The organism is Streptomonospora arabica (genome assembly GCF_039531585.1).
Taxonomy (GTDB): Bacteria; Actinomycetota; Actinomycetes; order Streptosporangiales; family Streptosporangiaceae; genus Streptomonospora; species Streptomonospora halophila.
Map to the genome: position 1 here is coordinate 1 of NZ_BAAAQI010000008.1, position 230,686 is coordinate 230,686.

The 230,686-nt window shown below is 74.6% G+C and carries 171 protein-coding genes and 2 pseudogenes (1 of these 173 cut by a window edge); 103 read left to right on the top strand and 70 right to left on the bottom strand.

Features of this window, described 5'->3' with window-relative positions; translation table 11 throughout:
* Positions 1-165, bottom strand: a pseudogene (locus ABD284_RS25800) (IS982 family transposase); the annotation flags it as partial.
* A 123-nt stretch (positions 166-288) separates the two neighbouring features.
* The gene (locus tag ABD284_RS14750; RefSeq protein WP_344143572.1) at positions 289-1,350 is read right to left on the bottom strand and encodes a DUF4349 domain-containing protein; all 1,062 of its coding nucleotides are present in this window, start codon (positions 1,348-1,350) and stop codon (positions 289-291) included.
* A 250-nt stretch (positions 1,351-1,600) separates the two neighbouring features.
* On the opposite strand from ABD284_RS14750, the gene hemG reads away from it, so the two are divergent.
* Complete coding sequence (hemG, locus tag ABD284_RS14755) at positions 1,601-3,097, top strand: protoporphyrinogen oxidase (protein WP_344143573.1); 1,497 nt, start codon at positions 1,601-1,603, stop codon at positions 3,095-3,097.
* The gene (gene hemQ, locus ABD284_RS14760) at positions 3,094-3,804 is read left to right on the top strand and encodes a hydrogen peroxide-dependent heme synthase (protein WP_344143575.1); all 711 of its coding nucleotides are present in this window, start codon (positions 3,094-3,096) and stop codon (positions 3,802-3,804) included. The genes hemG and hemQ overlap by 4 nt, the downstream gene beginning before the upstream one ends.
* Before the next feature lie 88 nt (positions 3,805-3,892).
* On the opposite strand, the gene ABD284_RS14765 is transcribed toward hemQ, so the two are convergent.
* The 3 genes from ABD284_RS14765 to msrB all read right to left on the bottom strand — a co-directional run bounded on the left by ABD284_RS14765 (position 3,893) and on the right by msrB (position 5,966).
* Positions 3,893-4,666, bottom strand: a complete 774-nt coding sequence (locus tag ABD284_RS14765) for a CDP-alcohol phosphatidyltransferase family protein (protein WP_344143953.1) — start codon at positions 4,664-4,666, stop codon at positions 3,893-3,895.
* Between the two features lie 79 nt (positions 4,667-4,745).
* Positions 4,746-5,414 carry a phosphatidylserine decarboxylase gene (locus ABD284_RS14770; RefSeq protein ID WP_344143577.1) on the bottom strand — a complete coding sequence of 223 codons (669 nt, stop codon included), beginning with the start codon at positions 5,412-5,414 and terminating at the stop codon, positions 4,746-4,748.
* 129 nt (positions 5,415-5,543) lie between these two features.
* Complete coding sequence (gene msrB / locus ABD284_RS14775; protein ID WP_344143578.1) at positions 5,544-5,966, bottom strand: peptide-methionine (R)-S-oxide reductase MsrB; 423 nt, start codon at positions 5,964-5,966, stop codon at positions 5,544-5,546.
* A gap of 202 nt (positions 5,967-6,168) precedes the next feature.
* Here msrB and ABD284_RS14780 point away from each other — a divergent pair, with 202 nt between their 5' ends.
* Positions 6,169-6,603, top strand: coding sequence for a hypothetical protein (locus ABD284_RS14780; RefSeq protein WP_344143580.1), 435 nt, complete (start codon positions 6,169-6,171; stop codon positions 6,601-6,603).
* Between the two features lie 199 nt (positions 6,604-6,802).
* Here ABD284_RS14780 and ABD284_RS14785 read toward each other — a convergent pair whose 3' ends face one another.
* From ABD284_RS14785 to ABD284_RS14820, 8 genes are all read right to left on the bottom strand, one after another.
* Positions 6,803-7,561, bottom strand: coding sequence for a GntR family transcriptional regulator (locus ABD284_RS14785; protein WP_344143581.1), 759 nt, complete (start codon positions 7,559-7,561; stop codon positions 6,803-6,805).
* A gap of 292 nt (positions 7,562-7,853) precedes the next feature.
* Positions 7,854-8,624, bottom strand: a complete 771-nt coding sequence (locus tag ABD284_RS14790) for a pyrimidine reductase family protein (protein ID WP_344143582.1) — start codon at positions 8,622-8,624, stop codon at positions 7,854-7,856.
* A gap of 92 nt (positions 8,625-8,716) precedes the next feature.
* On the bottom strand, positions 8,717-10,828 hold the full coding sequence (gene glgX / locus ABD284_RS14795; protein ID WP_344143583.1) for a glycogen debranching protein GlgX: 2,112 nt from the start codon (positions 10,826-10,828) through the stop codon (positions 8,717-8,719).
* Positions 10,829-11,094: 266 nt separating this feature from the next.
* The gene (locus tag ABD284_RS14800) at positions 11,095-12,729 is read right to left on the bottom strand and encodes an acyl-CoA dehydrogenase family protein (protein WP_344143585.1); all 1,635 of its coding nucleotides are present in this window, start codon (positions 12,727-12,729) and stop codon (positions 11,095-11,097) included.
* Positions 12,730-13,065: 336 nt separating this feature from the next.
* Positions 13,066-13,842, bottom strand: a complete 777-nt coding sequence (locus ABD284_RS14805; protein WP_344143955.1) for a sirohydrochlorin chelatase — start codon at positions 13,840-13,842, stop codon at positions 13,066-13,068.
* An 11-nt stretch (positions 13,843-13,853) separates the two neighbouring features.
* On the bottom strand, positions 13,854-14,546 hold the full coding sequence (locus tag ABD284_RS14810) for a phosphoadenylyl-sulfate reductase (RefSeq protein ID WP_344143586.1): 693 nt from the start codon (positions 14,544-14,546) through the stop codon (positions 13,854-13,856).
* On the bottom strand, positions 14,543-14,749 hold the full coding sequence (locus ABD284_RS14815; protein ID WP_344143588.1) for a hypothetical protein: 207 nt from the start codon (positions 14,747-14,749) through the stop codon (positions 14,543-14,545). Before ABD284_RS14815 ends, ABD284_RS14810 begins: the two co-directional genes overlap by 4 nt.
* A gap of 96 nt (positions 14,750-14,845) precedes the next feature.
* Positions 14,846-16,522 carry a nitrite/sulfite reductase gene (locus tag ABD284_RS14820; RefSeq protein WP_344143589.1) on the bottom strand — a complete coding sequence of 559 codons (1,677 nt, stop codon included), beginning with the start codon at positions 16,520-16,522 and terminating at the stop codon, positions 14,846-14,848.
* 459 nt (positions 16,523-16,981) lie between these two features.
* Here ABD284_RS14820 and ABD284_RS14825 point away from each other — a divergent pair.
* The 4 genes and pseudogenes from ABD284_RS14825 to ABD284_RS14840 all read left to right on the top strand — a co-directional run.
* Positions 16,982-17,989: pseudogene (locus tag ABD284_RS14825) on the top strand (YihY/virulence factor BrkB family protein); the annotation flags it as partial.
* A gap of 531 nt (positions 17,990-18,520) precedes the next feature.
* Positions 18,521-19,243, top strand: a complete 723-nt coding sequence (locus ABD284_RS14830; RefSeq protein WP_344143590.1) for an HNH endonuclease family protein — start codon at positions 18,521-18,523, stop codon at positions 19,241-19,243.
* A 491-nt stretch (positions 19,244-19,734) separates the two neighbouring features.
* Positions 19,735-21,150 carry a hypothetical protein gene (locus tag ABD284_RS14835; protein ID WP_344143592.1) on the top strand — a complete coding sequence of 472 codons (1,416 nt, stop codon included), beginning with the start codon at positions 19,735-19,737 and terminating at the stop codon, positions 21,148-21,150.
* 27 nt (positions 21,151-21,177) lie between these two features.
* Positions 21,178-22,032: a hypothetical protein gene (locus tag ABD284_RS14840; protein ID WP_344143593.1), complete on the top strand. Its 855-nt coding sequence runs from the start codon at positions 21,178-21,180 to the stop codon at positions 22,030-22,032.
* Between the two features lie 76 nt (positions 22,033-22,108).
* Here the strand turns inward: ABD284_RS14840 and ABD284_RS14845 are convergent, their stop codons facing one another.
* On the bottom strand, positions 22,109-23,344 hold the full coding sequence (locus ABD284_RS14845) for an MFS transporter (protein ID WP_344143594.1): 1,236 nt from the start codon (positions 23,342-23,344) through the stop codon (positions 22,109-22,111).
* A gap of 214 nt (positions 23,345-23,558) precedes the next feature.
* On the opposite strand from ABD284_RS14845, the gene ABD284_RS14850 reads away from it, so the two are divergent.
* Positions 23,559-24,125 carry a GNAT family N-acetyltransferase gene (locus ABD284_RS14850; RefSeq protein ID WP_344143595.1) on the top strand — a complete coding sequence of 189 codons (567 nt, stop codon included), beginning with the start codon at positions 23,559-23,561 and terminating at the stop codon, positions 24,123-24,125.
* A gap of 178 nt (positions 24,126-24,303) precedes the next feature.
* The gene (locus tag ABD284_RS14855) at positions 24,304-25,608 is read left to right on the top strand and encodes a phosphoribosyltransferase family protein (protein ID WP_344143596.1); all 1,305 of its coding nucleotides are present in this window, start codon (positions 24,304-24,306) and stop codon (positions 25,606-25,608) included.
* 203 nt (positions 25,609-25,811) lie between these two features.
* On the opposite strand, the gene ABD284_RS14860 is transcribed toward ABD284_RS14855, so the two are convergent.
* Both ABD284_RS14860 and ABD284_RS14865 read right to left on the bottom strand, forming a co-directional pair.
* Entirely contained in the window at positions 25,812-26,111 is a 300-nt protein-coding gene (locus ABD284_RS14860) for a WhiB family transcriptional regulator (RefSeq protein WP_255430170.1), read from the bottom strand.
* A 543-nt stretch (positions 26,112-26,654) separates the two neighbouring features.
* Positions 26,655-27,305, bottom strand: a complete 651-nt coding sequence (locus tag ABD284_RS14865) for an MBL fold metallo-hydrolase (protein ID WP_344143597.1) — start codon at positions 27,303-27,305, stop codon at positions 26,655-26,657.
* A 298-nt stretch (positions 27,306-27,603) separates the two neighbouring features.
* Between ABD284_RS14865 and ABD284_RS14870 the strand changes: the two genes are divergently transcribed.
* The 6 genes from ABD284_RS14870 (at position 27,604) to ABD284_RS14895 (ending at position 34,603) form a co-directional block, all read left to right on the top strand.
* Complete coding sequence (locus tag ABD284_RS14870; protein WP_344143598.1) at positions 27,604-28,011, top strand: YccF domain-containing protein; 408 nt, start codon at positions 27,604-27,606, stop codon at positions 28,009-28,011.
* Positions 28,012-28,156: 145 nt separating this feature from the next.
* Positions 28,157-29,512, top strand: a complete 1,356-nt coding sequence (locus ABD284_RS14875; protein ID WP_344143600.1) for an AI-2E family transporter — start codon at positions 28,157-28,159, stop codon at positions 29,510-29,512.
* A 224-nt stretch (positions 29,513-29,736) separates the two neighbouring features.
* Positions 29,737-31,335, top strand: a complete 1,599-nt coding sequence (locus ABD284_RS14880; protein ID WP_344143601.1) for an ABC-F family ATP-binding cassette domain-containing protein — start codon at positions 29,737-29,739, stop codon at positions 31,333-31,335.
* A 212-nt stretch (positions 31,336-31,547) separates the two neighbouring features.
* Complete coding sequence (locus ABD284_RS14885; RefSeq protein WP_186356587.1) at positions 31,548-31,754, top strand: helix-turn-helix domain-containing protein; 207 nt, start codon at positions 31,548-31,550, stop codon at positions 31,752-31,754.
* A gap of 336 nt (positions 31,755-32,090) precedes the next feature.
* On the top strand, positions 32,091-32,909 hold the full coding sequence (locus tag ABD284_RS14890) for an enoyl-CoA hydratase/isomerase family protein (protein ID WP_344143603.1): 819 nt from the start codon (positions 32,091-32,093) through the stop codon (positions 32,907-32,909).
* Positions 32,910-33,181: 272 nt separating this feature from the next.
* Positions 33,182-34,603 carry a DEAD/DEAH box helicase gene (locus tag ABD284_RS14895; protein WP_344143604.1) on the top strand — a complete coding sequence of 474 codons (1,422 nt, stop codon included), beginning with the start codon at positions 33,182-33,184 and terminating at the stop codon, positions 34,601-34,603.
* Positions 34,604-34,749: 146 nt separating this feature from the next.
* On the opposite strand, the gene ABD284_RS14900 is transcribed toward ABD284_RS14895, so the two are convergent.
* A complete protein-coding gene (locus ABD284_RS14900) occupies positions 34,750-35,085 on the bottom strand; it encodes a YnfA family protein (RefSeq protein WP_344143606.1) in 336 nt (111 codons plus the stop codon).
* A 205-nt stretch (positions 35,086-35,290) separates the two neighbouring features.
* Here ABD284_RS14900 and ABD284_RS14905 point away from each other — a divergent pair, with 205 nt between their 5' ends.
* Both ABD284_RS14905 and ABD284_RS14910 read left to right on the top strand, forming a co-directional pair.
* Complete coding sequence (locus ABD284_RS14905; RefSeq protein WP_344143607.1) at positions 35,291-36,364, top strand: permease; 1,074 nt, start codon at positions 35,291-35,293, stop codon at positions 36,362-36,364.
* Positions 36,361-37,125, top strand: a complete 765-nt coding sequence (locus tag ABD284_RS14910) for a TIGR03943 family putative permease subunit (protein WP_344143609.1) — start codon at positions 36,361-36,363, stop codon at positions 37,123-37,125. Before ABD284_RS14905 ends, ABD284_RS14910 begins: the two co-directional genes overlap by 4 nt.
* Positions 37,126-37,348: 223 nt before the next feature.
* Here ABD284_RS14910 and ABD284_RS14915 read toward each other — a convergent pair whose 3' ends face one another.
* Both ABD284_RS14915 and ABD284_RS14920 read right to left on the bottom strand, forming a co-directional pair.
* On the bottom strand, positions 37,349-37,795 hold the full coding sequence (locus ABD284_RS14915) for an SSI family serine proteinase inhibitor (RefSeq protein ID WP_344143610.1): 447 nt from the start codon (positions 37,793-37,795) through the stop codon (positions 37,349-37,351).
* Positions 37,796-38,236: 441 nt separating this feature from the next.
* Complete coding sequence (locus ABD284_RS14920; protein ID WP_344143611.1) at positions 38,237-38,431, bottom strand: hypothetical protein; 195 nt, start codon at positions 38,429-38,431, stop codon at positions 38,237-38,239.
* Between the two features lie 152 nt (positions 38,432-38,583).
* Here ABD284_RS14920 and ABD284_RS14925 point away from each other — a divergent pair, with 152 nt between their 5' ends.
* The 19 genes from ABD284_RS14925 to panD all read left to right on the top strand — a co-directional run bounded on the left by ABD284_RS14925 (position 38,584) and on the right by panD (position 79,467).
* A complete protein-coding gene (locus ABD284_RS14925) occupies positions 38,584-40,014 on the top strand; it encodes a sensor histidine kinase (RefSeq protein ID WP_344143612.1) in 1,431 nt (476 codons plus the stop codon).
* Positions 40,015-40,231: 217 nt separating this feature from the next.
* Positions 40,232-40,540, top strand: coding sequence for an STAS domain-containing protein (locus ABD284_RS14930; protein ID WP_344143613.1), 309 nt, complete (start codon positions 40,232-40,234; stop codon positions 40,538-40,540).
* A 243-nt stretch (positions 40,541-40,783) separates the two neighbouring features.
* Positions 40,784-42,031 carry an enterobactin transporter EntS gene (entS, locus tag ABD284_RS14935; protein WP_344143614.1) on the top strand — a complete coding sequence of 416 codons (1,248 nt, stop codon included), beginning with the start codon at positions 40,784-40,786 and terminating at the stop codon, positions 42,029-42,031.
* A gap of 341 nt (positions 42,032-42,372) precedes the next feature.
* Positions 42,373-43,158 (top strand): 2,3-dihydro-2,3-dihydroxybenzoate dehydrogenase, encoded by a 786-nt coding sequence (locus ABD284_RS14940; protein ID WP_344143615.1) that lies wholly within the window; start codon positions 42,373-42,375, stop codon positions 43,156-43,158.
* Positions 43,159-43,268: 110 nt separating this feature from the next.
* Positions 43,269-44,456 carry an isochorismate synthase gene (locus ABD284_RS14945; RefSeq protein WP_344143616.1) on the top strand — a complete coding sequence of 396 codons (1,188 nt, stop codon included), beginning with the start codon at positions 43,269-43,271 and terminating at the stop codon, positions 44,454-44,456.
* Between the two features lie 55 nt (positions 44,457-44,511).
* Positions 44,512-46,194, top strand: a complete 1,683-nt coding sequence (locus ABD284_RS14950) for a (2,3-dihydroxybenzoyl)adenylate synthase (protein ID WP_344143618.1) — start codon at positions 44,512-44,514, stop codon at positions 46,192-46,194.
* A 62-nt stretch (positions 46,195-46,256) separates the two neighbouring features.
* Positions 46,257-46,919 (top strand): isochorismatase family protein, encoded by a 663-nt coding sequence (locus ABD284_RS14955; protein WP_344143620.1) that lies wholly within the window; start codon positions 46,257-46,259, stop codon positions 46,917-46,919.
* Between the two features lie 73 nt (positions 46,920-46,992).
* Positions 46,993-48,342, top strand: coding sequence for a lysine N(6)-hydroxylase/L-ornithine N(5)-oxygenase family protein (locus ABD284_RS14960; RefSeq protein WP_344143621.1), 1,350 nt, complete (start codon positions 46,993-46,995; stop codon positions 48,340-48,342).
* Positions 48,343-48,429: 87 nt separating this feature from the next.
* The gene (locus ABD284_RS14965; protein ID WP_344143622.1) at positions 48,430-48,705 is read left to right on the top strand and encodes a phosphopantetheine-binding protein; all 276 of its coding nucleotides are present in this window, start codon (positions 48,430-48,432) and stop codon (positions 48,703-48,705) included.
* Between the two features lie 44 nt (positions 48,706-48,749).
* Positions 48,750-50,252 carry a tryptophan 7-halogenase gene (locus ABD284_RS14970; RefSeq protein WP_344143623.1) on the top strand — a complete coding sequence of 501 codons (1,503 nt, stop codon included), beginning with the start codon at positions 48,750-48,752 and terminating at the stop codon, positions 50,250-50,252.
* A gap of 117 nt (positions 50,253-50,369) precedes the next feature.
* Positions 50,370-64,757: an amino acid adenylation domain-containing protein gene (locus ABD284_RS14975; protein WP_344143624.1), complete on the top strand. Its 14,388-nt coding sequence runs from the start codon at positions 50,370-50,372 to the stop codon at positions 64,755-64,757.
* Positions 64,754-72,430, top strand: coding sequence for an amino acid adenylation domain-containing protein (locus ABD284_RS14980; RefSeq protein WP_344143626.1), 7,677 nt, complete (start codon positions 64,754-64,756; stop codon positions 72,428-72,430). Before ABD284_RS14975 ends, ABD284_RS14980 begins: the two co-directional genes overlap by 4 nt.
* A gap of 96 nt (positions 72,431-72,526) precedes the next feature.
* Entirely contained in the window at positions 72,527-73,504 is a 978-nt protein-coding gene (locus tag ABD284_RS14985; protein WP_344143628.1) for an ABC transporter substrate-binding protein, read from the top strand.
* Positions 73,505-73,668: 164 nt separating this feature from the next.
* On the top strand, positions 73,669-74,301 hold the full coding sequence (locus ABD284_RS14990; RefSeq protein WP_344143629.1) for a GNAT family N-acetyltransferase: 633 nt from the start codon (positions 73,669-73,671) through the stop codon (positions 74,299-74,301).
* Between the two features lie 199 nt (positions 74,302-74,500).
* Positions 74,501-75,775, top strand: a complete 1,275-nt coding sequence (gene entS, locus ABD284_RS14995; RefSeq protein ID WP_344143631.1) for an enterobactin transporter EntS — start codon at positions 74,501-74,503, stop codon at positions 75,773-75,775.
* A 37-nt stretch (positions 75,776-75,812) separates the two neighbouring features.
* Complete coding sequence (locus ABD284_RS15000) at positions 75,813-76,025, top strand: MbtH family protein (RefSeq protein ID WP_344143632.1); 213 nt, start codon at positions 75,813-75,815, stop codon at positions 76,023-76,025.
* Between the two features lie 358 nt (positions 76,026-76,383).
* Positions 76,384-77,754 (top strand): enterobactin transporter EntS, encoded by a 1,371-nt coding sequence (gene entS, locus ABD284_RS15005; RefSeq protein ID WP_344143634.1) that lies wholly within the window; start codon positions 76,384-76,386, stop codon positions 77,752-77,754.
* A gap of 100 nt (positions 77,755-77,854) precedes the next feature.
* Entirely contained in the window at positions 77,855-78,670 is an 816-nt protein-coding gene (locus ABD284_RS15010) for a siderophore-interacting protein (protein ID WP_344143635.1), read from the top strand.
* A 383-nt stretch (positions 78,671-79,053) separates the two neighbouring features.
* The gene (gene panD, locus ABD284_RS15015) at positions 79,054-79,467 is read left to right on the top strand and encodes an aspartate 1-decarboxylase (protein WP_344143636.1); all 414 of its coding nucleotides are present in this window, start codon (positions 79,054-79,056) and stop codon (positions 79,465-79,467) included.
* A 107-nt stretch (positions 79,468-79,574) separates the two neighbouring features.
* Here the strand turns inward: panD and ABD284_RS15020 are convergent, their stop codons facing one another.
* Positions 79,575-79,847, bottom strand: a complete 273-nt coding sequence (locus tag ABD284_RS15020) for a hypothetical protein (RefSeq protein ID WP_344143637.1) — start codon at positions 79,845-79,847, stop codon at positions 79,575-79,577.
* A 110-nt stretch (positions 79,848-79,957) separates the two neighbouring features.
* Between ABD284_RS15020 and ABD284_RS15025 the strand changes: the two genes are divergently transcribed.
* Positions 79,958-80,752 carry a helix-turn-helix domain-containing protein gene (locus tag ABD284_RS15025; protein WP_344143638.1) on the top strand — a complete coding sequence of 265 codons (795 nt, stop codon included), beginning with the start codon at positions 79,958-79,960 and terminating at the stop codon, positions 80,750-80,752.
* Positions 80,721-80,894 carry a DUF397 domain-containing protein gene (locus tag ABD284_RS15030; RefSeq protein WP_344143639.1) on the top strand — a complete coding sequence of 58 codons (174 nt, stop codon included), beginning with the start codon at positions 80,721-80,723 and terminating at the stop codon, positions 80,892-80,894. Before ABD284_RS15025 ends, ABD284_RS15030 begins: the two co-directional genes overlap by 32 nt.
* 80 nt (positions 80,895-80,974) lie before the next feature.
* Here ABD284_RS15030 and ABD284_RS15035 read toward each other — a convergent pair whose 3' ends face one another.
* Positions 80,975-82,042 (bottom strand): aldo/keto reductase, encoded by a 1,068-nt coding sequence (locus ABD284_RS15035; RefSeq protein WP_344143640.1) that lies wholly within the window; start codon positions 82,040-82,042, stop codon positions 80,975-80,977.
* Positions 82,043-82,163: 121 nt separating this feature from the next.
* Between ABD284_RS15035 and ABD284_RS15040 the strand changes: the two genes are divergently transcribed.
* Entirely contained in the window at positions 82,164-82,994 is an 831-nt protein-coding gene (locus ABD284_RS15040) for a helix-turn-helix transcriptional regulator (RefSeq protein WP_344143641.1), read from the top strand.
* A gap of 234 nt (positions 82,995-83,228) precedes the next feature.
* Here ABD284_RS15040 and ABD284_RS15045 read toward each other — a convergent pair whose 3' ends face one another.
* On the bottom strand, positions 83,229-85,250 hold the full coding sequence (locus tag ABD284_RS15045; protein ID WP_344143642.1) for a sigma-70 family RNA polymerase sigma factor: 2,022 nt from the start codon (positions 85,248-85,250) through the stop codon (positions 83,229-83,231).
* A 525-nt stretch (positions 85,251-85,775) separates the two neighbouring features.
* On the opposite strand from ABD284_RS15045, the gene ABD284_RS15050 reads away from it, so the two are divergent.
* The 5 genes from ABD284_RS15050 to ABD284_RS15070 all read left to right on the top strand — a co-directional run bounded on the left by ABD284_RS15050 (position 85,776) and on the right by ABD284_RS15070 (position 90,833).
* On the top strand, positions 85,776-86,015 hold the full coding sequence (locus ABD284_RS15050) for a hypothetical protein (protein ID WP_344143644.1): 240 nt from the start codon (positions 85,776-85,778) through the stop codon (positions 86,013-86,015).
* A 483-nt stretch (positions 86,016-86,498) separates the two neighbouring features.
* On the top strand, positions 86,499-87,815 hold the full coding sequence (locus ABD284_RS15055) for an MFS transporter (protein ID WP_344143646.1): 1,317 nt from the start codon (positions 86,499-86,501) through the stop codon (positions 87,813-87,815).
* Between the two features lie 185 nt (positions 87,816-88,000).
* Complete coding sequence (locus ABD284_RS15060) at positions 88,001-88,819, top strand: DUF4352 domain-containing protein (RefSeq protein ID WP_344143648.1); 819 nt, start codon at positions 88,001-88,003, stop codon at positions 88,817-88,819.
* Between the two features lie 94 nt (positions 88,820-88,913).
* A complete protein-coding gene (locus ABD284_RS15065; protein WP_344143650.1) occupies positions 88,914-89,870 on the top strand; it encodes a cyclase family protein in 957 nt (318 codons plus the stop codon).
* A gap of 273 nt (positions 89,871-90,143) precedes the next feature.
* Positions 90,144-90,833 carry a DNA alkylation repair protein gene (locus ABD284_RS15070; protein ID WP_344143652.1) on the top strand — a complete coding sequence of 230 codons (690 nt, stop codon included), beginning with the start codon at positions 90,144-90,146 and terminating at the stop codon, positions 90,831-90,833.
* Between the two features lie 67 nt (positions 90,834-90,900).
* On the opposite strand, the gene ABD284_RS15075 is transcribed toward ABD284_RS15070, so the two are convergent.
* The 4 genes from ABD284_RS15075 to ABD284_RS15090 form a co-directional block, all read right to left on the bottom strand.
* Positions 90,901-91,683: a DUF899 family protein gene (locus ABD284_RS15075; protein ID WP_344143654.1), complete on the bottom strand. Its 783-nt coding sequence runs from the start codon at positions 91,681-91,683 to the stop codon at positions 90,901-90,903.
* A 151-nt stretch (positions 91,684-91,834) separates the two neighbouring features.
* Complete coding sequence (locus tag ABD284_RS15080; RefSeq protein WP_344143656.1) at positions 91,835-92,461, bottom strand: dihydrofolate reductase family protein; 627 nt, start codon at positions 92,459-92,461, stop codon at positions 91,835-91,837.
* On the bottom strand, positions 92,458-92,928 hold the full coding sequence (locus ABD284_RS15085; RefSeq protein ID WP_344143658.1) for an SRPBCC domain-containing protein: 471 nt from the start codon (positions 92,926-92,928) through the stop codon (positions 92,458-92,460). Before ABD284_RS15085 ends, ABD284_RS15080 begins: the two co-directional genes overlap by 4 nt.
* Positions 92,925-93,263, bottom strand: a complete 339-nt coding sequence (locus tag ABD284_RS15090) for an ArsR/SmtB family transcription factor (RefSeq protein ID WP_344143661.1) — start codon at positions 93,261-93,263, stop codon at positions 92,925-92,927. The genes ABD284_RS15085 and ABD284_RS15090 overlap by 4 nt, the downstream gene beginning before the upstream one ends.
* Before the next feature lie 136 nt (positions 93,264-93,399).
* On the opposite strand from ABD284_RS15090, the gene ABD284_RS15095 reads away from it, so the two are divergent.
* On the top strand, positions 93,400-93,942 hold the full coding sequence (locus tag ABD284_RS15095) for an MOSC domain-containing protein (protein WP_344143663.1): 543 nt from the start codon (positions 93,400-93,402) through the stop codon (positions 93,940-93,942).
* Between the two features lie 42 nt (positions 93,943-93,984).
* Here ABD284_RS15095 and ABD284_RS15100 read toward each other — a convergent pair whose 3' ends face one another.
* The 4 genes from ABD284_RS15100 to ABD284_RS15115 all read right to left on the bottom strand — a co-directional run bounded on the left by ABD284_RS15100 (position 93,985) and on the right by ABD284_RS15115 (position 98,423).
* Positions 93,985-94,884, bottom strand: coding sequence for a pentapeptide repeat-containing protein (locus ABD284_RS15100; protein WP_344143665.1), 900 nt, complete (start codon positions 94,882-94,884; stop codon positions 93,985-93,987).
* A 231-nt stretch (positions 94,885-95,115) separates the two neighbouring features.
* The gene (locus ABD284_RS15105) at positions 95,116-95,982 is read right to left on the bottom strand and encodes a (2Fe-2S)-binding protein (protein WP_344143667.1); all 867 of its coding nucleotides are present in this window, start codon (positions 95,980-95,982) and stop codon (positions 95,116-95,118) included.
* A 570-nt stretch (positions 95,983-96,552) separates the two neighbouring features.
* Positions 96,553-97,413 carry an ABC transporter permease gene (locus ABD284_RS15110; protein WP_344143670.1) on the bottom strand — a complete coding sequence of 287 codons (861 nt, stop codon included), beginning with the start codon at positions 97,411-97,413 and terminating at the stop codon, positions 96,553-96,555.
* On the bottom strand, positions 97,410-98,423 hold the full coding sequence (locus ABD284_RS15115; RefSeq protein ID WP_344143672.1) for an ATP-binding cassette domain-containing protein: 1,014 nt from the start codon (positions 98,421-98,423) through the stop codon (positions 97,410-97,412). The genes ABD284_RS15110 and ABD284_RS15115 overlap by 4 nt, the downstream gene beginning before the upstream one ends.
* 374 nt (positions 98,424-98,797) lie before the next feature.
* Between ABD284_RS15115 and ABD284_RS15120 the strand changes: the two genes are divergently transcribed.
* Positions 98,798-99,628 (top strand): TetR/AcrR family transcriptional regulator, encoded by an 831-nt coding sequence (locus ABD284_RS15120; RefSeq protein ID WP_344143674.1) that lies wholly within the window; start codon positions 98,798-98,800, stop codon positions 99,626-99,628.
* Positions 99,629-99,872: 244 nt separating this feature from the next.
* Here ABD284_RS15120 and ABD284_RS15125 read toward each other — a convergent pair whose 3' ends face one another.
* The 3 genes from ABD284_RS15125 to ABD284_RS15135 all read right to left on the bottom strand — a co-directional run bounded on the left by ABD284_RS15125 (position 99,873) and on the right by ABD284_RS15135 (position 104,736).
* The gene (locus tag ABD284_RS15125) at positions 99,873-101,051 is read right to left on the bottom strand and encodes a JmjC domain-containing protein (RefSeq protein WP_344143676.1); all 1,179 of its coding nucleotides are present in this window, start codon (positions 101,049-101,051) and stop codon (positions 99,873-99,875) included.
* A 397-nt stretch (positions 101,052-101,448) separates the two neighbouring features.
* On the bottom strand, positions 101,449-103,662 hold the full coding sequence (locus ABD284_RS15130) for a prolyl oligopeptidase family serine peptidase (RefSeq protein ID WP_344143678.1): 2,214 nt from the start codon (positions 103,660-103,662) through the stop codon (positions 101,449-101,451).
* Positions 103,663-103,992: 330 nt separating this feature from the next.
* The gene (locus tag ABD284_RS15135; RefSeq protein WP_344143680.1) at positions 103,993-104,736 is read right to left on the bottom strand and encodes a 4'-phosphopantetheinyl transferase family protein; all 744 of its coding nucleotides are present in this window, start codon (positions 104,734-104,736) and stop codon (positions 103,993-103,995) included.
* A gap of 211 nt (positions 104,737-104,947) precedes the next feature.
* Here ABD284_RS15135 and ABD284_RS15140 point away from each other — a divergent pair, with 211 nt between their 5' ends.
* The 3 genes from ABD284_RS15140 to ABD284_RS15150 all read left to right on the top strand — a co-directional run bounded on the left by ABD284_RS15140 (position 104,948) and on the right by ABD284_RS15150 (position 106,858).
* Positions 104,948-105,118 (top strand): hypothetical protein, encoded by a 171-nt coding sequence (locus ABD284_RS15140; protein ID WP_344143682.1) that lies wholly within the window; start codon positions 104,948-104,950, stop codon positions 105,116-105,118.
* Positions 105,119-105,181: 63 nt separating this feature from the next.
* The gene (locus ABD284_RS15145; protein ID WP_344143685.1) at positions 105,182-105,988 is read left to right on the top strand and encodes a DeoR/GlpR family DNA-binding transcription regulator; all 807 of its coding nucleotides are present in this window, start codon (positions 105,182-105,184) and stop codon (positions 105,986-105,988) included.
* An 87-nt stretch (positions 105,989-106,075) separates the two neighbouring features.
* A complete protein-coding gene (locus ABD284_RS15150) occupies positions 106,076-106,858 on the top strand; it encodes a polyprenol monophosphomannose synthase (protein WP_344143687.1) in 783 nt (260 codons plus the stop codon).
* 120 nt (positions 106,859-106,978) lie between these two features.
* Here the strand turns inward: ABD284_RS15150 and ABD284_RS15155 are convergent, their stop codons facing one another.
* The 4 genes from ABD284_RS15155 to ABD284_RS15170 all read right to left on the bottom strand — a co-directional run bounded on the left by ABD284_RS15155 (position 106,979) and on the right by ABD284_RS15170 (position 112,707).
* The gene (locus ABD284_RS15155) at positions 106,979-107,755 is read right to left on the bottom strand and encodes an FAD/NAD(P)-binding protein (RefSeq protein WP_344143690.1); all 777 of its coding nucleotides are present in this window, start codon (positions 107,753-107,755) and stop codon (positions 106,979-106,981) included.
* Between the two features lie 10 nt (positions 107,756-107,765).
* Entirely contained in the window at positions 107,766-109,277 is a 1,512-nt protein-coding gene (locus tag ABD284_RS15160) for a DHA2 family efflux MFS transporter permease subunit (protein ID WP_344143692.1), read from the bottom strand.
* Between the two features lie 145 nt (positions 109,278-109,422).
* Positions 109,423-111,927, bottom strand: coding sequence for an ABC transporter permease (locus tag ABD284_RS15165; RefSeq protein WP_344143695.1), 2,505 nt, complete (start codon positions 111,925-111,927; stop codon positions 109,423-109,425).
* A 6-nt stretch (positions 111,928-111,933) separates the two neighbouring features.
* Positions 111,934-112,707, bottom strand: coding sequence for an ABC transporter ATP-binding protein (locus tag ABD284_RS15170; protein WP_344143697.1), 774 nt, complete (start codon positions 112,705-112,707; stop codon positions 111,934-111,936).
* Between the two features lie 398 nt (positions 112,708-113,105).
* On the opposite strand from ABD284_RS15170, the gene ABD284_RS15175 reads away from it, so the two are divergent.
* From ABD284_RS15175 to ABD284_RS15195, 5 genes are all read left to right on the top strand, one after another.
* Entirely contained in the window at positions 113,106-114,395 is a 1,290-nt protein-coding gene (locus ABD284_RS15175; RefSeq protein WP_344143700.1) for a sensor histidine kinase, read from the top strand.
* Positions 114,392-115,039: a response regulator gene (locus tag ABD284_RS15180; protein ID WP_344143703.1), complete on the top strand. Its 648-nt coding sequence runs from the start codon at positions 114,392-114,394 to the stop codon at positions 115,037-115,039. The genes ABD284_RS15175 and ABD284_RS15180 overlap by 4 nt, the downstream gene beginning before the upstream one ends.
* 167 nt (positions 115,040-115,206) lie before the next feature.
* The gene (locus tag ABD284_RS15185) at positions 115,207-115,851 is read left to right on the top strand and encodes a TetR/AcrR family transcriptional regulator (RefSeq protein WP_386699665.1); all 645 of its coding nucleotides are present in this window, start codon (positions 115,207-115,209) and stop codon (positions 115,849-115,851) included.
* Positions 115,852-116,061: 210 nt separating this feature from the next.
* Positions 116,062-119,616, top strand: a complete 3,555-nt coding sequence (gene dnaE, locus ABD284_RS15190) for a DNA polymerase III subunit alpha (RefSeq protein ID WP_344143705.1) — start codon at positions 116,062-116,064, stop codon at positions 119,614-119,616.
* A 267-nt stretch (positions 119,617-119,883) separates the two neighbouring features.
* Positions 119,884-120,915 (top strand): phosphotransferase family protein, encoded by a 1,032-nt coding sequence (locus tag ABD284_RS15195; RefSeq protein ID WP_344143707.1) that lies wholly within the window; start codon positions 119,884-119,886, stop codon positions 120,913-120,915.
* Here the strand turns inward: ABD284_RS15195 and ABD284_RS15200 are convergent.
* A complete protein-coding gene (locus ABD284_RS15200) occupies positions 120,893-121,912 on the bottom strand; it encodes a glutathione S-transferase family protein (RefSeq protein WP_344143709.1) in 1,020 nt (339 codons plus the stop codon). The genes ABD284_RS15195 and ABD284_RS15200 overlap by 23 nt on opposite strands.
* A gap of 295 nt (positions 121,913-122,207) precedes the next feature.
* Here ABD284_RS15200 and fabG point away from each other — a divergent pair, with 295 nt between their 5' ends.
* The 3 genes from fabG (at position 122,208) to ABD284_RS15215 (ending at position 124,668) form a co-directional block, all read left to right on the top strand.
* On the top strand, positions 122,208-122,912 hold the full coding sequence (fabG, locus tag ABD284_RS15205) for a 3-oxoacyl-[acyl-carrier-protein] reductase (protein ID WP_344143711.1): 705 nt from the start codon (positions 122,208-122,210) through the stop codon (positions 122,910-122,912).
* A 114-nt stretch (positions 122,913-123,026) separates the two neighbouring features.
* Positions 123,027-123,791, top strand: coding sequence for an enoyl-ACP reductase FabI (fabI, locus tag ABD284_RS15210; RefSeq protein ID WP_344143713.1), 765 nt, complete (start codon positions 123,027-123,029; stop codon positions 123,789-123,791).
* Positions 123,792-123,906: 115 nt separating this feature from the next.
* Positions 123,907-124,668 (top strand): SDR family NAD(P)-dependent oxidoreductase, encoded by a 762-nt coding sequence (locus ABD284_RS15215; protein WP_344143715.1) that lies wholly within the window; start codon positions 123,907-123,909, stop codon positions 124,666-124,668.
* 127 nt (positions 124,669-124,795) lie between these two features.
* On the opposite strand, the gene ABD284_RS15220 is transcribed toward ABD284_RS15215, so the two are convergent.
* Together ABD284_RS15220 and ABD284_RS15225 are read right to left on the bottom strand one after the other, a co-directional pair.
* Entirely contained in the window at positions 124,796-126,670 is a 1,875-nt protein-coding gene (locus ABD284_RS15220) for a helix-hairpin-helix domain-containing protein (RefSeq protein ID WP_344143717.1), read from the bottom strand.
* A gap of 246 nt (positions 126,671-126,916) precedes the next feature.
* Positions 126,917-127,891 carry an aldo/keto reductase gene (locus ABD284_RS15225; RefSeq protein ID WP_344143719.1) on the bottom strand — a complete coding sequence of 325 codons (975 nt, stop codon included), beginning with the start codon at positions 127,889-127,891 and terminating at the stop codon, positions 126,917-126,919.
* Positions 127,892-128,275: 384 nt separating this feature from the next.
* Between ABD284_RS15225 and ABD284_RS15230 the strand changes: the two genes are divergently transcribed.
* The 4 genes from ABD284_RS15230 to ABD284_RS15245 are packed head-to-tail and all read left to right on the top strand — an operon-like array spanning position 128,276 to position 131,610.
* The gene (locus ABD284_RS15230) at positions 128,276-129,424 is read left to right on the top strand and encodes an undecaprenyl-diphosphate phosphatase (RefSeq protein ID WP_344143721.1); all 1,149 of its coding nucleotides are present in this window, start codon (positions 128,276-128,278) and stop codon (positions 129,422-129,424) included.
* 25 nt (positions 129,425-129,449) lie between these two features.
* Positions 129,450-130,226: a histidine phosphatase family protein gene (locus ABD284_RS15235; RefSeq protein ID WP_344143723.1), complete on the top strand. Its 777-nt coding sequence runs from the start codon at positions 129,450-129,452 to the stop codon at positions 130,224-130,226.
* Between the two features lie 24 nt (positions 130,227-130,250).
* Entirely contained in the window at positions 130,251-130,817 is a 567-nt protein-coding gene (locus tag ABD284_RS15240) for a DUF3090 family protein (RefSeq protein ID WP_344143725.1), read from the top strand.
* A 46-nt stretch (positions 130,818-130,863) separates the two neighbouring features.
* Positions 130,864-131,610, top strand: a complete 747-nt coding sequence (locus ABD284_RS15245) for an SCO1664 family protein (protein WP_344143728.1) — start codon at positions 130,864-130,866, stop codon at positions 131,608-131,610.
* 1,292 nt (positions 131,611-132,902) lie between these two features.
* On the opposite strand, the gene ABD284_RS15250 is transcribed toward ABD284_RS15245, so the two are convergent.
* Complete coding sequence (locus tag ABD284_RS15250; protein WP_344143729.1) at positions 132,903-133,391, bottom strand: VOC family protein; 489 nt, start codon at positions 133,389-133,391, stop codon at positions 132,903-132,905.
* Positions 133,392-133,589: 198 nt separating this feature from the next.
* Between ABD284_RS15250 and ABD284_RS15255 the strand changes: the two genes are divergently transcribed.
* From ABD284_RS15255 to ABD284_RS15270, 4 genes are all read left to right on the top strand, one after another.
* Positions 133,590-134,405 carry an NRDE family protein gene (locus ABD284_RS15255; protein WP_344143730.1) on the top strand — a complete coding sequence of 272 codons (816 nt, stop codon included), beginning with the start codon at positions 133,590-133,592 and terminating at the stop codon, positions 134,403-134,405.
* A 446-nt stretch (positions 134,406-134,851) separates the two neighbouring features.
* Entirely contained in the window at positions 134,852-135,007 is a 156-nt protein-coding gene (locus ABD284_RS15260; protein ID WP_344143732.1) for a hypothetical protein, read from the top strand.
* 77 nt (positions 135,008-135,084) lie between these two features.
* The gene (mshC, locus tag ABD284_RS15265) at positions 135,085-136,311 is read left to right on the top strand and encodes a cysteine--1-D-myo-inosityl 2-amino-2-deoxy-alpha-D-glucopyranoside ligase (protein WP_344143734.1); all 1,227 of its coding nucleotides are present in this window, start codon (positions 135,085-135,087) and stop codon (positions 136,309-136,311) included.
* Positions 136,312-136,635: 324 nt separating this feature from the next.
* Complete coding sequence (locus tag ABD284_RS15270; RefSeq protein ID WP_344143737.1) at positions 136,636-137,052, top strand: ABATE domain-containing protein; 417 nt, start codon at positions 136,636-136,638, stop codon at positions 137,050-137,052.
* Positions 137,053-137,534: 482 nt separating this feature from the next.
* Here ABD284_RS15270 and ABD284_RS15275 read toward each other — a convergent pair whose 3' ends face one another.
* On the bottom strand, positions 137,535-138,380 hold the full coding sequence (locus ABD284_RS15275) for a PAC2 family protein (protein ID WP_344143740.1): 846 nt from the start codon (positions 138,378-138,380) through the stop codon (positions 137,535-137,537).
* Positions 138,381-138,728: 348 nt separating this feature from the next.
* Here ABD284_RS15275 and metH point away from each other — a divergent pair, with 348 nt between their 5' ends.
* The 7 genes from metH (at position 138,729) to ABD284_RS15310 (ending at position 150,217) form a co-directional block, all read left to right on the top strand.
* Entirely contained in the window at positions 138,729-142,199 is a 3,471-nt protein-coding gene (gene metH, locus ABD284_RS15280; RefSeq protein ID WP_344143742.1) for a methionine synthase, read from the top strand.
* The gene (locus tag ABD284_RS15285) at positions 142,196-142,861 is read left to right on the top strand and encodes an HAD family hydrolase (protein WP_344143745.1); all 666 of its coding nucleotides are present in this window, start codon (positions 142,196-142,198) and stop codon (positions 142,859-142,861) included. Before metH ends, ABD284_RS15285 begins: the two co-directional genes overlap by 4 nt.
* A 157-nt stretch (positions 142,862-143,018) precedes the next feature.
* Positions 143,019-143,537 (top strand): cellulose synthase, encoded by a 519-nt coding sequence (locus ABD284_RS15290; protein ID WP_344143748.1) that lies wholly within the window; start codon positions 143,019-143,021, stop codon positions 143,535-143,537.
* A gap of 797 nt (positions 143,538-144,334) precedes the next feature.
* Positions 144,335-145,333, top strand: coding sequence for an ABC transporter permease (locus ABD284_RS15295; RefSeq protein ID WP_344143751.1), 999 nt, complete (start codon positions 144,335-144,337; stop codon positions 145,331-145,333).
* 80 nt (positions 145,334-145,413) lie between these two features.
* Positions 145,414-147,168 (top strand): ABC transporter substrate-binding protein, encoded by a 1,755-nt coding sequence (locus tag ABD284_RS15300; RefSeq protein WP_344143753.1) that lies wholly within the window; start codon positions 145,414-145,416, stop codon positions 147,166-147,168.
* A 135-nt stretch (positions 147,169-147,303) separates the two neighbouring features.
* The gene (locus ABD284_RS15305) at positions 147,304-148,320 is read left to right on the top strand and encodes an ABC transporter permease (protein WP_344143755.1); all 1,017 of its coding nucleotides are present in this window, start codon (positions 147,304-147,306) and stop codon (positions 148,318-148,320) included.
* A 73-nt stretch (positions 148,321-148,393) separates the two neighbouring features.
* Positions 148,394-150,217 carry an ABC transporter ATP-binding protein gene (locus ABD284_RS15310; RefSeq protein ID WP_344143758.1) on the top strand — a complete coding sequence of 608 codons (1,824 nt, stop codon included), beginning with the start codon at positions 148,394-148,396 and terminating at the stop codon, positions 150,215-150,217.
* Positions 150,218-150,295: 78 nt separating this feature from the next.
* Here the strand turns inward: ABD284_RS15310 and ABD284_RS15315 are convergent, their stop codons facing one another.
* Positions 150,296-150,886 carry a hypothetical protein gene (locus tag ABD284_RS15315; RefSeq protein WP_344143760.1) on the bottom strand — a complete coding sequence of 197 codons (591 nt, stop codon included), beginning with the start codon at positions 150,884-150,886 and terminating at the stop codon, positions 150,296-150,298.
* 159 nt (positions 150,887-151,045) lie between these two features.
* Between ABD284_RS15315 and ABD284_RS15320 the strand changes: the two genes are divergently transcribed.
* Entirely contained in the window at positions 151,046-152,488 is a 1,443-nt protein-coding gene (locus tag ABD284_RS15320) for a sensor histidine kinase (RefSeq protein ID WP_386699664.1), read from the top strand.
* Positions 152,485-153,183 carry a response regulator gene (locus ABD284_RS15325; protein WP_344143764.1) on the top strand — a complete coding sequence of 233 codons (699 nt, stop codon included), beginning with the start codon at positions 152,485-152,487 and terminating at the stop codon, positions 153,181-153,183. The genes ABD284_RS15320 and ABD284_RS15325 overlap by 4 nt, the downstream gene beginning before the upstream one ends.
* 185 nt (positions 153,184-153,368) lie before the next feature.
* Here the strand turns inward: ABD284_RS15325 and ABD284_RS15330 are convergent, their stop codons facing one another.
* Complete coding sequence (locus tag ABD284_RS15330; RefSeq protein ID WP_344143767.1) at positions 153,369-154,052, bottom strand: TetR/AcrR family transcriptional regulator C-terminal domain-containing protein; 684 nt, start codon at positions 154,050-154,052, stop codon at positions 153,369-153,371.
* A gap of 141 nt (positions 154,053-154,193) precedes the next feature.
* On the opposite strand from ABD284_RS15330, the gene ABD284_RS15335 reads away from it, so the two are divergent.
* Together ABD284_RS15335 and ABD284_RS15340 are read left to right on the top strand one after the other, a co-directional pair.
* Positions 154,194-154,589 (top strand): hypothetical protein, encoded by a 396-nt coding sequence (locus ABD284_RS15335; RefSeq protein WP_344143769.1) that lies wholly within the window; start codon positions 154,194-154,196, stop codon positions 154,587-154,589.
* 92 nt (positions 154,590-154,681) lie between these two features.
* Positions 154,682-155,044, top strand: coding sequence for a GntR family transcriptional regulator (locus ABD284_RS15340; protein WP_344143771.1), 363 nt, complete (start codon positions 154,682-154,684; stop codon positions 155,042-155,044).
* Between the two features lie 19 nt (positions 155,045-155,063).
* Here the strand turns inward: ABD284_RS15340 and ABD284_RS15345 are convergent, their stop codons facing one another.
* From ABD284_RS15345 to ABD284_RS15355, 3 genes are all read right to left on the bottom strand, one after another.
* Positions 155,064-155,507: a hypothetical protein gene (locus ABD284_RS15345; RefSeq protein WP_344143774.1), complete on the bottom strand. Its 444-nt coding sequence runs from the start codon at positions 155,505-155,507 to the stop codon at positions 155,064-155,066.
* Positions 155,508-155,720: 213 nt separating this feature from the next.
* Complete coding sequence (locus ABD284_RS15350) at positions 155,721-157,049, bottom strand: RNA polymerase sigma factor (protein ID WP_344143776.1); 1,329 nt, start codon at positions 157,047-157,049, stop codon at positions 155,721-155,723.
* Between the two features lie 388 nt (positions 157,050-157,437).
* Positions 157,438-158,634 carry an AMP-binding protein gene (locus ABD284_RS15355; RefSeq protein ID WP_344143779.1) on the bottom strand — a complete coding sequence of 399 codons (1,197 nt, stop codon included), beginning with the start codon at positions 158,632-158,634 and terminating at the stop codon, positions 157,438-157,440.
* A 213-nt stretch (positions 158,635-158,847) separates the two neighbouring features.
* Between ABD284_RS15355 and menB the strand changes: the two genes are divergently transcribed.
* The 4 genes from menB (at position 158,848) to ABD284_RS15375 (ending at position 163,767) form a co-directional block, all read left to right on the top strand.
* Positions 158,848-159,702 carry a 1,4-dihydroxy-2-naphthoyl-CoA synthase gene (gene menB, locus ABD284_RS15360; protein WP_344143781.1) on the top strand — a complete coding sequence of 285 codons (855 nt, stop codon included), beginning with the start codon at positions 158,848-158,850 and terminating at the stop codon, positions 159,700-159,702.
* Between the two features lie 132 nt (positions 159,703-159,834).
* On the top strand, positions 159,835-160,788 hold the full coding sequence (locus tag ABD284_RS15365) for an o-succinylbenzoate synthase (protein ID WP_344143784.1): 954 nt from the start codon (positions 159,835-159,837) through the stop codon (positions 160,786-160,788).
* A gap of 417 nt (positions 160,789-161,205) precedes the next feature.
* Complete coding sequence (menD, locus tag ABD284_RS15370) at positions 161,206-162,927, top strand: 2-succinyl-5-enolpyruvyl-6-hydroxy-3-cyclohexene-1-carboxylic-acid synthase (RefSeq protein ID WP_344143786.1); 1,722 nt, start codon at positions 161,206-161,208, stop codon at positions 162,925-162,927.
* A 57-nt stretch (positions 162,928-162,984) separates the two neighbouring features.
* Positions 162,985-163,767 (top strand): cupin domain-containing protein, encoded by a 783-nt coding sequence (locus tag ABD284_RS15375; protein ID WP_344143788.1) that lies wholly within the window; start codon positions 162,985-162,987, stop codon positions 163,765-163,767.
* A 214-nt stretch (positions 163,768-163,981) separates the two neighbouring features.
* Here the strand turns inward: ABD284_RS15375 and ABD284_RS15380 are convergent, their stop codons facing one another.
* The gene (locus ABD284_RS15380) at positions 163,982-165,256 is read right to left on the bottom strand and encodes an isochorismate synthase (RefSeq protein WP_344143790.1); all 1,275 of its coding nucleotides are present in this window, start codon (positions 165,254-165,256) and stop codon (positions 163,982-163,984) included.
* A 206-nt stretch (positions 165,257-165,462) separates the two neighbouring features.
* Here ABD284_RS15380 and ABD284_RS15385 point away from each other — a divergent pair, with 206 nt between their 5' ends.
* The 3 genes from ABD284_RS15385 (at position 165,463) to ABD284_RS15395 (ending at position 171,483) form a co-directional block, all read left to right on the top strand.
* Positions 165,463-167,052, top strand: a complete 1,590-nt coding sequence (locus ABD284_RS15385) for a glycoside hydrolase family 10-like protein (RefSeq protein WP_386699663.1) — start codon at positions 165,463-165,465, stop codon at positions 167,050-167,052.
* Between the two features lie 228 nt (positions 167,053-167,280).
* Positions 167,281-171,027: an AAA family ATPase gene (locus tag ABD284_RS15390; RefSeq protein ID WP_344143794.1), complete on the top strand. Its 3,747-nt coding sequence runs from the start codon at positions 167,281-167,283 to the stop codon at positions 171,025-171,027.
* Between the two features lie 162 nt (positions 171,028-171,189).
* On the top strand, positions 171,190-171,483 hold the full coding sequence (locus ABD284_RS15395) for a DUF3040 domain-containing protein (protein WP_344143796.1): 294 nt from the start codon (positions 171,190-171,192) through the stop codon (positions 171,481-171,483).
* Positions 171,484-171,573: 90 nt separating this feature from the next.
* On the opposite strand, the gene ABD284_RS15400 is transcribed toward ABD284_RS15395, so the two are convergent.
* From ABD284_RS15400 to ABD284_RS15410, 3 genes are all read right to left on the bottom strand, one after another.
* A complete protein-coding gene (locus ABD284_RS15400; RefSeq protein WP_344143798.1) occupies positions 171,574-173,973 on the bottom strand; it encodes a penicillin-binding transpeptidase domain-containing protein in 2,400 nt (799 codons plus the stop codon).
* Between the two features lie 339 nt (positions 173,974-174,312).
* Positions 174,313-175,674, bottom strand: a complete 1,362-nt coding sequence (locus ABD284_RS15405) for an FAD-dependent oxidoreductase (protein ID WP_344143960.1) — start codon at positions 175,672-175,674, stop codon at positions 174,313-174,315.
* Between the two features lie 397 nt (positions 175,675-176,071).
* Positions 176,072-176,755 (bottom strand): lysophospholipid acyltransferase family protein, encoded by a 684-nt coding sequence (locus tag ABD284_RS15410; protein WP_344143800.1) that lies wholly within the window; start codon positions 176,753-176,755, stop codon positions 176,072-176,074.
* A gap of 286 nt (positions 176,756-177,041) precedes the next feature.
* On the opposite strand from ABD284_RS15410, the gene ABD284_RS15415 reads away from it, so the two are divergent.
* Positions 177,042-179,165 carry an FUSC family protein gene (locus ABD284_RS15415; protein WP_344143802.1) on the top strand — a complete coding sequence of 708 codons (2,124 nt, stop codon included), beginning with the start codon at positions 177,042-177,044 and terminating at the stop codon, positions 179,163-179,165.
* A gap of 343 nt (positions 179,166-179,508) precedes the next feature.
* Here ABD284_RS15415 and ABD284_RS15420 read toward each other — a convergent pair whose 3' ends face one another.
* The 3 genes from ABD284_RS15420 to ABD284_RS15430 form a co-directional block, all read right to left on the bottom strand.
* Positions 179,509-180,180 (bottom strand): cyclase family protein, encoded by a 672-nt coding sequence (locus ABD284_RS15420; protein WP_344143805.1) that lies wholly within the window; start codon positions 180,178-180,180, stop codon positions 179,509-179,511.
* Between the two features lie 176 nt (positions 180,181-180,356).
* Positions 180,357-181,598 (bottom strand): hypothetical protein, encoded by a 1,242-nt coding sequence (locus ABD284_RS15425; RefSeq protein ID WP_344143808.1) that lies wholly within the window; start codon positions 181,596-181,598, stop codon positions 180,357-180,359.
* A gap of 289 nt (positions 181,599-181,887) precedes the next feature.
* Complete coding sequence (locus tag ABD284_RS15430; RefSeq protein WP_344143810.1) at positions 181,888-182,442, bottom strand: GNAT family N-acetyltransferase; 555 nt, start codon at positions 182,440-182,442, stop codon at positions 181,888-181,890.
* Between the two features lie 368 nt (positions 182,443-182,810).
* On the opposite strand from ABD284_RS15430, the gene ABD284_RS15435 reads away from it, so the two are divergent.
* Positions 182,811-183,746, top strand: a complete 936-nt coding sequence (locus ABD284_RS15435) for a ketopantoate reductase family protein (RefSeq protein ID WP_344143813.1) — start codon at positions 182,811-182,813, stop codon at positions 183,744-183,746.
* Between the two features lie 116 nt (positions 183,747-183,862).
* Complete coding sequence (locus tag ABD284_RS15440) at positions 183,863-184,804, top strand: LysR family transcriptional regulator (RefSeq protein ID WP_344143815.1); 942 nt, start codon at positions 183,863-183,865, stop codon at positions 184,802-184,804.
* Between the two features lie 214 nt (positions 184,805-185,018).
* Here the strand turns inward: ABD284_RS15440 and ABD284_RS15445 are convergent, their stop codons facing one another.
* A complete protein-coding gene (locus ABD284_RS15445) occupies positions 185,019-185,969 on the bottom strand; it encodes a LysR substrate-binding domain-containing protein (RefSeq protein WP_344143817.1) in 951 nt (316 codons plus the stop codon).
* Between the two features lie 71 nt (positions 185,970-186,040).
* Between ABD284_RS15445 and ABD284_RS15450 the strand changes: the two genes are divergently transcribed.
* Positions 186,041-187,051, top strand: a complete 1,011-nt coding sequence (locus tag ABD284_RS15450; protein ID WP_344143819.1) for an EamA family transporter — start codon at positions 186,041-186,043, stop codon at positions 187,049-187,051.
* Between the two features lie 13 nt (positions 187,052-187,064).
* Here ABD284_RS15450 and ABD284_RS15455 read toward each other — a convergent pair whose 3' ends face one another.
* Positions 187,065-187,292 (bottom strand): ECF-type sigma factor, encoded by a 228-nt coding sequence (locus ABD284_RS15455; RefSeq protein WP_344143821.1) that lies wholly within the window; start codon positions 187,290-187,292, stop codon positions 187,065-187,067.
* 155 nt (positions 187,293-187,447) lie between these two features.
* On the opposite strand from ABD284_RS15455, the gene ABD284_RS15460 reads away from it, so the two are divergent.
* Complete coding sequence (locus ABD284_RS15460; RefSeq protein WP_344143823.1) at positions 187,448-189,256, top strand: hypothetical protein; 1,809 nt, start codon at positions 187,448-187,450, stop codon at positions 189,254-189,256.
* Between the two features lie 32 nt (positions 189,257-189,288).
* Here the strand turns inward: ABD284_RS15460 and ABD284_RS15465 are convergent, their stop codons facing one another.
* Positions 189,289-189,948, bottom strand: a complete 660-nt coding sequence (locus tag ABD284_RS15465; protein ID WP_344143826.1) for an alpha-ketoglutarate-dependent dioxygenase AlkB family protein — start codon at positions 189,946-189,948, stop codon at positions 189,289-189,291.
* Positions 189,949-190,234: 286 nt separating this feature from the next.
* On the opposite strand from ABD284_RS15465, the gene ABD284_RS15470 reads away from it, so the two are divergent.
* Complete coding sequence (locus tag ABD284_RS15470) at positions 190,235-191,404, top strand: magnesium and cobalt transport protein CorA (protein WP_344143828.1); 1,170 nt, start codon at positions 190,235-190,237, stop codon at positions 191,402-191,404.
* A 71-nt stretch (positions 191,405-191,475) separates the two neighbouring features.
* Here ABD284_RS15470 and ABD284_RS15475 read toward each other — a convergent pair whose 3' ends face one another.
* The 5 genes from ABD284_RS15475 to ABD284_RS15495 form a co-directional block, all read right to left on the bottom strand.
* Positions 191,476-192,717: a VWA domain-containing protein gene (locus ABD284_RS15475; protein WP_344143830.1), complete on the bottom strand. Its 1,242-nt coding sequence runs from the start codon at positions 192,715-192,717 to the stop codon at positions 191,476-191,478.
* A 181-nt stretch (positions 192,718-192,898) separates the two neighbouring features.
* Positions 192,899-195,313, bottom strand: a complete 2,415-nt coding sequence (locus ABD284_RS15480; protein WP_344143832.1) for a DUF5682 family protein — start codon at positions 195,311-195,313, stop codon at positions 192,899-192,901.
* On the bottom strand, positions 195,313-196,410 hold the full coding sequence (locus ABD284_RS15485; protein ID WP_344143835.1) for an ATP-binding protein: 1,098 nt from the start codon (positions 196,408-196,410) through the stop codon (positions 195,313-195,315). Before ABD284_RS15485 ends, ABD284_RS15480 begins: the two co-directional genes overlap by 1 nt.
* Positions 196,407-197,861, bottom strand: a complete 1,455-nt coding sequence (locus ABD284_RS15490) for a DUF5691 domain-containing protein (protein WP_344143838.1) — start codon at positions 197,859-197,861, stop codon at positions 196,407-196,409. The genes ABD284_RS15485 and ABD284_RS15490 overlap by 4 nt, the downstream gene beginning before the upstream one ends.
* Positions 197,862-198,039: 178 nt before the next feature.
* Positions 198,040-199,362: an SWIM zinc finger family protein gene (locus ABD284_RS15495; protein WP_344143840.1), complete on the bottom strand. Its 1,323-nt coding sequence runs from the start codon at positions 199,360-199,362 to the stop codon at positions 198,040-198,042.
* A 271-nt stretch (positions 199,363-199,633) separates the two neighbouring features.
* Between ABD284_RS15495 and ABD284_RS15500 the strand changes: the two genes are divergently transcribed.
* Positions 199,634-200,641, top strand: a complete 1,008-nt coding sequence (locus tag ABD284_RS15500; protein WP_344143843.1) for a methyltransferase — start codon at positions 199,634-199,636, stop codon at positions 200,639-200,641.
* Positions 200,642-201,023: 382 nt separating this feature from the next.
* Here ABD284_RS15500 and ABD284_RS15505 read toward each other — a convergent pair whose 3' ends face one another.
* The 3 genes from ABD284_RS15505 to aroQ form a co-directional block, all read right to left on the bottom strand.
* Entirely contained in the window at positions 201,024-201,596 is a 573-nt protein-coding gene (locus ABD284_RS15505) for an LURP-one-related family protein (protein WP_344143846.1), read from the bottom strand.
* 326 nt (positions 201,597-201,922) lie between these two features.
* Positions 201,923-203,041 (bottom strand): phosphate ABC transporter substrate-binding protein PstS, encoded by a 1,119-nt coding sequence (gene pstS / locus ABD284_RS15510; RefSeq protein WP_344143849.1) that lies wholly within the window; start codon positions 203,039-203,041, stop codon positions 201,923-201,925.
* Positions 203,042-203,499: 458 nt separating this feature from the next.
* Complete coding sequence (aroQ, locus tag ABD284_RS15515; protein ID WP_344143852.1) at positions 203,500-203,970, bottom strand: type II 3-dehydroquinate dehydratase; 471 nt, start codon at positions 203,968-203,970, stop codon at positions 203,500-203,502.
* A 552-nt stretch (positions 203,971-204,522) separates the two neighbouring features.
* On the opposite strand from aroQ, the gene treY reads away from it, so the two are divergent.
* The 6 genes from treY to ABD284_RS15545 all read left to right on the top strand — a co-directional run bounded on the left by treY (position 204,523) and on the right by ABD284_RS15545 (position 213,556).
* Positions 204,523-206,862, top strand: a complete 2,340-nt coding sequence (gene treY / locus ABD284_RS15520; RefSeq protein ID WP_344143855.1) for a malto-oligosyltrehalose synthase — start codon at positions 204,523-204,525, stop codon at positions 206,860-206,862.
* 64 nt (positions 206,863-206,926) lie between these two features.
* Positions 206,927-207,814 (top strand): putative RNA methyltransferase, encoded by an 888-nt coding sequence (locus ABD284_RS15525; RefSeq protein ID WP_344143857.1) that lies wholly within the window; start codon positions 206,927-206,929, stop codon positions 207,812-207,814.
* A 417-nt stretch (positions 207,815-208,231) separates the two neighbouring features.
* On the top strand, positions 208,232-210,001 hold the full coding sequence (treZ, locus tag ABD284_RS15530; RefSeq protein ID WP_344143859.1) for a malto-oligosyltrehalose trehalohydrolase: 1,770 nt from the start codon (positions 208,232-208,234) through the stop codon (positions 209,999-210,001).
* Between the two features lie 278 nt (positions 210,002-210,279).
* Positions 210,280-212,427: a fibronectin type III domain-containing protein gene (locus tag ABD284_RS15535; protein ID WP_344143862.1), complete on the top strand. Its 2,148-nt coding sequence runs from the start codon at positions 210,280-210,282 to the stop codon at positions 212,425-212,427.
* 56 nt (positions 212,428-212,483) lie between these two features.
* A complete protein-coding gene (locus ABD284_RS15540) occupies positions 212,484-212,963 on the top strand; it encodes a spore-associated protein (protein ID WP_344143864.1) in 480 nt (159 codons plus the stop codon).
* 131 nt (positions 212,964-213,094) lie between these two features.
* Positions 213,095-213,556, top strand: a complete 462-nt coding sequence (locus ABD284_RS15545; protein WP_344143867.1) for a PPOX class F420-dependent oxidoreductase — start codon at positions 213,095-213,097, stop codon at positions 213,554-213,556.
* A 43-nt stretch (positions 213,557-213,599) separates the two neighbouring features.
* On the opposite strand, the gene eccCa is transcribed toward ABD284_RS15545, so the two are convergent.
* On the bottom strand, positions 213,600-217,511 hold the full coding sequence (gene eccCa, locus ABD284_RS15550; protein ID WP_344143963.1) for a type VII secretion protein EccCa: 3,912 nt from the start codon (positions 217,509-217,511) through the stop codon (positions 213,600-213,602).
* A 337-nt stretch (positions 217,512-217,848) separates the two neighbouring features.
* Here eccCa and eccD point away from each other — a divergent pair, with 337 nt between their 5' ends.
* Positions 217,849-219,198, top strand: coding sequence for a type VII secretion integral membrane protein EccD (gene eccD, locus ABD284_RS15555; RefSeq protein ID WP_344143870.1), 1,350 nt, complete (start codon positions 217,849-217,851; stop codon positions 219,196-219,198).
* A 36-nt stretch (positions 219,199-219,234) separates the two neighbouring features.
* Here eccD and ABD284_RS15560 read toward each other — a convergent pair whose 3' ends face one another.
* The 4 genes from ABD284_RS15560 to ABD284_RS15575 form a co-directional block, all read right to left on the bottom strand.
* Positions 219,235-221,757, bottom strand: coding sequence for a TPR repeat domain-containing protein (locus ABD284_RS15560; RefSeq protein ID WP_344143873.1), 2,523 nt, complete (start codon positions 221,755-221,757; stop codon positions 219,235-219,237).
* Between the two features lie 97 nt (positions 221,758-221,854).
* Complete coding sequence (locus ABD284_RS15565; protein ID WP_344143875.1) at positions 221,855-222,214, bottom strand: hypothetical protein; 360 nt, start codon at positions 222,212-222,214, stop codon at positions 221,855-221,857.
* Positions 222,215-222,410: 196 nt separating this feature from the next.
* Positions 222,411-225,038, bottom strand: a complete 2,628-nt coding sequence (locus tag ABD284_RS15570; protein WP_344143877.1) for a TPR repeat domain-containing protein — start codon at positions 225,036-225,038, stop codon at positions 222,411-222,413.
* A 47-nt stretch (positions 225,039-225,085) separates the two neighbouring features.
* A complete protein-coding gene (locus ABD284_RS15575; protein ID WP_344143880.1) occupies positions 225,086-225,499 on the bottom strand; it encodes a hypothetical protein in 414 nt (137 codons plus the stop codon).
* 566 nt (positions 225,500-226,065) lie between these two features.
* Here ABD284_RS15575 and ABD284_RS15580 point away from each other — a divergent pair.
* From ABD284_RS15580 to ABD284_RS15605, 6 genes are all read left to right on the top strand, one after another.
* Positions 226,066-226,410 (top strand): hypothetical protein, encoded by a 345-nt coding sequence (locus ABD284_RS15580; RefSeq protein WP_344143882.1) that lies wholly within the window; start codon positions 226,066-226,068, stop codon positions 226,408-226,410.
* Positions 226,411-226,424: 14 nt separating this feature from the next.
* On the top strand, positions 226,425-226,721 hold the full coding sequence (locus ABD284_RS15585) for a WXG100 family type VII secretion target (protein WP_344143884.1): 297 nt from the start codon (positions 226,425-226,427) through the stop codon (positions 226,719-226,721).
* Between the two features lie 25 nt (positions 226,722-226,746).
* Positions 226,747-227,184 (top strand): ABC transporter permease, encoded by a 438-nt coding sequence (locus ABD284_RS15590; protein WP_344143886.1) that lies wholly within the window; start codon positions 226,747-226,749, stop codon positions 227,182-227,184.
* A 222-nt stretch (positions 227,185-227,406) separates the two neighbouring features.
* Positions 227,407-228,381, top strand: a complete 975-nt coding sequence (locus ABD284_RS15595) for an AAA family ATPase (protein ID WP_386699670.1) — start codon at positions 227,407-227,409, stop codon at positions 228,379-228,381.
* Positions 228,381-229,508: a DUF58 domain-containing protein gene (locus tag ABD284_RS15600; RefSeq protein WP_344143891.1), complete on the top strand. Its 1,128-nt coding sequence runs from the start codon at positions 228,381-228,383 to the stop codon at positions 229,506-229,508. The genes ABD284_RS15595 and ABD284_RS15600 overlap by 1 nt, the downstream gene beginning before the upstream one ends.
* On the top strand, positions 229,496-230,686 hold the 5' portion of the coding sequence (locus tag ABD284_RS15605; protein WP_344143894.1) for a transglutaminase-like domain-containing protein. Its footprint extends 1,119 nt past the window's final position; only the first 1,191 of its 2,310 coding nucleotides appear in the window; its start codon is at positions 229,496-229,498; its stop codon lies off the right edge, out of view. The genes ABD284_RS15600 and ABD284_RS15605 overlap by 13 nt, the downstream gene beginning before the upstream one ends.

Consider the following 230,686-nt stretch of genomic DNA (forward strand, 5'->3'; position numbering starts at 1 on the left):
GGAGTCGCAGCGCAGCAGGACTTGGGCGATGGCGACGCAGACGAGTTCGGCGTCGGTGAGCAGCCGGGCGGGGCCGCGTTTTCCCGGTTTCCTGCCCGAGGGCAGGACGTGGTCGTCCAGGTGGACATAGAGTGCGGTGAGAAGGGCGTCGAGGTTTGTCTTCACACACTGATCTTCGGCGCCCTTCGCCATGCCCGCAGCCGGTTCGGGAAACTCCCATCAACGATCTAGCGGCGGGACCCCGGTGCGCCGTCCGGGCGGCCGGGGCCCCGAGTCGGGGACGCGCCTTCAGTCGGAGCCGGTGCCACGACCGCCGTCGGCCGGGGGCCCGCTGCCGGGTCGGCCGCGGCCGCCGTCCTCGCGCGCGCCGCTGTCGGCGTCGTCCGCCCGGGAGCCGGCGCCCGCGTCCGGGTCCGGGCCGCCGGCAGGTCCCGCGCCTTCGGCCTCTCCGCTGTCCGGCCCCGACCGGTGCGCAGCGCCGACCGCGGTCGGCACCGGCTCCGCGCCCGCTCCGCGGGCGGAGCGCCGGCGGCGCCACAGCAGCCACGCCGGCGTGCCGACCGCCGCGCCGAGCGCGACGAACGGCAGCAGCCAGCCGACCGCGACAGAGGCCGCCTGCGCGACGTCCACCAGTGCCCGCCAGCCGCGCAGCAGGCCGCCGAGGAATCCGATCGAGTCGTCCGCCGGCTCCTCCACATACGTCTCCGGCGGCGCCAGATCCAGACGCACGGTCCCGTAGGAGGTCTGCTGGGCGAGGGACTCCTGGCGGGCCTGCAGCGCCTCCAGGTCCTGCTGGCGCGTGCTGATCTGCTCCTCGACCGCCAGTACGTCCTCCACGGACTCGGCCTCGTCGAGCAGTTCGCGCAGCCGCTCCAGGGACGCCTCGGCCGACTCCACCCGGCTGTCGACGTCGGCGACCTGCTCGGTGACGTCCTCGACCCTGCGGTCCAGGCTGGACCGGGTGCCCAGGCCGGCCAGCTCCTCCAGCGCCTCCTCGTAGCGCTTCTGCGGCACGTGCAGCGTCAGCGAGGCGTGCGGAGGGCTGCCCTCGGTGGTCTGCACGTTCTCCGCGGCGACGTAGCCTCCGGTCGACTCCGTCCAGTCGACGGCCTCCTCGGCCGCGCCGCGCACGTTCTCGACCTCGACCGAGAGGTCGGCGGTGTGGACCAGGTCGCGTTCGGCGACGGGCACGTCCGCCGCGAGCTGCGAACCGGAGCCGTCCCCGGCCGCGTCCCCCTGCGCCTGGGCGCCGGGCTCGGCGGGGGCGGCCCTTTCGCCGCTCCCGCCGTCGGCGGAGCCGGCCGACGACGCGTCGCCGGCGGATCCCCCCGAGGTCGTGCAGCCGGCCAAAGCAGCGACTACGGCCAGAAGAGCAGCGGCGGCGGCGCGCGCCGTCCGGCTCCGATGAAGCGGTGGAGCGTGTGCGTGTGCGTGTGTGGGAAGCATGGCCGTTGGACGCCCGCCCCCGAAGGCCGCGTTTCGGCAGCCGGGTTGCGGCTTGGTCACGTCCGCTCCCCGGCGCACCGCGCGCCGCCGCGGTCGCAGGAGCCACACACCGACCCCGCGCACACCGCCGCCGGGTATCTGGAAAGCTGGGAGCATGCAGCGCAGACAGCACGTCGTCGTCGTGGGTGCCGGGGTCTCGGGGCTCACCGCCGCCTACCGGCTGGGGCGCGCAGGAGCCGAGGTCACCGTGCTGGAGGCGGCGCCGCGCGCGGGCGGCAAGCTGTACGCCTCGCCGGTGGCCGGCGTCCCGGTCGACGCCGGCGCGGAGTCGGTGCTGGCGCGCCGCCCCGAAGCGCTGGACCTGATCGACGAACTGGGGCTGGCCGACCGCGTCGAGCACCCGGCGCCGCTGCCCGCCGCCATCTACAGCCGCGGCCGCCTGCGCGCCTTTCCCCGGGGCCAGGTGATGGGCGTGCCCGGCGATTTGGCCGCGCTCGCCCGCAGCGGCGTGCTGTCCGTTTCCGGCGTGCTGCGCGCCGGCCTCGACCGCGTACTGCCCCGAACCCGATTGGAGGGCGACCCCACGGTGGCCGGCTACATCGGCGCCCGGATGGGCGGCGAGGTCGTCGAGCGCCTGGTCGAGCCGATGCTGGGCGGCGTCTACGCCGGGCGCGCCGAGCGGCTCTCGCTGGACTCCACGCTGCCCCAGCTCGCCCCGCTGGCCCGTGAGGAGCGCTCGCTGGCCCGCGCCGTGCGCCGCGCGGCCCGGCAGCAGCGCGCGCAGGCCCGCCCCGGCGCCCCCGCCTTCGCCACCCTGCGCGGCGGGATCGCGACACTGGTCGACGCCCTGGCCGCCGGAAGCGGAGCACGCGTCGAGACCTCGGCGACCGTGCGCAAGCTGCAGCGCGCCCCCTCCGGCGGATGGACGCTCACCGTCGGGGCCGCGGCGCCCGACGCCCCCGCCTCGGCGCCCCGCGAGGTCGCCGCCGACGCCGTCGTGCTGGCGTGTCCCGCGCCGGCCGCCGCCAGGCTGCTGCGGCCCCTCGCCCCGGCCGCCGCGGACGGGCTCGCGGGAATCGAGTACGCGAGCATGGCCGTCGTGACCCTGGCCTACCCCCGGGCAGCGTTCTCCCGCCCGCCCTCCGGCAGCGGCTTTTTGGTGTCGGCCCGCGAAGGACTGAGCATCAAGGCCGCCACCTTCAGCAGCCTGAAGTGGCCGTGGCTGGCCGAGGAGCTGGAGGGGGCCGGCCGCGACGCGCGCACGGTGCTCGTGCGGTGCTCGATCGGGCGCGCGGGGGAGGAGGCGCGGTTGCAGCGCAGCGACGACGAGCTCGCCGCGGCGGCCGCCGCCGACCTCGCCGCTGTCTGCGGGATCACCGGGGCCCCCGCTGAGCAGCGGGTCACCCGCTGGGGCGGCGGGATCCCCCAGTACGACACCGGCCACGCGGCCCGGGTAGAGCGCATCCGGGCCGGGGCGGCCGGCCTCGGCGGCGTCGCCGTATGCGGCGCCGCCTACGACGGGGTGGGAATCCCCGCCTGCATCGCCGGCGCGTCCCGCGCCGCCGAGGACGTCCTGGCGCCCGCGCCCGGCCCCGCCGGCGGAGGAGCGCAGGCGCCCACGAGAACCGACCCGACAAGGAGCCATCCGTGACCACGGGGCAGCACAGCCAAGGCGCGGACGACGCGCAGGACCTCAACCAGCTCATCCGCTACACCATGTGGTCGGTGTTCAAGGCCGGCGACCTCTCCGGCGCGGACCGCGGCGCCGCGGGGGAGGAGCTGGCCGCGCTGTTCGACGGTGCGGAGCAGAAGGGGGTGACCACGCGCGGCTGCTATGACGTGCAGGGCTTCCGCGCCGACGCCGACATGATGTTCTGGTGGGTGGGCGAGACCAGCGAAGCGGTCCAGGAGATGTACGCGTCCTTCCGCCGCACCCGGCTGGGCCGGCGGAGCACGCCGGTGTGGTCGGTGGTGGGCCTGCACCGCCCGGCCGAGTTCAACCGCAGCCACGTCCCGGCCTTCCTCGCCGGCGAGGAGCCCCGCGAGCACCTGTGCATCTACCCGTTCGTGCGCTCCTACGAGTGGTACCTGCTGCCCGACGAGGAGCGCCGCGCGATGCTGGCCGAGCACGGCAGGATGGCCGGCCCCTACCCCGACGTGCGGGCCAACACGGTCTCGACCTTCGCGCTGAGCGACTACGAGTGGATGCTGGCCTTCGAGGCCGACGAGCTGCACCGCATCGTCGACCTGATGCGCCACCTGCGCGGCGCCGAGGCGCGCCGCCACACGCGGCTGGAGGTGCCGTTCTACACCGGCCGCCGCAAGAGCCCGGCCGAGCTGGTCGAGGCGCTGGCCTGAGACCGGCCCCGGGCGGGCGGTGCCGAGCGCCACCGCCCGGGCGGCGGGCGGCCGGGGAGCCCCGGCCGCCCGCCGCGGCTTTCGTCCCTCAGTCCGCGGGGCCGCCCGGCGGCGGCAGAGGGCTCTGGGGCACGCTCAGACGCGCGTGGCGGCGCGTGGTGAGCAGGTAGACCGGTACGGCCGCCAGGAGCACCAGCACGAGGCTGGAGCCGGAGTACAGCAGCGCCGTGCCGGCGGGCGCGTCCATCGCCCAGGCGGTCAGGCACGCGACGCTGCCCGCGATCCACACCAGCACCGCGTAGGCCATCCGCCCGCGGGGCTTGGGGTACTCGATGCGGCTGACCATCAGCCAGGCCACCGCCACGACCGCCGCCGATCCCAGGAGCACGGGCGGGTCCAGCAGCACGACGGTGATCACGGCCATGGCGCCGAAGGGGCTGGGCAGCCCGGTGAAGTTGCCGCAGCCCGGGCTCTGGCAGGAGAAGCGCGCCAGGCGCACCACGACCGCCAGCAGCACCGCGGCGGCCGCCGCGACGGGCAGCGCCCCTCCGCCGCCGCCGAGCGTCCCCCAGGCCACCACGAAGAACGCGGGCGCGAACCCGAAGCTGATCACGTCGGCGAGGTTGTCCAGCTCGGCGCCCATACCGCTGCCGCCGAGCCGGCGCGCCACCCGCCCGTCGAACAGGTCGAAGCCCGCGGCGACCAGCAGCAGCACCACCGCCGCGGCGACGGCGCCGCGGTCCAGCGGTCCGGTGCCTCCGCCGGCCAGGTGCGCGGACTGGGCCGCCGCAAGCTGCCAGACCGCCATGAAGCCGCACAGGGCGTTGCCCAGGGTCAGGTAGTCGGCGACGGCCAGGCGCAGCCGGGGCGCGGGCGCACCGGCCGCGGCGGCGCCGGCGACGGCCGCCGCATGGAGCCCGTCCGGGCCTGCAGCGGCGGGATCAGTCGCGGTCGAGGCGGGTTTCTCCGGCTCGGACCTTCTGCCCGACCTCCACCGCCGGGGCGACCCCGGCCGGAAGGTAGACGTCGACGCGTGAGCCGAAGCGGATGAGGCCGATCCTCTGCCCCTTCTCCACCTTCTTCCCTTCAGTGAGATACGGGACGATACGCCGGACCATCGCGCCGGCGATTTGAACGACCGTGACCTCACCGATCTCGGTTTGGAAGGTCCAGATGACGCGCTCATTACGCTCGCTGTCCTTGTCGAATGCGGGTCGGAAGCCGCCGGGCCGGTGCTCGATCCGGGTGACCGCCCCCTCCAACGGAGCACGGTTCACGTGCACGTTCAAGGGGTTCATGAACACGGCGACGCGGGTGCGGCCGTCGCTTCGGGTGTCGATGAACTGCACGACGCCGTCGGCGGCGCATGCGAACCCGGCGCCGGCGGCGACGCGGTCGGGGTCGCGGAAGAACCACACCATGGCCAGCGCCAGTGCGCCCGCCGGAACGGCCGCGAACAGCAGCGCGGGGACAGCCGCTGATGCGGCGGCCAGGATGAGGACCAGGGCGAACGCGGGCAGCAGCCACGGCGCCGAGCCGCGGGCCATGCGGACTCGCAGGAGTCCCGGAGCGCGGACGGGGGCCGGGGTCTGCCGGTCGTGTTCGGTCATCGCCAACTTCCATCGAGGGCGGGGGCCGGGCCCGCGCCGTGCGCTGCCGCGCGCGCATGTGCGGGCGCAGCGATCGTAACGGCTGGAGGAACGGGGATCACCAGCCGAGTGAATCCATGAAGGAGGATGTTATTGCACTGAGTCGTCTGCCTCCAGCGTGAGGGCCACGGAGTTGATGCAGTATCTGGCGTCGGTGGGGGTGTCGTACCCCTCGCCGTAGAAGACGTGTCCGAGGTGGGACTCGCAGGCGGCGCAGCGCACCTCGGTGCGCACCATGCCCAGGGTGCGGTCCTCGTGCAGCGTGACGGCCTCGCTCTGGGCGGGGTCGAAGAAGCTCGGCCAGCCGCAGTGGGACTCGAACTTCTCGCCGGAGCGGAACAGCTCGGCGCCGCAGGCGCGGCAGCGGTAGACGCCGGTGGCCGAGGTCGAGACGTACTCCCCGCTCCAGGGGCGCTCGGTGGCGCCCTGGCGCAGCACGGCGAAGGCCTGCGGGTCGAGGACCGCCCGCCACTCCTCCTCGGACTTGTGCACGGAGCCGGTCTTTTCATCCATACCGGTGACGGTACCGCTCCTCCCACTTCTTCGCCCGGTTGAGGGGGTTATGGCCGGTCACTCCCGGGCCAACACCCCATGGGCCGATGAAAGGTCATTTCTTCACCGCTGGGAAGTTCGCCGGAAAGGTCGCCGGGTACGGAACGTAGTGAGGCTACTGGCAGCCGGGAGTGTGACAATGCTGGTTTCGTATCGACAGCCATTGATCCACCGACAGCCGCTCCATGTGGGGTGGCCCCGCTACTACCGCCTCTGGATCGATCACCAGCTCGTCCGGGTCCGCCGAGGAATCCGGCCGGGATGGACGGCATTCGCCGCAGCCGCCTCCGAGGTCGTCTGGGCCACCCGGCTCACCGCCGGGGCGATGGCCCTGCGCGCGGCCCGGATGCGTCCGGGCCCGTGGACCGACGGGAAGCTGCTGGCGCTGCTCACGGTGGTCGCATTGGGATCGTTGGCCGTCGCCGGCGTGCTGGGCTATGCCCTCAGCCGGTGGGTGGCGAGCGGTCCGGGCGACGTCTTCCCCGCCGCGGGCGGGGCGGTCGCCGTCGGAGGAGCCCTCTTGGTCCTGGTCTTCGTGGTCTTCGCGTCGGTCGACGGAGACCGCTCCAGGGCCGGCCCGACAGAGGGCGGGCGGTAGGTTCAGGCCCCGGCTCGCCCAGCGGGCCGGGGCCGTCCTCTCCCGGCCCGCCGAGCGGCACGGCACCGCGCCGGCCGGCGGGCGCCGCAGGTTCTCTAGCGAACCCGTTGCCTCCATACGCGCACGAAAGCGCTGCCGCGTCAACAGCCGAAAGCCCGGCCGCGCGGTGATTCCCGCGATCCGGGAGGGCTGTGGCGGGTCAGGCGTCGAAGTCGTACTGCAGGACGTAGGCCGAGCCGTCCAGGGTCATCTCGTTGAACTCCACCGCCGTGTGCTCCTCGGTCAGGGCGGTGCGCAGCACGTCCAGCACCGGGGTTCCCGCGTTCAGGTGCAGCGCGGCGGCCTCCTCGGGTGTGGGCATGCGCACCCGGATCTCCTCGGTGAAGTGCGCGGGAGCGCGCCCCTGTTCGGCCAGGCGGGCGTAGATGCCGCCGGGGCCGGTCTCGGGTTCGGCGATGGCGGTGCCCGCCGCGAACTCGGCGGGGAGGTAGGAGGTGGCCAGCTGCATCGGCCGGTCCTCCAGCCGGTAGCGCCGGTGCCGCCGCACCACCGCGGCCTCGTCGGCCAGCCCGAGGGCGCGGGCCACGTAGGCGGGCGCCGGGACCTCGGCCACCTCGACGCTGTCGGTCTCGAACGAGCCGTCCGGGGAGTCGGCCTGCCAGATCGCGCGCCCGGCTCCCCACAGCTCGCGTGACAGGCGCCGCGGGCCGTGCCTGCGTAGCGGGCGGAACGCGCGGACGTAGACCCCCGATCCGCGGATCGCCACCACGATCCCCTCGTTGATCAGCACCGACAGGGCCTGGCGGGCGGTGGCCCGGGCGACGCCGTACTGCTTCATCAGGTCGTTCTCGCCCGGAACGCGGTCGCCGTCGGAGAGCCGACCCGAGGCGATGGCGGTTCGCACATCCTCGGCGATCTCGCGGTAGACCGGCGGTGAGTCGTTTTCGGACGTCGGCACTGCGTTCATCCTCTCGCCCGGAATGCACTGGGACGGCGGATCGGGGGCAGCGGCGCCACCGGAGGGCCGCGCCGTGTTCGCTAGGAAAGCCGGCTCGGGTCGGAGCAAATATTCGATTGTCTCACTTTTTACCCGCGATCGGCCGAGTGTGACTGCGGACCACACTCCGGGTATGTCCGGTTGAGGGTTGGTTTATGCGTGATTGGGGTCGGGCCGGAACCGGCCGCGCGCTCCCTCCGGGCCCGCGGCCGCGGCCGTTGCGCGCCGCGGGCCCCGGCGGGCACCCTCCGCGTCAGGGGCGCCGGTACCGGGCGAACAGCGAGCCCTCCGACTCCAGCAGGCCCGCCAGGCGCAGGTCCTGGGTGTGGGAGGGGGCGTCCCCGGCGACGATGCGCGCGGCCTCGGGACCCAGCAGGCGGGGGCTCAGCGTCAGGCACAGCTCGTCGAGCAGCCCCGCCGCGGTGAACTCGGCCAGCAGGTGCGGTCCGCCTTCGGTCAGCACCCGGTACAGGCCGCGTTCGGCCAGCGCCGCCAGCACCGCCTCAGGCCGCACCGAGCCGGTTCCGGCCACGACCACGTCGGCGGTCTCCTCCGCCTCGCGGCGCCGCTCGGCGGGCGCCGACTCCGTGGTGATCACGATGGTGCGCGCCCGGGGCGGAGCGGCCTTGAGCACGTCGGGGTGCACGTCCAGGGTGCGCGTGACCACCGCAAGGGGAGGGGTGGAGGGGCGCCCTTCGCGCAGGCCGGCCCACACCTCGCGCGGCCGCACCGGCCGGTAGCCCTCGATGCGCGCGGTCGCCGCGCCCGCCAGCACCACGTCGGCCTGCGCGCGCAGTACCCCCATCACGGCCCGGTCGGGCGGAGAGGACAGGTCGGCGGTGCGGCCCGAGGGCCCCCAGGCCCCGCCGTCGGCGCTGGAGACCATGTTGGCGCGCAGCCACGGCCGGGACAGCCCTTCGGGGTAGGCGTAGACGGCGGCGAGATCGGCGTCGTCTTGGGCCGACGGCAGCAGCGCGCGGAAGCGGGGCACCCGGCCTGCGGCGCCCGTGGAAGCGGAAGTCATGACTCCCGAGACTAGACAACGGAGGCGGCCGCGGACCGCCGGGGCCGCGCGCCGCGCCGGGTGCGCCGCGGCCGCCGCGGAGGTCCGCGCCGCTACTGCCGGTGGGAGACGCGCTTGAGCAGCAGCAGCGCCCGGTCGATCACCCGCACCGTGCCAGCCGCCGGCACCAGCGGCCGGTCGGCGGTGTCGGGCTCGGCCGTGTCCAGGGCGGTCTCCCAGGCGATGCCGTACTCCTGGCCGGGCAGGGTGAAGTCGACGGCCTCGCTGCCGCTGTTGAGCAGCAGCAGGAAGGAGTCGTCGCGCACCGGGCGGCCCCGCGGGTCGGGCTCGCCGATGGCGTCGCCGTTGAGGAACACGCCCAGCTCGCGCCCGCCCGCGTTCCAGTCGTCGTCGGCCATCGGCCGGCCGTCGGTGCGCAGCCAGGCGATGTCGGGCAGGCCGCCCTGGCCGGCTTCGCGGCCCTGGAAGAAGCGGCGCCGCCGGAACACCGGGTGCTCGCGGCGCAGCCGCGCCAGCCCGCGCACGTACTCCAGGAGGTCGGACTCCTCGTCGGCGTGCTTCCAGTCGACCCAGGAGATGTCGTTGTCCTGGCAGTAGGCGTTGTTGTTGCCGCCCTGGGTGCGGCCGATCTCGTCGCCGTGCGAGAGCATCGCCACGCCCTGGGAGCAGAACAGGGTGGCCAGGAAGTTGCGCACCTGGCGGCGGCGCAGGGTGACCACGTCGGGGCGCTCGCTGGGCCCCTCGACACCGTGGTTGCTGGAGCGGTTGTCGTCGGTGCCGTCGCGGTTGTCCTCGGCGTTGGCCTCGTTGTGCTTGTGCTCGTAGGAGACCAGGTCGGCCATGGTGAAGCCGTCATGGCAGGTCACGAAGTTGATGGAGGCGACGGGGCGGCGGCCGTCGTCCTGGTAGAGGTCGCTGGAGCCCGACAGCCGCGAGGCGAGCTCGGGCACCACCGGCTCGCCGCGCCAGAAGTCGCGCACGGTGTCGCGGTACTTGCCGTTCCACTCGGTCCACAGCGGCGGGAAGTTGCCCACCTGGTAGCCGCCCGGCCCCACGTCCCACGGCTCGGCGATCAGCTTGACCTGCGAGATGACCGGGTCCTGCTGGACGATGTCGAAGAACGTGCTCAGCCGGTCGACGTCGTGGAACTCCCGCGCCAGCGCCGAGGCGAGGTCGAAGCGGAACCCGTCGACGTGCATCTCGGTGACCCAGTAGCGCAGGGAGTCCATGATCAGCTGCAGCGCGTGGGGGTGGCGCACGTTGAGGCTGTTGCCGCAGCCGGTGTAGTCGAGGTAGTAGCGCAGGTCGTCGTCGGCCACCCGGTAGTAGCTGAGGTTGTCGATGCCGCGCAGCGACAGCGTGGGGCCCATGTGGTCGCCCTCGACGGTGTGGTTGTAGACGACGTCGAGCAGCACCTCGATCCCGGCCTCGTGCAGCGACTTGACCATCGCCTTGAACTCCTGCACCTGCTCTCCGCGGGCGCCGTTGGCCGAGTACCTGCTGTGCGGCGCGAGGTAGGCCAGGGTGTTGTAGCCCCAGTAGTTGGTGAGGTCGCGCGCCACCAGGGCGTGCTCGGGCACGAAGTGGTGCACCGGCATCAGCTCCACGGCCGTGGCGCCCAGCGAGGACAGGTAGTCGATCATCGCCGGGTGGGCCAGGCCGGCGTAGGTGCCGCGCTGGTGCTCGGGTATCTCGGGGTGGCGCATCGTCAGGCCGCGCACGTGGGCCTCGTAGATCACCGTCTGGTGGTAGGGGATGCGCGGCCGCGCGGAGTTGCCCCAGTCGAAGTAGGGGCTGACGACCACGCATTTGGGCACATACGGCGCGCTGTCGCGGTTGTTGCGCCGGCTGGGGTCCTTGAAGTGGTAGCCGAAGAGCGACTCGTGCCAGTGCACGTCGCCTTCGATGGCCTTGGTGTAGGGGTCGACCAGCAGCTTGTTCGGGTTGCAGCGGTGGCCCCGGTCGGGCGCGTAGGGGCCGTGCACGCGGTAGCCGTAGCGCTGCCCGGGGCCGACACCGGGCAGGTAGCCGTGCCAGACGAAGCCGTCGTTCTCGGTGAGCGCCACCCGGGTCTCGCCGCCCCGCTCGCCGAAGAGGCACAGTTCCACCCCCTCCGCGACCTCGGAGAACAGCGAGAAGTTCGTTCCCGACCCGTCGTAGGTGGCACCGAGGGGGTAGGGGGAACCAGGCCAGACTTCCACCATGGCAAGCAATCTCGTTTCTCATTCGTCCGTTGACGAGATGGTTGTTCCGTCCTGGCCGCCCGAGTATTCCTCGACTTGCCGAATCTTGCAGGTCACCCCGGGTGCAATGTCTGTTTTTCGGATCAATTGCGGCTTAGTGCTTGCGGTTTCGGTCGGCGGCGCCCCGCCCCCATCCGGGTTGCGGTCACCCGCGCCGCGGCGCGGGTGACCGCGTTGCCGTCCCCTTCCCCCGTGCTCGTAAGCCGGAAGGGCGTCCCGGACCGCGCCTAGGCGGGGCGCGGGCGGGCCCGCTCGATGATCGCGCCGGTGTCGGCCCCGCGCGGCAGGCCGCCGAAGACGCGGCCCCAGTCGCCGCCCAGGCGCGAGGCCGTGAACGCGTCGGCGACCGGCGCCGGGGCGTGCCGGATCAGCAGCGACGCCTGCAGCAGCAGGGCCATCGACTCCACCAGGCGGCGCGCCCGGAACTCGGCGTCCTCGGTGTCGTGCAGCTGCGCCAGCAGATCCTTCAGCGCGCCGTCGTAGGCGGCGTCGGCGCCCTCGGCCCGCCGCAGCTCCGCGACGAACGCCTCGGCTCCCTCCGGGTGGCGCGCCAGCGCCCGCAGCACGTCCAGCGCCGCGACGTTGCCCGAACCCTCCCAGATCGAGTTCAGCGGGGACTCCCGGAACAGCCGCGGCATGCCCGACTCCTCGACGTAGCCGTTGCCGCCCAGGCACTCCAGGGCCTCGGCGGAGTGCGCGGCCAGCCGCTTGGTCACCCAGAACTTGCCCACCGCGACCGCGATCCGGCGGAACGCGGCCTCGGCCTCGTCGCCGCGGACCGCCCGGTCGGCGGCCCCGGCCAGGCGCATCATCAGCGCCGTCGCGGCCTCGGACTCCAGCGCGAGGTCGGCCAGCACGTTGCGCATCAGCGGCTGGTCGATCAGCGCGCGGCCGAACGCCCGGCGCTGGGAGGCGTGGTGCACCGCCTGCACCAGCCCGGCGCGCATCCCGGCGGCCGAGCCGATCACGCAGTCCAACCGCGTGCCGTTGACCATCTCGATGATGGTCCGCACGCCGCGTCCCGGCTCGCCCACCGGCTGCGCGAAGGCGCCGTCGTACTCCAGCTCCGCCGAGGCGTTGGACCGGTTGCCCAGCTTGTCCTTGAGCCGCTGGATCAGCAGCGCGTTGCGGGTGCCGTCCTCCAGCACCCGCGGCACCAGAAAGCACGTCAGCCCGTCCGGCGCCTGGGCGAGGGTGAGGAAGACGTCGCCCATCGGCGCCGAGGTGAACCACTTGTGCCCAGTGAGGCGGTAGCCGCCGCTGTCGGCCGGAACCGCGCGGGTGGTGTTGGCCCGCACGTCCGAGCCGCCCTGCTTCTCGGTCATCGACATCCCGGCGAGGATGCCGCTCTTGGACTCCGGGGGGCGCAGCCCGAAGTCGTAGCTGCGCGCGGTCAGCAGCGGCTCCAGGCGCGCCGCCAGCTCGGGCGCGTGGCGCAGCGCGGGCACCGCCGCATAGGTCATCGAGACCGGGCAGCCGTGCCCGTTCTCGACCTGCGACCAGACGTAGAACTTGGCGGCGCGCGCGACGTGGGCGCCGGCGCGGTCGTCGGCCCACGGTGCGGCGTGCAGGCCGCGGGAGACGGCGGTGTCCATCAGCACGTGCCAGGCGGGGTGGAAGTCGACCTCGTCCACGCGGCGGCCGTAGCGGTCGTGGGTGCGCAGTACCGGCTCGGCGGCGTTGGCCTGGTCGCTCCAGGCCCGGGCACGGGCGGTGCCGGCCAGAACGCCCAGCTCGCGCACCTCCGCGTCGGCCCAGTCGGCCTCTTCGCGTTCCAGCGCCGACAGCAGCGCGGAATCGGCCCCGGCGTCGTAGTCCTCCAGCGGCTCGGGCTGGTTGAGCACCTCGTGCGTGGGGGGCATGGGCGGCCTTCCCTTCGACGACTCCCGAACGGGATTCGGTCACGACGGGACAAGCGTAGCGCCGCCGGTCGGTGGGGAGCGCGAGCGCGCGACCGCCAGACCGCGGGCGGCGGGTGGCCGACGACGGTCTCACGGCAGCGGAAGCCGGTGGGAGGTCAGGCGTAGAGGGGGAGGTCGTCGGTCTCGATACGGATGTTAGGGAACGACCCCTCTCCGTGCCCGAGGAACCCCAGGATCCACTCCGAATCCTAGTGACCGGGCCCTTCCGCGGCCAGTGCCCGTGCGCCCGGCCGCGTCGGCTCGGTCCGCGGGTCCCGGCGCGCGGGCCCCCGCCGGCTAGCGCGCGGCGGCGTCGGGCAGCGGCACCCGGCCCAGGGCCTCGTCGTAGCGGCGCAGCACCACCTCGGCCACTTCGGGCGCGTCGCCCAGGGCGGGGGAGACGGCCACCGCACCGGCGGCGAAGGCCTGCTCGGCCACCCGGTCGGCGAAGTAGCCCGGTGCCAGCAGGTAGTCGGCCACCGCCACCCGGGAGGCGCCCCCGGCGTAGAGGTCCGCCACCGCCTCGCCGGGCGTGGGGGAGGCCGCCGAGGCGAACGCCGGCACGACGCGCTCCCACGGGCCGCGGCCCTCCAGATCGGCGGCGGCGCGGGCGATCACCGCGTTGGCGCCGGCGTGGCTGGAGCCCGCCGACGCCAGCACCAGCGACGTGCCCGCGCGGCGCGCCCGCGGGGTCTGGGCCAGGCGCCGCTCCACCGCGTCCAGCAGCAGCGGGTGCGGGCCCAGCGTCGCGCCGTAGTGGACCCGCAGCCAGGGGCAGGACTCCCGCACCCGGTCCAGCACCGCGGGCAGGTCGACCCTGCTGTGGTAGGCGGCCGTCAGCAGCGCGGGCAGCACCACGGCCTCGCCCGCGCCCTCGGCGGCCAGCCCTGTCAGCGCGTCCTCGGCGCCCGGCGCCACGTGGTCCAGGTAGGCAACGCGGACGTCCAGGCCGGGCCGCATCGCGCGCACGCGCTCGAACAGCGCCTCGACGGCCCGCGCCGACCGCGCGTCGGCGCTGCCGTGGGCCACCGCCACCAGCGGCGCGCCCGGGGTGTCCGGGGCCTCGTCGCTCATCTCGTATCCGCTCACAGGTGGATGCCGCACTCGGTCTTGTTCAGTCCCGCCCAGCGCCCGCTGCGCAGGTCGTCGCCGTCGGCCACGCGCCGGGTGCAGGGGGCGCAGCCGATCGAGGGGTAGCCGTCGTACTGCAGGGGGTTGACCAGGACCCCGTTCGCCTCGATGTAGGCGTCGGCCTCCTCCCGGGTCCACCGGGCGATCGGGTTGACCTTGACCATCCGCTTGCGGCGGTCCCACTGGACCACCTTGGTGGAGCGGCGGGTGGTGGCCTCGTCGCGGCGCAGGCCGGTCAGCCACGCGTCATAGGGCTCCAGCGCGCGCTGCAGCGGCTCGACCTTGCGGAGGTGGCAGCAGATGTTGGGGTTGCGCCCGTGCAGCCGCGGACCCAGGTCGCGGTCCTGCTCGGCCACGCTGCGCTGGGGTTCCACGTTGATCAGGTTGATGGGGTAGACCGCCGCCGCGGCGTCGCGCGTACCGATCGTCTCGGCGAAGTGGTAGCCGGTGTCCAGGAAGATGACGTCGATTCCGGGCACGACCCGGGAGGCCAGGTCGACCATGAGGGCGTCGGCCATCGAGGAGGTCATGCACAGCCGGTCGCCGAAGGTCTCCGAAGCCCACTGGATGATCTCCTGGGCGCTTGCGTCTTCCAGCTCGGCCGCGGCCCTGTCCGCCAGGTCCTGGCCGTCCAATGTGACGTTCATGCGTTCCCATCCCTCGGTGTCCGGCCGTCGTCCGCGCCGCCGAAGGCGGCCGACCGCAGGCCGATGAACTTCACCCGGAACACCCGCGCGCAGGACAGGCAGCCCCAGGCGTAGCCGGACCCCGACTCGCCGTCGCCCTCGTGCGGCACCAAGTCCTCGTCCCCGCAATAGGGGCAGTAGTGGGGGGCGGCGCGTTCGCTCATCGTCTCCTCACCCCTTCCGCCGGGCTGATCGCCGGTTGTGGCCGCGCCCCGCCGCGCGGCCGGGGCCGGCGCCCGCCGGGCGCCGGCTCGCTCCGCTCACTTCAGATCGCCGTCCTCTGCGCGGGCGGCCCAGGCCGCGAACGACTCGCCGTCCTCGCGCTTGTCCAGGAAGCGCCGCAGCACCCGCTCGATGTAGTCGGGCAGCTCCGCCGACGTCGTCTTGAGGCCGCGCACCTTGCGCCCGAACGCGGCGGTGAGCCCCATGCCGCCGCCCAGGTGCACCTGGAAGCCCTCGACCTGGCGCCCCTCGGAGTCGGTGACCAGCTGGCCCTTGAGCCCGATGTCGGCCACCTGGATGCGGGCGCAGGAGTTGGGGCAGCCGTTGAGGTTGATGGTGACCGGCTCGGGGAAGTCCGGCAGCCGCCGCTCCAGCTCGTCGATCAGCGACGCGCCGCGGTCCTTGGTCTCGACGATGGCCAGCTTGCAGAACTCGATGCCGGTGCAGGCCATGGTCTGGCGGCGGAAGACGCTGGGACGCACTTGCAGGTCCTCGGCCTCCAGCGCGGCCGTGGCCGATTCGACCCTGTCGTCGTCGATGTCGAGGACGACCAGCTTCTGGTCGGCGGTGGTGCGGATGCGGTCCGACCCGTGCTCCTCGGCGATGCCGGCGATGCGCGAGAGCAGGGTGCCCGAGACGCGCCCCACGCGCGGCGCGAAGCCGATGTAGTTGCGGCCGTCGCGCTGGCGGTGCACGCCGATGTGGTCGCGCTGCAGTCCTTCGCGCATGTCCACCTCGGGGCCGTCGGGCAGCGCGTAGCCCAGGTACTCCTTCTCCAGCACCTCGCGGAACCGGGCGGCGCCCCAGTCCTTGATCAGGAACTTGATGCGCGCGCGGTGGCGCAGCCGCCGGTAGCCGTAGTCGCGGAATACGGAGGTGACCCCCGCCCACACCTCGGTGACCTGGTCGGGGCGCACGAAGGCGCCCAGCCGCTGGGCGAACATCGGGTTGGTCGACAGGCCGCCGCCCACGAACAGGTCGAAGCCCGGCGTGCCGTCGGGGCCGATGACGCCCTGGAAGGACACGTCGTTGATCTCGTGGTTGGTGCAGAACGCCGAGCAGCCCGAGACCGAGGTCTTGAACTTGCGCGGCAGGTTGGAGAACAGCTGGCTGCCGATGTACTCGTCGTAGATCCGGTCGATCTGCGGGGAGGCGTCGACGATCTCGTCGGCGTCGATGCCCGCCAGCGGGCAGCCCAGGATCACGCGGGGGGTGTCGCCGCAGGCCTCCATCGTCGACAGGCCCACGGACTCCAGCTTCTCCCAGATGGCGGGGACGTCCTCGACCCGGATCCAGTGCAGCTGGACGTTCTGCCGGTCGGTGACGTCGGCGGTGTCGCGCGCGTAGGAGGTGGAGATCTCGCCGATGGCGCGCAGCTGCGCTACGCTCAGCCGGCCGCCGTCGATGCGCACGCGCAGCATGAAGTAGCGGTCGTCGAGCTCCTCGGGCTCCAGCACCGCGGTCTTGCCGCCGTCGATGCCCGGGGCGCGCTGGGTGTAGAGCCCCAGCCAGCGGAACCGGCCGCGCAGGTCGGCGGGGTCGATGGAGTCGAAGCCGGCCTTGGAGTAGATGTCGATGATGCGCTGCTGGACGTTCAGCCCGTCATCGTTCTTCTTGTTCTCCTCGTTCTTGTTCAGCGGTTCGCGGTAGCCGAGGGCCCATTGGCCCTCGCCGCGGCGCGGCCGGGCGCCGGTCGATGCGGACGTGGGAGGCATTGCGGGGTCCTCCGAGAGGTAGCGCGGGGCACACTGGGCGCCGGCGCGCACCACGGCGGAACCTCGCTACCCGGCACGGCATCGTGGACCCGGGTTCGAGCGGCGGTTCGGCGTGGACCAACGTCGGCGCCGCTTGCGCCCCGGAGAACGGGCGTAAGAACACAAAAAGCGGCGGGGTCAGCCGACGTTGCGACAGATGGCACTGCGGACCCGCAGGAAGTCCACGTGCCGGCGCACGCAGAGCATCGGGTCCAGAGCAGCGATCATGTCCACGACCATGCCATGCCGCGACCCCCGCTGTCCAGGTCCGGGCGGCTCCGGGGGCGGTGAAGCTTGTCACGCGGATTCCGGGTTGCCCTTCGGCGCCCGATGGGCTCCGCCGCGCCGCGGTCACGGAAGGCTATCGAATCGGCCGGTGCACGCGCCGCCGCCGGGACGTCCGCCGCCCGGGGGCCTAGCTTGGTAGGCGTGTGGGGTCTGTGGAGTCGGACGCTGGGCGGCGTGGGGGACCGCGTCGCCTCCTGGCGTGAGCGCCGCCCGGTGCTGGGCGCGCTGCTCCTGCTCGTCGGCCGGACGGTGCGCGCACTCTCGCGCGCACGCGTGGTCGGCCTGGCCGCGGAGTCGGCGTTCTTCTCCCTGCTGTCATTGCCCGCTCTGCTGCTGGGGCTGGTGGGCACGCTGGGGCACCTGCGGCCGGTCCTGGGCCACGCCACCGTGCTGGAGATCCGCGCCTGGATGCTCGACCTGGCCGCCACGGCGCTGACCTCCGGCACCGTCGACTCCCTGGTCGCCCCGCTCGTCGACGAGTTCCTGCGCGGCGCCCAGGGCGGACTGCTGTCGGTGACCTTCCTGGTGTCGCTGTGGTCGGGCTCGCGTGCGATGAACGTCTTCATCGACGCCATCACGATCGCCTACGGCCTGGACGAGCTTCGCGGCTATCTGCGCCAGCGGGTGCTGGCCCTGCTCGCCTACCTGGGCGGGCTGCTGTTCGCACTGGTGGTGCTGCCGGTCCTGGTCGCCGGGCCCGACCTGGTGCACCTGCTGCTTCCGGCGACCGTCGGCTACCTGCACCTGCTCTACTGGCCGCTGGTGTGCGCCCTGTCGACGCTCGCGGTCGCGATGCTCTACGTGCTGAGCACCCCGGTGCGCACGCCGCTGTGGCGCTACCTGCCCGGCGCGCTGGTGGCGATGGCGGTGCTGCTGGCGGGTTCGGCGCTGCTGCGCATCTACCTGGACGCCTCCTTCGGGCAGGTCACCATCTACGGCTCGCTGGCCGCCCCCATCGCCATCCTGGTGTGGCTGTGGCTGATGGCCCTGGCCGTGCTCATCGGCTCGGCGCTGAACGCCGAGATCGACGCCATGTGGCCGACCCCGCGAACGGCCGCCGCGCGCGCCGAGATCGCCGGCCGCCGCCACGAGCGGGCCCGCCGCATGGTGGAGCGGCGCGAGGAGGCGCTGGAGGCCACCGGCCGGCCCGAGGACTCGGGCGAGACACCGGCGGAGATCGCCGCGCGGATGCGGCGGCTGCTGGGCTGGGGCACCGACCGCATCAGCGAGGACACCGACCCGGCCGCCGGGACCGCGTCCTCCCGCCGCCGGCGGCGTGGAGGGGAGCGCCGGCCCGCCCCCGGGAAGGCCGCCGAGCAGGAGGCGGCGCTGGCCGGGCCCGGCCAAGCACCTCCCGGCGTCGGGGCCGCGGGGGAGGGCCCGGCGCCCGCTGGAGCGCCTCCCGGCGAGGCGGCGCCGGGGGAGGCCGCGGAGAGGCCCGCGGACGCCGACGGGGCCGGGCGCGCCGGCTCCGGGGCGACCGAGGAGGACGGGCGGCCTCCGGTCGCCTCCAGCGGTCCGGGCTCCTCGGCCGGCGCCTGCGGCGACCAAGGCACCGCCGCTCCCCAACCCCGCCCCCGCGCCGAGGACCGGGAGACGCCTGGGGCATCCTCGTAGGAACCGGCGCGTTCCTCCCCGAATCCCCGCATCCCGCGCCGGCCGGGTGGTCACATGGCCCGCGCACCGCGCACCGGTCCCCGCCGGACGCCCCGCATCGCCGCCGCGCTGCTCGCGGCGGCCGGGGCCGCGGCCGGCTGCGACGCGTTGCCCGGCACCGACTCCGCCGATCCGACCGCCGCGCCCGCGCCGTCCGCGCAGCAGCCGGCGCCCGGAGCCGATCCGCCCGCCTCCGCCGACGTCGAGCAGGCGATCGCGGACCTGTCGGAGGCCGAGGTGGGCCCCGAAGGGTCCGGTGCGGGCTACGAACGCGAGGAGTTCGGCTCCTCCTGGACCGACACCGACGACAACGGCTGCCCCACCCGCCACGACATCCTCGCCCGCGACCTGCGCCGCCTCCGCGTCGCCGACGACTGCACCGTCACCCGCGGCGTCCTGGAGGACCCCTACACCGGCAGGAGGATCGAGTTCAGCGCCGAGGACCCGATGGAGGTGCAGATCGACCACCTCGTCCCGCTCGCGCTGGCCTGGCGGACCGGCGCCGTCGAGTGGGACCGCGACATGCGGGTCGAGTTCGCCAACGACCCGGACAACCTGATCGCCGCCGACGGCCCGGCCAACCAGAGCAAAGGCGACTCGGGACCGGGGGAGTGGCGGCCCTATCCGCCATTCCGCTGCACCTACGCGGTCGCCTACGTGGACGTGGTCGACGAGTACGGCCTGCGCCTGCCCTCCGCCGACCGCGCCGCGCTGGAGGAGATGCTCGGAGACTGCTGAGCCGGATGCGTGCGCTCTCTCGGCGCAGTCGTACCCTGCCCCGCTGTGACGGGATACGGCCGGCTCGACGGGGCGGCCGGATGTGGCCAGAACACCTGGTCGGCCGGTGCGGGCGGGAATGCGCGTCCCGGCCGGCCGATAGTGTGCACGGCGGTGCTGCGGTGGACGGTCCCGGCCCAGGTCGCGGCGCGGGCGCGGGCGGTCCTGCGCGGGATGCGCGGGCGGCGGCCGCCGTCACGCGGGGCGAACCGCGTCCGGAGGCGCCGGCGGGTCATCAGTATCATCACCGTGACCCGTGATGACTCCTCGCAGCGGAGCGGACCCGCAAGCGGTCCGGAACCCGGCGGAGTCGCGCTCCCGCCCCCCGAGCGTCCGGCACGACAGCATCCCTCGCCAACGGAACAGGTTCAGCACGACATGACCGCAGCGCCTCCACCGCGACGTGCGCCGTACACGGTCCCCGCTCGCGCGGCCGCGAGCCGGGGGCGGCCGTGAGCGAGCCGGCGGCCCCCCACTCCAGCCCGGTCGTCCTGGTGGTCGCCGCCGACGAGCGCAGCGCCGAGGTCACCATCGAGCGCCACACGCGCACCGTCTTCGGCGCCACCCCGAAGGAGACGCGCAACGCCGCCCTGGACCTGTCCGCCGAGTACGCCGCCCACATGGGCAGGCCGGTCCTGGTCAACGCGCGCGACGGCAACGGCGCCTGGCAGCTGATCGTCAGCCCCACCGGCGTGGTCCGGGCCGCGGGCGGCACCGAGGCCGCCCTGCTCAGCGGGAGCCCGCGCACGAAGCCCAAGCGCGGCAGGCGCATCGCCCTCGCCGTGGTCGGGGCGGCGGCCGCGCTCGCCGTCCTCGCCGGGGGCGCGTTCGCCGCGGTCCGCTACGTGCCCGCGCTGGTGCCCGAGGCGGCGCCCGCCGACGACCGGCCCGCGGCGACGATGGAGTCGCGCCAGGCGCCTCCGGGGTTCACCCGCGACGCCGCCTGGCGGCGGCCGATGCACGCCGGCACGGAGCCCGACGTCGCCGAGGGCGGCAAGCGCGCCGCCTACATCGACCCCGGCGGCCGCCTGCGCGTCGTCGGCCGCGACGGCGGGCCCCGGTGGACCGCCGACCTCCCGCTGTCCGCGGACGAGGTCGTCAGCGGGCCGCGCTTCGTGCGCGCCGGGTCCGCGGACGCCGTCGCCGTCGTGGGCGGCGGTGCGCTGTGGCTGTGGGAGTCCGGCGGGGGCACCCCGCGGGAGGTGGCGCTGCCCGAGGGCGCCGACGTCAGCTACGCCGGAGGCGCCCCCCTGGTCATCGCCGACGCGAAGGCCTCGATCCCGGTCGACGGCGAGCTCGCCCCGGTCGAGAAGCCGGAGGGCACGGGCGCGCTGCTCTCCGACGGCGAGCGGGTGCTGACCGCCGTCGTGCGGGGCCCCTGGACCTGGGTCGCCCCCGATGGGGCCACGGAGCGTGTGCGGCCGCAGACTCCTGAGGGCGCCGAATCGCTCCACGAGGTCTACAGCGCCGGCGGCGGCTACGTCGTCGCCGCCTGGAACCCGGCCGGCGGCGGCGACGGGAAGGTGCTCGCCTTCCACGACTGGTCGGACGGCTCGGTCGCGGCCGCCGCGGAGGCTTCCGAGGAGGGGCTGGCCGACTCCGTCCTCGTGCACACCCCGAAGGCCGCCGCCTTCGGGCCCGTCATCGCCGATCCGCGGGAGGGCAGCGCCACCGCCCTGGAAGGCTTCGAAGCCGTCAGCGCCGCCGGCGGCACCGTCTTCGGTGAGGTGGGCGGTGTCGACGTCGCGACCACCGCCGGCGCCGAACCGATCGAACTCGAGGGCGACGTCGCCCGGCCCTGGGGGCTGCTCGGCGGCCGCGCGGTCGTGGTCGCCGACGGCGACGTCTACGCCCTCGTGCCCGAATAACCCCCTCTCGAAGCAGAAAGGAGCGATATGTCCTGGAAACCACGCGCGATCGGCGTGACCGCCGCCGGCCTGCTGGCCGTCGGCTTCACCGGCGCGCCGGCGTTCGCCGACACCGCGGACCCCGCGGATGCGGCGGCCGAGCCCCAGGAGTCTGCCCAGCAGGCTCCCGGGGCGGAGGCGCAGACGGAGTCCGCGCCCGAGACGGAAGAGCAGGCGGATCAGGTCGTCGAGCCGCAGCTCGGTCTCGGCGGAGTGGTCGGATCGGCCGGCGATGCCGTCGGCAGCGCTGCCGACGGCCTCCTCCCCGACCCGCCGGGCGGCGAGGACCCCGACCCCGGCGGGCCCGGTGAGACTCCGGGCGGTCCCGAGGACCCCGGTCCGGAGGACCCGGGCCCCGAGGACCCCGGTCCCGAGGACCCGGGCCCCGAGGACCCCGGTCCCGAGGACCCGGGCCCCGAGGACCCCGGTCCGGAAGACCCCGGCCCCGAGGACCCCGGTCCCGAAGACCCGGGCCCCGAGGACCCGAGTCCCGAGGACCCGGGCGACGAGACGCCTGACCCGGGCGGCCCCGGTGACGGCGACGAGACGCCCGATCCGGGCAACGGCGGCGAGACGCCGGGCCCCGGTGACGGTGACGGTGACGGCGACGACTCGGCCAACCCGCCCGCCGACGACTCCGGCAGCGGCGGCGACTCCGACTCCGCCGACACCGGTTCGGCGGCGAGCGCAGCAGCCGGCTCCGGCGGAGGCGACTCCGACGGCGGCGGTTACCTGCCCACCACGGGTGTCGACCTGACCGGGTTCGTGCTCGGGGGTGTCATCGCGACCGGCATCGGCGCCGTGACCCTCTACGCCACGCGCCGGCCGCAAGAGGCCAGGTAGCCTCGCGCGGCGCGGCCGCTCCCGGCCCGGCCACCCGGCCGGACCGGGAGCGGTCCACCGCCGGGGCGGTCCCCCTTCACGCGCCGGCGCCGCGCGAGGGGCGCAGGCCGGATGCCAGTACCGCGGCGAGCACACCCGCCGCCGGGATCACCCACAGCCCCGCCGTCAGCGACACGGTGTCGGCGATCACCCCGATCAGCGGCGGCACGCCGAGGAAGCCCATCCGCGCCAGCCAGGCCGCCAGCGCCACCCCGTGGCCGCCGCCGAGCCCCGGGATCTCCCCGGCCGCCGCCAGCGCCAGCGGGAACAGCGTGGCGACCCCCAGGCCCATCAGCCCGAACCCGACGATGGCGCCCACCGGTTCGGAGGTCAGCAGCGCCAGCGCCATCCCCGCGGCCGACAGCAGCCCGCCGGTGCGCGCGACGGCCACCGCGCCGAACCGGTCGGTGATGCGGTCCCCGGTCAGCCGGCCCAGCGTCATCATCCCCTGGCAGGCGACGAACGGCAGCCCGACCAGGAACAGCGGGGCCGCGAGCTCGTCGCGCATGAAGACCGCACCCCACGACGCCGCGGAGTCCTCGACGGCTCCCGCCATCATCAGCAGTACGCTCACCACGAGCAGCAGCCCGATCGAGCGCCCGGGCACGCGCAGCCGTCCGCGCACGCGGGCGGCGGTGCCGCCGGCGGCCTCGGCGGAGCCGGCGGGCTCGGCCGGCTCGTCGATCTCGGCACCGGGCAGGAGCAGCCGCGAGATCGCGAGCACCCCCGCGAGCAGCACCGCGGTGACCACGGCGATGTGGGCCGCGATGGGCACGCCCCAGCCCGCCATCGAGGTCCCGACCGTGCCGCCCGCGACGGCCGCCACGCTCCACAGACCGTGGAAGGAGTTGATGATCGTGCGGCCGTACCGCCGCTGCACCCGCAGGCCGTGCGCGTTCATGGCCGAGTCCATCCACGCGTCCATCCAGCCCAGGCAGAACATCCCCAGGGCGAACACCCACCACGCCGGGGCCGTGGCCACCAGCGGCAGCACGCAGGCCAGCACCAGGCCCGAGCCCACGGCCACGCGGCCGCTGCCGAAGCGGGCGATCAGCGGACCGGCGAGCATGCCGGTGACCAGGGCGCCCAGGGGCATGGCGCCGATGCCGAGGCCCAGCTGGGTGTTGGACAGCTCCAGCTGGGACTTGATGACCGGCAGCCACGGCACGATGTTGGCGTACGCGAAGCCGTTGGCCAGAAAGAGGACCACCACCGCGAGCCGCCCCCGGCGCGCCTCAGTGTCCGCCCTGCGTACCGCGTTGCCAACGGCCACGGAACCTCCCCTATGATCGGACGAATCGGCGTACAAGCGCCCCCGGAAGGGTAGACGACCGCCCCTGCTCCGCGCGAAAGGGTTGTGCCCGGGCCGTATCGGCCTTTACATATGATCTCCTGGCCGAATCCGCACGACGACCCGCGGCGACACCCCCCGCCTCCGCTGCGCCCGCTTCCCCTCACTCGAACGACGACCCCGGGAGGCCGCCTCGATGATCGACCTGAGCGCGCTGCGCGAGAAGCCCACTCTGGCAGGCGAGCGCGTCAGCCTGGTCCCGCTCGCGGTCGAGCACGCCGACGACTTCTTCGAGTCCACCCGCGACGACGAGGTGCGCCGACTGACCGGCACCCATCGGCGCCCGGACTACGACGAGATCCGCGACTGGTGCGCCACCCGCGCCGACCAGTTCGACCGGTTGGACATGGCGATCATCGAGGAGCCCGGCGGCCGCTTCGTGGGCGAGCTGGCCCTGGCGGACCTCGACGCCGACAACGAGAGCGCGGGCTACCGCATCGCGCTCTCGGCGATCGAGTTCACCGGTCAGGGACTGGGCAAGGAGGCGACCCGCCTGGTGCTGGACTACGCCTTCAACCGGGTGCACCTGCACCGGGTCTGGCTGAGCGTCTACGCGTTCAACATGCGCGCCATCGCCGTCTACCGCTCGTGCGGGTTCAGCGTCGAGGGCCGGCTCCGCGACGCGCTGCTGTGGGACCAGCGCCGGCACGACGCGCTGATCATGGGCGTACTGGAAAGCGACTTCCGCCGCGCGCAGGACTGAGGCCGCGGCCGCCGGTCCGCCGGGCCCCGCTGCGCGGCGAGAATTGCGCGCCCGCGAGGTTGGCGCGCGCACGGGGGCGGGTATGCCCGTAGCACTTTCCGCCGTGCCCGGTGCGAACCGGGCGAGAACCGGCATTTCCGCCACGCGGCGGCGATGGGAGCGAAGCGCCGGAGTGCCTATGAACCCGCTGCCCGTTTCACTGCCGTTCACCGACCGGTCCGAGGCCGGGCGGCGCCTCGCCGAGCGGGTGCGCCCCCACGTGTCCGAGGACCCGGTGGTGCTGGCGCTGCCGCGAGGCGGCGTCCCGGTCGGTGCCGAGCTCGCCCGGATGCTGCGCATCCCGCTGGACGTCGTCGTCGTGCGCAAGATCGGCGTTCCGGGCCACCCCGAGCTGGGGGTGGGCGCCATCGCCGAGGACGGGCACGCCTGCTACGACGACACGGCGCTGGCCCGGCTGCGGCTGACCCGCGAGGACCTCGCCGCCACCGTGGCCGCGGAGCGGGCGGAGCTGGAGCGGCGACTGGAGCTCTACCGGCGCGGGCACCCCGCGCCGCAGCTGCGCGGGCGCGACGTGGTCGTGGTCGACGACGGCGTGGCCACCGGCGGCACGGCGCGCGCCGCCCTGCGCACGGTCCGGCGCAGGAACCCCGCGCGGCTGCTGCTGGCCGTCCCGGTGGCCGCGCAGGCCGCCCTCGACGCGCTGGCCGACGAGACCGACCGCGTCGTCGCCCTGACCGTCCCCGACAACTTCCGCGCGGTGGGGGAGTGGTACCGCGACTTCGGCCAGCTCACCGACGAGGAGGTCACCGCGCTGATCAGCGATCCGCGAGACGCCGGGGCGGCGCCCTCCCGCGCCGTGCGCATCCGCGCGGGCGAGGTCCACCTCGACGCCGAACTGGCCACCGTCGCCGGCATGCGCGCCACCGTGGTGGTCGCCGTGGAGCACGGCCGCGAGGACCCGGTGCAGCGCGCGGTCGCCGCAGGACTGGGCCGTGCGGGCTTTGCGACCCTGCTGCTGGATCTGCTCACACCCGACGAGGCGCGCCGCCAGGAGGCGGCCGAAGGGGCGCTGTCGGAGGTGTCGGCCGTCGAGGCCGCCGACAGGCTCGCCGCCGCAGTGGGCTGGCTCCGCCGTTCCACCGAGGCCGCTGAAGGGCGCGTCGGGGTGCTGGGGTCGGGCCGGGGCGCGCCCGCGGCGCTGCGGGTGGCCGCCGACCACCCCGCCGACATCGCGGCGGTGGTGCTCAACGGCGGCCGGCCGGACGCGGCGGGCGAGGCGCTGGGGCGGGTGCGCGCACCGGTGCTGGCCCTGGTGCAGGGTTCCGACTCGTTCGTCCGCGAGCTGGCCGAATGGGCGCTGAGCCGCACGAGCGGGCCGGGCGAGGCCCGTACGGTCGCGGGAGCCGAAGGGCTGATCTCCGGCGCGGGCGCCTGGCGCGACGTCGGCGCGGCGGCCGCCGACTGGTTCGAGCACCACCTGTGAAGGGCGCAAGCGCGTCCGCGCCGCGCGGCGTTGTGCGCGCCGGGCATGCCGGGCGCGCCGGGTACAGGGACGTGAAAACCCGCGGCGCCCTCGACGGAAACCGTCGGGGCGCCGCGGGTAAGCGTGGCCGGGGGCCGCTTCAGAGAACTGTTGTCTCGGGTCGTCCGCCGCCGGTCCAGCCCGGAAAGGGCGGAGGGATCGGATCAGGCGGCGTTGGCACGACGCATTCGGCGCCGGCGCTCGGACGCGCGCTCGTCTTCGTTCAGGCCGCCCCACGTACCGTACTTCTCGGGTCGCGAGATCGCGTAGTCGAGGCACTCGGTACGGACAGGGCACTGAGCACAGATCTCCTTGGCCTTGCGCTCGCGGATCTCCCGCTCCGGCTGGCGCTCGCCGTCGGGGCCGAAGAAGAGCACAAGGTCCTCGCCCCGGCACGCGGCGGCATCCTGCCACCCCCAGTGCGGGCGGGGGCGCAGCGTGGCCTGCCGGCGTACCTGAGACATGGTTGAACCACCTCTACTGAAATCACTAGTAAGCTGTTGGGAAGACAGGGTTAGAAACAAGCAGTCATACGTCATACAGCGTGAGCAACCCCGCACGGCGTGAACGCCATGCGTTGCCTCGGTGTTCCCGGGTGTGGTGCAGACCACGGCGCCAGACCGCCGAAACCGGCAGGGCGCTCACACGAAACGGCCGGGGAGGCGATGACGCCCTCCCTGCGAGCCGGTACGTAATCATGCCATCCCCACTCCCGCTCGCGCACGGGGGGTGGGGAAATTACTCGCTCAACCGTTACCGAATCCGATCTCGACTGACCAATGTTTGGTCTTATGTCCGATTTCGGCGACGATTCGCGAGCGTCCGGACGTCCGACTCCGATCAATCCGGATACTGATCATCGTATTGATCGGGGGCGCGCGTGCCTAGGGTCGCGGAGTGATGGGCCGATCACATTGCGGTCGGAACAGCGCGCACGCGTCCGCCGCCCCCTGCGGGCCGCCGACACGGGCGCGGCCGGGGAGGGGGAGCGCCCCCCGCGGGCCGGGTCAGATCGCGTCGACGGTCCCCGGCTGTACGCGCCGGTAGTCGACCTGCGGGACCAGGCGCTCCAGGTTGGCGGCGTAGACCCCGGCGCCGTTCTCGTTGAGCAGGCCGTCGTGCACGGCCAGCGCCGCGGCGGGGCGCACCTCGCGCAGGTAGTCGATCACCTCCGACACCTTCGACCAGGGAGCCTGCACCGGCAGCAGCAGCGTGTCGACGGGGTCCTCGGGGACCGTCAGCGCGTCGCCGGGGTGGAACAGCGCGCGCTCGGAGTCGGACACCCGGAATCCGATGTTGGTGACCACGGGGATGTCGGGGTGGATGACCGCGTGGCGCTCACCGTAGACGTGGACGTCGAAGCCCGCCGCGGTCACCGTCGCGCCGTGGTCGACCGTGTGCACCCGCGCGCCCGCTTCGCGCAGCTCGCCGAGCCGCTCCGCGATCCCCGCGTGGGTGTAGACATCCAGACCGGGCTTCGCCGCCGCGGCGGCCCGCAGCCGGTCGAGATCGAGGTGATCGGGATGTTCGTGAGTGATCGCGACGGCGTCGGCGCCGACCGCCGCGTCGGCCTCGCTGAAGCCGCCCGGGTCGATGACCAGAGCGGCGCCGGCGCGCTCCAGGCGCACGCAGCTGTGTCCCAGCTTGGTGATACGCACGGGGCCGATCCTAACGCGCCCGAGCGCCCCCTCCCCAAATCCGCAGCGCCGCCGCTGCGGCGGAGGACCTGCGTACGGCGCCGCCGGGAGGAAGGGACGCGCCGGTCGGCGCCGTCGTGCCCCGGCGCCCGCGCGCCCGGCGACGGGCGCGGCCCGTCCCCTAGGGGACTCTTCGGGGCACTCCGGCGGAACAGGCCGCGCACAACGGCCGTCGTATGCGGGTAGAAGGCCACCCGGCCTCGCGAACCGCGGCCGCCGCCCGACGGCCGGGCGCTGATCCGGAAGGGATGCGAACTCAGTGGCACTGCTCCGCTTGGTCCTCAACATCATCTGGCTCTTCGTGGCCGGCCTGTGGCTGGCGCTGGGCTACGTCCTGGCGGGCGTCATCTGCTGCCTGCTCGTCATCACGTTCCCGTTCGGCGTCGCGTCCTTCCGGATGGCCAACTACGCGCTGTGGCCCTTCGGCCGGGAGCTCTCCCGCAAGCCGGGCGCCGGAGGGGCCAGCACCCTCCTCAATGTCGTCTGGCTGATCGTCGCCGGATGGTGGCTGGCCCTGGGACACATCGCCGCCGCGGTCGGGCTGGCCGTGACCGTCATCGGCATCCCGATGGCCTGGGCGTCGCTCAAGATGATCCCCGTGGCGCTGGCGCCGTTCGGCAATGAAATCGTCGACAGCGACCGGCCGCGGGAGCCGTGGCAGCTGTGATCTGCGGGAACGGCCGGTGCCGGGTGGGCGGTGCCGCGAGGGCGGGACCCGAGCCCGGCGATGCGGTAGCTTCAGCTGATCGGGCGCGAGGCGGGACCGGCGAGACGCCACCCGCGCGGTCTGGAATCGGAAGTAGGGGGAAGACGTGCGTTTGACACGGCCGTGGGAGTGGTCGCTGCTGAAGCGGAGGCGCGCGCCGCGCGCCGATCCCCCCGAGCCTCCGGCCCCCGCGGCGCCCGAGCCTGCCGACTCCCATCCGCCGGAGCCGGACAGCATGCTGGTGCGGATGGGCAACATCGCCTGGCGGGTGCTGGTCGTCGGCATCGTCGCGGCCATCATCGTCTACGGGCTGGTCTACATCAGGATCGTCACCATCCCGGTGATCCTGGCGGTGTTCGTCACCGCACTGCTCATGCCGCCGACCAACTGGATGCGGCGCAAGGGCATGGGCCGCGGCTCCTCCACGGCCGTCGCGTGCATCGGCGCCCTGATCCTGCTCGCGGGCGTGATCACGATGATCGTGCAGCCCGCGATCTCCGGCTTCTCCGGCCTCGTCGACAGCGTCGACCAGGCCGTCAGCGACCTTCCGAGCTATCTGCAGACGTTCGGGCTCAACCCCGACCTCGCCGCCAACATCATCGAGGCCGCCGAGCGCGAGCTCCGCTCGCGGCTGGAGGAGAACTGGTCGCAGTGGGTCAGCCAGGCCTGGGTGGCCGGCACCACCGTTCTGGAGATCCTGCTCGGCGTCATCCTCATCGTCGTGCTGACCGTCTACTTCGTGCACTCCGGCGACCTGCTCATGGAGTGGGTGCGCTCGCTGTTCCCGCGCCAGTCGCGCGCCTCCATCAAGGCCGCCTCCGAGATCGCCTACGGGGTCATGGGGCGCTACGTGCGCGGCGTGGCGCTGGTCGGCCTCATCGACGCGGTGGGCATCGGGCTCTTCCTGGTCTTTCTGATCGACCCGGCGCTGGCCATCCCGCTCATCGTGCTGACCTTCATCGGCGCGTTCCTTCCCGTCATCGGCGCTTTTCTGACCGGGCTGCTGGCGGCGCTGGTCGCCCTGGTGACCGAGGGCTGGATCATCGCGATCCTGGTCGTCGCGGTTGTGGTGGTCGTCCAGCAGCTGGAGAGCCACGTCTTCGCCCCGCGCGTCTACGGCAAGGCGCTGGAGCTGCCCTCCGCCGTGGTCCTGCTGGTCATCACCATCGGCGGAATCATCGGCGCGATCGCCGGCATGTTCCTGGCCACCCCGGTGGTGGCCGTGCTGGCGGCACTGCTGCGCAACCGCCCGCTGGTGGAAGCGGCGCGCAGCGGCCACTACGCCGGCGCGGGCGGCAGGCCCAGCGAGGTCTCCGCCTCGAAGGAGGAGGGCGCCGGGCGCGCCCCGGCCGAGCGCACGCAGTCCGCGTCCGGCGAACAGGCGGACACGGGCAAGGCCGACACCGACCGGTCCGCCGGCCCCGCCTCGGAGCCGGGCGAGGGCGACTCGGCGCAACCGTAGGCCGGCGGCCCACGCGCCCGCCCCGGCCGGACGCGTGGGCCGCCCCGGCGGGCGGCGCCGGGAATGGGGCCGCTCAAGCGCGCGTTGCCGTCCGCGGGCACTAGTGTGGTCGCGTGCGTGCGGTCCCGTGGCCGCCCCCGTGATCCGCGGGCGGCCGATCCCGCGCCGCGCCGATCGCCCGCACCGCCACCCGCACCTCCTGCCGCCAGAAGGTTTGTCCTGCCATGCTGATCGCCTCTGACCTCGAACTGCGCGTGGGTTCCCGGCTGCTGCTGGAGCCCACCTCGCTGCGCGTCGCCGCCGGCGACCGCTGCGGGTTGGTGGGGCGCAACGGCGCGGGCAAGACCACGCTGACCAAGGTGCTCGCCGGCGAGGACGCCCCCTCGGCCGGCGGCGTCACCACCAGCGGATCGGTGGGCTACCTGCCGCAGGACCCGCGGGCCACCGACCCCGACGAGCTCGCGCGCGACCGCATCCTCTCCGCCCGCGGCATCGACGCCGCGCTGCGCCGGATGCGCCGGGCCGAGGAGCGGATGGGCAGCGACGACCCCAAGGACCGCGAGCGCGCGGGACGCGCCTACGCCCGGGCCGAGGAGCACCTGCACGTGATGGGCGGCTACGCGGCGGAGTCCGAGGCCGCCTCGATCGCCAGCAGCCTCAAGCTGGACGACCGCGTGCTCGGCCAGCCGCTGGGCACGCTCTCCGGCGGCCAGCGGCGCCGCATCGAGCTGGCCCGGATCCTGTTCAGCGGCGCCGACACGCTCCTGCTGGACGAGCCCACCAACCACCTCGACGGCGACTCCATCGTCTGGCTGCGCGACTTCCTCAAGGGCCACCAGGGCGGCCTGGTGGTCATCAGCCACGACGTCGAACTGGTCGAGGACGTGGTGAACAAGGTCTTCTACCTCGACGCCAACCGGTGCGTCATCGACGTCTACAACATGGGCTGGCGCGCCTACCAGGTCCAGCGCGAGGCCGACGAGCGCCGCCGCAAGCGCGAGATCGCCAACGCCGAGAAGCAGGCCGGCGCGCTGCAGAAGCAGGCCGACCGCTTCCGGGCGAAGGCCACCAAGGCGCGGGCCGCCCACCAGATGGAGAACCGCGCCGAGCGCATCCGCAACTCCGTCCAGGGCGAGCGCAAGGCCGACCGGGTGGCCAAGCTGCGCTTCCCCGACCCGGCCCCCAGCGGGCGCACCCCGCTGGCCGCCAAGGGGTTGTCCAAGTCCTACGGGTCGCTGGAGATCTTCTCCGGTGTGGACATGGCCGTGGACCGCGGCAGCCGGGTGGTGGTGCTCGGCCTCAACGGCGCGGGCAAGACCACGCTGCTGCGGCTGCTGGCGGGGGTCGAGAAGCCCGACACCGGCGAGGTGGTGCCCGGGCACGGGCTGCGCCTGGGCTACTACGCCCAGGAGCACGAGACCCTCGACACCTCCCTTTCGGTGCTGGAGAACATGGTGGCGGCGGCCCCCGACCTGCCCGAGGTCGAGGCGCGCCGCACGCTGGGCTCGTTCCTGTTCACCGGCGACGACGTCGACAAGCCCGCCGGCGTGCTCTCCGGCGGCGAGAAGACCCGGCTCGCTCTGGCGACCCTGGTGGTCTCCAGCGCCAACGTGCTGCTGCTGGACGAGCCCACCAACAACCTCGACCCCGCCAGCCGCGAGGAGATCCTCAGCGCGCTGCGCAACTACAAGGGCGCGATCGTGCTGGTCACCCACGACGAGGGTGCGGTCGAGGCCCTCGCCCCCGAGCGGGTCATTCTGCTGCCCGACGGCGCCGAGGACATGTGGAACGCGGAGTTCGCCGACCTGATCACCCTGGCCTGAGGACGGCGCCGGCCTCGGCGAGCCGCGGGGACGCGGAATCCGGGCCGGGGTTGTCGCGGCGGACGATGTGGTCTCGTTTTGGTTCTGACCGAAACTCGCCCGCCGGCTCCGGGCCGTTCCGCCGCGGCGGCTACGGGTAGCCACGTGCTCCCGCATGGCTGATCATGGGCATTCATTGTCGCGTTGATCACCCATGAGCACGGGAGGACGCTGTGGCCGAGACCCTGAAGAAGGGCACCCGCGTGACCGGCACGGAACGCTCGGAACTGGCGAGCGAACTGAAGAGACGCTACGACGAAGGCGAGAGCATCCGCTCGCTGGCGGCCGCCACCGGCCGTTCCTACGGGTTCGTCCACCGGCTGCTGACCGAGGCCGGAGTCACCCTCCGCGGTCGCGGAGGCGCCACCCGCCGGGGCTGACCCCGGCGGAGGTTCCGTCCCCGCGCCCCTTCGGCGGATGGGACCCTGCACCTCTGGACTGCCGGAACCTCCGGCGCGGCCCTGTGTACCTCCGCGCGGCGCCCCGGCACCGCACGACGCGCTCCCGCCGATCATGAAGCGGGCCTGCCCCGGCCCTGCGGGAGCGCACGGGAATGCCCCCGGCATCGGCCGGGCGCCCGCGGAGGACACGCGACCCGCCGCGCGGTCCGCCCCGCCCCCGCCGGCCGCCCCGCCGGCGCTCTAGGGTGGTCCGACGGCAGAAGGAGGCGCCCGCGGCCGCCGCGCGGCACGGGCACAGGAGGTGCGGAGGTGCGCATGGCAGAGCCGGGCGGGATCGCCGAGGGCGACCTGGAGGCGGCGGGGCTGCGACTGTCGGTGACCGGCGAGGTCGCCACCGTCTCGCTTGTGCGCCCCGAGCGTCGCAACGCGATGACGGGGCGTACCTGGGAGGCGCTGGCCCATGTCGGCCAGACACTGTCCGAGTCCGTCCGTATTGTTGTCGTTAAGGGCGAAGGCTCCTCCTTTTCCTCCGGCATCGACCTGAACATGTTCCGCCCCGGCGGGGTCGAGGGCGAGACCTCGCTGATGGACCGCATCGCCCGCGGCAGCGCCGACGACGCCGAGCTCGACGCGGCCATCGCGGGCTACCAGGAGGGCTTCCGCTGGCTGCGCCGGCCCGACATCGTCACGGTGGCCGCCGTTCGCGGCCACGCCATCGGAGCCGGCTTCCAGCTCGCCCTCTCCTGCGACCTGCGCGTCCTCGCCGACGACGCGCAGCTGTGCATGAAGGAGCCGGCGCTGGGCCTGGTGCCCGACCTCACCGGCACCAAGCCCCTGGTCGACCTGGTCGGCCCCAACCGCGCCATGGAGCTGTGCCTGACCGCGCGCACCGTCTCCGCCGCCGAGGCGCGGGAGCTGCGCCTGGCCGAGCTCGTCGTCGAGGGCGCCGAGCTGGACGCCGCCGTCGACGACCTCGTCGCCGCCCTGCTGGCCGTCCCGCGTGAGGCTGCGTCCGCCACGAAGGAGCTGCTGCGCGGCGCGCCCGGACGCACGCTGGAGGAGCAGGCCGCCGCCGAGCGGCGCGCGCAGGCCGGGCGCCTCACCGCGATGGCGGCCCAGGCCGCCCGCGGCTGACCTTCGGCCGCGTCCCGCGCCGGGCGGCGCGTCCGACTGAGGGGCGGATCACCGCGGCGTGCGCCCGTATCGTGCACGGGCCGCGACCGGTCTCTAGTACGCTTCACAAGGCGGTCGATCCGTGCTGCGCGCATCCGGCGCGCCGGGCCGTCTGGCACCGGGGCCCTCGACGATCCCCGGTCGCGTTATCCGGCGCGTTTGGGCGATCTCTCCGCAGTGGCCGCGGAGCCTTCCTCGAAACGCCGCCGATCTATGAGGAAGGTTTACGTCACTTGACGGACAATGCCGCATGCCCTGGCTTCGACGAACTCGGACTCCCCGACTCGATCGTGGACAGGCTCGCGCAGGAAGGCGTCACGACGCCGTTCCCGATCCAGGCCGCCGCCATCCCGGATGCGCTGGCAGGCCGCGACGTGCTCGGCTGCGGCCGCACCGGATCGGGCAAGACACTCGCCTACGGGCTCCCGCTGCTGGTGCGCGCCGCTGAGCGCCGCGCAGCCTCCCGCCGCCCCCGCGCCCTGGTGCTCGTGCCCACTCGCGAACTCGCCCACCAGGTGCGCGACGCGCTGACCGACTACGGCCGGCTGCTCGGCGTGCGCATCGGCGACGTCGTCGGCGGCAGCTCCTACACCCGCCAGATCAACGAGCTGCGCCGCGGCATCGAGGTACTGGTCGCCACGCCCGGGCGGCTGACCGACCTGATCGAGCAGGGCGCCTGCGACCTCGGCGACGTCGAGCTGTGCGTGCTCGACGAGGCCGACCAGATGTGCGACATGGGCTTCATGCCGCAGGTCACCGAGCTGCTCGACCAGGTGCCCTCGGGCGGGCAGGCGCTGCTGTTCTCCGCCACGCTCGACGGCGACGTCGACAAGCTCGTCCGCCGCTACATGAACGAGCCCTCCACCCACTCGGTGGACCCGCCGGTCTCCCACGTCACCACGATGGAGCACCACCTGCTCAAGGTGCTGCCGCGCGACAAGAACCGCATCGTCACCGAGATCGCGGCCCGCGACGGGCGCACGATCCTGTTCGTGCGCAGCAAGCACCGCGCCGACTCCATCAGCGAGCAGCTCGTGGCCGCCGGCGTGCCCGCGGCGTCGCTGCACGGCGGCAAGACCCAGAGCGTGCGCACCAAGACGCTGGCCAAGTTCCGCGAGGGCCGCGTGCAGGCGCTGGTGGCCACCGACGTCGCCGCGCGCGGCATCCACGTCGACGGCATCGACCTGGTCGTCAACATCGACCTGCCAACCGGGCACAAGGACTACCTGCACCGCGGCGGCCGCACCGCCCGCGCCGGGGAGTCGGGCCGCGTGGTCTCGCTGGTCGCGCCGAACCAGCGGCGCCTGGCGCGCCGCCTGCTCGGCGACGCCGGCGTGCGGGCCGAGCAGCACCTGGTCAACCCGGGAGACGCGCTGCTCGGCGAGGTGACCGGCGCACGCGAGCCCTCGTGGGAGCCCTGGATCGAGCCGCCCGAGCCCGAGCGCCCCCGCCGCGGCCGCGGCGGAGGCAATCCCCGCCGGCGCGGCGGCAACAACCCGCGCCCCCGCGGTGAGCGGGGCGAGCGCCGCGACGGCCCTCGCGACGACTCCGCCCGCCGCCGCAACGGCGAGCACACCCGCCGCGACAACCGCCCCCGCAAGCCCTACCGCGGGGAGCGCCCCAGCAGCGGTTCCGCTGCGCAGGGCCGGCTCTAGCGGCCTATAGCGACACATGCGGCGGTCCGGCCGAGGTCTTATCCCGGCCGGGCCGCCGCATGTGCGCACGGCGGGTACGTGCGCCCCGCGGTCCGAGCACCGGAGGCGGCGGCCCCGCGCACGGCGCTCCCGCGCCGCCCGGCGGCTCAGCCGCCGCGCGGCGCGTACATGATGACGGCGACCCCCGCCAGGCAGATGAGGGCGCCGATGAGGTCGAACCGGTCGGGGCGGAAGCCGTCGACGGCCACGCCCCAGGCCAGCGATCCGGCGACGAACACCCCGCCGTAGGCCGCCAGTACGCGGCCGAAGTGGGCGTCGGGCTGGAACGTGGCCACGAAGCCGTAGAGGCCCAGCGCGAGCACGCCGGCCCCCGCCCACAGCAGGCCGCGGTGCTCGCGGACCCCCTGCCACACCAGCCAGGCGCCGCCGATCTCGCACAGTGCGGCGAGGACGAACAGCAGGATCGATTTCACAGTCAGCACGCGCGGGTCTCCGTCGGTTCGTCGTCGGCTCGGGCAGCGGGACGGCCGGGCAGGGCGGCGGCGCGCAACCGGGTGCGGTCGCGCCGCCGGTGAGGCGCGCGAGATGAAAACCGTTGCCGGTACGATGCCTTGGACCGGCGACAGTCCGTCGCCGCCGTCGCCACCGAGCGACGCGCCCCGCTCTCGACTCCCACGGAGTACCAGCGTGCCCGAACGCCCGGGTGGATCCCCACCCGCCGTCCGCACCTCCCTGGGCGACTCCCTGGCCGCCGGCTGGGACGAGCCCGACGGCGGCCTGCCGCCACCCGGCTGGGGGAGGCCCCGCGGTCCGCGGCGCCTTGCCACGGTGTGGGTGTTCGCACTGTTCACCGTGCTCCTGGCGGCCGGAAACGCCTGGCTCTCGGACCGGCTGACCAGTGAGGCGTTCCTCGCCTGGGCCACCGTGTTCACCGCGATCAGCCTGCAGGCGCTGCCGTTCCTGGTGTTCGGCGTCGCGCTGTCGGCGGCGCTGACCGCCTTCGTGCCCGCGTCGTTCTACCGCCGCGTCATGCCCGCCAACCCCTTCGCCGCGGTGCCCGCCGCCGGCGCGGCCGGGATGGTGCTGCCCGGGTGCGAGTGCGCGTCCGTCCCGGTGGCCGGCGGGCTGATGAAGCGGGGCGTGGCACCGGCGGCGGCACTGACGTTCCTGCTGGCCGCGCCCGCGATCAACCCGGTGGTGCTGGTGGCCACGGCCGTCGCCTTCGCCGGCCGGCCCGAGATGGTGCTGGCGCGGCTGGCGGCCTCCTTCGGCGCCGCCGTGACCGTGGGGTGGGTGTGGGCCCGGTTGGGCCGAACCGACTGGCTGCGCCCGCCGCGCGCCGACCACGATCCGAACGCCCCGCGGCTGCAGGTGTTCCGCGAGTCGATGCTGCACGACCTGATGCACGCCGGCGGGTTCCTGGTGCTGGGCGGCCTGGCCGCGGCGACCGTCAACGTGGTCGTGCCCCGCGAGTGGGTGGCGGCGGTCGCCGACAGGCCCGTCCTCTCGGTCCTGGCGCTGGCCCTGTTCGCCGTCGTGCTGTCGGTCTGCTCCGAGGCCGACGCCTTCGTGGCCGTCAGCCTCACCGAGTTCTCGCCGACCGCCAAGCTCGCGTTCCTCGTCGTGGGGCCGATGGTCGACCTCAAGCTCATCGCGCTGCAGGGCGGCACGTTCGGATGGTCCTTCGTGCGCCGCTTCGTGCCGCTGACCCTGGCGGCCGCGCTCGTCTTCACCTTCGTGATCGGAGGGCTGCTGCTGTGAACAGGATCGCCCAGGGCATCGTCCTGCTGCTGCTCGGCGCCGGCGCGCTGAGCAGCACGCTCTTCAGCGACCTCTACCTGAACTACGTGCAGCCCGGGTTCCGGCCGTTCTTGATCGCGGCCGGCGCGGCGCTGGGCGTGCTGGGCGTGTCGGTGATCGCCGGCGAGGCGCGCGCGGCGCTGAGGGGCCTGCCCGGCCCCGACACGGCACCCGCGTTCTGCCACGCCGACTCCGACGACCACGGTGCCGGGCACGGGCACGCGACGCCGCGGGTCGCCTGGCTGCTGCTCCTGCCGGTGATCGCGGTCTTCGTCGTCGCGCCGCCCGCCCTGGGCTCCTACACCGCCGAGAACGCCGCATCGGCGCCGCCGCCGAGCAGCGGCGACGGCGGGGGCGACGACCTCGCCGACCCCGCCGCGGAAGGCCCGGTCGAGATGAAGATCCAGGAGTTCATCTCCCGTGCCTGGACCGATGAGAAGCGCACCCTGGAGGGGCGGACCGTCCGCCTGACCGGGTTCGCCGTACCCAATCCGGAAGGGGAGGGCTGGTACCTGGCGCGGCTGCAGATGGCCTGCTGCGCGGCGGATGCCATCGTCAACCGGGTGCTGGTCACCAACCGCCCCGAACCCGAGGAGGACAGCTGGTGGCGGGTCGAGGGGACCTGGCAGCCGCCGGAGGGGGACCTGCGCAGCGTCCGCAACCACAGGTTCACGGTGGAGACCATGGAGAGCGTCGAGAACCCGCCCGACCCCTACGAGTAGCCGAGCGGCCCCGGCCGGCGCACGCGGACCGGCGCCCGCCGGGCGGCGGTCGGGGGCGTGTTCGACGGGTCCGTCCGCAGCGGACGGCGCACGCGGGCGCGGCCCGCTCCCGGGGCGCGCAGCGCCGTTCTTCCGGCGCGTCGCTGCGACGGGGACTTGGTGCCGGGGCGCCGTGCAGGAGGACGGCGACCCGGCACACACGCCCGGGCCCGGTGGCGGGGGTTCAGCGCGGTTCGAAGTCGAAGACCCCGTCGGTCTCGGCCGCCGCGACGCAGGCGTTGCTGAAGGTCTCGCCGTAGTCCACGGTCCGGCCCTGCCACACGCCGTCGGCCCGGACCCGCACCGGCGCGTACTGCATGGTGCACACGGTGGTCTGCGGTGCGGTCTCGCCGAGCGCGTCGAAGTCGCCGCCGGCGCGGTCCAGCGCCGCGCAGGCCGCCGCGGGGTCGGGGTGCGAGCCTCCGGCGGGGCGGCAGTGCAGCGTGGTGGTATCGGTGGCGTTCTCCTGGGGGCGGACGACCGACAGGCGCATCGCGGCGCCGGGCATGTGCGCCGCGCCGGACGGTGAGCCGGCGGAACCGGCCGCCCCCTCCTCGGCGTACGCGCTCGGCGCGAGTGCCGTCAGCCCCGCGATCAGCGCGAGAAGCACCGGTGTGCATCGGTTCCGCATGTTGCCTCCTGACCGGGGCAGTCCAGCCCCGCGACCGGTTCGTTGCATACGGCTATTGAACCGCGACACAGTGTGTCCGTGCCGGGTTTTCCGGCAATCCGGTACCGGGTGTCGCCGGGCGGCGGGGGAGGGGGCGAAACGGTGCGCCGTGCCCGGGCGCGGCGGCGGGCGGCGGCCGCCCGCCGCCGAAAGCGGAGCCTCGGGGGGTGTGTGCCGGGTCGCCCTCCTGCAGCGCGGCGCCCCCGGCACCACTCCCGCTGCGTTCTCGCCGGTCGGCGGGTGAGTCGGCAGGGGACCCGCCCCGACTCCCTCCCCGGCCGTGCGCAGGCGGCACCGGTCCCTGCCGCAGCGCCGCGCGCCGGAAGAAACGCGCCTCGCACCCCGGGCGCGGGCCGCACCCGCGTGCACCGCCCGCCACGGACGGACGCGTCGAACACGCCTTCAGGTGCGGGCCGGAGCCTGCTCCTGCGTGTTCTCCCGGCTCTGCGCCGGCTGCGGCGCGCCGCTCCGTTCCTGGAGGCGGCCGCAGAGCCGGCAGCGCACCGTCTCGGGCGGCAGCGGACAGGGGCAGTAGTGGCATGTGGTGGTGCACGCCGCGTCGTACTTGGCGAGCAGGGCGTCGCGCATGTCGTCCATGCACTCACCCTGCCAGAGGCCGCGGCCCCGAACGGACGAGGCGGCCGCGCCCGGCTTTGCCGTCCTTTGCACCGCCTGCGCGTTCGACCCGGACGCGGGGGGGAAGGACCCCGGCACGACCGCAGGCGAGACGACGGAGGGCTCGAAGGCCCATGGCGACCTTCCCGCGCAAGCGGCCGCGGTCGATCCGCGCACGCACGACCGCCGGCTCCGTCGTGGCCGCAGCCGTCATCCTCGCATTCGCCATCGCCGCGACCAGCCTTCTCACCCGCGCCGTCATCGAACGCGAGCAGACATTCGAAGCCGGCGAGGCCGCCCGCGAGGTCGCCGTGGACATCCAGAAGCAGCGCTTCGAGGGGGAGATCAGAGCGCGCGCGGGAGTCATCCGGATCCAGGTCGTCTCCCCCGATGGCGAGGTCCTCGCCTCCAGCCGCGCGGCGCCGACCACCGAGGCGCTCACCGGATCGGTCCCCAGGCGCGCCAACGGGCCCGTCGGCGACGTCGTGTGCGACGCCGACCCGGTCGGGTGCCTGACCGTCGTCGGCTACGAGTCCGCCGACTCCGCCTACGGCGACGTGCTCGTCTACGCCGCTGTGCCGCGCTCGGAGCTGCTGGCGGGACCGCTGCTGGAGTTCGCCCTGATCGGGCTGGGCGTCGCCGTGCTCGCCTCGGTCGGAGGGATCGCCTGGTGGCAGGTGGGCCGCACCCTGCGGCCCGTCGAGGAAGTGCGCAGCGGGCTGGAGCGGATCACCGCCTCCAACCCGGACAAGCGGCTGCAGGTCCCCGGCACCGGCGACGAGATCGCCGCCCTCGCCCGCACAGCGAACGAGACGCTGCGCCGCCTGGATACCGCGCTGGACCGCCAGCGCGGGTTCGCCTCCGACGCCTCGCACGAACTGCGCAACCCGATCACCGGACTGCGCACCAGGCTGGAGGTCGAGCTGGCCGATCCCGAGGGCGGCGACCCGGTCGACACGCTGCGCGGCGCCCTCGACGACACGCTGCGCCTGGAGCGCATCGTCGCCGACCTGCTGGCGCTGGCCCGGCTGGACGCCGACGCGGCGGCCGCCGCCGAGCCCGTGGACCTGGGCGACCTCGCGGCCGCGGAGGCCGGTCGCAGGGACGGGTCGCTGCGCGTCGACAGCAGCGTGGAGCGCGGGACCTACGTCTACGGCAACCGCTCGCAGCTCACCCGGCTGCTCGTCAACCTGCTGGCCAACGCCGAGCGGCACGCCGCGGGCCGCGTACTGGTCGGCGTCGCCCGCGAGGGCGGCGAAGACGGCGACGGCGGGCACGACGACCCGCGGGAGGGCCAAGCGGTCCTGCGCGTGCACGACGACGGCAACGGCATACCCGGGCACGACCGCGAGCGGATCTTCGACCGGTTCGCCCGACTGGAGGAGTCGCGCCGCCGCGATCCCGGCGGCACCGGGCTCGGTCTGGCCATCTCGCGGGAGACCGCCCGGGCCATGGGCGGGACGCTGGAGGCGGGCGACAGCGACGTGCTGGGCGGTGCGGTGCTCACCCTGCGCCTGCCGCTGTACCGTGGCGGGGGCCGCGGGGGCGACCGCGACCGCCGGTGACCGCGGCCCGGTCCGGCGACGTCTCGCGGACCGCGGGGCCGCCGCCAGGGCGTTCGCGCCGCGGCGACCGGTTCGTCACGGCGATCCGGTTCCTCCGGGACCCGCGTGCCTGGAGAATGGTGCGGGATCGACGACAGGCAGCGCTCGACGGGCCGACCGCGCCCGCGGGCACCAGCGCAGTGCGGGGACGGGACAGGCCCTCATGTGCCATTTGGACTTGGGTATCAGCGACCGCGACGGGCACACCGTCATGTGTCTGAAAGGGGAGCTCGACCTCGCCAGCGTCGACCGCTTCGAGCAGACCGCCGCCACGGCCGAGATCGTCTACGGGCCCCGCATGCTCGTCGATCTCACGGAGCTGTCCTTCATCGACTCGGTGGGCCTGGGGGCGCTGGCCCGCCTGCACCGCCGGCTCGTCCGCGGCGGCGGCACCCTCACCGTCGTCGTCCCGTCGGGCAAGATCGACCGCATCTTCCACTACAGCGGCCTGAAGCAGGCGATGGACATCCGCACCCCGCCGGAGTGAACCGCGCGGTCCGCGGGCGCGTCCCGGCGCCCGCGCAGGCGGCCGCGGGCGCCCGCCCGGCGTGATCCCGCCTGCGGCAGCGGCGCCCGGCCGCCGCCGCCGTCGACGCGGCCGCTAACGTGGCCGGCGAACGAGCCCGGAGTGCGGCCCCGTGCGCGCGCCCTCCGGCGCCGGCGGTCCGGGGCGGCGGGGGCCGCCCGCAGGGCGCGCCGCCCGACCGCCCGGATCCGAAGGAGTGCCCACGTGCCCGGACTCGTGCTGGACCTCGGGCCGCTGCGCTCCAGCCGCGCCTTCCGGTTGCTGTTCGCCTCGCGCGTGGTCGCCCTCATGGGGGTGAGCCTGACTCTGGTCGCGCTCTCGGTCCAGGTCTACCGACTGACGGGGTCGTCGCTGGCCGTGGGCACGGTCAACGCCGTCGCGGGCACGACGCTGGTCGCCGGGACGCTGGTGGGCGGCGTGCTGGCGGACCGGCTGGAGCGGCGGGTCCTGCTGCTGGCCGCCCGCGGTGCCGCCGCGGCCGTCTTCGGCGCGCTGGCGCTCAACGCCCTGGCCGACCGGCCCAGCGTGCTGGCCGTCTACGCCTGCGCCGCGGTCCTGGGCCTCGTGGACGGCGCCGGTGAGACGGCGCTGGTGGCGGTGACGCCCGCGCTCGTGCGCACCGACCAGCTGGCCGCGGCGGGCGCGCTGACGGCCATCACGACGCAGCTGTCCACCATGCTCGGGCCGTCGGCGGCCGGTCTGATCGTCGCCGGTCCCGGCGTCGCCGTCTGCTACGCCGCGACCTGGGCCGCGACCGTCGTGCAGGTGGCGCTGATGCTGGCGCTGCCGCGCCTGCCGGTCGCGGCCGGTGAGGAGGCGGGCCGCCCGCTGCGCGCGCTGCGGGAGGCGTGGCGGTTCGCGCGCCGTCACCGGGTCGTCGCCGGGCTGCTGCTCGTGGAGCTGTGCGGCGGGCTGCTCGCCCTGCCCTACGCGGTCTTTCCGGCGATGGGGGAGCAGGTCCTGCTGGGCGACGCGCGCACGGTGGGCCTGCTGTACTCGGCGCCGGCGGTGGGCGCCTTCCTGGGGGCGCTGTTCAGCGGCTGGGCGGGGCGCATCCGGCGCCCGGGCCTCGCGCTGGTCGCGGCGGGGCTCGTGTGGGGCGCGGCGATGGCGGGATTCGGGGCGAGCCGGGACGCGGCGGCAGCGCTGGTGCTGCTCGGAGTCGCGGGTGCGGGGATGATCACCGCCGAGATCCTGCAGCGCGCGCTGATACAGCGGTACACGCCCGGCGCGCTGCTGGGCCGGGTGAGCTCCTTCTGGCTGGTGCTGGCGACGGCCGGTCCGGCCGCCGGCGGAGCGCTGGCCGGCGGGCTCGCCCAGGCCGTCGGCCCGTCGGCGGCGGTGATCGCCGGAGGCTCGGCCTGCGCGGTCGCCGTCGCGGGGATCGGCCTGCTGCTGCCGGGCCTGCGCCGCGCCGACCTCTCCGGCGCCGCGCCCGGCGAGGCGCCGTGAGCCCGCGTTTACGCCGCGGTTGCGCCGGGCGCCCTGGAGCTTGGTGCGCCTGATTCGGACTCGGCTCCTGCCGGGTGCCGGCCGAAACGGCTGTCGCGGGAGCCACAGTGGCCTTACCCGGCTGCCGGATCGCGCAGCGGGCACTGGTCAGGGGCGCACCGGCGGCCGGTGAGATGTTGCGGACACTGCCACGCGCCGAAGTTTGCTCCGTTTGTACCTTTTGCCGGAATTCACAGGGTTGACATGATGCGCTCCGCCGATCAAGACTTGCGGACAGTCGCTTAGGTAAGCATTGCCTTAGTGAGGTGTGCTTACCCTTTTTCTTGTCGTGGAGGAGGGACGTGTCCCACAACGGGATCGCGGGCACCGTCGCCCTGGTGACCGGAGCCGCTCAGGGCATCGGGCGGGCGGTGGCGGCCCGGCTGGCCGCCGAGGGCGCGGTCGTCGCCGCCGCCGACCTCGACGCCGACGCACTGGCCTCGCTGGTCGGCGACCTGCACGCGGACGGGCACAAGGCCGGGTTCTACACCGCCGACGTGCGCGACTCCGCGGCCGTGGAGCAGATGGCCGACGCCGTCGAGCGCGACCTCGGCCCCATCGGCCACGCCGTCAACGTGGCCGGTGTGCTGGCCACCGGCGCGGTCGCCGAGACCCCCGACGCCCAATGGGAGCGGGTCCTGGCCGTCAACGCCACGGGGGTCTTCAACGTCTCCCGCGCCGCCGCCCGGCGGATGGCGCCGCGGGGCTCGGGCACCATCACCACCGTGGGCTCCAACGCCGCCGGCGTGCCCCGCGCCGGCATGGCCGCCTACGGCGCCTCGAAGGCCGCCGCGACCCTGTTCACCAAGTCCCTCGGCCTCGAACTCGCCCCCCGCGGCATCCGGTGCAACGTGGTCTCGCCCGGCTCGACCGACACCGCCATGCAGCGCGGCATGTGGGACGGCGACGACGGCGCCCGCCGGGTGATCGCCGGCTCGCCGGAGGAGTTCAAGGTGGGCATCCCCCTCGGCCGCATCGCCGACCCCGCCGACGTCGCCGACGCCGTCTGCTTCCTCGCCTCCTCGGCCGCCCGGCACATCACCATGCACGACCTCTACGTCGACGGCGGCGCGACGCTGCGCGCCTGAGCCCCGCGGTGCCGTCCGCGCCCCGGTCCCGCCCGATTACGCACTTCACCGACCTGGTCAGTGGGCTGTCCGCCGAGCAGGCCGGTGCCGGACAGAAATGAGAGCCGCCGGTGTTCCACCAGCGCACCGAACCCGCCGCGAAGGCGGCCGGAGACCTCCTCGACGCCTACCGCCCCGAGGCCGCGTTCCTCGCCACCCCCAGCGGCGTCGTCCTGGGCGAGGGCGCCGCGGCCGTCACCGAACGGCTGGAGGACGTGGCCGACCTGCTGGCCCGGGGGACCGCCGACTCCCCCGCCGGGCCGATCGCGATCGGCGCGATCCCCTTCGATACCGGCGCTCCCGGACGACTCGTGGTTCCGGACTCGGTGCGGACCTCGCCGCCGCTGGCCGAAAGCGGGCAGGGCGACCGCAGGCAGCGCCCGCTGCCCGGCCCGTGGACCATGCGTCCCGTGCCCGCGCCGGACGAGCACGCCGAAGGAGTCGAGCGCGTCCTCAAGCGCCTGGCCGCCGGCGACGGCCCCGCCAAGGTCGTGCTCGCCCGGTCGCTGCGGCTGAGCGGCCCCGGCACCGTCGACGTCGGCCAACTGCTGAGCAACCTCGCCTGGCGCGACCCCGCCGGCCACACGTTCGCGGCGGACCTGCCCGCAGCGGCCGGCTCCACCCGCACCCTCGTCGGCGCCAGCCCCGAACTGCTCGTCGCCAAGCGCGGCGGCCGGGTGGTGTCCAATCCGCTGGCCGGCTCCGCGCCGCGCAGCGCCGACCCCAGCAAGGACCAGCGCAGCGCGGTGGACCTGCTCGGCTCGGCCAAGGACCGCCACGAGCACGCCGTCGTCGTCGAGGCCGTCACCGAAGGGCTGCGCCCCTACTGCCGCACCCTCGACGTGCCCGAGCCCGAGCTCGCCGGGACCGCCACCCTGTGGCACCTGTCGACCCGCATCACCGGCGAGCTGCGCGACCCCGACACCCCCTCGGCGCTGCTCGCCGCGGCGCTGCACCCCACCCCGGCCGTCTGCGGCAGCCCCACCGCCGCCGCCCGCGCCGCCATCGGCGGGATCGAACCGTTCGACCGCGGCTTCTACACCGGCGCCGTGGGCTGCACCGACGCACGCGGCGACGGCGAGTGGATCGTCTCCATCCGATGCGCCGACGTCGCCGGCGACACCCTCGACCTGTTCGCGGGCGGCGGCATCGTGCCCGACTCCGACCCCGACGCCGAGCTCGCCGAGACCTCCGTGAAGCTGCGCACCCTGCTGCTCGCCCTGGGGGTCAACCAGCCCATCGACGCGCCGCAGGGCTGACGCGCCCGCCCGCGCGAGAGACCACCGACCCGAACCGAAGGGACCGCCCACAGCCATGCTCGCCGGATGCACCCCCTGGCCCGCGGAGTTCGCCGACAGCTACCGACGCCGGGGCTACTGGACGGGCGAGACCCTCGGCGCGTTCCTGCGCGACCGCGCGCACCGCTTCGCCGAGCGCACCGCCGTCGTCGGCGCGGGCAGGCGCTGGAGCTACGCCGAGCTCGACACCCGGGCCGACCGCATGGCGGCCGGCCTGGCGCGCCTGGGCATCGGCGCCGGAGACCGCGTCGTCGTCCAGCTGCCCAACCGCCCCGAGGTCTTCGAGGTCGCCTTCGCCCTGATGCGCCTCGGCGCCCTGCCCGTCTACGCGCTGCCGGCCCACCGCCGGGCCGAGATCTCCTACCTGTGCTCGTTCACCGAGGCCGCCGCACTGGTCGTCGCCGACACCGACGCCGGGTTCGACTACCGCGAGCTGGCCGAGCAGGTGCGCGCCGAGACCGGCGGCCCCGAGCACATCCTGGTGGCCGGCGACACGGGCGGCCGGGCGCACATGAGGACGCTGGAGGAGGTCCGCGAGGGCGGCGGCGCCGGTCCCGGCGCCACCGCCGGGCCCGACCCGGGCGAGGTCGCGTTCCTCCAGCTGTCCGGCGGCACCACCGGGCTGCCCAAGCTCATCCCGCGCACCCACGACGACTACCTCTACTCGGTGCGCGCCAGCGCCGAGATCTGCGCGCTGGACACCGGCACCGTCTACCTCGCCGCGCTGCCCGTGGTGCACAACTTCCCGATGAGCTCGCCCGGCTTCCTCGGCGTGTTCAGCGCCGGCGGCACCGTGGTCCTGGCCCCCGACCCCAGCCCGGCCACCTGCCTGGCCGCGGTCGAGGCCGAAGGCGTCACGCACACCGCCGTCGTGCCGCCCGTGGCGATGCTGTGGCTGGACGCCGCCGACGGTGGCTCCCAGGCCCACCGGGACCTGACCAGCCTGCGCGTGCTGCAGGTCGGCGGGGCCAAGTTCAACGCCGAGGCCGCGCGCCGCGTGCGCCCGACGCTGGGCTGCACGCTGCAGCAGGTCTTCGGCATGGCCGAGGGGCTCGTCAACTACACGCGCTACGACGACCCCGAGGAGGTCGTCGTCACCACGCAGGGACGGCCCATCTCGCCCGACGACGAGATCCGCGTCGTCGACAGCGACGGCACCGAGGTCGCCCCCGGCGGGCTCGGCGAGCTGCAGACCCGCGGCCCCTACACCATCCGCGGCTACTACCGCGCCCCCGAGCACAACGCCGAGGCCTTCACCGCCGACGGCTTCTACCGCACCGGCGACCTGGTGCGCACCACGCCCACCGGCCACATCGTCGTCGAAGGCCGCGCCAAGGACCAGATCAACCGCGGCGGCGAGAAGATCGCGCCCGACGAGGTCGAGAACCACCTGCTGGCCCACCCCGGCGTGCACGACGCCGCCGTGGTCGCCGTGCCCGACCGGTTCCTCGGCGAGCGCACCTGCGCCTACGTGGTGCCGCGCGGCGCCGGGCCCGCCCGCTCCGAGCTGCGGGCGTTCCTGCGCGAACGCGGCCTGGCCGCCTACAAGATCCCCGACCGGCTGGAGCTCGTCGACGCGTTCCCCGCCACCGGGGTCGGCAAGATCAGCCGGCGCGAGCTGCGCGAGGCGGTCCGGGCCGCCCACGCGCCGGCCGAGCCCGGCGCCCCGCCGCCCACCCGGGCCGCCGCCCGGCACTGACCAGCCCCGGGAGCGCGCGCCCGCGCCCCGGCCCGCCCCACGACCCGTCGAATGGACGACCGATGCCGCTGCCGCACATCGAGCCCTACGACCTGCCCTCCGCGGCGGAGCTGCCCGACAACCGCGCGGACTGGCGCCCCGACCCCGCGCGGGCCGCCCTGCTCATCCACGACATGCAGCACTACTTCCTGCGGCCCTACTCCGCGGGCACCCAGCCGCTCGAAGGCGCCCTCGCCAACATCGCCGCCCTGCGCGAGCGCGCCCGCGCCGCCGGAATCCCCGTCGTCTACACCTGCAAGCCCGGCGACGTGCCGCCCGAGCGCCGCGGCCTCGAACTCGACTTCTGGGGCCGCGGCATGCGCGCCGACCCCGACCACTCCGACATCGCCGCCCGGCTGCGGCCCGAAGAGGGCGACGAGGTGGTCACCAAGCACCGCTACAGCGCCTTCGTCGGCACCGGCCTGGCCGAGCGGCTGCGCGGCCAGGGCCGCGACCAGCTGCTGATCACCGGCGTCTACGCGCACATCGGCTGCCTGCTCACCGCCGCCGACGCCTTCATGCGCGACATCCAGCCGTTCCTGGTCGCCGACGCCACGGCCGACTTCAGCGCCGAGGACCACCGTTTCGCGCTGCGCTACGTGTCCCAGCGCTGCGGCATGGCGCTGACCACCGGCGAGGCGGCGGCCGCTCTCGCTCCGGCGCCCGCGCTCGACTCGCGCGTGTGAGCGCCGCCCGGCACAGCACCGCCACGCCCGTCAGCGAGCACCGACCCGGTGAGTGAGAACCGAAAGGACCCCCGTGACCAACACGCCGCAGCCCCCGCCCTCCCACGACCTGGTGGGGATCGGCTTCGGGCCCTCCAACGTCGCGCTGGCCATCGGCCTGCGCGAGCAGCGCGAGCGCGCCGCCGCCGACCCCGCCACACCCCCGCTCAGCGGAGTCTTCCTTGAGCGCCAGGCCGAGTTCGGGTGGCACCGCGGCATGCTGCTCGACGACGCCACGATGCAGGTCTCCTTCCTCAAGGACCTGGTGACCACCCGCAACCCCGCCAGCGACTTCGGGTTCCTGTCCTACCTGCACGACGCGGGCAGGCTGCACGACTTCATCAACCACAAGACGCTGTTCCCGCTGCGCACGGAGTTCCACGACTACCTGGCCTGGTGCGCCGACCGCGTCGGCGACCAGGTGCGCTACGGCGCCGAGGTGGTGGGCGCCGAACCGGTCCGCGACGAGGGCGGGCGCATCGCCCAGATCGACGTCGTGGCGCGCACCGCCGACGGCGCCTGCCACCGCAGCCGCGGCCGCAACGTCGTCTTCGCGCCCGGCCTGACCCCGCGCCTGCCCGCCGGCGCGCGGCTCAGCGAGCGCGTCTGGCACAACGAGTACCTGTTGCAGAGCCTGGAGGGCCTGGACGCCGCGGCCGCCCCCCGCTCCTTCGTGGTGGTGGGCGCCGGGCAGAGCGCCGCCGAGTGCGTCGAGCACCTCTACCGCCGGTTCCCCGGGGCCCAGGTGCACGCCGTGTTCTCGCGCTACGGCTACAGCCCCTCCGACGACAGCCCCTTCGCCAACCGCATCTTCGACCCCGAGGCCGTGGACGACTTCTACGGTGCCTCCGCCGAGGCCAAGGCCGAGATCATGGGCTACCACCGCAACACCAACTACTCGGTGGTCGACCCGGACCTGATCGACACCCTCTACCAGGCCGCCTACCAGGACAAGGTCAAGGGCACCGAGCGGCTGCGGATGCACAACACCTCGCGCGTGGCCGACGTGCACGAGGGCTCCGGCGGGGTGACCGTGACCGTGGAGGACCTGGCCGGCGGCAAGCACACCGCCGTCGAGGCCGACTACCTCGTCTACGCCACCGGCTACTCCGCGGCCGACCCCCGCGACCTGCTGGGCGAGCTGGCCGAGCACGTCGTCGGCGACTCCGCGGGGCGCCCCGCCGTGGAGCGCGACTACCGGCTGGCGACCTCCGACGAGGTGACGTGCGGCATCTACCTGCAGGGCGGCACCGAGCACACCCACGGGATCTCGTCCTCGCTGCTGTCCAACGTCGCGGTCCGCGTCGGCGAGATCCTCGACGCCATCAGCGCCCGCACCGGCGCCGCCGCACGCCCCGAGGAGGCGGCCGTCTTCGGGCGTTAGCCGCCGCACCCGCCCGGCCGGCCCCGAACCGGCCCGACCGACCGGGACCCGTCCGACCGAGACCCTGCGACCCGAGGAGAACACGCCGTGTCCGAAAACCCCGCCGCCGACCGGGCGGACCAGGCCGCCGAGAGCAGCGGCGAGCTGACCGCCGAGCGCGTCCGCGCCGACGTCGAGCAGGTGCTGGGCGAGCCCGCCGGCTCGCTGGGCGAGCAGGACGACCTGCTCGACCGCGGCATGGACTCGATCCGCCTGATGAGCCTGGTCGAGAGCTGGCGCAAGGCCGGTGTCGAGACCGACTTCATCACCCTGGCCGAGGAGCCCACGGTCGCCGCCTGGACCCGGCTGCTGCTCGACCGGTAACCCCGCCCCCCTCCCGAGACCGTCCCAGACCAGGAGCCGCGAGCATGAGCGCCCCAGAGGAATTCGATGTCATCGTCGTCGGAGGCGGCCCCGCCGGCTCCACCGCCGCCACACTGATCGCCGACCAGGGCCACCGGGTCGTGCTGCTGGAGAAGGAGCGGTTCCCCCGCTACCAGATCGGGGAGTCGCTGCTGCCCGCCACCGTGCACGGCGTCTGCCGCCTGCTCGGCGCCGACGAGGAGATGCGCGCCGCCGGGTTCACCACCAAGCGCGGCGGCAGCTTCCGGTGGGGCACCGCCCCCGATCCGTGGAACTTCCTGTTCGCCCTGTCGCCCGCGCTTTCCGGACCGACCTCCTACGCCTACCAGGTCGACCGCATGACCTTCGACGACATCCTGCTGCGCAACGCCGCCCGGCACGGGGTCGACGTGCGCGAGGAGTCGTCGGTGCTGGAGGCGGTCACCGGCGGCGGCCGCGTCACCGGCGTCGTCTACAGCGACCCCTCGGGCGCCCGCCGCGAACTGGCCGCCGCCCACGTGGTCGACGCCTCCGGCAGCACCGGCCGCCTGCACGCGGCCGCCGGCGGCACCCGCCACTACTCCGACTTCTTCCAGAACCTCGCCGTCTTCGGCTACTTCGCCGGCGGCGGCCGGATGCCCGAGCCCGACGCCGGCAACATCCTCTGCGCCGCCTTCGACGAGGGCTGGCTGTGGTATATCCCGCTGCGCGACGACCTCACCAGCGTCGGCGCCGTCCTCAACCGCGACCAGGCCCCCCGCATCCAGGCCGACCGCGAGGGCACGCTGCGCGCGTCCATCCAGCGCTGCGAAATCGTCCGCGACCTGCTCGGCGACACCGAGCGCATCACCCAAGGCACCTACGGCAGCGTCCGGGTGCGCCGCGACTACTCCTACGCCAACACCCGCTTCTGGGCGCCCGGCATCACCCTCATCGGCGACGCCGCCTGCTTCATCGACCCGGTGTTCTCCACCGGCGTGCACCTGGCCACCTACAGCGGGCTGCTCGCCGCGCGCTCCCTCAACAGCGTGCTCGCCGGAGACCTGAGCGAGGAGCGGGCCTTCGACGAGTTCGAGGGCCGCTACCGGCGGGAGTACGCCGTCTTCTACGAGTTCCTCGCCGCCTTCTACGACATGCGGCAGCGCGAGGAGACCTACTTCTGGAAGGCCCGCAAGGTCACCAACATGCAGACCGACGACATGCAGGCGTTCGCCACCCTGGTCGCCGGCGCCTCCTCGGCCGAGACGGCGCTGGTGGGCGCCGACTCCCTGGCGCACCGGTTCAGCTCCTCCTCGGCCGAGCTGACCGGGGCCGTGGAGCGCACGGGCGCCGCACGCACCGACAGCGGCGAGCGCATGACCGAGCTGTTCCGCGCGCCCGTGGTGGCCGACGTGATGTCGGAGATGAACCGCATCCAGCAGCGCGGCGTCACCGGCCCGGCCACCGCCGAGACCCCGCTGCTCGACGGCGGCCTGGTGCCCTCCGCCGACGGCCGGCGCTGGGCCGAGCCCGACGCCGCACCCGCCTGACCCGCGCCGGTCCGCGCCCGCCCGGCGCGGACCGGCCCAGCCGTCCCGCGTTCCGCCGAATCCGGCAGAGGGCCTTCGGCGCCCGTGCCGGCCGCGTTCTCCCGAAAGCAGCGCACCATGACCCAGACCCGCCCCTCCCCGACCCCCGTGTCGCTGGCACTCACCGGCGCCCAGCGCGGCGTCTACTACGCCCATCACGTCGCATCGGCCGGCGCGGACCCCGCCGCCGGGCGCTACAACGTGGGCCAGTACATCGACCTGCCCGGCCGGCTGGACCCCGCGCTGCTGCGGGCGGCCCTGGAGCGCACCGTCGCCGAGACGGACACCCTGCGCACCGTCGTCGCAGACGGCGGGGTGCGGCCGGGGCGCGGGGGCGCCGCGGGGCCGGAGGACGGCCGGGACGAGCCGCACCAGCTCCTCCACCCCGACCTGCCCTGGGACGGGCCGCTGCTGGAGGAGGCCGACTTGAGCGGGCGCGAGGACCCGCGCGGCGCGGCGCTCGCGCTGATGCGCGCCGACATGGCCGCGCCCGTCGACCTCGCCGTCGGCCCGCTGCACCGGTTCGTGCTCTACCGCATCGGCCCCGAGCGCCACCTGTGGTTCCAGCGCTTCCACCACGTCGTCGCCGACGCCTACGCCATCACGACCTTCACCCGCCGCGTCGCCGAGGTCTACACCGCCCTCGCCTCCGGGCAGAGCCCCGAGCGCAGGTTCGGCGACCTCTCCGCGGTCGTCGCCGAGGAGGAGGACTACGCCGCCTCGGAGCGGCGCGCCGCCGATCGCGAGTACTGGAGCGCGCTGCTGGCCGACCGGCCCGAACCGCCGCTGCTCAGCGACGCGCCGCCGGCGCCCGCACCGGCCGTCGTCACGGCCGCCGGCGGGCTGGACGCGCAGACCGCCGAGCGGCTGGCCGAGCTGGGCGGGCGCTCCGGCGCCAGCTGGGCCGAGACGGTCGTCGCCGCCTTCGGCTGCTACGTCCACCGCCGCACCGGCGCCCGCGACGTCGTGCTCGGCATGCCCGCCATGGGCCGCCTGGGCTCGGCCGCCCTGCGCACGCCCGCCATGGTGGTCAACGTGCTGCCGCTGCGCCTGGGCCTGCACCCCGCCGACACCGTCGCCGACCTGCTCGCGCACACCACCGCCCGGCTGCGCGAGCTGCGCGCCCACCAGCGCTACCGGGCCGAGGACGTGCGCCGCGACCTCAGCCTGGTGGGGCGCGGAACCGCGCTGCACGGGCCGATGATCAACATCAAGGCCTTCGACTACGACCTCGACTTCGGCGGGGTCCGCGGCACCGCGCGCACCCTGTCCGAGGGCCCCGTCGACGACGTGTCGCTGTCGGTCTACCGCGACACCGGCAGCGGCGGGCTGCGCTTCGAGCTCAACGGAAACGCCGCCCGCTACACCGCCGAGGGACTGGACGCGCTGCTGGCCGAGTTCGGCCGGCTGCTGCGCGGTATCGCGGCAGAGCAGGGCGCGCCCGAGCAGGCCGACCGCAGGCCGCTGGGCACCCTGGACATCGCCGACGCCGCGGCGGCCTCCGGCCCTGCCGCCGAGGTGCCCGGCGCCCCGGTGGCCGACCTGGTCGCCGAGGCCGCCCGCCGCACGCCCGACGCCCCCGCTGTGGTTGCGGGTGGTGTCGCGGTGTCGTTCGCGGAGTTGGCGGGGCGTGCGGATGCGTTGGCGGTGCGGTTGCGTGCGGCGGGTGCGGGTCCGGAGTGTGTGGTGGCGGTGGCGTTGCCGCGGTCGGTGGATCTGGTGGTGGCGCTGTTGGCGGTGGGGCGTGCGGGTGGGGTGTATCTGCCGGTGGATCCGGGGTTTCCGGTGGAGCGGGTGGGGTTCATGCTGGCGGATTCGGGTGCGCGGTTGGTGGTGACCGATGCGGCGACGGGCGCGGGCCTGCCCGACACGCCCGGGGGAACCCGGCGCATCGTGCTGTCGCGGCCCGCGGAGGACCCCGAGCCCGTGCCCGAGAGCGAGGCCGGCGGCTCCCGGCCGTCCCTCGCCGCCGGCACGGTCGCCGGCAGTGCCGCCTACATCCTCTACACCTCGGGGTCGACGGGGCGGCCCAAGGGTGTGGTGGTCTCGCACGGTGCGCTGGCGAATTTTCTGGCGGACATGGGTGAGCGGTTCCCGCTGGCGGCGGGGGAGCGGCTGCTGGCAGTGACCACGGTGGGCTTCGACATCTCGGCGCTGGAGCTGTATCTGCCGCTGCTGGCCGGTGCCGCGGTGGTGCTGGCCGATCGGGACACCGTCCGCGACCCCGCCGCACTCGCCGACCTGCTGGAGTCCTCCGGTGCGTCGGTGATGCAGGCCACTCCCACGCTGTGGCGGGCGCTCGCCGAGGAGCGGCCCGAGTCCCTCGCGGGCCTGCGGGTGCTGACGGGCGGCGAGGCGCTGCCGGAGGCGCTGGCCGAGGAGCTGGCAAGCCGCGCCGAGCGGGTCGTGAACCTCTACGGGCCCACCGAGACCACGATCTGGTCCACCGCAGCGGGCATCGGGGCGGGCCGCCGCCGCCCGGCCGCCGCCCCCGCGTCCATCGGCGCGCCCATCGCCAACACCTGCCTCTACGTGCTCGACGCCGCGCTGCGCCCGGTGCCCGCCGGTGCGGCCGGGGAGCTCTACATCGCGGGCGCGGGCCTGGCCCGGGGCTACCACGGCCGGGCCGGGCTGAGCGCGGAGCGGTTCGTCGCCGACCCGTTCGGCCCGGCCAGCACCCGCATGTACCGCACCGGCGACGTCGTCCGCTGGGATTCCGACGGCGCGCTGGCCTACGTCGGCCGCGCCGACTTCCAGGTCAAAATCCGCGGGTTCCGCATCGAACTCGGCGAGATCGAGACCGCTCTGGCCGACCAGGACGGCGTCGCCCACGCCGTGGCCGCAGCCCGCGAGGACGAGCCGGGCCGGCCGCGCCTCGTCGGCTACGTCCGCCCGGCCGCCGGCGCCGCACCCGACCCCGCCGCGCTGCGCGCCGCCCTCGCCGCGCGCCTGCCCGAGTACATGGTGCCCTCCGCCGTGGTGGTGCTGGAGGAGTTCCCGCAGACCGCCAACGGCAAGACCGACCGCGCGGCCCTGCCCGCCCCCGCCCTCGCCGCGGCGGACGAGCCCGAGGCCCCCGCCGGGCCGTTCGAGGCCCGGCTGCGCGCCATCCTGGCCGACGTGCTGGACACCGGCGCCCTCGGCGGCGCCGACGACTTCTTCGCCCTCGGCGGCCACTCCCTGCTCGCCACCCGCGCCGCCAACCGCATCCGCGCCGAGCTGGGCGTGGAGGCGCGCGTGCGCGACCTCTTCGACGCCCCCACCCCCGCCGGGCTCGCCGCCCTGCTGGCGGCGCGCCCCGCGGCACGGCCGCCGCTCACCCGGCGCGCCGACCCCGACGCACCCGCGCCGCTGTCCTACGCCCAGGAGCGCTTGTGGTTCCTGGACCGGCTGCACGGGCCCGGCGCCGCTTACAACGTCCCGCTCGCCTTCCGGCTGCGCGGCGCCGTGGACGCCGGCGCGCTGGCCGCCGCCCTGCGCGACGTCGTCCTGCGCCACGCGATCCTGCGCACCGTCTACACTCCCGGCAGCGGCGGCGCCGCCGCGCACCAGCGCGTCCTCGCGCCCGAGGAGGTCGGCGAGGTGCTGGAGGTCCGCGACGTCGCGGAACCCGAGCTGGACGCCGACGTGCACGAGGTGCTGCACCGGCCCTTCGACCTGGCCCGCGACACCGCCGTGCGCGCCGCGCTGCTGCGCACCGCACCGGGCGAGGCCGTGCTCGCGTTCGCGTTCCCGCACATCGCCACCGACGAGTGGTCCGAGGCGCCGTTCGTCCGCGACCTCGACGCCGCCTACGCCGCCCGCCGCGCCGGCCGCGCACCGCACTGGGAGCCGCTCGCCGTCGACTACGGCGACTTCGCCGCCTGGCAGCGCGCGTGGCTGGGCGAGGCCGGCGACCCGGCGAGCCCCCTGGGGCGCCAGCTCGCGTTCTGGCGCGGCGCCCTCGCGGGCGCGCCCGCCGAGCTCGACCTGCCCGCCGACCGGCCGCGCCCCGCTGCCCCGGACGGCGCCGGCGCGGCCGTCGACTTCGCCCTCGGCGCCGCCGAGCACCGCGCGCTGCTGGAACTGGCCGAGGGGCACGGCGCCACCGCGTTCATGGTCCTGCAGTCGGCGGTGGCCGTGCTGCTGCACCGCATGGGCGCGGGCGAGGACATCCCCATCGGCACACCCGCCGCCAACCGCGACGACGCCGCGGTGCACGACACCGTCGGCATGTTCCTGAACATGCTGACGCTGCGCACCGACCTCTCCGGCGGCCCCGACACCGCCGAGCTGCTCGCGCGGGTGCGCGCGGCCGACGTCGCCGCCTTCGCCAACGCCGACGCGCCCTTCGACCGCGTCGTGCAGGAGTGCGGCGCCTGCGGCTCGCTGGCGCGCCACCCGCTCTTCCAGGTCATGCTCACCTACCAGCGCGACCCCGACCGGCCGGCGCTGCTGGGCACCGAGTCCGGCATCCACCCGGTGGACATGCGCGCGGCAAAGGTCGACCTGGAGTTCACGTTCGCCGAGCGCCCCGGGACCCGCGGGCTGGCGGGCACGCTGCGCTACGCCACCGCCCGCTTCGACGCCGAGACCGCCGCGCGGATGGCCGAGCGGCTGCGGCTGGTGCTGGGGGCCATGGCCGCCGACCCCGGTCGGCGCGTCGGCACCATCGACGTCCGCACCGAGGACGAGCGGCGCCTGCTCGCCGCGGCCAACGCCACCGAGCGTCCCACCGGACCGCTGCTGCCCGAACGCCTGGCCCGCGCCGCCGCCGCGAACCCGCAGCGCACCGCTGTGGTTGCGGGTGGTGTCGCGGTGTCGTTCGCGGAGTTGGCGGGGCGTGCGGATGCGTTGGCGGTGCGGTTGCGTGCGGCGGGTGCGGGTCCGGAGTGTGTGGTGGCGGTGGCGTTGCCGCGGTCGGTGGATCTGGTGGTGGCGCTGTTGGCGGTGGGGCGTGCGGGTGGGGTGTATCTGCCGGTGGATCCGGGGTTTCCGGTGGAGCGGGTGGGGTTCATGCTGGCGGATTCGGGTGCGCGGTTGGTGGTGACCGATGCGGCGACGGGCGCGGGCCTGCCCGACACGCCCGGGGGGCCGCGGCGGCTGCTGGTCGACGACCCGGCCACCTGGCCCGAGCCCGCGCACGATGACACCGGGCCGGATTGCTTCCCGGTCGCCGGCAGTGCCGCCTACATCCTCTACACCTCGGGGTCGACGGGGCGGCCCAAGGGTGTGGTGGTCTCGCACGGTGCGCTGGCGAACTTTTTGGCGGACATGGGTGAGCGGTTCCCGCTGGCGGCGGGGGAGCGGCTGCTGGCGGTGACCACGGTGGGCTTCGACATCTCGGCGCTGGAGCTGTATCTGCCGCTGCTGGCCGGTGCCGCGGTGGTGCTGGCCGATCGCGATACCGTCCGCGACCCCGCCGCACTCGCGGACGCCCTCGCCGCATCGGGGGCCTCCGTCGTGCAGGCCACCCCGAGCCTCTGGCGCGCGATCGTCGACGAGGCTCCCGCGGCGGCGGACGGGCTGCGGGTGCTGGTGGGCGGCGAGGCGCTGCCGGAGGCGCTGGCCGAGGAGCTGGCACGTCGCGCCGAGGGGGTCGTGAACCTCTACGGGCCCACCGAGACCACGATCTGGTCGACCGCGGCGCCGGTGGAGTGCGGCCGCCCCGTCACCGTCGGCGCGCCCATCGCCAACACCCGTGTCCACGTGCTCGACGCCGGGCTGCGCCCGGTGCCTCCGGGCGTGGCGGGCGAGCTCTACATCGCGGGCGCGGGTCTGGCCCGGGGCTACCACGGCCGGGCCGGGTTGAGCGCGGAGCGGTTCGTCGCCGACCCGTTCGGTCCGGCCGGCGCCCGTATGTACCGCACCGGCGACGTGGTGCGCTGGACCCGCGCCGGGGAGCTGGAGTACCTGGGCCGCTCCGACTTCCAGGTCAAGGTTCGCGGGTTCCGCATCGAACTCGGCGAGATCGAGGCCGCCCTCGCCGGACACCCCGGCATAGCCCAGGCCGTGGCGGCGGTGCGCACCGGCGACGGCGCCGACGCGTCGGTCGCCGCCTACGTCGTCGCCGCGCCCGGCGCCGCCCCGCTCGACCCGGCGGCGGTGCGCGCGCACGCGGCCGCGCTCCTGCCCGACTACATGGTCCCCTCCGCCGTGGTGGTGCTGGAGGAGCTCCCGCTGACCGCCAACGGCAAGACCGACCGGGCCGCCCTTCCCGCGCCCCAGCGGGCCGACGCCGCCGCGGGTCCCGGACGCGCGCCGCGCACCCCCGAGGAGGAGGCCGTCTGCGCCGCGATCGGCGAGGTGCTGGACACCGGCGCGGTCGGCGCCGACGACGACTTCTTCGCGCTGGGTGGGCACTCCCTCGCCGCCGCCCGCGCGGCCAACCTGCTGCGCACCCGCCTGGGCGCCGACATCGGGGTGCGCGACCTGTTCGAGGCGGCGACCCCGGCCCGGGTCGCCGCGCGCATCGCCGAGCGGGCGCGGGCCGCCGCCGGCGCCCGGCCCGCCCTGGCCGCCCGCCCGCTGCCCGACAGCGTCCCGCTCTCCGCCGAACAGCGGCGGCTGTGGCTGCTGGAGACCGGAGGGGCGGCCCCCGGCGGCGCCTACAACGTGCCCTGGACGCTGCGGATCAGCGGCGCCCTCGACACTGCCGCCCTGGAGCAGGCGGTGGCCGACGTGCTCGCCCGCCACGCCGTGCTGCGCACCCGCTTCTCCCGCCGCGCCGACGGCGAGCCCGAGCAGCGCGTGGTCCCCCTCGACCGGCTGCCCCGGCCGCTGGTCGCGGTGGAGAGCGCGGCCGAGGAGACCCCCGACCGGTTGGACCGGGCCGCGCGCGAGCCCTTCGACCTGGTCGGCGGTACACCCGCCCGGTTCACCCTCTTCACCGACGGCGGCGGCGAACGGCACGTGCTGCTGGCGGTGTTCCACCACATTGCGGTGGACGAGTGGTCGCAGGCGCCGTTTCTGCGGGATCTGGATGCGGCCTATCGGGCGCGGTGTGCAGGCGGGGCTCCGGGGTGGGCTCCGCTGCCGGTGCAGTATGCGGACTATGCGGTGTGCCAGGCCGAGCTGCTGGGGTCGGTGGAGGATCCGGCGAGCAGGGCGTCGCGCCAGCGGGGGTTCTGGCGGGAGGCTCTGGCGGGGCTGCCCGAGGAGGTCCCGCTGCCCGCCGACCGGCCCCGCGCGGGCGCGGGCGGCGGTGAAGGCGGCCTGGTGCGCTTCGGGCTGCCCGCCGGGCTGACCGGCGCCGTTTCCCGCCTCGCCGAGCAGACCCGCACCAGCCGCTTCATGGTGCTGAGAGCGGCGGTGGCGGTGCTGCTGCACCGCATGGGGTCGGGCGAGGACATCCCGCTGGGCACGCCCGCCGCCAACCGCACGGACGAGGCGCTGCACGACGCCGTGGGCATGTTCCTCAACACCCTGGTGCTGCGCACCGACCTGTCGGGCGACCCCGCCTTCCGCACGCTGCTGGAGCGGGTGCGCGAGGCGGACCTCGCCGCGTTCGCCAACGCAGACCTGCCGTTCGACGACGTCGTCGACGCCCTCAACCCCGTACGCGCCGCCGGACGCAACCCGCTGTTCCAGGTCATGGTGAGCAATCAGACGCGGCCTGCGGAGACCGACGGGCTGCTGGGACTGCGCACCCGGCTGGAGGACCAGGTCGTCGACACCGCCAAGTTCGACCTGGAGATCGTGTTCATCGAGCGGCCCGGCACCGACGCGCTGGACGCGGCGGTGCGCTACGCGGCGGACCGCTTCGACCGCGGCACGGTCGAAGACCTGACCCGCCGGTTCACTCTGCTGCTGGGCGCGGCGCTGGACGACCCGGACCGGCCGGTGGGCGACCTGCCGCTGCTGGCGGAGGGCGAGCGTGAGCGGCTGGTGGTGGGGGCGGAGGCGGCGTCCCACCCGGTGGCCGAGGAGACGCTGCCGGAGCTGCTCGCTGGGGGCGCGGGTTCGGATGCCGTGGTGGTCGGTGCCGACGGGGGCGTCCTTTCGCGTGCGGAGTTCGACGCGCGGGTGTACCGGTTGGCGCGGGAGCTGATCGCCCGCGGTGCGGGTCCGGAGTGTGTGGTGGCGGTGGCGCTGCCGCGGTCGGTGGATCTGCTGGTGGCCCTGCATGCCGTGGTGTGGGCGGGTGCGGCGTATCTGCCGGTCGAGCTGGATCAGCCGGGCGAGCGGGTGGCGTTCGTTCTGGCCGACGCGCATCCGGCGCTGGTGGTCTGCCGCGCCGAGGACACCGCCGAACTGCCGGACGTCGAGGGGGTCGAGGTCCTCGCCCTCGACGAACCGGCGACCGCCGCACTCGTCGCGGACCGCCCGGACGGCCCCCTCACCGACGCGGAGCGGGCGGTGGGGCTGCGGGGCGGGCATCCGGCCTATGTCATCTACACGTCGGGTTCCACGGGCCGGCCCAAGGGTGTAGTGGTCTCGCACCGGGCGATCGTGAACCGGCTGGCGTGGATGCAGGGCGCCTACGGGCTGGGTGCCGGCGACCGCGTGCTGCTGAAGACGCCGGTGTCCTTCGACGTGTCGGTGTGGGAGCTGTTCTGGCCCTTCGCCGCCGGCGCGGGCCTGGTCGTCGCCGAGCCCGGCGGGCACCGCGACCCCGCCTACATCGCCGCGACCGTCGCCGCCCGCGGCGTCACCGTGTGCCACTTCGTGCCCTCGATGCTGCGCGTCTTCGCCGACGCGCCCGAGGCGGGACGCTGCACGTCGCTGCGGCGCGTCTTCGCCTCCGGCGAGGCGCTCGGCGCGGACCTGGCGCGCCGGTTCCACGACGTGCTGCCGCATGCGGCGCTGGCGAACCTGTACGGGCCCACCGAGGCGGCGGTGGACGTGACGGCCTTCGACACCGGCGCCGAAGCCTTCTCCGGGCCGGGGGTGCCGATCGGGCGGCCGGTGTGGAACACCGGGGTCTACGTCCTCGACGCGCGCCTGCGGCCCGTCCCGGCCGGAGTGGCGGGCGAGCTGTACCTGGCGGGAGTCCAACTGGCGCGGGGGTACCACGGCCGGGCCGGGCTGAGTGCGGAGCGGTTCGTCGCCGACCCGTTCGGTCCGGCCGGCTCCCGCATGTACCGCACCGGCGACGTGGTGCGCTGGACCCGCGCCGGGGAGCTGGAGTACCTGGGCCGCTCCGACTTCCAGGTCAAGGTGCGCGGCATGCGCATCGAACTCGGCGAGATCGAGCACGCGCTCACCGGCTTCCCCGAGGTCGGCGGCGCCGCCGTCCGCGCGCTGGCCGGTGCGGCCGGCGACACCCGCCTGGTCGGCTACGTCGTGCCCGCGCCCTCCCGCGCGGCCGACCCCGGACGGCTGCGCGCCGCGCTGGCCGCGCGGCTGCCCGAGCACATGGTGCCCGAGGCGCTGGTGGTGCTGGACGCCTTCCCGCTGACGGCCAACGGCAAGCTCGACCGCGCCGCCCTGCCCGAACCGGCCCCCGCGGTACCCGGGGGCGGTGCCGGACGCGCCGCCGCCGGAGGGCGCGAACAGCTGGTCTGTGACCTCTACGCGGAACTGCTGGGGCTGGAGCGGGTCGGCGCCGACGACGGGTTCTTCGACCTGGGCGGCAACTCGCTGGCCGGCGCCCGCCTGGTCAACGCGCTGCGCGCCCGGCTGGGTGCGGAGCTGGGCGTGGCCGACCTGTTCGAGGCGCCCACCCCCGCCGCCCTCGCCGCACGGATCGCCGCCGGTACCGACACCCGCCCGCCCGTCCGGGGCGGCGCCGCGGCCGAGTCCGGCGAGGAGGCCCCGCTGTCGGCGGCCCAGCGCGGGCTGTGGGCGAGTGCTCAGGTGCCCGGCACCGAGGCGTCCTACAACGTCGCCTGGGTGCTGCGGCTGCGCGGCGGCATCGACGTCGACGCGCTGTGCGCCGCCGTCGCCGACGTCGCCGCACGCCACGAGATCCTGCGCACCGCCTACCCCCGCGTCGGCGGCGAACCCCGCCAGCGCGTTCTGGACACCCCCAAGGCCCTCGACCCGCTGCGCGTGGTGCGCGTCGGGGCGGCCGATCCGGACCGGCTCGTCGAGGAGGCCGCCCGGCGCCCCTTCGACCTGGAGACCGAGCCCGCCTACCGGCCCGTCCTCTTCGCCGCGGACTCCGGCGAGTACGTGCTGCTCAACCTCTTCCACCACATTGCGGTGGACGAGTGGTCGCAGGCGCCGTTTCTGCGGGATCTGGATGCGGCCTATCGGGCGCGGTGTGCAGGCGGGGCTCCGGGGTGGGCTCCGCTGCCGGTGCAGTATGCGGACTATGCGGTGTGGCAGGCCGAGCTGCTGGGGTCGGTGGAGGATCCGGCGAGCAGGGCGTCGCGCCAGCGGGGGTTCTGGCGGGAGGCTCTGGCGGGGCTGCCCGAGGAGGTGCCGCTGCCCGCCGACCGGCCCCGCCCGGCCGCGCCCACGGACGAGGGCGGCACCGCGGCGTTCGCGATCCCCCCCGACCTCGTGCGCGCGCTCACCCGCCTGGGCCGCGAGCACGCCGCCACCCCGTTCATGGTCCTGCAGTCGGCGGTGGCGGTGCTGCTGCACCGCATGGGGTCGGGCGAGGACATCCCGCTGGGCACGCCCGCCACGAGCCGCACCGACGAGGCGCTGCACGACGCCGTGGGCATGTTCCTCACCACGCTGGTGCTGCGCACCGACCTCTCGGGCGCACCCGGATTCGGCGAGGTCGTGGAGCGCGCCCGCGCGTTCGCGGTGTCGGCGTTCGCCAACGCCGACCTGCCCTTCGACCGGGTCGTCGACGCCCTCAACCCCGTGCGCGCCGCCGGACGCAACCCGCTCTTCCAGGTCATGGTCAGCCACCAGACCCGCCCCGCGTTGGACGGCGGGCTGTTCGGCGCCGATGCGGCCGTCGACGACGCCGTGAGCCGCACGGCCGCCCGCTTCGACCTGGAGTTCGAGTTCGTGGAGCGCCCGGGCGAGGACGGCATGGAGGCCGCCGTCCGCTACGCGGCCGACAGGTTCGACGCCGAGACCGTGCGCGACCTCGGCGACCGGCTGCTGCGCCTGCTCGGCGCGGCGCTGGACGACCCGGACCGGCCGGTGGGCGACCTGCCGCTGCTGGCGGAGGGCGAGCGTGAGCGGCTGGTGGTGGGGGCGGAGGCGGCGTCGCACCCGGTGGCCGAGGAGACGCTGCCGGAGCTGCTGGCCCGGGGGGCCGAGCCGCCGACCGCCGGTTCGGACGCGGCGGTGGTCGGCGTGGACAGTGGTGTCCTTTCGCGTGCGGAGTTCGACGCGCGGGTGTACCGGTTGGCGCGGGAGCTGATCGCCCGCGGTGCGGGTCCGGAGTGTGTGGTGGCGGTGGCGCTGCCGCGGTCGGTGGACCTGGTGGTGGCGCTGCACGCGGTGGTGTGGGCGGGTGCGGCGTATCTGCCGGTCGAGCTGGATCAGCCGGGCGAGCGGGTGGCGTTCGTGCTGGCCGACGCGCATCCGGCGCTGGTGGTCTGCCGCGCCGAGGACGCCGCCGACCTGCCCGCGGAGCCCGCCGTGCCGCGGCTCGTGCTGGACGACCCCGCCACCGCGGAGCGGGTGGAGAGCCGCGGCGCGGACCCGGTGGCCGACGCGGAGCGGGCGGCGGGGCTGCGGGGCGGGCATCCGGCCTATGTCATCTACACGTCGGGTTCCACGGGCCGGCCCAAGGGCGTGGTGGTCTCGCACCGGGCCATCGTTAACCGGCTGGCGTGGATGCAGGGCGCCTACGGGCTGGGTGCCGGCGACCGCGTGCTGCTGAAGACGCCGGTGTCCTTCGACGTGTCGGTGTGGGAGCTGTTCTGGCCCTTCGCCGCCGGCGCGGGCCTGGTCGTCGCGGCGCCGGGAGGCCACCGCGACCCCGGCTACCTGGCCGGGCTTATCCGGGACGCGGGCGTGTCGGTGTGCCACTTCGTGCCGTCGATGCTGCGCGTATTCGCCGAGGAACCGGACGCGGCGCGCTGCACGTCGCTGCGCCGCGTGTTCGCCTCCGGCGAGGAACTGGGCGCCGAGGCGGCCCGGCGTTTCCGCACGCTGCTTCCGCGCGCCGCGCTGGCGAACCTGTACGGGCCCACCGAGGCGGCGGTGGACGTGACCGCCTTCGACACCGGCGCCGAAGCCTTCTCCGGGCCGGGGGTGCCGATCGGGCGGCCGGTGTGGAACACCGGGGTCTACGTGCTCGACGGCCGCCTCGCACCGGTTCCGGCCGGAGTGGAGGGCGAGCTGTACCTGGCGGGAGTCCAACTGGCGCGGGGGTATGCCAACCGGGCGGGGCTGTCGGCGGAGCGGTTTGTGGCCGACCCGTTCGGCGCCCCCGGGTCGCGGATGTACCGCACCGGCGACGTGGTCCGGTGGGACCGCGCGGGCCGGCTCGTCTTCACCGGCCGCTCGGACTTCCAGGTGAAGGTGCGCGGCATGCGCATCGAACTCGGCGAGATCGAGCACGCGCTCACCGGCTTCCCCGAGGTCGGCGGCGCCGTCGTCACCGCGCGGCGCGGCGCGGCGGGCGCCGACCGGCTCGCCGCCTACGTGACGCCCGCCGCCGGAGCGGGAGGCCGATCCGGCGGCCCCGACCCCGCGGCGCTGCTGCGCCGGCTGGCCGCGCGGCTGCCCGAGCACATGATCCCCGCCGCGGTGACCGTCCTCGACGCCTTCCCGCTCACCGCCAACGGCAAGCTCGACCGCGCCGCCCTGCCCGCGCCCGACCTCGCCGAGCACGCCGGCGCGGGCCGCGGCGCCCGCGACCCGCGCGAGGAGCTGCTGTGCGGCGTCTTCGCCGAGCTGCTGGGGCTGGAGCGCGTCGGCGCCGAGGACGGGTTCTTCGCCCTCGGCGGCGACAGCATCCTCGCCATCCGGCTCGTCGGCCGCGCCCGCGCCCGCGGGCTGGAGCTGACCCCGGCCGACGTGTTCACCGAGCAGACCCCCGAGCGCCTCGCCCTGGCCGCCGCGAGCGCACCCGCCGGGGACGCCGCCGAACAGGAGAGCGGCCGCGACGACGGCACCGGCGACGTCGAGCCGACCCCCGTCATGCACTGGCTGCGCGAGCGCGGGGGACCGGTGGACGGGTTCAGCCAGGCCGCCGCGGTCACCACCCCCGCGGGCGCCGGCACCGGCGGCCTGGCCACTGTGCTGCAAGCGGTGCTGGACGCCCACGCCATGCTGCGCGCCCGGCTGACCGCCGGCGGCGACGGATGGCTGCTGCGCGCCGCCGAGCCCGGCGCCGTCGCGGCCGCCGACGTGCTGGTGCGCCGCGACGCGGCCGGACTGGACGAGGCGGGACTGGCCCGCGCGGCCGCCGACGCGGCCGCCGACGCCCAGCGCCGCCTCGACCCGCACGCCGGCGCGATGCTGCGCGCGGTGTGGCTGGACCGCGGCCCCGACCGGGCCGGGCGGCTGGTGCTCGTCGTCCACCACCTCGCCGTCGACGGCGTCTCCTGGCACATCCTGCGCGCCGGCCTCGCCGCCGCGTGGAACGACGCCTCCGCCGGCCGGCCGCCGGTCCTCCCGGCGCCGCAGACCTCCTTCGCCCGCTGGGCGCAGCGGCTGCGCGCCGAGGCCGCCGCCGCGCACCGCACCGCCGAACTGGCCGCCTGGCAGGAGATCACCGCCGCCCCGCAGTCGCAGGCGGCCGCGGAGGTCCGGGCGTTCGGCAGGCCCGACCCCGAGCGCGACACCGCCGCGACCCTGCGCCGGTTCACCGTCTCGCTGTCGGCGCCCGACACCGCGGCGCTGCTCACCCGGGTCCCCGCGGCCTTCCATGCCGGAGTCGAGGACGTGCTGCTCAGTGCGCTCGCGCTGGCCGCCGCCGAATGGCGCGCCGCGCGCTCCGGCGGCGCGGGCGACGCGGACGCCGTGCTGCGCCTCGCCCTTGAGGGCCACGGCCGCGAACAGCAGCTGTTCCCCGGAACCGACGTCTCGGGGACCGTCGGCTGGTTCACCGCCGTCCACCCCGCCCGCCTGGACGTCACCGGACTCGACCCCGCCGACGCCCGCGCGGGCGGGCCCGCCTCCGGCGACGCGCTCAAGCGGGTCAAGGAGCAGCTGCGCGCCCGCCCCGGCGACGGGGGCATCGGCTACGGCCTGCTGCGCTACCTCAACCCCGGCACCGCCGGGGCGCTGGCCGCCGACCCCGAGCCGCCGCTGCTGTTCAACTACCTGGGCCGCGTCGCGGTCGCCGGAGAGCACGAGCCGTGGGCCGTGGCACCGGAGACCGGCGCGCTCCCGCCCGGCGCCGACCCCGGCATGCCCGTGCGCCACGCGCTGGAGCTCAACGCCCTCACCCGCGACGGCGCCGAGGGGCCCGTGCTGGCGGCCACCTGGGCCTGGCCGGAGCGGCTGCTGGCCGAAGGGGACGTCCGCGACCTCGCCGACGCCTGGTTCGCCCAGCTCAGCGGGATCGTCGCGCACGGCGGGGCGCCGGAGGCGGGCGGGCACACGCCGTCGGACCTGTCCCTGCCGGACCTCGACCAGGACGAGATCGACGAATTCGAAGCAGAGTGGAGGCTCACGTGAGCAACGCATCCGGCCTGGAGGACATCCTGCCGCTGACGCCGCTCCAGGAAGGGCTGCTGTTCCAGAGCCAGATCGACGCCGAGGGCGCCGACGTCTACAACGTCCAGATCGCCCTGGAGCTGGCGGGAAACCTCGACGCCGAGCGGCTGCACGCCGCCGCCGACGCCCTGCTGGTGCGCCACCCCAACGTGCGGGCGGCGTTCCGGCGCCGCAAGAACGGGCAGCCGGCCGCGCTCGTCGGTACGCGGGTGCCCGCTCGCTGGACGCAGACCGACCTGACCGGCCTGGACGCCGGCGCGCAGGACACCGAACTGCAGCGCGTCCGCGACGAGGAGCGCCGCACGCGCTTCGACCTCGCCGCCCCGCCGCTCATCCGCTTCGTCCTGGTGCGCCGGGCGCCGGGCGACCACGTCCTCGTGCTCACCCACCACCACATCCTGCTCGACGGCTGGTCGCTGCCGCGGCTGGTGCGCGACCTGTTCCGCCTCTACGCCGCCGACGGCGCGGCACTGCCCCGCGCGGCGCCGTTCCGCGACCACCTGCGATGGCTCGCCCGGCAGGACACCGGTGCGGCGCTCGCGGCCTGGCGCGCATCCCTGGCCGGCGTGGAGGGCGCCACCCGCGTCGCCGAGGCGTTCGACGCCGGCGGCCCGACCGGCGTGCCGGATGCGGACGGCGGCGGCCCGGCCGAGCCGCGCGGCCTCGTCCGCGACCTGTCCGCCGAGCTCACCGCAGCGGTGCGCGACCTCGCACGGGGCCAGGGCGTCACGCTCAACACCGTGCTCCAGGCGGCGTGGGGTCTGGTGCTGGGGCACCTGCTCGACAGCCGCGACGTCGTCTTCGGCACCGCCGTCTCGGGCCGCCCCCACGAGCTGCCCGGCGCCCAGGAGGCGGTGGGGCTGTTCGTCAACACGGTTCCGGTGCGGGTGCGCCTGGACCCGGCCGAGAGCGCGGCCGCGCTGCTGGACCGGCTGCGCGGCGAGCAGGCCGCCCTGCTCGACCACGCCCACGTCGGCCTCGCCGAGATCCAGCGGGCGGCCGGAGTGCCGGAGCTGTTCGACACCCTGATGGTCGTGGAGAACTACCCGGTGGAGGGCACCGACCCCGCCGAGGACGTCCCCGGGCTGCGGGCCCGCGTGCTGGGCTCCACCGACGCGACGCACTACCCGCTGTCCCTCGCGGTCGTCCCCCCTCCGCCCGGTGCCCAGGCCGCCCGGCTGCGGCTGACCTTCGGCTACCGGCCCGACACCGTCTCCCGGGCCCGGGCCGAACTGGCCGCGGAGTGCCTGGCGAGCGTCCTGCGTGCGATGGCGGCCGCGCCCGGTACGCCGGTGGCGCGGTTGGCGGTCCTCCCGCCCCACCGCGTACCGGCGCCTACCACCGCCCTGGCCGCCCACCGCACGGCGGCCTACGCCGCGATCGGCCGCAGCGGGCGGCCCCGGCGCTCCGGCGCCGCGCCGAGCACGACCGCGACCGCGGGCGCGCAGCCGCCCGAGGGGACGGATGCGCTGCTCGCCCCCTCCGACCACGCCGCCGGGACCGACGGCCCCGGCCCACACGCCCCCGCTGCCCAGGCCGCGGGCGGACCGCCGCCGGCTCCCGCACCCGCCGCCGAAGGCCGGGTGCGGCCCTCGCGGGCCGAGGAGGCGGCCGAGGCCGACGCACTGCGCCCGGCCACCTTCGTTGAACTGCTGCGGCGGCGGGTGGCCGGCTCGCCCGACTCCGTGCTGGTGGAGGACGAGGACACCGTCCTCACCGCCGCCGAGGCCGACGACCGCTCCGACCGCCTCGCGCGGGTGCTGCTGGGCCGCGGCGCCGGGCCGGAGCGCGTGGTCGCGCTGGCCGTGCCCCGGTCGGCGGAGCTGGTCGTGGCGCTGCTTGCGGTGCTCAAGTCCGGATCGGCCTACCTGGCGCTCGACCCGGACTACCCCGACGACCGGCTCGCGCACATGCTCGCCGACTCCCGGCCCGCCTGCGTCGTCGCCACCGCTGAGCTGAGCGCGCGCGTCGCCGGTCTCACCGGCGCCGAACGGGTGGTGGCCGACGACCCCGCCACCGCCGGCGAGATCGCCGCCGCCCGGCCCGGCGCCATCACCGACGCCGAGCGCGGCGCCCCGGTCCTGCCCGCCACCGCCGCCTACCTCGTCTACACCTCCGGCTCGACGGGTCTGCCCAAAGGCGTCGTCGTCAGCCACGCCGGCGTGGCCAAGCTCGTGGCCACCGCCGCCCGCCGCCTCGGCGCCGGCGCCGACAGCCGCATCGCCCAGCTCGGCTCGCCCAGCTTCGACGTGGCCTTCTGGGAGTTCGTCATGGGCGTGCTCTCCGGCGGCCGGCTCGTGGTGGTGCCGCCCGAGCGGCGCGTCCCCGGGCCGCCGCTGACCGACTACCTGCGCGACCGCGGGGCCACCCACGCCGGCCTGCCGCCCGCGCTGCTGTCGGCGCTGCCCGAGGACGCCGAGCTGCCCGAGGGCATGACGGTCCTCGCCGGCACCGAGGCCGTGCCGGGCGCCCTGGTGCGCCGCTTCGCCGCCGACGGGCGAGCCATGTTCAACTGCTACGGCCCCACCGAGGCCACGGTGAACGCCACGCTGGGGGAGTGCCGGCCGGACGCGGTGGGGGACCGGGTGCCCATCGGCCGCCCCGACCCCGGTGTGCGCGCCTACGTGCTCGACTCCATGCTGCGCCCGGTGCCCGCCGGCGTGCCCGGCGAGCTGTACCTCGGCGGCGCCGGGCTGGCACGCGGCTACCTGGGGCGGCACGGGCTCAGCGCCGCGCGGTTCGTCGCCGACCCCTTCGGCGCACCCGGCGCCCGCATGTACCGCACCGGCGACCGGGTCGTGTGGAACGCCGAAGCCGACCTGGAGTTCCTGGGCCGGACCGACGACCAGGTCAAGATCCGCGGCATGCGCGTCGAGCTCGGCGAGGTCGAGTCGGCGCTGGCCGCCCACCCCGACGTCGCCGGCAGCGCCGCCGCCGTGCACCGCGACGGGGCGGGGTCCGCGGTCCTGGCCGCCTACGCCGTTCCGCGGGCGGGCCGGGTGCTGGACGCGCGGGCGCTGCGCGACCACCTCGCCGCCGCACTGCCCACCGCGATGCTTCCCGCCGCGGTGGTCCCGCTGGAGGCGATGCCCGTCCTGCCCAACGGCAAGACCGACCGCGCCGCCCTGCCCGCACCCGACCTGACCGCCGCGGCCGGCGGGCGCCCGCCGCGCAACCAGGTCGAGGAGCTGCTGTGCGGCCTCTTCCGGGAGGTCCTGGAGGTCGGCGAAGCCGGCGTCGACGACGACTTCTTCGCGCTGGGCGGCCACTCGCTGCTGGCGACCCGGCTGGTCACCCGCATCCGCGCGGTGCTGGGCCGCGACGTCGCGCTGCGCACGGTGTTCGACGCGCCCACGGTGGCCCGGCTCGCCGAACGGCTGCGCCCCGCCGGCGGGCGCCCGCCGCTGCGGCCCGCCGAGCGGCCCGAGCGCCCCCCGCTGTCCCACGCCCAGCAGCGGATGTGGTTCCTCTACCGGCTCGACGGCCCGCGCCCCACCTACAACATCCCCTTCTGCGCGCGGCTGCGCGGCCCGTTGGACCGCGCGGCGCTCGCCGAGGCGCTGGCCGACGCCACCGCGCGCCACGAGAGCCTGCGCACCGTCTTCCCCGACGAGGACGGCGTTCCCTACCAGCACATCCTGGATCCGGAGCGGGCCCGGCCCGAGCTGCCGCTCACCGAGGCCGGCGAGGACGAGCTGCCCGGTCTGCTCGCCGAGGCCGCCGCCTACGGCTTCCGCCTGGACGCCGAGCCGCCGCTGCGCGCCCGCCTCTTCCGCACCGGCGAGGACGAGCACGTGCTGCTCCTGCTGCTGCACCACATCGCCGGCGACGGCTGGTCGGCGCGCCCGCTGCTGCGCGACATCGGGACCGCCTACACCGCGCGCAGCGGCGGCCGTGCGCCCGGCTGGGCGCCGCTGCCCGTGCAGTACGCCGACTACGGCCTGCACCAGCGCGCCGTGCTGGGCGCCGAGGACGACCCCGCAAGCGCCGTCCACGCGCAGGCGGCGTACTGGCGCCAGGCGCTGCGCGGGCTGCCCGAGGAGCTGTCCCTGCCCACCGACCGGCCCCGCCCGGCCGCCTCCAGCGGGCGCGGCGCCGCCGTCGAGCTGGAGCTGCCGGCCGAGCTGAGCGCCCGGCTGCGCGCACTGGCCCGCAGTCACGACACCAGCGTGTTCATGGTGCTGCAGGCCGCGCTGGCCGCGCTGCTGACGCGGCTGGGGGCCGGCACCGACATCCCCATCGGCTCGCCGGTGGCCGGGCGCGACGACGCCGCGCTCGACGACCTCGTCGGGTTCTTCGTCAACACGCTGGTGCTGCGCACCGACACCTCCGGCGACCCCGCCTTCACGGACCTGCTGGCGCGGGTGCGCGAGGCCAACCTGGCCGCCTACGAGAACTCCGACATCCCCTTCGAGCACCTGGTGGAGATCGTCAACCCCGCGCGGTCGATGAGCCGCCACCCCCTGTTCCAGGTCATGCTGGCCTACCAGAGCGGCGCCGGGCCCAGGCTGACCATGGCGGGCCTGCGGGCCGAGCGCGAGCCGGTGGCCGCCCCCGGCGGCAAGTTCGACCTGGCCTTCGAGTTCCGCGACCCCGGCGAAGGCGGAGGCGCCGACGGCGCCGACGGGGCGATGCGCTGCGTGGTCGACTACAGCACGGACCTGTTCGACGCGCCGACCGTGCGCAACGTCGCGCTGCGCCTGGAGCGGCTGCTCGCGGCCGCCGCGGACGACCCCGCCGCACCCGTGGGGCGCCTGGACCTGCTCACCGCCGAGGAGACCGCCCGGATCACCCGCGACGCCGAAGGACCGCGCCTGCCCGTGACCGCCCCGGCGACCCTTCCCGCGCTGTTCGAGGCCGCGGCCGCAGGCGGCCCCGACCACCCCGCCCTGGTCGGCGGGGGCGAGAGCCTGAGCTTCGCCGAGCTGAACCGGCGGGCCAACCGGCTCGCACACGAGCTGGCCGCCCGCGGCGCCGGGCCGGAGTCGGTCGTGGCGCTGCTGCTGCCGCGCTCGCCCGAGACGCTGGTCGCGATCCTGGCTGTGCTCAAGTCCGGCGCCGCCTACCTGCCGGTCGACCCCGCCTACCCCGACGAGCGCGTCGCCCACATGCTGGCCGACGCCGCCCCGCTGATCACCGCCACCGCACCGGAGCTGGCGGAGCGGGCCGCCGCGCTGGGCGCCCGCGGAATCCTCGCCCTGACGCCCGAAACCGCGGCCGAACGGCCGGAGACCGACCCCGCCGACACCGACCGCACAGCGCCGCTGCACCCCGACCACCCCGCCTACGTCATCTACACCTCCGGCTCCACCGGCAGGCCCAAGGGCGTGGCGGTCACCCACCGCAGCCTCGCCAACCTGTTCCGCAGCCACCGCGAGACGCTGCACCGGCCCACCCGGCGCCGCGCCGGACGCGACCGGCTGCGCGTCGGCCACGCGTGGTCGTTCTCCTTCGACGCCGCGTGGCAGCCGCAGCTGTGGCTGCTGGACGGCCACGCTGTGCACGTCGTCACCGAGGACGCCATGCACGACCCGGCGCTGCTGGTGGAGCGCATCCGCACCGAGCGCTTCGACTTCATCGAGGTGACGCCCTCCCACCTGCTCCAGCTGATCCGCGCCGGGCTGAGCGAGCCGGGCACGCACACCCCCACGACGCTGGGTGTGGGCGGCGAGGCGGTGCCGGCGTCGCTGTGGCGGCGGCTGCGCGAGCTGGAGGAGCAGGGCACCGCCACCTACAACCTCTACGGCCCCACCGAGACCACGGTCGACGCCCTCGCGGCGCGGGCGGGCGAGCACGAGCGCCCGGTCATCGGCCGCCCCACCGCCAACACCGCCGCCCATGTGCTCGACGAGCGGCTGCGCCCGGTGCCCCCGGGCGTGGTCGGCGAGCTGTACCTGGGCGGTGCCGGGCTCGCGCGCGGGTACCTGCGGCGCGGCGGGCTGACCGCGGACCGGTTCGTCGCCGACCCGTTCGGCGGGCCCGGCGCGCGCATGTACCGCACCGGCGACCTGGTGCGGCGCATGCCCGACGGGTCGGTGGACTACGTCGGCCGCGCCGACGACCAGGTCAAGGTGCGCGGGTTCCGCGTCGAGCCGGGCGAGATCGCCGCCGCCCTGAGCGAGCACCCCGCCGTCGACCAGGCCGTCGTCGACACCTGGGAGGTCTCGCCGGGCGACCGGCGCCTGGCCGCCTATGTCATCCCCGCACCCGCGAATCGGGAAGGCTCCGGCGCGCCGCAGCCGCCCGCGGCGCCGCACGCAACGGGTCTGCCCGACACCGCCGAACTGCGCGCCCACCTCGCCGGGCGGCTGCCCGACTACATGGTGCCCGCGGCGTTCCTGCCGCTGGAGTCGCTGCCGCTGACCGCGCACGGCAAGCTCGACCGCACGGCGCTCCCGGCGCCCGACCCGGCCGAGTTGGCGCCGGCGCCCGGGCGCGAGCCGCGCGACGCGGCCGAAGCGGTGCTGTGCGAGGTGTTCGCCGAGGTGCTGGGCGCGCACCGGGTCGGCGCGGACGACGACTTCTTCGACCTGGGCGGCCACTCGATGCTGCTGGTGCGGCTGCGCTCGCGCATCGAGGCCGAGACCGGCACCCGCGCGGCGATCGCCGACCTGTTCGCCAACCCCTCGCCGGCCGCCCTCGCCGCGCACCTGGCCTCACTCGGCGCCCGCTCCGCCGGCCCCGGCGCGCGGACCGGGCCCCGACCGGCGCGGGAGGCGCCCGGCGAGCCGCGCGTCGCCGTGCTGCGCGCGGGCGGCGGACGGCCGCCGCTGTTCTGCATCCACCCCGCGAGCGGGTTCAGCCTGCCCTTCGTCGGGCTGCGCCGCCACCTGGCCGCCGAGGTGCCCATCCTTGGCCTGGAGGCGCCCGCACCGGGTGCGCAGGCGCCGGGTACCGTCGCCGGGCTCGCACGCGCCTACGCGGCGCGCATCCGCAGCGAGTCGCCCGACGGCCCCTACCGGCTCGCCGGGTGGTCCTTCGGCGGCACGCTGGCCCAGGCCGTGGCCGCCGAGCTGGCCGGGGCGGGCGCGGACGTCGAACTGCTCGCGCTGCTCGACGCCTACCCGGCGCCCTGGCACGCGCGGCGGCACTTTGCCGGCGCCTCCGGCGCACCCGCCCATGACACCTGCGCCGAGCGGGGGCGGGGTGGGGGTGCTGGGGAGGTCGCCGTCGAGGACCCGTGCGCCGAGCGGGGGCGGGGTGGGGGTGCTGGGGAGGTCGCCGTCGAGGACCCGTGCGCCGAGCGGGGGCGGGGTGGGGGTGCTGGGGAGGTCGCCGTCGAGGACCCATGCGCCGAGCGGGGGCGGGGTGCGGGTGCTGGGGAGGTCGCCGTCGAGATGGGCGCCGAACGCGGCGACCCCGGCATGGCCGTGGCCAACCGGCGCTGGGCCGTCCGCCTGCTGGAGGCCTCCGCCGGTGAGGAGCCCCGCCGCCACCCCGGCGGCGCACTCTGCTTCACGGCCAAGGACGCCCCCGACGGCGCCGCACGCGCCTGGGAGCCCCACATCGGCGGCGGGATCGAGCACCACGAGGTCCCCGCATCCCACGACGACCTGCTGTCCGCCGAAGGGCTGGCCGTGATCGGCCCCGCTCTCGCCGCCCGCCTCGCCGCGTCCGCGGACCCGGAGGGGTGAGCGCCGGTCCGGCCCGCGCCGCGGCCACCCGGCCGTGGCACCGCCGCACCTGGATACTAAGGTAAGGCTAGCCTTCTGATGATCTTTGGAGTGTCCATGAACCGATACCGCGCCTCGATCCCCCGATGGGGCATCGGTCTGGTCGCCGCGGCCGCGCTCGTGCTGAGCGGCTGCACGAGCGGCACCGCCGGCGACGCGGGCGGCTCCCAGTCCGAATCCGGTGCCACCCGCGCATTCGACAGCGACCACGCGCAGGAGCCGGTGGAGATCCCCCGGGACCCCCGGCGCATCGTCGCCGTCGGCTGGTCCGTCACGGCTTTGATCTCGGTGGAGGAGGCGAACCTGGTCGGCGTCTCCAGCGGCACCCACGACACCGGCATGACCCCCGAGGAGCTGAAGAAGGCGCAGGGCCTCCCGCAGGTCGGCCGCGACCTGGAGATCAACGTCGAGAAGGTCGCCGAGCTGGAGCCCGACCTCATCGTCTCCGGGCTGCCCGCCGCGATGGAGTTCGACTACTCCGAGCTGGAGCAGGTGGCCCCGGTCGCCGTCGCGGCGATGAACATCCCCTCGGAGTGGAAGGAGATGAACCGCCGCATCGCCGACGCCGCCGGCGTGTCCGACGCCCACTCCGCGCTCATCGACACCTACGACTCCCGCGCCGCCGAGCTGCAGGAGGAGTACGCCGACGTCCTCGCCGACACCGTGTTCGTCTCCATCGACGCCTACGGCGACGGCAACTGGACCCTGGAGCACCAGGGCTCCCACGGCACCACGGTCCCCGCCGACGCGGGCCTGAGGTTCACGCCGGAGTCGGCGGACGGCGGCTTCAGCGAGTCCCTGCCGCTGGAGAGGCTGGACCGGCTCGACGAGTACGACGCCGTCCTCACCCGCGCCGACGCCGAGGGCGAACCCACCGAGCCCGTCCAGGAGGTCATGGACCAGGGGGTGTGGCAGGACCTCGATCCGGTGCGGGCCGACCGCGTCTACCCCGTCCCGCAGTTGGGCGCGATGAGCTACACGACCGGTCTGGAGCTCTTCGACCAACTGGAGGAGCGCGTCCTGCAGGACCTGTGACAGCCCGCGGCGCGCCCGGAGGAGCGGCGCGCCGCGGCGGGCGCCCGGCGGCGCGGTCCCCGCGGCCGCGCCCCGGGCGGAGCCCGCCGAACGCCCGAGCCCGACCGGCCCCGCACAGCAGCACACCGCCCCCTGCGAACGGGGCGGCACCGGAGGTGACGCACGTGTCCGCGCCCGAACCGACCGACCTCGAGCAGGTGGCCGGCGCAGTCCACCGCCCCTCGCCCCGCGAGATCCCGGCCGGCGAGGCGGTGCTGGCGGCCGGCCCGCCGCCGGTCCCCGTGCTCGCGCCGCCCTACTCCGCCCGGCCGGCGCAGCCGCACGGCACCGACCTGGACCGCGTGCACGCCTGGATGAACCTGCCGCACGTGGCCCCGTTCTACGACCAGGCCTGGAGCCGGGGGAGGTGGGCCGAGGAGCTGGCCGCGCAGCGCGCCGGCACCTTCTCGCGGCCGTTCGTCGTCAGCCGCGACGGAGCCGACCTGGCCTACGTCGAGCTGTACCGGGCCGCCCGCGACGTCGTCGCCCGCCACTACGACGCCGAGCCGCACGACATCGGCTTCCACATCGCCATCGGCGACCCGGGCCGGACCGGGCGCGGGGTCGGCAAGGAGATCCTCGACGCCTTCGCCGCCGCCGTCTTCGCCGCCGATCCGGACTGCCGCCGCATCCTGATGGAGCCCGACGCCGCCAACGCCGCGGCCCGCCGGGCGGCGGCCAAGGCCGGGCTGGCCTTCCTCACCGAGGCCGACCTGCCGCACAAGCGGGCGGCGCTGTACGTCCGGGCGCGGGAGTGACGGGGGCCGCGTACTCCGCGCAGGAGGTCCCCGGGCGCGCGCGGACCGGCGGCTCCGCCCCGCCGGGGCACGGGCGCGGCGAGTGCGCCGGGTGGCGTCCCGGGAGCGACCGCGCCGACCGGCGCCCGCCGGCCCGCGCCCGGTGGCCGCCGCCGCCCGGGCGGCCGAGGCCGGCGCAGGGTAAGGGAAGGGGGTCGGCGTGGCCGCGAGGCCGGTTCTTGCGGGCCTGGTCATCGATCTGAGCCCGCTGCGCAGCGGCCGAGGGTTTCGGATCGTCTTCGCGGTCCGGCTCATCTCGCTCTTCGGCGGCGGGTTCCGGCTGGTGGCCCTGCCGATGCAGGTCTACGCCATGACCGGATCCTCGGTGCTGGTGGCCAGCGTCACCGTCGTCAACGGCGTGGCCGGCTTCGGCGGCACGGTCCTCGGCGGGCTGCTGGCCGACAGGCTGGACCGGCGGCGGCTCATGCTGGCCAGCCTGGCGGTGGAGACGCTGGTCGTCGGCGTGTTCGCGGTCAACACCCACCTTCCGGGCGGGCCGCTGCTGGGCGTGATCTATTTGTGCGCCGCGGTCAACGGCGTCATCGGCACCATGGGCCTGATCGCCCAGCAGTCCATGGTCCCCGCGCTGGTGGATCCCGACCGCTTGCCCGCCGCCGGCGCCCTGTTCGCGGTGACGGCCCAACTGGGCGCGGTGGCCGCGCCCGCGCTGGGCGGTGCGCTGATCTCGCTCGGCGGTGTCGGCTCCGGCTACCTCGCCACCTGCGCGATCGCCGCCGTAGCCACGGCGGCGGTGTGGTTCGTCCCGCCCACGCCCGCCGACACCGCGGCCGGCGGCGTGCCCGCGCTGCGCGCGGTCGCCGACGGGCTGGCGTTCGTCGCCCGCCACCCGGTGGTGCGGCCGCTGCTGCTCCTCGGGTTCACCCAGGTGCTGTTCACCATGCCCACGGTGCTGATCCCCGAGTTCACCGACCGCGTGCTCGGCGGCGACGCGGCCCTGGCCGGGCTGCTCTACACGGCCCCGGCCGCCGGGGCGCTGCTGGCGTCGCTGACCAGCGGCTGGACCGGAAGCGTCCGCCGCACGGGCGCGATCGTGCCCGCGGCGGTGGCGCTGTGCGGGGTCTCGGTGGTGCTGCTGGGCCTCGGCCGCACGGCGGTCGCGGCGCTGGCCGCGCTGGTCCTGCTGGGGTGCTGCCAGGCGGTCGAGGAGATCCTGCGCTACTCGCTGATCCAGGCGCACACGCCCGACGCCCTGCGGGGCCGGGTCAACAGCGCCTGGCTGGCCCAGGCGACGGTCGGCGGGTCGCTGGGGGCGTCGCTGATGGGCGGGCTCGCCGCGGTCCTGGGAACGGCGACGGCGCTGGTGGCGGCCGGCGCGCTGGGGGCGGCACTGGTCGGCGCGATCGCCTTGACGGCGCCCGGTCTGCTGGCCACCCGGGGCGTCGCTCCGGCCTTCCACGACGACACACCGTATTGATAAGGTAAGCCTCGCCTAAAACGGAAGGAATTGCAGCATGAGCAACCCGTTCGACGACCCCGAGGGCCGCTTCCTGGTGCTGGTCAACGACGAGGACCAGCACTCGCTGTGGCCGGAGTTCGCCGAGGTGCCCGACGGCTGGCGCCGGGTGCACGGGCCCGTGGACCGCGAGGCGGCACTGGCCTACGTCGAGGAGAACTGGACCGACCTGCGCCCGCGCAGCCTGCGCGTGGCGATGGGCGAGGCGTGAGCCCACGGCCCCGGGGTCCTGAACCGCCGGCTCCGCACCCTTCGGCGGCGTGCGCCGTCCCCGGCCTCCGGCGGTTCGGCAGGCGTGCGCCGCTCGCCGGGGAACCCGCCGCGGGCCGCCCGAGTCGGCGAGGCCCGGCGGCCGGGGCCGCGGGGCGCGACTCGCCCGGTGGGGGCGCTTCGCGCACCCGCGCCCCTGCGCCGCGCCCCCGGAAACGGGCGGCTCAGCGCGGTACCGGGCGGCATCCGCGCCGCGCGGCGCGGATGCCGCCCGGACCGCCGGAGCCGAGCGCATGCGCAGGCGGCGCCCACCGGCGGGCCGTCCGGGTGCGGCCGCCGTCTCCCGCAAAGGCGCGGCCGTGAAACTGCGCGACGCACTCATCGACCTCACACCGCTGCGCGTCAGCCGCGAGTTCCGGGTGGTGTTCACCGCGCGGCTCATCTCCGTCTTCGGCCTCGGCTTCGCACTGGTCGCGCTGCCGATGCAGGTCTACTCGGCCACCGGATCCTCGGTCCTGGTCGCCGTGGTCAGCGCCGTCAACGGGACCTCGGTCTTCGGCGGCACGCTGGTCGGGGGAGTGCTGGCCGACCGGTTCCCCCGCCGCCGGCTGATCGTCGCCGGTCGCTCGTCCGCCACGATGGCCTTCACGGGGCTCGCGCTGAACGCGCTGTGGGCGCCGCAGGGCGGCGAGGCGGGCTTCGCGGTGATCTGCGTCTGCGCGGCGCTGAACGGCTTCGTGGGCACCTTCAGCACGGTGGCGCTGCAGGCGGCCGTGCCCGGGCTGCTCCCGCGCAACCGGCTGCCCGCCGCCGGTGCGCTGCTGGCGCTGACGGGCCAACTCGGGTCTATCGCCGCGCCCGCCCTGAGCGGGGCGGTCATCGCGCTCTGGGGCTACCCCGCGGTCTTCGCCATCACCGCCGCCGTCTGCGCGGCGACCACGGTGCTGGTGCTGCGCCTGCCGCCGCTGGCGCCGACCGGTGCGGGAGACGGCGAGCGGGCCCGGGGCATGGCGGCCGCCGCGGTCGACGGGATGCGTTTCGCCGTCCGGCACCGCACGGTCGGACCGCTGCTGGTGCTCGGGTTCGTCCAACTGCTGCTCGCCACGCCCTATGTGCTCATCCCGGAGTTCACCGACACCGTGCTGCACGCGGGCGAGACCGCCGCCGGGTTCCTCTACTCCGCCTCCGCCGTCGGCGCGGTCTTGGCCTCCCTCACGAGCGGATGGACGCGCACCGTCCGGCGCAGCGGCGCGGTGCTGCTGGCCGCGGTGGCGGTCTGCGGCCTGGCCTCGGCCGGCTTCGGCGCGTCGGGCCAGCTTGCGCTCGCGGTGGCGGCGCTGGCGGTGCTCGGGTTCGCCGAGATCGTCGAGGAGATCCTGCGCTTCGCCCTGCTCCAGTCGCACACCCCCGATGCGCTGCGCGGCCGGGTCAACAGCGTCTGGACCGCGCAGAACACCGTGGGCGGAGCGCTGGGCGCGCTCGCGCTGGGGTCGCTGGCGCCGCTGATCGGCGCCGGCGCGGCCATCGTGACCGGCGGCGCGGTGACCGCGGTCCTCGTGGCGGTGCTGGCAGCGGCCGCCCCCGGGCTGCGCCGGGCCGTCAACGCGGGCGGCGGGAGCGGGGGAGAGGACCCGCACGCGGGCCCGCGCCCGTCCGCGCTGTCCTCCTCCGGCTCGGGCGCAGACGCACCCGCTCGCGGCGCCCCGGAGGAGCGGGGGATGCGAAGTTAGCCAAGCCTAAGCTAAGGTTCGCACGAGTCCGGTCCGCCCACCCGCAGCGGGCATGCCGCCGAGTGCGGCCGGCCCGCGACGACATCAGGAGTGATGTGCCATGACCACCGTCCGCGACCCGCGAGTGGAGTTCTATCCCCTGCGCTCCCGGATGCTGGAGGTGCGCACGGTCGAGCGCGTCACCCCCGCGATGGTCCGCGTCGTCCTCACCGGCTCCGACCTCGACGGGTTCCGCAGCGACAACTTCACCGACCACGTGAAGCTGTTCTTCCCCGACGAGCGGACCGGCGAGCTGCACCTGCCGCGGTTCGACGACGGCGGCCGGTGGAACATGCGGGCGCCCGAGCTGGTCTACCGCGACTACACGGTCCGCCGGTTCGACGCCGGCGCAGCCGAGCTGACAGTCGACCTCGTCGCCCACGACCACGGGCCGGGCGGCCGCTGGGCGGCGCGCGCCCGCCCCGGCGACCGGCTCGGCGTCCTCGGCCCGCGCGGCACCCACCACATGGACTACGGCTTCGACTACTACCTCATCGGCGCCGACGAGACGGCCCTGCCCGCGGCCGCCCGCTGGCTGGAGCAGGAGCTTCCGCGCGACGCGCGCGTGCTGGCGTTCCTGGAGGTGGCCGACGCGGGTGAGGAGCAGGACCTGGACGTCCCCGCCGGCGCTGTGGTGACCTGGCTGCACCGCGACGGCGCGGCCCCCGGCAGCACCGACCTGCTGGAGCGCGCCATCCGCGGCGCCGACCTGCCCGACGGCCGCGGGTTCGCCTGGTGCGCGGGCGAGGCCACCACCCTCAAGCCGATCCGCCGGTACCTCAGGGAGGCCGGATTCGAGCGCGGCAGGAGCCTCGACGTCGACGGCTACTGGCGGCGCGGTACCAGCAACCACGACCACCACGAGGACGGGGACTAGCTCTTCGCCGACCCGCCGGCGCGTCGTCAGACCGGCCCGCGGTCGCGCGCGGCGCGCGGCGGAACCGGCGCGGGCGCGGCCGGCAGGTCCTGCGCGGCGCGCGGCGACCGGGCGGGGCCGCTTCCCGCCCTTGTGGCGGTGCGGACGCACATGCACCGACCCCGATGCACACGCGCGAACCGGCGCGCACTACGCTCGGGGCGATCGCGGAGTATCGCGGAGTATCGCGGAATATCGCGGAATTGGGCGTGTATCAGGGGCGTTTGCGGGATTGTCCGGCGCTCCGCGCCGCCGCGGTGCTTCGGACGCCGCCACGAGCGTGTACGGGACCCTGTTCCAGGGCCTGTAGCCAGACCGCAGTGAGGGAAACGAGGTAGGAGATCGTGCGTCGCACCCTGTTCCACGGCAAGATCCACCGCGCGACGGTCACGCAGGCCGACCTGCACTACGTGGGATCGATCACCATCGACGCCGACCTGCTTGAGGCGGCCGACATCGTCGAGGGCGAGCAGGTCCACGTCGTCGACATCGACAACGGCAACCGCCTTGTCACCTACACCATCGCGGGCGAGCGCGGCAGCGGCGTCATCGGGATCAACGGTGCCGCCGCCCACCTGGTGAACCCGGGCGACCTGGTCATCATCATGTCGTATGTGGAGCTGGAGGAGGCCGAGCGCGCCGGCCACCGGCCGCGCGTGGTCCACGTCGACACCGCCAACCGCATCGTCGCCCTGGGCGACGACCCCGCCGAGCCGGTCCCCGGCTCGGACCTGGTCTCGGGTGCCGCCCCGGCCTGAGCCGGTACTCCCCGCGGCCCCGTCCCGGTGCGGAGAACAATCGCGACGCCCTCGGAGTCGGCGACTCCGAGGGCGTCGCCGCGTCGCGCGCGGACGGCGGAGGGCGCTCACGCGCCACCCGGCCACCTCAGCGCGTCGATCCGGTCCGGCGGGCACATCAGGAGGCGTTCGAGCTGAAGGTGGCTCCCGCTGGCCAGCGTCGGCGCGAACCTGCTGCCGGTGCGGTTGAGGTGCGGGTGGAGAGAGGCGTAATAGGCGCCGAAGGATCCGTCCTCGTGCTGTGATCCCCAAACGCGGTACATGGACGGATTGACCCGGTTGAGGTCGGCGATTCGCGTGCGGATCTCGATCGGCCAATGGGCCGGTGCCGTGGTTTGCATGCATTCAAGAATCATCGCACCGCGCAGTGTCCGATACCGCGGATACAGAAACGGGCGTCAGTTGTGCGGAGCTGTGCGCACCAGTGCGAATTCCGTGCCACCCTTGTCCTATGGAGGAGTGGAGGGAATTCGGAGGCTATCTCCGCGACTGTCGTTCAAAGGCCGGTCTCACGATCGGCCAGGTGGCGTCCTCGATCGGACTGAGTTCCTCTCTGGTGGGGAAGGTCGAACGGGGTGAGCGGGTGTGCCAGCGCATCACCGCGCGGTCCCTGGAAGACCTCTACGGCACGAACGGCGCTCTGCTGGACCGGTGGTCGCGGGCCCAGGCACGCAGCAACGACCCCACATGGTCGCGGCAGGCGACCGAGTGCGAGCCGAAGGCCTCCGACATCAAGCAGTTCCATGCGATGCTGCTGCCCGGCGTGCTGCAAACCGCCGGATACGCCCGCGCGACCTTCCATCACGGGCGCCCCGGCGAGGACATGGAGAGCGTGATCGCCGCCAGGTGCAGGCGCCTCGGATCGCTTTCGGCGACGCTGTCCTTCGTTGTACCGGAGCATGTGCTTGGGACCCGGGTCGGTGGCGATGAAGTAATGTCCGAGCAGCTGCGGCACATTCTCGGTCTCGTTGCCGCCGGACGTATCGTGCTGCAGGTTCTTCCGTCGGACACGCCGACTCTCGCTGGATTGGCGGGACATTTCCGATTGTTCGCGTTCAGGGAAAGGCTCCCCATGGCCTATGCGGAGCACGTGAGCGGCGGTGTGCTCATCGACGATCCGTCCGAGGTGCACCGACTGGGGACCCTGTGGGCGACGCTGACCGCGTTTGCCTATGATCCGTCGCGGAGTGCCGAACTGGTCGAGGAGGCCGAACATGGATACCGACTGGCGCAAGAGCAGCCATAGCCAACCCTCGGGCGACTGCGTCGAGTGCCGTACCGACTCCGATCGGGCCCTCGTGCGGGATACCCGGCACCGCGAGGCCGGACATCTCGCCTTCCCCCTCGCCGAATGGCGGGCCTTCCTGCGGGCCGCGCACACGCTCTGAGCCCGGCGCCGCGCCCGATGCCTCGGCCCGGCGGCCCTGGGGACGGCGCCACTGCCGCCGCCCCCAGGGCTCGCCCCGTGTCAGCGGCGGGCTTCGATCGTCAGATCGCCGCGGGTCAGCGTGCGGCCGAAGTCGCCGCCGATCAGGTCGTGCGGCGCGCCGGGCTCGATCGCGCTGGCCTCGTCGAGGCGGGCCGACTGGGAGGCGGTGAGGTCGACCTCCAGGGCGCCCAGATTGCCCTCCAGCTGCCCGAGGGTGCGGGCGCCGATGATCGGCGCCGTCACAGCAGGGTTCCGCAGGGTCCAGGCCAGCCCGACCTGGGCGGGTGGGCGGCCCAGCTCCGCGGCGACCTCCCGCACCACGTCAGCGATGGCGAGGTTGCGCTCGCTGAGGGTGCCCGCGGCGAGGTTGAAGCTCTTGCGGGTGGAACCACCGCCGGCCCCGGCCCCCGTCGGGGTCAGGTCGTCGCGGCTGTACTTGCCGGTGAGCACCCCGCCGCCCAGCGGCGAGTACGGCATCACCCCCAGCCCCATCTCGCGCGCCATGGGGATCAGATCGCGTTCGCCGGTGCGGTCGATCAGGCTGTACTGGATCTGCAGGGCGACCAGCGGCGACCAGCCGCGCAGGTCGGCTATCGCCTGCATGCGCGCCGCCTGCCAGGCCGGCGCGTTGGAGATCGCCACGTACAGGACCTTGCCCTGGCGGACCAGGTCGTCCAGGCCGCGCAGGATCTCCTCGACGGGCGTCGTGAAGTCCCACACGTGCAGGTAGAGCAGATCGATGTAGTCCGTGTCCAGCCGTCGCAGACTGGCGTCCACCGAGGCGAACAGGCTCTTGCGGTGGGGCCCTCCGGAGTTCGGATCGCCGGATCGGCGCTGCGTCGTGTACTTCGTCGCCAGCACCAGGCCTTCGCGGTTGCCGCGGGCGAACTCGCCCAGCATCCGCTCGGAGCTGCCGTCGGTGTAGGTGCTCGCGGTGTCGATGAGGTTGCCGCCGCGCTCGACGTAGCAGTCGAACAGCTTCCGCGCCTCGTCCCGCTCGGCGCCCCAACCCCATTCGGTGCCGAAGGTCGCCGCGCCCAGCGCCAGTGGGGAGACCCGCAGCCCGGAGCGGCCCAGCAGCCGATAGGTGTCGAGGGTGAGCGTCATGGTGTCCTCCCGTGCTCGTGATCCGCTGTCGAAAGACAAGCCTGTGATCGCCGCGGGCCGGAGGTAAGGGAAGGAGTCTCCTGGGAGGGCTGGTCCTACCCTCGCTGTAGCATCGAGGACGATGACCCGCACGGTGGACACCACGCAGGAGCTGGCCGCGTTCCTGCGGACCCGGCGCGAGCGCCTGGACCCGCGCGACCTCGGCCTTCCGGCGCGTCGGCAGGCCCGGCGGACCCCGGGGCTGCGCCGCGAAGAGGTCGCCGAACTGGCCGGGGTCAGCGTCGACTACATCGTCCGGCTGGAGCAGGGCCGCGGGCTGCGCCCCTCGGTGCACGTGGTCGAAGGGCTGGCCCGGGCGCTGCGCCTGGCCCGCCACGAACGCGACTACCTCTTCAACCTGACCCGGCAGCACCTCAGCGGCGCCGACAAGCCGGCCACCGCCGCGGCGCCGTCGCTGGCCCGACTGGTCGCCGACCTCGCGCCGCAGCCGGCCATGCTGATGAACCACCGCTTCGACATCCTCACCTGGAACGGCGAGATGGCGCGGCTGCTCCTGGATTTCGACACTCTGCCGCCGCCGCAGCGCAATGCGATGTGGCTGTGCCTGATGCATCCCCGGATGCGCGATTTCTACGTCGACCGCGAAGGCGCCCTGCGCGAGGGGATCGCCCACCTGCGCGCCGCCTGGGCCGCGCATCCGGAGGACGAGGCGATGACCGGTCTCATCGCCGAGTTCATGGCCGGCGACGAGGAGTTCGCGCGGCTCTGGGCCGAGCGGGACGTCGAGGTCAACGGCCGCGGGCGGAAGGTGCTGCGGCATCCTGACGCCGGTCTGATCGACGTGCACTTCGAAGTGCTCATGCCGCTTCAGGATTCGGACCAGCGGTTGCTGATCTACCGCGCCGCGGACGACGCGAGCCAGTCGGCATTGGACCGGTTGTACACACGGTGATGTTGCACCGTCCGCTCCCCCTCTCCCTTTGATTCCGGCTTTTTCCGGGCCGCCCCCACGCTCGGAGGCGCGGGCACGCATGAAACCGCCCGCCCGGCGGCGCGGCAGGGGCGCCACCGGGCGGACGGGCCCCGTGCCCGAGGGGCGCGGGCACGGGGGGCGCCTGCCAAGCGGTCCTCGCCTGCGGTGCGGGGTCGGCCGCGGGTGCACGGCGGCCGGTCGCAGGCGGGGGGGTCAAGGAGCCGCTTGGAAGGCGCGCCCCATCTCCGTGGGAGTGGGGCCGCTGCGGTACAGGGCGGTGGTCGGGCCGGACTCGTCGGTGCCCAGGCCGAACCAGGCGTAGCGTTTGAGGAAGGGCAGGTCCGACAGCATCTCCGCGGACGCGGAGACGAAGGCCGCCTGCTCCTGTGGCGCGGGGTAGCGCGGAGTCCCGCCGGAGAAGTCGATCAGCGCGTACTCGGTGAGCCACACCGGCTTGCCGTACTTCTCGTGCACCGCGGTGAGGTAGCCGCGCAACTGCTGCACGGCCGCGTCGGTGCGGAAGTCGGAGCCGTACCAGTGCACCGTGATGAAGTCGACACGGTGGCCGCGCTGCTCGGCCCCGTCCATGAAGCGGTCGAGCCAGCCGCCCTCGGTGTCGGCCCCGTAGGCCACCGACGGGCTGCCCAGCGTGCTGCCCGTCTCCTCCAACCGGGGCCACAGGTCCAGGGCCTGCTCCACCGACATGTCGGCCTGTTCGGCCATGTCCGGCTCGTTGAACCCGAGCAGGTGGGGGCCGGCCGCCTCGGCTTCGGTCAGAGCCTGGTCGGTGACCGACTCCGCGCCCCAGATCATCGGCACGAACTCGGCCCCGGCTGCGGAGCCGACGCCGGGATGGGCGGTGGACCAGGTGTAGTACCAGTCGGCACCCGATCGCCGCAGCGCGGCGTCGGCGCCGCCGAACTCCCACGCCGCCACGCCCTTGCCGCCGGAGGAGACGGCCTCGGCGGTCTCCGGGCCGGGGGTGGGGGAGGGCGACGGCGGGGGAGCGGAGGGGGACGGCGAGGGTGCCGCGCTCGGGGAGGCCGACGGTGAGGGCGAGGGGGAGTCCGGCGCCGCGCTGGACTCCCGGACCGCCATCGGCCCCGGGGCGGGAGCGGCCGACTGGGGTGCGACCGGGGTGTTGTCCGCGACCGCGACCGCGACCGCGACCGCCACCAGGACACCCGTGGCGACCGCTCCCGCGCCCGCGGCGACCAGGATGCTCCGCCGGGCAGCGGGCGGGCGTGCCCGGCGGAGTCCTGGCGTATGCGGGCGGTGGCGCGCGGACGGGACCGCGCCCGCGTGCGCGCCGCCGCTCGGTGATGGGGCGCTGTGCGTACCGTCCGCGGGCGCGCCCTCGGATCCCCCGGCGCCCGCGTCGTCCGCGGATGCGCCGTCGGGCGCCGGTTCGGCCGGGTAGGGGGAGCCGAGCAGGGCGGAGTCGGCGAGGGCCCGGTACAGCTCCGGCGGCGGCGCCAGCAGCGGCAGGCCGCGCAGCAGCCCCTCCACAGGCGCGAGCCGCTCGGTGCGCTCGCCGCAGCGGGAGCAGCCGCGGACGTGGCGGTCCAGCCGCTTGCGCCACAGCGGGCTCGGCTCGCCGTCCCAGCCCTCGGCGACCTCGTCGAGCCCCGCGCAACTCGGCCGGGCGGCCAGCGCGCGCACGATGCCGCGGCCGACGTCGAGCCGGTCCTTGAGGCGGCGCACACGCATTGCGGCGTGGCGCCCCGGCAGCCCCAGCGCGTCGGCCAGTTCGGCGCGGTCGAGCTGGCCGGTCTCCTCCAGCCACCACAGCGACATCAGGTCGCGGTCCTCGCCGTCCAGCCAGCGGGTGGCCTCGGCGACCTCCCGGCACTGATCGGTCAGGTTCAGCCGCAGGATCGTCAGCGACACGAAGTCCGACGCGTCGGGCAGGTGCTCGGCCTGCGGCAGCGATCTGAGGTTCTCCCGGGACCGCTGCCGGGCGCGCATCCAGTCCCTGATCAGGCGCACGGTGATGGCCACCATCCAGGATCGGTACGCCTCCGGCCGCTCCAGCCGGCCGAGGCCGTGTACGACACGAAGCAGGGCCTCCTGCACCACGTCGTCCACGTCGCTGTGGCCGTCCAGTGCGCGGCCGACGATGTTGTAGACGAGCGGCAGCGACTGCGACAGCAGCGCTTCGACGGCCTCGGGATCGCCGTCGCGGGCGGCGGCCACCAGTGCGGGGTCCGGCCCCGGGCCTGGATCGTGGCTCATTGCTCGTTTCCCTTCGGATGTCTCCGGCGGCGACGGGGACCGGCAGGGGCCCGTCACCCCGTTCCACCCTTGGGAGACGGGGGCGTGCCCGGGGGACAACGGAAATCCCGCCATCGATTTCCGGCCGGTGCCGGCCGACCGCCTGACCGCCCGATCGGTGGTGCGCGCGGCCGCGCGGTCCCGCCCTCCGCGGGCGCTTACCGAGCGGGCGGCGGCCGCCGACAGTCTCCAGCGCGGCGCGGCATCCGCCAAGAGCCGTCCGTCCTTCCCAAGGGGCGGCGCCGGCGGCGGGCGGGCGCCGCCCCCGCTCTCCGAACGGCAGGCGCCCGCCCGGTCGGCGCACACCGTCCGGCACCGGTGATCAACCCGCGCCGAACAACCGCAGGCGTGCCCCGGATCGGTGCCGCCGGTTCGCTAGAGGCGCGTGTGGCCTCCCGGTGCGCGGGAACGGCCGGTGTCCAGGCCCCCGCGGTGACCACATCCGGCCCTATCGGCCGATATCGGTCCGGGTATGAGCCACTCGCTATGGACGACGGCGAAGAGGACGACCGACACGAGACAGCGGCCTACATCGAGTGGCAGAAGCAGGGCATGTGGCTCGTGCTGTGGGGCGCCTACACCCGCCGCTTCTGGGCGTACGCGTGCTGGCCCGTCCCCCAGGGCGGCGCCGTCGTCTCGGCCGTCGACCCCGACGCCCTCTACGCCGAGATGCGCCGCATCGAGCGCGAGCACGGGTTCCTGCGCTGGCGCTACGGCCGGGGGTGAGCGGCACCGCGAAACGGCGCAGACTGCGGCGCCGAGCACGCGGGCGCCGTCCGTGCCGCATTCCGCCGCCGATCACGCCACCTCGTGCCGGGTGCCCCCGTTCCCGGCCCGGCGCGGCAAGGCGGGCTTCCTCCGTCAACGACCGCAGTGGAATCGCCTTGCATAGGCGGTGCCATCTTCCAGGCGTGTCAACGGCACCGACGCCCCACCCCAGGAGCGACCCGGTGCAATGGAACGCGGTCTGGACATGCACGACCTGGGCGGGACGCAGGCGGGCGGGGCGGTGCGCGGCCGGTGGCGGCCCGCGACCGGCCGCACACCCGGTGAGCGCCGGGGCCGCAGCGCCCGCGCTGTTCGGCGACGCCCGGACTGCCCGCTGATCCGTCGGTATCGGTCGCTATGCTCGGTCCGTTCCGAGCAGCCGCAGCGGCGCGGGCCGCCACGCAGAACGGGGGAGAGCATGCGCGCAGGCTCGACGCGGCGATGACGGCGCCGGACGAGGTCGCGGCACCCTCCTTCACCGGCTCCGCCGCCTCCGCTGCCGCCCCCGGCCAGGAGGCGGTCCGCGCCGCCGCCCGCGCGCGGCCGCGAGTTCTCGCCGTGCTGACCGGCGCGCAGGTCGTCGGCGGCGTCGGCGTCGCGGCCGCCGCCTCGGTGATCGGCCTCATCGCCCGCGACCTCACCGGTTCCCAGGGCTGGTCCGGCATGGCCACGACCATGGTCACGCTCGGCGCGGCCGTGCTGGCCCTGCCGCTGGCCGGCGCGGCGGCGCGCCGCGGGCGGCGCTTCGGGCTGGGTCTGGGCTGGTTCCTGGCGGCACTGGGCGGCGCCGTCGCGATCGCCGGCACCCAGGCCGCGCTCTTCCCCGTCTTCCTGCTGGGCATGGTGCTCTTCGGCGCCGGCAGCGCCACCGCTCTGCAGTCCCGCCACAGCGCAACCGACCTGGCCACCGACCGCACCCGCGGCCGGGACCTCTCGCTCGTCGTGTGGGGGACCACGATCGGCTCGGTGGCCGGGCCGAACCTGACCGGTCCGGGCGCGGCCCTGGCGGGGGCGCTGGGCCTCGACCCGCTGGCGGGACCGCTCGTCTTCAGCACGGCCTCCTTCGCGGCGGCCGGGACCGTCATCGCCCTCCTGCTGCGCCCCGACCCGCTGGCGCTGGCCCGCGCCGCCGCCGGTGCCGCGCCGGAGGAGGCGGGCGATCGGGGCCGGGAGCGCCGGCCGCTGGCCGCGTCCCTGCGGGCGATCGCCGCCGAGCCCCGGGCGCTGCTGGCCATCACGGGTATGGCCGCCTCGCACGCCGCCATGGTCACCGTCATGACGATGACCCCGGTGCACATGGAGTCCGGCGGTGCGGCGCTGAGCGTCGTCGGGCTGACGATCAGCCTGCACATCGCGGGCATGTTCGCCTTCTCTCCGCTGGTCGGCTGGCTCTCCGACCGGCTGGGCCGCGTACCGGTGCTGCTGGCGGGGCAGGGGCTGCTGCTGGTCGCGGCGGCCCTGGCCGGAACGGCGGGCCACAGCGACGCGCAGGTCGCGGCCGGACTCGTGTTCCTCGGCCTGGGCTGGTCTTTCGGACTGGTGTCGGCGTCGGCCCTGCTGGCCGAATCGCTGCCGCCCGAGCACCGACCGCAGGCGCAGGGCACCGCCGACCTGATGATGCACGCCTTCGGCGCAGCGGGTTCGGCGCTCTCGGGCGCGCTGCTGGTGGCGTTCGGGTTCGGCCCGCTCAACGCCTTCGCCGCGGTGCTGGTCCTGCCGGTGCTGCTGCTCGCCGTGCGGGCCCGCCGCTCCCGCTGACCGGCCCCGCTCACTCGCGCGCCCCCGGCGGGCCGTCCGCCTCGCCGTCGCGGGTATGACGCACAGTGACGCCCGGATTCGCGGAAACGCCCGTCGACCTGCGTGTTCCGGCAGGCGGCCATCGGTATCGTCCACGTCGACGGTTACCGTACGTGAATAGTGTGGCACCCCTCGGAGGAGGCGGCGTGGACGAGCGAGAGGCACCGGCGGACAGCGGCGCCGCCGGGCCGGCTGCGGCCGGCCTCGGCGACACCGCCCCCGGACCGCGGGAGCCGCCCGCGCCGGACGTGGAGGAGCCGGCTGAAGGCGTCGCCCAGACCACCGTGCCCGGCGCGGAACCGGGCGCTCCCGCGGGCCCGGACTCGGCGGCCGGACCGGCCGAAAGCGGCCCCGGCGCCTGGAAAACGGAACCGGGTGCCCGGCGGCGGAGGTGGCCGAAAGTCGCGGCCGCGCTCGGCGCCGCGGTCCTGATCGGGGGCGCGGGAGCCGCGGTGCTGCTCCTCGGCGGCGGGACGGACACCCTCGGCGGCGTCGCCGCGCACCTGCCCACGGCGGCCCGCCAAGTCGAGCAGCCGCCCGCCGACGGCGCGTGGGGGCGTGTCGGCGACCCCGTCTCCTCGGGCTCCTTCGAGTTCACGGTCACCGGTGTGCACACCGGCCTCGACTACGTCGGCGGCACCGTGCAGGGCGAGGCCGCGCAGGGCAGCTTCGTGGTCGCCCGCCTGACGGTGCACAACGTGGGTGAGGAGGCCGCGATGTTCACCGACGCCGACCAGCGCCTCACCGACACCGGGGGCGCGCGCCACCGCCCCGACAACTCGGCGGGCCTGCGGGCCGGCAACCCCGATGCCCTGTTCGGCCGCCTCGCCCCGGGCGAGCAGGTCCGCGGCGGCCTGGTCTTCGACGTCCCGCCCGGCAGCGAGCCCGCGGCGCTGCGCCTGAAAGGCTTCTCCTCCGCCGACAAGCCCGCGGTCGTCCGCCTGGAGAGCTGGAGCGCCGGCTAGGCGGCTCCGCTCGCTTCCGGCGGCGCCGAAGGCGAGGGCGGGCTATCCTGCCTGCGGTGCCTCGGACCGTGCAACCGGAGGAGTCGATGCTGCGATGACGGCAGGGCGGTCGGCGCCCACGCAGGACGACGTGCTCGGGTACTTCGACACGTTGTCGAACTGGGGCCGGTGGGGCGGCGACGACGAACTCGGCACTCTCAACCACATCACCGACGACGTCCGGCTGGCGGCGGCGCGGGCCGTGCGCCGCGGCAGGAGCGTGTCGTGCGCATGGGAGGTCGCCGTACCGCAGGACATGGAGCGGTCGACGACGATCTGCCCGTGCGCCGCCGACATGCCGGGTGCCGAGGACATGCCGCTGCCCGGATTCCGCAACGACCGGCGCTGGGGCTTTGCGACCGAGCGACTCGGCATCACGTTCCACGGCAACACCCTCACCCACCTCGACTCGCCGTGCCACCTCTTCTGGGACGGCGCGATGTACAACGGGCGGCCGCACTCACTGGTCGGCGCCGCGACGGGATCGGCGTGGGCGGCCGTCACGGCGGCGGCGGACGGGATCATCACGCGCGGTGTCCTGCTGGACGTCGCGGGCGTCCGCGGTGTGCCGTGGTTGGAACCGGGGCAGGGCGTGTTTCCGGACGATCTCGAGGAGGCCGAGCGCCGCCAGGGTGTGCGGGTGCGATCCGGCGACGCGGTCCTGCTGCGGACCGGCTACGGCCGGGCCCGGCACGAGGCCGGTGCGGCCGGCGGATTCACGCAGGCCGGCTGGCACGCGTCCTGCCTGCCGTGGCTGCGGGAACGGGAGGTCGCGCTGATCGGCGCCGACACACCCCAGGACGTTCAGCCGTCGGGATACGAGGACGTGGTGATGCCGGTCCACGCCGTGGGCCTCACCGCGATGGGGCTGTGGCTGCTCGACAACTGCGACCTGGAGGCGTGCGCGGCCACGGCCGCCGAGCTCGGCCGGTGGGACTTCCACCTCGCGGTTGCGCCGGTCCGCTTCGCCGGTACGTCCGGCAGTCCGGTCAACCCGATCGCCACCTTCTGACCGCGAGTCGCCCGACGGCGCGGCGCCCCTCACCGTCGGGGAGCCCGATCGGCCCTGCGCCGGGCCGCCGGTTGCGGTCCCGGGCGGTCCGCAGCTCTGCGCGCACCACGGGGACGATCCGCTCGGTGGGGCCGAACCGGCACGCGTGGCACGTAGGTGGTGCTGTGCTCGCCACAGCGGCGACCGTCGTCTTCGGGTTCGACGGCGGGCCCTCCGGCGCCGACTGCGCCGACTGCGGCGCTCGCCCGGACGGTCGTAGGCTGGAGCCCGCACATGCTGGACAGGAGGCGCGAGGTGGCCGAGACGACGGTGGACGAGGTGATGGCCGAACTGGCCGCGCTCGAGGACCCGAGAGCGCGCGAGGTGAACGAGAAGCAGGGCGACGACCATGCCGTGAACCTCACCAAGCTGCGCGCGCTCGCCAAGCGGCTGAAGACGCAGCAGGACCTCGCCCGCCGCCTCTGGGAGACGGGCGACACCGCGGCGCGGCTCCTGGCGCTGCTGATCTGCCGGCCGAAGGCGTTCGAGCGCGGCGAGCTGGACGCCATGCTGCGCGATGCGCGCACGCCCAAGGTGCAGGACTGGCTCGTGAACTACGTCGTGAAGAAGGGCCCGCACGCCGAGGAGCTGCGCCTGGCCTGGTCCGCCGACCCGGATCCGGTGGTCGCGAGCGCCGGCTGGGCGCTGACCACCGAGCGCGTGGCCAAGCGGCCCGAGGGCCTCGACCTCGCCGGACTGCTCGACGTCATCGAGGAGGAGATGAAGGGCGCCCCCGACCGCCTGCAGTGGGCGATGAACCACTGCCTGGCGCAGATCGGGATCGACCACGCCGAGCACCGCGCCCGCGCGATCGGCATCGGCGAGCGCCTGCAGGTGCTCAGGGACTACCCGACATCTCCCGGCTGCACGTCGCCGTACGCGCCCGCCTGGATCGCCGAGATGGTGCGCCGACAGCAGGGCTGAGAGCCGGCCCCGTGCGGCGCGATCGCGGCCGGGCCGCGCGGCACGGAGCGCCGTCGACCGGGCACCGTCAGTGGTGGTGGCCCGTCCGGCCGAGGGTCTCCACGGGGTCCGCGCCGGGGCGGGGCCACTGCGGTACCGGGCGGCTGGTCGGGCCCCAGGTGGCGTTGCCGTCCGCGTCCGAGCGCCAGGACCAGCACGGGGCCCCGCCGTCGGGCCGGTCCTCGGGGTTGTCCTCCCACGCCTCGCCGCGGCCGTAGGGCGTCCTGTCGAGCAGGGCGAGGGACCCGTTGACCGGCTCGTTGCCGCGGCCCGTCGTGGAGTAGGTGAGGAACGTGCGGTCGCCGTCGCGCAGGTAGCAGGTGATGTAGCCCATGCCGCCGCCGATCGGCTCCTCCAGGCCGCGCACCGAGTACCAGGGCTGGGTGTAGCCCATGAACGCGACGTAGGAGGCCACCTCCTCCCACCGCCCCGTGGTCACAACGGCGAACGAGACGCCGCGGGCGTTGAGGTAGACGGCGTCCTTCAGGTGCCAGGCCGTGGTGGTGCAGCCCTCGCACTGCCCCTGGTGCGGCGCGCCGTCGTACCACATGTGCTTGTAGACGACGAGCTCGTCGCGGCCCTGGAACAGGTCCAGGAACGGGACCGGGCCGCGGGGACCCGCGACCTCGACCGTTGCGTCGAACTCCACCATCGGCAGCCGTCGGCGGGCCGCGGCGATGGCGTCGCCCTCGCGGGTGTGGGCCTTCTCGCGGACCAGGAGCTCGTCGCGGGCCGCCTGCCAGGTGGCCGGGTCGACCACCGGCGGGCGGCCGGGCAGCGCGGCGGTGCGGTCGTCGGGCGTGGTCGTCATGGCGTCCTCCGGGTCTCGTGCCGGGCAGCGCCCTTCGGCGTACTCCGGCGGTCACCGGAGCAGACTCGCGCGCCGGCCGGAACTCATCGCGGCAGGGGCGCCATTTGCCGGCCCGCACGGACCGCGGCGGGCCGGCGAGGGCGGGCGCGCCCTAGGCCACGCCGGTGACGCCCTCGTACTCGCCTTGGGGCGCTCGGCCGGTCACCTCGTATTCGAGGAGCAGCAGGCCGTTCGGCGTGGCCTCGTGGCGGAGCAGGCGCAGGCCGGACGGCTCGCCCGCGCCGGCGAGCAGCCGCCGTCCGGTCCGCAGGACGGCGGGGGCGACCACCAGGCGGAGCGTGTCGACCAGGCCCGCCGCGAGCAGCGCGTCGCCGAGCCGGGCGCTGCCGTGGATCTGGAGCTCTTGTCCCGGCTGTGCCTTGAGCCCGGCGACCGCCGGGACGGGATCGCCGCGCAGGACGGTCGTGGGGTGCCAGCTCCCCTCGGTGAGCGAGCTGGTCACGACGTACTTCGGCAGGGCGTTCATCCGCTCGGCGAACGGGTCGTCCGGGTCGGTGATCCGCGGCCAGTCGCGTGCGAACGCCTGGTAGGTCCGCCGCCCGAACAGCAGGCCGTCGGCGAGACCGAGCCAGTCGGAGGCGCGCTGGACGAACGCCCGGTCCATGTGGGGGACCAGCCAGCCGCCGCGGGTGAACGCGTCGCTGGTGTCCTCGTCCGGCGAGCCGGGGCCCTGGCTGACGCCGTCGAGCGTGACGAACTCGGTAAGGGCGAGCTTCATCGCGCGGCCTCCGCGTGTGCGGCCAGCTGGTCGGCGACCGTCCCCCAGCCTTCGGCGAAGCCGAGCTTCTCGTGCTGCGCGCGGGCGTCGGGCGCGCCGTGCCGGACGAGGATCCGGTAGTCCGTGCCCTCCGGGTGCTCGAACAGCGTGATCGTGGCGGTCATCGTGAACGGGACGCGGCCCGCGGGCCGCCACGTGCTGTCGATCGCGGTGGTGAACACGATCCGCTCGGGCTCGTCGACGGCCAGGAAGCAGGCGTCCAGGTGCGGGACGAACTCGGTCCCGTCGTCGCTCAGCCGCGTCACGAACGCTCCGCCGGGGTGCAGGTCCAGATGGTCCACCCTGCAGCGGGACGGGGCCGGGACCCACCACTGCTCGAGCCGGGACGGGTCGGTCCAGGCGCTCCACACGGTGGCGCGCGGCGCGCGGATGACGCGCTCCAGGCCGAGGTCGAGATCGGGATTCATTGGTGGTCCTCCTTCGGGTCGGTGACGAACCGCTCCAGGCGGTCGGTGCGCTCCTCCCAGATGCGGCGCTGCTCCGCGAGCCAGTCGTCGACGAGGGAGAGCCGTTCGCGGTTGAGCACGCAGGTGCGCACCCGGCCGGACTTGACCGTGCGGATGAGCCCGTTCGATTCGAGCGTGCGCACGTGCTTCATGAAGGAGGGGAGGGTCATCGGGAACCCGCCGGCGAGGTCGCCGACGCTCGTGGGGCCGTGACCGAGGCGCCGGACGACGGCGCGCCGGGTCGGGTCGGCGAGGGCGACGAGCACCCCGTCGAGCTGCTCCGAATACTGTGCCATGTGGCTAAGTATTGCTCACAGCAACGGTCCCCGCAAGGCCCGGGCCGCGGGAACCCGGGGCCGCTCGACGGCGGGCGCGCCCGACCGGCGTAGCATGCCGTCCGGCGGATCGGCGGACGGCGGCAGGAGGACGACGATGGCGGCGCACGTGGCGGCAGTGGGACGCAGCGCGGAGCACACCTTCAGCAAGCCGGCGGCGGAGTCCGTCCGCCTGCTGGAAGGACTCGGCGTCGAGGGGGACGCGCACATGGGTGTGACGGTCCGCCACCGTTCGCGGGTGGCGCGCGACCCCTCGCAGCCGAACCTGCGCCAGGTCCATCTGATCCCGGCCGAACTGCACGACGAGCTCCGGGAGTCCGGTTTCGACGTCCACCCCGGCGACCTGGGGGAGAACGTCACCACCCGCGGGATGGACCCGCTCGCACTGTCCGCGGGTACCCTGCTGTCGCTCGGCGCGGACGCGGTGGTCGAGGTCACCGGGCTGCGCAACCCCTGCACACAGATCGACGACTTCCGCAAGGGCGTGCTCGCGGCCGTCGTCGGCCGCGACGGCGACGGCGCGGTCGTGCTCAAGGCCGGTGTGATGGGCGTCGTGCGCGCATCCGGTGAGGTGCGCCCCGGCGACCCCATCGGTGTGCGCGCGCCCGAGGGCCCGCACCGCCCGCTGCAGCGCGTCTAGCGCCGCGGCCGCGGGGGGCGGTCGGAGGCGCCCCTCGACCCGTCACGAGCCGAAGCGGGCACGCCTGAGCACGGTCTCGCGGCTGAACGCCGCCCCACCGACCCGGGCGCCCCGGAACGTCACCTTCTCGCTGAAGCGCGTGCGGTTGAACGAGACCTCGCCGAAGTGCGCGCGGTCGAACGTCGTCCTCCGGCCGAACCGCGCGTATTCGAACGTGGCGCCCGCGTGGAACCGGGCTCCGGAGAACCAGCTCCACCCGGTGAAGTCCGCATCCTCGAACGTCGCGTCGCCGTGGAACCCCGCGTTCTGGAACGTGGCCTCGCCGTGGAACTCCGCGTCCTGGAAGTCGGCCTCTTCGGAGAAGCGTGCGCCGACGAACACGGCCCGGTCGTCGAACCGGGCGCCGTTGAACGACGCCCGGTCGTCGAACCGCGCCTCCCGGAACGCGGCCCGGCCGACACGGCACCCCGACATGTCCCAGCCGTGCAGGGAGGCTCCCTCCAGATCGAGGTGCATCCCGCTCCAGAACTCCGGGTCGCCCCTCCTGCTGCTTCTCGCCGGCCGCAGATGGGAGAGGAGCGTCTGCCGGGCGATGCGGGCGGCCTCGGCGCCGCGGTCGGATCCGCCGCCGTCGCGCAGGATGCGGCACAGGGTGTCGACGGCCTCCTGGCGGCGGCCCGGGTCGTCTTCGGCGGCGCGCTCCAGCGCCTGTATCTCGGCTGCCCGGTCGACGGGCTCGTCCGAGTGCGGTGGGCCGTGGTCCGCTTCGCCGGTCCCATTGCGTGCTGTGGCAGCCGACCGGAGGTTCAGCCCGAGCCCCATCGCCAGAATCACCAAGCCGATCATGGGGGGCGGGAGGGTTCCGTCGCTCGGCGCGAGCAGCGTCGCCCCCAACGAGGCCGCGCACACGACCAGGACCCGCCACCATCGCACCGCGGGCATCGGCTCTCCGTTTCGTCCGAGGCCGCACGGGATCCGCCGCAGTACGACTCCCAGGACGAAGCCGGCTCAGGGGGACGGGGGACGCGCGGACCGTGGTCGGGGCCCGCTGATCATACCGCCTCCGCCCCACTCCGCCCAGACGAAGCGGCAAGCCCCTTCTCCGGCCGCAGAGCCGGGCGCTCTGCGGCGCCCTGTCCGCCGGCGGGGGCGCCCTCCTGCCGGGCGCGGCGCCTACGGCGCCAGAGCGGGGTTGCGGATCCACTCCTGCAGCTCGGTGCGGCGGTCGTCGTCGCACTTGAGGGGGCACGTGGTGCAGAAGCCGTGCTCGGGGTCGCCCTTGTAGTCGAAGCAGCAGGTCCCGCGCACCGCCCAGGTGCCGCGCGGGTGGTCCTCGTAGAAGGGGAACAGCCGCGGGCGCGCCCGCGTGACAGCCCCCGCCTCGATCAGCGCGTCGCCGAGCTCCCCGGCGCGCCGCCACGCGGCCTCGGCGTCGCGGCCCAGGAACCGCGCCGGGTTGAGCATGTAGAAGTGCTGGGTGTCGAGCACCCATCCCCACAGTGTGCGCAGTCCCACGCGCGTGTGGTCGTGCAGCGCGTCGATGATCGGCGAGAACGTGCGCACCAGGTGGCGGGCCGCGATGGCGTTCAGGGCCGCCTCGTCGGGCACGACCACCGCGTCGGGGTGGCCGGCCGCGGGGTCGTCCGGCAGGACGGCCATGTGTGCGCTGGTGATGGTGGGAGCGCCGAACGCCGAGGTGGACAGCCACGGGAACCACAGGCGGCGCTCGTCCAGCAGCGCGGCCCGGCCGGTGAGGTAGATGCCCGCCGAGACCAGGAAGATGGGCTCGCGCAGCAGCGAGCGCATGAAGTGGGTGGCGGCCGGGAGCTTGTGTCCGGGCCCGTGCTGGGCGGTGAGCTGGTGGAACAGGGCGCCCACCGCGCCCTCGGCGACCATCAGGTCGGTGCGGTACCAGTGCTCGGTGGCCGGGTGCTCGCGCATGGACTGCACCGTCGTGGTCCGCACGTCGGGCAGCGGCGCGAACTTCAGCGGCCGACAGGCGTCGATCACCGCTTGCAGCGGAGCCTGTTCACCGGCCATGCGGCCTCAGCCAACCTTCCTGCACCGCGTCGGAGACGTGCGGCTCCGGCGCGTAGACGCGTCGCACGAATGCCGCCGAGCTGGGACGACGGAGTTGATCACCGTTCTTTAGATGAGGCTACCCTAATGGGCAGCGACGCAGCAACGAGCGCCCCGCGCCCCGCGGTCCGCTCACGGGCGGGCGGCCGGGGATCGGGCCTGTCAGAGCGCCCGTCCAGCAGGGTCTCCGAGGCGTGGCCTACCGCGCACGGTGCCCGCTCCGGGCGCTCATCCGCGGCCAATCGCTCCTTCGGCCGCTCCGCCGCCCGCATCCCTGCGGGGTGCGGAGGCGGCCGCGCCGGGCGTACTGCGCGAGCAGCGGCGCGGGGGCGCGGGCGGCGGCCGGTTCCGGCCCGGTCGAAAGACCCGAAGGACCCCGGGCGGGACGGTGTCCGGGTGTGCGGCTCGACGCGGTGCCTCCAGCGGCCCCGCGCAGGTCGACAGCATCGCGTTGACCACGGCGGCGCGCATCCGGTCGTCCACCGGATGCCCGCGGTCGGGGCGATGGTCAGGACGGCACCGCGCCCGTTCTCAGCGGTTCAGCCGGCGGAAGCGGGCCACCGCCGGCGGCACGCACACCGCCAGGATCGCCAGCGGCCAGACCACCGACATCAGCAGCGGGTGCTGGGCCACCCAGCTTTCGCCGCCGACCCCCGGGTTGCCGAACAGCTCGCGCGCGGCGTTGACCACCGAGGACACCGGGTTCCACTCGGCGACCGCCGCCACGGGGGCGGGCATCAGCCGCGGCGGCGTGAAGGTCGTCGAGAGCACCCCCAGCGGGAAGGCCAGCGGGTAGACGACGAGCCCGACGAGGCTGGGATTGCGCACCGCCAGGCCCAGGTAGATGCCCACCCAGGTCATCGCGAAGCGGAAGAGCAGCACCAGCCCGATCGCCTGCAGGGCCTCGCCCCCGGTGCCCTGCCAGTTCCAGCCGATGAGCAGGCCGCAGCCGATCAGCACGCCCGTCTCCAGCAGTGCCCGCAGCATGTCCGCGGCCGCGCGTCCGGTCAGCAGCGCCGAGGAGGCCATGGGCATCGAGCGGAACCGGCCGATCACCGCCTTGTCGGCGTCCTGGGCGACCCCGGTGGCGGTGGCCGAGACCGAGTACAGCATCGCCATGACGAAGATGCCCGGCATCAGGAAGGCGCGGAAGCCCTCGGACCCGCCGGTGCCGGGATGTGCCATGCCCTCGCCGAACACGTAGCCGAACACCAGCACCATCATCAGCGGGATGCACAGGCTCAGCAGCACTTCGGCGGGGGCCCGGACATCGTGCTGGAGGTTGCGCACCGTCATGACCCAGCCGTGGTCCAGCGCCCGGCGCAGGCCCCCGCCGGAGGGGAAGGCGGGAGCCGCCGCCGGCGCGGCGGCGCGGGGCGGTGCGGCGGTCATGCGGGCACCTCCTCGCCCGCCGCGTGCGCGGGTGCGGCGGGGCTGCCGGGGGCGCTCGGGTTGCCGGGGCGCCCGGTCAGGCCCAGGAAGACGTCGTCCAACGTGGGGCGGCGCAGTCCGATGTCCTCCACGGCGAGCCCGGCGGCGTCCAGCTCCCGCACGATGCCGGTGAGCACCCCGACCCGTGCGGAGCCCGCCACCGCGACGCTGACGCGCAGGTCGTCGGTGTGCACCTGCGGTTGGCCGCCGCCGCCGCGCGCGGCCGCGGCGGCGACGGCGGCCAGGTCGTCGGCCCGGGCCGCCACGACGTCCACGTGGTCGCCGCCGACCCGCGACTTGAGCTGGGCGGCGGTGCCCTCGGCGATCACGGCACCGGAGTCGATGACCGCGACGCGGTCGGCGAGCCGGTCGGCCTCCTCCAGGTACTGGGTGCTCAGCAGCACGGTGGTGCCCGCACCCACCAGCGCGCGCACCGAGTCCCACACCTCGTTGCGGCTGCGCGGGTCCAGCCCGGTGGTGGGCTCGTCCAGGAAGAGCACCTCGGGGTCGCGGGTGAGGCTCGCGGCTAGGTCGAGCCGCCGCCGCATCCCGCCGGAGTAGCCGCGGGCCCGGCGGCGGGCGGCGCCGACCAGACCGAAGCGCTCCAGCAGCTCGTCGGCCCGGCGGCGCGCTGCGGCGGCGCCGAGCCCGTTGAGCCGCCCGAACATCACCAGGTTGGCCCGCCCGGTGAGCAGCTCGTCGACGGCGGCGTGCTGGCCGGTCAACCCGATGCGCTCGCGGACGCGGTCGGGCTCGCGGGCGACGTCGAACCCGGCGATGCGGGCGCTTCCCGCATCGGGCCGGCGCAGCGTCGCCAGGATCTCGACAGCGGTGGTCTTTCCGGCGCCGTTGGGGCCCAGCAGAGCCAGCACGCTTCCGCGCGGCACCGCGAGGTCGAAGCCGTCCAGTGCCTGCGCGGTGCCGTAGCGCTTGCGCAGTCCGGCGGCACTGATCACGAGATCGTCCGTCATGGCGCCCTCCTCTCTCTGTGTATGCCACACACTAATTAGTGTATTGAATACACTGTTCGTGGCGCGGTCAACCCCGGAGGGGTGGAGGGGCGGCTGGTGTCGGCGCCGCGAGCAGGGCAGGGGTCCTCACCCGCCCTGAAGGCCGCATCCGGCCAGTGGCCGCGAACCCCGAAGGGCGGTGGACGCCCCCTCCGCCGATGTCCCCGCCCGCCCGCCCGCGCCGCAGGGCGCGGAGGCGCGGTCAGCCGTGGCGTCGGGCGGGCTCGGGGCGTGGGAGGCGGCGATGGCCGGGCTCGCGCGGGAGCGCGGCGGGGAGCGGGGGGAGGCCGCGGTTCTAGGATGGGGGCCACGCGAGCGGACGATGGGGCGAAGCGATGGCGACAAGCGGCGGCGAGTGGGCCGACGGGAGCCCGGAGGGCGAGCGGCGCCTGGAGCTGCTGTGGCGGGTGGCCGACCGGCCCCGCCGGGGCCCGCGGCCGGGGCTGAGCCTGGACGCGATCGTCGCCGCGGCCGTGGGGCTCGCCGACGCCGAAGGGCTCGGTGCGGTGTCGATGCAGCGCGTGGCCGCCGAACTGGGCTACACCACGATGTCGCTGTACCGCTACGTGTCGAGCAAGGAGCAGCTCGTCGAGCTGATGGCCGACGACGCGCTGGGCGAGCCCCCCGCGCCGGAGGCGGCCGACTGGCGCGCGCGGCTGGAGGAGGTCTCGCGCGCGCTGGTCGCGGTCTACCGGAACCGCCCCTGGCTGCTGGGGGTGGAGATCTCGGGCCCGCCGGAGGGGCCCAATCAGCTGTCCTGGTTCGAGGCGTACCTGGAGACCCTCGCGGAGGCGGAACTGCCCGGCTATGAGCGCGTCGCCGTGGTCCTGTTCATCGATGGAGCCGTGCGCGAGATCGCCCGCATCGCCGTCCAGGTCGAGGGCGCCCGGCGGGCCGGCGGCGTCAGCGACGACGCGGCGGGCGCGGTCTACGCCTCCGTCCTGCGCCGCTTCGCCGTCCCGGAGCGCTACCCCAACATCGCCGCCCTGGCCGCTGAAGGCGTCTTCGACCCCGAACCGCCGGGGCGTGGCGCTACCCGCGGCGCCGACTGGGGGCTGGTGGACGCGATGGGCACCGACATCGCCTTCGGGCTGCACCGCCTGCTCGACGGTGTGGAAGCGTACGCGAGCGGCCGGACACGGCCCGCAACCCGCGGAAAGGCGTGAGGGCCGCCGCTTCGCGGCGGCCGGTCATGCGCTTGCGGCGCTACTCCGGGGCGCTCCCGGCCTTCCCGGTTCCGGGGCGCGGCGCGGCCGCTCCGCCGGCCGCCGGGCCGGGCGTCGTCGGAGGGCGGAGGTCCGGTGCCACCTGGCGGAGACGCTGCACACCGCAGGGTCCCGGCGGGGCGGAGGCCGGGGCGGACGGTCGCTCCCTCGCCACCGCCTCACCCCGCCGGGCGGGCCGGGCGGATCAGCGCAGCAGGACCAGGTGGTGGCGCACCAGCGCGCGCAGGACCGCGGCCGTGGCCTCGATCGGGGTGCCGGAGTCCTCGGCCAGCTCGGCGACCGTCGTGCGCGGCCGGCGGGCGAGTGCGTTCAGTACGGGCTCGGCCGCCGCCGGGAGCCGGTAGCGCTTGCCCGAGACCGTGACCGCCACCTGCTCACCCTCGCGTTTCACGGGCGGGGGCAGGATCGGCACGAACTCGACCCGCGTGTGGGCCTGCGGCGCCGCGCCGTCGACCGCCCAGGGCAGCGCGAAGGACTGGCGCCGCGGGAAGCGGGCGTCGTGCTCGGCGAGGAAGCCGTCGACATCGTGCTCCTCGGCGGCGTCGGCGAGCCGGCGGATCAGCTCGTGCTGGTGCTTGCGGCGGTCCTCCGCCGAGCCGAAGCGCGGCAGGTCGGCCCGGAAGAAATCTACGTCGTAAAGGTGCTGCAGGAGCGAGCGCGCCCAGTCGATCCCCGTCGCACGGGTGAATCCGAACGTCAGGTGCATGCTGACGTCCCCGGTTCCCTTGACCGTGTGCCACCACCCGCGCGGCACGTGCAGCACGTGCCCGGGCGAGAGGACGCCCTCCCACACGGTGCCCTCCGGCGCGCCGTGGCCGTGGTCGGAGTCGACCTTCATGGGGTGCCGGCGGCTGCCGGGTCCGTGCACCTGCCAGGACTTCGTGCCCTCGACCTGGATGACGAAGGTGTCGTGGTCGTCCCAATGGGTGTCGAAGCCGTGGGAGTCGCCCCAGATCAGATAGAGGTTCACCTGCGCGCGCTCGCGCACCAGGCGCATCAGGTCGTCGGTGGCCTCGCGGACGGGCGGGTGCAGCCGGTCGACGGCGTCCAGCACCAGGCTCGCGCCGTCGCGCAGTTCGCGGTAGAGCCCGTCCGGGCGGATCACCGTGCGCTCGGCGCCCGAAGTGCGGCCGGTGTCGGTGTAGCGCGACGCGGGCACCGGCGCGCCCTTGCGGTGCAGGCGCAGGCGCGGAGGCTCCAGCGCGCAGCGGGCCAGGATGTCGTTGAGCGCCGCGAAGTCCAGCAGCGGGCGGACGGTCTCGGCGCCGAGGTCGGCGAAGACGACGTCCTCGGACAGCCGCGTGGAGAGCAGGTCCTCGCCCACGGCGGCGCACAGTGTCTCGGTGAACAGGCGGTCGGTCACGTCGGAGGCCTCCACTGCGGCGGGTCGCGGCGGGCCGCCGGAGGCGGTCGACGCGCTCCGGCGGCCTGCCGACGGCGGATGGGTTACGCCGGCGGCGTCTGTCAGATGAAGTCGGAGCTGGAGTCGGTGCCGTCGTTGTCGCCGCCCGCGGTGATGTCGCGCGACGTGACCTCGGTCAGCTCCTCGACCTCGATGTCGATCTCGTAGGCGTCCATGGCGTCTCCTGTTCCGTGTTGGCGTTGGGTACCCGGTGCCCGCCCACCGGCCGGGACGCCCCGGCCGCGCCCTCGGGCGCGGGGCGGCACACCGCCAGCCCCCGTATCGGGGGAGGCGCGCCGCCCCCGCGCTGCGCTGCGCGGGGGCGCGGCCGCCTGCGGCGGCCGCATGTCTGCACAACTCATGTCGCCTCCCGGCGCCGCGGCGATCCGCCGCCCGCCGGTGCCGCGGCCGCCGCGGGCGGCCGATCGAGCCCGGTCTCGGCGGCGGCGAACGCGTGCGCGTCGGCCGCCAGCTCGATGGCCTTGGTCACCGCACGCGGGCCGTGGCCGACATCGCGCTCGTACCGCAGCAGCGCGGGGCGCTCGGACTCCCCGTGGTGCAGCAGTGCGGCGCACATCTTGCGCGGATGCGCGGCGTCGGTCCGGGTGTCGCCGTGGAACCCGGTGAGCAGTACCGCCGGGCGCTCCGCTGCGCCGTCGGCCAGGACGCGGTGGTAGGGGGAGTAGGACATGAGCGCGGCGAAGTCCTGCGGGTCGGCCGCCGTGCCGAACTCGCGGATCCACAGCGGCCCCAGCCCCAGCCGCTCGAACCGCGCCATGTCGGCCAGCGGGGCCGAGGCGATGACGGCGCCGCACAGGTCAGGCCGCCGGGCCGCCGCCGCGAGGACCAGCAGCCCGCCGGCCGAGCCGCCCGACAGGCACAGCTGGTCGCGGGCGCAGGCGCCCTCGGCGACGAGGGAGTCGGCCGCGGCGACGAGGTCGTCGACCGCGCGGGGCTTGCCGCGGCGGGCGCCGCGCAGGTGCCACTGCCGGCCGAGGTCGCCGCCGCCCCGCACGTGGGCGACCGCGTAGCGGCCGCCGGACATCAGCCAGGCCAGCACCGTGGCGCTGAACCCGAACTGGCGGGGGCGCCCGAACCCGCCGTAGGCGTGCAGGATGGTGGGTCCCGGATCGCCGGGCGCAGGCGCGCCCGCGCCCGCGTCGGGCGGCTCCTCGGCGGTGAACAGGGTGATCGGGACGAGCGTGCCGTCGGCCGAGCGGCACCGCAGCGTGCGGCGGCGCACCGGGGTCGGCGGGCGCGGACGCGCGGCGCGGGGCCAGGGCCGCGGACGGGCGGCGCCCGGGTCGAGCACCAGGACCTCCTGCTGGGTGGCCACGTCGGCGTAGCACAGGTGCGCCCCGGCGCCGGGACCCTCGCCCGCGGGCTCCAGCCGGGTGACCATGCCCTCGCCGGGCAGGTCGACGCGGCGCAGCAGGCCGCCGTCGGCGGCGCTGTGCGCGGTCAGCTCGCTGATCCCCAACCGCGTACGGGCGACGAGCAGTTCGGGGTGCTCAGCGGTGCCGGTGGCGGTGAAGCCGTCGAGGGTGGCCTCGGGGTCCTCGCCGACCACCTGGCGCCAGTGGCCGGTGCCGGGCCTGCGGGGGTCGGCGGCGCAGATGCGGCGCCGCTCGGCGCCCAGTGTGGTGCGCAGGTACAGCAGGCCGTCCGGTCCGAGCTCGGGCTGGGTCTCAGCCTCCTCGCCCGCGTGGACGGTGCGCCACCGCGGGTGCTCCAACCGCGCGCCGCCGGCATCGGAGCCGTTCGGGGCGAGGTCGGCTATCCAGAGGTCGTTGCGGTGCCCGGTGCCGTGGCTCTCGGAGACCACCAGCCAGCGCCCGCCGAGCAGCCGCACGCCGGGAACCGTGCGCGGGCCGCCGCACGCGCGCACCAGGGCGTCCGGGCCGCCGCCGGCGGGCGCCACCCGGTGCAGCCACACCCCGCGGCGGCCGTCGCCGTCGTCCCGGCGCACGTAGTAGAAGGCCGCAGAGCCCACCCAGGCGACGTTGGAGTAGCGCACCCCCTCGATCGGGTCCTCGACCTGGAGCCCGGTCGCCGCCGAGAGCACGCGCAGTGTTCCGCGCTCGGTGCCGCCGGAGGAGGTCTGCACGGCGACGCGCTCGCCGTCGGGGGAGGGCTCCCAGGAGTCCAGGGTGGTGCCGCCGCCGGGGCCGAAGGCGTGCGGGTCGAAGACGACGCGCGCGCGCTCCCCGGGGGCACCGCGGTCGGGATCGTCCGCCTCTGCGGTGTCGTCGAACGCGACGACGGCGGGGTGGTCGCCCCCGGCGGGGCGCCGGGTGGCGAAGACGCGGCCGCCGCGCCGCAACGGCGGTGTCCACAGCTCGGCGGCGACCAGGTCGCGGATGCGCTCGGCCAGCGGCGTGCGCAGCGGCCAGTTCTCGGCGGCGGCCGCGAACTCGCGCCCGCGCTCGGCGAGCCAGGCGCGGGTGGCGGGGGAGTCGGGGTCCTCCAGCCAGCGGTAGGGGTCGGCGACGGGCGTTCCGTGGAGGGTCTCGACGCAGGGCGGCGCCCGGCCGTCGCCGCGGGCGATCCCGTGGTGGGCGGCCGTGCTCACCGGGAACCGAGGGGTCGGGGATCGCGGAGGGCGGGTGCATGAGCCATGCCAGAGCCACGGATGCGCACGTCTACATGGTTCAGAAGGGCTCGATGGCCGGTCAAGGTAGTCATGGCTGACCGTCGATCACGCGAATACAGCCACCGCGCCAGGTTTGGCGGCGAAAGGTCGGCGCGTGCGGTCGGGTGTCGCGCAGCCGCGCCGCCCGGCTCGCCCCCGCGGCGCCCCCGGCGCCCGGCTCGACCGCGGGCACGCGGTGCTGCGACGTGCCTCCGGTGGGGGCGGGTGGTTCCCGTTCCCACCGGGACCGCAGGAGACCGGGGCGGCCGGTCAGCGCCGCACGGCCCCCAGGAGGGCGGCGGTGTCGCCGGTGTCCGTGGTGAGCGGGGCGGGGGTCAAAGCCGCCAGGGCCGCGCGGTAGCCGGGTCCGGCGTCGAGGTCGGTGAGCCGGACGTGCTCGGGTGCGTCGGGGGAGTCCCACGCGAGAACCCCGGCCGGCTCGAAGGGACCGCTGACCCCCACGGCGGCCAGGCCGCCGGAGAGTCCGTCGCCGGTGGCCTTGAGCAGCGCCTCCTTGCGCGCCCAGTAGCCGAAGAACCCCTCGGTGCGCCGGTCGCCGGGCACCCGGTCCAGGTCGCCGCGCTCGGCCGGGCTCAGGCAGTAGTCGACGAGCCCGTCGGTGTCGCGGTCGGCCGAGACCTGCTCGACGTCGGCGCCCACGGCCACCCCGTGCGCGAGCGCGAGCAGGACGCGCTCGCCGGAGTGGCTGATGGAGATCTCCAGCCCGGCCGCCGCGCCCGCCGGACGCGGCTTGCCGTGCGGCTCGGGGCGCGGGTCGGGACGGCGCTCGCAGGAGCGGCAGTGCAGTGTGAAGGCGACCTCCGCGGGCTCGCAGCCCGCCTCGCGGGCCAGCGCCAGGCGGGCCAGCGCGTGGGCCACCAGGTAGCGGTCGCGGTCGGCGCGGGCGCGGAAGCGGGCGTGGCGTTCGCGCTCCTCGGGGTCGAGCAGGTCGAGGAGCGCGGGGGAGGCGTCGTCGGGGGAGGCCCACCACAGCCGGCACGTCAGCGCAGTCACCCCTCCATTCTGTCCGGTCGGCGCCACCCGCGCACACGGGCCGCCGCGCCGCGGCCGGCGCCGGCCGCGCCCGGCGACACGCCGCGCAACCGGCCGCGCCGAACGGGCATGAAAACGTTCGCGACCGGGCATCGAACGGGTGACTCCTCAGGTGAGGGCGGTACCCGAGCCGCGGGGTCGCCGGTCAGCCCGCTCGCCAGGGAGGCCCCCCGTGTCCGTCATGGTGCTGTTCGGTATCGCGACACTGGCCGTACTCGGCCTGCTGATCGCCGTCTTCGTCGTCGTCTTCGTCGTCCGCGGCCCGTCGCTGGAGGACGACCCCCCCGCTGACGATGACACCATCGACGAGACCTTCCACACCCACGGAGTGCATATGGGCTGACCCCGGCGGCTCTATCATCGGAGCGCACGGCCCCCCAGCCAGCACCGGAGATGGAGTTTCCCCATGGCAGACGAGACCAGGCCGGCGTTCGCGGCCGAGCGCCGGGAGAGGATCCTGGAGCTGGTGCGGGCCAACGGCGCCATGGCGCTGCGCGAGATCGCCTCGCGCGTGCGCGCATCCGAGGTCACCGTGCGCCGCGACGTGCGCGCGCTGGAGGCCGAGGGCCTGATCGACCGCCGCCGGGGCGGCGCCGCGCTGCCGGGGCGCCTGGGCTACGAGCAGAGCTACACGCAGAAGAGCGGCCAGGCCGCCCCGGAGAAGCTCGCGATCGCGGCGGCCGCGGCGCGGCTCGTCGAGGACGACGACGCCGTCGTGCTGGGGCCGGGCACCACCACCGAGGCGCTGGCCCGCGAACTCGTCGGCCGGCAGAACCTCACCGTGGTGACCAACTCGCTGCTGGTGGCCGAGGTCCTCGCCTCGGCGCCGGGCGTCGAGGTGGTGATGACGGGCGGCACGCTGCGCGGTCCCATCCGCGCGCTCGTGGGCACCGCCGCCGAGCAGGCGCTGTCGGGGCTGCGTGTGCGGTTGGCCTTCGTCTCCGGCAACGGCGTCACCGCCGAGCGCGGCCTGAGCACCCCCAACCCGGCCGTGGCCAGCGTCGACCGCGCCCTGGTCGCCTGCGCCCAGGAGGTCGTCGTGCTCGCCGACCACACCAAGATCGGCGCCGACACCATGGTCCAGACCGTGCCGTCCGAGCACGTCGCGCACCTGATCACCGACAACCACGCCGACCCCGAGGTGCTGATGACGCTGGAGGACATGGGCACCCTCGTGCACGTGGCGGTGCTGGAGGTCGACCGGGGAGAATAGGCTGCGGGCCCTCGGGTGGTGTCCGGGGGCGGGAGCGCCCTAGGCTGCCCGGTGAGCCCGAAGACCGCGGACCCCATTGGAGCGCCCATGCCGACCCCGGTGACCCTGCCCGATCCGTGGGCGCGGTCCGCGGTCAGCGTCGTCGTGCCCACCTACAACGAGGCCGACAACCTGCCCGTGCTGGCGCGGAGGCTGCTCGGCCTGGAGCTGCCCGAGCTGCGCCTGGTCGTGGTCGACGACGACTCCCCCGACGGCACCGGCAAGGTCGCCGAGGAGATCGCCGCCGAGTACAACACCCCCGGGCGCGAGCGCGTCGCCGTGGTGCACCGCACCGCCAAGGAGGGCCTGGGCCGCGCCTACGTGGCGGGGATGAGCCGGGCGCTGGACGACGGCGCCGAGTTCGTGGTGCAGATGGACGCCGACCTCAGCCACCCGCCCGGCTACGTCCCCCAGCTCCTGGGCACCGCACTCTCCACCGGAGCCGGCGTGGTGATCGGCAGCCGCTACGTGGCGGGCGGCAGCCTGTCGCAGGAGTGGCGGGCCCACCGGAGGCTGCTGAGCTCCTGGGCCAACTCCTACGTGAAGACGATCCTGGCCCTGCCGATCCGCGACGTCACCGCCGGGTTCAAGATCTGGCGGCGCGACGCGCTGGAGGCCGTGGACCTGGCGAGCGTCTCCAGCAGCGGTTACAGCTTCCAGGTCGAGATGCACTACCGCGCCTTCGCCCGCGGCCGGAAGATGGTGGAGATCCCCATCCACTTCGAGGACCGCCGCGAGGGCGTGAGCAAGATGGACCTCGCCGTGCAGATGGAGTCGGCCCTGCGCCCGTTCCGCCTCAAGGCCGCCGAGCGCCGCGACCGCGGGCGCTGAGCCCGCCGCGCCGCCCGCGCTCCCGGCGAGCGGCCGGTCGCGTCCTTCACCGGCCCGCCGGCCCTGCCCCGTCCCGGTGGGGCTTGGGGGCTTGGTCTGACGATCCCCGCCTCGCCGGTCTCAGCGGCGTCCCGGCGGGGTGCGCAGCACGGTGTCGGCGATGCGCTGGGCCAGCGCCTCGGCCTGCTCGCGGATGCGGGGCACGGTGGCGTCGGCCTCGCCGCGCCGCACCGCGCCGACGGCGAACAGGCGGTCCGCCTCACCCGCGGCCGTGGTCAGCGCTCCGCAGGCGCACACGGCCAGTCCGGCGCCCGCCGCGTCGGCCACGGGCGGCGGTGTGACGGCGGGGTCGCCCGTGGCCACCACGGCCGCCGTCGCCGCGACGCGCTCGCCCGAGGCCAGGCGCACCGCCGCGCCGCCGGAGTCGGCGCCGACCGCCACCGCGCGCGCCGCGCGGGTGTGCACCGACGCGTAGGGGGAGGCCCAGGCCGCCGTGGCCGCGAGGGTGTCGGCGAGGTAGTCGCCGTAGACCCCGCGGGGAAGCAGCGTCTCGGGCCCGCACACGGGTGACGCCAGCGCGGTTCCGCCCGCGTTCGGGTCGCCGCGCAGCCGGCCCGGGGTCCGGCCGGCCCGCGCCCACTCCATCAGGTGGCAGGGGCGGTCGGGCAGCGCGGACATGTGCTTGACGGGGATCTCCAGCAGGCACTCCCCGCCCGCGCCGTCGTAGGGCCGCCCGCGCGCGAACCGCCCGTACTCGTCGATCAGCAGGATGCGGTAGGCCAGGCGCAGCCACGTGGTGGCGCGCAGCAGCGCGATCGCGGCGAGGGCGGCCCCTGCTCCGCCGCCCACGAACGCGATGGCCGGCACGCCGCCGTGGTCGGCCGCGGCATCTCCCATGACTCCGACTCTAGGACGTCTCGCCGCCGCCGCGAAGGGGTTCGCCCGCCGACGAGCCCGGGCAGCCCGCCATCGGGGGTCCCGACACGCCGCAGAAGCTCCTCTCGGCGGCCGGTACCGACGGCCGGCTGCGCAGCAGGGCGAGCGCCAGCAGGCCCGCCAGCGCCGCGGCGGCGGCGATGATCAGCATGGCCGGGCCGAAGCCGCCGGAGATCCCCGCGGCGCCGCTGACGCCCGCGAGCACCGGAACCGCGGCCACGCCGATCAGCTGCGCGGTGCGCGCCAGCGTGTTGTTGACCCCGGAGGCCAGCCCCGCGTGGCGCTCGGCCGCCGACGCCAGCACCGTGGCGGTGAGCGGCGCAACCGCGGCCGACAGCCCCGCTCCCACGAGCAGCACGCCGGGCAGCACACCGGTGAGGTAGGAGGCGCCCGGCGCCAGCCGCGACAGCACCACCAGCCCCGCAGCCAGCACCAGGGGGCCGAAGCCGAGCTGCCAGCGCGGGCCGATGCGCTCGGCGAGGCGGCCGGACTGCCCCGACAGCGCCAGCATCAGCAGCGTGATCGGCAGCGACGCCGCACCCGCCTCCAGCGCGGAGTAGCCCAGCACCTCCTGCAGGTAGATGACCAGCAGGAACAGCAGGGGGCCGAGTGCTCCGTACATCAGCACGGTCACGGCGTTGGTGATCGTGAACCGGCTGGAGGCGAAGATGTCCAGCGGCAGCATGGGGTGCGAGCTGCGCAGCTCCACGGCGGCGAAGGCCGCCAGCGCCGCCGCGCCGGCTCCGGCGGCCGCGAGCACCCGCCAGTCGCCGGGCCCGGTCTCGCCCGCCGTGATCAGCGCGTAGGTCAGCGCGGCCAGCCCCACCATGCCCAGCAGCGCACCCGGGTAGTCCAGCCGCTCGGAGGCCTGCGGGTCACGGGACTCGGCCAGCCGGAAGCGGGCGATCAGCAGCACCACCGCCGCCAGGGGCAGGTTGATCAGAAAGATCAGCCGCCACGAGCCGAGGTCGACCAGCCAGCCGCCCGCGAACGGCCCGATCGCCGCGGCGACACCGGTCAGGCCCGACCACGCGCCGATGGCCCGCGCCCGGTCGCGCTTGCGGAAGCCCGCCTGCAGGATCGCCAGGCTGCCCGGGGTCAGCAGCGCGCCGCCCACCCCCTGCAGCACGCGGCCGGCGATCAGCCATTCCAGGGTCGTCGCCAGCGAGCACAGCGCCGAGGCCAGCGCGAACCACGCCACGCCCGCCGAGAACACCCGCACCCGGCCGAACCTGTCGCTGAGCGAGCCGCTGAGCAGGATCAGCGCCGACAACGTGACCATGTAGCCGTTGGCGGTCCACTGCAGGCCCGACACCCCGGCGTCCAGCTCGCCGCCGATGGCGGGCAGCGCCACGTTGACCACGGTGGAGTCCAGGAACGCCATGCCCGAGGCGAGCACGGTGGCGGTCAGCATCCACCGCGCGGCCGGCGTACCCCACGCCGCTCCGCCGTCCGGCGGCGCCGAGGATTCGGAGGCGCCCATGCCTTCCCCTTCCGACCGGTCGCGGCTGCCCCCCGCGGTGCAGGCGGCGGGCGGACCCCGCGGTCCGCCCGCCGCCACACTACGGCGCGCTCGGCGCGTTCCTCCGGCTCGGCGGGAGGTGTGTCGCCTCCGGCCGCGCACCGCCCTACTGGTCGGCCATGGCGGCGGTGATCGAGGTGCCCGCGGCCCGGCGCGAGGGCGACACCGAGGCCAGCAGCCCGGCCGCGACGGCCGCCCCGATGAAGGCGGCGATCTGCGCGACGGGCACGGTGAAGACCAGGTCCTCGAAGACCGCGGCCGAGGCGGCCCAACCGAAGAACACGCCCAGCCCGATGCCGACGAGCGCCCCGATCAGGCACATCAGCACCGCCTCCCAGACGAGCATCAGCCGCAGCTGCGCGCGCATGAGGCCCATGGCCCGAAGCAGCGCCGACTCGCGGGTGCGCTCCAGCACCGACAGCGCCAGCGTGTTGGCGATGCCGAACACCGCGATGACCACCGCCAGGCCGAGCATCGCCACGATCGCCAGGAACGCCGTGTCCAGCATGTCCTCGTACTGCTTGCGCTTCTGGGCGAGCGAGTCGACCTGGAGCGTGGGGTGGTCCTCCACCGCGGCGTAGACGGCGTCGCGCAGCTCCTTGGTGCCGACGCCCTCGGCACCGGTGACCCGGATCGCCTCGTCTCCCGTGTCCGGGAAGGCGGCGTCGAAGTCCTCGGGCGTCATCAGCACGCGCCACATGTTCGCCGAGTCGACGACGGCCGCGATCTCGAAGCTGCGTTCGCCTTCCTCGGTCTCCACCTTCACGGTGTCGCCGACGCCGCGGCCGGCGGCGTAGTCGGAGGGCACCGCGACGCTGCCCGGCCGCACGTCCGCCAGGTCGCCGGCCGCCGGCTTCTCGCCCCCGGCGGCCGCCCGCTCCAGCGGGGCGCCTGCGAGGGTGGTGTACCGCGTGGCGTCCGGGCCGGGACCGCCGCTCGCGCTGCGCTCGGCGACCACCTCGGCGGTCTCGGGAGCGTCGCGCAGGTCGCGGGCGACGTCCCGCGGGATGTTCGGGTCCTCCTCGGTGAACTGGCCCATGATCCGGTAGTCCATCGGGAACCGCTCGTCGAGCATGCCGTTCATCGTGGTCATCATCGAGGCGTTGACCACCGAGTAGCCGGTGATCAGCGTGGCGCCCACCGTCAGGGCGATCGTGGCCGTCGCCGCGCGCCGGGGGTTGCGCCCCGCGTTGTCGGCCGCCAGCGCACTGGCGACACCCAGCGTGCGCATCAGCGGCGACACCGTGCCCACGGCCATGCGCACCAGCAGCGGGCTGACGACCACGACGCCGACGAAGGCCACCATGCCCGCGCCGGCGACCATGTACAGAGCGTCGTTCGGGTCGTCGATGCCCCGGGCGAGGTACACCATCCCGGCCGAGGCGAGCAGCAGCACCGCGCCCGCCGCGGCCCGAAGGACGGCGACGCGCCTGCCCAGGCCTGTGGCCACGGCGCTGGTGCGCAGCGCGGTGAGCGGAGGTACGGACATCGCCCGCCGCGCCGGCAGCAGAGCCGAGAACAGGGTCGTCGCCGTCCCGACGGCCAGCCCGATCAGCACCGCACCCGGCTGGGCGACGACCGCTGTGCCGGAGGAGCCGGCGTTCAAGGCGTCGCCGCCGAGCTTGAAGCCGGCCGCACCCAGACCGATTCCCGCCAGCACGCCCACGGCGGAGGCCACCAGGCCCACGACCAGCGCCTCGGCCACCACCGAGGTGAAGACCTGGCGGCGCACCGCGCCCACACAGCGCAGCAGGGCCATCTCGCGCTGGCGCTGGGCCACCAGGATGGCGAAGGTGTTGTGGATGACGATGGCGGCCACCAAGACCGACACGAGCGCGAACAGCAGCAGCCCGGTGGCCATGACGTCGGCCTCCGCGCCCGCCTGCTCGGCCAGCCGCTCGCCCAGCTCCCGGCCGGTCAGCACCTGGGTGCCCGAGCCCGCGACGGCGTCGACGGCGTCGACGGCCCGCTGTGGCGGGACGCCCTCGGCGGCGACGGCGTCGATCTCGGCGAAGCCGTCGGCGCCGGTCATCTCGGCGGCGGTCTGCGGCGCGAAGGCGACCGCCCCGCGGTAGGAGACCTCGGCGGCGGTCCCGAAGTCGATCAGCCCGGTGACGGTGAACTCGCGCTTCTCGCCGTCGGGTCCCAGCACGGTCGCGGTATCGCCCACCTCGTAGCCGGTGGCGTCGGCGCTGACAGTGGCCAGCGCCGCCTCGCCGGGCCCGTCGGGCAGTCCGCCCTCGACGGCCGAGTAGCGGCTGAGGCCGCCCACCGACACCCCGAGAGTGGGCGCGCTGCCGACCGCGCGTCCCTTCTTGTCCAGCAGCGGGGCGTCGCCCATGGTGACGCCTGAGGCGCGGTCGATCTCGGGCAGATCGCGAACCTCGGCCAGTCGTTCGCGGGGGACGGTGCCGGTCAGCGCGTCTTCGGGCAGGACGACGGCGTCCATCTTCTGCGCCGAGCCCATCACCTGGGAGGCGAAGCTCTCACGCAGGGTGTCGGAGAAGACCAGGGTTCCCGAGACGAACATGACGCCCAGGGCGACGGCCAGTGCGGTCGTGACGAGCCGGCCCTTGTGCAGGCGCAGGCCGGCGAGTGTTGTGCGCAGCATCGCGGCTCAGGACTCCAGCTTCACGAGGCGGTCGAGGACGGTCTCGGCGGTGGGCCCGTACACCTCGTCGACCAGGCGCCCGTCGCGCAGGAACACGACCCGGTCGGCGTAGGAGGCTGCCACCGGGTCGTGGGTGACCATGATCACCGTCTGGCCCAGCTCGCGCGCCGAGTCGCGCAGGAACGCCAGCACGTCGGCGCCGGAGCGGGAGTCGAGGTTGCCGGTGGGCTCGTCGGCGTAGACGACCTCCGGGTCGCCCAGCAGCGCCCGGGCCACCGCGACCCGCTGCTGCTGGCCGCCCGACAGCGCCGAGGGCAGGTGGCCGAGGCGGTCGCCCAGCCCCACCACCTCGACGATGCGCCGGAAGCGCTCGGGATCGTGTTTGCGCTTGGCGATGCGGCCGGGCAGCAGGATGTTCTGCTCGGCGGTGAGCATCGGCAGCAGGTTGAACGACTGGAAGACGAACCCGATGCGGTCGCGGCGCAGCAGCGTCAACTGCTTGTCGCGCAGGCGGGTGATCTCGGTCCTTCCCAGGTGCACCGTTCCCGAGGAGACGGTGTCCAGGCCGGCCAGGCAGTGCATCAGGGTGGACTTGCCCGACCCCGACGGTCCCATGATCGCGGTGAACGCGCCGCGGGCGAAGTCGACGCTGACCCCGTCGAGCGCGTGCACGGCCGAATCGGCGCGGCCGTAGACCTTGGTCAGGTGGCGGGCGGCCACCACGGGCCGCGTGTCGGTGGTGTCGGGTGCGGGGGCGGCCGGGGCCGCGCTCTGGCTCACGTGGTTCTCCAGACTCGAAGACGGTATGACCGGGACCGGGTGACCGGACGACGGCACTGCTTGCCGGTGCGGCGCCGGGTGCGCGCCGGGGATTCGGTTTCCCGGCGCCGCATCCGGCAACGCTACGGCCGCCGGAGGCGGCGATTGCTCCGCCGCGGGGCCCAGATCGGCGGCGTGCGCAGACCGCCTTTCCGCGCGCCGCTCGGCCCTTCGGGCGGTCCCGGCACCGACTTTCGTCGGGGCGCCCGGGGGCGGAGCGGGCCCTCCGCGGCACGGGCGGCGGGCCGGCCGCCGCGCTGACCGGCGGCCGCGCCCGGGCACCGACCTTCGTCGGGGGAGGGTGCCCGACCGCAGGTCGGCGAACTGCGGCCGGTGCGGAGCGGCATAAACTCCGGCCCATGGCGGAGTATCGGTCAGCACCCCCGGCACGCGCTGCCGCGGCGCCGCAGGCCTCGCTGAGGGACCGGTGGTGGTCGCGTCGGCACCGCATCGCCGACTGGCTGCTGGCCGCCGCCGTCTTCCCCTGGACCGGACTGATGCTGGTGTCCGAACCGCACGGCCTGTCCGGCATCGCGGCGATGGCTGTGGCGGGCGGTGTCGCGCTGGTCGGCGACCTGGCTCCCTTCGCCGCTCTTCCTGCCGTCTGGGGGGCGCTGACCGTGTGCGCGGCGGTCTCGACCGTCGTGCTGTTCCGCCGTACCCGGCCCTCGATTCTGCTCGTCGCGGCGACGGCCGCGCTGCTCCTCTACGGCGACTTCAGCCTGGCCGCTCTCGGCCTGTTCACCTATGCGGGCTGGTTCGAGGACCGGCGGAGGCTTGCGCTGTGGGCCTTCTGGCTGTCGGTGTGCTTCCTGGCCGTGTACCGGTTTCTCGGTCCGATGGGCGGCTTGCAGGCCTACAGCGTGCTGATCATGGTCTACGGGCTGCCGCTGGCCGTGGGCCTGTGGATCGGCACGCGCCGCGTGCTCATCGCCAACCTGCGCGAGCGGGCCGAGCGCCTGGAGCACGAGCAGCACCTGCTCGCCGACCAGGCGATCACCGCCGAGCGCACCCGCATCGCCCGCGAGATGCACGACGTGGTCGCCCACCGGGTGAGCCTGATGGTGCTGCACGCCGGCGGGCTGGAGGTCTCGGCGCCCGACGAGCGCACGGCCCAGAGCGCGGCGCTGATCCGCAGCACCGGCCGGGACGCGCTTGCCGAACTCCGTGAGATCCTGGGCGTGCTGCGAGACGCCCCCGAGGCGGACTCAGCCCCGACCGCGCCCCAGCCGGTGCTGGCGGACATCGACCGCCTCGTCGAGGAATGGCGCGCCGCGGGGATGCCCGTGCACCGAAGCGCCGAGGGCATCCCGGTGGAGGTGCCGGCCCACACCCAGCGCACCGCCTACCGCACCGTGCAGGAGGCGCTGACCAACGCCGCCAAGCACGCCCCCGGCGCCGCCGTGCGCGTGCACCTGCATTACCGCACCGAAAGCCTGGAGATCACCGTGGAGAACGCCGCGCCGCCCCCCGCCACCGCCGAGGCCCCGCCCTCCAGCGGCTACGGGCTCGCCGGTCTGCGCGAACGCGTCGTGCTGGCCGGGGGCGAGCTGCGTGCGGGGCCGCTGCCCGGCGGCGGGTGGCGCCTGGGCGCCGTGCTGCCGGCGGCGCGCGCCGACCGCGCCGGCCTGCGGGAGGCGGCGGAATGATCCGCACCGCGCTGGTCGACGACGAGCGGCTGGTGCGCTCGGGGCTGCGGATGATCCTCGACACCGCCGAGGACATCGAGGTCGTCGGCGAGGCCGGCGACGGCGACGAGGCGCTGGACCTGGCCGCGCGGCTGGAGCCCGACGTGGTGCTGCTCGACATCCGCATGCCCGGCACCGACGGGCTCACCGCCGCCGCGATGATGGCCGACCTGCCCCGCCCGCCCAAGGTCGTCCTGCTGACCACCTTCGACCTCGACGAGTACGTGCACCGCGCACTGCGCGCCGGCGCGGTGGGGTTCCTGCTCAAGGACACGCCGCCGCGCGACCTCATCGGTGCTGTGCGCACCATCGACGAGGGCAACGCGATGCTGGCGCCCAGCATCACCAAGCGGATGCTGGAGCGGTTCACCGTCCCGGCCGCCGGCACCGGCGCCGAGGCAGCCCGGCGGCTGCAGGTGCTCAGCGACCGCGAGCGCGACGTGCTGGTCGCCGTCGCCCAGGGCATGTCCAACGCCGAGGCCGGGCGCAGCCTGGGCATGCGCGAGGCGACGGTCAAGGCCCACGTCAGCAGCATCCTGTCCAAGCTCGGCATGGGCAACCGGGTGCAGGCGGCGATTCTCGCCCACGACGCCGGGTGGGCCTGAGCCCTGCCGGCCCTCTCCGCGGCCGTGCGGGGAGCGGCCCGCCCGCGTGCGGCCGCAGCGGCCACACACGGCCGGTGTGCGTCTATTGTGTGGTGGTGTTCCGCCCGCGGCCCAGGGGAGGCCGGCGGGCGCTCAGAATGATCGCAGTCTGTGAGAAGGGGCGTGACGTGGCCGTTCGCACCCACGGGGGCACGGGGATGCCGGCCGTGACCTCCGCCGAGTCCGCCGAGTCCTCGGTACCGCGGCGGCTGCTGGCCGTGGCGACCCGCCTGTTCGCCGAGAAGGGTTTCGACCGGACCTCGGTGCAGGAGATCGTCGCCGCCGCCGACGTCACCAAGGGGGCGATGTACCACTACTTCGACTCCAAGGACGACCTGCTCACCGAGATCTACGCCCGCGTGCTGCGCCTGCAGATGTCGCGGCTCACCGAGATCGCCCGCCAGGAGGGGCCGGTGGCCGAACGCGTCGAGCGCGCCGCCGCCGACGTCGTGGTCAGCACCATCGACAACCTGGACGACGCGACGATCTCGTTCCGTTCCCTGCACCAGCTCCGACCCGAGAAGCAGCGCGAGGTGCGCGACGAGCGCCGCCGGTACCACGAGCTGTTCCGCTCGCTGGTCGTCGAGGGCCAGAACCAGGGCGTCTTCACCGACCGCGTACCCGCCGACATCGTGGTCGACTTCTACTTCGGCAGCGTTCATCACCTCAGCACCTGGTACCACCCCGATGGCGCGCTGAGCCCCCGCGAGATCGGGGCGTACTACGCCCGGCTCCTGCTGGACGCTCTGCGCCCGGCACCGGCCCACCGCTGAGCGCGGGCCCTTGCGCCGACCCGCGCCGCGGCGCGGGTGCGCGGTCCCGCCTGCGGCGCCGCGCAGCGGCGGGGCGCGGGCAAACGGGCGGTGCGGGGGTGTGTCCACAGGCACGGGTGTTGTGGTGGTGGCGGCCCGTGCGGCGGGACTAGTCTCAGGTGGCACACGATTCCCGCCAGTGCTGTTCTTTGCTAAGAGGTTCGAACGACCGTGGCTGACCCCTTCGTCCACCTGCACGTCCACACCGAGTACTCGATGCTGGACGGCGCCGCCAAGCTGAAACCGCTGTTCGCCGAGGCGGCTCGGCTCCAGATGCCCGCCGTGGCCATGACCGACCACGGCAACATGTTCGGCGCCTACGAGTTCTGGCAGCAAGCCAAGGGCTCGGGAGTCAAGCCGATCATCGGCATCGAGGCCTACGTCGCCCCGGAGTCGCGGTTCCACAAGAAGCGGGTGCGCTGGGGCCGCGGCGACTCCGACGAGAACACCGAGGGCGGCAAGGACATCTCCGGCGGCGGCCGCTACCTGCACATGACCATGTGGGCGCGCAACGCCGCCGGCCTGCGCAACCTGTTCCGCATGTCGTCGCTGGCCAGCATCGAGGGCTACTACGGCAAGCCCCGCATGGACCTGGAGCTCATGAGCCGCCACTCCGAGGGCATCATGGTCTCCACCGGCTGCCCCTCGGGCGGCGTGCAGACCCGCCTGCGCCTGGGCCAGGAGAAGGAGGCCATCGACTACGCCGCAAAGCTCCAGGACATCTTCGGCAAGGACAGCGTCTTCCTGGAGCTGATGGACCACGGCATCAGCATCGAGCGCGAGGTCCGCGACGGCCTGCTCAAGGTCGGCCGCGAGCTGGGCCTGCCGCCGCTGGTGACCAACGACTCCCACTATGTCACCCAGGACCAGGCCCAGGACCACGACGCCCTGCTCGCCGTGGGCGTGGGCAAGAACCTCGACGACCCCGCCCGGTTCCGCTTCAACGGCGACGGCTACTACATCAAGTCCGCCGAGGAGATGCGCGCCCTGGTCAGCCTGGACGAATGGGCCCAGGGCTGCCGCAACACCCTGCTGGTCGCCGAGAGCGTCGAGGACGGCGCCTTCGACGAGGTCTTCGCCGAGCGCGACCTGATGCCCAAGTTCGACGTCCCCGAGGGCGAGACCCAGGCGTCGTGGCTGCGCAAGGAGATCGACCGGCTCACGCCCACCCGCTACCCCGGCGGCCCCGGCCAGGCGGTGCGCGAGCGCATCGACCGCGAGCTGGACATCATCAACGAGATGGGCTTCCCGGCCTACTTCCTGGTGGTCTCCGACATCTGCCAGTACGCCCGCAGGAACGGCATCGCGCTCGGGCCGGGGCGCGGCTCGGCCGCCGGGTCGATGATCGCCTACGTGCTCGGCATCACCGACCTCGATCCGCTCGAACACGGACTGCTGTTCGAGCGCTTCCTCAACCCCGAGCGCGTCACCATGCCCGACATCGACCTCGACTTCGACGAGCGTCGGCGCGGGGAGATGATCGAGTACGTCACCGAGCTCTACGGCGAGGAGCGCGTCGCCCAGATCCTGACCTTCGGCACCATCAAGGCCAAGGCCGCCGTCAAGGACTCCACCCGCATCCACGGCTTGCCCTACGCGCTGGGCGACCAGATCACCAAGGCGTTCCCGCCGCCGGTGGGCGGCAAGGAGATCTCGCTGACCGAGGTCGACGACGAATCCGCCGAGCGGTACGCCGAGGCCGTCGAGCTGCGCACCCTCATGGAGAAGGACCCGCAGATCAAGAAGGTCATGGAGACCGCTCGCGGTATCGAGGGCCTCACCCGCGGCACCGGTGTGCACGCCGCGGGCGTCATCCTCTCGGCCGAGCCGCTCCTGGACGTGGTGCCGCTGCACAAGCGCGACGCCGACGGCGCCATCATCACGGGGTTCCCCTTCCCTCAGTGCGAGGAGATGGGCCTGCTGAAGATGGACTTCCTGGGCCTGCGCAACCTCACGATCATCGACGACGCCATTCAGAACGTGAAGTCCAACGAGGGCGTCGACATCGACTGGTCCCAGGTCGGCTTCGACGACGCCAAGACCTACGAGCTGCTGGCGCGCGGCGACACCCTGGGCGTGTTCCAGCTCGACGGCACGGCCATGCGGGCGCTGCTGCGGCGGATGCAGCCCACCCAGTTCTCCGACATCGTGGCCGTCAACGCCCTGTACCGGCCCGGGCCCATGGCGGCCAACGCGCACAACGACTACGCCGACCGCTCGAACGGGCGCCAGGACATCACCTCCATCCACCCCGAGCTCTACGACGCGCTGGACCCGATCCTGTCCGAGACCTACCACGTGCTGGTCTACCAGGAGCAGATCATGGCCATCGCCCAGCAGATGGCGGGCTACTCGCTGGGCGGCGCCGACCTCATGCGCCGGGCCATGGGCAAGAAGAAGAAGGAGGCCCTGGAGAAGGAGTACACCAAGTTCAACGCCGGCATGCTGGAGCGCGGGTTCTCCCAGAAGGCCGTCGACACGCTCTGGGAGGTCATGCTCCCCTTCTCCGGCTACGCCTTCAACAAGTCGCACGCGGCCGGCTACGCGATCCTGTCCTTCCGCACCGCCTACCTCAAGGCCAACCACCCCGCCTCCTACATGGCGGCGCTGCTGACCTCGGTCAGCGGCGACAAGGACAAGATGGCGGTCTACCTGGCCGAGTGCCGCAAGATGGGCATCCAGGTGCTGCCCCCCGACGTCAACGAGTCGGGACTGCGATTCTCCGCGGTCGGCGCCGACATCCGCTTCGGCATGGGTGCGGTGCGCAACGTCGGCGCCAACGTCGTCGAGTCGGTCATGAACACGCGCAGGGCTAAGGGCGAGTTCACCTCCTTCGTCGACTTCGTCTCCAAGATCGAGCTGGCCGCGTGCAACAAGCGCGTGGTGGAGTCCCTGGTCAAGGCCGGGGCCTTCGACGGCTTCGGCCAGCCCCGCATGGACCTGTTCAACCACCACGAGCACGCCGTCGACGCGATGATCTCGGCCAAGAAGCAGGAGGCCCACGGCCAGTTCGACCTGTTCGGCGGCGCCGAGGAGGCCGAGTCCGCGCCCATCGGGCTCGACATCAACTGGACCGACCAGGAGTGGGACCGCAAGACCAAGCTCGCCTTCGAGCGCGAGATGCTGGGGCTCTACGTCTCCAGCCATCCGCTCGCCGGAGCCGAGCGCATCCTGGCCCGCTCCAGCGACGTCTCCATCCTCGACATCAACAACGGCGAGCGCCGCGACCGCGCCGACGTGCAGGTGGCGGGACTCATCTCCGCGGTGGAGCGCCGGGTCAGCAAGCAGTCCGGCAACCCCTGGGCCAAGGTCACCATCGAGGACCTCGACGCCAGCATCGACGTGCTGTTCTTCGCCGAGGCCTACACCCTCTACTCCGAGGTGCTGACCGAGGACACCGCCGTCTCGGTCAAGGGCCGGGTCAAGGAGCGCGAGGGCGAGTACTCCATCCAGGCGTTCGAGCTGACGCCGCTGGACATCAGCCACGTCGCCGAGGGGCCGCCGCCCATGCTGCTGACCGTGCAGGAGCAGCGGCTGACCGCCGAGCTGGTCGAGGAGCTCAAGCACGTGCTCAAGGCCAACCGCGGCGAGACCCCGCTGACCATCCGGGTCGACCACCCGGTCAAGTCGCGGGTCTACGACCTACCCGGCTACCCGGTGCGGGTGGGCCCCGAGCTCGCCGGCGACCTGAAGTCGCTGCTGGGCGCCGACTCGGTCACCTACTAGCCGCGACCGGCCCCGGCGGCCTCCTCAGGCCGCCGGGGCCGCGCAACCTCCGCGTCGCCGCTCGCCCCGCTTCCGCCCGGGGCGCCGACGGCGCGACGCCGGTACCGGCGGTAGCGAGGTGGACCGGATCCGGCGGATACCGACCAGATGGTATGTTGGCCCACAGTCGAGGCGAAGAGCAGGCGGCCGCGGCCGCGCGGCCCGCTCCGATGCGAGGCGGGGCCGCTCGGGCGCCGACCGCCGGGCGAGCAGAGCGTGGGAGAGCGCATGGGCGAGACAGGTGTGGCGAATCCGCCGGGACTGGATCTGCGGCGGCTGGGGGAGTACCTGGAGCAGGCGCGCCCCGGCATGCTCTCCGGTCCCCTCGCGGGCGAGGTCATCGCCGGCGGGCGCTCCAACCTCACCTACAGCGTCACCGACGGCGGCGGACGCTGGGTCGTGCGCCGGCCGCCGCTGGGGCACGTGCTGCCGACCGCCCACGACATGGGCCGCGAGCACCGTGTCGTCAGCGCCCTCGCCGACACCCCCGTCCCGGTGCCGCGCACGGTGCTGCTGTGCCAGGACACCGAGGTGATCGGGGCTCCCTTCTACGTCATGGAGTACGTCGAGGGCGTGCCCTACCGCAGCGCCGAGCAGCTCGACGCGCTCGGGCCCGTGCGCACCGGCGCCATCGCCGCGTCGATGATCGACACCCTGGTGGACCTGCACGCCGTCGACCCCGCGAGCGCGGGGCTGGCCGACTTCGGGCGGCCCGAAGGGTTCCTGGAGCGGCAGCTGCGCCGCTGGAGGAAGCAGCTGGAGGCCTCGCGCAGCCGCGAGCTGCCCGGCATCGACAAGCTGCACGAGCGCCTGGGCGCCGAGGTCCCGGACTCGCCCGAGCCGACGGTCGTGCACGGCGACTACCGCCTGGACAACCTGCTCGTGGACGCCGACGACGAGATCACCGCCGTGCTGGACTGGGAGATGTCCACACTCGGCGACCCGCTGACCGACCTGGCGCTGATCATCACCTACAGCAGCGCCGCCCTGGCCGGCAGCAGCATGGTCAGCAACGCCCACACCGCCGAGGGATACCCCGACGCCGACGAGATCATCGCGCGCTACGCCGAGCGGTCGGGCCGCGACGTCTCGTCCCTCGACTGGTACGTGGGCCTGGCCTTCTTCAAGCTCGCGGTGATCCTGGAGGGTATCCACTACCGCCACAGCAAGGGCCAGACGGTCGGCGACGACTTCGACCGGATCGGCGACGTGGTGCCGTACCTGGTCGACGGCGGGCTCAGGTACCTCGACGGGGCCTGAGCACCGGCGTGCCGGGCCCGCCGCTGCTCAGCCGGGCCCGGTCGTGCGGCGCGTCGAGGTCCAGCTCGGGCCCGGCGGGGACGATGCGCCTGGGGTTCAGCGCCCCGTGGGTGAGGTAGTAGTGGCGCCGGATGTGGTCGAGATCGGTGGACCTGCGGAAGGCCGTCAGCGAGTAGAGGTCGCGGGTGTACCCCCACAGGTGGGGGTAGTCCACCAGTCGGCGGATGTTGGTCTTGAAGTGGGTCTGGTAGACGGGGTCGAAGCGGATCAGGGTCACCCACAGCCGGACGTCGGCCTCGGTGATGTGGTCGCCGGTGAGGAAGCGCCGGGTGGCCAGCCGGTTTTCCAGCTCGTCCAGCGCCTCGAACAGCTCGCCCACGGCCGCGTCGTAGGCCTGCTGGTCGGGCGCGAACCCGCAGCGGTAGACCCCGTTGTTCACGGCGGGGTAGATGCGGGCGTCCAGCGCGTCGATCTCCGCGCGCAGGTCCGCCGGGTAGAGCTCGACGTCGTGCGTGGCCCAGGCGTTGAAGCAGGTGTCGAGGTCGACGGTGATGTCGGGGAAGTTGTTGCTGACGATGCGCCGGGTGGCGGTGTCCCACAGCACCGGGACCGAGATGTGGCCGTCGAAGCCGGGCTCGGTGGCCTCATAGGCCTCGCGCAGCAGCGTGAAGTGCCCCACCGTGTCGGGGCCGTGACCGCGCCCTTCGCGGAAGGCCCAGCCGCGGCCGTCGCGCACGGGGTCGACGATCCCCACCGAGACCGCGTTCTCCAGCCCCTTGAGCTTGCGCACGATCAGGCTCCGGGTGGCCCACGGGCAGGCGTAGGAGGCGTAGATGTGGTACCGCCCCGCCTCCGCGGGGAACTCCCTGCCGCCGATGCGGCCCCGGAACGGGTAGGCGGGGCGCTGGAACGACGCGCCCGCAGGCGTGGTCATCCGGTCCCCGTAGTCGCCGTAGAACGCGAAGTCGACGGGTGTGGCGACGATGGCGGTGCGCACGGTGGGCCTCCCGGTGCGAACGACGGCTCCGGCGCGGTCCGGCCGCGCGGGCGCGTACGTACTCCTGCATACCCGTACCCCGCCGCCACCGGTGCTGCACGCCGCCCGAAACGCCGGGAACGCCCCGCCGGCACCGGATCCCGGGGCGGCGGCACCCGACGGGTGTGCGGATACGCACGTCGCAAGGGTCGGGCGCCGCGGGCCTCGGTTCCACTTACCACCGGGTAGCTCGATACGCTGCTCTCAATTCCGTCCATGGTCGCGAAGCGCCGTCCGGCGCGCAGAGGAGCACGAAATGTCCCGATCGGCACTGGTCACCGGCGGAAACCGCGGAATCGGCCGGAGAATCGCCGGCGAACTCGCCGCGGCCGGGGACCAGGTCGCGGTGACCTACCGCTCCGGCGAGCCCCCCGAAGGGCTGCTGGGAGTCACCTGCGACATCACCGACACGGCCCAGGTCGACGCCGCGTTCAAGCGCGTCGAGGAGGAGCAGGGGCCGGTCGAGGTGCTGGTCGCCAACGCCGGCATCACCAAGGACAACCTCCTGGCCATGATGACCGAGGACGAGTTCTCGTCGGTCCTGGACACCAACCTCACCGGCGCCTTCCGGGTCGCCAAGCGGGCCGCGCGCGGCATGATCCGCCGCCGCAGCGGCCGCATCGTGCTGATCTCCTCGGTCGTGGGCCTGATGGGCTCCGGCGGCCAGACCAACTACGCCGCGTCCAAGGCCGGGTTGGTCGGCTTCGCCCGCTCTCTCGCCCGCGAGCTGGGCTCGCGCGGCATCACCGTCAACGTGGTCGCCCCCGGATTCATCGAGACCGACATGACCGCCGCGCTGTCCGAGGAGCGCCAGGCCGAGATCAAGAGGAACGTCCCGCTGGGGCGCTTCGGCTCGGCCGACGAGATCGCCAAGACGGTGCGGTTCCTGACCGGCGAGGACGCCGCCTACATCACCGGAGCCGTGATCCCGGTCGACGGCGGACTGGGCATGGGCCACTGACGGACCGGCGACGGCCCGTACGCCCCACGCACACACCCCCGCACACACCCCCCGCGAACGCGCCCCCCGAACCCGGGTACCACCGACCACACGAGAACAGAACGGCAGGCTTGAATGGGACTCCTAGAGGGCAAGCGCATCCTCGTCACCGGGGTGATCACCGACAGCTCGATCGCCTACCACGTCGCCCGCATGTGCCAGGAGCAGGGTGCAACCGTCCTCCTGACCGGGTACGGCCGGCTCTCCCTCGTCGAGCGGATCGCTCAGCGCCTGCCTGAAGCGCCGCCCGTGCTGGAGCTCGACGTGACCGACGACGAGGACCTCTCCAGCCTCGCCGACCGCATCCGCGAGCACGTCGACGGCATCGACGGCATCGTGCACTCGATCGGCTTCACCCCCCAGGAGGCGCTCGGCGGCAACTTCCTCAACACCTCCTGGCAGGACGTCGCCACCGCGATGCACACCTCCACCTTCTCGCTCAAGTCGCTGTCGACGGCGGTGCTGCCGCTGATGAAGGACGGCGGTTCCATCGTCGCCATGGACTTCGAGAACGAGGTCACGTTCCCGGTCTACGACTGGATGGGCGTGGCCAAGGCCGGGCTCGCGTCCACGGCCCGCTACCTCGCCCGCTACCTCGGCGAACACGGCGTCCGGGTGAACCTGGTGTCGGCCGGGCCGCTGCGCACCATGGCCGCCCGCTCCATCCCCGGCTTCGCCGAGCTGGCCGACTCCTGGCCGGCGCGCGCGCCTCTGGGCTGGGACACCAACAACCCGGAGCCGGCCGCGCGCGCGGTGGTCGCGCTGCTGTCGGACTGGTTCCCCGCCACGACCGGCGAAACCGTGCACGTCGACGGCGGATTCCACTCCACCGGCGCGTAGACTTCCCCCCGCCGAACGACGCGGATCGCGGGCGCCCCTCCACCGAAGGGGGCGCCCGCGTTCGCGTTCGCACGGCCGAACAGCCACGCCAGCGAACGAGGAAGGGACCGCCACCATGGATCTCGGACTGCACGGCGCTCGGGTCGTCGTCACGGGCGCCAGCCGCGGCATCGGCCGCGCCATCGCCCAGACCTTCGCCGAGGAGGGGGCCGACCTGGCGATCTGCGCCCGGACGGCCGAGCCGCTGCAGCGTGCCGCCGAACAGCTGCGCACGGGCGGACGCACCGTGGTGGAGCAGGCGCTGGACGTCGCCGACGGCGAGGCGCTGCGCGGGTTCGTCGACGCGGCCGCCGAGCAGCTGGGCGGCATCGACGTCCTGGTCTCCAACGTCTCCGGCGGCAGCGCGGCCACCCCCGAACAGTGGGAGCGCGGCTTCGCCACCGACGTCATGCCCTTCGTGAACCTGGCCGAGCACGCCCGGCCGCACCTCGCGGCCTCCGAGCGCGGCGGGTCGGTCGTGCTCGTCTCCTCCACCTCGGCGCTGCACACCACCCCGCCCGCCGGCCCCACCGCCTACGGCGCGGTGAAGGCGGCGCTCAACCACCACGCGGCCGCGCTCGGGCACCGGCTGCCCGCAGAGGGAGTGCGCGTGAACACCGTCTCGCCCGGCCCCATCGAGTTCGAGGGCGGTGGTTGGGCCCGCCGGCGCGGCTCCGACCCCGACTTCTACGCCGGCATCCGCGACCGCATCCCCGTGGGCCGCCTCGGCCGCCCCGAGGAGGTCGCCCGCGCCGTCGCCTTCCTCGCCGGCCCGGCGGCGTCCTTCATCACGGGGGCCAACCTGGTCGTGGACGGCGGATTCGTCGACCGGGTCTGAAGAGGGCCGAACGCGCCTGGGCGGCGACGACCGGGCAGAGGCGCGCCCGGCCGCGGGAGCGCGGCTGCGGCCGGGCGCGCGCGGGCCTGGCCCGGACGAGGGGCGGCGGGGCCCGGAGCCGGGGCGTTCAGCCTTCGCGCAGCACCTGCGCCAGGCGGGTGTGGCGCGGCAGCGCCGCCTTCTCGCGCACCGCCTCGGCCAGCGCGGGGCCGGCGGCCTGCACGATCGAGAGGTGGCGCTGCGCCGCCGTCACCGCCGTGTAGACCTGGGGCCGCGACGCCCGCGTCTCCGGCGGGAACACCGCGACGACCGCGGGCCACCGGCTGCCGTGCGCGGCCGCGACGGTCACGGCCCAGCCGGGGCGCAGGTGCGCGGGATCGGCCACCGGGCACAGCGCGCCGCCGGGCAGCTCGACGGCCAGGGCCGGGCGGCTGTCGCCGGCGGATTCCCCGCCGTCCTCGCCGACGTGCAGGTAGCCGACGTCGCCTGCGGTATAGCCCGGCCCGTCGGCGGTGACGAGCACCCGGTCACCGGCGTCCAGCCCGCCGTGGGCGCCGGGCCCGGGGTTGAAGCGCTCCTTGCACGCCGTGTTCAGCGCGTCGGCGCCGGCCTCTCCGCCCCGGGTGGCGGTGACAATCTGCACCCGCTCGGGCGGGATCTCCAAGGCGCGGGGGATCGAGTCGGTGATGAGCTGTACCGCGCGGTGGGCGGCGGCCGAGGCGGAGTCGGCCGGTACGACCACCACCTCGCGCCCCGGCGAGGATGCCTCTTCAAGTTCGCCGTCGGCCACGCCCGCCGCCGTGCGCGCGATCGGGCCGGAGTCCGGGTCCTCCGGAAGTCCGGCGACGTGCACGGTACGCGACGACGCCAAGTCGGCCGCGACGTTGCCGGGCGCCGCCGAAGGCGCCTGCGCGCGGTCGGCCAGCAGCACGAGGTGCGTGCCGTCGGCGCAGGCGTCGACCAGGGCGGCCGCGCGCTCCACGTCCAGCCACATCGCGCCGGCCACCACCACGAGTCCCGCCTCGATCGGCCGCTCGGAGCCGCGCCCGTGCACGCCGCGGGCGCGGGTTTCGAGCAGGGTCGCGAGCGGCACGGCGGACGCGCTGTCACCGGCGCCGAGTCCGGCGAGCGCGGCGTTCAGCTCGGCGGCGGCCTGGGCGGTGGGCGCGGCCACCGCGATGCCGACCTCGCTGTCGGCGGCGATGGCGGCGGCGCAGGCGATGGTGTGGGCGACGGCGGCGCGGGCGCCCGCACCGTGTTCGAGCACGCAGACCCCGCGCAGCGCCACGGTCACCAGCGCCGCGGCGGTGCGCGGGTCGACCGGTGCGCCGAGGCGCTCGGCAGTGGCCTCGACGGTCTCGGCGGCGGTGGCGGAGTCCATGATCGGCTCGCTGGTGCCGGCGAGCCGGACCAGGCCCTCGCCCAGGTCCTGTTCGGCCAGGCCCAGGCGGGTGAGGGCGTACCAGCGGTCGGGGTCGGGCATCTCGCCCGGGTCGCCTTCGTCGAAGTCGTCGTCGGGCTCGTCGAACATCTCGAAGAGCATGACGTCGCCCGCGTCCAGCGCCGCGTTCACCGCCGGCTCCACCGATCGGACCCCCGCCGAGCGCAGCGCGCCGGCGAGGTGCTGCTCCTCCAGCGCCGTGTGGCCTTCGCGCGCCGCCCGGCGCAGCAGGTGCGCGGCCAGCGCACGCCCGCGCCGCGGGTCGTCGGGTGAGGCCTCCTCACCCAGCGCGCGCCGCGCGCAGAAATCGGCCTGCTTCGGGGTAACCCCGCTGACGGACAGCAGCCGCCAGGGGTCGGCGGAGACCTCGGCGCCGGCGTCGGGGCCCAGCGCCGCCACCAGGGGACCGGCGAGCGCGGCGGGCGCTCCCATCCGCTCCAGCGCCGCCCGGGCCCGGTCGACGGGTTCCCCGCCGGGGGTCCCCGCTGCACCCGGCCCGCCTGCGGCGCCCTGCGGTGTCGGCACCGGCGTGGGCGCCTCGGATCCGGGGGTGGCGGACATGGTGAACGGTCCTCTCCGACGGTGGTCTGTGTCCCTCGGAGCTTAGCGACCCCCGCGGACCCTCGGTCGCCGATACCCACAGCCCCGGATCGCGCCCGGGGCCCGCACGATCACCCCGATCGCCTCCAGGCAGGGGGCCGGACGGTGCCGGGGCGCAGGGCCGAGCGCAGTCGTCTCTGCTGTTCACGGGGCCGGTGACCGCAGGCGGTCGGCGAACCGCCGTCAGCGCGGCCGCGCCTCAGCGCCTCAGCGCGGGGACGACTCCGGTCGGGGCGCCGACGAGGCGTCGTCCAGCGCGTCGCGGATCTCCCGGGGCAGCTCCACGCTCTCCATGGACAGGATCTCCTCCAGCTGGGCGGTCGTGCGCGGGCCCACCGCGGCGGCCGACACGCCCTCGCGGTCGCGGACCCAGCTCAAGGCAACGGCCAGCGGGGAGACGCCCAGCCCTTCGGCGGCCGTGCAGACCGATTCGACGATGCGCCTGCTGCGCTCGTCCAGGTACGGCTCGACATAGGCGGCCATGTGCTGGCGGGCCGCCCGGGACTCGCCGGGGACTCCGTTGCGATACTGGGCGCTGAGCACCCCGCGGCCCAGCGGGGACCAGGCGACCAGGCCCGCGCCGTGCGCATGCAGGGCCGGCAGCAGGTCCTGCTCCGGAGCGCGGTTGAGCAGGGAGTACTCGCAGCCGGCCGCGACGATCGGGGCGCCCGCGAACCGGGTGGCCGCCCGCTGCCAGGCGGAGTAGGTGGCGAACTGCCAGGCGGAGAAGTCGCCGGTGGCGGCATAGCGCACCTTGCCCGCGCGCTGGGCCGCCTCCAGCGCGGACAGGGTCTCCTCGACCGGGGTGTCGGGGTCGCGCACGTGCAGGTGCCACAGGTCGACGTGGTCGGTGCGCAGCCGGCGCAGCGACGCGTCCAGCGCGGCGAGCAGGTGGCGGCGCGACAGGTCGCAGGGCCGAAAGCCCTGCGGGGTGTGCCCCGACTTGGTGGCGATGATCACATCGTCGCGACGCACGACCCCGCTCACCAGCCGCCCGACGATGCGCTCGCTCTGGCCGCCGCCGTAGATGTCGGCTGTGTCGATCAGCGTGCCGCCGGCGTCCACAAACGCGGTGAGCTGATCGGCGGCGTCCTCTTCCTGGGTGTCCTTTCCCCAGGTCATCGTGCCCAGGGCCGTGCGGGAGACCCACAGCCCCGATCCGCCCACCTGTCGCTGTTCCATGGCGCGGAGATTACCGCGTACCGCCGTCAGTGACTCTGGGCCGCTCCGGTGGATTCCGAGGTCACGCAAAGTCACGGCGGTGCGGGCGGCGCTCGGATCCGCCCCGGAGCGCGCAGTGCCGCCTCCGGGGCCGACCGGGCCGGCGAGGATGCCACGCACCCCGAGATCCCAGTAAGCTGCCGTGGTCTGCCCCCGCACGCGGCGTGGAGCCGCCCCTTCGGCTGCGCCGCCGACGTACGCGCTGCTCCCGCGCACCGGCGTGCGGGCGCCCGGCCGTGCTTTGCGCTCCCACGGTCGGCCGCGGCAATTCGCCTCCCGCACGCGCGAACGCCAGGGCACTGGAGCCCCACGCACCCGACCGAAGACCCAGGAGCCGAGCCCGCCGTGTCCATCATCGAGGCCCTCTTCCTCGGCCTGATCCAAGGATTGACCGAGTTCCTGCCGATCTCCTCCAGCGGCCACCTGCGGGTGGTATCCGCCTTCCTCGGTTGGCCCGATCCCGGGGCCGCCTTCACCGCGGTCAGCCAGATCGGCACCGAGCTCGCCGTGCTCATCTACTTCCGCAAGCGGATCTGGGCGATCCTGTCCACGTGGTCGCGGTCCTTGGTCAACTCCGAGCTGCGATCGGACATGAACGCGCGGATGGGCTGGTACGTCATCATCGGCACGATCCCGATCGGCGTCCTGGGCCTGGCGCTGGAGGAGCAGATCGACAGCCTCTTCCGCGACCTGCGGCTGATCGCTCTCACCCTGATCGTGTTCGGCGTGTTCCTGGGCCTGGCCGACCGGTACACGCGCAAGCACCGCACGCTCGTCGACCTGACGGTGAGCCGCGGCCTGGTGTACGGGCTGTTCCAGACCCTCGCGCTGATCCCGGGCGTCTCGCGCTCGGGCGCCACCGTCACGGGCGGCATGCTGCTGGGCTTCAAGCGCGCCGACGCAGCGGAGTACGCCTTCCTGCTGGCGATGCCGGCGGTGTTCGCCTCCGGGCTGTACAAGCTCACCGACATCGGCGCCAACGAGTACGCCGGCTGGACGGCCACCATCGTGGGCACCGTCGTGGCCTTCGTCGTCGGCTACGCCGTCATCGCCTGGCTGATGCGCTTCATCTCCACGCACAGCTTCATGCCCTTCGTCTACTACCGCTGTGCGCTGGGCGTGCTCATCCTGGCCCTCGTCAGCTTCAATCTGCTGGACCCCACCGGCGGCAGCGTGGGAGACGAGACGCAGCCGCCCGCATCCCAGGAGCAGAGCCGGGACCAGGAGGCCGAGGACGACACGGGCCCGGAGAACGGGCAGAGCCCGCGGCCCTCCTCCTCGCCCACCGCCGAGCCCTCGCCCTCGGCCAGCACCGACCCGGTCACGGGATGGCCGATCGACCCCGAAACCGGGCTGGCCGAGGACCCCGAGACCGGTCAGCACCGCGACCCCGACACCGGTGAGAACGTCCGGATCGACCCGGAGACCGGCCTGCCCATCGACCCCTATACCGGCCAGCCCTACGATCCGCAGGCCGACACGGCGACCGAGTAGCGGAGGCGCGGATATGGTTGCCCCAATGGGCACCCCTACGCAAGCGCAGCGGTCCCCGTCCGCCGGGAGCGGGGACCACACGCCCGAACCCGTCGCGACGTTGATCCTGGTCCGGCACGGGCTCACCGAGTCCACCGGCAGCACCCTGACCGGCCGCAGCCCCGGCGTGCACCTCGACGACCGGGGCCGCGCGCAGGCCGCCGCCCTCGCCGAGAGGCTGAGCGGGCTCGACCTGGCCGCCGTGGTCTCCAGTCCGCTGGAGCGCTGCCAGGAGACCGCCGGCATGATCGCCGCGGCCGCCGGGCACGAGGTCACCACCGACGACCGCTTCGTCGAGTGCGACTACGGCACCTGGACCGGCCGCAGACTCGGCGACCTCGCGAGCGAGCCGCTGTGGCGCACCGTCCAGGCGCACCCCAGCGCGGCCCGTTTCCCCGGCGGCGAGAGCCTCAGCGGGGTGTCCGCGCGCGCCGTGGCCGCCGTACGCGACTGGAACGAGCGGCTGACCGCGGTCGCACCCCGCCCGGTCTACGTGGTGTGCAGCCACGGCGACGTGATCAAGGCGGTGGCGGCCGACGCGCTCGGCCTGCACCTGGACCAGTTCCAGCGCGTCCAGGCCGACCCCTGCTCGCTCACCGCCGTGCGCTACACCAGCGTCCGGCCGTTCGTCGTCCGGCTCAACGACACCGGCGGCTCGGTGGAGGGCCTGGCGCCCGCACCGGAGCAGGCTTCGGGCGAGGCCGCGGTGGGCGGCGGCGCCGGGGCCGCGCGGCCCGCCGAGGGCGGCGAATCGCGAGGCTGAGCACGATCCTCTAGGGTTCATTGCATGTCCGTGTTCGAGTACGACCCGCCCGACCGCTTCATCGCAGGAACGGTGGGGCAGCCGGGGGAGCGCACCTTCTTCCTGCAGGCCGTCGGCAGTGGCCGCGTCACCAGCGCCGCCGTCGAGAAATCCCAGGTCTCGGCGCTGGCCGAGCGAATCGAGGAGCTGCTGGAGGAGGTCCGGCAGCGCTTCGGCGACCCGCTGGAGGCCGGAGAGGCGGCCGAGTCGGACGACGGCCCGCTGGAGCAGCCCATCGAGGAGGACTTCCGGGTGGGCACCCTCGCTCTGGCCTGGGACGCCGAGTCCGCGCGGGTCATCATCGAGGCCCAGCAGGCCGAGGAGGCCGAGGACGAGGACGCCGAGGAGGTCGAGGTCTTCGCCGAGGACGCTCCCGAGGGCCGCGACGTGCTGCGCGTGCACCTGACCGCGGGCGCGGCGCGGGCGTTCGCGGGCCGGGCGATGAAGGTCGTCGCGGCCGGCCGGCCCAACTGCCCGCTGTGCGGTCAGCCACTCGACCCCGCCGGGCACATCTGCCCGCGCCAGAACGGGTACAAGCCCGGGGTGATGTGAGTCAGGCGAGGCAGGCGGAGGAAGCGGGACCGCTAGGGACGGGGACATGACCGCGTCGTTCGAAGGGCTGTCGACCAGCGACGCCTTGGAACTGCTGAGCACCGGGGAGCTCACGCCGGTGGGACGGCTGACCGAGGCGTCCAACGCCACGCTGTACTGCACCGTCTCCGCGCCCGGCGGCGCCGAGGCCGGGTGCGTCTACAAGCCCGTCGCCGGAGAGCGCCCGCTGTGGGACTTCCCCGACGGCACCCTCGCCGGCCGCGAGCTGTCTGCGTTCGCCGTCTCCGACGCGCTGGGCTGGGACATCGTGCCGCCGACCGTCCACCGCGACGGCCCCTTCGGCGAGGGCATGGTCCAGCTCTGGATCGACGGCGACACCTCGGTCGACCTCGTCGAGCTCGCTCGCGACACGCTGCACCCCGGACTGCGGCGCATGGCCGTCTTCGACGCGGTCATCAACAACTCCGACCGCAAGATCGGGCACCTGCTGCCGATCCCCACCGGCCACCTCTACGGCTGCGACCACGGCGTCTCCTTCGCCGAGGAGTACAAGCTGCGCACCGTGCTGTGGCAGTGGCAGGGCGAACCGCTCGCCGACGACGCCCTCGCCGGGCTGGCGGCGCTGGAGGGACGGCTGCGCGACCCCGACAGCCCGGTGGCCGGCGAGCTCCGCCGCCACCTCACCGAGCCGGAGGCCTACGCGGTCCTGCGCCGCGTCGAACTGCTGCGCCACCACGGCGTGCATCCCTTCCCCTCGCCAGACTGGCCGGCCGTCCCCTGGCCTCCGGTGTAAGGTCCGCCCGGGGTAAGCCGCCCGGGGGCAAGGCGCGCCCGGGGGAGAGGCGGTTGCAGCAGGGCGCGCCCGGGGGAGAGGCGGTCGGGGTCGGTGTTGATCGGTTCGGGTGTGTGGGGGGTCGGGCGTGTGACGGGGCGGCGAAGGCGGCGGATGGCCGAGCCCCAGCCCAGCGCACCGGGTGCTCGCCGGTGGCGCGCCCAACGGGGGCGAGGGGTGCCCTGCGCCCTGGGGCGCATTCCGAGGGCGCTTGCGTAAGGGTTCGCGGATTCGAGACGTTCCGGGCATTCGGGGCGGATGCCGGGTGAGCGGGTGTGGCGAGACGGCCCTCAGGCACGCATCAGCAGCACGGCATGCCGCACGGGGTGTTCGGGTCGGCTGGTTTGTAGGTAAATGCCCGAATTGGGTACCCGGTTGAACCGTTCACCTCCGCATCGAGTGCGACGAAACCCTCCTGATGCATGTATCCCGGGCCTCTGAGTGCGGTTTACGGCGGTATCGTCGCTGCGCGGGCCCGCGCAGCGACGGAAATATCGGTCAAATCGGGCAAATGGCCTGCCATTTTTTCGTATTGCGGAATCTCAGATGCAAGGACATGCCACTTCGCTGATTCGTCTGCGTTCGTGCGCCTTGGGAGGACGCTCGGGAGTCACTATGCCCGAAACGCCCCCTTGGATCGCGGACCCCGGCGCGCCCCCAGGCCGACGGCGCCCATGCCCGCATGCGGACCGCCCCCGCCCCTTCGCCGCGTGCGGAACCGGCGGGCTCTCGGCGCGGTGATCGCGGGCTCTACCCGCGCTGTCCTCGCTGCCGCGTCGGGTGCGGAACCGGCGGGAACGTGGTGCGGTGATCGGAGTCCCGGCCATGCGCTGTGCTTGCTGCCGCGTTGGGTGAGTAACCGATGGTGGCCAGTGCGGTGGTCGCGGGCTCTACCCGCGCTGTGCTTGCTGCCGCGTTGGGTGAGCAGCCGAGGGCAACCGATGCGGTGGTCGTGGGCTCTACCCCGCGCCGTCCTTGCTGCTGCGTCGGGTGTGGGACCGGTGGTGACCGGTGCGGTGATCGGGGGCTTGCCCCGCGCTGTCCTTGCTGCCGCGTTGGGTGAGCAGCCGAGGGCAACCGATGCGGTGGTCGTGGGCTCTACCCCGCGCCGCCCTTGCTGCTTCGTCGGGTGCGGGACCGGCGGGAACGGGGTGCGGTGATCGGGGTTCCGGCCATGCGCTCCCCTTGCCGCTTCGTCGGCTGAGTGGCCGATGGCCACCGGTGCGGTAGTGGGCGGCTTGGGGCGAGGCGCCTCAGTTGCCGTCTTCGCTGCCGTCGAGGTAGTCGGCCCGGCCCTGGTCGTCGACGTCGAACGCCCCCCGGGGTACGAGGCAGAACTCGTTCCCCTCGGGATCGGCCATGACCAGGAAGCCTCCGTCGGCGTACTCGGGCAGGCGACGGCCGCCGAGCTCTTCGATCCGCCGACGCTCGGCAGCGGGATCGGCGCAGGACAGGTCCAAATGCACTCTGTTCTTCCGCGAGTCCACGTCGTCGACCCGTTGGAACACCACGCCCGGGCCCGCTCCGGAACCCGCTCCGGAACCCGCTTCTGGACTCGCTCCGGGACCCGGTTCGCCTTCGGGGGCCACGCCGGATTCCGGCGAACCGCGTCCCAGGAAGACGTACGGGCCGATGCGCGCCGCGATCGGCCTGCCGAGTACCTGCGACCAGAACTCCGCCAGCCGCTCCGGCTCGCGGCAGTCGACGACGACGTCCCTGATCTCCACGCGGGCCCCTGTCATGCGCTGAGACTTTCATACGCCGCATTTGCCTCCGCCACCCCGCCCCCACCGACCCCCGTCCGCCCCCGCCCGCCCCCGGTCTTCCCCCGCGCCCTCCCTGCGCCGGCGCGGAACACCCCGCTTCGCGGGCGCGTTGGTTGGGTGTGCGGATGTTCCCCAGCCCCGCGAGCGCGGGCGCCGCGTGGAAGCGGAGGCGTTATGTGCACGGTGATCGTCGGCTTCGACCCCGAGGCGGCCACCCCGCTGGTCCTGGCGGCACTGCGTGACGAGATGCTCGACCGGGCGTGGGAGGTCCCGGCCGCGCACTGGCCGGACCGCCCCGACCTGGTGGGTGGGCGCGACTCCCGCGAAGGCGGCACGTGGCTGGCGGCGCGCCGCGCCGGCGCGCCCGGCACCCCGGGCGTGGCCGCACTGCTCAACGGCATCCCTCCGGGCGCCGCATCCCCCGCCGACACGACGGTGCCGCCCGGCACAACGCGCTACAGCCGCGGCCGCCTGCCGCTGGCGGCCGCCGCGGGCGGCAAGCTCGACCTCGACCCCGACGAGGCCCGGCACTACGACCCCTTCCACCTGCTCGTCGCCGACCCGGACCGGGCCGTGCTCGACTCGTGGGACGGCGGTTCGCTGCGCGAAGAGCCGCTTCCCGTCGGGGTCACCGTCCTGGTCAACTCCGGCTGCGACGCCGAGGCGCCGCGCGCCCGCCGCCACCGCCCGGTGTTCGATCGCACCCGTCCCGACCCCGGTGAGCCCGAGTTGGCCGCGGCCGACTCCGTCGAGGCGGTGTGGGGCGAGTGGCCGGCGCTGCTGGACGAGGCCGCGCGCGGAGACGCCCGCACGGGCGGCTTCGGCGCGGGCGCGGACGCCCCCGCGTCCCTGTTCGCCCGTTCGGAGTTCGCCGGCGGGCGGGTATGGGCCACGTCGTCGGTGACGCTCCTGGCCCTGGGCCGCGGCACGCTGCGCTACGCCTTCTCGGCCCGCCCCGGCGACCCCGCGGCCTGGTACCTCGTGCGCTGAGGATCGCGCTCCGCTCCTTCCCCGCTCCGCTCCTTCCGCGTCCCATCCGTCCGCCCCTCCCTTCCTTCTTCCCTCCACAGCCGCCGCACCCCCTTCCGCGCCCGTCCGCAGCCCTCCTCTACTTGACCCGCAGGTAAACCGCGTGCCGGAGCCGGGCGTCTACCAGAACCGGGACCCTGCGCGCGTGCGCCGCCGCGGTGTCCCGCGACCGAGCCCGAGCGGGTGCGTCCGCCTCGAACGCCGCGGTCCCCGTCGGGGATCGCAACCGTGTCGGATGCGGACCCGTCCGAAGGGCGCACAGCGTCTCGATCGAGGGGCGGGTGGGGACGATGACGCCACGGCAGGCATGGCCGAGCCGCGTCGGCCGGCGCCGGCCCGCGGCGGCCGAGCGTGCCGCGGGTCCGGGTGCCGGTCCGGGGCAGGGTCCGGCCCGCCGGAGGGCCGGCGTGCTGGAGCGGGCCAGCTACTGGCTGCTCTATGTGGTGGCGTTTCCCGCAGGGCTGCTGCACTGGAGCGCGGGAAACCACACGTCCGCCCTGCTGTGCGCGCTGGCGGCGGCCGCCGCAGCCGGCTGCATCGCCGGTTCGCACCGCCGCCGCTGACGCCGGCGCACCGAGCGTGGCCGAAACTACGGTGCGTCCGGGGATTCCGTGCACAAAGCGGCCGATATCCTCGACCTATGCGCTCTTGGCCCGCTCCCGACCTCGTCCGCCTGCCCGGCAACGGCGGTCCGCTCCGTGTCCACGACACCGTCTCAGGAGCCCTCCGCCGGCTCGCCCCCGAACCCACGGCCCGGATGTACGTCTGCGGGATCACTCCTTACGACGCCGCCCACCTCGGGCACGCCTTCACCTATCTGACCTTCGACCTGGTGCATCGGGTGCTGCGCGACGCCGGGCACGGGGTCGACTACGTGCAGAACGTCACCGACGTCGACGACCCCCTGCTGGAGCGTGCCCAGGACAACGGCGAGGACTGGCGCGAACTCGCCGAACGCGAGATCGGCGTCTTCCGCGAGGACATGGCGGCGCTGCGCATCCTGCCGCCGCGCGCTTACGTGGGCGTCGCGGAGTCGGTGCAGCTGATCGCCGACTTCGTCGACCGCCTCCGTGCCGCGGGCGCCTCCTACGACCTCGAAGGCGACATCTACTTCTCCGTCGCCGAGGCCGCCAAGTTCGGCGAGGTCAGCGGGATGGACCGGGACCAGATGCTGGAGCTGTTCCCCGAACGGGGCGGCGACCCGCAGCGTCCCGGCAAGAAGGACCCGCTGGACTGGCTGCTGTGGCGCGCCGAGCGCCCCGGCGAGCCCGCCTGGGACACCCGGCTGGGGCGCGGCCGCCCCGGCTGGCACGTCGAGTGCAGCGCGATCTCGCTCAACGAACTGGGCGTCGGCTTCGACATCAACGGCGGCGGCGACGACCTGGTCTTCCCCCACCACGAGATGGGTGCGGCCGAGGCGCGCTGCGCCACCGGCACCGGTCCGCACGCCCAGACCTACATGCACGTGGGCATGGTCGGGCTCGACGGCGAGAAGATGTCGAAGTCGCGCGGCAACCTGGTCTTCGCCTCGGAGCTGCGCAAGCGCGGCGTGGACCCGATGGCGGTGCGGGTGGCGATGCTGCCCTTCCACTACCGCACCGCCTGGCAGTGGAGCGAGGACGTGCTGCAGCAGGGCGCCCGGCGCCTGGACCGCTGGCGCGCGGCAGCCGACCTGACCGCCGGACCGGACGCGACCCCCGCGCTGGAGCGAGTCCGCGCGGCGCTGGCGGAGGACCTGGACACCGCCGCGGCGGTGGCCGCCCTCGACGCGTGGGCCGACAGCGCACTGGCCGGAGGCGGAGACGACCCCGCCGCCCCCGCCCTGATGCGCGATACCGCCGACACGCTCCTGGGAGTACGGCTCTAGGCGACGCGTCCCCGCGCCGCCCCGCCGCCCCCGGCCGCCCCCGGCCTCCGCCGGCCGTCCGCGGCTGGGAGAACGGTCGTTCGGCTCCGTCGGACGCAGTATTGCTGCGGTCGCCGTCTGCCGGGGCGCGATCGCGGACGCGGGCGCGGGCGGAAGGGGGCGAAGGTCCGTCTCTGCGGGCCCGGCCGGCCGGGCCCGCGTCCCGGCCTGCGGGATGCGGGGTATCCGCAGACCAGGGCGGTGGGGAACCGGTGTGCGGCCACAAGTGGACGAGGGGCCCGCGCAGGTCACGACCACGTGTCCGTCCGTGGTGGGATGGTGACCATGACCACCCCCACAGAGCAGACTCCCGCGGCTTCCCTCGTCCAGGCGTTTGTCGCGACCGGCGACGAGCTCGCCGACCGCGCGGACCTCGCCGCCTTCCTCCGCAAGCACCGGCTGGTGGCCGAAGGGGCCATCCCGATCACGCTGGCCGACTTCGAGGAGGCGGTCTCGCTGCGTGACGCCATCGCGGCGCTGCTGCGGCGCGCCGGGGGATCCTCCTTCGACGAGGAGGCCCTCGTGCGCGGTCAGCGGATTCTCGACGGGCTGCGGGTCACCGTGCGGCTGGAGCCGCCGGAGGACCCGCTGCAGCTGCTGGCGCCCGCCGTCGTCGACGAGGTCCGCCGCGGCCTGGCCCGGATCGCGGCCGCCTGGGCCGCGGTGCTGGCGACCGGCGAGTGGCGCACCATCCGCGTCTGACCGCCGGCCGTCGACCTCCGGGTTCACCGACCTCAGGCCAACCACCCCTCGGCCCGCTCACCTCCGGCCCGTCGACTCGCCGGCCCTCCGGCGACCGCGACGGCTCCCGGTCCGAGCGGCCTCCGGGCCCGGAAGACGGGACCGCAGGGGCCTGACCGCAGTGGCGCGGACCCCGCAACCGCGCGGTGAGAGTCGGCGGATCCCCGGGCGAAGCGGATCATCCTCGGGCGGAGGCGGATCCCCGACGGAGACGAGACGGCAGCCCCGCCCCCCGGAAGCGGCAGCCGGGAGACGGCAGCCCTCACCCCGAAACGGCAGACGGCATCCGCCATCTCAGAAACGGCATCCGCCACCGTGGAGACGACATCCGCGACACGGCGTCCGACATCCGGCAGCAGGTCCGGCGGCGGCCCGCCGCCGGACCCGGCCCCTGCCCGCCGCGTCAGCGGGCCGAGCGGGAGGGGGCGGCGGTGCTCAGGGCTTCAGCCGCGGCCGCGGCGCTTGAGGTAGCGCTCGAACTCGCGGGCGATGGCCTCGCCGGTGGCCTCGGGCAGGTCGGCGGCGTCCTTGGCCTCTTCGAGGCTGCGGACGTAGCCGGCGATGTCGTCGTCCTCGGAGGCGAGCTCGTCGACGCCGCGTTCCCAGGCGCGCGCCTCCTCGGGCAGATCGCCCATCGGCACGGTGAGGTCGAGCACGTCCTCGACCCGGCGCAGCAGCGCGAGGGTGCCCTTGGGGCACGGCGGCTGGGCGACGTAGTGCGGCACGGCGGCCCACAGCGACACCGCCTCCAGCCCGGCGGAGTCGAAGGCGTCGTGCAGCACGCCCAGGATTCCGGTGGGGCCTTCGTAGGAGGTGGGTTCCAGGTGCAGCGAGCCGCGCAGGGCGCTGGGGGAGGTGGAGCCCGTCACCGGCACCGGGCGGGTGTGCGGGGAGTCGGCCAGCAGGGAACCCACCAGCACGATCCGGCGCACGCCCAGCTCACGGGCGATGGAGAGCAGGTCGCCGGCGAACCCGCGCCAGCGCATGTTGGGTTCGGGCCCGCTGACCAGCACCACGTCGTTGCGCGCGCCCTTGGGGCGGGCGATCGAGACGCGCGTGGCCGGCCAGGAGATGCCGCGGTGCTCGCCGTCGACGACGGTCGCACGCGGACGCGAGACCTGGAAGTCGTAGTAGTCGTCGGGCTGCAGCGCAAGCAGCTCGTCGGCGTCCCAGGTCGAGGCCAGGTGCTCGATGACCGCGCTCGCGGCTTCGCCGGCGTCGTTCCAGCCCTCGAACGCGGCAACCATGACAGGCTCGACGAGCTCGGGTGCGCTGTCGAGCTCGGCCACTGACCGCCTCCTCACGTATCCCGGGCGCCGTTGCGGCGGATCCGGGCCAGTCGTCGGATCGACCGCGCGTGAAGCCCACGCGCGATCCAGCCCTACCACGAGTGCCCGCGGCGGCGACAGCCAACCGGCCGCCCGGCGCCGCGCGTTCCGCGCAGCGGACCACGACCACCCTATGGCTCTGGGCTCCACCGGCATAACCGCTCGGTGCCGCGCGTTTGTTCCACACGGGGCGGCGCAGGCCCGCGGCGCTGAACGCACACCGTTTGACCTGCACGTTCGTCGGGGACATGCCGAGGGGGCACCCCCTCACCCCGCAGCGCAAGACGGCCGACACTACAGTTGAAGATTATGAGTTCTCGACTCTCCTTCCGTGATGCCCTCGCTCAACGTGTCATCATCGCTGACGGCGCGATGGGCACGATGCTTCAGGCCCATGATCTCGACCTCGATGATTTCAACGGGCTCGAAGGCTGCAACGAGATCCTCAACGTGACTCGGCCCGACGTGGTACGTGCCACGCACGCGGCCTTCTACGACGTCGGCGTTGACTGTGTCGAGACCAACACCTTCGGCACCAACTACGCCGCGCTCGGAGAATACGACATCCCCGAACGCACCTACGAGCTCGCCGAGGCCGGCGCACGCCTGGCCCGCGAGGTCGCCGACGAGTACACCACCCCCGACCATCCCCGATACGTCCTGGGCTCGGCCGGGCCCGGAACCAAGCTCCCCTCTCTCGGCCACATCGACTACGCCACCATCCGCGACTACTACGAGCAGTGCCACATCGGCCTCATCGAGGGCGGCGCCGACGCCATCCTCATCGAGACCTGCCAGGACCTGCTGCAGACGAAGGCGGCCGTGATCGGCGCGCAGCGCGCGCGGCGCGCCAAGGGCGTCGACATCCCGATCATCGCCCAGGTGACCATCGAGACCACCGGCACCATGCTGCTGGGCTCGGAGATCGGCGCCGCGCTGACCTCCCTCGAACCGCTGGGCATCGACGTGATCGGGATCAACTGCGCCACCGGCCCGGCCGAGATGAGCGAGCACCTGCGCTACCTGTCCCAGCACGCGCGCGTGCCCATCTCCTGCATGCCCAACGCCGGCCTGCCCGAGCTGGGCGCCGAGGGCGCGGTGTACCCGCTGCAGCCCAGCGAGCTCGCCGACGCCCACGACTCCTTCACCGGCGAGTTCGGACTGTCCATCGCGGGCGGCTGCTGCGGCACCACGCCCGAGCACCTGCGCCAGGTCGTCGAGCGCGTGGGCGGGCGCGGCATCAAGCAGCGCAACGCCTACGACGTCGCCTCCGCGGCCTCGCTCTACCAGAGCGTGCCCTTCCGCCAGGACACCAGTTACCTGGCCGTGGGCGAGCGCACCAACGCCAACGGCTCCAAGAAGTTCCGCGAGGCGATGGTCGAGGAGCGCTTCGACGACTGCGTGGAGATCGCCCGCGACCAGATCGCCGACGGCGCCCACATGCTCGACCTCAACGTCGACTACGTCGGCCGCGACGGCTCCGCCGACATGCGCGAGCTGGCCTCCCGCCTGGCGACGGCCTCCACGCTGCCGATCATGCTGGACTCCACCGAGCCCGCCGTCATCGAGGCGGGACTGGAGATGCTCGGCGGCCGCGCCGTGATCAACTCCGTCAATTACGAGGACGGCGACGGCCCCGACTCCCGGATGAAGCGGCTGATGCCGGTCATCATGGAGCACGGCGCCGCCGTGGTCGGGCTGACCATCGACGAGGAGGGCCAGGCCCGCACCGCCGAGTGGAAGGTGCGCGTGGCCGCCCGCCTCATCGACGAGCTCACCGGCGAGTGGGGCATGCGGCGCGAGGACATCATCATCGACGCGCTGACCTTCCCCATCGCCACCGGCCAGGACGAGACCCGGCGCGACGGCATCGAGACGCTGGAGGCGATCAAGGAGATCAACCGGCTCTACCCGGGCGTGCAGACCACCCTGGGCCTGTCGAACCTCTCCTTCGGCCTCAACCCGGCCGCGCGCATCGTGCTGAACTCGGTGTTCCTGCACGAGTGCGTCGAGGCCGGGCTGACCTCGGCCATCGTGCACGCCTCGAAGATCCTGCCGATGAACAGGATTCCCGACGAGCAGCGCCAGGTCGCGCTGGACATGATCTACGACCGGCGCACCGAGGACTACGACCCGCTGGCGAAGTTCCTCGACCTGTTCGAGGGCGTCGACGCCCAGGCCCTGAAGGCCTCGCGCGCCGACGAACTGGCCAAGCTGCCGCTGTGGGACCGGCTGGAGCGCCGCATCATCGACGGCGAGATGAACGGCATCGAGGCCGACCTGGACGCGGCGCTGGCCGAGCGGCCGGCTCTGCAGATCGTCAACGACACGCTGCTCGCCGGCATGAAGGTCGTCGGCGAGCTGTTCGGCTCCGGCGAGATGCAGCTCCCGTTCGTGCTGAAGTCGGCCGAGGTGATGAAGTCGGCCGTGGCCTACCTCGAACCGCACATGGAGAAGACCGACGACGACGGCAAGGGCCGCATCGTGCTCGCCACCGTCAAGGGCGACGTGCACGACATCGGCAAGAACCTCGTCGACATCATCCTCTCCAACAACGGCTACGACGTCGTTAACCTGGGCATCAAGCAGCCGGTCTCGACGATCCTGGAGACCGCCGAGGAGCAGAATGCCGACGTCATCGGCATGTCCGGGCTGCTCGTGAAGTCCACGGTGATCATGAAGGAGAACCTGGAGGAGATGAACTCCCGGGGCATCTCCGAGACCTACCCGGTGCTCCTGGGCGGCGCTGCGCTCACCCGCTCCTTCGTCGAGGAGGACCTCGCCGGACTGTTCGACGGCCAGGTGCGCTACGCCCGCGACGCCTTCGAGGGCCTGCGCCTGATGGACGCGTTCATGGCCGTCAAGCGCGGCGTCGAGGGCGCCGAGCTTCCCGCACTGCGCCAGCGCAAGGTCAAGGGCGGCGCCAAGCTGGAGGTCACCGCGCCCGAGGACATGCCCGCGCGCAGCGACGTCGCCACCGACAACCCGCTGCCCACTCCGCCGTTCTGGGGCGACCGGATCAGCAAGGGCATCCCGCTGGCCGACTACACCGCCTTCCTGGACGAGCGGGCGACCTTCATGGGCCAGTGGGGCCTGAAGGGCTCCAAGAAGGGCGGCGGGCCCAGCTATGAGGAGCTGGTCGAGACGGAGGGCCGGCCGCGCATGCGGGCCTGGCTGGACCGCATCCAGACCGACGGCCTGCTGGAGGCCGCGGTGGTCTACGGGTACTTCCCCTGCTACAGCGAGGGCGACGACCTGGTCGTGCTGGACGAGGAGGGCGGCGAGCGCGTCCGCTTCTCCTTCCCGCGCCAGCGCCGCGACCGCCACCTCTGCCTGTCGGACTTCTTCCGGCCCAAGGAGTCGGGCGAGCTCGACGTGCTGCCGCTGCAGGTGGTGACCGTCGGCTCGGCGATCAGCGGGGCCACCCAGGAGCTGTTCGAGAAGAACGCCTACCGCGACTACCTGGAGCTGCACGGGCTCTCGGTGCAGCTGACCGAGGCGCTGGCCGAGTACTGGCACACGCGCATCCGCTCGGAGCTGGGTTTCGCGGGCGAGGACCCCGAGGACCTGGACTCGTTCTTCAAGCTCGGCTACCGCGGCGCCCGGTTCTCCCTGGGCTACGGCGCCTGCCCGGACCTGGAGGACCGCGCCAAGGTGATGAAGCTGCTGGAGCCCGAGCGGGTCGGCGTCACGTTGTCCGAGGAGTTCCAGCTCGTTCCCGAGCAGGCAACCGACGCGATCGTCATTCATCACCCGGAGGCGAAATACTTCAACGTATGACCGGTTCCGGCGCACCCCTGCAGGCAGTCCTGTTCGACATGGACGGCACACTGATCGACAGCGAACGCCTGTGGGGGACGGCCGAGTCGGCCGCGGCGGCCTCCCTCGGCGGCGAGTGGACCGCGCAGGACCACCGCCGCAACATCGGGGGAGCCGCCGCGGCGGTGGCCCGCTACATGATCGAGCGGGCCGGTGTGGACGCAGATGCCCACGCCGTCGCCGCCCGGCTGCAGGCGGAGTTCGCCCGCCTGCTGGCCGGCGGCGCCGAGCCGCGTCCGGGAGCCAAGGAGCTGGTGGCCCGCGTCGCGGGCTCGGGAGTCCCCTCGGCGCTGGTCACCTCCACCCAGCGGGCGCTGGTCGGCTCGGCGATCGGCGCGATCGGGGTCGACAGCTTCGACGTCTCGGTCGCCGGCGACGAGGTCGGGGCCAACAAGCCCGACCCCGCCCCCTACCTCACCGCTGCCCGACTGCTGGGTGCCGACCCCGCGCGGTGCGTGGCCTTCGAGGACTCCGAGGTGGGTGTGGCCTCCGCGCTGGCGGCCGGCTGCACGACGGTCGCCGTGGTCGACCAGGTCGGCTTCACCCCCGGCGGACGCCTGCACGTGCTGGAGACGCTGGAGGGCGTGGACCTGGACTGGGTCGGGTCCCTCGTAGCGGCCTGACCCGCGGTACCGGCGCCGGTCGCCGCGCGGTGCGCCCCGCGCCCGCAGCCGCGGGACCGCCACCGGACCCGCCATTCCTCCCTGTGGCCCCGTCGCGGGCGTTCCCTAGGGGACTCGCCCGATGTGCGGCGCTGGACGCGGATGCAACACTGGAAGCATGCCGGAACAGTTGCCCATCGCAGGTCCGATGCTGGGAGCCGCACTCACCGTCGTGGGGCTGATCGTCTCGTGGGTGCTCTGGCGGCGCCGCGGCGCCGCCTCCGGGCTGCGCGGTGTCGCATGGTCGCTGCTGCCGCTGGCCGTCGGCCTCATGGGGCTCATGACGATCCTCTGGCGGCTCGTCGCCGACCTTGTCGGCTTCTTCGTCTCTTTGGCGTTCAACCCCATCGTGTGGGCGGGGGTCGCCGTGGCCGGCCTGGCGGTCGTGCTGTGGGTGGTCTCGGGCGTCATGCGTGCGCGCGGCGTGGGCGTGCGCAAGGGGTCCGGGTCCGGTTCCGCGGCGGCCGAGCAGGGCGGCGGTCCGGCCGCCGGCATCACCTCCGCGGACGGCGGGACCGCAGGCGCCGCCGGCGCGCCGGGCAAGGGCCAGGGCAAGCAGGCGGGGAAGCCCAAGCAGGGCGGCGACGACGACTTCGGCGACATCGAGGACCTGCTGCGCAAGCACGGGATCGAGTAGCGGGCGGAGCGGCCCGCGGCGGCCGGGGCGCTGGTCCGCGCCCCGGCGAGCGGCGTGTGCGCGCGGCCTGCCCCCTCCCGGGTGCGCCGCCTGCTCCCGGGCGCGCCGTGCGCGGTCCGGGCACCGCCGAGCGCGGCGCGCAGCCCCGATCCCGCGCCGGAATCCGGCGTCCGCGGAGTGCATCCCGAAGACGCCCCGTGCGCCTCTCGCGCACCATTCTCCCAAGCCCGGTCCAGGCCGGGAGAGAGCCCCCCGTGACCGCCATTTCCGTGCGTCCGGTGCGGCGGCTCGGCGGCCCCGGACCGCCGGCGGAGTAAATTTACCCGCTTGGCGGGATGATTGTCCTAATTTTCCGTTTATTATGACTTCGGGCTGTAGCGAGGCCCCCGACCAGGGCGTGCCGCCCCAAACCGATGCCTGTCGTGATGCACACTCGGTTCTGGCATCGCTGCGCAACGTCAGTTCGCGCCGAGTGACGGATCTGTGGTGCTGACGTCACGATTGGGATACATCGCCGGATATTGGACGTTCGGTGCTGAATTGCGGCGTACATTAATCGCCGTGCCGCGTCGGGCCGACGGTAACGGTGCATATGTCCACGGTTTACGGGTTCGACGGTCACGTCCGTCACACACGGGCCATGGAGTCACCCTCCGCGGCACGTGCCAGCACGGAATCCAGGCGTGCGCGCACACCGGTCGCGCCGTCGCACGGGTGTGCCGGGTATCGCCGGCGAATCCGAACGGAGAAGACTGTGCCGCCGCACAGAGCGGGACTAGTGGGGGAGTAGTGGTGCTATGACCGCGCCTTTGGACGTACCGGGCGGGGCCGAGGAGGCCCATCCCGACGCGGTCGCCCAGAAGGGCGGCGTGCGCGACCGCGGCCGGTCCCTGGGCCAGATCGCCTGGATGCGGCTCCGCAAGGACAAGGTCGCGATGACCGGCGGCGCCTTCGTCGTCCTGATGGCGTTCGTGGCGCTGTTCGCGCCCGTGATCGTCGGCCTGTTCGGCCATCCGCCGAACCAGTGGAACCGGGAGATGATCGACCCCGCCCTCGGCATGCCCCTCGGCGGCATGGGCGGCATGAGCGGCGACTACCTCTTCGGCGTCGAGCCGGTGACCGGACGCGACGTCTTCAGCCGCATCGTCTACGGCGCCCGGATCTCCATGCTCATCGGCTTTCTGGCCACCCTCGTCTCGGTGGTCCTCGGTACGATCATGGGCATCATCGCCGGCTACTTCGGCGGCTGGGTCGACGCCGCGATCAGCCGCCTGATGGACATCTTCCTGGCCTTCCCGCTGCTGCTGTTCGCCATGGCGCTCGTGGGCGTGCTGCCCGACGCCGCGTTCGGCCTCCAGGACCAAGCCCTGCGCATCGCGATCCTGGTGTTCATCATCGGGTTCTTCAACTGGCCCTACATCGGCCGCATCATCCGCGGCCAGACGCTGAGCCTCCGCGAACGCGAGTTCGTCGAGGCGTCGCGCAGCCTCGGGGCGAGCAACCTCTACATCCTGCGCAAGGAGCTGCTGCCGAACCTGGTGGCGCCCATCCTGGTGTACTCCACTCTGCTGATCCCCACCAACATCCTCTTCGAGGCCGCGCTGTCCTTCCTCGGCGTGGGCGTCGAGCCGCCCACGGCCACGTGGGGCGGCATGCTCTCCGAAGCGGTCGACTACTACGACTCCGCGCCGAACTTCATGCTCGCCCCCGGTCTGGCGATCTTCCTGACGGTGCTGGCGTTCAACCTCTTCGGTGACGGTCTGCGCGACGCGCTCGACCCCCGCACCCAGTCCTGACCCCACCATGAATCACCCCAGGTGTCCGAGCACCCGATCGGTGCCCGCACCACTGTTCGCGTAGAGAAAGGCAAACGCCAGTGAGCAAGAAATGGCTGGGCCTCGCCGCCGCCGGCACATCGGTGGCGATGCTCCTGACCGCCTGCGGAGGCGGCGGTGGAAACGACAACGGCGGTAGCAGCGACATCTCCGTCGACGACTCCGCAATCAGCAGCATCGTCGACAAGAGCACGGAGCAGGGCGGCACCCTCAAGTACGCCCACTCCGACCAGTTCGACTCGCTGGACCCCGGCAACACCTACTACGCCGCCAACTGGGACTTCACGCGCTACTACGCGCGCACCCTGGTGACCTACCCCCAGAAGCCGGGCGACAAGGGCCAGGAGCCGATCCCGGACATGGCCACCGACCTCGGCGAGGTCAGCGACGACGGCCTGACCTGGACCTACACCCTCAAGAAGGGCCTGAAGTTCCAGGACGGCTCCAAGATCACGTCCGAGGACGTGAAGTACGCCATCGCGCGCAGCAACTTCGCCCCCGAGGTGCTGAACAAGGGCCCGAACTACTTCTTCCAGCTGCTGGACGCCGGCGGTTACGAGGGTCCCTACAAGGACGACAACCTCGACAACTTCAAGGGCGTCACCACCCCCGACGACCGGACGATCGAGTTCCACCTCAAGAAGCCGTTCGCGGAGTTCGACTACCTGGCCGCCATGCCGCAGACGGCTCCGGTGCCGGCCGACGCCGACACCGGTGACCAGTACCAGACCAACGTCGTCTCCAGCGGGCCCTACAAGTTCGAGAGCGAGTGGACGCCCGGCCAGCAGCTCAACCTCGTCCGCAACGAGGAGTACGACCCCGAGACCGACCCCCTGACCCGCAACCGCCCGGACAAGGTCCAGGTGCAGTTCAAGCAGGAGGAGAACGACCGGGACAAGCGCCTGATCAACGGCGACCTGCACGTCGACGTCGCCGGCCTGGGTGTCGAGGCCTCCGCCCGCCAGGACATCCTGCGCAGCGAAGAGCTGAAGGCCAACGCCGACAACCCGCAGACCGGGTTCCTGCTCTACTTCGCGATCAACCCCAACGTGAAGCCCTTCGACAAGAAGGCCTGCCGCGAGGCGATCCTCTACGCCGCCGACAAGACCGCCATGCAGGGCGCCTGGGGCGGCTCCATCGCCGGCGACATCGCGACCAACATGCTGCCGCCCTCGATCCCGGGCTACAAGGACATCGACCCCTACGGCACCAAGGGCCACAAGGGCAGCAAGAAGAAGACCGAGGCCGCCCTCGAAGAGTGCGGCATGCCCGACGGCTTCTCCACCAACATCTCCTACCGCTCCGACCGCGACAAGGAGAAGAAGACCGCCGAGGCCCTGCAGCAGGCCCTGCAGAAGTACGGCATCAAGACCGACCTGAAGGGCTACCCGGCGGGCACCTACACCAGTGAGCAGGCGGGCTCGCCGGAGTTCGTCAAGCGCGAGGAGCTGGGCATCATCGCCTACGGCTGGGGTGCCGACTGGCCCTCCGGCTACGGCTTCATGTCGCAGATCATGCACGGCGACTCCATCAAGCCGGCCGGCAACTCCAACCTCTCCGAGCTGGACGACCCGGAGGTCAACGAGCTCCTCGACGAGGCCGCGGTCACCGAGGAGCCCGCGGCCCGCGAGAAGATCTACGCCGACGTCAACGCCCTGGCGATGGAGTCGGCCACGTTCCTGCCCTACCTGAACCAGAAGGCGCTGCTCTACCGGCCCGAGAGCCTGAGCAACGTCTACTTCAGCGAGGCGTACAAGATGTACGACTACTCCGCGCTGGGGCTGGAGCAGAACTAGCACCCCCGGTCGGCCCCCGCCGCGCGCGGGGGCCGACCCCGGTCCGAGATCGGGCGCGGGCAGCCACAAGCCAGCCCGCGCCCCCGGCATACCTCACTCGTGTAGCAAGGCAGGTGAAGGCTTCGGCCGCCCGCTGTGATCCGATACATTTTCCGCCGCCTGGCCGCGGGCGTCGTCCTGCTGCTCGTGGTCACCATGGTCGTCTTCGCGATCTTCTTCCTGGTGCCCCGGCTCGCCGGCATCGACTCCGACGCTCTGGCGGCCCGCTACATCGGCAAGTCGCCCAGCCCCGAGGCGATCGCCGCGGTCAAGGAGCGGCTGAATCTGGACGAGCCGATCACCGTGCAGTACTGGGAGTTCGTCTCCGGACTGGTGATGGGCCAGGAGTACGACAGCGGGACCGACGTCATCCACTGCGACTCCCCGTGCTTCGGCTACTCCTTCAAGACCAACACCGAGGTCTGGCCGCAGCTGCTCGACCGGTTGCCGGTGACCGGCTCCCTCGCGATCGGCGCCGCCGTCATCTGGGTGGTCGCCGGCGTGTCCATCGGCGTGCTCTCCGCTCTGCGCCGCGGCTCCGCGCTGGACCGCGCCGCGATGATGACCGCGCTGGCCGGGGTGTCGCTGCCGATCTTCTTCACCGGTCTGGTGTCCCTGGCGCTGTTCAGCTACTACTGGCCGATCTTCCCGCCGGGCGGCAGCTACACCGACTTCACCGCCAACCCGCTGGCGTGGGCGCACGCCCTCGTCCTGCCGTGGATCACCCTGGCGTTCCTCTACGCCGCGATGTACGCGCGGCTGACCCGCGCCGGGATGCTCGACACCATGGGCGAGGACTTCATCCGCACCGCCCGCGCCAAGGGGCTGCCCGAGCGCAAGGTCGTCACCAAGCACGGCCTGCGCGCCGCGCTGACTCCCATCATCACCATCTTCGGCCTGGACTTCGGCCTCATGCTGGGCGGCGCGGTGCTCACCGAGAGCACGTTCTCCCTACCCGGACTGGGCAAGTTCGCCGTCGACGCGATCCGCGGCAACGACCTGCCGGTGGTCCTGGGGGTCACCATGTTCACCGCGGTGTTCGTGGTCGTCTGCAACCTGATCGTCGACGTGCTCTACGCCTGGGTCGACCCCCGCGTGCGCGTGGGCGTCTGAGGCAGGGGAGGCGAGCATGTCGAGTACCGCAAACACGCACACAACGGCGAAACGCACCGAAGGTGAGGCGGCCATGACCGATCCGGTCGTCAGCGTCAACGATCTGCGGATCACATTCCCCACCCTGGAGGGCCGGATCACCGCGGTCGACGGGATCTCCTTCGAGGTCCCCAAGGGTGGCGCGATCGGCATCGTCGGCGAGTCCGGGTCCGGCAAGAGCGCAACGTCCCTGGCACTGATGGGTCTGCACCGCGGCACCAACGCCGACGTCACCGGGGACATCACCGTCACCGGCAAGAACCTCGGCACCGCGAGCGACACCGAGGTGCGCGACATGCGGGGCAACGACATCGCGATGGTCTTCCAGGACCCGATGTCGTCGCTGCACCCGCAGTACACCATCGGCAACCAGCTCATCGAGGCGCTGAAGGTGCACCGCCCCGGCGTCTCCAGCGCCGACGCCCGCAAGCGCGCGGTCGAGTCGCTGGACCGGGTGGGCATCCCCAACGCGGCCAAGCGCATCAACTCCTACCCGCACGAGTTCTCCGGCGGCATGCGCCAGCGCGCCCTGATCGCCATGGGCCTCATGTGCGACCCGACGGTGCTCCTGGCCGACGAGATCACCACCGCCCTCGACGTCACCGTCCAGGCCCAGATCCTGGACCTGCTCGACGATCTGCGCAGCGACCTCGGCATGTCGCTGATCCTGGTCAGCCACGACCTCGCGGTGGTGGCGGGCTCGGTCGACGAGGTGCTGGTGATGCAGAACGGCGACATCGTCGAGCGCGGCGACGTGCGCCGCGTGCTGGCCGATCCGGAGCACCCCTACACCAAGTCGCTGCTGGCGGCGGTGCCGCGGGTGGACATGTCCCGCGCGCAGCGCCGCGCACAGGTGCGCGCCGAGCGCGAGCAGCCCGCCTCCGAGGGGCTGGGTGAGCAGGCGAAGAAGGCGCACGAGGCGCGCCGGCGCGCCGGCGCCGCCGACGGCGGTTCCGCCCAGCAGCGCACCGGGGCCACCGCCAAGCCCGAGAAGAGCGACGAGTCCGCGGACGCGCCGCTGCTGTCGGTGCGCAACGCCCGCATGAGCTTCAAGGTCCGCGGCGGCCTGCTGGGGCGGGCCAGCGACTTCTACGCCGTCGACGACGTCTCCTTCGACCTGCACCAGGGCGAGACGCTGGGCATCGTGGGCGAGTCCGGCTCCGGCAAGAGCACCCTCTCGCGGATGATCACCCGGCTGCTCACCCCCACCTCCGGGCAGATCCTCTTCGAGGGACGCGACATCACCCGGCTGGCCGAGCGCAAGCTGCGCCCGCTGCGCCGCGACATCCAGATGATCTTCCAGAACCCGTACTCGTCGCTGAACCCGCGCGTGACCATCGGCGACAGCATCGGCGCCGGACTGCGGGTGCAGGGCGAGAACAACACCAAGGAGATCCAGCGCAAGGTCCAGGAGCTGCTGGAGCGCGTCGGGCTGGAGGCCTCGCACTACAACCGCTTCCCGCACGCGTTCTCCGGCGGTCAGCGCCAGCGCATCGCCATCGCCCGCGCCCTCATCCTGCGGCCCAAGCTGGTCATCTGCGACGAGCCGGTCTCGGCGCTGGACGTCTCGACCCAGGACCAGGTGCTGCGCCTGCTGGACGAGCTCCAGGACGACTTCGACCTGACCTACATCTTCGTCGCCCACGACCTGGCCGTGGTCCGCCAGGTCAGCGACCGGGTGGCGGTCATGCGCAAGGGCGAGGTCGTCGAGCTGAACGACAGCGACGCCGTCTACGAGGCGCCCCAGCACGACTACACCCGCGAGCTGCTGGCGGCGGCCCCGGTCCTCGACCCGGTCGAGGCCAAGAAGCACCGCGCGCGCCGCGCCGAGCTGCGCCACCGGTCCACGGCGGCCTAGCCGCCCACGACCGCGCACGCGCCGCGGCGTGCGGGCTCCGCTGCCCGCACGCCGCGGCGCACGCGGGTGCGCTCGGTGTCAGCTCCGGCTCCCGGCGCGCCGATCGGCCGCCGCGCCGGGGCTCTGCCCGTCCTTCCGCCGCGAGCGCGCCGCCTCTCCGATGACCCACACGGAGATCAGGGTGTGCCCGGCCAGCACCACGCGCACGATGGCGAACGAGTCCTGCAGCGCCGCTGTGCGCTCGGCGTCGCCGACGAACAGGATCAGCCCGGCCAGCACGCCCGCGCCGATCGCGCAGGCCGCCACGCACCGCAGCCACGCCGCCGCCTCGCGCCGCACCGCCGGCGCGCCGGCCTTGGGCGGGCGCGGGGGAGGCGGGCCGCCGGCGAAGCGGTGGGCGAAGCGCACGTCCGCCCACTGGATGACGGTGTGGCCGTAGGCAACGGTGAAGCCCAGGTACAGCGCACCGAAGCCGTGGGAGCGGTCGGCCGTGCCGCCCAGGCTCAGATGGACGGCGATCACCGCCAGCAGGACCACGTCCAGTACCGGCACGAGCAGCAGCAGTACGGTGCTCAGCCGCGTGGCGCGCGCCAGGTAGCGGGCCGCCAGCCCGCCCACCACGAACACCCAGAACAGCGCCTCGACCGCCAGGATCGCGCCTGTGACCATGCTTCCCCCGTCCTCGCGGAACCCGGCTTCGCGGCCCGGCGGGTACCGGGACCGGGCGGCCTCCAGCATGCGGGCGCACCCGGCGCGGGCGGATCGTCGGCGGCGGGGAGATCGTCCTACCACCTTCGATGTACGCATCCGCGCCCGCCGCGTGCTGGGATGGGAGCCGTGAGAGGACGACTGCCGGGCCGCGAGCTGCTCGACCGCCCGATCCTGGGCGGACGCGCCTACCTCGGCAGCGCCCTGTGGGCCGCATTCCTGTTCGCCCTGGGCGCGGCGCTGTGGGGCGTGGGCGCCTACACCCACCGCGACGGCGGTCTCGACCCGCGGTGGATGCTGGTCACCCTGGCCGTCAGCTGCACACTCGTGGTCTTCCGCCGCACGGCCCCCGGGGCGGTCCTGGCGGCGGCGACCCTCGTGCTGGCGGCCGACGCGGCCGTGGGGCCCTCCAGCGCCGTGGTCATCAACTACGGGGAAGCGCTTTACGCGGCGTGCGTCTGGGGGCGGCGCAGGCTCGCCAACGGCGTGCTGGCGGCCGTGTGCGCCGGCGGGGCCGTCGTGTTCGCGCTGCTCGTGTTCGCCGCGGCCAACGGCGCCCTGCGCGGCGGACCGCTGGTGATCGCACAGGGTATCGGGCTGTACGTGCTGGGCTTCGGCAGTCCGACGATCAGCGGGACGAGCGTGCGCGAGCACCGGCTGCGCACAAGCCTGGAGCGCGAGCGGGCGCGCCGGATCGAGCAGATGGCCGAGCTGGACCGCCGCCACGCCGTGGCCGAGGAGCGCGGGCGGGTGGCGCGCGAACTGCACGACGTGGTCGCCAACCACCTCAGCGCCGTCGCCGTCCAGTCGACGGCGGCGCTGTCCATGCGTGAGTCCGACCCCGAGCGGACCCGCCGCATCCTGGGCGTGATCCGCGACAGCAGCCTGCGGGGCCTCACCGACCTGCGGGCCATGATCGGGGTGCTGCGCGGTGCGCGGGAGGCACCGGAGCTGGAGGCGGTTACCCCCCGGCTGGCCGACGCCGACCGCCTGCTGGCCGACGCACGGGAGGCCGGGCTGGAGATCGACGTCGCCTGGACCCGGCGCGACCGCCCGCTGCCGCAGCGCGCCGACTCCGCGGCCTACCGGGTGCTGCAGGAGTCGCTGACCAACGCCATGCGCTACGCCGACCCGATGCGGGTCGAGGTCGTCGTGGACTTCTCCGAGGGCGGCTTTGGCGCCGGGGACGGCACAGGAGGCGGCCACGGCCCGAGGGGCGGCGTGAGCGGCGGCGGGGACCTGCTGCTGCTGACGGTCAGCAACGGCCTCGCCGGGCGGGGCGCGCGCGAGCCCGGAGTGCTCGACGGCCACGGCGCGGGCGCGGGGCTGACCGGGATGCGCGAGCGGGTGCAGCTGCTCGGCGGCCGGTTCAGCGCCGGCCCGGTGGACGGGCGGGTCTGGCGCGTGCGCGCCGAGATCCCGCTCGCACCCGACGAGCGGCGGCCCGGGGTGGGCCGGCGGGCGCCGGTCGGCGGGGCGGACCCGGTGGAGCGCCCGGGCGGCGCGGATACGGCGGAGGGTGCGGCCGGCGGCCGCACCGGCGAAGGGGGCGGTGTGCGGTGATCCGTGTCGTGGTGGCCGAGGACCAGTGGGCGGTGCGCTCGGGCCTGGTGATGATCCTGGAGTCCGCGCCCGACATCGAGGTGGCCGCCGAGGCCGCCGACGGCGAGCAGGCGGTGGCGGCGGCCCGCCGCACCGGCTGCGACCTCGTGCTGATGGACGTGCGGATGCCGCGCAAGGACGGGATCGCGGCCACCCGTGAGCTGGTCGGCACGGGCACCGACGTGCTCATCCTGACCACCTTCGACCTCGACGAGTACGTGTTCGGCGCGCTGCGCGCCGGTGCCGCGGGGTTCCTGCTGAAGAACGTCGACGCTGACGGCCTGATCGAGTCGGTGCGGGTGGTCGCGCGCGGCGAGGGCATGATAGCCCCGGCCGTGACGCGCCGGCTCATCCGGGAGTTCGCGGGCGCGCCTACCGCCGGCGCGCCCGCCGAGCGCGCGGATACGCCCGGGGACAGGTCCGACCCGGGCGGGTGGGAGCGCCCGGCCGCGTCCGCCCTGGCGGAGCTGACGCCCCGCGAACGCGAGGTGCTGGCCTGTGTGGGCGAGGGCCTGTCCAACCGCCAGGTCGCCCGGCGCCTGGGAATCACCGAGCCGACCGCCAAGACCCACGTCAGCCGGGTCCTGGCCAAGCTCGGCCTGCGCAGCCGCGTGCAGGCGGCCATCGCCGCTCAGGAGCGGGGCCTGGCGCCTTGACCTGGCGGGCGGCGGATGCGGCCCCTGGCGGCGGTCGGCGGGGCGGCGCTGCCGGACCCCTCCGAGCCGCTCCAGCGAACCCGGGCGGAAAGCCGAGGGCGCCCCGGCCGCGGGCCGTCGACGAGCCCGCTCCGACGCGGCCGCGTCGGCGCCGCCGGGCGGCGCTCGCGGACGGGGGAGGAGGACTAGGGGCGCAGTGAGTGCAGGAGGGCGTCGAGGCCGTCGGTGAACCGCCGCTCGGGGTCGAGCCGCACCCCCTCCAGCGCCGCCGCGTGCGGGAACCGGCCGTCGACGGTCGCCGGGTCCCGGGCCGGCAGGCCGTCGGCGCGGACCTCGTGGATGACGGCGCCGGTCACGTAGGAGTCCAGCGCCGCGGCGGCCTGGACGACCCGGTCGCCGCTGAGCCCGGCTTCGGCGAAGGCGGCGTAGTGCAGCTCCAGCGTGCGCAGGGCGGCCTCGGTGTCGGGGCGGCGGTGGATGAACAGGGGCAGCGCCTGGGCGTGGGCCAGGAGTGCGCGGCGGTAGTCCAGCGCCCACTCCCGCAGCCGCTCGTCCCACGGGCGCCCGTCGGCCGGGGCGCCGTCCTCCTTTGCGGCCCCGGCGGTGCTCTCGCCGTCCTCACCGGGGTCCGCGGCCTCCTCTCCGGCCGCGCCCGGCTGCCCGCGGGTCACGTCGCTGATATGGGCGACGATCGCGTCGAAGAGCTGCTCCTTTCCCAGCGGGAAGTGGTGGTAGACCGCCATGGCCTCCACCTCCAGGGCGTCGCCCAGGCGGCGCATGGTCAACCGGCGCAGGCCCTGGCCGTCGATGATGCGCAGGGCCTCGCTGATGATGCGGTCGGCGCTGAGGCCGGCGTTGTTTCGGCTCACGTCCCGATCCTAGGATTACTATGTAAAGGCGGCGCCGGAGACACGGGCGCGCTCGCCAGGTGATCTTGCCCACCTCTAGAGTGGGATGGCCGATAAGCTCGGCCCGTCCCCTGACCACCCGATCACACCACGGGAGCGAATATGGCCCTGCTGAAGCGGAAGCCCGACGACACCGCGCGCAAGCAGCACTCCGAGGACCGGACCCGGGCCGAGCGGCTTCCGGAGCTGATCCGCGAGGTCGCCGCGGCCGAGGAGCGGCTCTTCGAGGCGCAGCGCTCCGACGCCGCGATCGAGGAGCTGCACCGCCGCGGCGTCGCGCTGGACACCGCACTGACCGAGGCGATGCGCGCCGCCTACGCGCACGAGCGGGTGCTGATCGGCCCGCGCGGCTACACCGACCGGATCCACCGCCGCAAGCGGCTGGCCACACCCGAGGTGCGCCACGCCACCGAGACCGCCGAGCGGCTGCTGACCGCTCGCGAGAACCACCGCCTGCACGGAGTCGAGCGCCTGCCGCGGAGCCCCGTGGCGGGCTGACGACGTGCGCGCCTTGCGTACCGGTGGGAGGATCGGAGCAGGCGTTGCGCGCACGCCGGAGGTACCGCAGGTTACAGGGAGTGGGGGCGAGGATGCCGGACGCGATCCGGATCGACCCGACGTCGAAGGTTCCCCCGTATGAGCAGATACGGGCGGCGGTGGCCAACGCGGCCGCCAAAGGCGAGCTGCCGGTCGGCTACAAGCTGCCGACGGTGCGGGCGCTGGCCGAGACCCTCTCCGTCGCCGTGAACACCGTCGCGCGCGCCTACCGCGAGCTCGAGCAGGCCGGCGTGGTCGAGACCCGCGGCCGCTCGGGCACCTACATCGCCGCCGACGGCGACGCCCAGCGCGCCGAGGCGGTCTCGGCGGCCCGCAGCTACGCCGACGTCATCGCCAAGCTCGGGCTGGACCCGACGGAGGCGCTCGACATCGTCCGCGCGGCGCTGCGCGGCTGAGGAGCCCCTGCGCCTCCGGTCAGCGCCGGATTCCGATGACGCTGACCAGATAGAACAGCAGGGTCCCCACCCAGGCCAGGATGACTCCGGGGGCGCCCATGAAGCTGCCGGCGATCGCGGACAAGGGGATCACGAAGCACATCCCCAGCAGTCCCATGACCAGGCGCGGGTCGGACCACGCCCGATCGTTGCCGTCCGGGGTGCGGCCCGGGGCCTGCGCGTCGCCCCCCGTCTCGGCGAGGCGGTGCCCGACCCGCTCGTCGACGGCCCTGTCGAGCCGTTCCACGATCGCGGCGGCGATCGCGTCGTCGTAGTCGGGGCCCAGTTCCCGCGCGGCCCGCAGCGAGTCCGCGATGTCGGCGCCGGGAGCACCGGCGCCGGCGCCGCCCGTGGGAGCGGGTGCGGGGGAGTCGGCGGTCGGGGGCGCGGAGCGGGCGGTCGCGGGGGATATGTCGTCGGCCATGTCCACATAGTCTCCCGCGGCGGGGCGATCGGCACCCCTTCGGCGGGAAGTCGGGGGGAACATCAGGGGTCCCCTGACACGGACGCGGGGCCGGGCCCGGCCCCGCCGGGTCCGCCCCCGCGCGGGCGCGGTGCGCGCAAAGACCCCGTGCCCGCACGAGGGCGGGCACGGGGTCAGGGTCGGGCCTGACGCGGGCGGCGACAGGCGGGCCGGTCAGCTCGCGAAGTCGAGCAGCTGCTGGGCGCGGCTCGGGTGCCGCAGCTTCGACAGCGACTGCTTCTCCAGCTGCCGGATGCGCTCGCGGGTCAGACCGAGGTGTTTGCCGATCTCGTCCAGGGTGCGCGGGCGGCCGTCCATCAGTCCGAACCGCAGCGACATGATGGTCGCCTCGCGCGGTTCGAGGTCGTCCAGCGCACGGCGGAGCTGGTCGGCCATCAGCTGGCGGTCGACCACCTCGGAGGCCTCCGAGGCGTCGATGTCCTCGATGAGATCGCCTATACGGGTCTCGCCGTCCTCCCCGATGGTCGAGTCGAGGCTGATGGGCTGACGGGTGACCCGCAGCAGCTCCTCGATCTGGGTCGGGGTCTTGTCCAGCTCCTTGGCCAGCTCCTCCGGAGTGGGCTCGCGGCCCAGGGTCTGGTGCATGTCCCGCTCCAGCCGGCTCACCTTGCTGAGCAGCTCCAGGACGTGCACGGGCAGCCGGATGGTGCGGGCCGAGTCGGCGAAGCCGCGCTGTATAGCCTGGCGGATCCACCACATGGCGTAGGTGGAGAACTTGAAGCCCTTGGTGTAGTCGAACTTCTCCACGGCCCGGATCAGGCCCAGGTTGCCCTCCTGGACCACGTCCAGCAGCGACATGCCGCGGTCGCTGTACTTCTTGGCGACCGATACGACCAGCCGGAGGTTGGCCTCCAGCATGTGCTGCTTGGCGCGCCGGCCGTCCTCGGCGATCTCGGTGAGGTCCTCGTGCTCGGCCTCGGTGAGGTCCTCGGGACCGGGGGAGTCCTCGATGGTGCCCAGGCGGTACTCGGCGTAGAGCCCGGCCTCGATCCGCTTGGCGAGGTCGACCTCCTCCTCGGCCGTCAGCAGCTGGCGCCGGCCGATAGCCTTGAGGTAGGTGTGGACGGAGTCGCCCATCGCCGGAGACTGGTCGTCGAGGTCGGCCTCGGGGCCCTCCGGCTCGTGGGCGGGCGAGGGCAGTGTTTCGCTATCCTCGGACTTGGCCTCGGCGGCCTCCCGGGGTGCGGTGTCGAGAGCCTCCTCGAGCGCTTCGTCCTCGGCGTCGGCGTCGACGGACTCCACCGCGGCGTCGCCGCCCCCGTTGGCGAGCCGCACGCCGGCGTCGGCGAGTTCACGCAGGATGGAGCGGCCGTCGGCCGGGCTGATGCCCGCCGCGGAGAACGCGGCGCGAAGCTCCCCAAGGGACAGGTGTCCCTGGGAGCGCCCCCTGGTGATCAGCTCGTCCAGAGACGCGGACGCGACATCCTTGCCGTCTGCGGTCTCCGCCACCGTGGGAGAAGTGGCTAGGGCAGTGCGCGACATGAAGGCACCTCCCTCCCTTCCAAGACGTCAGGCGCGTGGCGGTATGGAGTCCGCCGTGTTCGCACGCCACTATGTCTAACGTGTCAGAGAGTCAAATGTTCCCGGTCTCGATTGGATCTCGCGGGACGTGGTCTGGCTCACGACCCGATGCGGCGCAGGCGGCTCCGTCGAGCTGGTAAGGACGTCCGCGGACAACGCCCGATGTGCTGCGAGCGGCGCAGCGGCGTCCGCGGGGCCGGTGCCGGCCGTTCCGCACCGCCGACCTCCTTCGCGAGGGGTTGGATTCGGTGCCTTGGTAGACGCCTGTCCGGCGTGCGAAGTTCCCCCATGAGGCGGATCCGTTACGAAAGATCGCGGTCACCGATCATCCTGCCCGCGGGCGAACGCGTCAATCTCGCTGTACAGGGCCCCGGCGCAGGGCGGCGAGATCGGTCTTTCCCGAGGTCAGCTGGGGGAGACTGGTGCGGATCTCCACCTCGTGCGGTGCGGCGTAGCGGGGCATGCGGGCGCCCACCCACGTGCGGACCTCCTCCAGGCCGGGCGGGGCAGCTGGGTCGGCGGGGACGACGACCGCGGTCACGCGCTCGCCCCACTCGGAATCGGGGCGGCCCACCACGGCGGCGTCGGCGACGGAGTCCATCTCCATCAGCAGTGCGGCGACCTCGGCGGGGACGACCTTGTGGCCGCCGGTGTTGACCACGTCGTCCAGCCGCCCGCGCACGGCCAGCCGCCCGTCGCCGTCGAACCGTCCCAGATCGCCGGTGCGCAGCCACCGCGTGCCGTCCGCGTCCCGCTCGACGGCGGCGGCGGTGGCCTCGGCGTCCAGCCGGTAGCCGGCGAAGAGGACCGGCCCGCCCAGCAGGATGCGGCCGGTGTCGTCGAGGCGCACGCCCACGCCGTCCAGCGGTTCGCCGTCGTAGACGCATCCGCCGCAGGTCTCGCTCATGCCGTAGGTGGTGACGACCCGGCCGCCGGCGGCGCGCGCCGCGGCCAGCAGGCCGGGTCGGGCGGCGGCGCCGCCGACCAGCACGGCGCCGAAGCGCGACAGGTCGGCGCCCGCGTCCACCAGCCGGTGCAGCTGGGTGGGCACCAGCGAGACGTGCGGGCGGTGCCGGTCGGCGGCGAGCAGGGCCGTCTCGGTGGCGAAGGGCTGGATGAGCGGCTCGGCGCCGGCGACCAGGGAGCGCACCAGCACCAGCAGCCCGGAGATGTGGGCGTGCGGCAGCACGCACAGCCACCGGTCGCCGTTCCGGGCGCCGATGCGCCGCAGTGAGGCGCGGGCCGATGCCAGCAGGGCCGGGGCGGTCAGCTCCACGCCCTTGGGCGTGCCGGTCGAGCCGGAGGTGGCGATGGTCAGCGCGACGTCCTCGCCGGTGCCGCGGGCCCCGGCCAGTTCGGTGACGCCCTCGGGGGTGCGCAGCGATGCGGGCCGCATCGCCGCCAGGACGGACTCCAGGCGCGGCCGCGGCAGCGCGGGGTCGAGCGGCAGCAGGGCCGGGCCGTGCCCGTTCAGGGAGTCGCGGAGCAGGTCGGTGAGCAGTGCGGGCTCCAGGCCCAGCACCGCCTGAAGCGGTCGGTTCGCCACGTCCGCCAAGGTTAGCGCCGCCCACCGGAGTGCGCGGAGCCGGGGCCGCCGCGGGTGCGCCGGGATTGCGGCGAAAGCGGTGGTGGGCCGTGCTCCGGTGCGTGCCGGAGCGATTAGGGTTGGCCTCCGACGGGTCCGGGCGCGGAAGCGGCCCTGTGCCGCCGCGCCGGCCGGCCGGACCCTCGGCCCCAGCCGGAAAACGCAGTGAAGGAGATGACGGCAGTCGTGAGTGGCGTGGAGTGGCAGCGGTCGGGCGAGTACGCCGACATCATCTACGAGACCGCCGAGGGGATCGCCAAGATCACGATCAACCGGCCCGAGCGCCACAACGCGTTCCGGCCGCAGACCCTCTTCGAGCTCCAGGACGCCTTCAACGCCGCGCGCGACGACTCCCGGGTCGGCGTGATCATCTTCACCGGCGCCGGCGACAAGGCGTTCTGCTCCGGCGGCGACCAGAAGATCCGCGGGGACGACGGCTACATCGGCTCGGACGACGACGCCGTGGCCCGCCAGGGCATCGGCCGGTTGAACGTGCTCGACCTGCAGGTGCAGATCCGGCGCCTGCCCAAGCCGGTCATCTGCATGGTCGCCGGGTACGCCATCGGCGGCGGCCACGTGCTGCACGTCTGCTGCGACCTGACCGTCGCCGCCGACAACGCCAGGTTCGGCCAGACCGGTCCCAAGGTCGGCTCCTTCGACGGCGGGTACGGCTCGTGGCTGCTGGCCCAGACGGTGGGACTGAAGAAGGCGCGCGAGATCTGGTACCTCTGCCGTCAGTACTCCGCCGAGGAGGCGCGCGAGATGGGGCTGGTCAACACCGTCGTCCCGCTGGAGCGGCTGGAGGAGGAGACCGTCGCCTGGGCCCGGGAGATGCTCGAGAAGTCCCCGCTGGCCCTGCGCATGGTCAAGGGCGCGATCAACACGGTCAGCGACGGGGCGGCGGGCATGCAGCAGTTCGCCGGCGACGCGACGATGCTCTACTACATGAGCGAAGAGGCCCAGGAGGGCCGCGAGGCCTTCAAGGAGAAGCGGCGCCCGGAGTTCGACCGCTTCCCGCGCCGCCCCTAGGAGGCGTGCGTCCGCACCGGCGCCGCGCGAGGGCCGGCGGCCGGACGGTGCGGACCCGGGATCGCGGCCGGGCGCCGGGTCCCGGCGGCCCGGCACACACGAGCAGGCAGGCACACCCCGGCGGGAGGCGGTTTGGGCCACAGCGGCACGGCCGAGGCGCGCGCATACGCGATACCCATGCGCACCCGGTTCCGGGGGCTGGACGTGCGCGAGGGACTGCTGGTGCGCGGGCCGGCGGGCTGGGGCGAGTTCTCGCCCTTCCCCGAGTACGGGCCCCCCGAGTGCGCCCGGTGGTGGGCGGCCTGCCGCGAGGCCGCCGACCTGGGCTGGCCCGCCCCCGTGCGCGACCGGGTCCCCGTCAACGCCACGGTCCCCGCTGTGGGGCCCGAGCAGGCGGCCCGCATCGTGGCCGAGGGCGGGTGCTCCACGGCCAAGGTGAAGGTCGCCGAGGCCGGGCAGGGCCCGGCCGACGACATCGTGCGGGTCGAGGCGGTGCGCGACGCGATCGGCCCCGGCGGCAGGGTGCGCATCGACGTCAACGGCGGCTGGGACGTCGACACCGCGGTGCGGATGCTGGCCGAGCTGGCGCGGTTCGACCTGGAGTACGTGGAGCAGCCCTGCGCGAGTCTGGAGGAGCTGGCGCAGGTGCGCCGCCGCAGCCGGGTGCCCGTCGCCGCCGACGAGTCGATCCGGCGTGCCGAGGACCCTGTGCGGGTGCGCGCCGCCGGCGCCGCCGACATCGTCGTGCTCAAGGTGCAGCCGCTGGGCGGCGTGCGGTCCGCGCTGGAGGTGGCCGCGGCCTGCGGCCTGCCGGTGGTGGTCTCCAGCGCCGTGGAGACCTCGGTCGGCCTGGCGGCCGGCGTGGCGCTGGCCGCGGCGCTGCCCGAGCTGCCCTACGCCTGCGGCCTGGCGACGATGCGCCTGCTCGAAGCCGACGTCACCGCCGATCCGCTGCTGCCCGAGGACGACGGCTGCATCCCGGTGCGCCGGCCCGCGGTCGACGAGCACCGGCTCGCCGCCGTCGAGGCGGGAACCGAACCCTGGCTGCGCCGGGCCCGGGCCGCCGAGCACGCCGGGCGCCGGTGAGCGGCCCCGGTCCGCGGGCGGGCGGAGATTGACCGAGTTTTTCCGCTCCCCCGGTTGAACGCGTGAGATCGGGTACCCCCTTCGGAGAGGAAGGCGCGCCGCGCCGACGGGGGAGGGGGACGACGAGGCGGAGCAGTGCGCCCCGGCGCCTCCGCCGATTCCGGCAGCGCGGGTATGGCGATTCCGGTCACACTCGGGGTGGTTCTTCGGCCTGGGAGGACGAACACCGAGCCGCGGTCCGTTGCACGACGCGAGACCCGGCGTTTACGTCGCGCCGACACGGTCCGGACGCCTTCCGGCGCGCCGCGGCGCCGAGCCGGCCGATGCGCGGGCGGGCGTACCGTTTCGCGGACCCGGGGCGGGGCCCCGGCGGGTGCGCCGACACTTGTCCACACTTTGACGAACTAGAGAGACCGCATGAACCCGTCTACCGCTCTGGCGCGCGTCCTCGTCGACGAACTGGCCCGGTGCGGGCTGTCCGAGGCCGTCGTCGCGCCGGGGTCGCGCTCCACTCCGCTGGCGCTGGCCCTGGCCGCCCACCCGGACGTCCGCGTGCACGTCCGGGTCGACGAGCGGTCGGCGGCCTACCTCGCCGTCGGCCTGGCCCGCACACAGCGCCTCCCGGCCGCACTGGTGTGCACCTCGGGGACCGCGGCGGCCAACTTCCACCCCGCCGTGCTCGAGGCCGACGAGAGCGGCGTGCCGCTGCTCGTCCTCACCGCCGACCGCCCCCCGGAGCTGCGCGGCACCGGCGCCAACCAGACGGTGGACCAGATCGGCCTGTTCGGCTCGGCCGTGCGGATGTTCACCGAGGTGGGCACCCCCGAACCGGTCGCGGGCATGACCGCCTACTGGAGGTCGCTGGCCTGCCGCGCGTGGTCGGCGGCCGGCACGGAGCGCCCCGGGCCCGTGCACCTCAACCTCGCTTTCCGCGAGCCGCTCGTGCCCGAGACGGCGCTGCCCGCGCCGGGCGAGTCCCCGTCGGCCGCCGACCCCGTCGCCGAGGCCCTGGCGGCCGCCGACGACTGGCCGGAGCCGCTGATCGGGCGCCCGTCGGGACGGCCGTGGATCGCGCGGCACGCGGCGCCCCGCGGCCCCGAGCCGGTGGAGCTGCCGGCGGTGGAGCGCGGTGTGGTGGTCTGCGGCGACGGCGACTACGACCCGATCCCCTACCTCGCCCTGGCCGCGCAGACCGGCTGGCCGCTGCTGGCCGAGCCCACCTCCAACGCGCGCCGCGGCGACGCGGTCTCGGCCTACCGCCATCTGCTGGCCTCCCCCCGGTTCGCGGCCGAGCACGAGCCGGAGCTGGTGGTGACCGCGGGGCGCCCCGGGCTCTCGCGCCAGCTGCTGGCCTACCTGGGCCGCGCCGAGCGGCACTTCGCGGTGGGCACGGGCCGCTTCGCCGACCCCGTGCGCACCGCCACCGACACGGTCCCGGCCGTCGCCGCGCCCGCCGGCGCCCGGCCCGACACCGGATGGGCGCGCTCCTGGCAGGAGGCCGAGCGCCGGGCGCGCGCCGCGGTCGACGGCGTCCTCGATGCCGAGGAGGCCCTCAGCGAGATCCGCCTCGCGCGCGACCTGGCCGCTCAGGCCCCCAACGGCACGCTGCTGTTCGCCGGGTCGAGCATGCCCATCCGCGACCTCGACGCGGCGATGAGCGCGCGGTGCGGCGCGCGGATCATCGGCAACCGCGGGGTCAGCGGGATCGACGGCACGGTCTCCTCTGCCGTAGGCGCGGCGCTGGCCCACCAGCGCGCGGGCGGCGGAGGCGGCTACGCGCTGCTGGGCGACCTGGCGATGCTGCACGACCAGAACGGCCTGGTGCTGGGCCCCGGCGAGCCGCGCCCGGACCTGGCCCTGGTGGCGGTCAACAACGACGGCGGCGGCATCTTCTCCGGCCTCGAACAGGCCGGCCACCCCCGCTTCGAGCGGCTGTTCGGTACGCCGCACGGGGTCTCGATGGAGCGGGTGGCCCAGATGGCCGACGTGCCCTACACGCACCTGGAGTGGGCCTCCGACCTGCCCAAGGCGCTGCTGGGGGAGGGGCTGCGGATCGTCGAGGTGTGTACCGGCCGCGCCGACTCCGCCGCGCTGCGCCGCACCGTGCAGCAGGCCGTCGAGGCCGCGCTGGAGGACTGAGCCCCGCCCCGCCGCGCCCGCTCCGGGCGCGGCGCCGCTCTGCTAGCTTTGCCCACCATGCGGTATTTGTTGCACATGACGGACTTCGCCACCTGGCGCGACGGCGAAGGGGCGATCGCGCCGGCGTCGCTGGCAACCGAGGGGTTCGTGCACGCCTCACCCGACGACGCCACGGTCCTCGCCGTCGCCAACGCCCTCTACTCCGAGACGGCCGAGCCCCAGGCGGTCCTGGTCCTCGACACCGAACGGCTGGACGCCGAGGTGCGGTGGGAGGCCGCGTCACCGGCCCCGCCGCCGGGCGTGGCCGCCGACGCCCTGTTCCCGCACATCTACGGACCCGTCCCGCGCGAGGCGGTGGTCGGCGTGCGCTATCTGCGCCGCGACCCCCGGGGCGTGTTCGTCTCGGTCGATCAGCGGGGCGCCACAGCCGAGCGGCTGGACCTGCTGCCCCATCCCGAAGGCGGGTGGTTCGGCGAGACCTGGCGCGCCGCGGTCCGGGTGCGGCCCGAGGGCTACCCGGGCGAGCGCTCCACCGCCACCGGAATCCACTTCCTGCTCAACCCCGGCGAGCGGTCGCGCTGGCACCGGGTGCGCTCCGACGAGATGTGGGTCTTCAACCGCGGCGGGCCGCTCGCGCTGTCCCTGGGCGGCAGCGGGGAGCGCCCCGAGCAGGAGCGGACCCTGACCCTGGGCACCGACATCCACGGCGGGCAGGTGCTGCAGGCGCTCGTCCCGGCCGGCACCTGGCAGGCCGCGCATCCGCTGGCCGACCAGGAGGCGCTGGTCAGCTGCTTCGTCTCGCCCGGCTTCGACTTCGCCGACTTCGAGGCCGTCGACTAGGGGCGTGTTCGACGGGTCCCTCCGTTGCGGGCGGCGCACGCGGGTGCGGCCCCGGGCCCGGGGCGCGAAGCGCCGCTCTTCCGGCGCGGCTGCGATAGAGGCCGCCCCCCGCCGACGCAGGAGAGCGCGGTGGGAGTGGTGCCGGGGCTCCGCGCAGGAGGACAGCCACCCGTCGAACACGCCCCCGGGGCGTATCCGGTCGGGGCGGGGTACCTCAGTCGGTCAGGGCCTCGCGCATGACCCGCAGCTTGGACTCGGACTCGGCGACCTCGGCCCGCGGGTCGGAGCCCGAGACGATGCCGCAGCCGGAGAACAGCCGCGCTTGGCGGTCCCGGACCTGGGCGCAGCGCAAGGCGATGCCGAACTCGCCGTTGCCCGCGCCGTCGATCCAGCCGACCGGGCCGGCGTAGCGGCCGCGGTCCATGCCCTCCAGCTCGCGGATCATCTCCACGGCCGCCGCCGTGGGCGTACCGCCGACGGCGGCGGTGGGGTGCATCGCCGCCACCACGTCCAGGGTCGAGACCCCCGGCCGCAGGCGGGCCCGGGTGGGCGAGGCGAGGTGCTGGACGTTGGCCAGCCGCAGCAGCCGGGGCCGCTCGGGCGCCTCCACCGCGTCGCACAGGGGGGCGAGCGTGGCGCGCAGCGAGTCGATCGCGTACCGGTGCTCCTCGCGGTCCTTGGCCGACTCCTCCAGCTCCGCCGCCAGGCGCGCGTCCTCCTCGGGCGAGGCGCCGCGCGGGCGGGTGCCGGCCAGCACCAGAGAGGCGACCTCGTCGCCCTCGCGGCGCAGCAGCAGTTCGGGGGTGGCGCCGACCATGCCGTCCACCGAGAACGTGTAGCAGTCCGGGTAGTCGCGGGCCAGCCGCGCGAGCAGGGTGCGGACGTCGACGGGGCGCTCGGCCGCGGCGACGACGTCGCGTGCCATCACCACCTTCTCCAGCTCCCCGGCGCGGATGCGCTCGACCGCGGCGCCCACGGCGGCGCCCCACGCGTCGGCGGACAGCACTCCCGCGCTCCACGACAGCGGACCCACGGGCGCGGGCGCGGAGACGTCCGGACGCGGATCCCCGCCGGGCGGCCCGCCGGCGGGGGCGGCCGTGGTGATCCAGGACCGGCCGCCGCGCCGGCCCACGACCACGCGCGGCACGATCAGCGCGGAGCCGCCGGAGCGCGCGTCGAAGGTGAAGCCGCCGAAGGCCACCGGGCCGCTTCCGGGCACCCGCACGCCGTCGTCGACCTCGGCGCGGTCCATCAGGCGCCGCAGCGCCCGGGCCGCCTCAGCGAAGCGGGCGGTGCCCTGCGCCGCGGCCTCGGCGGGCAGGTCGACGCGGGCGGCCTCGCCCCAGCCGACCAGCCCCTCGCCGCGGCGCAGCCACGCCAGCGGCGCGGCCGCGGGCAGGCGCGCGAGGAGGTCGCCGTCCTCCTCCAGCGGCGCTGTGCGCACGGCCAGACTCGGCTGCTGGTTCGGTGTGGCCCTCACAACGGCCAATCCTAGGTTCTTGCGGTCCCAAACCCGACCGTGACCGGCGGTTTACCCGATATGCGGTCGAAACCGCTCGCGGTCCGCCGCGCGGCGCCGCGGCCGTGCCGTGATCGGTCTCGGCCGAAAGTGACACGCCGGTCAACGCCGCCCCGTATTCTTGTCAGCAATGTCTAAAGAGGATTGACCGGGAGGTAAAGGGACATATGCGACGGATGCTGCTCGGCATTGCGGCCGCGGCCGCCACGATGCCGCTGCTGGGCGCCTGCGTTCCCTGGTCCGCCCCCGGCCCCGGCCAGGACGCCGCCTCGCCGCAGGCGCGGGGCACCATGCCCGTCCCCGACGACTGCACCGCCGACCCCGCCCATCCCAAGCGCCAGATGCGCGGCGCCTGGATCGCCAGCGTCCGCAACATCGACTGGCCCTCCGAGGCCGGGCTGGACCGGGAGGAGCAGCAGCGGGAACTGCGCGACATGCTCGACCGCGCCCAGGGCCTCGGCCTCAACGCCGTCTTCCTGCACGTGCGCCCCACCGCCGACGCCCTCTACTCCTCCGCCAAGGAGCCCTGGGCCCGCTACCTCACCGGCGAGCAGGGCGGCGACCCCGGCTACGACCCGCTCGCCTTCGCCGTCGAGGAGGCCCACCGGCGCGGCATCGAGCTGCACGCCTGGTTCAACCCCTACCGGGTCGGCTGGAAGGACCCCGACCTGGAGAACCTCGACCCCGACCACCCGGCGCGCAAGCACCCCGGCTGGCTGATCGAGTACGCCGACCAGGGCTACCTGGACCCGGGCAACCCCGACGTGCGCGAATGGGTCGGCGACGTCGTCCTCGACGTGGTCGACCGCTACGACATCGACGGGGTCCACTTCGACGACTACTTCTACCCCTACCCCGCCGAGGGCGAAAAGTTCGACGACGACCGCAGCTTCAAGCGCCACGGCGGCGATTTCGACAGCCGCGCCGACTGGAGGCGCGACAACGTCGACACCCTCGTCTCCGAGGTCGACGAGCGCATCCAGCAAACCAAGCCCTGGGTGCGGTTCGGGATCTCGCCCTTCGGCATCTGGCGCAACGCCGACAGCGACCCCGCCGGCTCCGACACCGAGGGACTGGAGTCCTACAGCGCCCAGTACGCCGACACCCTGGCCTGGATCCGCGACGGCACCGTCGACTACATCGTGCCCCAGCTCTACTGGCCGCGCGGATACGACGTCGCCGACTACGCCGAGCTGGTCCCCTGGTGGTCCGAACAGGTCTCCGGCACCGGCGTCGACCTCTACATCGGCCAGGCGGCCTACCGCGTCGGCGAGAAGGGCTTCCGCGGCCGCGGCGCGCTGACCCGCCAGCTCGAGCTCAACGCCCAGCACGGCGAGGTCGGCGGCGACCTCTACTTCTCCATCAGCGACCTGACCGGCCGCGCCGAGAAGGCCATGGGCGCCGTGGGCGAGGAGTACTACAGCCGGCCGGCGCTGCCGCCGGCGGCCGACTCCGGCGGCCGCTCCGCACCCGCGCTCGTCACCGAGCTCGACGCCGAACGGACCTCCTCCGGCGAGGTCCGACTGAGCTGGAACAAGGTCAAGGGCGCCCGGTTCTACGCCGTGTACCGGGTCCCCGGGGAGGGCGACGACCCCTGCGCCCTCGCCGACGCCTCGCACCTGCTCGCCGTCACCGGCGCCGACGCGGAGCGCGCCTTCACCGACACCGACCCCGCCGAGGGCCCGGTCCGCTACCACGTCACCGTGCTGGACGACTACCGCGCCGAAAGCGCCCCCGGACCCGCCGCCCGGCTCTCCCCCGGATAGGCCCGCCGAGCGCGCGCCGCCCGCCACCCGGCGGCGGTAGCGTAAAGCGGTGCGGCGGAGCGGGCTCCGTCCGGCGGCACCGCGGCCGGCGCGGGCGGCGGCCCGCGGTGACCCCGGAACGACGCACCCCCGCGGCGCCCCGGCTCCCGCGCCGCGCCCGCGCACCCCCGACACGCGCTCCGGCTGCGCGCCCACCCGCGCCGCCGCGGCAGAGAAGAAGGAGCCAGGTTGACGGCCATCCGCCTGCCCGAGCACTTGGAGCTGCTCCTGACCGACGAACCGGTGCTGGACGTGTACTCCTACGGCCCGTGGCGGGTGCCCGACGGGCTCGTCGACGAGCTCGCCCGGCGCATCGGCAAGATCCTGGACGACCCGCGGGCCCGCCCCTACCGCGCGGACGGCCGCCGCAAGCGCGACCCCATGGCACAGGAAGCGCTGCAGCAGGTCATCATGCTCTCCGGAACACTGCGGATCAACGCCGGCCACTACGCCCGGCTGCCCGCCGCCCTCACCGCCGAGCACCTGCCCAACTCCGACACCTCCACCGACCCCACGCAGTCGATCTTCGACAACCTGCGCCTGCCGCCCTGCTACGAGCTGTTCGAGTCCACGGACCGGGAGCGCCGCGAGACCGACCTCGACCTCGTGCGCGAGCTGATCGAGGCGGTCGAGGGCATCGCGCCCTGGGAGGACCGCCGCGACGCGCTGCTGCGGCTGCACCGCCGGCGCGCCGAGGACCCCGGCGCCCGCGAGAGCGACCTCACCCGCAGCCCGCGGGAGGTGCGCAAGGCGTGGATGGCCGCGGCCGACGACGACGTCCTCGCCGCAATGCCGGAGTTCGCCCCGCCCGCCGACTTCCTGCGGTGGGCCTTCACCGGGTTCGCGGCCGCCCACGAGCGCGTCGCCGCCGTCGCCCACGACGTGCCCGGCGTCGAGGACGCCGTCGCCGACCTCTGCCAGGCGCTGCGGCTGCCCAGCCTGCCTCCCATCGCCAGTGTGGTCCTGGACGCGGATGCTTTCGGCGAGCAGGCGGAGCGGTTCGACGACGAGCGCGACGGCTACCAGCAGCGAAGCTGGATGAGCCGGGTGCGCACCTGGCTGTGGCAGGCCGCGCTGGCCGGCGAGCTCGACGCAGCGCGCGCCTGGCTGGACATGGGCAGCAGGTGCGCCGCCGCGCTGGGCTCCAGTGAGGAGAGCGTCCTGCAGAAGCCGTCGCGGTCGATCCCGCTGCCCGTCATGGGCTTCCAGCAGGACCTGCGCCGCTACGGGCGCCCTCCGCGGCGGCCCTCGGGCGTGCCCGCCGCGCTGCCCCGCGGCACGGAGGGCGCGGCCGGCGGGCCTCGGGCGGCGGGTGACGGGACCGGCGAGGGCGGCGACGCCGCCGAACAGGCGCTGGCCGAGCTGGACGCGCTCGTGGGGCTGGAGCAGGTCAAGCGGGAGATCCGCGCCTACGCCGACGAGGCGCGCGCCGAGCGCCGCCGCGCCGCCGCGGGCGTGGAGACCGCGCCGCCTTCGCGCCACCTGGTCTTCACCGGCGGGCCCGGGACCGCCAAGTCCGCCGTCGCCCGCGTCCTCGGCTCCCTGTACGCGGGGGTGGGCGTGCTCTCCTCCGGCCACCTGGTCGAGGTCGGCCGCGCCGACCTGGTCGGCGAGTCGCTGAGCCAGACGCCCTCCCGCGTCGAGCAGGTCGTCACGTCCGCCCTGGGCGGGGTGCTGCTCGTGGACGAGGCCCACACCCTCACCGAGTCCGAGTCGGGCCGGGGCCTGGGCCTCGACGCCATCACCGCGCTGCTCAAGCACATGGAGGACCGGGCGGGGGAGTTCGCGGTCGTGCTGTCCGGCGGCGAGCGCGACATCGGGCACTTCCTGGCCGCCAACCCGCGCCTGGCGGCGCGGTTCCCGCACCGGCTGGCGTTCGCCGACTACACCGCGGCCGAGCTCACCGACATCTTCGCCGCCGCCGCGACGGGCGCCGGGTTCGCACTTGGCGAGGGCACGCGGGAGAAGGCGGCCCGGGTGCTGCACCGGACCGCTCGCGGGCCCTCCTTCGGCAACGCGCGCGCCGCCCGCGCGCTGGCCGACCGCGCCGCGTCGCTGCAGGGCCGCCGCGCCGCGGGGCTGGGCGAGGACGCCGCGGCCGAGGAGCTGCGCCTGCTGCTGCCCTGCGACATCCCCGAGTCGGCGGTGCCGCGCACCGGCGCCCACGGGCCCGGTGCGCCCGCGGCCGCGCGGCCCGGCGAGCCCGATACCGGGCCCGCCGCACACCCCTCCGGCGCAACCGACCCCGGCCCGGCGGCCGAGGGCGGTGCCGACGGCAGGGCGATGCGCGAGCTGCACCGCCTGGTCGGCCTGGACACCGTCAAGCGCGAGATCGCGCTCTACGCCGCCGAGGCGCGCGCCGAGCGGCTTCGCGGGGCCGACGGAGCGCCGGTCTCCTCGCCGGCCCGGCACATGGTGTTCATGGGCAACCCGGGCACCGCGAAGACCACGGTCGCCCGCCTGCTCGGCGAGATCTACGCCGAGCTGGGGCTGCTGGCGTCGGGCCACCTGGTCGAGACGAGCCGGGCCGACCTGGTCGCCGAGTACATCGGCCAGACCGCGCCGCGCGTGGAGAAGGCCGTGCGCACGGCCGTGGGCGGGGTGCTGTTCATCGACGAGGCCTACACGCTCACCGACTCCCGGTCGGGCAACGACTTCGGGGGCGAGGCCGTCGCCACCCTGCTCAAGCTGATGGAGGACCACCGCGACGACCTCGTGGTGGTCGTCGCCGGCTACGAGGAGCGGATGGCGGGGTTCCTGGCCTCCAACCCCGGTGTGGCCTCCCGCTTCCCCCGCCACCTGCGCTTCGCCGACTACGACGAGGACGAGCTGTCGGCCATATTCGCGTCGATGGCGGCCGGCGCCGGTCTGTCCGTGGGCGCCGGCACCGCCGCCCGGGTGCGCCACGTGCTGCGCTCCGCGCCCCGCGACGGCTCGTTCGGCAACGCGCGTCTGGTGCGCAACCTGCTGGAGCGCGCCACCGCACTGCAGGCCCGGCGCATCACCGAGGGCGACGGCGCCGCCGAGGGTCTGCGCGAGCTGCGGCCCGCCGACATCCCGGTCACCGCCAGCGGCCGGGTGAGCGCCGTGCCGCCGGGCGACCCGCTGGCCAAGCTGGCGGGGCTGGTCGGCCATGACCGCATCAAGCGGGAGGTGCGCGACCTGGAGGCGCGCGCCCGCGTGGAGGAGGCCCGCCGCGACGCCGGCGTGCATGCCGCGGCCGCGCCCGGGCACATGGCCTTCACCGGCAACCCGGGTACGGCCAAGTCCACGGTGGCGGCGCTGCTGGGCGGGATCTTCGGCCACCGGGGACTGCTCAGCTCGGGCCACTTCGTGCGCGCGGAGCCGCACACGCTCACCGCGCCCTCCGCCGAACGCGGAGCACCCCTTGAGGAGGCCGTCGCCGCCGCCCTCGGCGGTGTGCTGTTCGTGCCGCAGGCGCACCGGCTCGGCGTCCACCGGCCGGGCGCCCCGCCCGCGGCCGAGACGGTGGAGGCACTGGCCCGGCGCATGGCCGAGCTCCGCCACGACCTGGTCGTGGTGCTGGCGGGCGGGCGCGAGGAGCTGGGAGCGCTCCTGGACGCCTATCCCGACCTCGCCGCTCTCGTCTCCCGGCGCATGCACTTCCCCGACTACACCGACGCCGAGCTGGCCGCCGTCGTCGCCGAGCGCGCCCGCGAGGCCGGGTTCGCACCCGCTCCGGGCGTGTCGGAGGCCGTGGCGGCCTGCCTGGCCCGCACGCCCCGCTCCGCCTCGGCGGGCAACGGCCTGCTGGCCGAGGCGGTCTTCGAGCGGACCGCCGCCAACCAGGCGGCCCGCCTGGCTCTCACCGGAAGCACCGATCCCGACGCGCTGCGTGAGCTGCTCGCCGCCGATGTGCCCGCAACGGCCCGGGGGCTGGGGACCGACGAGCGCCGGCCGGGCCTGTACCTGTGATGCGGCGCCGGAACGGCGGGGCGCTCCCGCGCCTCGTATTCCGACACGAATTCTCACCCGCGCACGCGTGCGCCGGTGGAGCGCGGTTAGAACCACATCAAAGACGCGGTCGGGTGCGCGGCGGCGGCAGCCGCGGGCCGCGGAGACGGCGAGGAGGGTGCGATGTCACTGCGTGAGAACGAGCGGCGGATCCTCGCCGAGATCGAGAACGCCCTGGCCAAGGACGATCCGGACCTCGACGACCACCTGCGGTGCTTCGGCACCGACGACGCCTGGGGCGACGACGACCGGCCCGGGCGCTGGGTGGTGTGGCTGCTGCTCGGCGTGGCCGCCCTGGTGCTGTGCGCCATGGTGGCCGGGCTGTACTTCAGCGCGCCGGTCCAGGGCACGGAGCCCGCCGTGCCGCCGGCGTCGCCGGGCGGGGCCGAACCCGGCGTCGGGGTCGGCAGCGGGTAGTCCGCGGGCCCGCACGCCGCCGCACCGGAGGCCGGCGCGGCGGCGCGGGTGGTGCGCGCCGAGCCCCCGGGCGGGCCGCCCGGGGCGTGCTCAGAGCGCGTCGAGGAAGGACTTGGCCAGCGGGGCGGCCGCGCCGGAGCCGCTTTCGCCGTCCTCGACCACCACCGCGAACGCGATGTCGCCCTCGTAGCCCACGAACCAGCCGTGCGCCGGAAGCTCCTCGCCCTCCTCGGCGGTTCCGTACTCGGCCGTGCCGCTCTTGCCGTGCACCTCGCCGGTGAACCCGACGTTCTCTGCGGTCCCCTGCGTGACCACGGCGCGCGTCATGTCGCGCAGCTGGTCGGCGTTGGCGATGGGCCGCGGTTCGGGCCGCTTCCCCGGTTTCGGCTCGGTCACCAGCATCGGCGACCGCCACGAGCCGTCGGCCACCGCCGCGGGCAGCGTCGCCAGGTGCAGCGGCGAGGTCAGGACCTGGCCCTGACCGATGCTGGAGGCGGTGAGCAGGCTGGTGCTGTCGGGCTGGGGCAGCGAGGGCTTGAACACGGGCACGCCGCTGCGGAACCCGGTGTTGAAGCCGAACTGCTCGGCGCTCTTCAGCAGCGAGGCACCGTCGAGGCGGTCGGCGACCTCCCGCACCAGCGCGGTGTTGCAGGAGGTGGCGAAGGCCTCGGTGACGGACTGGGCACCGTAGGCGGCGTCGCCGGCGTTCTTGTAGGTGCGCCCGGCCACGTCGACCGTCTTGGGGCAGCTCATCTGCGCGTCCATGCCCATGCCCGAGTCGAGCAGCGCGTTGTAGGAGATGATCTTGAAGATGGAGCCCGCCGGGTACTGGCCGTCGAGGGCCCGGTTGAACCCGCCGGGGACGTTGGCCGCGGCCAGCACCTCGCCGGTGGAGGGCCGCACGACCGCCATCGCCGTGGGCTTGGACTGGCCCACGATCGCCTGCGCCGCGGCGGCCTGGATCGCCGGGTCCAGGCTCAGGGTGACGTCCTTGCCGTCGGAGCCGCCGAGGGTGCCGAGGGTGGGGGCGTCGTCGGGCACGTCGGCGGGCGCGGTGCCGACGTCGGCGACGCGGATGGCGGTGGCGGCCTTGCCCGCCAGGCGCTCCTCGTAGGTCTGCTGCACGCCGCTGACGCCCACCGGGTCGCCGACCTGGTAGGCCGGACCGAGGTCGGCCAGGTCCTCCTTCGCGGCCGTACCGACCTCGCCGACGATCATCTGCACCGACCCCGAGGCACTGCCGTCGTCCAGCCGGGAGCCGTCGGCGGCGAGGACGTGGCCGCGCTCGCCCCACTGGTTGGTGCGGACGAGCGTCTGCCCCGTGCCGAGCTTCGGGTGGATGACGGCGGGGCTGAAGTCGACCTTCCACTCACGGTCGGCGCGGACGAGCGGCAGTTCGCCGGAGTAGCTCCACTCGCCGGCGTTGCTCAGGTCCAGGACCGCGTCGAAGGGGACCGTGGCGCTGTCGCCGTCCTCCTGGACCTGTCCGGTGGTCACCTCGACCCCCTCGACGCCCAAGCCCTCCTCGACGCGCTTGAAGGCGGCGGCCGGGTCCCCGCCGGTGGCGACCTCGGCCATGGCGGCGTAGTCCTGGGACCTCCACGCTCCGGCGTAGGCGGTGGCGGTGTCCTCGGGCTCGGGCATGGTGAGCACGTACCAGGAGACGCCGCCGCCCACGAGGGCGAGCACGACGAATGCGCTGACGAGGCCGATCACCAGGCCCTTGCGGGATCGGCGCGGCGCCTCGCCCGGGTCGGGGGCGCCGGCGAAGGCGGAGTCGACACCCGGCGGCGGAGGCGGGGGCGGCCCGTCGTAGGGCCCTCCGCGGGTGAAGACGGCACCGCCGGCGGGCCCGGCGGCCGAGTCGGCCGACTGCGTGGCGCTGTAGTGGGGGCCGGCGGATGGGGCGGAGGGGTCGCTGCTGTGGGGTGGTGGGGTGCCGTAGCCGTCGGTGGGTCCGGTGGGTCCGGCGGGGGTGTCGTTTGGCGGCGTGGCGCTGTAGTGGGGGCCGGCGGATGGGGCGGAGGGGTCGCTGCTGTGGGGTGGTGGGGTGCCGTAGCCGTCGGTGGGTCCGGTGGGTCCGGTGGGTCCGGCGGGGGTGTCGTTTGGCGGCGTGGCGCTGTAGTGGGGGCCGCCGGATGGGGCGAAGGGGTCGCCGCCGTCGGGCGGCGGGGTGCCCGGACCGTCGCCGTGCGCGCCCCCGGGGGCGTCGCTCGATGCGGCACCCGGCTCGCGCGAGGGGATGGAGTAGGGGTTCGCCGGTGCGGCCGGCCGCCACCGGTCCGCCGGGCCGGTGTCCGGCTGAGGGGGCTCCGGCGGCGCGGCAGGCGGGCTGTAGGGCCGGGGCGCACCGGGTCCGGGCTCCTGGGGCGTGCTGGAGAAGGGCTCCGCGCCGGGCTCGGGACTGTTCGCGTGGTCACCGCGCCGGCCGGGCTGAGAAGAGGGCGAGGAGGGGCCACCCGGCCCCGGGGGGCGCCGGTCGTCTTCCACGGGGTTCGTCCTTCCGAACAGCGCCGCCCCGCCTTCCTGAGGGGGCAGGAGTGCGGGGCGGGAAGAGAGGATGAGTGGCCGGTGTGGCGGTCGCCTCTCGGCGCTGGGCACAACGCGGCTCCGAAGTCCGTACGGTCACCCGGCGAGCGGGCGCCGCACGCGGTATTCCGCGAAGGCTATAGGTGAGGCCCGGGGGACACTTGCTACCACACCGGCCACTGGCGACTGTAGCCCATCACGGCGCCGCCGTGTTCCGCCGGGGCGGGGATCGGGTGTGGTAATCCGCGTCACACCGAGCACGGGAGCCGCGGAACCGCGCCCGTACCCGGCGGGCGGGCCTCAGGCCGGCGCGGCCCCGTCGGCGCGGGCGATGCGGGTCATGTCGCCGCGTGAGCGCACCTTGATCCGCTTGCGGCCGTGCGAGAGCCCCTGCTCCTCCTCGTGGGACTCCAGGCGCTGCCAGCCGTCCCACGTCGTGTAGGCGACCCCGCGCTCGTCGAGCAGGCGCAGGAACGCCTCGGGCTCCGGCTCGGGCGCCTCCTCAAGCCGCTCGCGGTCGGCCACAAGGTTGGTGACCGTCTCCAGCGCGTCGCCCTTGGTGTGGCCGATGAGGCCCACGGGGCCGCGCTTGATCCAGCCGGTGGCGTAGACGCCGGGGACGGGGTTCTCATCGAGGTCGAGGACGCGGCCGCCGTCGTTGGGGATCGTCCCGCTCTCCTGGTCGAACGGCAGGTCGGCCACCGGCGAGCCCAGGTAGCCCACGGCGCGGTAGACGGCCTGCACCTCGTGGTCGATGTACTCGCCGGTGCCGCGGACGCCGCCGTCGCCGGTCAGCTCCATGCGCTCGGTGCGCAGCCCGGCCACGCGGTCCTCGCCGAGCACCTCGACGGGCCGGTGCAGGAAGTGCAGGTGCAGTCGGCGCGGCTCGCCGCGCGGGTCGCGGATCGCCCAGTTCTGCAGGATCTTGACGTTGGTCTTGACCTGGTTGGACTCTTCGATGGCGGCCATGCTGGCCGCGCACAGGTCGAAGTCCTCGGGGTCGACGACGACCTCGACGCCGGGCTGCTTGTCCAGCTCGCGCAGCTCCATCGGGGTGAACTTGGCCTGGGCGATGCCGCGGCGGGCGAACACGTGCACGTCGGTCACGCTCTTGGCGGCGAGCGCGCTGTGGACGTTGTCGGTGATGTCGGTGTCGAGGAGGTCCTCGGCGTCCTTGGCCAGGACGCGGGCGACGTCGACGGCGACGTTTCCGGCGCCGATCACCGCGACGCCGGTGCCCTCGACGCTCCAGGACGGGGCGACGTCGGGGTGGCTGTCGTACCAGGAGACGAAGTCGGCGGCGCCGTGGCAGCCGGGAAGGTCGACGCCGGGGATGTCGAGCGGGCGGTCGCGGTCGGAGCCGGTCGCGAAGACCACGGCGTCGTAGTGGCGGCGCATGTCGTCGAGCTTGAGGTCGCGCCCGAAGTCGACGTTGCCCAGGAAGCGGACCTCGGGCTTGTCCAGCACCTTGTGCAGGGCCTGCTGGATCTGCTTGATGCGCGGGTGGTCGGGAGCCACGCCGTAGCGGACCAGGCCGTAGGGGGTGGGAAGCCTGTCGAGGACGTCGATGCTGACCGGCGTCCCGGCCGCGGCCAGCGTGTCGTCCTTCGTCAGCAGGTCGGCCGCGTAAATGCCGGCGGGGCCGGACCCCACGATTCCCACGCGCAGTGGTCGCGTCATTGGCACATCTCCAAAGGTTGCGTCTGCTCGGGGGCGCGGTGATGAGCACCCGGGCGCGCTTAACGAGGTTAGGCTAACCTAATTGTATCTTCCACCGGAAAGCCTACTAAACCGACTTCGAAGATAGGCAACGCACCCTGCCGTGCGCGTACCGGGTACGCGGCGGGTGATTCGTCCGCGTCCGCCCATGTCATGGGGGTGTTCGGCCCTCGCTGGGGTGCAACGCCGCGCGGGCTCGCACTAAGCCGGGTCCCGCTGTGGATTACCTCACGCCGACCGCACCGGCCGCGGGGTCAGCGCCCGGGCGGCGCGCGTCGCGGACGGGGCGCGGTGCCGACGGTGCCTCGGGCGGCGCGGCCCGCGCGGCGGCGCCGCCGGCTCAGCCCTTGCCGAGCTCGGCCTTGACGGAGGCCGCGTAGCGCGGCACCGACCGCTGGCCGGACAGGCGCTGGATCGCGGCCATGACGGCGTCCGTCGCCGCCCGGCGCGCACGCGCCTTGCCCTCGTCGCCCAGCCACGGCGACAGGTCCACCGGCGGCCCCACCCGGATGCCGATCCTGCGTAGCGCGGGCACGCGGCTGCCGTGCGGCATGATCCGGTCGGTGCCGGCGAGCGCCAGCGGCACCACCGGCGCGCCCGACGCCAGTGCCAGCCAGGCCATGCCGGTCTGGCCGCGGTAGAGGCGGCCGTCGGGGGATCGGGTGCCCTCGGGGAAGATCCCGAAGGCGGCGCCGTTGCCGAGGAACTTCAGGCTCTGCTCCATGGCCTCCTGCGAGCTCTGCCCGGGGGTGCGGTCGACGGAGAGCTGGCCGATCGCGCGCAGCGCGCGGGTGAAGGTGCGCTGCGCGGCGTTGCCCTCGGCGAACAGCTCGCGCTTGGCGATGAAGGTGACCTGCCGCGGCACCGCGACGCCGATGAACAGCGGGTCGATGTTGGACAGGTGGTTGGAGGCCAGGATGACCGGGCCGTGCGCGGGGATGTGGTGCAGGCCCTCCTCGCGCAGCGGCCAGATCGCTCTGGCGGTCGGCGCGATGACCGATTTGGCGGCTGCGTACAGCTCCACGGCGGGTGCCCTCTTTCGACGGTGCGGCGCGGCGGCGCCCGGGCGGGGACGGCGGGGGATCGGCGCAGAGCCGATGCCCCTGAGCTTAGCGGTGCACCCCGCGGCCCCGAGCGGGGGCGTCGGCCGGCGCCGGCCGCGGGTGGGCGGGGACGATGGGGGGCGTGCGGCGGCGCGGGCCGGACGCCGCGGGCAGCGATCCGGGTGACCCGCGGCGCAGGGTGCGGTGAGGGACGTCGCGGCGCTGGGGGCACGCCGGACGGGGCCCGGCCGTCTGGTCCCCTTTACCATGGTGACCGTGCAAGACCAGGGGGCGACGGTGAGCGGCGGATCAGAGGACCCGACGCCGAGCGAGCCCATCTGGAACCCGCCGACGCGCGTGCGCGCCAAGGTGGCCGAGCGCCCGCGCCAGCGCGTCGACCTCAAGGCGCTGTTCGGGCTCGCCTCGGGCGGCTGGGCCTGGAGTACCGGCGTGCAGGCGGCCGTCGCCATGGCGACGGCCTTCGCACTGGCGGCGGCCCTGTTCGGCCCGCGCGAGGCCACGCTGGCCGCGCTGGGCTCGATGACCGTCCTCTACGAGAAGGACACCCCCTACAAGTACCGCTCCGTCGCCTTGGGGCTGGTCGGGCTCGGGTTCGTGACCTGCGTCGCCATCGGCTCGCTCACCGGTGTCAGCCTGTGGCTGGCCGCCGTGTCCATCGGCGCGGTCGCCGGCGTGGCGACCTGGCTGTGCCAGGCGCTGCGCGTGGACCGGCCCGGCCCCCTGTTCTTCGTGCTGGTCTGCGCCATCTCCACGATCGCCGCCAGCGGAGTCCAGGAGGTGCCCCAGCACGCGCTGATCGCCGCGCTGGGCGCCGGCGTCGGCTGGCTGGTGTCGATGGCCGAAGGCCTTCTGCGCAGCCGCCATCCCGAGCACCGCGCCGTGGCCGACGCGTTCCGCAAGCTCGCCGAGCTGCTGCGGGCCATCGGCACGCCCCGGCTGGACCACGTGCAGCACGAGGCCTCGGTCGCGGTTGCCCGGGCCTGGCGCATCGTGCTGCTCAGCCAGACCCGCGGCTACCGCGACAGCCCCGCGGCCGCCCGGCTGCGCGCGCTGCTGCGCTGGGTCTCCGACATCCACCTGGCCGCCACCGACGTCTCGCTCTCGCGCACCGACCGGCTGCCGTCGGTCGCCGCGGACTTCGCCGAGTCGCTGGCCGCGGCCGTCGCCAAGCCCGACCAGACCCCGGACGAGGCCGGGCTGGACGAGCTGCGCAAGGGCCTGCGCCCCCGCTCGCTGGAGGGGCGCCTCTACAGCCGCCTGGCCCGCGCCGCGCAGGCGGCGCGGCGCACCGAGCACGAGGTCGAGGGGCACGGCCTCGAACTGCACGACGCCCCGTACCCGCCGCTGCTGCAGTCGCTGCGCTCCAGTCTGGCGGCCGGATCGCTGATCCGGCCCACGGCGCTGCGGATGGGCATCACCGTCGCCCTTGCGGGCGTGGCCGGCCTGGCGCTGGGCATCGACCGGTTCTACTGGATCTCGATCACCGCCACCTCGGTGCTGCAGGCCGGCAACGTCGTGCTCACCGTGAACCGCTCCCTGCAGCGCGCCCTGGGGACGCTCGCGGGCGTGGTCATCGGCGCGGCCGTGCTGAGCACGCAGCTCCCGCTGGCGGCCACCGTCGTGATCGCCGCCTCCTTCATGGGCCTCACCCAGCTGGTGGTCCCGCGCAACTTCTTCTACGCCAGCATCTTCATGACGCCGATGGCGCTGATACTGGCGCACACCGCCGCGCCCAACCCGGTCGAGCAGCTCGCCGAGGCGCGCATCGTCGACACGGTCCTGGGGTCGCTGGCCGGCATGGCCGGCGCCGTGCTGCTGTGGCGCCGCGCGTCGGCGGCGCGGCTGCCGCAGACCATCGTCGACGTGCTCGACACCACCCGCACGACGCTGCTGTCGGTGCTCGACCCCGAGGACGAACCCGGCCCGCAGCGCACCTACCGGCTGCGCCGCGACCTGCGCTCGGCGCTGGTCAGCCTGCGCGGTGTCTACGACAGCGCGATCGGCGACGTGCCGCGCGCCACCACCACCCGGCCGCTGTGGCCGGTGGTCGTGGCCGCCCAGCGCTCGGGCTACCTCGCGCTGTCGGCTCTGGCACTGGAGAAGCCGCCGCCCGCCACGCAGATCACGCTGCAGCGGCTCGACCTGGCCTTCGACGAGCTGATCTCGGCTCTGCGGGAGCGGCGCACCCCGCGCCTGGGGGCGCTGCCCCGGCTGGTGGGCTACCCGCGCATCAACATGGAACTGCGCGCGCTCTCGTCGTCGATGCGCACCGCCGTGGCCCAGGACGAGCGCGCCGCCGAGCGCGAGCAGCAGCGCCGCGCCCAGCGCGAGCACCGCAGAGCGCAGGAGGAGCTCGACGCCGACCTGTGACGCGGGCGCGCGGTCGGCCGCGCGCACGGGGGCGCCGGGCGCGTTCGCGGAGGAAGCCGACCGCGGATCCGGGGACAGGCGACCGGCTGTCAGGCCGGGGCGTCCTCGGCCGCCCGCTCCGCTGGAAGACCGGCTCCTGCCGGTGCCACCCCGGCAGGAGCCGGTTTCCCGGGCGGGGCGAGGGCGCTGGACCCTCGGAGCTGCCGCTGCCGCCCTGCGGCATCCCCGGATCGGCGGTGCCGCGTACGGGCGCCCGCCCGGCGCATCCGGTGCACGCCGCGCCCGGTCGAACCGCGGATGCGAGCGGGGCGGGGCGGCGGTCGCCGCCGCCTGCCTGCCGCGGCTACTGCACGATCGCGAACGCGCGGACCGGGAAGGTCGCCATGCCGCGGACCTTCACGGGGACGGCGAAGAAGGTGAAGCCCGTGGGGGGCAGCCGGTCCAGCAGGCACAGGTGCTCGACCACCGGGATGCCCGCGGCCAGCAGCAGCGAGTGCACCGGCCGCGCGCCCCGGCTCTGCGGCGAGGTGTCGTCGATGTTGACCGCGTCGATGCCCACCAGCGCGGCGCCCGCGTCGGCCAGCACCCGTGCGGCGTCCTCGGCCAGATAGGGGTGCTCGGGCGAGCCGTACTGCTCGGAGCGCCAGTGCCGGTCCCAGCCGGTGCGCAGCAGGACCGCCCGTCCGGCCACGTCGGCGCCCTTGACGTCCTCGGCGGTGATCGCGCGACCCCCGCTGTCCCGCAGGTCGATCACCGCCCCCGGCAGGTCGGCGACCTTCTCCAGGTCCAGGTCGGCGAGGTCGGCGCCGTCCCGGTAGCGGTGGGCGGGGGTGTCCAGGTAGGTCCCGGTGTTGGAGACGAGCGAGATGCGGCCGATGGTGAACTCGGTGCCCTGGGCGTAGTTCGCCTGCGACTCCTCGAAGGACAGGTGGTCCTCGATGACCGGCCCGGGCAGGCCGGGATAGGTGGTCATGCCCGCCGCGATCTGGTGGCTGACGTCGACCAGCTTCGTCATTGATCCGCCCTCTTCTCTGCGCGTCCCGAGGTCGCTGCCCCCGAGCCGGGGGCAGAGGTCTAGACCAAACTCTAGCGCCCGAAGCGCTCTTCGGCGGGAGGTCCCCGCACTTGGTCACTTCCCCTTCGACGGCCCTCATCACGGGCCGCGGTGGAGAAAGGGCGGTTCGGCGCCCTTCAGTCCGGTTCGGCGGGGGAGCCCGGGTCCTCGGGGGCGGGCGGACGGGCCGAGGCCGGCACGGGCTCGGCGTCGGCGCCCTGCGTCCGCAGGCGCCGCAGCTCGGCCAGCGCCTCGTCCAACTGCCCTTCGGCCCGCTCCGCGCGGTGCAGTGCCTGGGCGCGGGCGTCGTCGACGGCGGCCAGGCGCGCGGCGGCGTCCTCCTTGGCCTCGGTGAGCGCGTCGGCGGCGGCGGTCTGCTGCCGTGCCAGCTCGACGCGGTGGTGCGCACGGTCCTCCTCGGCCGCGCCGCGGGCCCGCTCCAAGCCCTCGGCGAGCCGGTCGCGCTCGGCCGACAGCGCCTCGGCGCGGCCGCGCGCCTCGGCCGCATCGGCTTCGGCCCGCTCCGCCCGGTGGTCGGCCTCCAGCGCGCGCCGGTCGGCCTCCTCGGCGGCGCGCCGCTGCTCGGCCAGCTGCTCGCCCAGCGCGGCCTCCCGGCTGCGGGCCTCCTCGCGCACCCCGGCCACCTCGGCCTGCGACCGCTGCCGCTCGGCGCCGACGCGCTCGGCGGCCTCCCGCTCGGCCGCGTCGACGCGGCGCTGGGCCTCGGCGAGTCCGGCCTCGTACTCCGCGCGGGCGGCCTCGCGCTCACCGCGGGCGCGCTCGGCCTCGTCCGCGGCGCGGTCGCGGTCGGCCAGGGCCGCCTCGCGCCGGGTGACGGCCTCATCGGCCATGCGCTCGGCGGTCCCCGCTGCGGCGATCGCCGACGCCGCCGCCTCCTCGGCGGAGCGGCGCGACTGCTCGGCGGTGCGGCGGCGGTTGTCGGCGTCGAGCCGGGCCGAGTCGGCCTCGGCCACCCGCCGCGCGGCGTCGATGCGCGCCGCCTCGACCTGGGCCTCCACACCGGCGGGGTCGGTCATGGCGGCGAACGCCTCGCGGGCCGAGCCCAGCGTGGCGGCGAGCTGCTCGGTCTGCACCGAGAACCGTGTCAGCAGCTCGTCGGCCCGCAGGCGCGCGTCCGTGACGGGAGTCGCGCCGGCGCCCGCCGGCGGGGCGGCGCCCGCCGACGGCTCGGTTCGCCCCTCCTCGGCGGTCGCGCCCTCGGCCGTCTCCTGCTCCAGCCGCTGCCGTTCCCGCCAGGCGCGCCAGCGCGTGTGCTCGGGCAGGTCGCAGTACTGCGGCGGCCGTCCGGGCGCCGAGCTGCGCGGCACGGGCCGGGAGCAGCCGGGAAAGTTGCAGGTGTTCGCATCGCTTGCAGCCACGGAACCGAGCCTAGTGCTCCCCCCTTGGCACAGCCGCGCAACGCCCGCCGGCGCGCGGCGGGTAGGCAGGGGCGACGGTGCGCGGGGGAGAGGCGGGTCGGTAGCCGGTGCCGACTTCGGCGGGAACGACGTCGAGTCCGCCCAGGTCCTCACTTTGAGGAGATGGCGGGTATGGCGTAGTGGTGGGCTTCATCGTCATCTCGCCCGGGGCGGGCCGCCCGACGCGCGCGAGGGCGCCGCCCCTGTTCGGGACGGCGCCCTCGGCGGTCGTCGGTCGGTGCCGGGCGTTCTAGTCGTGGCCGCCGAACGCGCCGATCCGGCTGACCATGGTCGTCACGAAGGGGCGGAAGCCCTCCTGCTCGAAGAAGCGGATGTCCTCGGCGCTGGTGGCCAGCGCGGTGAGCTCCAGGTCTTGGATGCCCATGGCGCCGACCTGGCGGCGCAGCTCCTCCAGCAGTCCCGAGCCCACCCCCGTGCCGCCGTGGTCGGGACGGACCGCGAGGGTCTGCACGACGGCGACCCGGGTTCCGCGGTCCCAGGAGCCCTGCTGGTTCTCCCGGACGGTCACCATCGCGTAGCCGACCGGCGCGCCCCCGCGCTCGGCCACGACCGCCAGGGTCTCGGGTTCGCTCAGCCACGCCAGGTACTGCTCCCGGCGGCGGCGCCAGGACTCGTCGGCGGTCACTCGGGTGATGATGTCCTCGAGGTGCGGTGCCGTAGCGGTGTGCCGCTCGTGCAGCGCCGCCCACAGATCGGCGAGCTCGTCCACGTCAGCGGTGCCCAGGTACCGGAAGCGCAGCGTCGGAACTCCACCGTGTGATTTGGTCGCCAACGAAGTTTCCATGTTCTTTCCACCCGTTCTTCATGCGTCCGCGCACCCCGGACTCGCTGCGACTGGTCGAGTGGTACAGACCAATCGGCGAGGTGGGCTGTATTTATGACGGTACGTCGCGGTAGCGCCGCGCGTCGGCGCGACACGAGGAAAGGTGCCTGTCTCATAACGATAAAGAAAGATTCGTCGATTTTGACAGATCTCGCCGTCCCTCTGTCGCCCGCGCGCCCGCCCTCCTACCGCGTCCCGCCCCTGGCCGCTGGGAACGCGGCTACCCCGGAGGCGCCCGTGCGCAACGTGCGCGCGAGAATGGATCCCCGCTTCGGCGGGCGCCGCCCCCGGTGCCCGCCGCCGGAAGTACGACGAGGAAGGCCCGCAGCATGAGCGCGCACACGCCCGAGTCCACGCCCGCCGCCGAGCCGAAGCGCGTCGCCGTGCTCGCTCCCGGGGGTGTCGGCGGCCTGCTGGCCGGTGCGCTCGCCCGCGACGGGCGCGCGGTGACGGTCGTCGCCACCGAGCCCACCGCGGCGCACATCGCACAGCACGGCCTGCGCGTCGACTCCGCGGTCCTCGGGGACTTCCGGGTCGATGTGCCCGCCGTGCCCGCCGCCACCGAGCCCGCCGACGTGGTCGTCGTCGCTCCGAAGGCCACCGCGCTGGAGGGCGCCCTCGAACGGGTGCCTCCGCACCTCGCCGAGGGCGCGCTCGTGCTGCCGCTGCTCAACGGCTTCGAGCACATGGGTCCGCTGCGCTCCCGCTACCCCGGCGCCCACGTGCTCGGGGCCGCGATCCGCGTGGAGTCCACCCGCACCGAGCCCGGCCGGATCGCCCAGACCAGCCCCTTCGCCGACCTGGACATCGCCTACTCCGGTGCCCCGCCCGAGCGGGTCGAAGGGCTGGCCGCGGCGCTGCGCTCGGCCGGCCTGCGGGTGCGCCTCAGCGACGACGAGCACGCCGTGCTGTGGCGCAAGTTCCAGTTCCTGCTGGCCACCGCCCTGGTGTGCACGCACAACCGCAGCGACATCGGCACCGCGCGCACCGAGCGCCGGGACGACCTGGTCGGCGTCGCCGACGAGGTGGCCGCGGTCTCGGCGGTCGGCGGGCCCGTCCTGGACACCGGCCGGGTGGTGGCGATGTTCGAGGCCGCCCCGGCCCGCACCAAGCCCTCCATGCTGCGCGACCTGGAGGCCGGCCGGCCCATGGAGGTCGACGCGCTGGGCGGCGCCCTGCTGCGCGCCGCCGAGCGCGTGGGCGTGGCCGTGCCCGTCGTCGAACGCCTCGTCGCCGACCTGCGCCGGCTCGACCCCGCGGGCTGAAGCCCCCCACCGGCCCGCGCGCCGCGCGGGCCGGGTGTGCACGAGATCACGCCTGCGAACCGGCGCCGGCAGGTCACAGCGCCTCGGCCGCGTTTCGTGCGGATTACATTGGCAGCATGATCGATGTGCGCCGGTTGCAGCTGCTGCAGGCACTTGGCCAGCACAAGACGGTCGCCGGCGCCGCCGACTCGCTCGGCGTGACCCCCTCGGCGGTCTCCCAGCAGCTGGCGGCCCTGTCCAAGGAGACCGGCGTCTCCCTCGTCGAGCGGCAGGGCCGCAGGTTCGTCCTCACCGGCGCCGCGCGGGTACTGCTGGAGCACGCCGACGTCATCTTCGCCGAGCTGGAGCGGGCGCAGGCCGACCTCGCCGAGTACGCCGAAGGCCGGGTGGGCGTCGCCCGGGTCGGCTCCTTCGCCACCGGGATCTCCGACCTGCTGGGCCCGGCCGTGGCCGCGCTGCGCGGCACCCACCCCGGCTGGCGCTTCGAGATCGTGCAGGCCGAGCCCGAGCACAGCACCGAGATGCTGCGCACCGGCGAGCTCGACGTCGCCATCACCATGTCCTCGGACAGCCTGCCGCCCAGAGGCAGCACGGAGTTCCGGATCGACCCGATCATGGTCGAGCCCTTCGACGCGGTCCTGCCCTACCACCATCCCCTCGCCGCCTCCACCGACCTGGAGCTGGCCGCCGACCTCGCCGACGCCGAGTGGATCATGTCGGCGCCGGGGTCGCCGTGGTACGACTGCGTCGCCGCCGCCTGCCACCAGGCCGGCTTCCAGCCGCGGATCGCCCACACCGTCCACGAGTTCAGCGCCGTGTTCGCGCTGGTGCAGGCGGGCCTGGGTGTGGCGCTGATGCCGCGCCTGGGCTGGGCGGGGCTGCCCGCGCCCAACCTCGTGGTGCGCACCGTGCGCAACACCGCCCGCCGCCACATAGTCGCGCTCAGCCGGGCCGGCTACAACGCCGAACCACTCCTGAACGCGGTACGCGAGGCGGCGAGCAAGGTGCCGGTGCCCTCGGTCGGACCTCTGATGGTCTCGGGCGGCGGCGCGGCCTAGCCAGGGCCTGTTCGGCGGGTCGCTGTCCTCCTGCGCGGCGTCCCGGCACCGCTCTCGCCGCGTTCCCGCCGGTCGGCCGGGGAGCCGCCCCCCGACTCCCTCCCCGGCCGGGCGCGGGCGGCACCGGCCCCTATCGCAGCGCCCCGGCCGGAAGAACGGCGCGGGCGGCATTCGAGTGCGCCCGCTGCGGACGGATCCGTCGAACACGCCCTGGTCAGCCACCGCCTGAACCGGCGAGGACCGGGGGAGTGGGCGCCGCGTCGTCCAGCACCCCGTGCGCGTCCTCCCAGAGATAGCGGGCCAGCAGCGCGATCGGCCGCCACGCCCAGCCGCCGGCGCTGCTCGCCAGCGAGATCCGCCGCGTTCCGCCGAGCTCGCCGAGCGGGGAGTGCACGACACCGCGCCGCGCGGCCGCGGCGAGCTTGGGCATCACGCCCACCCCCATCCCGGCCGCCACCACCTGCTCGACGATCTCCAGGTTGTCGATGCGGTGCCTGATGCGGGGCGCGAACCCCGCCCCCGCGCACATCCGCCGGACCAGCTCGTCCTCGTCGCTGCCGCGCGAGTTCGCGATCCACGAGGCCTCGGCGAGCCCCGACAGCCGCCGCCGGGTCATGATGCGGCTGGTGGCCGCCCCGCCCGACGGCTGGGACAGCAGCAGCGGCTCCGTCCCGACCGGCCGCAGGGCCAGGGTGCGGGGGAAGCGGCGGGGCACCAGGCTGTAGTCGTAGACCAGGCCCAGGTCGGCCGCGCCCGACTGGAGCAGCTCCAGGGCCTCGTCGGGCTCGTGCTCGATCAGCCGGACCTCGATGCCGGGGTGGTCGGCCTGCAGCCGCCGCACGGCCGGAAGCACGATCGGCCCGGCCACGCTGACGAAGCTGACCAGCTCGACGCGCCCCACGGGCTCGCCCTCGCCCGCCAGCTCGGCGCGGGCGGCGTCGACGCGCGCCAGGATGTCCGCGGCGTGCCGGGCCAGCCGGTGCCCAGCCGGCGTCAGCCGCACGCGCCTGCCGTCGGGCACCAGCAGCTGCGCCCCCGCCTCCTGCTCCAGCACCGCGAAGTGCTTGGAGACCGCGGACGTGCCCATCCCGGTCGTCTCCGAGACCGCGGCCATGGTGCCCAGCCGCTCCAGCTCCACCAGCAGCCGCAGCCGTGTCAGATCCATCCGCCGAAACTACATGATCGATCCGCCAATGGTCCGTGGACAGAAACAGAAGGCGCGAGTGCAATGATCGGATGATCACCTCGTTGCTGTTCCCGGTCCGTGCTGCCCTGGGCCGGACACCGCCCGCGCTGCTGCTGCTCGCGGGCATGTTCGTGCTGCACACCGGAAGCGCCTTGGCCGTGCGTGCGTTCAGCGAGGCGGGTCCGCTGGGCGTCACCTGGCTGCGCCTGCTGTGGGCTGCGCTCATCCTGGGCGCCCTGGGCGGGCGCCCCCTGTGGCGCGCACTGCGCACGGCGGCGCCGCGCGACCTCGGCGCGGCCGTGATCCTGGGCACGATCAGCGCGGGGATGATGGTCTTCTACTCCGCGGCCACGGCCCGCATCGACCTGGGCACCGCCACCGCGCTGGAGTTCCTCGGTCCGCTCGCCGTGGCGGTGCTGGCGCTGCGCCGGCGCCGCGAGGCCGTGTGGCTCGCGGCGGCCGCGGTGGGCGTACTGCTGCTCACCCGGCCCTGGTCGGGCGGCGCCGACCTGCTCGGCGTCGTGCTGGGCCTCTCCGGCGCCGTGTGTGTGGCCTTCTACATCGTGCTCACCCAGCGGGTGGGCAGCACGTTCCGGGCGGTGCACGGCCTGGCCGTGGCGATGGCGGTCAGCGCGGTGCTCACCGCGCCCCTGGGCCTGCCGCCGGTGCTCGCCGCACCCGACATCCCCGCGGTGCTGGGCACCACCCTGGTGATCGCGGTGCTCTTCCCCCTCGTGCCGTTCCTGCTGGAGATGGTGGTGCTGCAGCGCATGGGGCGCACCGCGTTCTCCACCTTCGGCAGCCTGGAGCCCGCGGTCAGCCTGGTCATGGGGATGGCCCTCATCGGCCAGTCGCCCGGCTGGATCCAGGCGGCCGGTATGGCCCTGGTGGTTGCCGCCGGAATCGGCGCCGCGCGCGGGGGCCGCTCCGCGCGCTCACCCTCGGACCCGCGCCCCACGCGGTCGGCGCCCGCCGGCGGTGCCGCCGCGGACGCGGCGCCGGAGCCGCCTGCGGCGCCGGACGGCGGCGAGCGCGTCCGCGCACCCGAGTGCGTGGGCTGAGGCGGCGCGCCGCTCAAATCTCCCGTCGTGCGCCGCCGTACTTCTTGTGCACCGCCTGCTTGCTGATCCCCAGGGTCACGGCGATCTCGCTCCAGGTGTACCCCTGCATCCGGGCGCGCCGCACCTGGATCGCCTCCAGGCGTTCCAGCTCTCCGCGCAGCTCGACGGCGGCGCGCAGCGCGAGCAGGGGCGACTCGCCCCGGGCGGACTCCATGAGCGAAGCGATGCTGTCCTCCTCCATGCCCTCAACCTACGCCGCGTCCCACCGAACAGGGCACACTGCGGTCGCCCCAGCGCAACGGGCGGCCGCGGCCGGTCCCGGCCGCACGTACCGCGTGCCACGCGCTCCGCGGCGTACGGGCCGCGGCTCCGGATGCAATATGGTCGGGTACGATCATGAGTACGAAAACCGACCTCGAACTCCTGCGCGCCTTCGAGCCGATCCTCGTCTTCACCCGGGGCGAGCTCTTCTTCCCCGCCGACGTCGACGCCTACGTGCGCTGCTGCAGCCTGTGGTGCGAGGACGGCGACGGAAAGGAGTTCGAGGGCGTTCCCGCAGGCGAGCTGACCCTCGACCGCCTCGCCGACTCCGAGCGCGAGTGGCCCGACCGCGAGAAGCACCTGCGCTTCGTGCAGGAGAACTCGCTGCGCGCCGAGGCCCGCCGCCACCGGCGCTCCGCGCGCCGCGTCATCCCGCGCAGCGGCCGCCTGGCCGCGGTGGGCGTCCTCGGCCGGATCGTCGACATCCTGATGAAGCTGTCCCTGCTCATCCGCGGCGCCGTGCCCGGCGGAGTGGCCGCCGCGGCCGCCACCCGCTACCGGGACCGGGTCGCCGGCGGCGAAGGCGCGCCGGCGGCCTACTACGGCCGCGTCGTGCGCGAGGGCGGCTACACCGCGCTGCAGTACTGGTTCTTCTACGCCATGAACGACTGGCGCTCCACCTACGGCGGGGTCAACGACCACGAGGCCGACTGGGAGAAGGTCACCGTCTACGTCGTCGAGGACGCCCAGGGCCGCACCCGCCCGGCGTGGGTCGGCGCCTCCTCCCACGAGTACTTCGGCGACGACCTGCGCCGCAGCTGGGACGACAAGGAGCTGCGGCGCGAGGGCGACCACCCCGTCATATTCGTCGGCGCCGGCTCGCACTCCCACCAGATGCTGCCCGGCGACTACCTGATCCAGGTCGACCCCGCTGTGCTGCGCGGCGTCGTGCGGCTGTGGCGGCGGATGACCCTGCGGCTGTTCCGCAGCGACAGCGCCATCGTCCGGCACGGCATCGGCGTGCCCTTCGTCGACTACGCCCGCGGCGACGGCGTCCGGGTGGGCCCCGGCGGCGACCGCGAATGGGCCGCCCACACCGTCGACGACGAGACCCCGTGGGTGCGCGGCTTCCGCGGTCTGTGGGGCCGCGACACGGGCGACTTCTTCGAGGGCGAGCGCGCGCCCAGCGGCCCCCGCTACGAGCGCGACGGCACCGTCCGCTGGTCCTGGGCCGACCCGCTCGCGTGGGTCGGGCTGCAGAAGGTCTCGCCCACCGAGAAGGCCGCGCGCGGCGAGCTGACCGCGCACCTGGGCGACCTGGACGAGCGCATCGCCGCATCCGACGCCGAGATCGTCCGCCGCCGCGACGCGCTGCGCCGGCTGTCGGCGGCCCGCATCGTGCTCAACCACGAAAGCCACTCCCGCAGCCGCGCCGCCGAGTACGACGAGCGCATCCGCGACGACGAGCGCGAGCTGGCAGCCGTCTACCGCAAGCGCGCGATGATGGCCGACGAGCGCGACTCCTGCCGCGAGGCCCTGCGCAGCGACCGGTCCGTTGCCCCCTCGCCCACCGAGCACCTGCACCGCCCCCACCTGCCCTACGCCACCGGCGAGCAGCGCACCACCCGGTTCCTGCACGTGTGGGCGGCGCTGAGCACGCCGCTGCTCATCTTCGCCCTGGGCGGGATGCTGCTGCTGCGCGGCACCTACACCGCGCCCGCGATGATCGGCGTCGTGCTGGCCTTCGCCATGGTCGACGCCATCGCGCGCCGCAGGCTCACCTCGTTCCTGACCGGCGTGGCGATCCTGGCGCTGATCGTGGCGGTGATCGCGGGCATCATCACGGCCTTCGCCGCCGACTGGCGGATCTCCCTGCTGGTGCCGACCGGCGTGGTGGTGGCGGTGCTGCTGTGGGTCAACATCCGCGACCTGATCCGCGGCTGAGCGGCAGCGGCCCGGGCCGGCTGGCAGCGCCCCTACTCCGGCTCCAGGCCCGAGGCGCGGATGGTGATGTTCAGCCGCCCCGCCTCCAGGCCGAGCCCGGCGGGAGCGGTGCCCGGCCGGGTGCGCGGCACACCGTGGTAGGCCATCCGCGCCGGGCCGCCGAAGACGAACAGGTCGCCGCTGGCCAGCTCCACGTCGGTGTAGGGGCGTGTACGGGTGCGGGTGTTGCCGAACCGGAAGACGCAGGTGTCGCCCAGGCTCAGCGAGACCACCGGGACGTCGGCCCGCTCGTCGCGGTCCTGGTGCATGCCCATCCGGGCCTCGGCGTCGTAGAAGTTCACCAGCGCGACGTCGTAGGGCGGATCGCCGGGCCCGGGCGGCGCGCCGAACGCGGCCGCCACGCCCTCGCGGGCGAGGTCGCCCAGGATCGGCGGGAACGGCGGGACCGGTTCGCCGCCGGGCAGGGTGCGCGCATAGCGGTAGGGCTCCCAGAACCAGCCCAGCGCGGTCATGCGCACGCTCATCACTCCGCCGCGCGGCATTCGGTGGCGGGCCATGCCGCCGGGGCCGCGGGCCCACTCGCGGCAGCGCCGGACCAGGTCGCGCTGGGAGCCGGCACCCAACCAGCCCGGCAGGTGCACCGCGCCCGGTGCGACCTCCACCCGGCCGGCGCCGAACAGCGGCTCGCTCACGCCGTCCTCCGTACCGCGGCGGGGGCGGCACCCGCCCCGCACGTCGTCCTGCCGGTGTGCACCCTCCCATCCGACCACGGCGCCGCGCCGGCGGCAACGCGCCGGGGCCGCACGCGCCCGCGGGTAGCATGGAACCGCGTCGAGTACCGGAGCGGAACAGGGGAGGTGGGGCCGATCATGAGCCAACCTCCCAGTACGGCCTGACGCCGCGTTCTCGTGTCCCGCGGCGGGCGCGTGCGCGCGCCCGGGCCGCATTCCGCTCACGTCCCTGTGCGGGGGTTACCTCATGGCGCAACGCAACCCGCTGGCCTGGCTCCCCGGAATCCGGAGCAACCAGCAGTCCCGCAGGACCAGCCGGCCCCGGCCGCCGGAGTACTCGATGGACCCCAGGCCCGACGCCGCAGGCGGCCCCACCCCGCCGGTGCAGGACAGCGTCATCGACGCCGCGATCTATCTCGGCGGCGAGCGCCAGGAGGCCCCGACCGAGTTCAGCGACCTGGCCGAACTGCACCGCCGCACCCCCGACGACGAGGGCGCCATGGTCTGGATCGGGCTGCTGCGCCCCTCCAGCCCCCAGCTGCTGGCCGCCGCCGAGGAGTTCGGGCTGCACGAGCTGGCGGTGGAGGACGCCATCGTCGCCCATCAGCGGCCCAAGCTGGAGCGCTACGGCGACACCCTGTTCGTCGTGCTCCGGTCCGCCCTCTACCTGGACGCCGCCGAAGAGGTGCGCTTCGGCGAGCTGCACCTGTTCGTCGGCCGGCACTTCGTGCTGACCGTGCGGCACAACCAGGCCCCCGACCTGGCGGCCGTGCGCCGCCGCCTGGAGAGCGACCCGAAACTGCTCGCGCGCGGACCCGAGGCGGTGCTCTACGGTGTCCTCGACGCGGTGGTCGACGGCTACGCCCCGGTCGTCGCGGGCCTGCAGAACGACATCGACGAGATCGAGACCCAGGTCTTCGAAGGCGACCCCGCGGTGTCCCGGCGCATCTACGAGCTCTCCCGCGAGGTCATCGAGTTCCAGCGCGCCACCCGCCCCCTGCTGCCGATGCTGAACTCGCTCGACACCGCCCTGGAGGACTTCGGCACCGACGAGGAGCTCCGCCGCTACCTTCGCGACGTCGCCGACCACGCCACCATCGCCGCCGAGCGCGTCGACGGCTTCCGCGACATGCTGCAGAGCATCCTCGCGGTCAACGCCACGCTGGTCAGCGAGGCGCAGAACGAGGAAATGCGGCGCGTCACCGAGGCCAGCTACCGCCAGGGCGAGCAGGTCAAGAAGATCTCCGCGTGGGCGGCCATCCTGTTCGCGCCCAGTCTGGTCGGCAGCATCTACGGGATGAACTTCACGCACATGCCCGAGATCGACTGGGTGCTGGGCTATCCGATGTCGCTGCTGCTGATGCTCGGCATCAGCGTGACCCTCTACGCCGTCTTCAAGTGGCGCCGCTGGATGTGACGGCCGGCGGCGCGGCGGACACTGCGCCGCGCCGCGCCCCGGTCCCGCGCTGGCCGCGCCCCGCCGGAGACTCACACCGGCTCCGCGCCGCCCGTCTCCTCCTGCTCGGCCCACGCCTTCAGCGACCGGCCCTGGATGGCGGCGGCCATCAGGTCGGGGAACCGGTCGGGGGTGCAGGCGAAGGCGGGCACGCCCAGGGCGGCGAGGGCCGCCGCGTTCTCCCGGCTGTAGGACGGCGCGCCCTCGTCGGACAGGGCGAGCAGCACGACCACCTGCACGCCGGCCGCCGTCATCGACGCCACGCGGCGCACCATCTCCTCGCGCACACCGCCCTCGTAGAGGTCGCTGATCAGCACCAGCACCGAGTCCTGCGGCCGGCCGATGAGCCCTTCGCAGTAGGCCAGCGCCCGGTTGATGTCGGTGCCCCCGCCCAGCCGGGTGCCGAACAGGACCTCCACCGGGTCGCTGAGCTGGTCGGTCAGGTCGACGACCGAGGTGTCGAAGACGACCATCGAGGTCTTCAGCGCGCGGATCGAGGCGAGCACCGCCCCGAAGACCCCGGCATAGACCACCGACTGGGCCATGGAGCCGCTCTGGTCGATGGCCAGCACGACGTCGCGCTGCACGCCCCGGCTGCGCCGGGCGTAGCCCACGAGGTTCTGCGGTACGACGGTGCCGTACTCGGGCAGGTAGTGGGCCAGGTTGCGGCGGATGGTGCGGTTCCAGTCGATGTCGGCGGCCCGGCGCGGCCGGTGGGTGCGCGCCGAGCGGTCCAGCGCCCCCTGCACGACCGACCGCGTGCGCTGTGCCAGGCGCCGCTCCAGGTCCTCCACGACACTGCGCACGACCGCGCGCGCCGACTCGCGGGCCGCCTCCGGCATGACCTGGCTGAGCGACAGCAGGGTGCCGACCAGGTGGACGTCGGGCTCGACGGCCTCCATCATCTCCGGCTCCATCAGCATGCGCTTGAGGTTCAGGCGCTCCAGCGCGTCGGTCTGCATCACGCGCACCACGCTGGAGGGGAAGTAGCCGCGGATGTCGGTCAGCCAGTCGGCGACGGACGGCGCCGAGCCGCCGAGGTTCGCGCTGCGCGGACCGCCGCCGCGGCCGTTCGCACCGCCGTCGCCGTCGCGGTTGTACAGGGCCGCCAGCGCGGCGTCCATGCCGGCGTCGCCCCCGGCGCCGCCGCCTTCTGCGCCGCCCAGCCCGCCGCAGGAGGACTCGGCCGCACCGCCCAGGACCAGCCGCCACCGGCGCAGGCGCTCGGACTCCCCGTCCCGGGCCGCCGGTGCAGGCGTCGCCGCCTCATCCATGGATCGTGCTCCCGCCGTTGCCGTGTACTGATTCATGTGCTGCGCGGCGGCCGCCGATGCGGTCCCGCCGCCCCTCCCCTCCGGTGGACGTCGAGCGCCGTGCGGCGGGCGCGAGTGCGGCGACGGCGGCTCCGCGGCCAGGCCGCGAAGCGCGCCGCCGTGCCCTCGTGCCCGCGGTCCCTCACCCGCCCGCCTCCGCGCCCGCCGCGGCCAGGCCCAGCAGGCCCGCCGCTGCGGCGACCGCGGGTTCGGCCCTGCGGGCGTCGACGGTGTCGCCGGCCGAAGCGGCGCCCGCCTCGCCGTAGCGGCCCAGGGCGCGCGCGCTGTCGCCGATGGCGCGGCGCTCGGGCGCGGCGAACGCACCGAAGGTGCGCCGCAGCAGCGGCACCACCTCGATGAACGCGTCGGCGCCCAGACCGTTGAGCCAGCGGTCGACGATGCCCAGCAGCGCGGTGTCGTGCACCAGCAGCAGGCCGCTGCCCGAGAGGAACCCCTCGATCCAGTGCGCCGTGCGGGTCGGCGGCGTGCCCCGCGAGGCGGCGCGGGACAGCCTGCCGCTCAGGTCGGAGTCGCACAGCCGGCCGGAGTCGTGCAGGATCCGGTTCGCCCGCCCGCACACCCGCCCCGGCGCCGACTCGCGTACCGCGATCCGCTCCAGCGCCGCGAGCCAGGCGGCCTCGTCGTCGCCGCCCAGCAGCACCGCGGCGCGGTGCACGCCGTCGATCGCACCGGCCATCGCCGCTGCGGCGTCGTCGTCCAGCCCCGACACCGCCGGGACGATACCCGCCCGCACCCGGGCCAGCAGCTGGGCGGCTACCCCGCGCAGGGCGGCGGAGTCGCTGCGGCGCACGTCGCCGTAGCGGGCGGAGCGCGCCAGCGGGGGCAGGGCCGCCATGAGGTGCTCGATGTCGGCGTCCTCGGCGGCGCGGGCGGTCAGCGCCGAGACGACCGCGTCGAGCGCCCCGCCGAGCTCGGCGTGCAGGCACCGCTCGGCCAGCGCGGTCAGGTCCGGCAGGGCTGCCTCCGCCGCGAGCGACCGCACGCGCGCGTCCGCCGCGGCCTCGACGGTGGTGCCCCACACCGCCGCCTCGATCAGCGCCAGCTCCAGCTCGGGCCGCCAGGCCAGCGTCCAGCTCTCGCGGAAGGTGCCGCGGGAGCGCACGGAGTCGCCGCGCGGCCGCCCCCACTCGACGCCGATCAGCCCCAGCCGGTGCAGCAGCGCGCTGCGCCGCCGCCCGGTCTCCTCGCGCAGGTCCAGGTCGAGGTCGCGCGGCTCGGCCTTGGGCTGCAGGCGCAAACCGCGCTGCTCGGCGGCGAGGTCGCGCTGAAGCGGGACCTGCGGCGTGTCCGCCGAGACCGCGCCCATGCGCTCACCGACGACCATCCGGCTGTGCAGCAGGTGCGCCCGCGCGCGGGCGCCCTCGCACAGCACCGACTCCGCGGCGTCGGCGACCTCCTCCAGCCCGGCCGCCGGGCGCCCGCGCAGCGCGGCCAGCGCCTGGGTGAGGCGCACGGCCTCGATGACGTGGGCCGAGGACACCGGCTGGTCCAGCTCGCGCAGCCGCCGCCCGGCCTCGGCCAGCCAGCGCTCGACCGGGCGGTCGGGCGCGGTGAACAGGTGGTGGTACCAGCCGGGCGAGCGCACGCCGGCCCGGTAGCCGGAGGCCGCCGCCAGCCGCCCGTGGGTCCACGGGATCCAGGTGGCCGCGACCTTGGTCTTGGGCAGGCCGCGCAGCAGCGCGGTGTCCTCCGACACCCGGGGATGGTCCAGCAGCGCGGGCACGTGCCAGGCGCCGCAGACCACGGCGATGCGGCCGTCGACCGACTTCATCGCCTTGCGCAGCACCTGGCGCATGTGGGCCTCGCGGCGGGCCTCGCGCAGGCCCGCCGGCCCGTCCGGGCCCGCCCCGACCTCGGCCCGCACCGCCGCCATGGCCTCGGCGATCGCGGGGAAGGGGGAGGCGGCGGAGTGCGCCCCGGCGTCGGCGGGGGAAGAGCCGGCGGGCACGGCCGCGCGGCCCTCGACGATGTCCTCCCACCAGCGCTCGGGGTCGTCGTAGCCGGCGGCCTCGGCCAGCATGCCCAGCGGGTCGGCGACCTCGCGGCCGGGCTCCTGTTCGGCGCTCTCAGCGCCGTCGGGGGCGGTGGTCCCGTCCTCGGGCGCGCCGCCGCCGGACCCGTGCTCCGGCCGCTTCGCGTCCAAGTTGGCGTCCGCGCCCGCGCCGCCTCCTTCGCCTTTTCCGTCTGCTCCTTCGGCCCGGTCGTCCTCGGCCAGGGTGTGCGCCGCGGGCAGGTCGCAGAAGCGGGCCCGGACGCCGTGCTCGGCCGCGTAGCGCAGCGCCGCCCACTCCGGCGAGAACGCCGCGAACGGCCAGAACGCCGCGCGCGCGGGCTCCGCGGGCACATAGGCCAGCAGCGAGACCGGCGGTGTCAGCTCGCCGACCAGCCCGACCAGTTCGTCGGCCTCGGGCGGCCCCTCGATGAGCACCAGCTCGGGCGCGATGCGCTCCAGCTCGGCTGCGACCGAGCGGGCCGATCCGGGGCCGTGGTGGCGCACGCCCAGCACGTGCACGCGGTCGGTGTCGACCGGCGCCATCAGCGGCTCACCTCGCGGCAGGCGCGGTAGAAGTCGTCCCAGCCGTCGCGCTCGCGCGCCACGGTCTCCAGGTACTCCCGCCACACCACGCCGTCGGAGACCGGGTCCTGGACCACGGCGCCGTGGATGCCCGCGGCGACGTCGGCCGGGCGCAGGGTGCCGTCGCCGAAGTGCGCGGCCAGCGCGATGCCGTTGGTGACCACCGAGATCGCCTCGGCGGTGCTCAGTGTGCCGCTGGGCGACTTGACCTTGGCGCCGCCGTCGGCGGTGGCGCCTTCGCGCAGCTCCCGGAAGACCGTGACGACCCGGCGGATCTCGGACAGGCTCGCGGGCACCTCGGGCAGCTCCAGGGAGCGGCCGAGCGCGGCCACCCGGCGGCTGACGATGTCGATCTCGTCCTCGACGCTGTCGGGGACCGGCAGCACGACCGTGTTGAAGCGCCGCCGCAGCGCGCTGGAGAGGTCGTTGACCCCGCGGTCGCGGTCGTTGGCCGTGGCGATGACGTTGAACCCCCGCGCGGCCTGCACCTCGGTGCCCAGCTCCGGTACAGGCAGGGTCTTCTCCGACAGCACGGTGATCAGGGCGTCCTGCACGTCGGAGGGGATGCGGGTGAGCTCCTCGACGCGGGCCAGGCGGCCCTCGGACATGGCGGTCATGACCGGGCTGGGCACCAGCGCCGCCTCGGACGGTCCCTCGGCCAGCAGCCGGGCGTAGTTCCAGCCGTAGCGGATCGCCTCCTCGGCGGTGCCCGCGGTGCCCTGCACCAGCAGCGTGGAGTCGCCGGTGACGGCGGCCGCCAGGTGCTCCGACAGCCACGTCTTCGCGGTGCCGGGCACGCCCAGCAGGAGTAGGGCGCGGTCGGTGGCCAGCGTGGCCACGGCCACCTCGACCACCCGCCGGGAGCCGATGTACTTGGGCGTGATCTCGGTGCCGTCGTCGAGCGTGCCGCCCAGGATGTAGCGGGTGACCGCCCACGGCGACAGCCGCCAGCCCGGTGGGCGCGTGCGGGAGTCGGCGCGCTCCAGGGCGGCGAGCTCCTCGGCGAAGCTCTGCTCGGCGTGCGGGCGCAGAGCGGCGGGGGTGGCGGAGACGGTCAAGAGAACTCCTTGTGCATTGCGGATCGGTACCTGAGGGTGTCGGCGAGGCGGATGAGCGAGTCGGGGCGGTCGTCGCCGGCCGCGCCGCGGCGGGCGGAGCCGGCGATGCGTTCGTGCAGGGAGGGCGGCATGCGCGAACCGGCCACCTCGCACAGCCGGGTCACGGCGGAGCCGGCGCGGTCGACGCCGTCGAGGGTGTCGGCCACGAGAGCGGCGAGCTCGGCGTTCCACGGGCAGGCGACCTGTTCGACGACCGACAGCAGGGCGGCCGCCTCGGGCATGCGGCGGTCGGAGCGCAGGAACTCCAGCGCCCAGGCGCACTGGTCGTCGGGCGGCAGCAGCCCCAGCAGAGCGGAGCCGCGGCTGGCGCGCACGTCGTACCCGCCGGTCAGCCGGTTCAGCACGACGGGCAGCAGGGCGCGGGCCCACGACCGGTCGCGCTGGAGGACCGCCGCGTTCGCGAGGGCTTCCAGCAGTTCGTCGTCGTTGCCCGCGGCGAAGGCGACGACGTCCTCGGGCCCCTCGCCCAGGTGGCCGCACCAGACGGCCAGCGGCGCGTGGGAGACCAGGATCCACAGCCGTTCCAGGGCCTCGCGGCGCGTGCCGCCGCGGTCGGTGCGGGGCTCGACGCCCAGCGCGCGGGCGAGGACGGCGTCGGCCAGGTCGGGGCGGCGGATCTCGGGTGTGCCGTCGGAGCCCCGGCGTACGTGGCCCCGGGCGTAGTCGGCCAGCAGGCGGCCGCGCTCGGAGTCGGGCAGGCGGGCCGCCAGCGCGAGGGCCAGTCCCCGCACGCGCGAGCTGCGGTCGGCCATCGCCTCCTGCAGCAGCGGCTCGTCGTCGGCGGTGAGGTGCGGCTCGCGGGCCTCCAGCAGTGCGTGGCGCTCCTGTGCGGGCCGCGCACGCCACTCCTCGGCGCCGATCCGCGGCGCCTCGTCGAGGCGGAGCACATACGCCCAGCGGGCGTCGAGCCCGGCCAGCCACAGGCCGCGCCGCCCGGCGACCGCCAGAAGCGGCCGCCCGATGCGGTTGTGGTCGCGCGCGCCGCGGTCCAGCAGGTCGGGCAGCAGCTCGGGCGGAACCCGCAGGCCCCGCTGCGCCGCCAGTTCCAGCCACTCCGCAAGCAGGCCGGAGCCGGAGGCGAGCAGATCGGCGAGCCGGCGCGCGGCGCGCGGGTCCGGAAGGGGAGCGGTCTCGGGCGGCGCCGGATCGAAGGCCCCGGGGTCCTGGGGAGCCGCCCGGTCGGCCGGGCGGCCGGCGCGGGCCCGCACGGCGGACAGCGCGGCGCGGTCGAGCAGGGTGTGCGCGGGATCGTCGCGCTCCACGTGCGGCAGGCCCGCGGGACTGGGCGCGGACCGGCGCGCGGTGCCCACGAGCGCGGCCGAGACGACGTCGGACCAGGAGTCGGCGGTCGGCGGTGCGGGATCGGGGGGTGTCTCGGAGGAGGTCGTCACGAGGCGGTCCTCGGAAGTCGGGTGCGGGTGGGGGAGTCGGATCAAGCCGTGCTCGGGGCAGGGCGGGACGCAGGTTTCGCGTGCTGCGGACGCCGGGCGGCGGTCGGCGCCGCCTTCGGGGGTGGCGCGGACGGCCGGTGGTGCGTGTGTGCGGTGCGCACGGCCGGGACGGAGGCGGTCACGGGGTGCCGGCGAGGGCTCCCGGCGCCCGGGCGAGGTCGGCGAACCCGCCCTCGGCGTCCCATACGGACAGCGGCCGAAGGCCCTGGGGCGTCCACTCGCCGGCGACGGTGACCGGCGCGCCGCCGGACACCGCGGCCAGCGGCCAGCACGGCGAGCACTCCGCGAGCAGCGGCAGCGCTGCGCCCCCGGAGTCGGCGATCTGCCACGGTTCGCCGCGCACGGGGACGGCGCCCTTGACGACGACGGGCCACGCCTCCAGCCAGGGGTCGGCGGCCAGCGCGCCGGCGTAGGAGCCCAGCGCATCGTCGGCGCCGGAGCCGGGCGGCGGTGCCGCCGTGCGCTCGGCGTGCACGGCCACCACCGAGGCCCGCCACTCGGCCGGGTAGAAGGCCAGGTCGGCCTCGATCTCGGTGCCCGGGCGCGCCGGGGTCTCGGGGGTCTGCCCGGTCGGAGCGTAGGAGAGCAGCGCGGCCGTGCGCCCGGTCGCGGCGCCGTGCAGCCAGATGCGGCGGCCGCGTACCTGGCCGGAGGGAAAGTCGTACATGCCCAGCACCCGCCAGGTGTCGCGCACGGGCGCCGACTCGTCGGCCGAGGCGGGCAGCCCCGCCCGCGCGCAGACCGTGGCGCGCATGCCGTCCGGGAGTTCGTCGCGGCGCCGGAAGCCGCTGATCAGCAGGCGCAGCAGCGCGTACTCGCTCAGCAGGCGGTCGGGCCAGTCGCGGGCCGCACCCAGGCCGCCGAGGTCGCGCACACGGTCGGCGAGCCGCCCCGCCTGGGCGTCGACCAGGCGGGCCGCCATGGAGTCGAGGCGGCGGTAGCCGTCGCCGCGTGCGGCCGCGAGACCGCTCTCGACCTGGTCGCGCAGCCAGAGGTCCAGCTCCGCCAGGCCCTCGGCCACGCGCTCTTCGCGCTTCTCCAGGCGCCGCGCGGCCGCCTCGGGATCGGCGGGTTCGGCCGGGCGTTCGCGCGCGGCCGCGCGGCGGGTCAGCCACTCGGCCGCGTACTCGGGGGCGTCACCGGTCTCGAAACCGCCCTCGGCCCACAGGTGCAGCAGCGCCAGCGTGTGCTTGCACGGGATCTTGCGGCTGGGGCAGCTGCAGCGGTAGGCGGGCGGGGAGCCGAGTTCGGCGACGACGCGGTAGGCGCTCTTGCCGCTGCCGGCGCATTCGCCCCACACCGCGGGCGCCTCGGCGCCGTTCGCGGGGCGGTGGCCGGTGGCGCTCCACTGGGAGGGTTTGGCGGTCTTGATCGCCGCCTTGCGGGAGGAGGGGTCGGGCGCGAGAGCCCAGACGTCGTCGGTGGTCCAGCGTGTGCTCACGAAGGGAAATCTAGCCCCCGGTGCTGACAGTTCCGTACGGCTCAGGCGCACCGCGCGCCCCGCAGACGTCTGCGGCCTCCGGCGCACTTTCGCGGCCTTCCCCGGCGGCTTCGCCCGCCGCGGCGGGGCGCCGGGCGCGCGGGCGGGTGCGCTGCGGCGGTCGGGTGCGGCGGACGGGTGGTGCGGGCCGCCCGGTGCCGGGGTGATGGCGGTTCGACGCGGCGTTACGGTTGGGGTGGTCGCAGGGGTACAGGGCTGAACGGGGGGCGGGATGGCCGGCGACGAGGGCGAGGACCACGGGCTGCTGCGGCTGCTGATGGGGCCGTGGCTGGCCGAGGCCGTCGCCGCCGCGGTGCGGCTGGGGGTGATCGACCGGCTGGGCGGCGCTCCGGCGTCGGCGGGCGAGCTCGCCGAGGGGCTGTCGCTGGCCGCCGACCCGCTCCAGCGCCTGCTGCGGCTGCTGGTGGGCCTGGAGGTGCTGGAGGAGCGCGACGGCCGCTTCGCTCTGGCGCCGATGGGCGAGCGGCTGCACAGCCGGCACCCCTCCTCGATGCGGGACCTGGCGCTGCTCTACCGCAGCGACTTCTTCCTGGGCGCCTGGCGAGGGCTGGCCGACTCCGTGCGCACCGGCCACCAGGCCTTCGCGTCCGTGTACGGGCGCGACGTCTACACCTACCTGGCCGAACACCCCGCCGAGGCCGCGCTCTTCGACTCCGGCATGGCGGCCGGCGGCTCGTTCGCCGACGCGCTCCCGGCCGTCTACGACTTCTCGCGGGCCGGGCGCGTGGCCGACATCGGGGGCGGCGACGGAAGCCGGCTGGCCGCGCTGCTCAAGGCGTACCCGGGCATGCACGGCGTCCTGCAGGAGCGTCCGCAGGTGCTGGCCGGCGCGCGCGAGCGGCTCGGCTCCCACATCGACGAAGGACGCTGCGAGCTGGTGGGGGCCGACTTCCTCGCCGAGGTGCCCGTCGCGGCCGACGCCTATCTGCTCTGCCGTGTCCTGCACAACTGGGACGACGACTCCTGCGGGCGCATCCTCGCCAACTGCGCCGCGGCGATGGGCCCGGGGGCGCGGCTGCTCATCCTGGAGCGCGTCATGCCCGACGACCGGCAGGCGTGGCTGTCGCGGGCCTTCGACGTGCACATGATGGTCATGACGACCGGCCGGGAGCGCACCGCCGCCGAGTACGAGGCGCTGCTGCGCCCGGCGGGGCTGGGCACCCTGGAGATCCGCGACCTCGGCGCGGAGATGCGCGTACTGGTGGCGGGCGGGGACTGACCCGCTCCCGCACCGCCGCCGCCCCGGCAGCTGCCGGCAGGGACCCGGGACACGCGGTCTCCGTCTGCAAGGGGGTCGAGGTGGTCGGGACACGCGCGGGCAACCCGGGTCCGTGCCGGCAACTTCCGGCAGTGTGGCCGATCGCGGGCGATTTAGCCACGCCGGCGGTGGTGCGGGGCCGGCGGGCGGCCGCGCGGCGGCGGTGCGGGAGGCGCGTTCAGCACGCGCGGGCGGAGTGCGGGGGAGGCGGGGGCAGGGCCGGCCCGGCGGTTCGCCGGTCCCGCCGGAATCCGGGATAGGGGATCGGCGGGCAGGCAAGGCGGGCGGAGGCGCTCCGCGCCGCCCTCGCGCACGAAGGCGCGGGTGCGAAGGACAGGTCCGGTCAGCGGGCCTGCAGCGCGTCCAGGGCGACCGCCATGGCGATGACCAGCCGGCGGTCGACGTTGGGGTCCTGGATCTGGACGGTGTAGCGGTCGCGGATGCCCCAGCGCTTGTCGATGCTGAAGATCGGGTGCTCGCCCGCGACGAAGTCGAAGTGGTAGGGCACGAACTTGGCCGCGTCGATGAAGCGGCGCAGGATGCCCAGCACCTGGTTGCGCTCCTGACCGGTGGCGGTGAACAGGCCCGGCTGCTCCAGGTGCCAGGTCGAGCGCAGCAGCGACTGCTTGAAGTCCTTGCGGAAGTTGCCGACCGGCTGCCCGTTGTGGTCGGTGACGTCGTAGGTCGCGCCGAGGTCGACGACCTGGCGGGCCTTGAAGCCCAGAACCGGGTACTGCTTGCTGTCGTCGGTGTAGAGCGTCACCTGCTCCTTGAAGGCCAGGCGCTTCTGCTGGGCGAAGGCGATCAGGTCGCCCTCGCTGCCGTCGGGCAGCAGCGTCCGGACCTCGTACTGGTTGACCATCATCCGGATCCGCTGGCGCACGGCGAGCTGCGTCAGCGTCTGCAACTGGTTCATCGGACTTCCTCGGTGTCGGAGGGACAAAGGGGGGTGAACCCGGCTGATCCTAGCGGGTGGCCCCGGTCACGGCACATCCAGACCGGAGCCGAGGCGCGATCGTGATCCCGCCGGGTCCGGCGGCCGTCCCGGCGGGCAGGGGCAGTGCCGTCGGTGCGGTCCCAGGGGCGGTGCCGAAGGGGCCCGGTCCCGGCCCGGAGCTCGTCCGCGAAGGGGGCGGCCGCTGAGAGGGCCCCAGATTAGACCATCGGGCGGGAATCAGCGTTGATCGCGGATGAACGGGACCGCAACAGGCCGATCCCGGACACCGGTGCCGTCCGTCCGGTTCACTCGGCTCCGCTGATGGCCGCGACCGCGTCCAGCAGTTTGCGGCGGAAGTCGTCGGGAAGCGGGGCCGAGCCGGTCTCCTTGGAGGCGGCCTTCTGGCCCTCGGCGCTGAGCACGTACTCCAGGAAGGACCGCACGCGCTCGGCGTCCTCGGCCGAGCTGTAGCGCAGGCAGGCGATCTCGTAGGTCACGAGCACGATCGGGTAGGTGCCGGCCTCGGTGGTGCCGTAGTCCAGTTCCAGCGCGTGGTCGTGCCGGTGGCCGCCCTCGGCCTCGGGGGAGGAGGCGACCACGCGCGCCGCCGAGTCCGGGGCCACGTCCACGAACTCGCCGCCCACGCCGATGGACGCGGTGGGCATGTCGCCGGTGTGCGAGGCCTCGACGTAACCGATGGTCCCGCGGCCGCCGTCGACCGCCTCGGCGATGCCGCTGTTGCCCTGGGCGGCCTCGACCGGCCTGATCGGCCACGTGCCGCCGGGCTCGTGCGGCCAGGCCTCGCCCGCCGCCGCCGCGAGGTAGCCGGTGAAGTTCTCGGTGGTGCCGGAGTCGTCGGCGCGCGTGACCGGGGTGATGCGCAGGTCCGGCAGGTCGGCGTCGGGGTTGTGCTCGGCGATCTCCGGGTCGTTCCAGCGGGTGATCTGCTGGTCGAAGATCTTGGCCAGGGTCTCCGGCGGCAGGTTCAGCGAGTCGACGCCCTCCAGTTGGAAGATGACGGCGATCGGCACGACGTAGCCGGGGAGGTTGATGGCGGGGGCGCCGCCGGCGCAGCGGTCGCGGGCCCGTTCGCGCTCGCGCCGGTCCAGCGCGGCGTCGGATCCGGCGAAGTCCACCGCGTTCTGCAGGAACTGGCTGCGGCCGGCGCCCGAACCCACGGAGTCGTACAGGACCAGGGCGTCCTCGCAGGCCAACTGGTAGCCGGCCACCCAGGTGTACATGGCGTTCTCCTGGGCGCTGGAGCCCGCCCCCGAGAGGCTGCCGTCGAAGCAGGCGATGTCGTCGGGGACCGCGGGCGGCCGCTGGCCGTTTCGGAGGGCGTTGTCGCTGCCGCATGCGCTGGTCAGTGCGAGGACGCCGACCAAGGCGGCCGCGGAGAGAGTGCGGTGGCCGGGCAGGGTCACGGGACGTTCATTCCCCTTGTGCGAGCGGGTGGCAACCCTGCGTGTGCATCAGGGTTCGTGCTGGAACGGGGGCTTCCGGTGGTGCGACCGAACGCTGAAGAGAAAACTAACAACAGCTGAAGTGCCCTGCCCAACGGCACCCGTGTGAATCGGCGCGCACCCCCGTGCGCGGCGTCACCGGAGCGCACCGCCGCTCCCGCCCGCCGCGCCTTCCGGCGGTCCGCACACGGCGTCGCGGCGCCCGCCGGCGCCCCCGGGGCCTGCCGCCCGAATCAGGGCCGGGCCTCGCGCTCGGCCGGGCGGTGGTCGGACCTCTCATCAGCGTCCCAACGGCACCTCTCGAGCCCGGTGGCACCCCCCGGGTGAGCGATCGGCAGGGGGACGCAGCCGTGCCGGGCTCAGAGGCCGACGGACCTCTTGGAGGGCACCAAGAACACAAGGGGGGCCGCGCCCGCGCCTCAGCCCACGGCCGAGCGCCGCTCCTCGACGCGCGCCAGCACCGCGCGCAGTCCCAGCTCATAGCCGGCCGGGCCGCATCCGGCGATGTAGCCCTGCGCCACCGGTGCCGTCACCGACGTGTGCCGGAACGGCTCACGGGCGTAGACGTTGGAGATGTGCACCTCGACACAGGGGGTCTCGACCGCGTCGATCGCGTCGCGCAGCGCGATGCTGTAGTGGGCGAACGCACCGGGGTTGAACACGACACCGTCCAGCTCGCGCGCCCGGTGGACGTGCTCGACCAGCGCGCCCTCGTGGTTGCTCTGCGCGCACTCCACCTCCGCGCCCAGCTCGGCGCCCAGCGCCCGGACGCGGCGCTCGATCCCCTCCAGCGTCACCGTGCCGTACTGCTGCGGGTCGCGGCTGCCCAGCAGGTTCAGGTTCGGCCCGTTCAGCAGGAGGACGCGGACGGCGGCACTGGACTCGGCCATGGGACGGACCCTCTCCCCGGATCGGATGGTGCGGATGAGGCGGTGCGGACCAGACGATCCTAGTTGTACTCGGTCATGGCGTCGGTGACAGGCGGCGGAGCGGTGGGCGGCCTCCGACCGCGGTGCGCCGCCCGGCCGGTGGTGCCGTGCTCCACCCAGCCCGGCAGAGCCGGGCCGGGTGGTCGTCGGAGACGAACACCTGCCGGTGGGCCCGCTCCGCGGCCGGTTGCGGTCGAACCGCTCCACGTCGCCGTTCCGCGGGGGGCAGTGGGGCCGGACGAGGGCCCGCCGCGCCCCCGGGCACGCACGGCGGCGACGCCGCGGCCGCGCGCAACGCCCGCGCGCTGTCGGCCGGGACGCGCGCGGCAGGAAGCCCGCCGCGCCGGCTCCCGTCTCATCGGGCGGGATTTCGGCACAGGCCAGGGGGAGTAGCCGCCCACCGCGGCGCGGACGCAGTCGCAACCGGCCCGCCGGGCGAGTCCCGCCGGACCCGCGCGCCCGGGGCGGCCCCCCGGGGTTCGAGCACGCGTGTGCAGGGCAGAGAACACCTCGATGGACCCCTACAGCCCGACCTCCACCTACCGGCTGCAGCTCGGGCCGGGACTCACGCTCGACCGCGCGGCCGGGCTCGTCGACTATCTCGACCGGCTCGGCGTCGGCGCCGCCTACCTGTCACCGATGCTCACCGCCGCGCCCGGTTCCGCGCACGGCTACGACGTCGTCGACCCCGCATCGGTCTCGGGGCCGCTTGGCGGCGACCGGGCGCGCCGCGAGCTGGTGGAGCGGCTGCGCGAGCGCGGCATGGGCGTGGTGGCCGACATCGTGCCCAACCACATGTCGGTGGCGGCTCCGGCCGCCAACCCGTGGTGGTGGGACGTACTGCGCAGCGGCCCGGGCTCCGCCTACGCCCGCTGCTTCGACGTCGACTGGTCGGCCGGGCCCCTGGAGCTGCCGGTCCTGGCCGACGACGGCGACGGCGGAGCCGGCGCCCTGGAGCGCCTCGGCATCGCCGACGACTGCCTGACCTACGAGGACCACCGCTTCCCGCTGGCGCCGGGCACCTACAGCCCCGGTGACGACCCGGCCGAGGTCCACGAGCGCCAGCAGTACCGGCTGGTCTCCTGGCGGCGCGGCCGGGAGCGGCTGTCCTACCGCCGCTTCTTCGACGTCACCGGGCTGGCGGCGGTCCGGGTCGAGGACCCCGACGTCTTCGCCGCCGCCCATGCCGAGATCCTGCGCTGGGCCGAGCGCGGCGAGCTGGACGGCCTGCGCGTCGACCACCCCGACGGGCTCAGCGACCCCGGCGCCTACCTGCGCCGGCTGCGCGACGCCTTCGGCGGCTGGATCGTCGCCGAGAAGATACTCGAACCCGGCGAGGCCCTGCCGGCCTCCTGGCCGGTGGACGGCACCACCGGCTACGACGCGCTGCGCGAGGTGTGCGGCCTGTTCGTCGACCCCGGCGGCGAGGGCCCGCTGACCGAGCTGGCCCGCTCGGTGGGCGCGCCCACCGACACCGCGGCCGTGCGGTCCGGTTCGCGGCGGCTCGCGGCCCGCGAACTGCTCGCGCCCGAGGTGCGCCGCATCGCCGCTCTGGTCTGCTCCGCCGACGCCGACGCCGACGCCGAGCGCGCCCGCGACGCCGTGGCCGAGCTGCTCGCCTCCTTCGAGGCCTACCGCAGCTACCTGCCCGAGGCGCGGCCCGTGTGGGACCGGGCCGTGGCCGCCGCCCGGACCGCCCGCCCCGACCTCGCCGCCGTTCTCGACGACCTCGACGAGCGCGTTCGCACCGACCCCGCCGGCGCGCTGGCCGTGCGCATCCAGCAGACCAGCGGCATGGTCGTCGCCAAGGGCGACGAGGACACCGCCTTCTACCGCGCCACGCGCTTCGTCGCGCTCAACGAGGTCGGCGGCGACCCCGCCCGCTTCGGCGTGTCGCCGGCCGAGTTCCACGCGTGCTGCGCCCGCCGCGAAGCCTGCCGCCCGCGGACGATGACCGCGCTGTCCACGCACGACACCAAGCGCTCGGAGGACGTGCGCGCCCGCCTGGCGGTCCTCAGCGAGGTGCCCCGGGACTTCGCCGCCGCCGTGCACCGCTGGCGGGCCGCACGCGGGCTGAGCGAGGCAGGCCTGGACCTGCTCGCCTGGCAGACGCTGGTGGGCGCCTGGCCCATCAGCGGCGCGCGCCTGCGCGACTACCTGCTCAAGGCGGCCCGCGAGCAGAAGGAGCGCACCGCCTGGGTCGACGGCGACCCCGGCTTCGAGGAGGAGGTCGCCGCCTGGCCCGAGCGCGTGCTCTCCGACGAGGACGTGTGCGCCGACGTCGCCGCGTTCGTCGGCCGCATCCGCGCCGCCGGCTGGAGCAACGCGCTCGGCCAGAAGCTGCTGCAGTTGGCGGGCCCCGGAGTCCCCGACCTCTACCAGGGGTCGGAGCTGTGGGACCTCTCCCTGGTCGACCCCGACAACCGCCGCCCGGTCGACTTCACCTGCCGCCAGACCCACCTGGAGCGCCTGGAGGGCGGCCGGCTGCCCGAAGTCGACGCCGGCGGGGAAGCCAAGCTGCACGTGGTCCGCACTGCGCTGCACCTGCGCCGCGAACGCGACCTGCGCGGCTACCTCCCGCTGGAGCCCGCGGGCCCCGCCGCCGACCACGCCGTCGCCTTCGCCCGCGGCCCCCGGCACGACGTGGTCGCCGTCGCCACCCGGCTGCCGCTGGGTCTGGCGGCCGGAGGCGGCTGGCGCGGCACCGGCCTCCCGCTTCCAGGCGGCAGGGGCACCTGGCGCGACGCGCTCACCGGCCGGGTGCTGCTGCCGCAGCGTACCGACGGCTTCTGCGCCGCGGACCTGGAGAGCCTGCTGGACCGCTACCCCGTGGCGCTGCTGGTGCGCGACTGAACGCGAGCGCGCCGCCGCCCGCACGGGCCCGCGCCGCACACCGGACGCCCTAAGCTGAAGGTCCATGACCTCCTCCGACGACGACCGGCCGGCCGTACTCGACCGGCTGCGGATGCCCGAGCCGGTGCTGGAGGCGCTGGCGTGCCCGGTGTGCGGCGCCGCCCTCGGACCCGGCGGCAACGCGCTCGCCTGCACCGCCGGCCACCGCTTCGACGTCGCCCGCGAGGGCTACGCCGGCCTGCTCACCGGCCACCGCACGGCCGGCACCGGCGACACCAAGGAGATGGTGCGCGCCCGTCAGGACTTCCAGGCGGCCGGGTACTACGCACCGCTCGCCGCGCGGCTGGCCGAGCTCGCCGCGCAGGCGCCGCTGCCCGCCGGAGGCCTGGCCGTCGACGCCGGAGCCGGGACCGGCTACTACCTCTCCGCCGTGCTGGACCGGGCGCCCGGCGCCTTCGGGCTGGCCCTGGACGTCTCCAAGTTCGCGCTGCGCCGCGCCGCCCGCGCCCACCCGCGCGCGGGCGCCGCCGCCTGCGACACCTGGCGCGGACTGCCGCTGCGCACCGGCTCGGCCGCGGTGCTGCTCAACGTGTTCGCGCCGCGCCGGCCCGCCGAGTTCCGCCGTGTGCTCGCCGACGACGGCGCGCTGCTCGTCGCCACGCCCACCGCCCGCCACCTGCGCGGGCTGGTCGCCGGACTCGGGCTGGTGGGCGTCGACGCGGACAAGCGCGAACGGCTGGAGAGCGGCCTGTCCGCGCACTTCGCCCGCACCGGCGGCGAGGAGATCGAGGTCGCGCTGTCGCTGTCGCCCGCCGAGGCCGCCGCCCTCGTCGGCATGGGCCCCAGCGCCCGCCACCTCTCGCCCGGGGAGATCGCCGACCGGGTCGCCGGGCTCGGCGACCCGGTCGAGGCCGCCGCGTCCTTCGCCGTCTCCCTGTACCGTCCCGCCTGAGAGACTGTGGGGTACGCGGGTAGCGGCGTTGGGTGACCGGTCATGCCGGATGCCCGAACATGACGCAGCCCCGGAATGATCGCGTGGTGTGTGCCAATGCAACGGTTCCGGGATCGCTGCTGACCGGTGCTACCCCTCCGACCTCTCCGACGCCGCCTGGGCGGTGATCGGACCCCTCATGCCCGGCTGGTGCGCAACCGGCGTTTGGCCCGCGATTACGAGCTTCTGACCGGCAATTCCGAGACCATGGTCAAGAGCGCGATGATCCGGTTGATGGCGACACGGCTGGCTGGTCAGAGCGCACACTGGAGTAATCGCCCTGCCAACCGATCCGCGTAATCACCCACATACCCACCAGTCACTGAGCGGCCGTACCCGGGCGCATTTCCCCGCCCGCGCCCGGGTACATACCGCCGCGTGAGCGAGCACGGGGGGCGGTCGTTCGGGGTGTGGGCGCCGGCGGCCGGCAGGGTCGACCTGCGCATCGGGGGAGCGGAGCACGCCATGCGGCCCGGCGCCGACGGCTGGTGGCACGTCGACGTGGCGTTCGCCGGCCCGGGCGACGACTACGCGTTCGTGCTGGACGGCTCCGGCGAGCCGCTGCCCGACCCGCGGTCGCTGCACCAGCCGCACGGCGTGCACGGCCCCTCGCGCGTCTACGACCACGCCGACTTCCCGTGGAGCGACGCCGGCTGGCACGGGCGGGCGCTGCCCGGCAGCGTCGTCTACGAACTGCACGTGGGCACCTTCACCGCCGAAGGCACCTTCGACGCCGCCGCCGGGCGCCTCGACCACCTCACGTCCCTCGGCGCCGACCTGGTGCAGCTGATGCCGGTCAACGCCTTCGGCGGCGCCGACCACGGCTGGGGCTACGACGGCGTGCTGTGGGGCGCGGTGCACGAACCCTACGGCGGCCCCGACGGCCTCAAGCGCTTCGTCGACGCCTGCCACCGCCGCGGCATCGGCGTCCTGCTCGACGTCGTCTACAACCACCTCGGCCCCGAGGGCGCCTACCTTCCGCGGTTCGGCCCCTACTTCAGCGGCGACACCGCCTGGGGCCCCTCGCTCAACCTGGACGGCCCCGGCTCCGACGAGGTCCGGCGCTACGTCGTCGACAACGCCCTGAGCTGGCTGCGCGACTTCCACCTCGACGGACTGCGCCTGGACGCCGTGCACGCGCTGCACGACTCGCGGGCGCGCCACCTGCTCACCGAGCTCTCCGACGAGGTCGACGCGCTCGCGGCCGGGCTGGGCCGCCCGCTGTCGCTCATCGCCGAGTCCGACCGCAACGACCCCGCCACCGTGACCCCGCGCGAGGCCGGAGGCAACGGGCTGACCGCGCAGTGGTGCGACGACCTCCACCACGCCCTGCACGCGGCCCTCACCGGCGAGGGCCACGGCTACTACGCCGACTTCACCGCCCCCGAGGCGCTGCCGGGCACCCTGGCCCGCGCCTTCTGGCACGACGGCCGCTACTCCGCCTTCCGCGGCCGCACCCACGGCGCTCCCGTGGACACCGCGCGCACCCCCGGCCACCGCTTCCTGGCCTATCTGCAGAACCACGACCAGGTGGGCAACCGCGCCGCGGGCGACCGCACGGCCGCCACCGTCCCGCCCGGCCTTCTGGCCTGCGGCGCCGCACTCGTCCTGTGCTCGCCCTACACGCCCATGCTGTTCATGGGTGAGGAGTGGGCGGCGTCCACGCCCTGGCCGTTCTTCGCCTCCTTCACCGACGCCGATCTGGCCGAGGGGGTGCGCGCGGGCCGCCGCCGCGAGTTCGCCGCGCACGGGTGGGACGAGGCCGACGTGCCCGACCCGCTCGACCCCGCCACCCGCGAGCGGGCCGTGCTGCGCTGGCAGGAGCGCGAGCTGGCGCCGCACCGGGAGGTCCTGGACCTCTACCGCCGCCTCGTCGCCCTGCGCCGGACGCGCCCCGAGCTGGCCGACCCCCGGCTGGACCGGTTCCGCGTGCGGGCCGGCGCCGACGGGCGGGAACTGGTGCTGCACCGCGGGCGGCTGCGCGTGGCCTGCAACCTGCGCGCCGTCCCCGCCGAGCTGCGGCTCGACCTGCCCGCCCGCGGCGTGCTGCTGTCCTCTGCCGAGGTCGAGGCCGAGGACAGCAGCACGCGGCTGCGCCTGCCGCCGGAGTCCTTCGCCGTCGTGGAGGTCGCCGCCCCCACCCGCTGAGCACCCCCGCGACCCGGCGCGCGGCGCGGCGGGCTCCGCGGGCGGGGCCGGGTCCGCACCCGCACGCCGGAGGGAGGGGACCGGGGCCCCGTAGCCCGCGGGCCTCCATTGACGCCATTGTCCCGTTCTGGTTTGCTACATCCTGCCCGTGCTCCCCTGAACACCGGCCTTTCCGAACCCGCCGAAGCCCCTCTCACCGGATTGCGCACGCCCCCGCGGCCGGCGGCCGGAGGACGCGGCCGCCGCCCTTCCGCGAACGGGAAAGAGAGAGCCTGCCGATGGCGGACCAGCCGGCCCACCCCGCGGACCGCCCTGCGCAGCGTGCGCCGGGTCCCGCCGTGCGGCGCGCGGTGCCCGCCCTCGCCCGGCGCCTCCGCTCCGGCGCCTCGGGGCTGACCGTCGTACTGCTGGCGACCGCGCTCATCAGCACCGCGTTCGGCGTCGGCGCCATGGGCCGCGCCGACGAGGTCTCCGACGGCGCGGCCTGGCTGTGGAGCAGCCCCACCGGCAAGGTCACCCGCGTCAACGGCAACAACGCCGAGGTCGACCTCGTCACCTCGCTGCCCGACTCCAAGGGCGGCGACGTCCGGGTCACCCAGAACGACGACTACCTGCTGCTGCACGACCCCGCCACCGGCAAGGTCACCTCGGTCGACCTGCGCGAGATGGGCTTCTCCGGCGCGCTGGAGCTGGGCCAGAGCGGCGACTTCGGGCTCGTCCTCGGCAAGCGCACCGCGGTCGTCATCGACCGCGCCGGCGGCGAGATCAAGGCGGTGGACCCCGCCACCCTCCAACCCACCGGGGCCTCTCTGCAGATCCCCGGCCCCCTGGTCGGCGGCGCGTTCGACGACACCGACACGCTGTGGCTCGGCGTGCCCACCCAGGGCACGGCCGTGGGCATCCGGGTCGAGGGCAAGGACGCCGCCATCTCCCAGACCGTGTCGGTGGCCGACCCGGGCTCCGACATCGCCATGACGGTCCTCGACGACGGCGCGCTGGCCGTCGACCGCACCGGCAAGCGCCTGGTCGCGGCACGCAACGGCGAGGACCCGCGGCTGGTCTCCTCGCCGGTGCCGCTCACGGGAGCCGTGCTGCCGCCGCGCACCCGCGGCGACACCGCGGCGGTCACCGTCCCCGGTTCCGGCCGGGTCGTCACCCTCACCGACCCCGGTGGTACGCCCCGGGTCGGCCATTTCGCCGTCCGGCACGAGGGCGGCGGCACCGCGGTGCCGTTCGGCGGACGGGTCTACGTGCCCTTCGACGGCGAGGGCGCCGTGCGCGTGTTCACGCGCGAGGGCAAGGAGCTCAACCCCGTCCGCCTGCCCGGAGCCGAGGGTCCGCTGGAGGTCGAGGCGCGCGAGGGGCACCTGTTCGTCAACGCCCCCGACGCCGGCGTTGCGGCGGTCGTCGACCCCGCGGGCAAGGCCCGCGTCATCGACAAGACTCAGCCGCCGCCGGGCAGGGGCGAGGGGCCCGGCGGGATCGCGGCCTCGGCCGGCGGCGCCACGCCCGGAGCACAGGGCCCGCCCGCACCCGAGGGTCGGGGACCCGGCGGCGCGCCCACCCCGCCCCCGGGCGGGGACGACGAGGACGGCGACGAGCCCGAGAGCACCGATGCCCCCGGCGCGCCCACACCGGTGACGGCCGAGGCGGGCGACGGATCGGTGACCCTCTCGTGGCCGAAGGCCTACTCGCCCGACGCGCCGGTGCAGACCTACGTGGTCACCTGGAAGGGCGGCAGCACCACCCTCGACGGCTCGGCTCGGCGGGCCGAGATCGACGGCCTGGACAACGGCACCGCCTACCGCTTCCGGGTCCGGGCCGCCAACGAGCACGGCACCGGCCCGGCCGCCCAGACCGAGGAGGTGACCCCGGGCCCCGATGCGCTGGGCGCCCCCGAAGGGGTCACAGCCGAGGCCACGGGCAGCGACACCGCCACGGTCTCCTGGCAGGCGGTCGACGGCGCCGCGGACTACGTCGTCAGCGCCGAGCAGGAGGGGGTCTCCGACCGCACGTCCACCGGCACGTCCGTGGAGTTCTCGGGGCTGGCGCCCGGCGCGACCTACACGTTCACCGTGACGCCCCGTACCGGGGACGGCGTCAGCGGTGAGCCCGCCTCCGCGGAGCCGGTCACCATGCCGGAGCTGGAGCTCGGGGCGCCCGAGAGCGTCACGTTCGAGACCGCGGCCGACTCGGTGACGGTCGACTGGAGCGCGGTCCAGGGCGCGGCCGAGTACCGCATCACCCCCGGCGGCGACGGTGCCGCCGCGCTCTCGGAGGCCACGGCCTCGCAGACCACCTACACCTACCGGCCGCGCGGCGCCGGGCGCTGCTACTCCTTCACCGTGCTGGCGATCGGCCCCGACGGCACCGCCGCCGAAACCCCGACCACCAGCGACGCCCGATGCGTGCGGGACTTCAACTGATGCGGCGGCGCGCGGACCGGGACCGGCGAGAGGACCCCGAGGGAACGGAGCAGCACGTGGCAGGGCGCACAGCAGGGCGGGCGGCGCGTACGGGACCCGGAGGGCGTCGGCGTGCCCGGTTCACCGCGGCCGGCGCGATCACGGCGGCCGCGGCCACGCTGGTCATGTCCTCGGCCACCGTCGCCGAGGGAGCCGACCCGGCGCAGGTGTGCTCGGACGGCTCCGGAGCCGGCGGCAGCGAGTACACGCGGCCGGCCAACGAGAAGGCGATCCCCGGCGGCCGGGGCCGCCTGTACCTGTACTACGACCCCTCGACCGGCATCAACTGCGCGATCACCATGGGCACGGTATCGGGCGCGACCTACATGGACGTGGGGCTCAGGCAGGCGGGCACGGGTGCCGGCAGGTGGGACTCGGGCGAGTTCTCCACCTACGCCGGTCCCGTCTACGTGAGCGCCAAGGGAATCTGCGTCGACTTCACCGGCGCCGTCGGCGAGCGGTCGGTGGCGGTGACCGGGACCAACTGCGGCGTCTGACGCCGGTGCGGGCACCGGTATAGGGTTCCCGCGTGAACCGCCCCGCCCCGCCCCGGCGCGGCCGCCGGGCGCTGCCGTGCCGAACCCGCCGCCGGCCGCAGGCGGCCGCAGCCACGCCGAGGAGTCCGCAGATGAGCCCGTCGATCGCCAGCAGCACCCGCGTCTCCCGCGAGGAGCTGAACGACTTCGTCCGGCCCCGCCACCGGGCGATCCTGATCACCCGCCGCGCCGACGGCGAGCCGCAGGCCTCCCCGGTCACCTGCGGACTCGACGGCGAGGGGCGCATCGTCGTCTCCACCTACCCCGAGCGCGCCAAGACCCGCAACGCCGTGCGCGACCCGCGGGTGAGCGCGGCGGTGCTCTCCGAGGACTTCGACGGCCCCTGGGTGCAGGTCGACGGCAGTGCCGAGGTCGTCGACGGCGAGGACGCCGTGGAACCGCTCGTCGAGTACTTCCGGGTGATCTCCGGCGAGCACCCCGACTGGGACGAGTACCGCGACGCCATGCGCAGGCAGGGCAAGGCGCTGGTGCGCATCACCCCCGAGCGCTGGGGACCGGTGGCCACCGGCGGGTTCCCGGCCCGGCTGGCCTGAGCGGCCCGGCCGGGACGGCGGCTGCGCCGCCCGGGCCCGGCCGCTACTCGGGCGGCTCGGACCAGGCCACCTGCACCTGCTCGGGCGGCCGGCCCCGGCGGGCGATCAGGGCGCGGCCCTGCGGCAGGCGGCGCGAGGCCACGCCGTTGGCGATGCGCCCCTCCATCCGGTCGCCGGAGAACAGCACGCCGGGGGTGGCCATGTCGCCCAGGGTCTGGGCGACGGGCTCGTAGACCGCCCGCGAGCTGCCGCCGGTGCGCCGCGCGGTCACCAGGTGCAGGCCCAGGTCGGCGCCCTGGGTGAGGAACTCCGCCAGGGGAGCCAGCGGGTTGTTGCGCCCGGCGACCAGGTCGAGGTCGTCGACCACCACGAACAGTTCCAGCCCCTTCCACCAGCTGCGCTCGCGCAGCTGGCGCGGCGTGACGTCGGGGCCGGGCAGCCGCTCGCGCACGGAGGAGGCGAGCTCGGCGGCCACCGCCTTGGTGTGCTCGGGACCGGTGCTGTAGGCCAGCAGGTAGTCCTCGCTCACCAGCCCCAGGTGGGCGCGGCGGTAGTCGACCAGCACGATCCCGACCTCGCTGGCCGGGCGGCGGGTGATCTGCCGCAGCAGGGCGCGCAGCAGCGTGCTCTTGCCCGTCTGCGGGTCGCCGAATACCACCAGGTGGGGGTCCTCATCGGGCCGGTACACCGCCGGGGCGAGGTCGCGCTCGCCCATGCCCAGCACCAGTCCGGGTCCGCGGTGGGCCGGCAGCAGCTCGTCCAGGCCGACGGCGGCGGGCAGGACGCGCACCGGGGGGACCGCCGGCCGCCGCGGCCACCGGTCGCCGATGCGGGCGACCGCGTCGCGCACGCCCTCGCCCAGGTCGGCGTCCTCGGCCGATCCGTCCAGCCGCGGCAGCGCCACCTGCAGGACGCTCTCGTCGGCGCGCAGCGCGCGCCCGGGGACCTCCTTGGGCAGCTGCTCGGCCTGCTTGCGCCCGATCTGGGAGTCGAAGGGGTCGGACAGGCGCAGCTCCAGCCGCCCGCCGAACAGCGCCTGCAGCTTCGTGCGGATCTGGGAGTTGGCCGCACCGGTCACGACGGTGTGCACACCCAGCGACGGTCCGCGCGAGACGACGTCGGTGAGGATGTCGTCGGCGTCCTCGACGGCCTCGCGGACCCCCGCCCAGCCGTCGATCAGCAGGAAGACGTCGGCGAAGACCCCCTCGGGCACCGAGCCGTCGGCGCGGCCGCGGCGCAGCGCGGCGGGGGAGTCGATCCGGGACCCGCGGAAGACGCGCTCGCGCTGGTCCATCAGGTTGCGCAGGTCGGCCAGCACCCGGTGCACGCGCTCGGGGTCGGAGCGCCCGGCCACGCCCGCCACGTGCGGCAGGTCCTCGAACGGCGCCAGGGAGCCGCCGCCGAAGTCGATGGCGTAGACCGCGATGCGGCCGGGCGGGTAGCGCCAGGCCAGGCTCGCGATCATCGTGCGGATCAACGTGGACTTGCCCGACTGCGGGCCGCCGAGCACGATGATGTTGCTGGAGCCGCCGGTGAAGTCCAGCGCCGCGGCCTCCTGGCGCTGCTCGCGGGGGATGTCGGTGAGACCGACGATCGCCGCGGCCTCGGCCGGGTCGGGCTCGACGGGGTTGCCGTCGGGGGCGGTGCCCTCCTCGTCCAGCCTTCTGAGCAGGTCGTCCAGCGCGATGCGCTCGGGCAGCGGAGGCAGCCACACCGGCCGCACCGGCGCCGCTCCGGCCTCCACCAGCCGCCCGATCGCCACTTGCAGCGTGCTGGGCGCCTGGCCGCCGTCGGGCGCGGGCGCCGGATCGTCCTCCTCGCCGTCGGACGGGCCGCGTCCCAGCAGCCCGTCGAGGCCGTTGAACGAGATCAGCGGCAGCACCGGCGCGTCCTCGCCGGAGTCCTGCTCCGGAGGCGCGTAGGGCTGGGAGACCATCGCCGCCTTGAACCGCTCGAACACCGAGGTGTCGACCTTGAGGTAGCCCGACCCCGGTTCCGGCGGCAGGTGGTAGGCGTCGCCCACCCCGATCGCCTCGCGGCTCTCGGCCTCGGAGAACGTGCGCAGCCCGATCCGGTAGGACAGGTGCGACTCCAGCCCCTTGATCTTGCCCGAGTCCAGGCGCTGGGTGGCCAGCAGCAGATGCACGCCGATGGAGCGGCCGATGCGGCCGATGGCCACGAACAGCTCGGCGAAGTCGGGGTGGGCGGTCAGCAGCTCGGAGAACTCGTCGATGATGACGAGCAGGTGCGGCAGCGGCTCCAGGTCGGGGCGCCGGGTGGCGCGCAGCGTCTCGTAGGCGTGCAGGTTGGGCAGGTTGCCGACGTCCTTGAGGATCTGCTGGCGGCGCATCAGCTCGCCGAACATGGCCTCGCGGAACCGCAGCACGAGGCTGTCGTCGTCGGCGAGGTTGGTGACCAGCCCGGCGCTGTGCGGCAGCGCGTCGGTGTCGGCGAAGGTGGCGCCGCCCTTGAAGTCGACGAGCAGCAGCGCCAGGTGCTCCGGCGGGTGGCCGATGACCAGTGAGGCCACCAGCGTGCGCAGCATCTCCGACTTGCCCGAGCCGGTGGCGCCCACGACCAGGCCGTGCGGGCCCATGCCGCCGAACGCCGACTCCTTGAGGTCCAGCAGCACCGTGGAGCCCGAGGGCCCCACGCCGATGGGCACCCGCAGGAAGTCGCCGGCGCTGCGCGGCCGCCACGTCGAGCGCGGATCCAGCCGGGCGACGTCGGGGACCCCCAGGACGGCGCCCAGACCGACCGTGGAGTGCAGCGCGTCGCCGCCGTCGGCCGCCGCCAGCCGCATCGGCGACAGGATCCGGGCCAGCGTGGTCAGCTGGGCCACCCCGGCCCGGTCGGCCCGCCCCTCCAGCGGCGCGCCCGCCGCAGGCCGGCCGGGGTCCTCGGCGGCCTGCGGCTCCTGCACCCGCTCCGAGGCGTCCTCGGCCAGCCGGCCTTCGGCGTCGACCCGCAGCCGCAGGTCGACCGTTCCCGGCTCTTCGCGCCGGTCGCCGACCAGCACGATCAGGTGGATCCCGATGTCGGCGAGCGAGGCGACGGGGGGTTCGGCCGACAGCCCCGACAGCGTGGACTGGAACTCGCCGTCGACGACGACCACCAGCCGCTGGGTGCCCGGCCCCGGCGGGAGGTTGCGCCGCCGCTGCATGTCGATGGTGCGCTGCTCGATCTCGGCCGAGAGCAGCTCGGTCATCTCCACGGTGTTGGAGGTGACCAGCCGGGCCGGCAGCGGGCCGTCGCGGCCGCCGTCGAAGGCGCCGTGCGGCAGCCACTTCAGCCAGTCCCACTCGGCCAGCAGCCGCGAGTGGCGCACCACGCCCACCCGCACGTCCTCGGGCGCGCAGAACGTCGCCAGCTGCGCGACCATCGCCCGGGCGGCCGCCCGCCCCGCAGCGCGGTCGCCGACGACCGACACCACGCCGTGCTCGCCGAGCGGTACCACCAGCGGCTGCTCGGAGACGTGGGCGTAAAGGTCGACGATCTGCTCGGCGATGCCCTGGCAGACCGGGTCGTAGGCCACCAGGGGGTTGGAGGTGTCGATGTTGAGGCTCAGCCGCCGGGCCAGCGGCCGGGTGCCCTGGCCCACCCGCAGGTGCAGGAAGTCGGGGTCGGAGGCGCGGCGCTCCCAGCGGCGGGCGGTCTGGCGGGCGGGCTCGATCAGCAGGTGGGGCGCCGGATGCCGGAAGGCCGCGGCCCGGCGCTGGATGCCGGCGACCTCCCGCACGGTCCCGCGCAGGTGGTCCAGGTAGTCCAGGTAGCGCTCGCGCTGCTCGCGGATGCGCTTGCGCGGGCCGTTGTGCTGGGAGATGAACATGATGACGCCCACCGCCACGCTGGCCAGCATGATCATCACGCCGGCCACCGCGTACAGCGGCCGGTTGCCGAAGGTGATCGTCATCAGCAGCGAACCCGACCCCGTGATGATCGGCATCATGATCATCGCCGACGAACTGGTGGCGGGAGGGTTCTCCGGAAGCTGCGGCGGAGTGGCGATGACCAGCGGGGACTCACCGGGATCGGGGACCGCGTGGCGGGCGGGCCGGTGAATCGGCGTCGTCGACACGGCGCCCCCTTCTCTACACCCGCCCGAGGCCGGGAGATCGAGTACGAACCAGTTGCTAACGTGATGATCCCGCGCGGCCGCTGCATCGCACAATCGGGCGGCGGCCGGCTGTGGACGGCGCCGCGGACCAGCGGAGAGGACCGCCGCCGGCGTGCGGCCGGGGCCTTCGGCGGCCGGGGCCGCGGGGCGCAGCGGTGCACGAACGGAGGAGCGGGTGAGCGGATACTGCCGGGTGACGGTGACCGGGCCGCAGCGGTGGGCGGACCTCGCGCTGCCGGGCACGGTTCCGGTGGCGAGCCTGCTGCCGCAGGTGGTGCGGGTGTGCTCGCCGGAGACCGACGGCCTCGAACCCGCGGGATGGACGCTGACCACGGCCGGCGGCGCCGCGGTGCGCCCCGATTCGACCCTGGAGCACGCCGGGGTGCTGGACGGCGACGTGCTCCTGCTGCGCCGCGAGACCGCACCCGAGCGCCCCGCCTTCGTCGACGACGTCCGCGGCGCGGTGGAGGACCGGGTCGACGGCGCCGCGCGGATCTGGCGCGCACCCGTCGGCCTCGCGTTCGGACTGGTGCTGGCCGCGGTCGGGCCCCTGCTGCTGGCCGCCGCCATGGCCGTCGTGCGCCAGAGTCCGATCGACCTCGCCGTCGCCCCGGTCGGGCTGCTGGTGTCGCTGGGCGCCCTGTGGCTGGCGGCGCGGCGCTCGATGACCGGCGTCGCCCACGCCGTGCTCGCCGCCGCCTGCGGCTGGGGAGCGCTGACCGCGGCCCTGGCGGCGCTGCAGATGAGCGGCTCGGCGGCGCCGGCGCCCGTGGTCCCGGCCGCTTTCGCCTGCGCCGGCGCGCTGGCCGCCGCCGCTGCCGGCTGGTGGGTGCACAGCACCGCTCTGCCCTACCTGGCGGCGCTGGGTGTGGCCGCGATCGCGGCCGGCGTCCTGGTCGCGGTGGGGCTGTTCGTCGACGGCCCGCTGGGCACGCGGGTCATGGCGGTGCTGCTGGTGCTGGGCGTGGGTGCGCTGCCGCGCCTGGCGCTGTCGATGGGCGGGCTCTCGGGCCTGGACTACGAGGTCCGCCACGTCGGCCAGACCGACACCGCCCGCTTCGAGGAGAGCATGGCCAACAGCGACCGGCTGCTGCTGGGCGCGCTGCTCGGGGCGGTGGCCACCGCAGTGGCCATGGTGCTGCTGCTGGTCGCGACCGGCGACGGCCGGGCCGACCTCGTCCTGGCGGCGCTGGTCTCCTTCGTCCTGCTGATGCGGTCGCGGCTGTTCGACCGGGTCCGCCACGTCCTGCCGCTGCGGGTGGGCGGCGTCCTGGGCCTGGCCGCCGCCGCGGTGGGCGCGGCCGCCGGCACGGAGCTGATGCTCGCGCTGCTGCCGGCGGCGGCGCTGGCGACGGGCGCCGCCGCCGCGGCGGTCAGCTGGGTGGAGCCGGCCGAGGTGCCGCGCGCCTCGCTGCGCCGGATCCTCAACGGCGTCGAGGTGGTGGCGGTCGTGGGCCTGTGCGTCGCCACCGCCTGGGCGCTGGGCCTGTACGCGCTGGTTACCTCGATCTCGCCGGGGGCCTAGCGGGACGCGTTCGCCGGACCCGTACGGCGGCCTCCTTCAGCCGCCCGCGGCGTCGGCGACGTCCTGCGGCGTCGGCTGGTTGCGCCGCAGCCGCCCCTGCGCGACGGTGTCGGCGTAGCGCTGGGCGTCGTGGGCCTCCGGGTCTCCCAGCAGCAGCTCCCAGGCGTCGCGCTGGGCGTCGATCAGCTCCGGGTCGTAGATCCCCTCCGCCTTCAGCGCGTCGGTCAGCTCGCCGCGCAGTTCGTCCTGGATGCCCGCGAGCTTGTCGACCGTCTCCTGCAGCCCCTCGGCGTCGCCCTCCGCAGCGTGGCGGTCGTAGTCGGCGCCCAGTTCCCGGTAGCGGCGGTAGGCGGGCAGGTCGCCGGGGTCGAGCCGGTCGTCGGCGACGGCGGCGTCGGCCAGGCCCACCAGGCTGTGGTACTGGATGTCGCCGGCGCTGCGGGTGGTGGGCAGCCTCGGCGCGTAGTCGGAGCCGGCGGAGGGGGCCTCCCACAGGTAGTGGCGGCCGAACCGGACGAACTCGTGGGCGATCCCGGTCGCGGCCTTGGCAGCCGGGTTGCGCAGGACGAAGTTGCTGAGCAGCTCCTTGGTGATGCCCGAGGCCAGCGCAACGCCGCGCCGGTCGGTGGTCACGGCGCCCTGCTCGGCCGCTGCGTCCTGGGCGGCGAAGTGCTTGCGCGCGAGCGCCTCGTCGAGCAGGGCGAGGTCGTAGAGCCCGCGCAGCCGCCCGGTCTCGCCGCCGACGACCGCGGCGTCGGCTCCGCCCTCGACCAGGTCCGCGAAGCGCCGCGACTGGTAGCCCTGCACCGCGGCGCCGAGGTCGTTGGCCGCCTCGGTGTCGCCGGCGGCCAGCATCCAGAACCGCACGCGGTCGGCGCTGTTGACCTTGAGCGTTCCGCCGCCGTACTCGGTGGGGCCGAGGCGGCCCTCCCGGGCGAAGGGCTCCATGTGCAGCTCCGCCACGTCGGTGAGGCCGCGCGCCGCCTCGGGGTTGAGCATTCCCAGGCTGGTGCCGGAACCGGTCACCGTGTTGCCCCCCGACAGCAGGTCGAAGGTGTCCTGGTCGTGGGCGAGGCCGCGGATCAGGCCGGCGGTCGCCTCGTCGGCGAGCCCCCGGCGGTCGGGGTCGCTGCGCACGTCTTCATAGGACATCCAGTCGGTCAGCTCGCGCAGGGTCAGGCCGCCATCGCTCCAAGGGAAGGCGTAGAGCCCGCGCACGGCCCGCTGGGAGCCCCAGCCCTGCGGATGGTCGACGGCTCCGGTGAAGAGGCCGTGGACGGCGTCCTCGTTGCGCGCCGCCACCGACAGCAGCGTTCGGAAGGGGCCGTCCCGCCCGCCCTCCACGGCGCCGCCGACCTGCGCGTAGTCCTGCAGCTTGTTGCCCAGCGTCGTGGCCAGGACTTCGGAGAACTCCCGGCCGCCCGCGACGCCGGGGTTGGTGAACGCCAGCAGCCGGTCCACAAGCGGCACCCGGGTCTCGCGCCAGCCGTGGACGGGCCACTGAGCACCGTCGTAGTCGATGTCGCCGGAACCCGCCGCCACCGACCGGATGCTGGGCGGAAGCGCGTCCCATCCTCCGCCGCGGTCCTCGTCGGAGAGGGTGAGCAGCCCGTCGCCCAGTGCGCCGAGCAGCTCGTTGCGGGCGCGCTCGCTCAGGTCGCCGCTGCCGTGGACCTCCCGCACGAGGGTGAGCATGGTCGGCGGGACCTCGCCGTCGACCGGTTCGGTGTCCAGCACGCGGTAGAACTCCTCGAGGAAGTCCATCTCGGCGCGGGGCAGCCGCTCGCGGCCGCCGCGGGACCCCTGCCGCCATCCCTTCCGCGTCAGCGCGTTCAGCGCGGCCACGATCTCGGCGTAGCGGGCGTCCGCGGGTTTCCCGCCGGTGATGTAGTCGCGCAGCTCCCCGGCCCAGCGGGTGGCCCGGTCCTCGGTGAGCGGCAGCGGGGGGTCGCTCCAGCCCATGTTGTGCGGCGCCCACCCGAGGCGCCCCTCCCGCACCAGCGTTCGGACGGTCTCCTCGGTGGGGCCCTCCCGCAGTTGTGCGGCCCGTTCGCGGGCGCGGCGCTCGAACTCCTCGCGGCTCGTCCGCTCGCGCGACTCCAGGTCGGCGACCGTGCGGATGCGCCCCGCCGACCGGTCCGCCGCGAACGCCTCCCGGGCCGAGGGCAGGCCCCGCGCGACGCGGTCGTCCTCCTCCCGGGCGGTGTACTCCTGCATCCGGGCGCCGAAGTCGCCCGTCCGGGACTGCTCCCACTCGTCCTCGAGTTCGGCGATGCGCGCCTTGAACCAGCGCACGTCGCCCGCCCAGCCCTCGGTGACGCCCGCGGCGTAGACGGCGGCGAAGGACGCCTTCTGCCAGGCGGTGGTGCTGTAGCCGCTCTGCTCGCGGATCCCGTCGGCGACCAGGTCGCTGAACTGGACCGCCGCGGAGGTGAGCACCGGTTTCAGCTCCTCGGCCGACCGGCCCAGGATCCGGCCCGCGACGTTGTAGAGGTCGACGGCGCGGTCGTCGATGGCCTCCGCGTCGGCGTCGGTGCCTTCGGGGTCGAACGAGCTCATGGCGGGTCTCCGGTCGCGGACCCGCCGATGCGCGGCCGTGCGTTCAGGGGCCGCTACGGCGGGGGTTCGAGGGCGGGCTGTGCGTGCGGGCGCCGCCTCAGGGGCGGGGCGTGCAGCCCGACGCCTGCCGGTCGATCCGCTCGGCGAGGAGGCCGCGGACCGTCTGGAAGCCGGCGCCCGCGTCGTCGTCGGCGGCTCCGGTGCGCTCGCCGGCGGCCGCGATGTTGCCGGCGAGATCGCGGCCGTACTCCTGCACGTCGCGGATCCACGGCGCCGCCAGCTCCAGGAAGGCCGTGTAGCCCTCCTGGCACAGCGGCTCGGCCGCGTCCTTGTGGGCCTGTTCGACCAGGGTCTCGAAGTCTGCGACCAGTCCGGTGAACGCGTCGGCCACGGATTCGGCTGCACCGCCCCGCTCGACCGCATCGCCGGGATTGGCCCCGATCGACCCGCTGCCCATGCCGCCCCCGTCCGCCGACGACCCGCCGCGCCAGTGAGGTCATCGCCGGCGCGCAGAACACGCGCAGACTAGCCGGGCGCGCCCTCCCCGCGGCGACGCCGCGGTGAACGCGGGGGGAAGGGGAGGAGAGGGCGGCGCCGGTGCCGCTTCGGGCCACGGGCCCGCCCGCCGAGAGTGCGGCCGACGGAGCGGACGGTCAATCCTCGGGTTCCGTTCCGACGGCGGTCTTGCCGCGGAGCTCCTCGGCGTCGTCCAGGGAGATGTTCACCCCGAGCTGGTCGCTGGTGTCCTCATAGGACCTCGCGTACTCCTCGTAGAAATCGGCGGTCCGGGACTTCGCGCCCGCCTGGTCGAGGAGGCGCTCCATCCGGGTGGTGAGGACGCCCGTGCCGCTCACCCCTTCCTGGCCGTTCTGCTGCGCGGTGCCCACCCGGCTCGCACTGGAGATCTCCGGAGCCGTCATGATCCGGCCGTCGTCGCCGACGATCTCGGGAGCCTGCTCGCGGACGTCCTCGACGGTGAGTCCGCTGCCCTTCTGCTGCGTGAGGTAGTTGAGCGTGTCGAGTTGGGTCTTGAACTCGAACTGCTTCCTCTTGAACGTCTGGCCGTCGTAGGCCGCCTGCAGCTCTTCGTCCTGGCCGGGGCCGTTGGATTCCTGGAACTGGGTCGCGACGGCCTCCGCCTCCTGGCGGACGCGGGAGTCGAACTCGTGGGCGCCGACTCCGGCCGCCATGAAGCCCGCTGCCACGCGGGTGGCTCCGGCTGTGAAGCTCGATGCGCCGAGACCGAGGTAGCCCGTTCCGGCATAGGCCGCTGTGCGCACCGCGTTGAAGACCGAGTTCTCCATGCGCCTCTCGGCGTCGGCCGCGGCCTGCTTCGCCGCCGTGGCGTCGTCCGTGCGGTCCAGGGCCTCCATGCGTACGGCGTTGTCCACGAGGGAGCGGAAGACGCCGTTGGTGGGGCCGAGGCCGTTGGGGTCTCCCTCTCCCGCGGCGAGGAGGTTGATGCTCGCGTTCTCCCGCATGCCCAAGTGGTGGTAGAGCCGTGTGGCCGTGTGGGGATCGGCCGCCGCGTATTCGAGGAACCGCATCCGTGCGAGATAGGGCAGTCCCATCGTCTCGGTCGCGGAGTCGATCTTGTAGACGTCGCCCGGGGTCGGCTGCGGCAGGGAGAAGTCGCGGGAGTGGCTCATCGCGACGTCGGCGAGGCTGCGCGCGATATGCGGGTTCATGAGGCCGATCGAGGCGTCGGTGTACTCCTCGCCGTTCTGGTGGACCGTGAGTCCGGTGTTCGTGAGCTCGTCGTAGAAGTCGGGATCGTGGGTGGTCATGCGGATGAGGTCGAGGGCGGCCTCGTGGGCGTCGGCCCGCCGCTCCGCGTCGTCGCTGTTCGCGGCTTCGGAGATCCAGTCGGTCAGGCCGGCGACACCGGCGCCGTCGTCCTCCCACTCGTGGGTGTAGAGGCCCTTGAGGGCGTTGGCGTTCCTGTCGAAGGTCGGGTGGTCGTGCTCGCCGGTGAGGATGGCGTGGTTGGCCTGCTCGTTGCGGGTGGCGACCTCCAGCAGGGAGCTCAGCGAGTCGTCCCACTCGTGCTCCTGCCGGCCGACGGCGTTGAGGTGGTGCCCGGCGCTGGTGGTGAGGTTCGCCGAGAACTCGACGCCGCCCTGGAGCCGGGGATCGGCGCGTCCCAGCAGGCGTTCGAAGTCCTCGGCCTCACGCATCCAGGCGCGCGCGTTCTCCTCTGCGGAGTGGGTCGCGCCGGGCGCGTGGTTGGGGTAGGGCTCGCCGTCGGCGAACCGCCGGATGCTGGGCGGCAGGTCGTCGTAGGAGCCGCCGAGGCCTTCGTCGGAGAGGACGAGCAGGCCGTTGGCGAGCGCCGACCAGGTCTCCTTCCGCGCGGGGCCGGAGATGACGTGCTCCGGCCCCTGGCCGTAGTCCTCCTGCCGGGCCGCGTTCTCGGGCAGGAACAGCATTCCCCGGATGCTCCGGTCCTCGATGCCGGCGTAGAACTCCTTCAAGAACGCGATCTCGCTGGAGCGGAGGTTGTTTCTGCTCAGCCGCCCGCCCGGGTTCGCGCGGTCGAGGCCCTGCAGCGCGACCGCCTTGTTGGAGATGGCCGAGAGCGTGGAGACGATCGCGAAGTAGCGGGCGTCGGGCTCCTTGCCGGCGAGGTAGGTGCCCATGTCCGCGGCCATCGCCTCGGCTTCGGCCTTGGACACCGGCAGCGGCGGGTTCTCGCCCGGGCCGAGGATGTTGTACGGGGCCCAGCCGAGCACGCCGGCGTCGACGAGCTTCGCGACGTGGGCGGGCTCGGGTCCGTCCTGCAGCATCCGCTTGCGCTCGCGGCCGGTCTCGTTCAGCTCGTCCAGGCGGGTCTGGGCCCTGGCCTCGAACTGGCGGACGAGGTTGGCCCGGCGCTTGTCCTCGGCGATGGTCGAGGCGGGCTCGCCCGCCACGGTGTTGCCGGCGTTCAGCGCGGTCTCGAAGTCGGCGACGAGCCGGGCGCGGTCGGCCTTGTAGTCGATGACGTCGTCGGCCCACCGGTCGCCGACCCCGGCGGCGAAGCTGATGTTCATGCAGGTCTTGCGCCACAGCGCGTCGTTGTACTCGCCGTTGTCGCTGATGTCCTGGGTGACCAGGTCGGAGAACTCCATGGCGGCGCCGGTGACGACCGAGCGCATGTCACCGGAGCGGCCGACGATGCGGCCGGTGAGGTCCCAGAGCCAGTTCGTTCCCTCGCGCAGGGCGCTCACGTCGGTCTGCGCCTGGGGCGGGTCGAAGAGCGGGTGGGAGGCGGTGGCCGTTTCCTGGTCGGGTCGTCCCATGGCGGTCTCCTGGTGTCGGCGGGCGATGGCGAGGGGGCCGCGGCACCTTAAGGCGAGTATCGGGCGGTGTCGTCGTTGACGTAGCGGTTGAGCAGACCCTGCATCGGCGTGGCGTAGTCGCCCCTGGCCTCCGCGGCCTGCTCCCGGTACTGGTAGCCGACGCCGTGGTAGTAGGTCTCCGCCTCGGAGTCCGTGCGGGTGATCCGGGTCGAGCCGGCCTGGATGTTGCCGCCCATGCGCTCGGCGTGGGTCTGCACCTCCTGCATCTGCGCGGCGTGGGCCTCGCCGAAGGAGGAGAACGCGCCCTTGATGCCCTCGTCCGCCGCCACCGCGTCCAGGAGGTCCACGGCCGTGGTGAAGCTGTGCCGCAGGCCCTGGAACGTCTCGGCGACGGTGACGGCCTCGCCGCCCTTGCTGCCGGCGTCGTTCGGATTGGCCCCGACGCCCTCCTCGCCCGCCATGGGACCTCCCTTTCGGTATTCCCGTTGGGTGGACATGAGAAATCCGGGTATGGTTTCATCTCCACCGGTTCGCGTTTTCGGTGTTTCGATGGTAGCCGATCACCCGTCGTTCACCGGGCCGCCCCCCGCCGGCGGTTCGATTCGGCTATTCGGCGCATTCCCGCGGCGCCCGCCGGCTGTTCGGTCGCGGCGCCATCACCGGCCCGCACGGCGAAGCGCGCGCCGCCCCGTCCCGGAATCGGCCCGCCGGCCGTGCCTCCGCCGGTGTCGCGGCGGCCCTTTCCAAACGATTGCGAATCGGTTCGGAAATCGGGGAACCCGTTCTGCCGGGCGCCCGCCGGAAGGGCGCGGGAATCAGCCGGCGACGTGCCCGGGCGTGCCGTCCCCGCCCGGCGTTGACACCCGACTGCGTGGTTAACTAGCTTCGATTAGCCGAATCGTCCGAAACGGCGGAAGCAGTCGACCCGCCCCGACGGGACCAGCGCATGCGCGGCCGCGCTGCCGAACCGGCGCGCCGCCCGGGCCGGCGGTCGGGACGTGCGGGGGCATCAGGAGAGGACGGGCCTATGTCAGAGCAAGTCGGTGCCGAACAACGCAATGCCCTCCATACCGGCGCGGAGCAGGTGTCGCAGGGGGGCCAGGGCATCCGGGACCGGGTCCAGGCGCTGCTCAGCGACCTCGAACAGGACCAGGCGGCGCTGCGCGGCAACGCGCTCAAGGCCTTCCGCGACGGCCAGGCCGAGCTCGTCGTCGCCATGAACACGCTGACCGACTGGTGCGGCAGGTACGGCGTCAACCTCGATCTGGGCGACGCCCGGCTCGACCAGACCGACGTCGACAGCGAGCAGGAGTACTCCGAGGCCCGCTCGGAGCTGTCCTCCTTCACCCTCTCCCGCTCTCCCAACGCCTAAGCGAGGCCTCCATCATGTCCGTCAGTGGTTTCGAGGTCGGCGCCGACATCGCCCGGCTCCAGCAGCTGAGCGCCGACCAGCAGCAGTACCTGGCCCGCTTCCGCGGCATCATGTCCGACCTCCACCAGCAGGCCAACGACCTGGTCACGCGCTGGGAGGGCGGCAACGAGGAGTACAAGGCCCGCGCCGACGAGTTCAACGCCGCCTTCGAGATGGCCAACCGCGGCTTCGCGAAGATGATCGACGCCACCGACGGCGCCGTCGACGGCTGGAGCCAGACCAGGAACTATCTGAACGACCTGTTCAGCTGAACCGCCGCTACAAGCCGAATCCACCGTGTCCGACTCCGCCCCCTCGTCGCCCGCGCAGCCCGGCCTCCCGGCCCAGCCGCCCCTGCCCGACGCCTTCCACGCCACGCCCAACGCCGAGAGCTATGTGCTGCAGGCCGACGCGCTGCGGCGGCGGCAGCTGCGGGCCGCCCTGCTGTACGGCTCCAGCCGCTACTGGCGGCGCAGGCAGCGGGTGTGGCCCGCGGTCGTCGCGGGCGGGATCCTCGCCGCGGTCCTGGCGGGCGTCATCGTGGTGGCCGGCGCCTTCGACGCGCAGCAGGTCATCAACGACGAGCGCCGCCAGGGGCGCGACGAGCCCGCGACCACGGTATCCCCGCAGCCGTCCCCGCCCGTCGTGGGCGAGCACGCCTCGCCCGCCGCGGGCGTCCCGGCGGTGCTGGAGCCGGCGCGCGCCACCCCCGGACCGGATCCGGCCGTGCGCTGACCGCCCCGGAGGCGCTACCGCGCGCGCCCGCGCCGCGGACGACCACGACTCGGTGGCGGCGGGTCGCACCCCCGCAGGAGCCGCAGCCCCCGCGCACCCGGGGCACGGCAGGCGCCGAGGCATGATGGCAGCCCCCGTTACTCCCGACCGAGACCCGTTGAAAGACCCTCTGTGACCAACCACGTTCCCGCCGGACCCGAGTCCGACGCCGCTTCCGGCCCCGTGACCGCGGACGAGGCGGCCGTCCACGCCGACGAGTTCGACGGCATCGCCGCCGCCGTCGAGGCGGCTCTCTTCGGCAAGACCGAGGTCGTGCGCCTGGCCCTGGTCGCGATGCTCGCCCAGGGCCACATCCTGCTGGAGGACGTGCCCGGCACCGGCAAGACCACGCTCGCCCGCGCCATCGCCTCCTGCGTCGACGGCCAATGGCGGCGGGTGCAGTTCACCCCCGACCTGCTGCCCTCCGACGTCACCGGCGTCACCGTGTTCAACCAGGGCACGCGCGAGTTCGAGTTCCACCCCGGCCCGGTCTTCGCCAACGTCGTCGTCGCCGACGAGATCAACCGCGCCTCGCCCAAGACCCAGTCGGCGCTGCTGGAGGTCATGGAGGAGGGCATGGTCACCGTCGACGGCTCCCGCTACCTGGTCCCCTCGCCGTTCCTCGTCGTGGCCACCCAGAACCCCGTCGAGATGGACGGCACCTACCGGCTGCCCGAGGCCCAGCTCGACCGGTTCCTGATCCGGCTGTCCCTGGGCTACGCCGACCACGCCGCCGAACTGGCCATCATCCGCGGCGACGGCCTCACCTCGCCCGACGACCTGGCGCCGCGCACCGACGCCGACCGGATGGCCCGCATCGCCCGGGCCGCCCGCCGCGTGCACGTCCACGACTCCGTCTACGAGTACGTGCTGCGCCTGGCGCACGCGACGCGCGGGCACCCGGCGCTGAGCGTCGGCCTGTCCACCCGCTCCACGGTGGCCATGGCCCACATCGTCCGCATCCTCGCCCTCACCTCGGGCCGCACCTTCGTCAACCCCGAGGACGTCAAGCGGCTGGCCCCGCACGTGTGGGCGCACCGCCTGGTGCTCTCGCCCGAGGCGTCGGTGGGCGGGCGCACCGGGACCGACGTGCTCGGCGAGGTCCTGGAGGAGACCCCGGCGCCCCAGCCGCGGCACTCGGGGGCGGCGGGCCGCTGATGCCGACCGGACGGGGATGGCTGGTCGCTGCCACGGGGGCGCTGCTGCTCGCCGCGGGCGTGGTCTCGGCCTACCAGGAGCTGGCGCTGCTCGGCGGGCTCGCCCTGGCCGCGGTGCTGGCCGCGGTACTGCTGGTGGGGCGCCCGCCCGCGGTGCTGACCGAGCGGTCCCTGCCCGGCCGGCGCAGCGCACCGGGCGCCGAGCTGCGGGTGCGGCTGAGCGTGCGCAACCCGGGCCGGCGCGGCGTGCAGGTCAGCGAACGGATCGCGGGCGCGGGCGGAGAGCGGGCCGTGGGGCTGCCGCCGCTGGCCCCGCATGCCACGGGCGGCTCGGGCTACCGGATCACCGCGGCGCGCCGCGGCGTCGTCGAACTGGGGCCGGTGCGGGCCGGCCGCAGCGACCCCTTCGGCCTGGCCGCGCTGCACCGCCCGTGCGGCGCAGCCGACCGGATCTGGGTGCACCCGCGCTGGGAGCGGCTGCGCGCCGTGCCGGTGGGCCGCGTCGCCGACCCCGACGGCGCCGTGGACGGCGCCCGCGCCGGCACACTGACGTTCCACACCCTGCGCGACTACGTCCCCGGCGACGACCTGCGCCACGTCCACTGGCGCAGCTCCGCGCGGCTGGACAGGCTCGTCGTGCGCGAGTTCGTCGACACCTCCCAGACGCGGGTGTGCGTCCTGGTCGACGACCGGCCCACGCCCGGCGGCGACGCCCGGCTCGACGAGGTCGCCGGCGCCGCCGCCTCGATCCTGGCCACCGGCGTCCACTCCGCCCTGCACTGCGAGCTCCGCCTGGTCAGCGGCCGCGGCCGGGAGAGCACCGCAGGGCTGGCGCCCCTGCTGGACCTGCTCGCCGAGGCGGCGCCCACCGCCGGGGCCGACCTGGGACGCGCCCTGCGCCTGGCCCGCACCCGGCCGGCCGGCGACACCGCGGTACTGGTCAGCGGTGCGCTCAGCGACGCCGACGTGCGGCTGTTCGGGCAGCTCGGCGTCCACTACGCGGGGCTGCTGGCCGCCGTCGTGGGCGCCGAGGAGCGCCCGGCCGCACCCGCCGGGGTCACCCTGATCGCCGCCGGAGACGCCGCCGGTTTCGCCGAACGCTGGAACGAGGCGCCATGGTCGCGGTGAGCGATCCGCCCCGCCGGGCCGCGGGTCCGGGGGCGGCACCTCCGCCGCGGTCCCCGCGCACACCACCGGGAACGCGGACGCTGCTCGCCGCGGCGGCGCTGGTCGTCGCGGCCTCGGCCGGCGGGATCGCGGTGGCGCCCGGCTACGCCGCCCCCGCGGCCGTCTACGCGGTCCTGCCGGCCTGCGCGCTGGCCGCGGTGGCGGCGACCCTGCTGCTGCGCGGCCGGCTGAGCGGCCCGGCGGCGCTCCTGGCCGGACTGCCCCTGCCGCTGGCCGCGGTCGCCGTCTGCGCGCACCTGCTGCCCGGCGAGGGGGCGGGGGTGCTGGGCGGGGCCGCCGAGGCGGTGCTGCACTCGGGGGCGCGCATTCTCACCAGTGCCGCGCCCACGCCGCTGAGCGTCGACACCCTGGCGCTGCCGATGCTCGCCACCTGGCTCACCGGCGCCGCCCAGGCGCTGGCCCACCGCAGCGGGCGGACCGGGCTCGCCCTGCTGCCGGGGCTGCTGCTGCTCGTGGGCGCGGTCGTGCTCAACGGGCCCGTCGCACCCCCCGGGTTCCCGGCCATCGGCATGCTGGCCGCGGCGGCGGCGCTGCTGATGGCGGTCAGCACCCCGGAGGAGGCACCCGGCGCCGCCTTCGAAGCGGACCGGGGGCCGTCCCCGGCGCTGACCGTGCGGGTGGAGCCGGGCGTGCACCGCTCCGGCTCCGCGGCGCTGCGCCGCGCCCTGGTCACCGGACTGGCCACGGTGCTCGCCGCCGCCGCGACGGTCGTCGGCGGCCCGGTGCTGCTCGCCGGCTGGGACGCCCGGCCCGGCGACCCCCGCGCGGCGCTGAGCCCTCCGGTCAGCCCGCAGGCGGCGCTCAACCCGCTCGGTTACCTGGCCGGATGGGCGGCCCATCCCGACGAGCCGCTGCTCACCGTCTCCGCGCCCGAGCCGGTCGACCTGCGCTGGGTCGCGCTCGGCGACTTCACCGGCACCACCTGGCTGCCGGAAGGCGGATACCGCGCCGCCGGGCGCGTGCTGCCCGAACCCGTGCCCCCGCCGCCGCACGCCCGGCGGGTCACCGCCGAGATAACGGTCGACCCGAACCTGCCGGGCACCTGGGTTCCGGTCGTGGGTGCGCCCCGCCGCGTCGACCTGCCCTCGCTCGGCTACGCGCCGGTGTCGGGCACCGTC

What these genes read in the sequence shown, in the direction of transcription:
- ABD284_RS14815 (WP_344143588.1), bottom strand. Translation starts at nt 14,749, where the DNA reads ATGAGCGAACGCGCCGCCCCCCACTACTGCCCCTATTGCGGGGACGAG.
- ABD284_RS14840 (WP_344143593.1), top strand. Translation starts at nt 21,178, where the DNA reads ATGTCCTGGAAACCACGCGCGATCGGCGTGACCGCCGCCGGCCTGCTG.
- ABD284_RS15115 (WP_344143672.1), bottom strand. Translation starts at nt 98,423, where the DNA reads ATGACGGACGATCTCGTGATCAGTGCCGCCGGACTGCGCAAGCGCTAC.
- ABD284_RS14880 (WP_344143601.1), top strand. Translation starts at nt 29,737, where the DNA reads ATGCTGATCGCCTCTGACCTCGAACTGCGCGTGGGTTCCCGGCTGCTG.
- ABD284_RS15030 (WP_344143639.1), top strand. Translation starts at nt 80,721, where the DNA reads ATGGATACCGACTGGCGCAAGAGCAGCCATAGCCAACCCTCGGGCGAC.
- ABD284_RS15535 (WP_344143862.1), top strand. Translation starts at nt 210,280, where the DNA reads ATGGCGGACCAGCCGGCCCACCCCGCGGACCGCCCTGCGCAGCGTGCG.
- ABD284_RS14925 (WP_344143612.1), top strand. Translation starts at nt 38,584, where the DNA reads ATGGCGACCTTCCCGCGCAAGCGGCCGCGGTCGATCCGCGCACGCACG.
- ABD284_RS15175 (WP_344143700.1), top strand. Translation starts at nt 113,106, where the DNA reads ATGGCGGAGTATCGGTCAGCACCCCCGGCACGCGCTGCCGCGGCGCCG.
- ABD284_RS15285 (WP_344143745.1), top strand. Translation starts at nt 142,196, where the DNA reads ATGACCGGTTCCGGCGCACCCCTGCAGGCAGTCCTGTTCGACATGGAC.
- aroQ (WP_344143852.1), bottom strand. Translation starts at nt 203,970, where the DNA reads ATGGCCGAGTCCAGTGCCGCCGTCCGCGTCCTCCTGCTGAACGGGCCG.
- ABD284_RS15310 (WP_344143758.1), top strand. Translation starts at nt 148,394, where the DNA reads ATGACCGATCCGGTCGTCAGCGTCAACGATCTGCGGATCACATTCCCC.
- ABD284_RS14860 (WP_255430170.1), bottom strand. Translation starts at nt 26,111, where the DNA reads ATGTCTCAGGTACGCCGGCAGGCCACGCTGCGCCCCCGCCCGCACTGG.
- mshC (WP_344143734.1), top strand. Translation starts at nt 135,085, where the DNA reads ATGCGCTCTTGGCCCGCTCCCGACCTCGTCCGCCTGCCCGGCAACGGC.
- ABD284_RS15505 (WP_344143846.1), bottom strand. Translation starts at nt 201,596, where the DNA reads ATGAACCAGTTGCAGACGCTGACGCAGCTCGCCGTGCGCCAGCGGATC.
- msrB (WP_344143578.1), bottom strand. Translation starts at nt 5,966, where the DNA reads ATGGATGAAAAGACCGGCTCCGTGCACAAGTCCGAGGAGGAGTGGCGG.
- ABD284_RS15240 (WP_344143725.1), top strand. Translation starts at nt 130,251, where the DNA reads ATGTCCGTGTTCGAGTACGACCCGCCCGACCGCTTCATCGCAGGAACG.
- ABD284_RS15110 (WP_344143670.1), bottom strand. Translation starts at nt 97,413, where the DNA reads ATGACCGCCGCACCGCCCCGCGCCGCCGCGCCGGCGGCGGCTCCCGCC.
- ABD284_RS15570 (WP_344143877.1), bottom strand. Translation starts at nt 225,038, where the DNA reads ATGGGACGACCCGACCAGGAAACGGCCACCGCCTCCCACCCGCTCTTC.
- ABD284_RS15045 (WP_344143642.1), bottom strand. Translation starts at nt 85,250, where the DNA reads ATGAGCCACGATCCAGGCCCGGGGCCGGACCCCGCACTGGTGGCCGCC.
- metH (WP_344143742.1), top strand. Translation starts at nt 138,729, where the DNA reads ATGAGTTCTCGACTCTCCTTCCGTGATGCCCTCGCTCAACGTGTCATC.
- ABD284_RS15385 (WP_386699663.1), top strand. Translation starts at nt 165,463, where the DNA reads ATGCTGCTCGGCATTGCGGCCGCGGCCGCCACGATGCCGCTGCTGGGC.
- ABD284_RS15450 (WP_344143819.1), top strand. Translation starts at nt 186,041, where the DNA reads ATGATCACCTCGTTGCTGTTCCCGGTCCGTGCTGCCCTGGGCCGGACA.
- ABD284_RS15010 (WP_344143635.1), top strand. Translation starts at nt 77,855, where the DNA reads ATGACCACCGTCCGCGACCCGCGAGTGGAGTTCTATCCCCTGCGCTCC.
- ABD284_RS15040 (WP_344143641.1), top strand. Translation starts at nt 82,164, where the DNA reads ATGACCCGCACGGTGGACACCACGCAGGAGCTGGCCGCGTTCCTGCGG.
- ABD284_RS15085 (WP_344143658.1), bottom strand. Translation starts at nt 92,928, where the DNA reads ATGAATCCCGATCTCGACCTCGGCCTGGAGCGCGTCATCCGCGCGCCG.
- ABD284_RS15220 (WP_344143717.1), bottom strand. Translation starts at nt 126,670, where the DNA reads ATGTCCGCCACCCCCGGATCCGAGGCGCCCACGCCGGTGCCGACACCG.
- ABD284_RS15525 (WP_344143857.1), top strand. Translation starts at nt 206,927, where the DNA reads ATGACCTCCTCCGACGACGACCGGCCGGCCGTACTCGACCGGCTGCGG.
- ABD284_RS15480 (WP_344143832.1), bottom strand. Translation starts at nt 195,313, where the DNA reads ATGGCGCCGGTCGACACCGACCGCGTGCACGTGCTGGGCGTGCGCCAC.
- ABD284_RS14800 (WP_344143585.1), bottom strand. Translation starts at nt 12,729, where the DNA reads ATGCCCCCCACGCACGAGGTGCTCAACCAGCCCGAGCCGCTGGAGGAC.
- ABD284_RS15155 (WP_344143690.1), bottom strand. Translation starts at nt 107,755, where the DNA reads ATGGGAGATGCCGCGGCCGACCACGGCGGCGTGCCGGCCATCGCGTTC.
- ABD284_RS15090 (WP_344143661.1), bottom strand. Translation starts at nt 93,263, where the DNA reads ATGGCACAGTATTCGGAGCAGCTCGACGGGGTGCTCGTCGCCCTCGCC.
- ABD284_RS14950 (WP_344143618.1), top strand. Translation starts at nt 44,512, where the DNA reads ATGCTCGCCGGATGCACCCCCTGGCCCGCGGAGTTCGCCGACAGCTAC.
- ABD284_RS15025 (WP_344143638.1), top strand. Translation starts at nt 79,958, where the DNA reads ATGGAGGAGTGGAGGGAATTCGGAGGCTATCTCCGCGACTGTCGTTCA.
- ABD284_RS15070 (WP_344143652.1), top strand. Translation starts at nt 90,144, where the DNA reads ATGCTGGACAGGAGGCGCGAGGTGGCCGAGACGACGGTGGACGAGGTG.
- ABD284_RS15290 (WP_344143748.1), top strand. Translation starts at nt 143,019, where the DNA reads ATGCCGGAACAGTTGCCCATCGCAGGTCCGATGCTGGGAGCCGCACTC.
- menD (WP_344143786.1), top strand. Translation starts at nt 161,206, where the DNA reads ATGAACCCGTCTACCGCTCTGGCGCGCGTCCTCGTCGACGAACTGGCC.
- menB (WP_344143781.1), top strand. Translation starts at nt 158,848, where the DNA reads ATGACGGCAGTCGTGAGTGGCGTGGAGTGGCAGCGGTCGGGCGAGTAC.
- ABD284_RS14975 (WP_344143624.1), top strand. Translation starts at nt 50,370, where the DNA reads ATGACCCAGACCCGCCCCTCCCCGACCCCCGTGTCGCTGGCACTCACC.
- ABD284_RS14810 (WP_344143586.1), bottom strand. Translation starts at nt 14,546, where the DNA reads ATGAACGTCACATTGGACGGCCAGGACCTGGCGGACAGGGCCGCGGCC.
- ABD284_RS15335 (WP_344143769.1), top strand. Translation starts at nt 154,194, where the DNA reads ATGGCCCTGCTGAAGCGGAAGCCCGACGACACCGCGCGCAAGCAGCAC.
- ABD284_RS14830 (WP_344143590.1), top strand. Translation starts at nt 18,521, where the DNA reads ATGGCCCGCGCACCGCGCACCGGTCCCCGCCGGACGCCCCGCATCGCC.
- ABD284_RS15445 (WP_344143817.1), bottom strand. Translation starts at nt 185,969, where the DNA reads ATGGATCTGACACGGCTGCGGCTGCTGGTGGAGCTGGAGCGGCTGGGC.
- ABD284_RS15545 (WP_344143867.1), top strand. Translation starts at nt 213,095, where the DNA reads ATGAGCCCGTCGATCGCCAGCAGCACCCGCGTCTCCCGCGAGGAGCTG.
- ABD284_RS15075 (WP_344143654.1), bottom strand. Translation starts at nt 91,683, where the DNA reads ATGACGACCACGCCCGACGACCGCACCGCCGCGCTGCCCGGCCGCCCG.
- ABD284_RS15225 (WP_344143719.1), bottom strand. Translation starts at nt 127,891, where the DNA reads ATGGAACAGCGACAGGTGGGCGGATCGGGGCTGTGGGTCTCCCGCACG.
- ABD284_RS14855 (WP_344143596.1), top strand. Translation starts at nt 24,304, where the DNA reads ATGAACCCGCTGCCCGTTTCACTGCCGTTCACCGACCGGTCCGAGGCC.
- ABD284_RS15600 (WP_344143891.1), top strand. Translation starts at nt 228,381, where the DNA reads ATGCCGACCGGACGGGGATGGCTGGTCGCTGCCACGGGGGCGCTGCTG.
- ABD284_RS15245 (WP_344143728.1), top strand. Translation starts at nt 130,864, where the DNA reads ATGACCGCGTCGTTCGAAGGGCTGTCGACCAGCGACGCCTTGGAACTG.
- ABD284_RS15455 (WP_344143821.1), bottom strand. Translation starts at nt 187,292, where the DNA reads ATGGAGGAGGACAGCATCGCTTCGCTCATGGAGTCCGCCCGGGGCGAG.
- ABD284_RS15180 (WP_344143703.1), top strand. Translation starts at nt 114,392, where the DNA reads ATGATCCGCACCGCGCTGGTCGACGACGAGCGGCTGGTGCGCTCGGGG.
- ABD284_RS14915 (WP_344143610.1), bottom strand. Translation starts at nt 37,795, where the DNA reads ATGCGGAACCGATGCACACCGGTGCTTCTCGCGCTGATCGCGGGGCTG.
- ABD284_RS15055 (WP_344143646.1), top strand. Translation starts at nt 86,499, where the DNA reads ATGACGGCGCCGGACGAGGTCGCGGCACCCTCCTTCACCGGCTCCGCC.
- ABD284_RS15440 (WP_344143815.1), top strand. Translation starts at nt 183,863, where the DNA reads ATGATCGATGTGCGCCGGTTGCAGCTGCTGCAGGCACTTGGCCAGCAC.
- ABD284_RS14790 (WP_344143582.1), bottom strand. Translation starts at nt 8,624, where the DNA reads ATGACTTCCGCTTCCACGGGCGCCGCAGGCCGGGTGCCCCGCTTCCGC.
- ABD284_RS14890 (WP_344143603.1), top strand. Translation starts at nt 32,091, where the DNA reads ATGGCAGAGCCGGGCGGGATCGCCGAGGGCGACCTGGAGGCGGCGGGG.
- ABD284_RS15350 (WP_344143776.1), bottom strand. Translation starts at nt 157,049, where the DNA reads ATGTCGCGCACTGCCCTAGCCACTTCTCCCACGGTGGCGGAGACCGCA.
- ABD284_RS15320 (WP_386699664.1), top strand. Translation starts at nt 151,046, where the DNA reads ATGGGAGCCGTGAGAGGACGACTGCCGGGCCGCGAGCTGCTCGACCGC.
- ABD284_RS15565 (WP_344143875.1), bottom strand. Translation starts at nt 222,214, where the DNA reads ATGGGCAGCGGGTCGATCGGGGCCAATCCCGGCGATGCGGTCGAGCGG.
- ABD284_RS15120 (WP_344143674.1), top strand. Translation starts at nt 98,798, where the DNA reads ATGGCGACAAGCGGCGGCGAGTGGGCCGACGGGAGCCCGGAGGGCGAG.
- ABD284_RS15345 (WP_344143774.1), bottom strand. Translation starts at nt 155,507, where the DNA reads ATGGCCGACGACATATCCCCCGCGACCGCCCGCTCCGCGCCCCCGACC.
- ABD284_RS14805 (WP_344143955.1), bottom strand. Translation starts at nt 13,842, where the DNA reads ATGAGCGACGAGGCCCCGGACACCCCGGGCGCGCCGCTGGTGGCGGTG.
- hemG (WP_344143573.1), top strand. Translation starts at nt 1,601, where the DNA reads ATGCAGCGCAGACAGCACGTCGTCGTCGTGGGTGCCGGGGTCTCGGGG.
- ABD284_RS15250 (WP_344143729.1), bottom strand. Translation starts at nt 133,391, where the DNA reads ATGACAGGGGCCCGCGTGGAGATCAGGGACGTCGTCGTCGACTGCCGC.
- fabI (WP_344143713.1), top strand. Translation starts at nt 123,027, where the DNA reads ATGGGACTCCTAGAGGGCAAGCGCATCCTCGTCACCGGGGTGATCACC.
- ABD284_RS15315 (WP_344143760.1), bottom strand. Translation starts at nt 150,886, where the DNA reads ATGGTCACAGGCGCGATCCTGGCGGTCGAGGCGCTGTTCTGGGTGTTC.
- ABD284_RS15020 (WP_344143637.1), bottom strand. Translation starts at nt 79,847, where the DNA reads ATGCAAACCACGGCACCGGCCCATTGGCCGATCGAGATCCGCACGCGA.
- ABD284_RS14850 (WP_344143595.1), top strand. Translation starts at nt 23,559, where the DNA reads ATGATCGACCTGAGCGCGCTGCGCGAGAAGCCCACTCTGGCAGGCGAG.
- ABD284_RS15160 (WP_344143692.1), bottom strand. Translation starts at nt 109,277, where the DNA reads ATGGGCGCCTCCGAATCCTCGGCGCCGCCGGACGGCGGAGCGGCGTGG.
- ABD284_RS15435 (WP_344143813.1), top strand. Translation starts at nt 182,811, where the DNA reads ATGAGCGCGCACACGCCCGAGTCCACGCCCGCCGCCGAGCCGAAGCGC.
- ABD284_RS14920 (WP_344143611.1), bottom strand. Translation starts at nt 38,431, where the DNA reads ATGGACGACATGCGCGACGCCCTGCTCGCCAAGTACGACGCGGCGTGC.
- ABD284_RS15375 (WP_344143788.1), top strand. Translation starts at nt 162,985, where the DNA reads ATGCGGTATTTGTTGCACATGACGGACTTCGCCACCTGGCGCGACGGC.
- ABD284_RS15395 (WP_344143796.1), top strand. Translation starts at nt 171,190, where the DNA reads ATGTCACTGCGTGAGAACGAGCGGCGGATCCTCGCCGAGATCGAGAAC.
- ABD284_RS15065 (WP_344143650.1), top strand. Translation starts at nt 88,914, where the DNA reads ATGACGGCAGGGCGGTCGGCGCCCACGCAGGACGACGTGCTCGGGTAC.
- ABD284_RS15095 (WP_344143663.1), top strand. Translation starts at nt 93,400, where the DNA reads ATGGCGGCGCACGTGGCGGCAGTGGGACGCAGCGCGGAGCACACCTTC.
- ABD284_RS15235 (WP_344143723.1), top strand. Translation starts at nt 129,450, where the DNA reads ATGGGCACCCCTACGCAAGCGCAGCGGTCCCCGTCCGCCGGGAGCGGG.
- ABD284_RS15100 (WP_344143665.1), bottom strand. Translation starts at nt 94,884, where the DNA reads ATGCCCGCGGTGCGATGGTGGCGGGTCCTGGTCGTGTGCGCGGCCTCG.
- ABD284_RS15270 (WP_344143737.1), top strand. Translation starts at nt 136,636, where the DNA reads ATGACCACCCCCACAGAGCAGACTCCCGCGGCTTCCCTCGTCCAGGCG.
- ABD284_RS15460 (WP_344143823.1), top strand. Translation starts at nt 187,448, where the DNA reads ATGAGTACGAAAACCGACCTCGAACTCCTGCGCGCCTTCGAGCCGATC.
- ABD284_RS15560 (WP_344143873.1), bottom strand. Translation starts at nt 221,757, where the DNA reads ATGAGCTCGTTCGACCCCGAAGGCACCGACGCCGACGCGGAGGCCATC.
- ABD284_RS14970 (WP_344143623.1), top strand. Translation starts at nt 48,750, where the DNA reads ATGAGCGCCCCAGAGGAATTCGATGTCATCGTCGTCGGAGGCGGCCCC.
- ABD284_RS14820 (WP_344143589.1), bottom strand. Translation starts at nt 16,522, where the DNA reads ATGCCTCCCACGTCCGCATCGACCGGCGCCCGGCCGCGCCGCGGCGAG.
- ABD284_RS15050 (WP_344143644.1), top strand. Translation starts at nt 85,776, where the DNA reads ATGGACGACGGCGAAGAGGACGACCGACACGAGACAGCGGCCTACATC.
- ABD284_RS15475 (WP_344143830.1), bottom strand. Translation starts at nt 192,717, where the DNA reads ATGGATGAGGCGGCGACGCCTGCACCGGCGGCCCGGGACGGGGAGTCC.
- ABD284_RS15430 (WP_344143810.1), bottom strand. Translation starts at nt 182,442, where the DNA reads ATGGAAACTTCGTTGGCGACCAAATCACACGGTGGAGTTCCGACGCTG.
- ABD284_RS15080 (WP_344143656.1), bottom strand. Translation starts at nt 92,461, where the DNA reads ATGAAGCTCGCCCTTACCGAGTTCGTCACGCTCGACGGCGTCAGCCAG.
- ABD284_RS14955 (WP_344143620.1), top strand. Translation starts at nt 46,257, where the DNA reads ATGCCGCTGCCGCACATCGAGCCCTACGACCTGCCCTCCGCGGCGGAG.
- ABD284_RS15580 (WP_344143882.1), top strand. Translation starts at nt 226,066, where the DNA reads ATGTCAGAGCAAGTCGGTGCCGAACAACGCAATGCCCTCCATACCGGC.
- ABD284_RS15295 (WP_344143751.1), top strand. Translation starts at nt 144,335, where the DNA reads ATGACCGCGCCTTTGGACGTACCGGGCGGGGCCGAGGAGGCCCATCCC.
- ABD284_RS15575 (WP_344143880.1), bottom strand. Translation starts at nt 225,499, where the DNA reads ATGGCGGGCGAGGAGGGCGTCGGGGCCAATCCGAACGACGCCGGCAGC.
- ABD284_RS15000 (WP_344143632.1), top strand. Translation starts at nt 75,813, where the DNA reads ATGAGCAACCCGTTCGACGACCCCGAGGGCCGCTTCCTGGTGCTGGTC.
- ABD284_RS15415 (WP_344143802.1), top strand. Translation starts at nt 177,042, where the DNA reads ATGGTGACCGTGCAAGACCAGGGGGCGACGGTGAGCGGCGGATCAGAG.
- ABD284_RS15150 (WP_344143687.1), top strand. Translation starts at nt 106,076, where the DNA reads ATGCCGACCCCGGTGACCCTGCCCGATCCGTGGGCGCGGTCCGCGGTC.
- ABD284_RS15500 (WP_344143843.1), top strand. Translation starts at nt 199,634, where the DNA reads ATGGCCGGCGACGAGGGCGAGGACCACGGGCTGCTGCGGCTGCTGATG.
- ABD284_RS15195 (WP_344143707.1), top strand. Translation starts at nt 119,884, where the DNA reads ATGGGCGAGACAGGTGTGGCGAATCCGCCGGGACTGGATCTGCGGCGG.
- ABD284_RS15255 (WP_344143730.1), top strand. Translation starts at nt 133,590, where the DNA reads ATGTGCACGGTGATCGTCGGCTTCGACCCCGAGGCGGCCACCCCGCTG.
- ABD284_RS15035 (WP_344143640.1), bottom strand. Translation starts at nt 82,042, where the DNA reads ATGACGCTCACCCTCGACACCTATCGGCTGCTGGGCCGCTCCGGGCTG.
- ABD284_RS15340 (WP_344143771.1), top strand. Translation starts at nt 154,682, where the DNA reads ATGCCGGACGCGATCCGGATCGACCCGACGTCGAAGGTTCCCCCGTAT.
- ABD284_RS15145 (WP_344143685.1), top strand. Translation starts at nt 105,182, where the DNA reads ATGGCAGACGAGACCAGGCCGGCGTTCGCGGCCGAGCGCCGGGAGAGG.
- ABD284_RS15215 (WP_344143715.1), top strand. Translation starts at nt 123,907, where the DNA reads ATGGATCTCGGACTGCACGGCGCTCGGGTCGTCGTCACGGGCGCCAGC.
- ABD284_RS14985 (WP_344143628.1), top strand. Translation starts at nt 72,527, where the DNA reads ATGAACCGATACCGCGCCTCGATCCCCCGATGGGGCATCGGTCTGGTC.
- fabG (WP_344143711.1), top strand. Translation starts at nt 122,208, where the DNA reads ATGTCCCGATCGGCACTGGTCACCGGCGGAAACCGCGGAATCGGCCGG.
- treY (WP_344143855.1), top strand. Translation starts at nt 204,523, where the DNA reads ATGGACCCCTACAGCCCGACCTCCACCTACCGGCTGCAGCTCGGGCCG.
- ABD284_RS15165 (WP_344143695.1), bottom strand. Translation starts at nt 111,927, where the DNA reads ATGCTGCGCACAACACTCGCCGGCCTGCGCCTGCACAAGGGCCGGCTC.
- ABD284_RS15420 (WP_344143805.1), bottom strand. Translation starts at nt 180,180, where the DNA reads ATGACGAAGCTGGTCGACGTCAGCCACCAGATCGCGGCGGGCATGACC.
- ABD284_RS14770 (WP_344143577.1), bottom strand. Translation starts at nt 5,414, where the DNA reads ATGACCGAACACGACCGGCAGACCCCGGCCCCCGTCCGCGCTCCGGGA.
- eccCa (WP_344143963.1), bottom strand. Translation starts at nt 217,511, where the DNA reads ATGATCATGATGCCGATCATCACGGGGTCGGGTTCGCTGCTGATGACG.
- glgX (WP_344143583.1), bottom strand. Translation starts at nt 10,828, where the DNA reads ATGGTGGAAGTCTGGCCTGGTTCCCCCTACCCCCTCGGTGCCACCTAC.
- ABD284_RS15470 (WP_344143828.1), top strand. Translation starts at nt 190,235, where the DNA reads ATGGCGCAACGCAACCCGCTGGCCTGGCTCCCCGGAATCCGGAGCAAC.
- ABD284_RS15585 (WP_344143884.1), top strand. Translation starts at nt 226,425, where the DNA reads ATGTCCGTCAGTGGTTTCGAGGTCGGCGCCGACATCGCCCGGCTCCAG.
- ABD284_RS15105 (WP_344143667.1), bottom strand. Translation starts at nt 95,982, where the DNA reads ATGGCCGGTGAACAGGCTCCGCTGCAAGCGGTGATCGACGCCTGTCGG.